Origin of the sequence: Pseudogemmobacter faecipullorum (genome assembly GCF_020539525.1) — a bacterium.
GTDB lineage: Bacteria > Pseudomonadota > Alphaproteobacteria > Rhodobacterales > Rhodobacteraceae > Pseudogemmobacter > Pseudogemmobacter faecipullorum.
Window position 1 is genome coordinate 114,885 of the sequence record NZ_JACDXX010000004.1, and the last position, 180,018, is coordinate 294,902.

Genomic DNA, 180,018 nt, shown 5'->3' on the forward strand with positions numbered 1-180,018 from the left:
TCTGCATCTGAACGGCGCGCTTTCGGGCGCGAAAACCATTATCCTGCCGGAGGCAGAGCCGTGATCCTTTCCCGTACCGCTGAAATCCGTGCGCTTGCCGTTCATGATCCGGCCCGGGCCGAAGGGATGCTGGCGGCCTTTCTGGGCGAGCTGTTTGGCCTGACCGCGCGGGATCTGCGTATCAATCGCGACCAGTATTCGCTGAATTCGCTGAACGGCTTTTTCAGCTGCGCGGAGGGGGAGTGCTTCTTCAAATTCCATCAGGAGGAAGGTGAGGAAGAGATGAGCGGGGAATATTATCGCGCCGATATCCTCGCCCGGGCCGGGCTGCCGGTTGATCAGCCGATCTTTGCCTCAACCCAGCCTGGCGAGCAGATCCTGGTCTATCGCCGCCGGATGGATCCGCGGTTTTCAGATGTGCTGCGCGCCCTTGATCTGCATGCTGATGCGACGGCCAGGGCCAGGGCGCTGGCGGCAGAACGGGCGCTGAATGCGCAGCTGCTGCAGGTGGCGCAGGACAGCCTGCATCCGATCACTGCCGCGCAATCCAGGGCCGAGCCGATCCACCGGCTGTTTCATCAGCGCCTGACGGACCCGGCTTCGGGCCTGTATCCGGGCGGGCGACTGGCGGCCTTTTATGTCGATCAGAGCTTCAGCCTGCCGGGGGTGACAGCCGACTGGGATCAGCTGTCATCCGCGCAGATCATCATTAATGGCCGCGCCTATGACCGCAATATTTCTCAGCTGTTTGATGAAGCATATCAGCGACTTCTTCCTGAGCATCTGGCCGATGCCGGCGGAATCACCGCCCATGGCGATGCCCATAATGCCAATGTCTGGTATCAGCGCGGGCCAGAGGCAGACCGGCTCAGCTTCTTTGATCCGGCTTTCGCGGGAGAGCATGTGCCCTCGCTTCTGGCCGAGGTGAAATCGACCTTCCATAATATTCTGGCCCATCCGCTCTGGCTTTATGACAGCGAGATGGTGGCGGAACGCTGGCAGGTGACCGCGCGGCTGGAGGAGGGGCGGCTTTACATCAACACCGACTGGCAGCCCGGCGCTTTGCGCGAGGATCTGCTGGCGCTGAAGGCCGAGAGTTTCTGGAAGCCCTGGCTTGCCACCCTGGCCGGGCGCGGATTGCTGCCTTCGGACTGGGAGCGAGTGGTGCGGCTGGGTCTGTTTTTGTGCCCGACCCTGGTGATGAACCTGCGCGTGGGCGCGGGCGGCGGCCGGCACAGCCCCGAAAGCGCGGCGCTTGGCCTTGCCCAGGCGGTGATCTGTGGGGCAGAGCCGGTTGAGGGCGATGACCAGATGACCCGCTTCTTCGCCGCAATCCGCCCGGAGTAAAGAATATGTCGCGCGACCGCCGCTATCAGAATGTTGACGATTTTCAGAAGGCTGCCCGCAAGCGCCTGCCGAAGATCTTTGCCGATTACATCGAAGGCGGCGCTTTTTCGGAAACCACGCTGCGCCGCAATCGTGCGGGATTTGACGCCTATGCTTTGCGCCAGCGCGTCTTGTGCAACCTGGAGCCAGAGGTGGATCTCTCCGCCCGCTATCTGGGGCGGCGCCAGGCCTTGCCCTTCTTCCCCGGCCCGGTCGGCTTTCTGGGCCTTTATCGCCGCTACGGCGATCTGAAGGTCGGGCTGGCGGCGAAAGCGGCGGGGGTGCCTTTCGCGCTCTCGACCTTTTCGATCAAAGGCATTGCCAGCCTCGCGCCACAGCTTGGCGAAAATCTCGCGTTCCAGCTCTATCTCGACCGCGACCCGACGGTGAATGAAAGCTATCTCGAGGCCTGCCGGATCGCAGGGGTTGAGACGATTTTCCTGACCGTCGACACCGCGATCACCTCGGTGCGTGAGCGTGACAACCGCAATGGCTTCCGCGCGCTGCAAAAGATCAGCCCGGGCCTAGCCTGGCAGTTTGCGAAACGGCCGCGCTGGTCGCTGGACCTGCTGCGCAATGGCATGCCGGGGGTCGAGCTGGTTGAGGGGCGCCCGGAATTCGGGCGTGGGGCTCTGGCCCAGGCCTCGGCGCTTTCCGCCCGGCTCGATAAGGATCTGACCTGGGAGAAGGTGCGCTGGCTGCGCGATCTCTGGCCGGGGCGGCTGGTGATTAAGGGCGTTTCAGACCGGCGCGATGCCGAACTGGCCCGGGCCAGCGGTGTGGATGGCATTGTTCTGTCCAACCATGGCGGGCGGCAGCTCGATCAGGGTCTGGCGAGTATCTCGCTGGTGGCAGAGATGCGCGCCGCGCTGGGGCCGGAGCGTGATCTCTTCGTTGACAGCGGTTTCCGGCGTGGCAGTGATATCGTCAAAGCCCTGGCTCTGGGGGCGGATGCGGTGATGCTGGGGCGGCCCTTCGCCTGGGCGGTGGCAGCCGAGGGCGACTGGGGCTGTGCGCGGCTGTTTGAGCTGCTGGCGCAGGAAATTGCGATCACCCTGCAGCTGATGGGGCTGAATTCGCTGGCCGAGCTGCGGGCGGCCCCGGTCGACAGCCTGCTCAGCCCGATGGGCTGAGCAGCAGGTTACCCTCCGGTCAGAGCAGCGATTGCGGCGGGTTCTGCGGCACGCCCGGCAGCACGCAGAGCATTTCATACAGCAGATTGGCCCCGATCAATGCGGTATTGCCCGAAGGGTCATAGGGCGGCGAGACCTCGACCAGATCGCCGCCGACCAGGTTAAGCCCGGCACAGCCGCGAATGATTTCAAGCCCCTGCCAGATCGTCAGCCCGCCCGGCTCGACCGTGCCGGTTCCGGGCGCAAAGGCCGGATCGAGGCTGTCGATATCGTAAGACAGATAGACCGGCGCATCGCCGATCTTTGTGCGGATCTTTTCCATCAGCGGTTTCAGCGATTTATGCCAGCATTCCTCGGCCTGAATCACCGTCCAGCCGTTCTTGCGGCCCCAGTCGAAATCATCGGTACTATAGCCGGTGCCGCGCAGCCCGATCTGGAACACTTTATCATTGATCAGGCAGTCATCCTCAAAGGCGCGGCGGAAGGGGCAGCCATGCGCCACTTTCTCGCCAAACATCGTATCATTGATATCGGCATGGGCATCGACATGGATCAGCGCCACCGGCCCGTGTTTTTTGCGGATGGCGCGCAGGATCGGCCAGGTCAGAGTGTGATCGCCGCCCATGGTCAGCGGCAGCGCCCCCGCCGCCAGAATGCCGTCATAATGCGCCTCGATCAGACCGACGGATTTCTTCAGATCAAAGGTGTTGATCGCGACATCGCCGATATCGGCGCATTGCAGATGCTCAAAGGGCGCAGCGCCTGTGGCCATGTTAAAGGGCCGCAGCATCCGGCTCTCATCCCGGATCTGACGCGGCCCGAGCCTGGTGCCGGGCCGGTTTGAGGTGCCGATATCCATGGGAATGCCGCAGAAAGCGACATCAAGCCCCTCGGCTGAAGCGGCGGCAGGCAGGCGCATGAAAGTGACCGGTCCGCCAAAACGTGGCATGTCATTGCCGCCAAGCGGCTGGTTGAAAGGCATCTGAAAGCTCCCGGTCTGACTGTTTTGCGGCAGCAGGCCACAGGCCGGGCGGGCAGGCAAGGCGTTCAGTGCGCGGCATGGGCGATCAGGGCTGGTAGCTGCGCACCAGAGCGGCGGCGAGCAGGGACCAGCCATCGGCCACGACGAAAAACGCCAGTTTGAAGGGCAGTGATACCACCGCCGGGGGCACCATCATCATCCCCATCGACATCAGGATGGCCGAGACCACGAGATCGATGATCAGAAAGGGCAGAAAGATCAGAAAGCCGATCTCAAAGGCGCGCTGCACTTCGGAAATCAGGAACGAGGGGACAAGGAGAGAAAGCGGTGCCTCGGTGATTGGTGTGGGCGCGCGGGGACGCAGGGCGTCGAGCCGGGCAAAGCTTTCCGGATCCGTCCGCGCCGCCATAAACTGGCGAAACGGTTCGGAGGCCTCAATGAAAGCGGAATTCAGATCAATTTCTTCGCGGGTGAAGGGGCCAATGCCCCGCGCCCAGGCCTCGGTAAAGACCGGGTCCATGACGAACCAGGTCAGAAACAGCGCCAGGCTGATGATCAGCATATTGGGCGGTGCCTGCTGCAGGCCAATCGCCTGACGCAGGATCGAGAGCACAGTGATAATGAAGGGAAAGCAGGTGACCATGATGGCCAGCCCGGGCAGGATCGACAGCAATGTGATCAGCACCAGCAGCTGGACCGAGCGGGTGGCAAGGCTCTCGCCGCCGCTGCCCTCAAGGCTGAGGCTCAGCTCCTGGGCGTTCAGCGGCGCGGCGCTGAGCAGGATGAGGCCCAGCACTGCCGTCCCTGCGGCGAGGCCGGGCCAGAGCCTGGCTGGAAACAGGTCTGGGCGGGAAGGGCCGAAGCCAGAAGGGCCGGGGCGGGAAGAGAAGGTCACATCCCCTCCCAGGGGCCGGTGATTTCGGTCAGGCGCACCGCCAGCTGCCCGGCCTGTTCGCCTTCCAGCTCGGTCAGCTCGCCCCGGGCGATCAGCCGGTCGCCGACATAAAGCTCAACCGGATCCTCAACCCTGCGGTCCAGCGGCAGGATAGCGTCGCGGCCGAGGCGCAACAGGTCACGCACCAGCGGTCTGGCGCGGCCGACCGAGATGATGATCTCAATCGGCACATGGGCAAAGGGGGTGTCGGCACGCAGGTCATTCATAGGTTTGCTCCTGGTGGCGGGGTGGTGCTGAGGGTGAAAAAGTCCTGCAGGATCCGTTCGGCCGCGCGGCAGAGCCGGCCGGGGTCGAGATCGGCTCCGGCGCCGGATTGGCCAATGCTGAACCGCGCGGCATCGGGGCCAAGCCGGGCATCCTCGCAGATCGTCAGGCCCGGCGGGGCGGCACTCAGCAACAGATCACCGATCCGGGCCCGTGCCTCCGGGTGAAGGTATAGGGTAAGGGGCTGGCCCGCCGCCTCGGCGATCAGGGGGGTCATCTGCTCCAGCAGCAGCGGGGCGAGGCAGTCGCGGGCCAGCAGCGGCAGCAGAGCGCCGGTCAGGGCCAGCAGCGGCGCCTGCAGAGCGGCGAGACACTCGCGCTGCGCCTCGTCGGCGGTAAGCGTCAGCTGGCCAAGATGCGCGATCAGGGCATTGCGGCCTTCGGCTTCAGCGGCGGCTGAACTCAGCCGCGCCTCGTCGCGCCCGGTCTGATAGCCTTCGGCCCAGGCGGCCGCGCGCAGCGCGTCAAGCGCCGCCGCATCGGTGACCACCACGGCGGGGCAAACCGTATCACCTGTGTCAAAGGCTTCGAGCTGTGGCACCGGCATCAGGCGCGCTCTTCATCGGGTTCGAGCCAGCCGCGCAGAATCTCGATCGATTCCGCCTGGCGTTCACTGATCAGCCGCCGCAGCCGGCCTGCCGGATCTTCGGAGGGGCTGGCATCGGCGGCAAAATCGATCACCGGCAGATCGGGCAGGCTGAAGCTGCTGTCGATCTCGCCGCTGAGGGCGCCAGGCAGGGACAGCGCCGGGCCGGGCAGCGAGAGCGGCGGTTCCTGTGTGGCAAGGCGGCGGGGCCGCGAGGGGAGGAGCAGCGGGCGCAGGACAAACAGCGCCAGTATGAGGATGGTGATCGACAGAGCGGCAATGCGGATCGCAGCCATTATATCGAGCGGGCCGGTAAGCGGCAGCAGGCCCGCGGGCAGCACCTCGGCCTCCGGCAGCGGGCCAGGCTGAAATTCCATTGATTGCAGCGTCAGGTAATCGCCGCGCGCCTCATCATATCCGGCGGCGGCGGCGACCAGTTCGCGCAGAGCGGCAAGCTCTTCCGGGCTGCGGGGCTGCCAGGTTGCGGTGCCATCAGCAGCGGTGACGATCTGACCATCGACCAGCACCGCCAGGGTCATCCGCCGGATGCCGCCGGGGTTGCGGGTCACCTCGCGCTGGCTGCCGGACATCTCGTAATTCAGCCGCTCGCGGATCTCGGTGTTTTGCGAACGGCCCTGGCCAGAGGCGCCGGAAGCGGGTTCGGGCAGGTTCGAGGCAACGGTTACTGCCCCGCCGGGCTGGGCATTCTCACTGCTGCGCTCTTCGGTGTCAGAGGAAATCGCGACCCGGCTTTCCGGGTCGATCAGGGTTTCGGTAAACTGCTCCTGGTCGGTGATCAGCTCCAGCGCCACCTCAACCACCGCTTTGCCCGGGCCGACCCGCGCCGCGAGCAGCCGCTCGATGCCATTGCGGATCTGGGCGGCGCGTTCGGTCGCGGCGCCATTGCCCGCCAGGCTGCGGTCCTCGCCGCCAATCAGCCCGCCGCTGCTGTCGATCACCTCAACATCCGCCGGGCGCAGCCCGGTGACAGCCGAGGCGATCAGATGTTTAAGCGCCCGGGCCTGGTCCTCGCCCAGCTGGCCAGAGGCACTGGTCACCGTCACGCTGGCGGTCGGGCTGATCCTCGCCTGGAATACATGGCTCGGGCCTTGTGAAATATGCACCCGCGCGGCCCGGATCCCGGGCATGGTGAGAATGGTGCGCGCCAGCTCGCCCTCTTTCGCGCGCCAGTAGGCAGCATCAAACATCTGCGCCGTGGTGCCAAAGCCTGACAGGCCATCGAGCAGCTCATAGCCCTGGCCCCCGGCGGGGGGCAGCCCCTCTGCCGCAAGGGCCATCCGCAAAGGATCACGCTGGGCTTCAGGCACCCAGATCGCGGTGCCGCGCACCTCATAGGGGATGCCGCGCTGATCGAGGGCAGTGATCACCGGCCCGGCGGCGCGATCCTCGAGCCCGGCGTAGAGCAGCGACATGCCGCTGCTGCCGGTGCCGCGTGCCAGCAGCAAAATCGCGAGGAATACCGCCAGAGTTGCCCCGGCCAGGATCAGCCTGCGCCGCAGATCAAGCCCGTTCCAGATTGAGAGGATATTCTGTCGCATCTGCCCTGCCGGAATTCTTCCTGCTGCCGCACTATTGCCGCTCAGGCCTTAACAACCGGTTAGCCAGGGCTGCGCTTTGGCGGCAAAGGCCGGGTGCTTGCGCCATTCTCTTGCGCCCGCAGCGGGCAGCGGATCGCATTTATTGCGGCAAAAGCGCTGTTGTGATGCCAGATAGGTCCGGATCGGCCCGAAAAGGCGGTGAATTGCAGCGGGGTTCACGCAGAAATGCGCGTTTCATCACTGGTCATTTCTCTCGGCAAGGTGGAAAAATCAGCGCAAATTCGAACCTGCATCTGGCGGAGAAAGACAAATGGCGGTCAAGGTGACATTGAACCCGGAACCAGTGGCAGAGGCCGAGCGGGAGAAGCTGCTCGAGGCCCCGGTCTTCGGCACCGTGTTTACCGATCACATGGTCACGGCGGTCTGGACCCGTGCGGGCGGCTGGGAACAGCCCGAACTGGGGCCGCGCCGTCCCTTTGCGATTCAGCCGGAAAATGCGGTCTTCCATTACGGCCAGCAGCTGTTTGAGGGGATGAAAGCCTATCGCGGCGTTGATGGCGCTTTGCGCCTGTTCCGCCCCGATCAGAATGCAGCCCGGATGAACCGTTCGGCCCTGCGTATGGCCATGCCGCAGGTGCCGGAAGAGCTGTTCCGCGAATCGGTCGAGGCGCTGGTGCGCGCCGATAAGAACTGGATCCCGGGCCAGGGCAGCCTCTATCTGCGCCCCTTCATGTTCGCGGATGAAAGCTTCCTCGGTGTGCGTCCGGCGGATCGCTGCATCTTCTGCGTGATCGCCGCGCCGGCAGGCGATTACTTCAAATCGGGCGCGGCCGGTCTTTCGGTCTGGGTCGAGCAGGAAACCACCCGCGCTGCGCCGGGCGGCACGGGTGAGGCGAAATGCGGTGGCAATTACGCCGGCTCGCTGCATGCCCAGACCCGCGCCTATGAAGAGGGCTGCGCCCAGGTTCTGTTCCTCAGCGCGGATGGCAGCGGCCAGATCGAAGAGCTGGGCGGGATGAATATCTTCTTCGTCAAAAAAGATGGCAGCGTCTTTACCCCGGCGCTTGGCACCATTCTTCCGGGCATCACCCGCGCCTCGATCCTCGCGCTGCTGCGTGCAGAGGGGACGCCGGTCAGTGAAATCTCCTATCACTTCGACGAGCTGAAGGCCGATGTGGCTGCGGGCGAAATTGCCGAGGTCTTCGTCTGCGGCACTGCGGCGATCATCGCCAGCGTCTCGCGGCTGAAATTTGACGGCGGCGCGCTGGAGATCGGCGAGCCGGGGCCGCTGGCCGCGCGTCTGCGGGCGACCCTCTCGGGGATCTATACCGGTGCGGTCGAAGGGCCGCAGGGCTGGAGCGTCACCGTTTCTGAGTAAGCGGTCCGCGTATCACCACAAAGGCCCGGGCTGTCGCAGCCCGGGCCTTTGTCACTTCGCGGCCCAGGCTATGGCGGCCTGCTGGCCTTTGCCTGGGGCCAGACCGCCTTCTGGCCAATCCTGCCTCGGCAGTTTATGCAGAACGCGCTTTCAGGAAGGACCTCTCCCATGCAGAAGATCGCGCTTTCAGAACGGCCCGGCTGGCGCGAGAAGGCGGCCGAGCTTGGCTTCAGCTTTGCGGATATGCATGGCGAGCCCTATTGGGATGAGACCTCGGCCTATGCCTTTACCCTGCAGCAGATCGAAGAGGATCTGGAGGCGCCGTCAGCCGAATTGCACAGCATGTGCCGCGAAGCGGTGGCGCAGATCGTGGTCTCTGAAGAGCTGATGACCCGGCTGGGCGTGCCCGAGGCTTACCGTGATCTGGTTGCGGACAGCTGGGCGCGCAATGAGCCCGAGATCTATGGCCGGTTTGACCTGGCCTATGATGGCAATGGCCCGGCGAAGCTGCTGGAATATAATGCCGATACCCCGACCTCACTTTATGAAAGCGCCTCTTTCCAGTGGTCATGGCTGGAAGATCAGCTGGCCGCCGGTGTACTGCCCGGGGGGGCGGATCAGTTTAACGGCATCCATGAGGCGCTGGTCGCGCGCTTTCGCGAGCTGTTTCCGGCAGGCAGCAATCTGCATTTCACCGCTATGGGAGGAAATCCGGAGGATTATGCCACGGTTGAGGCGATGGGCTGGGCGGCGCGCGAGGCCGGTCTGGGCGCGCATTACACTGATCTGAGCAAAATCGGCCTCTCGGAAGAGGGGCAGTTCGTCGATGATCAGGACCGGGTGATCGGCACCCTGTTCAAGCTTTACCCCTGGGAAGATCTGCTGCGCGATGATTATGCGCGCCATATCGCGGGCTCGGGTTGTATGTTCCTTGAGCCAGCCTGGAAAATGCTGCTGTCGAACAAGGGCATTCTGCCGGTGCTCTGGCAGATGTTCGAGGGCCATCCTAACCTTCTGCCCGCCTTCTTTGAGGCCGATGTCGCCGCCGCGCTGCGCGGAGATGGCCAGGCGGTGCCAGAGGTGCGCGAGGCCTTCTCCCGCGCGGCGGATCAGCTGTTCCAGGGCCATGTGACCAAGCCTTTGTTCTCGCGCGAGGGCGCCTCGGTCTCGATCATCGAAGCGGGTCGGGTCAGCGAGGCGGCGGCGAAGAGCCCCTATGATCATCATCCGCGCGTGGTTCAGGCCTATCAGCCGCTGCCGGTGTTTGAGGGCTTTCTCCCGGTGATCGGGGCCTGGATGGTCGGTCATGACTGTGCCGGTATTGGGATTCGCGAGGACCGGCTGCGGATCACTCAGGATCTGTCGCGCTTCAAACCCCATTTTATTGCTCCGTAACCTGAACTTGACCACCCGGACTGCAGGAGAAGGCCATGACGAAACGCTCTAAACATGTCGCGCTTGCCATTCTTGGCGCCACGGCCTTTGCCCTGGCAGGCTGCCAGGAAAGCGAGGTTGAGGCCCAGGCCTTTCCGGATCTGCAAAGCTGTAAGGAAGCGGCCAGCCTCGCGGGCTATGTCACGGCCGGGGAATGCGAAACCGCCTTTGCCGAAGCCGAGGCCCTGCATGCGGAATCGGCGCCGCGTTACGACAGCCTCGCCGTCTGTGAGGCCGAGCATGGCGCGGGCAATTGCGGGGATGGTCCGGCTGCGCAGTCAGGCGGTGGCGGGGTGGGTTCGATCTTCATGCCACTGATGATGGGCTATCTGATGGGCTCGATGATGGGCGGCGGCGGTCTCGGCCGGGGCGCAGCGGCCTCGCAGCCCATGTATAAAACGGCGGATGGCAAATTCACCAATGCCGCCGGGACGGCCAGTTACGGGGCCAATTCCGGCCGCGCCAAAGTGCCGTCGAGCCAGTTTGCCCGCCCGGCCAGCACGGTGAACAAGCCGCCGATGAGCGCGGCCCCCTCAGCCTCGCGCGGTGGGTTTGGCGGCTCGTCCTCGGGGGCGGGCGGCTGAGGCCAGCTCCGGGCCGGCAAAGCTCCTGCAGAGAAAAAAACCAGACGCGCCCCGGTGACACGGTGGCGCGTTTTGCATTGCTGTGGCGCATGAGGCGGCGGGGGGATTCTCGCAACACATGGCCCGAAAATTACGAAAGCCGCACAACCTGTAAGGTTACACGGCTTTCCGTAGTATAGTGGTGCCCAGAAGAGGACTCGAACCTCCACGCCTTGCAGCGCTGGTACCTGAAACCAGTGCGTCTACCAATTCCGCCATCTGGGCACGCTTCAGTAAGGCGGTGTTTAGATTTTGGGGCGGGGGATGTCAACAAGGTCAAAACGCTTTTTTTCAGAAATTTTACATTTTCTTTCACCCTGTTAGCGGAAAGCTGTGATTTCCTGAGGATTCCGGGCTTTTGTCTTGCTGGAGCGAAGTGGCAGAGCTATGGAGCGGGAAAGGCAACCCCGGCGTGGGAGTATTCGCATGAGCAAGCTGGTCACGATTTATGGCGGCTCGGGTTTCGTTGGCCGCTATGTCGCGCGGCGATTTGCCAAACTCGGCTGGCGCGTCAGGGTGGCCGTGCGCCGCCCGAATGAGGCGATTTTTGTCAGGCCCTATGGCGTGCCGGGGCAGGTTGAGCCTGTTCTGTGTAATATCCGCAATGAGGCCAGCGTCGCGCGCGCCGCGATCGGTGCGGATGCGGTGGTCAACTGCGTTGGCACTTTCGCTGCCGGCGGGCGCAATAATTTCAACGCGGTCCATGTGGAAGGTGCGGCGAATATCGCCCGCGCGGCTGCCGGGGCGGGCGTTGCGGCGCTGGTGCATCTCTCGGCGCTAGGCGCGGATGCGCAGTCGCGCTCGGCCTATGGCCGCTCGAAAGCCGCGGGCGAGGCGGCGGTTGCCGGGGCTTTCCCGGCCGCGGTCATTCTGCGGCCCTCGGTGATCTTCGGCACCGAGGATGGTTTCTTCAATAAATTCGCTTCTCTGGCGCAATGCGCGCCGGTTCTGCCGATTGCCGGTGGCGCGACATTGTTCCAGCCGGCTTTCGTCGATGATGTGGCCGAGGCGGTGGTGCGGGCGGTAACCCAGGCCGCGGCTCCCGGGGTCTATGAGCTGGGCGGGCCGGAAGTGGCCTCGCTGGGCGAGCTGATCGGGCGGATGCTGCCGGTGATCCAGCGCCGCCGCCTGGTGCTGAATCTGCCCTCGGCGATTATGACGGTTCCGGCGGTGCTGCTCGATCTGGGCTCGGCGCTGACGGGCGGTCTGATCCGTAATTCACTGCTGACGCGTGATCAGCTGCGGATGCTGGAGCGCGACAATGTGGTCAGCGAGGGCGCGAGGGGCTTTGACGCCTTTGGAATCGCGCCGACCGCTTTTGAGGCGGTGATCCCGGATTATCTCTGGCGCTTCCGGCCCTCGGGTCAGTATGCCGCCATCAAGGATTCTGCCAAAAATCTGAAAAAGGCCTGAGGCTTTGGACAATATATTGCTCGCCGCCGTTCTGGGTCTGCTGGAGGGGCTGACCGAGTTTGTCCCGGTGTCATCGACCGGTCACCTGCTTCTGCTGGGGCATTTCCTTGGTTTTTCCTCGCCAGGCAATGCCTTTGCGGTGGTGATCCAGCTCGGAGCAGTTCTGGCATTATTTTCGGTCTATGCGGCGAAGCTGACCCGGATCGGGCTGGCGGCGCGCCATGATCTGGCGGCACGGCGGACCTTCTTCTCGCTGCTGCTGGCCTTTCTGCCGGCCGTGTTCATCGGTCTGGCGCTGCATAAATTCATCAAGGAAGTGCTGTTCGAGACCCCGGTTCTGATCGCGGTGATGCTGATCCTCGGCGGCTTTATTCTGCTGGTCGTTGACCGGCTCGCGCCGGAACATCCGCAGCATACCGATGCGATGAAACTGCCGCTGGGAAAATCGCTCGCCATCGGGTTCTGTCAATGCCTTGCCATGGTGCCTGGGGTGTCGCGCTCGGGGGCGACCATTGTCGGCGCGCTGCTGATGGGGGTCGAAAAGCGGGCGGCGGCAGAATTCTCCTTCCTGCTGTCGATCCCGACAATGGGCGCGGCGGTGGCCTATGACATCTTTAAAAACCGCGATGTGCTGGATTTCAGCGCCATTTCTGACATTGCCGTCGGCTTTATCGTGGCCTTCCTCACCGCCGTTTTTGTGGTGAAATGGGTGCTGAGCTATGTCGGGCGCTATGGCTATGCGGTGTTTGGCTGGTGGCGAATCATTGTCGGCCTGGCGGCACTTATCGGTCTGTCGCTTGGATATTGAGTGGGTGTGTAAGCTTTGCTGACCTATTATCCGACGTAAGGGCGCATTTTTTGCGCCGCCGGGGCCGGAAAAACAAATATAGGTAAGCTTTGCTGACTTTTAATTCTCTGGGCCAGGGGGTAACACGGGCGTATCCGAAACCTGCTTCCGGGAACGCGCAGCCATGGCCACGCAGAAGATGCTTAAATTCGTCACCCTCGGCAAAGAAATGCCCGAGAAGCGGATAGCCTCAGACCGAAAGCAGGATTTTGACGAGATTTACCGCGAATTCGCGGCGCAGAAGGCGGCCGAACAGGCCAGCCGCTGCAGCCAGTGTGGCGTGCCCTATTGCCAGGCCCATTGCCCGCTGCACAATAATATTCCCGACTGGCTGCGCCTGACCGCAGAGGGTCGCCTGCGCGAGGCCTATGAGATCAGCCAGGCCACCAATAGTTTCCCCGAGATCTGTGGCCGGATCTGCCCGCAGGATCGTCTCTGTGAAGGCAATTGTGTGATCGAGCAGTCGGGCCATGGCACGGTCACCATCGGCTCGGTCGAGAAATATATCACCGATAAAGCCTGGGAGCAGGGCTGGGTTCAGCCCGGCCGCCCCCTGGCCGAGCGGGCGGAAAGCGTCGGCATCATCGGCGCGGGTCCGGCGGGTCTGGCAGCGGCGGACCGCCTGCGCCGGGCCGGTATTCAGGTCACGGTCTATGACCGCTATGACCGGGCCGGTGGACTGCTCACCTATGGTATCCCCGGTTTCAAACTGGAAAAGCCGGTGGTGATGCGCCGCATCGCACAGCTGGAAGCGGCCGGTGTGAGTTTCGTGATGAACTGCGCCGTGGGGGAGACCCTGTCGTTTGAGGCGATCCGGGCACAGCATGCTGCGGTGCTGATCGCCACCGGGGTCTATAAAAACCGTGAGATCGACGCCCCGGGTTCGGAGGCGCGCGGCATCGTCAGAGCGCTGGATTATCTGACCGTGGCGAACCGCCTCTCCTTTGGCGATACCGTGCCGGAATATGAGGATGGGACGCTGAATGCGGCCGGTAAACGCGTTGTGGTGATCGGCGGCGGCGATACCGCCATGGATTGCCTGCGCACCGCGATCCGCCAGGGCGCGACTTCGGTGAAATGTCTTTATCGCCGCGACAGGGCGAATATGCCCGGCTCGCAGCGCGAAACCCAGAATGCCGAGGAAGAGGGCGTCGAATTCGTCTGGCTCACGGCGCCGAAGGGCTTCACCGGGGCGGGCGTGGTTGAGGGCGTGATGGTGCAGAAAATGCGCCTTGGCGCCCCGGATGCCTCGGGCCGTCAGTCGCCCGAAGTGATCGGGGGTGCTGATTATATCGAGCCTGCCGATCTGGTGATCCAGGCGCTGGGGTTCGAGCCGGAAGATCTGCCGCAACTCTGGGGGGCCGAGGGGCTGGGCGTCACCCGCTGGGGCACGCTTAAAACCGATTTCCGCAGCCATGCCACCAGCCTGCCGGGCGTTTTCGCGGCCGGTGACATTGTGCGTGGCGCGAGCCTCGTGGTCTGGGCGATCCGGGACGGGCGGGAGGCGGCGGATTCCATCCTTGGCTATCTGGCGCAATCTGCCGCTGCGGTCGCGGCTGAGTAAGCGGGCGGCTGAACCCATGACACTCCCGCCCTCTTCCCGTGCCAGAGCCGGAATGGCTGCTGGCGCGGCCGTGATGAGTATCGCGCCGAATTCTGTGCCAGGGTGGCGCGATATTGCACCCGATCATGAAGGTATTGCCGGTATGAAACCCCTGTTCTCCGCCCTGGCGCTCGCCCTGACGCTTCCCCTTGCCGCAGAGGCCAGGACCTGGACGCCGCCGCAGGGCTGCGAAATCTTTCTGACCGTGCAGTCCCAGGGCTGCCGGGTGTCAAACCACTATATCTGCAGCGCCGATCCGGCCGGCGATCAGTGGCGCGCCGATTTTGACCAGGAGGGCCTCTATTTCCGCTCGCGGATCAATGCCGAGACCGAATGGGTCGAGAGCTTTGAGATGAACCCGCCGCAGCGGCAGTGGCTGGATGCCGGGCGCGCCGATCCGGCCTCGTTCAGCGAATTGCTGGCGACCGGGCTTGATACATTCGAATTCACCCTCAGCCGGGATTCCGGCATCGGCTCGCGGGTCACCGGCTTTGACCGGCTGACCGGCAACAGCATCACCGTTGATGGTTTCCTGCTGGAAGAGACCGAATATGAAGCGCTCGAGGAACATGAAAGCGGCGAGGTCCGTGGCAATCGTGGCCATGAATATATCAGCCGCGAGCTGCGGCTGTTCTTCTCGGGCGCAGGGCAGATGGATCTCGGCGACGGCGAATGGCTGCCCTATTCCGGCGCGCCGCTCGATATTCTGAAACCGGGCGAAAAAGGCTTTGGCGCGACGCAGCCGCTTTATGACTGCGATCCGCTGATGACCGAAGCCCCGGGCAATCCGGCAATCATCAGGGCGCGATATGACGGATGAGCCGCATGCCATTGCACCAATCTTCCCTGACCCGACCCGTCCGGACCATGCCTTCGACAGCGCCAGCCCCAGGGAGTGAGCCATGACCAATTATGATGAAGCCTGGGTGAAATCTGAGGAAGCCAGACGCGCCTTCATGGATGCCAACAGCCTCTATCGTGCGGAAGATGAGCATTCTTCCTGCGGTGTCGGTCTGGTGGTGTCGATTTCGGGCGAGGCCTCGCGCAAGGTGGTTCAGGCCGGGATCGATGCGCTGAAGGCGATCTGGCACCGCGGCGCGGTCGATGCCGATGGTAAAACCGGCGACGGGGCCGGGATCCATGTGCAGATTCCGGTGGATTTCTTCTATGATGTGGTGCGCCGCACCGGCCATGAACCCGATCCGAAAAAATGGATCGCCGTTGGCCAGGTCTTCCTGCCGCGCACCGATTTTGCCGCCCAGGAGCGCTGCCGCACCATCGTTGAGACCGAAGTTTTGCGCATGGGCCATTATATCTATGGCTGGCGCCATGTGCCGGTTGATGTCTCGGTTCTGGGCGAGAAAGCCAATGCCACCCGCCCCGAGATCGAGCAGATCCTGATCCGCTGCGAGAAGGATATCGACCGCGAGCAGTTTGAGCGCGAGCTTTACATCATTCGCCGCCGCATCGAGAAAGCGGTGACCGCGGCCGGGATCTATGGCTGCTACCTCTGCTCGCTCTCCTGCCGTTCGGTGATCTATAAGGGGATGATGCTGGCCGAGCAGGTTTCGGTATTTTATCCCGATCTGCAGGATGAGCGGTTCGAGAGCGCTTTCGCCATCTATCACCAGCGCTATTCGACCAATACTTTCCCGCAATGGTGGCTGGCGCAGCCCTTCCGCATGCTGGCCCATAATGGCGAGATCAATACGCTGAAGGGCAATGTTAACTGGATGAAATCGCACGAGATCCGTATGGCCTCGAGCGCATTCGGGGATATGGCCGAAGACATCAAGCCGATCATTCCGGGCGGCACTTCGGATTCGGGTGCGCTGGATGCGGTGTTTGAGGTGATGGTGCGCTCGGGCCGTTCGGCCCCGATGGCAAAGACCATGCTGATCCCCGAGGCCTGGTCGAAACAGACCGATACCATGCCCCAGGCCTGGGCGGATATGTATTCCTACTGCAATTCGGTGATTGAACCCTGGGATGGCCCGGCCGCTCTCGCGATGACCGACGGGCGCTGGGTCTGTGGCGGGCTTGACCGCAATGGTCTGCGCCCGATGCGCTATGTGATCACCGGCGATGGTCTGCTGATTGCCGGCTCGGAAGCCGGCATGGTGCCGGTTGATGAAATGAGCATCCGGGAAAAAGGCGCGCTTGGTCCGGGGCAGATGATTGCCGTCGATATGGCCGAGGGCAAACTCTACCACGACCGGGAGATGAAAGATAAACTGGCCGCAGCCCAGCCCTATAGCGAATGGGTTGGCAAGATCGTGCATCTTTCGCCCGAGCTGGACCAGCTGCCGGAAACCGCGCTGTTCTCCGGGCCCGAGCTGCGTCAGCGTCAGATTGCTGCCGGCTATACCGTCGAGGAACTGGAGCAGGTTCTCGCGCCGATGGCCGAGGATGGCAAAGAGATGATCGCCTCAATGGGCGATGACACGCCGCCGGCGGTGCTCTCGAAAGTCTACCGCCCGCTGTCGCATTACTTCCGGCAGAATTTCAGCCAGGTCACCAATCCGCCCATCGATTCTTTGCGCGAAGGCCGGGTGATGTCGCTGAAGACCCGCTTTGGCAATCTGAAGAACGTGCTGGATGAGACCTCGGCCCAGACCGAGATCCTGGTGCTGGAAAGCCCCTTCCTTGCCAGTGCCGAATTCGATTCGATGGTGCGCCAGTTTGGTGATCAGGTCGCTTTCATCGATTGCACCTTCCCCACCGGCGCCTCGCTCGATGATCTGCAGGGCGCGCTGGCGCGCATCCGCGCCGAGGCCGAGGATGCGGTGCGTTCGGGCGCGGGCCAGCTGATCCTGACCGATGAGCATCAGAATGCGGAAAAGGTCGGTATGCCGATGATCCTCGCCACTTCGGCGGTGCATTCCTGGCTGACCCGCAAGGGGCTGCGCACCTTCTGCTCGATCAATCTGCGCTCGGCAGAATGTATCGACCCGCATTATTTCGCGGTGCTGATCGGCTGCGGCGCGACCACGGTGAACCCCTATCTTGCCCAGGACAGCCTTGCCGACCGCATCGACCGCGGCCTGCTTGAAGGCAGCCTGGTCGAGGCGATGCGCAAATATCGCGAGGCGATAGACGCGGGCCTGCTCAAGATCATGGCGAAGATGGGGATCTCGGTGATCTCCTCCTATCGTGGCGGCCTGAATTTTGAGGCGGTCGGCCTGTCGCGCGCCATGGTGGCGGAATATTTCCCCGGCATGCAGTCGCGCATTTCCGGCATCGGTCTGCACGGCATCGAGCGCAAGCTCGAAGAGGTCCATGCCCGTGGCTGGCTGGGCGGCGCGGAAGTGCTGCCGATTGGTGGCTTTTATAAAGCGCGCCGCTCGGGCGAGAAGCATGGCTGGGAAGCCCAGACCATGCATATGCTGCAGGCGGCCTGTGACCGCGCCAGCTATGATATGTGGAAGGGCTACAGCGCGGCAATGCGAGCCAATCCGCCGATCCATCTGCGTGATCTGCTTGATATCAAACCCCTGGGCAAGCCGGTGCCGATTGAAGAGGTCGAATCGATCACCGCGATCCGCAAGCGGTTCGTGACCCCGGGCATGTCGCTGGGGGCGCTCTCGCCCGAGGCGCATATGACGCTGAACATTGCGATGAACCGCATCGGGGCGAAATCCGACAGCGGCGAGGGTGGTGAGGATCCGGCGCACCAGCATCCCTTCGCCAATGGCGACAATCCCTGTGCCAAGATCAAACAGGTGGCCTCGGGTCGTTTTGGTGTTACCGCCGAATATCTGAACGCCTGTGAAGAGCTGGAGATCAAGGTCGCGCAAGGGGCGAAGCCGGGTGAGGGCGGTCAGCTGCCGGGGGTGAAAGTCACAGAACTGATCGCGCGGCTGCGGCATTCGACCAAAGGCGTGACGCTGATCTCGCCGCCGCCGCATCACGACATCTATTCGATCGAGGATCTGGCGCAGCTGATCTATGATCTGAAGCAGATCAATCCGCGCTGCAAAGTGACGGTGAAGCTGGTCTCCTCTTCCGGGGTCGGCACGATTGCGGCAGGCGTGGCCAAGGCGAAAGCCGATATTATCCTGGTCTCGGGCCATAATGGCGGCACCGGCGCCTCGCCCGGCACCTCGATCAAATATGCCGGCCTGCCCTGGGAGATGGGGCTGACCGAGGCGCATCAGGTTCTGACCATGAATAACCTGCGCGAGCGGGTAACGCTTCGCACCGATGGCGGGTTGCGTACCGGCCGCGATGTAGTGATGGCGGCGATGATGGGCGCGGAAGAGTTCGGCATCGGCACGGCCGCGCTGATTGCCATGGGCTGTATCATGGTACGGCAGTGCCAGTCGAATACCTGCCCGGTCGGGGTCTGCACCCAGGATCAGGCTTTGCGCGACAAGTTCACCGGCTCGGCGGATAAAGTGGTCAATCTGATCACCTTCTACGCCCAGGAGGTGCGCGAGATCCTCGCCTCGGTCGGGGCGCGCTCGCTCGATGAGGTGATCGGTCGCCCGGATCTGCTGACCCAGGTCTCGCGCGGCCATGCCGATCTGGATGATCTCGACCTCAATCCGTTGCTGATCACCGTCGATGGCTCGAACCGCATCACCTATGACCGTTCCAGGCCGCGCAATGCGGTGCCCGATACGCTGGATGCCGAAATCGTCAAGGATGGGGCGCGCTTCTTTGACGAGGGTGAGAAGATGCAGCTGAGCTATGCGGTGCGCAATACCTCGCGCACCATTGGCACCCGGGCCTCGTCGCATATCGTGCGCAAATTCGGCATGCGCAACAGCCTGCAGCCCGATCATCTGACGGTGAAGCTGACCGGCAATGCCGGGCAGTCCCTGGGGGCATTCGCGGTCAATGGTCTGAAGCTCGAGGTTTCGGGCGATGCCAATGACTATGTTGGCAAGGGTCTGTCGGGCGGCACCATCGTGGTACGCCCGCTGATGGCCTCGCCGCTGAAAGCCGAAGAGAATACGATCATCGGCAATACCGTGCTTTATGGCGCGACCGATGGCTATCTCTTCGCCTCGGGGCGGGCGGGTGAGCGCTTTGCGGTGCGCAATTCCGGCGCGAAGGTGGTGATCGAGGGCTGCGGTTCAAACGGCTGCGAATATACCACCGGCGGGGTGGCGGTGATCCTTGGCGATATCGGCGATAATTTCGGCGCCGGGATGACCGGGGGCATGGCCTATATCTACGACCCGAAGGGCGGGAATGCGGCCAGGATCAACCCCGAAAGCCTGTTGGTGGCCGATCTGGCGCATAGCCACTGGGAAGCGCAGCTGAAAGAGCTGATCGGGCGGCATGCGCTGGAAACCGGCTCGCCCAAAGCACAGCGGATCCTGGCGGACTGGGAGCGTGAGAAGCAGAACTTCCTGCAGATCTGCCCGCGTGAGATGCTGCCGCATCTCGCCGCGCCGCTGAGCGCGCAGGCTGAAAAGGTTCCGGCCGAGTAAGGCCAGACCCGGCTCGCCAATAAGCATAAGCCACGGGAGCTGCCCCCCGCCAGTCCACAGCCTGGCGGGGGTTCCTTTTACAAAAGGGCTTTTCGCTCGACTTCCCCGCCAGAGGCGGCGCAAAATGCACCATGTGGTTCTGGTGTGAGGGGCGTAAAGAATGACCCGCGAACAGCGCGCGCTGAGGGTGTCAGCGACAGCGACCTTTGGCCTGGCGGTTTTCGGCATTGGCTTTGGCCTGCTGACCCGCTCGGGGGCGATCCTGTTCGACGGCACCTATTCGCTGCTCGATACCTTCAGCGCTTTGCTGATGCTGCTGGTGGTGCGGCTGATTTCCTCGGCCGGGAGTGGCAGCAAAGAGGGCAAACTGGTCGAGCGTTTCACCCTGGGGTTCTGGCATCTTGAGCCGATCGTCGTCGGCGTCAGCGGCACTTTGCTGATCGGCTCGGCCTCCTATGCGCTGTTCTCTGCCGTGGATGCGCTGCTGAAGGGCGGGCGTGATCTCGAGTTTGGCCTGGCGATCCTTTATGCCTCGCTCACCCTTTGTGTCGCGCTGAGCATGACCTTCTTCATGCGCCGGGCGAACCGGCGGCTGAATTCAGCGATCCTGGCGATTGATGTTACCGGCTGGATGATTTCCTCGGCGCTGACCGCGGCGCTGCTGATCGCCTTTGTCGCCGGCTGGCTGACGGAAGGGACCGGGCTTGCCTGGATCCGGCCCTATATTGACCCCGGCATTCTGGCGCTGATCTGTCTGATGGTGCTGCCGCTGCCGGTGCCGGCGGTGCGCCAGGCTCTGGCCGAGATCCTGTTGATCACCCCCGCCGATCTGAAACAGGAGGTCGATCAGAAGGCGCGGGCGCTGGCGAAACAGGAGGGCTTTCTGTCACACCGGGCCTATGTGGCACGGGTCGGGCGGGGCACGCAGATCGAGATCTATTTCATCGTGCCCAAAGGCCTGCCGCCGCGCCCGCTCGAGGAATGGGATGCCATCCGCGACCGGCTGGGCGAGGCGCTGGGCGGCGAGGGGCCGCATCGCTGGCTGACGATCGCCTTTACCACCGATCAGGACTGGGCAGAGTAAGCATAAAAAAGGGCCGCCCGAAGGCGGCCCGGTATCCTCTGCCAGAGTGGCGGAGAATCAGCCGTTCACGAGGTCTTTGAGGGCCTTCGCGATTGCGAATTTCACCTGCTTGTCAGCAGCCTTGGTCATGGTCTCACCGGTTGCCGGGTTGCGGACCTGACGCTCGGGGCGCTCTTTGCAGGCCACTTTGCCGAGGCCCGGCAGGGTCACGGCGCCACCGGCGGTCACTTCACGGGCAACGATTGCTGCAATCGCGTCGAGGGCAGCCGAAGCGGTCTTTTTATCTGCGCCCATCTCTTCGGCAACAGCGGCTACCAGCTGGGTCTTGGTCATCGGCTTGGACATTTTATGTCTCCTGATCTCGTTCCTCATGCCCGTTTAAGGGCGCCCTTTGCAGGGTCGCGGCTCAGTCGCCTGGATTGGAGGGGAAAATCAACCCCCTGAGATAGGATCTGCGACCATTTGAGCGATTTTTCCCTTAATTTTATGCCTTCAGAGGAAGGCGGTCTCATCAAAACTTCGTAGTTTCCGGCTGTGGATCCGTTCGAGCGGCGTTTCGCGCAGAAGTTCCATCGCGCGGATGCCGATCTGCAGGTGACGGCCCACCTGGGTGCGGTAGAAATCAGAGGCCATGCCAGGCAGTTTCAGCTCGCCATGCAGCGGCTTGTCCGAGACGCAGAGCAGGGTGCCATAGGGCACCCGGAAGCGAAAACCATTGGCGGCGATGGTGGCGCTTTCCATATCCAGCGCCACAGCGCGCGACTGCGACAGCCGCCTGACCGGGCCGGACTGATCGCGCAATTCCCAGTTGCGGTTGTCGATCGTGGCGACGGTGCCGGTGCGCATGATACGCTTCAGCTCATAGCCCTCCAGCCGGGTCACCTCTTCCACGGCATCCTCAAGCGCGATCTGGATCTCGGCCAGAGCCGGGATCGGCACCCAGACCGGCAGATCATCATCAAGGACGTGATCCTCGCGCAGATAGGCATGGGCGAGCACGAAATCCCCCAGCGCCTGAGAATTGCGCAGCCCGGCGCAATGGCCGACCATCAGCCAGGCATGCGGGCGCAGCACCGCGATATGGTCGGTGGCGGTTTTGGCATTTGAAGGGCCCACCCCGATATTGACCAGGGTAATGCCCTGACCATCCTCGCGCTTGAGGTGATAGGTGGGCATCTGCGGCAGTTTCAGCGGCGCCACCAGCGGCTGGTCGCCCCGGGTGATCTCCTGATTGCCGGTGGCAATGAAGGCGCTGTATTCCGATTTGGGATCGTCGAGCGCGGCCCGGGCAAAGGCCTCAAAGGCGTCGATATAGAACTGGTAATTGGTGAAGAGCACATGGCTCTGGAAATGCTCGGGCGCGGTGGCGGTGTAATGCGCCAGCCGGGCCAGCGAGTAATCCACCCTTTGCGCGGTGAAAGCAGCCAGCGGCATCGACCCATCCGGGAACCGCTCCAGCGTGCCATTGACGATATCATCATTGATCGTGGCCAGATCCGGCACGTCAAAGACATCGCGCAGCGGAAAATCAAGCGCCGCCTCCTGGGGCACGGTCAATTCCGGATCGGAGGCGACGGCAAAATGCACCGGGATCGGGGTTTTCGAGGCGCCGATACTGACCGGCACGCCATGGTTGCGGATCAGCAGGCCGATCTGCTGGATCAGATAATTGCGGAACAGATCCGGCCGGGTGACGGTGGTGGAATAGTGCCCGGGATGGGCGACATGGCCAAAAGCAAGCCGGGTGTCGACCTTGCTGAAACTGTCAACCTGCAGGCGGATTTCGGGATAAAAGGCGCGGATACGGCGCGAGGGGCGGCCCTCCTGCAGCGCCCGGCTGAATTCCTGCAGCAACAGCCCGGTCGCCTCATCATAAAGCGCCTGCAGCCGGTCAACGGCCGCCTCGGCATCGAGGAAATCTTCATGTTCGGCGGGGAGAGGGGCGTTCAGGTTCGACACGGTTTCCTGCTGTTTCATGCCCGGGCAATCAGGGGCCGGGGCAGGGGGAGGTCTCAGGCGATTAAGCGCCAGACTGCCGCGCAAGGCAAGTGAACAGCAGATGACACTGCGGGTGCTTGCGGGGCCGGCGCCGGGGGGCGATACTCGCGGCTATGAAAACGCTTCTCTCGCTCGGCCATGGCTATACGGCCCGTCTTTTTGCCCGCGCTCTGATTGCTCAGGGATGGCGGGTGATCGGTACAACCCGCGATGCGGTCAAGGTCAGGGCGCTGGAGGCCGAAGGTGTGGAGCCGCTGCTCTGGCAGCCGGGAGCCAAGCCTGAGGCGGCGATTGCCTCGGCGACACATATTCTGCATTCCGCCAGCCCGATTGACGGCCATGATCCGTTCATGCATCTCGCGCCGCTCCTGCGCGAGGCGGGGCCGGAATGGTTTGGCTATCTTTCCACCACCGGGGTTTATGGCGATACCGGCGGGGCCTGGGTCGATGAGGACAGCCCGCTCGCCCCGGCGCGGGGCCGGTCGGCCGACCGGGCGGCGGCTGAAGCCGCCTGGCTTGCCAGCGGACTGCCGCTGCATGTCTTCCGCCTCGCCGGCATTTACGGCCCCGGCCGCGGCCCCTTTGCCAGGCTGCGCTCTGGCCAGGCCCAAAGGATCGTCAAGCAGGGCCAGGTGTTCTCGCGCATCTATGTTGAGGATATCGTCCGGGTGCTGCTGGCCTCGATCGCGCGCCCTGATCCGGGCCGGATCTATAACCTCTGCGATGATCTGCCCGCAGGAGCTGATGAGGTGCTGGTCGCGGCGGCGCAGATGATCGGCCTGCCCCTGCCCGAGGCGCTGGATTTCGCCACGGCCGAGCTTTCGCCTATGGCGCGCAGTTTCTATGCCGAATGCCGTCGGGTGCGAAATGACCGGATCAAGGCCGAGCTGGGCGTGGTGCTGCAATGCCCCGATTACCACGCCGGTCTGCGCGCCATCCTCGCTGCCGAAGCGGCAGATCAGCTGTCTGAAAATATCCCGGGGGTCTGAGGGGGGCGGCCCCCTCGCTTTCGGCCCTCAGCCCGGAATGCCGCCGTCACAATCATCGCCGGCTTCTTCCAGCAGGCGGTCGAAATCCGGCACCAGGATCTGGCGTTTGCCTTCCAGCAAAATCACCCCGTCGCGTTTCAGCGCCGAGATCTGGCGGCTGACGGTTTCCAGGGTCAGGCCCAGATAATCGGCCATTTCCTCGCGCGTCAGCGGCAGGTCAACCATCAGCTTGCCCGAGGCACGGCGCAGGTTCAGCGAGGCATCGCGGCGCGCGATAATCGCCAGCAGCGAGGCGATCTTCTCGCGCGCGGTCTTGCGCCCGAGCAGCAGCATCCATTCCCGCGCCGCATCCAGCTCATCGAGCGTCATTTCCAGCAGGCGCTGCGCCACATGCGGTGTGGTCGCCATCATCTCTTCGAAAGGTTTGCGACGGAAGCAGCACATAACCAGATCGGTGGCCGCCGTCACATCATAACCGGCGATCATCCGGCCTGGCCGCCCGACGAAATCCGAGGGCAGCAGCAGTCCGACCATCTGGCGGCGTCCGTCCTCCATGGTCTGGGTCAGAGTGGCGATCCCGGTCACCACCGAGGCGACGAAATCCATCCGGTCGCCGGACCAGACCACCGGCTGACCGGCTTCAAAGCGGCGATAATATTTCAGATTCTCGAGGGCGGTCAGCTCCTCGTTATCGCAGCGGGCGCAGACGGCGCGATGTCGGATCGGGCATTCACCGCATTGCAGATGCAAAGGGTTTTTTTCAGCTGAAGAAAGGGCGGGCGAAAGACCAGAAGCCTCGGCCATGATTTTTCCACCGTTGATCTGCGTCAAGGAAGCTTGCGTCTTTGCAGCTTAGGGTAGATGCATGCAAATCAATGTGCAACTCAGCAGACTCGGGCTATTTGACGCAAGAGTGCCGCGCTACACCTCTTACCCGACCGCTCCGCATTTTTCGGCGGCCGTCGGGGCTGATGATCTCACCGGCTGGATCCGCGCCGTCAGGCCCGGTTCACAGATCTCGCTCTATCTGCATGTGCCCTTCTGCCGGCGCCTGTGCTGGTTCTGCGCCTGCCGCACCCAGGGGACCAGCAGCGAGGATCCGGTGATTGCCTATGCCGAGACCCTGCGTCGTGAAATTGATCATCTGGTCCGCTATCTGCCTGAGGGCGTGACACTTTCCCGGCTGCACTGGGGCGGCGGAACGCCGACTTTGCTGCCCCCCGATCAGATCCGCAGCATTGCCGGTTCCATCGCCAGGGTGCTGCCCATGGCCCCGGGCGGCGAGTTTTCGGTCGAGATCGACCCCAATGAGGCCGATCCGGCGCGCCTTGATGCTTTGGCCGGGGCGGGTATGAACCGGGCCTCAATCGGGGTGCAGGATTTCGATCCCGAGATCCAGACCGCAATCGGCCGCGATCAGAGCTATGAGCTGACCCTGCGCATTGCCGAGGGGCTGCGCGCGCGCGGCATCACCTCGCTGAACTGCGATATTCTCTATGGCCTGCCGCATCAGACCCGTGAGCGGATCAGCGATTCTGTGCAGAAGCTGCTGTCGCTCTCGCCGGACCGGGTGGCGCTTTATGGCTATGCCCATGTCCCCTGGATGAGCCGGCGCCAGCAGCTGATCCCTTCGGACAGCCTGCCGACGCCCGAGGAACGCCTCGCTCTGTTCGAGACCGCGCGCCAGCTTTTTGCGGCGGATGGCTATGATCAGATCGGTATCGACCATTTCGCTCTGCCCACTGACGGGCTGGCGCGGGCGGCGAAGGCGGGCCAGCTGCGGCGTAATTTCCAGGGCTATACCGATGACCAGGCCGAAGTGCTGATCGGCATCGGCGCCTCCTCTATCTCGCGTTTCCCCCAGGGCTATGCCCAGAATGCGCCCGCCACCGCTTCCCATACCAAAGCAATCCGCGCCGGGCGGTTCTCGGTGGCAAAGGGCCATGTTTTCACGGCGGAAGACCGGCTGCGCGGCCGGATTATCGAGGCGCTGATGTGCGACTTCCGGGTCTCGCGCGAGGCGCTGGTGCAGGAGACCGGGGCTGCACCAGGCCAGATCGACAGTCTCTTTGCCGGGGTGGTGGCGCAGTTTGAGGATATGCTGCTGCTGCAGGAGGGGGTGCTGACGATCCCTGAACGGGCGCGGCCGCTGACCCGGATCATCGCCCGGGCTTTTGACAGCTATGACAGCGCCGGGGCCGGGGCCAGGCATTCGGCGGCGGTTTAACCCGCCAGCAGCCGGTTGACCAAAGCCAGCTGGGCGGGCAGACAGACCCGCTTCAGATCATACTGCCTGAGGACATCCGCCCGGGCCTGTTCGCGCAAAGGCGCGTATTGCCCGGGGTTTTCCAGGCAGATGGCCAGCTGGCGCGCCCAGGCCTGCTGGTCAAAGAAATCGACCAGCAGCCCGTTCTCGCCATGGCGGATCAGTTCTGCAACCGGGGCGGTGCGCGAGGCAACGACCAGCGCGCCCGCCGCCATGGCCTCGACCATCGACCAGGAGAGGACGAAAGGATAGGTCAGATAGGCATGCACCCGCGAAATCTGCAGCAGTTTCAGATAATCGCTATAGGGCAGCTTGCCGGTGAAATGCACACGGGCCAGATCGATCCGGTCGCGCACCTCGCGCAGAAAATGCTCTTTCCAGCCCTTTGCCCCGGGCGGGGCAGCGCCATAGCTGACCTCATCCCCGCCGACGATCACCACCCGCGCAGCGGGGCGCAGCGCCATCAGCTCAGGCAGCATCCGCATGAAGATGTGATAGCCGCGGTAGGGTTCGAGATTGCGGTTCACGAAGGTCAGCACCTCATCCCCCGCCGCCAGATCGGTGCCATCGGGCAGGCGCAGCCGCGCCGATGGCACGGGGCGGACCAGATCGGTATCGACGCCGTCAAAGATCACCTCGATACGCTGGCGCAGCGCCGGCGGATGGGTCGAGGCCTGCCAGTATGTGGGCGAAAGGCCCATATCGGCATGCAGCAAGGCCTGGCCCAGATGCGCGGCGCGGCCCTGGGCGATCATCACCTGGTCAAAACTGGCGGGGCTGAATTCCGGGTCAAAGCCCACATCCATGCCGGTGCCGCGATAGTAAAACTCGGAATAGACCAGCAGTTTTGCCCCGGGCCAGACCTCTTTGAGAAACAAGGTCTCGCCCCAGCCGGAATGGCCGATGATCAGATCGGGGATATAGCCCTCACGCTGGCGCAGCTGCAAAGCGGCGCGCGCCACCGCCACGCCCCGGTCAGACATGGTGGTGTAATTGCGGCCAAGCCGCGTTGCCGCCGGGTCAACCGGCTGGGGCTGAAAGCGGTAGCGCCAGGCGGGAATGCTGCTCTGGCGCTGATTTGCCCCATCGGTCAGGGCATTGACCTGATGTCCCTGCCGCATCAGCTCCGGGGCCAGATGCGGAAACTGGCCCGGGAAATTCTGATGGACGAACAGGATTTTCAAACCGGCGCGCCCTCCTCTGCGGCCAGCTGCAGATCGCCAAAGGCGGCTTTCATCAGCGCCCGGGTGTAATCGGTGGCGGGGCTGGTGAAGATCTGCCCGGTCGTGCCTGCCTCCACCACATCACCGGCGCGCATCACCATCACCTGATGCGACATGGCGCGGATGACGCGCAGATCGTGGCTGATGAAGAGATAGGCGAGGCCATATTTGCGCTGCAGATCGCGCAGCAGCTCAACAATCTGCACCTGAACCGTCATATCCAGCGCCGAGGTCGGCTCGTCGAGCACCACAAGTTTCGGGCGCAGGATCATGGCGCGGGCAATGGCGATGCGCTGGCGCTGCCCGCCTGAAAACTCATGCGGATAGCGGGTCATCATCGCCGGATCGAGCCCGACCTCGCGCATGATCTCTGCCACCATCTCCTCGCGGTTCCGGCCCGGCTCAACCCCATGCACGCCCAGGCCTTCGGCGATGATCTGCCCGGCGGTCATGCGCGGCGAGAGGCTGCCGAAAGGGTCCTGGAACACGATCTGCAGATCGCGGCGCAGATCGCGCAGGGCAGAACCGGCCAGGCCTGAAATCTTTTGGCCCATAAACACCACCGGCCCTTCTGAGCCGATCAGCCGCATCAGTGCCAGCGCCAGCGTGGTCTTGCCCGAGCCGCTTTCGCCGACAACCCCCAGAGTCTCGCCGGCGCGGATCGACAGGCTGGCGTCATTCACGGCCTTCACATGGCCGGTGACGCGTTTGAAAAAACCTTTGGTGATCGGGAACCAGACCTTCAGATGTTCAGCGCTGAGCACGACTGGCGCGCTTTCGGGCACCGGATCAGGAATGCCCCGCGCCTCGGCCGCCAGCAGCTTTTGCGTATAGGGATGCTGTGGATTGCCAAAGACCTCTTCGGCTGTGCCCTGTTCGACGATCACCCCGCCCTGCATGACGCAGACCCGGTCGGCGATGCGGCGCACAATGTTGAGATCATGGGTGATGAACAGCAGGCTGAGGCCTTCGGATTTTTTCAGATCGGCCAGCAGCTCAAGGATCTGGGCCTGGATCGTCACATCCAGCGCCGTGGTCGGCTCATCGGCGATCAGCAGTTCCGGGCCATTGGCCAGCGCCATGGCGATCATCACCCGCTGGCGCTGCCCGCCCGAAAGCTGATGCGGCCAGGCGCTGAGGCGGCTTTCGGGATCTCTGATGCCGACCTTGGTCAAAAGATCAATCACCCGCGCCCGGGCTTTTGCGCCGCGCAGCCCCTGATGCAGCTCGAGGCTTTCGGTGATCTGGCGCTCAATCGTATGCAGCGGGTTCAGCGAGGTCATCGGCTCCTGGAAGATGAAGCTGATGTCATCACCGCGCATCCGGCGCAGCTCACGTTCGGGCAAAGTGGCAATATCCCGGCCCTGCCAGAGGATCTGCCCGCCCACCGTGGCATTATCGGCCAGCAGTTTCAGCGTCGAAAGCGCGGTGACGGACTTGCCCGAGCCGCTTTCACCGACCAGGGCGACGGTCTCGCCCCGGTTCACGCTGAAGGACACGCCTTTCACGGCTTCGATCTGCCGCCCGTCCTGCGCGAAGCTGACCGTCAGATTTTTTACATCCAGCAGGGTCATCTGAAGGTTTTCCTCGGGTCGAATGCGTCACGGATGCCCTCGAAGATAAAGATCAGCAGGGTCAGCATGATGGCGAAGGTGAAAAAGGCGACAAAGGCCAGATGCGGGGCCTGAAGATTGCCCTGGGCCTGACGCGACAGCTGGCCCAGCGAAGGCGCCGAGGCCGGAAGGCCAAAGCCGAGGTAATCAAGCATGGCCAGCGAGCCGATGGTGCCGGTGACGATGAAGGGCAGCATGGTCAGGGTGGCGACCATGGCATTGGGCAGCATATGGCGCAGGATGATCTGCAGATCGGGCACGCCAAGCGCTTTGGCCGCGCGGATATATTCGAAATTCCGCGCCCGCAGAAACTCGGCCCGCACCACGCCCACCAGCGCGGTCCAGCCAAACAGCACCATCAGGAAGACCATCAGCCAGAAGCTTTTCGCCCAGACTGCGGTCAGAATGATGATGACATAGATCGAGGGGATCGAGCCCCAGAGTTCGATCACGCGCTGGAAGATCAGATCGGTGCGGCCGCCGAAATAGCCCTGGACCGCGCCTGCCGCGACGCCGATCACCGCATTCAGCGCGGTGACGATCAGCGCGAAAGTGACCGAGAGGCGAAAGCCATAGATCACCCGCGCCAGCACATCGCGTGAGGCCTCATCGGTGCCGAGCCAGTTCTGTGCCGAGGGCGGGGCCGCCGCCGTGCCGCCGGTATTGACGATGGTGTTATAGCGGTAAGGGATCAGCGGCCAGATCAGCGCGCCTTTCTCGACTGGCTGACCAAGGGCGGTGCCCTTTTCCCTCACCTCGGTGATGATCGCCTCGGGCTCTTCCCAGCATTGCCGGTTGCCGCCCGAGAGGATCAGACACTGCACCTCGGGCAGCGAGTAATTCGCCCCGGTGCGCAGATCGCCGCCAAAGGCGGTTTCGGGATAGAATTTCGCTACCGGGAAATGCCAGGAGCCCTGATAGCGCACCGCCAGCGGGCGGTCATTGGCGATCAGCTCGGCGCCCAGCGTCAGCAGATAGATCACAGCAAACAGGATCAGCGACCAGAAGGCCCGCTTATTGGCTTTGAAATTGCGCCAGCGGCGCTGGTTCAGCGGCGACAATGGCATCAGCTCGCCCTCTTCTCAAAATCAATGCGCGGATCAATCAGCACATACATCAGATCGGAAATAATCCCGACGACGAGGCCGATCAGGCCAAAGGCGAACAGCGTGCCGAACATCACCGCGTAATCACGCTCAATCGCGGCGCGGTAGCCCAGCAGGCCAAGGCCATCGAGGGTGAAGATCATCTCGATGATCAGCGATGAGCCAAAGAAGACGCCGAGGAACAGCGCCGGGAAACCGGCAATGACGATCAGCATGGCATTGCGGAACACATGGCCATAAAGCACCCGGCTTTCCGACAGGCCTTTGGCCCGCGCCGTCATCACATATTGCTTGCGGATCTCATCGAGGAACGAGTTTTTGGTCAGCAGCGTCAGCGTGGCAAAGCTGGCGATCAGCTGCGCCGTGACCGGCAGAGCAATATGCCAGAGGTAATCGGTGATCTTGCTCCACCAGCTCAGGCTCTCCCAGTTTTCCGAGGTCAGGCCGCGCAGGGGGAAGATCTGCCAGTAGCTGCCCCCGGCGAACAGCACCATCAGCAGGATCGCGAACAGGAAGCCTGGGATGGCATAGGCGGCGATGATCACCCCCGAGGTCCAGGTGTCAAAGCGCGAGCCGTCTTTTACCGCCTTGCGGATGCCGAGCGGGATCGAAATCAGATAGGCCAGCAGCGTTGACCACAGGCCAAGCGTGATCGAGACCGGCATTTTTTCCAGCACCAGGTCAAAGACCGAGATCTTGCGGAAATAGCTCTCGCCCAGATCGAACTGGGCATAGTTCCACATCATAATGCCGAACCGCTCCCAGAAGGGGATCATCTCTTTTTCGCAGGCCTCATTTTTCAGGCTGGGCGTGCCGGTAAAGCCCTCGGCGCAGAGGATGCGGGCAAAGCCGAACTGCACCTCAAGCTGGGCGCGAAACTCGGGCGAGAGGCCGCGCGCGCCGGTATAGCCATCGCCTGAACCATCCCCGAGCCCGGCATCAGAGGTCGAGCCACCGATCGCGGCGATGGAATCGCCCGAGCCTGCCAGCCGCGCCTCGATCTGCTCAAGCGGGCCGCCGGGGACGACATTGGTTAAGGCAAAGTTGATCAGCATGATCCCGAACAGGGTCGGGATCACCAGGAGCAACCGTCGAAGAATATATGCGCCCAAAACCCTGTCCTCTTACTGCAAAGCCCGGCGGACCCTGAAGGCTGCGGCCTTTTCGGCATTGATCCACCACCAGCTCAGCTCTCCGGTGCCATAGGGCGGCAGCCTGGCGGGGTGTTCATACATATCGTAATAGGCCACGCGGGCCTTGCGGGAAAACCACATCGGCACCCGGAAGCGCTCGGCCCTGAGCACGCGGTCCAGGGCATGGGTGGCGATGGTCATCTCCTCGCGGCTGGCGGCGGCGAGGGTGATCTCAATCATCCGGTCCACCGCCGGGCTTTTCAGCCCCGCGATGTTAAACACTGAAATATCGGCGGTTTCCGAGCCGAAATACTGCTTCAGCTCAGAGCTGGGCACATAGCTGGTCGGGGTGAAGCTGCCGGTCACGTCGAAATCATAATCCGGATTGCGGGTCCGCACCTCATATTGCGCGGAATCGATCGAATTCAGCCAGGCATCGATGCCAAGCGAGCGCAGATTTTCGACATAGGGGGCGATGATACGCTCAAAAGACGGGTTGTCGTCGAGAAACTCAAGGCGCAGCAATTCGCCCTGCGCATTGCGCCGGAAACCGTCCTCGGCGCCCGGCACCTCGGCCCTGGCCCAGAGGAAAAAGCCACCGCTCAGCAGCAAAAGCGCCAGCGTACTGAGCTGGCGGCGCCCCTCAAAGCGCGGACCCATCACCAGCCCGCCGCCGATCAGCCCCAGCCCCAGCGCCGCGGTCAGGGCAAAACCCAGCGCCATGCGCGGCCCGGGTGGCTGCGGCCTGACCTGCCAGCCGGCCTCATCCAGTAAGGCGGCAGCCCGGATCCGGTTGGTGCGGTCGATCTGACGGTCGGCCGAAGAGACGGGCTGATGGAAAGGCGGATCGGTCAGGATCGTTGCCGGCAGCAGCCCGTCATCGACGAGCGGCTGCAGCAGGGCACGTTCCTGCGGCCCGGGCGGCCCTTCGGCGGCCAGCCACGAGTTCTCCCAGAATGAATCGATCCGGTTATAGGCGCCGTAGAACAGCGCCCGGTTCGACCATTCGAAATTGAACATCAGCCCGACCGCCTCGCGCACCCGCGCATCCTGCCAGGCCGGGCGGCGCAGGTTGAACACCCAGGACTGACCATTGGCCTTGGTGCCCAGTTCCAGCTCTTCGAGCCGGATCAGCCCGTTCTGTACCGCAGGGAAAGTGTAGTTCTGCGCCCATTGCCGGGCCACATTCTCCTGACGGAAAGTATAGATCCCGCCTTTGAAGGCCTCAAAGGCGGTATTGGCTTCGGCGAAATATTCGTAGCGGATCACATCGTAATTATTCATGCCCCGGCCAAAGGGCAGGTCCTGGGCCCAGTAATCGGGGTTACGCAGGTAGCGGATCGAGGTTGCGCCCGAGACCGGCTGCGGCACATAGGGGCCGCTGCCGAGGAAAGGCGTCATCGAGCTTTCGGCCAGATCCAGATCATTGGCGAGATAATGTGCCTTTGACAGCACCGGCAGCCCGCCTGCCATTTCCGGCAGATCGCGGGTCGGCACGCCTTCGGCAAAGCTGAACTTTACCCGATAGGGGCCAAGGGCCTCGGCCCCGGTGAACAGCTGCCCCAGAACCTGGCGGAAATCAGACAAGCCTTTGTCGCGCAGGATCTCATATGAGAAAATCACATCATCGGCGGTCAGCGGCGTGCCGTCGGAAAAACGGATATCCTCGCGCAGATTGAAGATCACCCAGGAGCGGTCCGCCGGATATTCCAGCGTCGTGCACATAAAGCAGTAGGAAACGCCAATTTCATCTGCAGTGCCGGTCAGGATGGTCTCCAGCATCGAGCTGGAGCCCTGGGCGGCGCGGCCCTGCACCGAATAGGGGTTCATCGAATCGAACCCGGCGAGCACGGCGGGCAGGCTGATCTCGCCGCCCTTTGGCGCATCAGGGTTCACATAGGGCAGATGGGGGAAATCGGCAGCCAGTGCGAGCGGATCGCCGTTGAAGGTGGTGATGCCATGCGAAATGGTGATCTGATCCGCCGTCTCCGCCGCTTCATCCGGCGCGCTGGCTTCGGGATTGTCCTGGGCTTGCAGCGCCGAAGCCAGCAGCCCAGCGAGGCCGAGGCCTGCCGTCAGGGCGAGGCTGCTCCAGAGGCCTGGCGCTAGGCCCCGGCCTTCCGGCTGTGCCGCTGCGATCCGGCCCCCATTCGCACCAGGCTGTGCCTTCATCCGATCCCCCGGTCCCCGTATCCTGCTCCGGCTATTGCTAAGGCCCCGCAGGTCCGGGGAAAAGCCGCGTTTGCGTGAGCTTGCCCTCTGGCCAAGAAAAAAGCCACGCCCGAGGGCATGGCTTTTGAAATTCAGAGCCTGAAAGGCGTCAGCTTATTGCTGGGTCGCGAGGAAAGCGATCAGATTGGCGCGGTCTTCGGGCTTGGGCAGACCAGCGAAGGACATTTTGGTGTTCGAGGCAAAGCCTTTCGGGGCTTTGAGGAAAGTGTCCAGGTGCTCCGGGGTCCAGGTGCTGTCGGCATGTTCGGCCATCGAGGTCGAATAGGCGAAACCTGCGGCGCTTGCGATCGCGCGATCGACGATGCCGTTCAGGTGCGGACCGGTGACATCCTTGCCATCGAGCTTGTGGCAGGCTTTGCACTTGCCGAAGACTTTCTCGCCAGCGGCCGCATCGGCCGAAGCATAGATGGTGGCGAAGTCAGCCTCAGCTGCGCCAGCTTCCTCAGCGCCGCCTGCGGCTGCGCCGGTATCAATCGCGTAGGCCTGGACAGGCTCCTCGCCATGATGACCCGCATTCGGGTCGGTGCTGTACAGCGAAGTGGCGGCCCATTTGCCCAACAACAGCACGAGAAGTGCAGAGCAGACAGCAGCGGTCGCCTTGGTCATCGTCATCGTGTCGAACATGTCGAGCGCATCCCTTGGTCGTCTTGCAAGGGGTATTAGCCGCTTCCCAGGGTACGTTGCAAGGTGTAGACGCGCGACCAATCGTCTCTGACGACGTTCAGACACAGATTTTTCAGGAGATTGACCCATGTCCGGCCCGATCGCTTTCCAGGGAGAACCTGGTGCCTATTCCCACCAGGCCTGCGCCGAGGCCCGTCCGGGCATGGAAATTCTGCCCTGCACCACCTTCCAGGAGGTTGTTGATGCAGTGAAATCCGGCGAGGCTGAGCTTGGCATGCTGGCGGTCGAAAACTCGACCTATGGCCGTGTTGCCGATGTGCACAGCCTTTTGCCGAAATCAGGTCTGCATATTATTGATGAGGCCTTTGTGCGGGTGCATGTGAACCTGCTGGGGGTGAAGGGCGCCAGGCTGGAGGATGTGCGCGAGGCGCATGGCCATGTGGTGATTCTGCCGCAATGCGCGGGCTTCCTGAAGCAGCATGGCATTCGCGGTGTGGTGAGCTCGGATAATGCCAAAGCCGCGCGCGAGGCCGCCGAGGCGAATAATACGGCCCGGGGCGCACTGGCGAGTGAGCTCGCCGCCGGGATCTATGGCCTCGAGGTGCTCGGCCGCCATATCGAGGATCAGGGCAATAACACCACCCGTTTTCTGGTGATGAGCCGTGAGCCCGATCACAGCCGGCGTTCAGAGAATATGATCACCTCTTTCACCTTCCAGGTCCGCAATATCCCGGCTGCGCTTTATAAAGCTCTGGGCGGCTTCGCCACCAATGGGGTGAACATGACCAAGCTGGAAAGCTATATGGTCGGCGGTCGGTTCATCGCGACGGCCTTCTATGCCGAGGTGGATGGTCACCCCGGGGATCCGGCGCTGGCGCGGGCGCTGGAGGAGCTGAATTTCTTCACCACCGAGCTGAATATTCTGGGGGTCTATCCTTCGGCCCGTACCCGCGGCTGAGGCATTGCACCGGCACGGGGCGCGGTTCAGCGCCCGGAGCTGCGCCAGTTTTCGGTGATCTGCCGGGCCAGCTTTTCGCCGATACTGTCATATTTGCGCTGCGTCCGCCCTTTGGCGAGGCGCAGCGTCTGGATCACGAGGCGGGCTGCCAGGGTTCGGGGTTTCACATCCGAGACCAGCGAGAGCCGGGTGCGATTGGCCGAGAGCGCCAGCAGTTCGAGACGCGCGCCGCCTGCCAGGCTCGGGCTGTCGATGCCGAAATCCAGCCGCTCCCGCGGCTCAAGGCCGGTGAGGGTGACCAGGGCTTTGCGCAGCTTGCCGCGAAAGCGGAACTCGAGCTGCCATCCCCTCCCTTCCTGCAGGCCATCATGGCTGCCGCGGTGCTCAATATGCGCGCCGCGCCGCGCTGCCAGCAGCTCAAACTGTCTGAAATCGGTCAGATATTGCCAGACAAAGGCGATCGGAACCTCAATATCATGCCGGGTGTTCAGTTTCATGGGCGCGGGCTCAGCCTGTCTTCAGCGTTAATCTGGTCCTCTCTGGCGAGAGGATGCGGCGGTTTCATGGCAAGAGCGGGTCAATGGCAAGAGGCAACAGGAGAGAGAGCACCCCGCCGCCTGGCAGGGGGTTCAGAGCCGCCCGGCCAGCCAGCCGCTGAGCAGAAAGCGGGCAATCGCCCCCTGGCGCGGCGGCCGCACCACCGGATGGGTGCCTGCCAGCACATCGACCAGCTCTTCACGGCTCAGCCAGAGCGCATCCTCCAGCTCGGCCGGATCCAGGGTGATCGCCTCGCTCTCGGCCTCGGCATGACAGCCGAGCATCAGCGAGGCGGGGAAAGGCCAGGGCTGGCTGGCGATATAGCGCACCGGACCGCAGAGCACCCCGGTCTCTTCATGCACCTCGCGGCGCACTGCCGCCTCCATCGTCTCGCCCGGCTCGATGAAGCCGGCGAGGGTGGAATACATGCCCTCGGGCCAGCCGGGGCTGCGGCCCAGCAGCAGGTGATTGCCACGCGTGACCAGCATGATCACCACCGGATCGGTGCGCGGGAAATGCATTGCCTTGCAGGAAGCGCATTTACGGTGCCATCCGGCGCCGCCGGACTGCGTTTCACGGCCACAGCGCGCGCAGAAAGCATGGCCATTATGCCATTCGGTCAGTGCGCGGGCGGTGGCCGCAAGCTCGGCCTCATCCGGGCAGAGGGCCGACATGATGCGGCGCAGTTCGGTGAACTGCCTGCCTTGCGGCGCACGCGGATGCGGTTGCAGCCCGGCGTCAAACACCCCGGCATCCGGGATGCCCTCTTCTGGGGTGAAATCGGGGATCCGCACCGCGAAGACGCCCTTGCCCTGCCACAGGCCCAGAAACACCGGCTCGCTCGCGCCTTCCAGCAGCGGATGGCCCTGGGGCAGCCAGCCGAGGCTGCTGTCATCGGCCAGAATCAGGCCGCGCATCAGCGGCAGGATCAGCCCTTCGGCCAGCAAAGCGGCCAGAGCGGCGGGATCACTGCGCAAGGCATGGGCGCGGTCGCGCCCGGTGCCGCTGAAGCTCAGTTCATTCATCAGCTGCCCGTCCTGTCTCATCGTCATCCCCTTCAGGCCCCGGCCGGTCCGCAGGCCCTTTTTCCGTGCCATATCTGAAGCCTGTGGCCCGGCAACCGCAAGGGCTGATCGGATTTTCCGCTCAAAGCAGGGGGCTTGTGAAGGCTTTGCGCGCGTGACAACCTGGAGTTGCGCAGTCGGGCGCAGGCGGCAGTACGGGGTCGGGCGTCACTATGGTAACCCGTTCATGTCGGAACAGATGACAGAGCCGGATCATCCCGGCGGGCGGGACGCTCCGGAGGGGGCAGGCTTAGGCATGGCCGAAATTCCGGGTCTGGCGCAGCTGCGGCTGATCGCCACCACAGACCTGCATGGTCAGCTGCTGTCCTATGATTATTTTGCCAATCGCAACATCTTTGGCAGCGGCCTGGCACAGATCGCCTGTCTGATTGCGGCAGCGCGGGCCGGGGCAGGTCAGTCGCTGCTGCTCGATAATGGTGACTTTCTGCAGGGCACTGCCCTGGTCGAGCCACTGCCTGCCGGGCGCCGCAACCGGCCCGGCATCAATCCCGCCATCGCTGCCTTTAACATATTGGGCTATGATGCGGTTGCCCTTGGTAATCATGAATTCGATTTCGGGCTGGACCATCTCGGCGCGGCGCTGACGGGGGCGGGGTTTCCGCTGCTCTGTGCCAATCTGGCGCTGAAGCTGGGTGAGACACCGCTGCAGGATCTGAATGTGGTGGCGCCCTATGCGCTGCTGCGCCGCAAGCTGACCACTGCCAGCGGCGAGGCCTGGCCGGTCAGCATTGGCATCCTTGGCCTGACCCCGCCCGAGACGGTGCAGTGGAACCAGCGCTCTCTCGCAAACCGCCTGGAGGCACGGCCGATGGAAGAGGCGGCCCGGGCTTTTGTGCCGCTGATGCGCCAGCAGGGTGCAGATCTGGTGATCTGTCTCGCCCATACCGGCGTGCCGCAGCCGGGTCATCCGCCGCATTGCGAGGCCATGGCGGGCAGGATTGCGGCGATCGACGGGGTGGATGCGGTGATTGCCGGACATACCCATCTGATCTCGCCCGTGCCGGGGCAGCGGAGCAGGGGCGGGGTTGCCTATGGCCATATCGGCGGCAAGCCGGTGGTGCAGCCGGGCCAGCAAGGCAATGCGCTGGGGCTGATTGATCTCTGGCTGCGGCCCGAGGCGGGGCGCTGGCAGCTGGCCAGAAGCGAAGTGCAGGTGATCGAAGCGCCCGAGGCGGTCGCCGCCCGGCCTGCCCGGGCGCTGCGTCTCGCCGCCGCGCCGCTGCGTCAGGCGCTGGCTGCAGATCACCGGGCCGCCTTGTCCTCGATGCGGATCGCCATCGGGGAAAGTAAGATCCCGCTGCACAGCTGGTTCGCCCTTGCCGCCCCCTCTGCGGCCCTGCGCCTCGTCGCGGCGGCGAAGATCGGTCATGTCCGCTCACGTCTGGCGGAAAAGGGCCTGCTGAATGCGCCGGTCATTGCCATTGTGAATGCCTTTCGCTGCGGCGGGCGCGGCGGGCCGAGGAATTATACCAATATTGCTGCCGGCCCGCTGAGCATGCGCAATGTCTGTGACATCTATCCTTTCGCCAATACCGTGACGGCGGAGGAAATCACCGGGCTCGAGCTTTTGCTGCGGCTGGAGCGCGGTCAGGCGCATTACCGGCGCCTCATGCCCGGGCGCGCCGATCAGCCGCTGACCGATGACTCGGTGCCTGGCTTCAGCCTGCCGATGGCAATGGGGGTCAGCTATCAGATCGATCTCAGCCGCCCGGCGCTCAGCGGACCGGGGGCCGGGCCGGTCAGCGCCGCGGCGCTGATGGCGGGCGAGGGCCGCATTCGCGGGCTCAGCTACCAGGGGCGCCGCATCAGGCCAGAAGACCACTTTATCCTCGCGGGGAATTCCTATCGCACAGAGCATACTCCCGGCGGCCCCTCGCGTCGTCTGCTCGATGAGGGGAGGCGCTGCAGCGATGTGATCGCCGCCTATATCCGTGCCGGTGGCCCGATCGGCGGCGAGGAGGAGGCCTGGTCCTTCCTGCCTCTGCCCGGCACTTCGGTGCTGTTTGAGAGCGGCCCGGGAGCGCTGGGCCATCTGGAGGCGGTCGCACATCTGCGCCCGGAATCGCTGGGCCTGACCGATACCGGCTTTTACCGCTTTCGCCTGCATCTGTGATCAGGCACTCTCAGCCAGGAAAGCAGAGTGGTGTAAGGCAGGGACGACCATGTATGAAGCGGTGTTTTTTGATCTCGACGGCACTCTGATCGATACCGAGACCCTGGCTCTGCGCTCAAACCGGCTGGTGTTCGAGGCGCATGGCCATGAGGTTGATGAGGCCTTCCTGCATTCGATGATTGGCAAGGATCTGCCAACGATGAACGCAGTGCTGCGCCGGGTCATGCCCGAGCTTGATCTGGAGCGCTTCGCTGAGGAGGCAACGACCGCCTTCCTGCATGAGATGGAGCGCGGGCTGGAGCTGAAGCCAGGGGTGCGCCAGCTGCTGAACCATCTGCCCCTGCCGAAGGTGGTGGTCACCTCTTCGGGGCGCGCCAGTGCGCATCACAAGATCAGCCTGACCGGCATTGCCGATGCCTTTGTCGATGTGATCAGCGTCGATGATGTGACGCGGGCCAAGCCCGCGCCGGAACCCTATCTGCTGGCGGCAGAACGGCTGGGCGTGAATCCGAAACGCTGCCTCGTGTTTGAGGATAGTGAAATCGGCGCCGAGGCAGGCCACCGCGCCGGCTGCACCGTGGTCCAGGTAGAGGATGTGCTGAAACCCTCGGGGCGCTGGGCGCATCATGTGGCAAAGGATCTGCTGTCGGGCGCGCGTATGGCGGGCCTGATGGCCTGACAGCCTGGTCGGGCCGCCCGGGTTTCGGGACCGGGATGCCCCAGATCCGGCTCAGGCCTCTTGCACTGGCCGCGGCGGCAATTTATATGCGGGGGTGAGAGGCTGGCGCGGGCAAGCGCCTCGCCAACCCGGTCAGGTCCGGAAGGAAGCAGCCGTAACGAGTCCCGCATGGGTCGTTGTCCGGTCTCTCACCTTTTCCCTAAAGCTTTTGTCCGGCGCGCGCGCCTTTGCTCAGCCGGTCTGTATCCGGCCCGGGCGCCGCGGACCTTATGCTCGCCAGCGCGCCGCCATGCTCAGGAGGTATTTCTTCCTCTGGCAATGGGCCGGGAACAGGTCGCTGAATACGTCGGACCAGGGCGCCACGGGCTGCATGACGGTGTGAGGCTGAGCCAGGATCCCTGCCCTGGCCTGCGCTCCCAGCCGCAGCAGGAACAGGTCGCGTTCCGCAACAGGGCCGGAAAGCGCATATTCAGGCTATTGTCCGGCTCTGGCAGGCAATGGCTGGCAGGCCCCGGTCCGGATGTGCGGCGTATATTTTGCCTTAAAGAATCCGGTTCCATTCCGGCAGCGCGATTTCCGGCGGGCGCAGCAGCACCCGGTTGCGCCCGGCCTCACGCGCCCGCGACAGCATTTCGCTGACCTGGGCCATCAGATCCGCCGGATCACAGGGCGGGATCACATGGACAAGCCCGCCGCCGCTGATCGTCAGCACGGGAGAGGTGGGCGAGGCCTCATGCGGGATGGCCGCCCCGGCAACGGTTTCAGCAACCCGGGTCAGCATGGCGTCGAAATCGCCCTTGCCGCTCAGCACTAGCACGAATTTTTCCCCATCATAGCGTGCGGCAATATCGCCGCTGCGGCGGGCGGTATTTTGCAGGATCAGCGCCACCTGGCGCAGCGCCTCATCCCCGGCACTGTGACCGTAATGCTCATTATAGAGTTTGAAATGGTCGATATCGAACAGAGCAATGGCGAGTTCCTCATCGCGGCGGCAGGGCCGGGCGAGGCGGGCGGCCAGATCGAGGTCAAAGCTGCGCCGGCTGGTCAGGCCGGTCAGGCCGTCGCGGCTGGAAATTTCGGTCAGGGCACGCTGCTGCGAGGTCAGCTTCAGATGCGTCATCACCCGGGCCCGCAGCAGGGCCGGGCGGACTGGCTTGTGCACGAAATCCGAGGCGCCCAGCAGCAGCGCGCGCTCTTCATCCGCATCAAGAGACAGGGCGGTGATGCAGATCACCGCGAGATCCTCCAGCCCTTCGGTGGCGCGGATCCGTGTGATCACCTCAAATCCATCCATTTCCGGCATAAAGAGATCGAGCAGCACCAGGTCCACGGCCTCGCGTGCCAGAATCTCAAAGGCAGTCAGACCGTCGCGGGCCATCAGCACCCGGCAGTCATCCTGCAGCAGCTCAGCCAGCATAGTGCGGCTGATCCGGTCGTTATCAACAACAAGAATGGTCGGGAGGGCAGAGGCTGTCAGCATAGATTACGGTTCTTCCGATTGGCCGGGGGAGAGGGGCTGATCGCCAGGCGCGGCAAGTGCCTGGCGCAGGGTCTCCAGTTGTCTGGTGGCTGCGGTGAGGTCGAGGTCTTCGAAGAGAGTGAGGATCTGGCGGGCCTGCTCACCGCCGGCCGGGGCGGTGAGGCCTTCTGCCAGCTGCTGCAGCAGGGCCCGCGCAGCGAAATCACCGGCTTTTACCAGCGGCAGAGCCTCTGCCACCAGGGCCAGCGCCGCCGAGGCTGAGAGGCTTTCGCCAGCTTCCGCCTGGCGCGGGGGGGTGAGAGTGCCGATCAGCTGGTTCAGCGCCGCGAGACAGTCGCGCATCAGCGTGATCATCTCGGGCCCGGTAGCGGTGACGGTGGCCTGGTCGCCCGCCCGGGCTGCTTCCTCGATCAGCCCGGCATGGCTGTAAAGCCGCTGCGTTTCGATATATCCCACCACACCGCGCACCCGATGGGCATATTCGGCGATTTCCCCGAGCCTGCCCTCGCGCAGCAGCGCCGCATAACGGCTGTCCATTGTACCGAAATCGCGGAGGAAGCCGGTCAGGAAGCGCAAGAGCCGTTCATCCGATCCGCCAAAGCGACGCAGGAGCCGGTCAGGGTCGCATTCGGGGGGCATCGGGGACTCCGGTAGTGGACTGCTCTCTGTGCCCGCTGAGGTCTGCGCTGCGACAGTTTGATCCGGTATAGCGCGCGGTGGCATCAAGGCACAGAGCATGCGATAGAGTTGCTGCTCATCTACCGGCTTGCTCAGATGCGCCGACATACCCGCCGCAAGGCTGGCCTCCTGATCCTCGGTCCGGGCCTGCGCGGTCAGCGCGATCACCGGCAGATCCTGCCATTCCGGGCGTCTGCGGATTTCGGCAATGGCCTCCAGCCCGTTCATCACCGGCATATGCACATCCATCAGCACCACATCAAAGTGACGCGCCTCCATCCGCTGAATGGCCTCCTGTCCGTCTTCGGCGGTGGTGACGAACATGCCGGCCAGCTCAAGAAATTCGCTCGCAACCTCGCGGTTCAGGGCATTGTCATCGACCACCAGCACGCTGCGCCCGGCCAGGATGCTGCGCAGGGCATGGTTCTGGCTGATCTGCTGCACCGGCAGCTGGCCGGTGGTGAGCATGGGGCGGTCCGCCGGAGACAGCGAGAGAATATCCAGAACGGTGTTAAACACCATCGAGCGGGTGACCGGCTTGAGCAGCACAGCCTGCAAACCGATGCGTTCGGCCTCAGCCAGGGCCAGCTGATGGCCATAGGCGGTCACCATCAGCACAGCGGGCATATTCACCAGCCGCACATCCTCGCGGATATGCCGGGCCAGCTGCAGCCCGTCCATTCCGGGCATGCGCCAGTCCGAGAGCACGATATCAAAGGGCTCTTGCTGCAGATCGGCGCGGCGCAACAGCCGCAGGGCCTCGGCCCCCCCGGCGGCGCGCACCGCCGTCATGCCAAAATCCTCGACCATTTCCGCAAGCGCATTGCGGGCGGTTTCATTATCATCGACCACCAGCACCCGGCGATGGCGCAGCTCTGCTGACAGCAGGATGCCCCGGTTCGGCGTGCTGTCGCCGGAGACCTGACCCAGACGCACGGTAAAGGTGAAAATGCTGCCCTCGCCCGGGGTGCTGCTCACCTCGATTGCGCCGCCCATCATCTCGACAATCCGGCGTGAAATGGCGAGGCCAAGGCCGGTGCCACCGTAGCGCCGGGCGGTATCGGCCCCGGCCTGCGAGAAGGGGTGGAACGCATTTTCCAGCACCTCCGGGCTCATGCCAATGCCGGTGTCGCGCACGGTAAATTTCAGATTCTGCCTGCCTTCCTCGGTGGCGGGCAGGGCGCAGACGCTGACGGCGACATCGCCGGAGCGGGTGAATTTCACCGCATTGCCGACCAGATTGGTCAGCACCTGGGTCAGGCGCAGCGAATCGCCCCGCCAGCAGGAGGCGGTTCCCGGGGCGATGCTGAAGGTCAGCTCCAGCCCCTTTTCCTCGGCCTTCAATGCGGTCACGGAAGAGACAGTATCGAGCACATTCTCGATCCGGAAGGTGCTGTCCTCAAGCAGCAGCCCGCCCGCCTCAATCTTGGAGAAATCGAGGATGTCGTTGATAATGCCCAGCAGCACATTGGCCGAACCGTTGATTTTCTCCAGATAGGTGCGCTGTTTCGGATCAAGCGGGGTCTGCAGTGCCAGCCGGGTCATGCCGATCACTGAGTTCATCGGCGTGCGGATCTCATGGCTCATCGTGGCCAGAAAGTCGCTCTTGGCCCGTTCAGCGGCCTCGGCTTTGTCTTTGGCGCGGCGCAGCTCCTCGCGGGTTTCATAGGCCTGGGTGACATCGAGAATGATCCCGTCCCAGAGTCTGCCGTTCTCACCGGCACGCGGTGCCGAGCGGATCTGCAGCCAGCGCTGCCTGTGATCGCGGTGATGGGTCATGCGGAACACGGCCTCAAAGCTGGTGAGGCTGCGCGAAGCAGTATTTGACCCCTCGAGATAGCCAGGCAGATCCTCAGGATGAATCGTCCCGGCCAGCAGATTGGGGTTGCGCAGCAGCGCCTCGGGCGGGAGGCCGATCAGGGGCTCGATCCCGGCGCTGATATAGGACAGGTAATGGCTGCGCATCTCCGTGGCGACCGGCTGATCGGTTTCAGCCCGCGGTCTGGAAGACAGCTGATAGAGCGCCCCGTTCGGCAGGCTGTCCGCAATGGCCGCCATCTGCGCCCGGGCGGCCTCGCGCTCGCTGACATCCTGAACTGTGCCGGTGACCGCGGTAACATGCCCCTGCGCATCATGGATCGCCCTTCCCCGGATTTCGGCATGAAATGACGAACCATCGGGGCGCAGATGGCGCACATCGACTTTATAGGGCTCGCCGGTCGCGATGCAGCGCTCAATCGCGGCGCCGACGCTGGCGAAATCCGCCTCCGGCATCATACGGCTCAGATCCTCGAGGGTCAGCGGGCGGCCGTCGCTGACGCCGTTCATCTCGGCCATGGTGCGGGAATAGGTGAAAACGCCGGTGTCAAGCTGCAAGGCCCAGGATCCGATTCTGGCCAGATTTTCGGCCCGCTCCATTCCCTCGACGCTTTCGCGGGCGGTTTTTTCGGCGGCGCGGCTTTCCTCGAGCAGGCCGCGCAGCTTCTGATCGGCCCGGGTCAGGCTGCGCCGCAGCGTTTCAAATTCCCGGATCCGGCTGGGCGGAACCGCGAAAGCCTCCTGCGACTGCGACACGCCGCCATCGGTCTGGATCATCCGGGAGCGCTGCACGAGATTATTGATCGGAGAAAGCATCCGCTGCGCCAGCGCCAGCGCCAGCAGCACCCCCGCGCCGATGGTTGCCCCGGAGGCGATCAGCATCGATAAAATCGGGTTCTGCCAGCGGGATGCGAAGACGGCGGAGGGTTCGCCGACCATCGCGGCCCAGCCAGGGGTGCCGGGGATCAGCTGGAAGGCAAAGGTCACCAGCCCGCCCTCAACCGTCCGGGCCTCAAACATGCCGGTATCGGAGTTCAGCGCGAGCAGGCTTTCCCAGTCCGCAACTTCGGTGCCGGTGATCTCCTCCTCATCACCGCGCGAGCGGCTGAGAATGCGGCCCTGACCATCCACGATGGCCAGCAGAGCATGTGACGAGTCATCAGCCTGCAGCGTCACCGAGCGGATCAGGGCCTGGGGCTGGCCGGAAAAGAGCGAAACATTGATCCCTGCGGTCATATTCCCGGCGTCGCGGCGCTCGGGATGGGCAATCGCAATACGGTACCCCTCTCCGTCAGCTGTGGGCATGATCAGATTTGAGACCTGCAGCCTGCCGCTGCGGGCGGCGCGGGTGACCAGTTCGGCCAGGGCGGGTTCAAGGCCGGGCGGGGCGGGATAGCCGCGCAGCGGGTCGGGGGTGACGACGAAAGCCGAATAGCTCAGCAGGCCCTGATGTGCCTCCCCGGCCCCGGTCATCTGTTCGATCTCATGCAGCAGCCTGCCGGTGGCCTGGATCTCGGTCACTGTGGATTGCGACAGGATATGGGCTGATTCCAGCAGGCTCTGGGTCGAACGTTCCCGGAAAGAATTGCTGGCATTCAGCAGCGCTATCGCCATCACCGTCAGCGCCGGCAGCAGCACCAGCAGGAGTAGCCCGAGCAAAGCGGTGCGCAGCGAAGGGTAGAGGATCGGCTTCAGAACTGCGTTCACGATCTGCGCTCCGCCGGTGTTCCTCGGGCGAAACTGCGCCCCGTGTCATCACAAGTAGCAGGATTACAGGTATAAGTATTGAGTCCATAATCAAAAGGGAAAAATACCCCTTTGACACAATCCTGGGATGAATTGCGGGCCTGCCCCCTTTTATGCCCGTGAACGGACAGGAAAGGGGGCAAAGCCCGTTGCCCGATGGCCCGGATCAGGGCCGGGCGGGGGCAGGATAGCCTGCCGCAATGGTGCAGAGCAGCTCGAACAGGATCGTCGCGCCGGTCAGGGCGGTCAGCCCGCCAATATCGAAGGGGGGCGAGACCTCGACCACATCCGCGCCGCAGATCTGCAGCCCGGCGAGGCCGCGCACCATGCGCTGCGCCTGATGGGTCGAGAAGCCGCCCACTTCCGGCGTGCCGGTGCCCGGTGCCTGCGAAGGGTCAATCCCGTCGATATCGAAGGTCACATAGCAGGGCGCGCTGCCGATCACCCGGTGAATCTCGGCGATCACCCCCTCTGGCCCCAGATCCATCACCTCTTCAATATAGAGGATGCGGATGCCCTGATCCTTCGCCCAGAGATGCTCATCCGCCGCATAGACCGAGCCGCGGATGCCGATCTGGATGATGCGTTTCGGATCGAGGATCCCCTCTTCAATGGCCCGGCGGAACGGGGTGCCATGGGTATAGAGGTTATCGCCGAAATAGCGGTCATTGGTGTCGGAATGCGAGTCAAACTGCACCAGACCCAGCGGGCCACGCCCGGGGCTGGCTTTGGAAAGGGCGCGCAGCACCGGCAGGGTGGTCAGATGATCGCCGCCAACCGCAAGCGGCAATGCTCCGGCGGCGCAGATCGCGGCAATTCCGGCCTCGATCTGATCCAGCGCCTGCATCAGATCAATCGGCTGCACCTCAATATCGCCGACATCGGCCACCGCCAGCCGCTCATAGGGGATGACCCCTGAGACATGATGGCCGCGCCGCATCAGGCTGGACTGGTTGCGCACCTCACGCGGGCCATGGCGGGCTCCGGGGCGGTTCGTGGTGCCGCCGTCGAAAGGAATGCCCACCAGGGCAATATCGAGACCCGCGGCACTTGCCGGGGTGGGCAGGCGCATGAAGCTTGGCTGACCGGCAAAGCGCGGCACGCGCGAGGCATCGAGGGGTTCAAAAAAGGGCCTGGGCATTGAGCGGAGCTTTCAGAATTCAAGCGTCATATAGAGCGAGTTCGGATCGCCGGTATAGCTGCCGAAGGGGCCGCATTCGCGGAAACCGGCCTGCTCATAGAGGCGCTGCGCGGGCAGGAAAATCGGCTCACGCCCGGTTTCCAGTGACAGGTTTCTGACCCCGAGCCCGCGGGCGGCGCGGATCAGATGCTGCAGCATCAGCCGCGACAGGCCACGGCCGCGCGCTTCTGCCAGCACATGCATGGATTTGATCTCGGCCAGATCCCCGGACAGGCGTTTGACCGCCCCCATCGCCAGAACTTCGCCCGCTTCGCGCAGGACGAAAAACTGCACATCCTCGGCGGCAAGTTCTGAGGCATCCATCATGTAAATGCTCTCGGGCGGGGTCTGGGCATGCATATCCGCGGTATGGCGCGCGAAGATATGGCCAAGATCCGGCCCGAGCGGGCTTTCTGCTGCAATCACAAGGCGGTCGTTCATCTCAGATACCATTATATCGCTGTTCGGGCCGAGATTACGGGGCGCAGTCGGAGGGTCAAGGGCCGTTCAGCCCTGAGAGCGCCTGGCAAGAGCGCCCAGCCAGTCCGCCTGAATGGCGGCGCGGGTCCGGGCCAGGGCAATCGCAGCTTCGGCAGTGACCCGGCGGAAGCTGAGCGGCGTGCCGGGGCGGCACTGGGCGAAGCCGTCGAGCTCACAATCGAGCACTGTCGCCAGCTTCGGATAGCCGCCGGTGGTCTGGTGATCGGCCATCAGCACTGTTGCCACGCCATCACCCGCGATCTGCAGCGCGCCGCGCAGCAGCGGCTCTGACGGCATGTCGAGCCGCAAGGGCTTCAGCTCAGGCCCCTGCAGCCGGATGCCCATCCGGTCCGAGGCCGGGCTGACCTGCCAGCCTCCCTGTTCCAGCAGGTCCAGCGCCCCGGGGGCAAAAAAGCGCTCCTGGGGGCCAGGCGTGATCTGCAATGCGGCGCGGGGGCGGGCAAAGACCGGGCAGGGGAAATCTTGGGGCAGATCCGCGCGGATCCGGGTTTCGCGCAGCTGCAGCTGATCACCGCTTGCCAGCCGCCGCCCGCCCAGGCCCGAAGGACCATGGGTCGCAGTGCTGCCCAGCCAGTCCGGCTGCACAATCTCGCCCGCGAAAGCCAGATAGCACCAGCTGCCCCAGAGGCCGGGCCGGATCACCAGGCGCTGGCCCTCGCGCAGCTGGCCCCTTTGCCAGGCGGCGCCCGGTTTCCCGTCCAGCCCGGTGTGAAAGCCGCCGCCCGCCAGAGCAAAGCTGACGCAACCGGCGCTGCAGCTGAGCTGCAGCCCGCCGCGTGAGATCTCAATCACCGTGGCCCTGGCGGGATTGCCAAGTGCCAGATTGGCGGCCTGCAGCGCCAGGCGGTCCATCGCGCCCGAGCGCGGCACGCCATAGCGCATCCAGCCTGGCCGCCCGCCATCCTGCAGCGTGACATGGGGGCCGGCAAAGCGGATTGCGAGCAGCGCCTCAGCCATCCGCAGGGCCAAATTCAGCGCGGCTGATGCGGTGAAAGCGCAGCTGATCGCCTGGCTCAAACAGGAAGGGCCTGTCCGGCCTGCCGGTCAGGATCCTGGTGGGAGAGCGCCCGATCACCCACCAGCCGGTCGGCATTTTCAGGGTTGAGACGATGCATTGCTGCCCGGCAATCAGCAGGCTTCCCGCCGGAATATCGCGGATCGCGGCGGGTTTACGCGGCAGGCGGATCGCTTCGGGAACCCCGGCCAGATAGGCATAGCCGGGCGCAAAGCCATACATGAAGACCCGGTAACTGCCCGCGAGATGGCTGGCGATCACCGCTTCGGGGCCAAGGCCGGTCAGCTGCGCCACCTCGGCCAGATCGGGCGCAAATGCGCCCTCATAGCAGACCGCAATATCATGGATCTGGCCGCTGCCGGGGGGCGGGGCGGGATGCGACAGCAAACCGCTGGCCGCAGCGCGCATGGTTTCATGATCGGTCAGCAGCGGATCGAAACAGATCAGCAGGCTGGCATAGGCCGGAACCGCTTCACAAAACCCGGCGGGCGGGCTGGCGGCGAGGGCGCGGTCGAGCCGGGTGACCTGGGCATTAATCTCCTCCGAGATCGCCTCGCCAAATTCCACCAGCAGGCCGCGTTCAGCTATGGCCCGAAAGCGGGGAAAGCCGGGCTGCATCGGCTCAGACCGGCAGGAAAGGCGCGAGGCGGAAACCGGCCTGGCTCAGCCCCGCGCGCAGGGCGCGGGCATGGTGAACCGCATCCGGCGTGTCGCCATGCAGGCAGATCGAATGCGCGGACAGCGCGATGCTGCCGCCGCCCGCGACCGGCATCTGACCGCTGGCGAGAAAGCCGGTCAGCCTTTCCACGATTTCAGTGGCATCGCTCAGCACCGCGCCCGGCTGGCCGCGGGGGATCAGCTGCCCGTCGGCCCTATAGCCGCGGTCGGCGAAAACTTCGGAAAACACCTGAAGGCCCCGGGCGCGGGCCGCCGCCTCGAGCCTCGTGCCCGAGATCGCAAGGATGGCAAGCCCGCCTGGCAGATCCGCCACCGCGCGGGCAATCGCATCGGCCACCTCTGTATCGACTGCGGCGAGATTGGCCAGAGCGCCATGCGGCTTGACGAAGCGGACCTGCGCGCCCGCGTGCGCGGCCACCCCCTGCAGGCTGCCCACCTGGGCGGCAATCATCCGGCTGATCGCGGCGGGCGGCATCGGGATGATCCGCCGCCCAAAGCCCTCGCGATCGGCATAGCCGGGATGGGCACCAATGCTGACACCGCGTGCCCTGGCCTCGCTCAGCGCCTGATACATGGTCTCCGGATCCCCGGCATGGCCGCCACAGGCCAGGCTTGCCGAGGTGACCAGCCCCAGCATGGCGGCGTCATCGCCGATCTGCCAGGGGCCAAACCCCTCTCCCAGATCGGCATTGAGGTCGATGGATCGCATGGGCCTATCCTGTTTCGGTGCCGGTTTTGCCGGCAAGGGCGATCAGCTCGGGCACCGAGCGGATCTGCAGTTTTTCGAGAATGCGGGCCCGGTGGTGATCCACGGTACGCGGGCTGATCCCGAGAAAAGCGCCGACCTCTTTGCTGGAAGTGGCCGAGGGATTGGCCACCATATGGCTGACAATCTCCATCTCGCGCAAAGTCAGACGGCCAAAGCGCGCCCGGGTCTCACGGCGGCCCTCGCGGCGCGCCCGCAGCTCGGTGGCCAGGGTCAGCGCAATTTCGATGCGGTCGATCAGCACTTCGGGGTGGAAAGGTTTTTCAAGAAAATCAACCGCGCCGCCCTTGATCGCCTGGACCGATTCCGGCACGCCGCCATGGCCGGTGATGAAGATGACCGGCAGGCGGATGCCCGTGTCATTCAGCCGGGCCTGCAGCTCAAGCCCGTTCATCCCGGGCATGCCATAGTCGAGCAGGAGCACGCCATCCAGCTCGGGGCTGGCAATCCTCAGAAACTCGCTCGCCGAGGCGAAGCTCTCTACCAGATAGCCACGTCTGCGCAGGGAGCGGCTCAGCGAGCTGCGGATCGCCGCATCATCATCCACCAGGAAGAGGGTGAGCCCACTGTCAGACATTCTCGGTACCATTTTGCGTATCGTCTATAGTGGCGAGGGCGCTGGCAGCTGCAAGCCCCTGAATTCCCTCGGCCCTCTCGAGGCCGCCCGGATCGAGCCGCAGCGTAAAGCTGAAACGGGCACCGCTGATCCCCGTCCCTTCATGCCAGAGTTCGCCCTGATTGGCCTGAATCAGCGAGCGGCAGATCGAGAGGCCCAGCCCCATGCCATCGGCCTTGGTGGTTTCGAACTGGCTGAACAGGCTGATGGTTTCGCTGATACCCGGCCCGTTATCCTCGACCGAGACCCGCAGCATAGTGCCATCGCGCCGCGCCGAGAGGCTGACCATCCGCTCAGCGCTTGGCGCGGCAGACAAAGCCTCAATGGCATTGCGCAGCAGATTGACCAGTACCTGGGCGATCTGGGTCCGGTTGCCCAGCACTGCGGGCAGATCGGCGGGCAGAAGATTGCTGATCCGTACCCCGGCCTCGGTGGCCTCGGCCTGGACCAGGCGCAGGGTCTGATCGGCCAGGTTGGCCAGGTCGAAGCCGGTGCTGCAGCTTTTGTCCTTGCGGATGAAGCTGCGCAGCGCGCGGATGATTTCCCCGGCGCGCAGCGCCTCGCGCTCTATATCCCCGATCAGTTCCTGCAGCTCGGGATCGGCATTTCTCTGCTGTTCCAGCACCAGCCGGGCGGTATCGGCATTCTGGGCAATCGCCGTCAGCGGCTGGTTCAGCTCATGCGCCAGGCCCGAGGCCATCTCGCCCATGGTATGGCCGCGCGCCAGATGTGAGAGGTCGCGGTTCAGCCGGGCGATCTCGGCCTCGCGCTCTTTATGGGCGGTGATGTCATCCACCATCAGCACGCTATGCCGCGGCAGGCCGGTTGCATCGCGGATCACGATGGCATTCATCGAGACATGGATGACCCGGCCATCTTTGCGCAGCCAGCGCATCTCATGATTGGTCTGGCCCTCTGGCAGGCCGTCACTGGCAACCGCGGCGCGGTAGGCGGGCAGATCTTCGGGATGGGCGACATCGCCGATCTGATGGCCAAGCACGGCCAGAGGCGAGGTGGCCCCCAGCAGTTCGGCAAAGCGGGCATTGGCCCGGATCACCGCCGCCTCGCCGGGCGAGATCTGCGCCATCGCCCGCGGGGCCAGCTCGAAAGTCTGGCCATATTCACTCTCAACCCCGCGCCTGGCGAGGATCTGCTCGCGCAGCGCGGTATTCGCGCCCTCGAGCTCAAAATAGGTGCGTGGCGCCGGCCCTTCCGGCAGCATATCCCCGGCCGAGATGCGGCTGGACTGAGCCGCGAAATGGCGCAAAGGGCGGTGGATGTAATCAGCCAGAACCAGGCCGATCACCGCGGTGATCAGCGCGACCGCGCCGGCAATGTAGATATTTCTGGCGCGGTTTTCTTTGATGACGGCGGTAAAATCATCTTCGGGTGCATAGACGCTGATGGTCCAGGGCAGTTTCTCGCTGATCACCGGCAGCAGGGTGGCGACATAGACTTTGCCCTGGAAGGAGAATTGCGAGGCGGTGACCTTTTCGACCCCGGTCTCGCCATTGGCCAGATGGGCAAAGGCGGCGCGGGCGATCGGATCCTCAAATTCGGCGATGGTGGGAAATCGCAGCGTTCCGTCCTCGCGGCTGACCCGGATCAGCGATTTATCCGGATGCGCGATGACATCGCCGTTCTGATTAATGATCAGCGCTTTGCCATGGGTGCCGATCTTCAGATTGGCCAGAAAGTCGGAAATGCTTGCGATTTCGATATCGACGCCGACCACACCGCGGATCCCCTCGGGCCCGTTTTTCACCGGGGCTGAAAGGGTGATGCCAGGCTGCTGCGACGAGAAGAAAATATAGGGATCGGCCCAGATCGTGCGCCCCTCGTTGCGCGCGCCTTGATACCAGGCGCGCTCACGCGGGTCATAGGGATCCTCCGGCGTGACTTTCCGTGCGATTTCGTTGAAATTGTTATCGCGCCAGATCAGCCTCACCTCGCGCCTGCCATTGCTATGGCTGATCAGCTTGGTCCGGAACGGAGCAGCCTCGCCCGGGCTGCGCATCACGAAGACGAAATTCCCCTCTTCGCTGCCATAATACAGGCCCGAGAACTGTGGTGCGATCTGCAGCTGCTGAAACAGCAGCTGCTCCAGCTGGAACTGGTCATCGCTGGCAACGACGCGGTTCTGTGCCAGCCGGGCCGCAAGGACCGCGGCACCTTCGGCCGGGCTCAGGAAGCCTTTTGAATGTGCAATCGCATGGGTGCCGACATCGCGCAGCAGATCGCGCGCATGGTCGATCAGCGCCCGCTCGGAAGAAAAATACGAGGAAAACACCACTGCCATCACGGCGAGGAACTGCAGACCGGCAAGCCCGCAGGCGAGGATCAGCCGAAGCGAAAGACGCATGTTCAGCCCCTGACCTGAGCGCGGGGCCGGCAGAAGGGGCAAAGCCTCGCCCCGGGGCTGACAGCCCTGTATCTTGCCATCATTTAACACCTCTTCCGCGCTTGCGACACAGCCGGGGCGTGCAAAGACACCAGCTAAGGCCTGAAGCCTCGCCGCGCGCAGGTCAAGCTTGTCGCGGAAAGATTGCAGATAATACCGGCAGGCTGTCGCAACTCTGTTATCCGCCTGCCTGGCGGCCGTATAGGCAGAATTACCTGGGCAACCACGCGAATATACCTGTCACCATGCCTGTGTAATAAATTACATATTGTGAAAGCAATTTGTTGCCTGAGGATGCGATTTTTTTCCGCAAACGGGGTGACAGACCAGGTTTGGCTCTGACGCCCCGTTTGCGGCGTTATTTTTAACGTACTGTTTTTACGAAATATAGCTGACGACGATCTGGCGCGGCCAAGCTCCCACCCACGCCGGTGACTGATCTGATGCGCTGGCATTTGGCCTTTTGCAGGATCAGCCTGAAAGTGCCGGCCCCCTGTTTTCTCAGGTTTCCCCAGACCAGGAGAAACAGGGGGCGGGCCAAAGCCACCCCCCGCTTTTTCCGGCTCACCGGTCTGAGGCAGCAGGTCAGCGGATGCGCTGACCGGTCTCGTCGAAATGGAACATCTGACCGGTATTCAGTTTCAGCCCGACCCGGGTCTCCACCTCCGGGGTTTCGGCCCCGAACAGGCGCAGCGTGATCAGGCCCTGATCGGCGCAATCGACATAGACCAGGGTCTCGCTGCCCAGACGCTCGATATGGCTGACCCGGCCCTGCAATTGCGCTGAGGCATCTGCCTCGCGCGTCAGGCTGATCTGCTCGGGCCGGATGCCGATCCTGTCCGAGCGCAGGCCCAGCGGGCCGGACTGCAGGAAATTCATCTGGGGCGAGCCGATAAATCCGGCGACAAAGATATTATCGGGATCATGATACAGATCCATCGGCGCGCCGGTCTGTTCAATCCTGCCGCCGCGCAGCACGACGATTTTATGCGCAAGCGTCATCGCCTCGACCTGGTCATGGGTGACATAGATCGTGGTCGCGCCCAGCTCACGGTGCAGCCGCGCAATCTCGATCCGGGTCTGCACCCGCAAAGCGGCGTCGAGATTGGACAGCGGCTCGTCAAACAGGAACAGTTTCGGCCGGCGCACGATGGCGCGGCCGATGGCGACGCGCTGGCGCTGGCCGCCGGAAAGATCGGCGGGGCGGCGCTCCATCAGCGCCTCCAGCCCCAGCATGGCGGCGGCGCGGTCGGTTGCCTCACGGATTTCCGCCTTTGGCGTGCCGGCCTGTTTCAGCGCCAGCCCCATATTGTCGCGCACGCTCAGATGCGGGTAGAGCGCATAGGACTGGAACACCATGGCGATTTCACGCTTCGCCGGAGCCAGCCCGGTGATTTCGCGCCCGTCGAGTGAGACCTCGCCCGAGGTGACCTCTTCCAGACCGGCAATCATGCGCAACAGCGTCGATTTTCCGCAGCCTGAAGGGCCGACGAAGACGCAGAACTCGCCATCCTCCACCGTCAGATCAATGCCTTTGATCACCTCGGCCATGCCGAAGCTTTTCTTCACATCCCGGAGGATCAGCTTGCCCATTTTTCCTCCTTCACAGCCTGACCGCCTGACCCGAGCGCACGCTTTCATCGGCGGCGAGGCAGATCGCCAGCGAGCGGACCGCATCCTGCAGATGCCGGGTCAGATCGGTATTTTCGAGAATGGCGCGGGCGACGTAATCCTGCTCGCGCTCGCAAAGCTCCTGATGGCCCGGCTCATCGGCCATCGACAGATCCTCGCTGCCCTGACCGGCGCGGTGGATCCGCAGCGTCGAGGTTTTGGTATGGGTGTCGATATCATCCGAACGCGCGCTTTCCGGCATCCGGATCGAGACCGCGCCTTTCGGGCTGACCACATCTTTCACGAAGAAGGCGGTATCCGACATCATCGGCCCCCAGCCCGCCTCATACCAGCCGAGGCTGCCATCGCTGAACAGCACCTGGAAATGGCCGTAATTATACATATCCGGGGCAATTTCATCCGAGAGGCGCAGCCCCATGCCGCGCACCTCAACCGGCGCCGCATCGGTGATCTGCAGCATCACATCGACATAATGCACGCCGCAATCGACGATCGGCGGTGTGGTCTGCATCAGGGCCTTATGCACCTCCCAGGTCGGGCCTGCGCTTTGCTGGTTCAGGTTCAGCCGGAATACATAGGGCCCGCCAAGCGCACGGGCTTCGGCGATCAGCCTTTGCCAGGAGGGGTGATGGCGCAGGATATAGCCAACCACCACCTTGCGGTCATAGTGCAGGGCGGCAGCGGCGACCCGTTCGGCATCTTCGACCGTGGTGGCGAGGGGCTTTTCAACAAAGACATGCGCGCCCGCCTGCATCGCCGCCACGGCGTAATCGGCATGGCTGTCGGAATAGGTGGCGACGCAGACCAGATCGGGCCTGGTTGCGGCAAGGGCGGCGGCATAATCCTCATAGAACGGATAGGCCCCGAGCTCCGGGGGCAGGGTGCGCGCCGTGCGGTTGACCAGGCCGACAATCTCGAACCGGGGATCCCTGTGATAGGCCAGCGCATGGCTCTGGCCCATATTGCCAAGGCCTGCGATCAGAACGCGGATCATTTCACGGCTCCTGCGGTAATGCCCCGGATCAGCTGCCGGGAGAAAATCAGATAGAGAATAAGCACCGGCACAATCGCCAGCGACAAAGCGGCCAGAACCGCATTCCAGTTGGAGACGAACTGACCAAGGAAGACCTGGCTGCCGAGGGTGATGGTTTTGGTCTCCTCGGCCGGGGCAAGGATCAGCGGGAACCACAGGTCATTCCAGATCGGGATCATGGTAAAGACGGCAACCGTTGCCATGGCAGGCCGGACCAGCGGCAGCACCAGGGTAAAGAAGATACGATATTCCGACAGCCCGTCGATCCGCCCGGCGTTTTTCAGATCATCCGAGACATTGCGCATGAATTCCGACAGGATAAACACTGCCAAAGGCAGGCCCTGGGCGGTATAGACCAGGATCAGCGCGGTCAGGGTGTTCACCAGGCCCGAGGCCACCATCATCTGCAGAATGGCCACCGTGCCCAGCCGGATCGGGATCATGATCCCGAGCGCCAGATAGAGGCCCATCAGCATATTGCCGCGAAAGCGGTATTCCGACAAAGCAAAGGCTGCCATAGCGCCAAACAGCAGCACGAAAAACAGGCTGGCCAGGGTGACGGTGAGCGAATTCTGAAAATAAAGCAGGAAATCGCCCTGGGCGGCGACGGTCTGATAGCCGATCAGATCAAAGCTCTCGCCATGCGGCAGGGCCAGCGGCTGGTTAAAGATCGCCTTTTTGGATTTGAACGAATTCACCACGGTCACAAAGACCGGGAACAGGGCGATCATCGTCCAGAGGATCAGCACCGCATGGGCGGCGAGGGCGCGAAACGGGGCGCGGGCAGCGGTCTGGCTCGGGCGCATTCTCTCTCTCCCCCTCAGAACTGATATCGGCGCATGCGGGTCTGGATCGCAAACAGATAGATGCAGACCCCGACCAGGATGATGCCAAACATCGCCGTGGCAATGGTCGCGCCCATATGCGGATCACCGAGCTGCAGCTGGAAGCCAAAGAAGGTGCGATAGAGGAAGGTGCCCAGAATATCGGTCGAGAAATTCGGCCCGGCCAGCGCGCCCTGGGAGACGTAGATCAGGTCAAAGGCGTTGAAATTGCCGACGAAAGTCAGAACCGAGATAATGCCGATCGAGGGCAGGATCAGCGGCAGTTTGATGCGCCGGAACTGCGACCAGCCGGTGACGCCATCCATCTCGGCGGCCTCGATCACCTCATCGGGGATCGACAGCAAAGCGGCATAAATCAGCATCATCGGAATGCCGACAAACTGCCAGACCGAGATCAGCGCAAGGGTGGTCAGCGCATATTCCTCTTTGCCAAGCCAGGGCGCGAAAAGGCTCTTCAGCCCGACCGCATCCAGCATATCCGGCGCGATGCCCCAGAGCGGCGAGAGGATCAGCTTCCAGATGAAACCGACGACGACAAAGCTGAGGATGGTGGGGATGAAAATCGCAGTACGGTAAAAGGCCGAAAACCGCAGGCGCGGGGCGGAAAGCAGCGCCGCCAGCAGAATGCCGATCGGATTCTGCACCAGCATATGGATCAGGAAGAACCACATATTATTGCCAAGCGCATTCCAGAATGCCTCCGACCAGCGCGGGTCACCGAAAAGCGTGGCGAAGTTCTTCAGCCCGGCAAAGACTGTTTCGCTGCCGGTCCGCGTCCAGAGCGCCAGGTTCAGCGTGCTGAACAGCGGCAGGATCATAATGGCAGTATAGACCAGCACCGCAGGTGCCAGAAATACGGCAATATGCCAGCGAAAGGCTTTGCGCTGCGCCATACAGATCCTCTTTGCCCGGACGGTGTTTTGCGAAGCGGCAGGGGGCTTTGCCAGCCCCTCTGCCGCCGTCAGATCTTACTTCTGGGGCTCATACCAGGAGGAGAGGCCTTCCTGCAGACGCTTGCCGGCATCTTCCGGGGTCTCGGAACCGCGCAGCACATTGGCGCTGGCATTCCAGGTCTCATTCTCGAGATTCGGCGTGCCGCGCGACAGGATCTGATAGGTCGAGCGGATGGTCGGCTGGCAGCTGTCACGCCAGGACACGAACTCCTGGGCGAGCGGATCTTCCATCGTCACCGGGGTCGCATTCAGCGAGAAGAAGCCCGGCAGGGCATTGGCGTAAAGCGTGGCGAATTCGGCCGAGCCAACCCATTCGAGGAATTTCTTCGTCTCTTCCGGATGTTTGGTTCCGGCATTCATGCCAAGCGCGATATCGGTATGGTCCGAAATATAGCAGGTATCGCCCGCATTCACCACCGGCGGGGCAAAGGCGCCCATTTTGAACGAGACCTGCGGATTGAAGACGCCAATCTCCCAGGAGCCGGTCGGATAGATCGCGGCGCGGCCAAGGGTGAAGAGATTCTGGCTGTCCGGATAGGTCTGGGCCTCAAAACCGTCGCCGAGATAGTCTTTCCATTTCGCCAGGGTTGCGAAGGGGGCCACCCAGGCCTCATCGGTCAGTTTCGAAGTGCCGGCGATCAGCGCTTTGCGGCCCTCCTCGCCCTTCCAGTAGGTCGGGCCGATGTTCTGATAGCCCATGGTCGCGGCTTCCCACTGGTCCTGGGCGCCCATGGCCATCGGGATATAGCTGCCTTCCTCTTTGATCTTTTCGAGCACGGCAAAGAACTCAGCCTCGGTCTTTGGCACCTCAAGCCCCAGCTCGGCAAAGATATCGGCATTATAGATAAAGCCGTGGATCACCGAGGCCATGGGCACGCAGAAAGTGGCCGAACCATCATCGGTCTGCCAGGCGGATTTCGCCACATCCGAGAAATTCGCCATCGCGCCAAGCGCGGTCAGATCGGCGAGCTTGCCCTTGTTATAAAGCTCAAGCGAGGCATCGAAGGGGCGGCAGGTGATCAGATCGCCCGCCGAGCCCGCATCCAGCTTGGAATTCAGCACCGCATTGTAGTCGGCCGGTGCGGTGGGCGCGAAGACCAGCCTGATGCCGGGATTGGCTGCCTCAAAGGCCGGGATCAGCGTCTGCTGCCAGATGGCGAGGTCATCATTGCGCCAGGATTCGATGGTCAGCGTGACATCGGCCTGAGCGGCAGTCGCGAGCATCGTGCTGGCCAGAAGCGCCAGAAGCACGGGTTTGTTCATCTTTACTCTCCCTGTTTCGGCCGCTTGGCAGCCCGTTACTTATGTCAGATCACCGCAGATGCGGATCCAGATGCCCCTGGCTCGATGCAAGGGCGGCCTGTGCCTCTTCCGGGCTTTGACCAAGGGCGATCAGCACCGCCGGTTTGACGGCGCCATCACTTTGCGCGAGGGCGCTATGGGCCGTGTGTTCATCACTGCCCGCGAGAGCGGCGACGATGCCTGCGGCGCGCCCGGCGAGTTTGCAGTTATCGGCGACGACATTGACCATATAGCCGTCATGCACATGGCCCAGCCTGATTCCGCACAGCACTGAAATCAGATTGAGCGCCGCCTTCTGGGCGGTGGCCGCGCCCAGCCGGGTCGATCCGGCAATCAGTTCCGGCCCGGTGTCGAGCAGCACGGCAACCTCGGCCAGCTCCAGCAGCGGCGAGCCTGCCACATTGGCAATGCCGGTCACCCGGACGCCTGCGGCGCGTGCCGCTGTGGCAATCTCAAGCGCATAGGGGGTCCGGCCCGAGGCCGAGACCAGGATCAGGCTGTCGCCCTTGCCAAGGCCCGAGGCGCGGAAATCCTCCAGCGCCGCCTCGCGGTCATCCTCGACACCGCCCTGCATATGCAGCAGCGCCGCAGCCCCGCCGGCAAACATCACCGGGGTGCGCTCGGGCGGGATGCCGAAAGTGCCTGCCAGCTCAAGCGCATCGCTCAGCGCCATCAGCCCTGAGGAACCTGCACCGGCATAGCCCGCCCGCCCGCCCGCGCTGAGCGCCCCGGCCATAAGCTCTGCCGCCCGTTCCAGCGCCGGCAATGCGGCCTCCAGCCGCGACAGGGCGGCGATCTGAGCGGTCATAAATCTCTGGCCCACCTCTCCGGCGGGGAGGCGATGTATTCCGGCCGAGCCGGGATAGAGCTGTTCCGTACTGGCAGCAGACATGAGAAACCCCTGTTGCGCTCATGATGCCAAAACAATACCATTTGTAAAGAAGTTTTGGTTCCGCTGAGAAAATTCCGCGATTTCATCGAAATTCTTGAGAATTGGCCTTAACTTGGTATCATGCGGCGGGGAGAATCGCGATGTCTTTCATCCTTGGTATTGATGGCGGTGGCACCGGATGTCGTGCGGTTCTGGCCGATGCTTCCGGGCGCGTTATCGGCCAGGGGCAGGGCGGGGCGGCGAATATCCGCAGCGATCTGCAGGGCAGCCTTGCCCATATCCTCGCCGCGACGGCCGAGGCGGCGAGGGGCCATGATATTCCCCATGATCAGATCCGGGCGACGCTCGGTCTCGCGGGCGCGAATGTCAGCGCCGTGGCCGAGGCATTTCTGGCGCTGCTGCCCTTTGGCCGGGCGCAGATCGTTTCGGACGGGCTGACCGCGACCCGGGGCGCGCTGGGCCGTTCAGACGGCATCCTCGCGGCGCTGGGCACGGGTTCGGTGTTTTCGGTGCAGTATCAGGGCCAGATCCGCCAGGTCGGCGGGCGCGGTTTCATGCTCGGGGATGAGGGCAGCGGCGCACAGCTGGGGCGGGCGCTGCTCGCCGATGTGCTGCGTGCCGATGACGGGCTTTTGCCGATGACCCCTTTGCTGGCCGGGGTTCTGGCTGAGTTTGGCGGCGGCGAGGAGATCATTGCCTGGAGCTTCCGGGCCACGCCCGGTGAATATGCGGCGCTGGCGCCACGGATCGCCGCGAGTGAGGATCCGGCCGCGCGGGCGATTATGGCGCGTGCCGCCGCGCAGCTGCGCGAAATTATCCTCGGCCTGCAGCCCGGGGGCGCGCTTTTGCCGGTCAGCTATATCGGCGGTCTTGGCCCGGCTTATGCGCAGCTGTTGCGTGAGGACTGGCCTGAGGCAAAAGCGCAGGGAACGGGGCTCGACGGGGCGCTGCAGCTGGCGCTTGAAATGGCGCCGCTGCCCGGGGCAGCGGGTGCCGGATCGGCGGTGCGATGAGCCACGCTTTGTTCAGCCCGGAAGATTTTGAGGCCAGCCCAGGCCCGCTTTATCTGCAGTTGCAGCGGCTGATCAGCGAGGCGATCAGCTCAGGCCGGCTGCAGCCGGGCGACAGCCTGCCGCCCGAACGGGAGCTGGCCAGCCAGACCGGCCTGTCGCGGGTGACGGTGCGCAAAGGGGTGCAGGCCCTGGTTGGCGCCGGGCAGCTGGTGCAAAGGCGCGGCTCGGGCACCTTTGTCACCGAAAAAGTCGAGCGGCTGGAACAGGCGCTGTCACTGCTGACCTCATTCACCGAGGATATGGCGCGGCGCGGGCGCAGCGTGGAAAGCCGCTGGCTGGCGCGCGGGATTTATGCGCCCAGCCCGGAAGAGATCATGGCGCTTGGCCTTGGGGCGAATGATCAGGTCTCGCGGCTGGAGCGGGTGCGCTGTTCCGATGGCACTCCGCTGGCGATTGAGCGCGCGAGCCTGCCGCTCGCGATGCTTGCCGATCCTGCACAGGTCACCCGGTCGCTTTATGAAACGCTTGCCGCCCGGGATCTGCGGCCGGTGCGCGCAGTGCAGCGTCTGTCTGCCACCAATCTTGGCCCGGTGGATGCGGGCCTGCTGCAGGTTGCGCCAGGCCAGGCCGGGCTCAGGATTGAGCGGCTCTCCTATCTTGCCACCGGCCAGGTGGTTGAGTTTACCCGCTCGCTTTATCGCGGCGATGCTTATGATTTTGCGGTTGAACTGAAAATTGGACCCGAGGGCGGACGGAGAGCAGAATGACTGAGAGCCATATGGCGCGCGAGATTGCGCAGATCCCGGAAACCGCGGCGCATTTCCTGCGCGAAAGCCGTGAGGCGCTGGTTGAAGCGGCTGCGGCTCTGCAGCGCCATGATCCGGCCTTTCTCGTCACCGTGGCCCGCGGCTCCTCAGATCATGCCGCAACCTATCTGAAATATGCCGCCGAGCTGGAGCTGGGCCTGGCTGTGGCCTCGGTCGGGGCCTCGGTCGCCTCGATCTATCACCGGCCGATGAAACTGGCGCAGGCCGCCTGTTTTGGCATTTCGCAATCCGGGCGCAGCCCCGATATTGTCGGGATGCTCCGCAGCGCGGCCGATGGGCGGGCGCTGACCTTTGCTATCACCAATTTCGCCGACAGTCCGATGGCCGGGGTGGCCGATCATTGTCTCGCGCTGCAGGCCGGGGTCGAGCAGAGCGTGGCGGCGACCAAGACCTTTGTCACCAGCGTGCTGGCCGGGCTGGCGCTGATTGCAGAGTGGCGTGGCGATGTGGCGCTGAAACAGGCGGTGGATCGTCTGCCCGAGGATTTCGCCCGGGCGCTGTCGCTCGACTGGTCGCCGCTGGCGGCGCGGCTGGCCGGGGCGCAGTCCTGCTATGTGCTGGGCCGCGGCCCGGCCCTGGCCATTGCCAGCGAGGCGGCGCTGAAACTGAAAGAGACCTGCGGGCTGCATGCCGAGGCCTTTTCTGCGGCAGAGGTGCTGCATGGCCCCTCGGCGATTGTCGGGGCGGCTGTCCCGGTGCTGGCGCTGGGGGTCGGGGATCAGGCGCTGAGCGCGCTCACCCAGACCGCCGCGCGGCTGGCGGGACAGGGGGCAGATGTGTTTCTGACCGGCGCCAGCGCAGAAGGGGTGACCACTTTGCCCTCGCTGAGCGGGCTGCATCCGCTGGTGGCGCCGCTGGTGCTGACGGTTGCCTTTTACCGCATGGTTGAGGGGCTGGCCTGGCGCCGTGGCTTTGATCCTGATACGCCACCACATCTGCGCAAAGTGACCGAGACGGTCTGAGGAGAGCGGGTGATGGTTCAGGTTTTCAGTGCGTCCCGGATTTTCGACGGGACAGAGTTTCACGATGATCATGCCTTGATCGTCGAGGCGGGCCGGGTGAGCGGGCTGATGCCCCGGGCAGAGGCGCCGGCGGCGGATCAGCATTTCGACGGGCTGCTGGTCCCGGCCTTCCTGGATCTGCAGGTCAATGGCGGCGGCGGCGTGCTGGTCTCGGGCACGACCGGGGTGGCAGAGCTGCGCCAGCTCTGTGCTGCGCATCAGGGGCTCGGCTCGGTCGGGGTGATGCCGACGCTGATCACCGATACCGCAGAGGCGACGGCGGCGGTGATTGCGGCCGGGGCCGAAGCCGCGCGCCAGCAGGTGCCGGGCTTTCTGGGCCTGCATCTGGAGGGGCCGCATCTCGATCCGCGCCGCAAGGGCGCGCATGATCCGGCTCTGGTGCGCAAGATGGAGGCCGGGGATCTGGCGCGTCTCTGTGCAGCGGCAAAGGCCCTGCCCGCGCTGATCGTTACCCTGGCGCCAGAGGCGGTGAGCCCGGAGCAGATCGCGGCTCTGACGGCGGCGGGGGTGATCGTCAGCCTTGGTCACAGCGATTGCAGCTATGAACAGGCCGAGGCCGGTTTTCGCGCCGGGGCCAGGATGGCGACGCATCTTTACAATGCCATGAGCCAGATGGGGCATCGCAGCCCGGGGCTGGTCGGTGCGGTGCTGAGCGGCAGCTGCGCCGCCGGGCTGATCGCGGACGGGGTCCATGTCCATCCGGCGGCGATGCAGGCGGCGCTGGCGGCGCGGCGAGAGGGGATTTTCCTTGTCAGCGATTGCATGGCTTTTGCCGGAACCGATGCGACAGAGATGTTGCTCAATGGCCGCATGGTGCTGCGCCATGACGGGCGGCTCACGCTGGAGGATGGCACCCTGGCCGGGGCGGATCTGACCCTGCCCGAGGCGGTGGCCAATGTGACGAGGCTGGGTGTGCCGCCTGACCGGGCGCTGCGCATGGCCTCGGCGATTCCGGCCGGGCTGATCGGGCGTGGCGCGGAATATGGCCATCTGACCCAGGGCGCGCGCGCGGTGGCGCTGCATCTCGACGCGCAGCTGCGCTGCCAGGGCCGGATCGGCTTCTGAACCTGGCCCCGGTTCTGACGGGGGCCGCAACTTATCCTTCTTTCGGTCAGATTTTCCCTGTTAATCTGGCGCCTGCAGCCCGGTGTCCTGGCGGGCAGGGGGGGCAGATGAAAATTGCTATTATCGGCACAGGCTATGTCGGTCTGGTCTCGGGGGTCTGTTTCTCGGACTTTGGCCATGAGGTGGTCTGCGTCGATAAGGCCAGCGCGAAGATTGAGGCTTTGCGCCGGGGTGAGGTGCCGATCTATGAGCCGGGGCTTGAGGCGGTGCTGGCGCGCAATGTGCAGGCCGGGCGCCTGAGCTTTGCCACCGATCTCAGCGCCGCAATCGGGGGGGCGGCCGCGATTTTCATCGCCGTGGGTACGCCGACCCGGCGCGGTGACGGCCATGCGGATCTGACCTATGTCTATGCCGCGGCCGAGGAGGTCGCCCGGCTTCTGACCGGGCCGGTGGTGATCGTCACCAAATCCACGGTGCCGGTCGGCACCAATCGCCGCCTGGCCGAGGTGGTGCGCCAGGCGAATCCCCTGGCCGATTTTGACGTGGCCTCGAACCCGGAATTCCTGCGCGAAGGTGCGGCGGTCGAGGATTTCATGAAGCCTGACCGGGTGATTGTCGGTGTTGAATCGGCGCGTGCGCGTGAGGTGATGGCCGAGGTCTACCGCCCGCTCTATCTGCGCGATTTCCCGATCATCTATACCGGGCTCGAAACCGCCGAGATGATCAAATACGCGGCCAATGCCTTCCTCGCCACCAAGATCAGTTTCATCAATGAGATTGCCGCCCTGTGTGAGCGGGTGGGGGCGGATGTGAAAGATGTCTCCAAAGGCATCGGGCTAGACGGAAGGATCGGTCGTAAATTCCTGCATGCCGGGCCGGGTTATGGCGGGTCCTGTTTCCCGAAAGACACTTCGGCCCTGGCGCGGATCGGCCAGGAATATGGCGTGCCGCAGCGCATCACCGAAATGGTGATTGAGGTGAATGAAGGGGTGAAACGCCGGATGATTGATAAGATCACCGATCTTTGTGACGGTTCGGTCAATGGCAAGGTGGTGGCGGTGCTGGGCGTGACCTTCAAGCCTGAGACCGATGATATGCGGGCCGCGCCCTCGCTGACCGTGGTGCCGGCGCTGATTGGCCAGGGGGCCGAGGTGCGGGTGGTGGATCCGCAGGGCCGGCGCGAGGGCCAGGCTTTGCTGCCAGGGGTGATCTGGCAAAGTGATCCCTATCAGGCCGCTCTGGGGGCGGATGTGCTGGTGATCCTGACCGAATGGAATGAATTCCGGGCGCTGGATCTGCGGCGCCTCGCCGAAGCCATGCGCCAGGCGCGGATGGCGGATCTGCGCAATATTTACAGCGCCGAGACGGTGCTGGCCGCCGGATTTGACGCCTATGATGGGGTCGGACGCGGCTGACTGCGCCAGGGGCAGGCCCCCTCCGCCACGGGGGATGCGGCGGAGGGGGAGGGTTTTCAGTTCAGGGCTTTCGAGCGGGTTTCCGCGTCGATCAGCCTCGCCAGCAGTGCTGCCAGCAGCAGCAGCCCGGCAAAAAGGCCGATCGCGGTCGAGGTGCTCTGGATGAACAGATGCACCAGAACCGAAGGCGCGAGCAGCCCGCCAAGCCGGGCCATCGCCCCCGCCGCGCCCATGCCGGTGGCGCGTGAGCCGGTGGGGTAAAGCTCGGGCGTGAAGGCATAAAGCGCACCCCAGGTGCCCAGGAGGGCGAAGCTCATCACCATCAGCGCCGTGGCGATCAGCCAGGGCGAAGCCGCGACCACGAACAGCAGGCAGGCCGCCGAACTCAGCACCAGGAAGGCGACAAGGGTCGGACGACGCCCCCAGGCCTCAACCCCCCAGGCGGCAAGCACATAGCCGGGGATCTGGGCCAGCGCGAGCAGCACGAGGAAACCATAGCCGCGCACAAAGCCAAAGCCCTGGGTGGCGAGCTGTGCCGGCATCCAGGTGAAGACGCCGTAATAGGACATCGAAACAAGGAACCAGACTGCCAGCATCAGCAGCGTGCGGCGCAGCAGGCCCGGTGAGAAAATCCCCTCAGCCGTGCCGGTCTCTGGCAGAACAAGCCGGGCTTCAGCAGCCAGAGGCGGCTGGCCATTGGTTTGCAGCACCTTGTCGAGCACCCGGCGTGCGCCCGGCTCATCGCCCTGACGCAAGAGATGCATCGGGCTTTCCGGGATCCAGATCCGCAGGAAAATGCCCAGCACCGCCGGGGCTGCGGTGACAAAGAAGATCACGCGCCAGATCTCGGTCACGCCAGCGGTGGTGGCGGCCCAGGCGGTCAGGGCAACGATCACCGTGCCGACGGCCCAGAACCCCTCCAGCATCACCAGCCAGCGGCCGCGCCGTTTCGGCGGCAGGAATTCGGCCATCATCGCGTAATCGACGGGAAGGGTGCCGCCCACCGCCATGCCGGTCAGGAAGCGCAGCACCAGCAAAGTGGCGAAATCCGGGGCAAAGGCCGAGGCGATGCCAAAGACTGCATCCATGGCGACGGTGACCAGAAGAATGCGGCGGCGGCCGAATTTATCGGCGAGGCGGCCAAAGAGGGCGGCGCCCACCATCATACCGAGGAAGAACAGGATACCGGTCTGCAGCGCCTCGGGCACGGTCATGCCAAAGGTGGCGGCGATGGAGGCGACGGTAAATCCGACCGCCAGAACCTGCATGGCATCGGCCGCCCAGACCAGGCCAAAAATCCCTAAAAGGCGTCGCTGGAAGCGCCCGGTTCCGGCGCGCTCCAGGACGCTGTCAATTGCGGTGGCCTGCATCCCTGTACTCTCCATCCCCTCCGGTGCTGCCGGAGATTGTGCATCAATGCTTATACTCGATTCGAGTATATAAGCCTCTTAATGCTCAAGGTGAGTATATGTCAATTCCTGCTGATCGGCAGTCTGGTCCCGGCCAGTGCCCTGGCCTGCACCACGGTTGCGCGGTAGCGATAGAGCATGGCGGGCCGGCCGGGACCGTCGCTGCTCATCTCGCCGGTTTCCTCGATCAGCTCCTGCTGGTCGATCTGACGGCGGAAATTGGACTTATGCAGCCGCAGCCCGACCAGGGCCTCGACCTTGCGCTGCAGCTGCAGCAGGCTGAAGCGGTCCGGCATCAGCTCAAAAGCGGCCGGGCTGTATTTGATCCTGGCGCGCAGCCGGGCGATGCCGGTGGCGAGGATGCGGCGATGATCAGCGCGCATCGGGCGGCCGCTTTCGGGCAGATCGCTGCAACCGGCCTCGGCCACCAGCCCGGCCTCATAGAGCAGCTCATAGCGCTGCAGGGCCAGATCCTCATTCCAATGTGCGCCATGCTGCCCAAAGGCGTAATCAATCCTTTGCCCCCGCGCCTCAGCGCCTGCGCCGGCCGCCGCCCAGAGCGCCAGCCGCGCGAGAACGGGACCGAGGCAGGCGGGCGGCCCGGCGCGGTGATCCTCCCAGGGGAAATATTCGTACCAGCCATGCCATTCGGGCTGTTCTGCCCCGGGGGCGGCCTGTTCATGCACCAGCCCGAGATAGGAGATCGAGATCCGCCGCAGTGAGGTCTCATCGCCGCTCCCGGGCGTGGCGGCGGCTTCGCGGTCGCTGTCGGCGAAAGTATAGAGCTGCTCGAGAAAGCCGACCGGATGGCCGGTCTGCTGCTCGATCCAGGCCCGCAGGCCAGATTGCAGGCTGCGGTGCCCCGAGATGAAAGGCCCCGAGGGCAGGGCCTGGCCAGCGGCGACGGTCATCACCCGGGGCTCTTCGCCGGTCACGGCCGCGAGAACCGCGATCAGTTCTGCCTGCCCTAAGCCATTCGTCACTCTGCTCTCCTGCCCTGGACGGTATCGGGGCATTATAGGCATTCACTGCGGCTTCTGCACCCCGGGCCCGGCATTTCGGCACAGAAATACCCGGCAGTCCCGCGATACCCTCCGCGATCAGGCAAAAAGCCTGCAGGCGTTCACCCTCGGTTAGGGAACTGGCGGATATGCTGATCCGGAAACCGCAAGCGGAGGCAGGGGTGAGCGATCTTTCAGCCGGGTCAGAGATGCTGCAGAGCAGTGAGGCATCGCCGCGTCGTGCCTGGCGCGCGATTCTGATCAGCCTGGTGCTGGCGCTCCTTTCCGGGGCGGGTGGCTTTTACGCCAGCCGGGCCGGGCTGGTCACGCTGCCCTTCATCGCGGCACCGGATGCTTCGCCGGTCCCGGCCCTGCCCTCCATCGCCTATGTGCAGATCCCGGCGATCATCATCTCGCTCGGTCCCGCGGCGACGGGGCGGCATCTGAAATTCTCTGCCCAGCTGGAGACCGAAACCCGCCACCAGGAGGAGGTCAGCCTCTTGCTGCCGCGGATTGTCGATGTGCTGAACAGCTATCTGCGCGCGGTTGAGCCGCGCGAGCTGGAAGACGCCGGCGCAATCACCCGGCTGCGCGGCCAGATGCTGCGCCGGATCCAGATCGTCACCGGCGAGGGGCGGGTGCGTGACCTGCTGATCGCTGAATTCGTCCTGAACTGAGAGAGGCCGCTATGGATCTGATCGCTGACAGCCTTTTGCTCGCCGCGACGCTGGGGGCGGTGCTCTATTGCTATGTCCTGGCGCAGCGGCTGCAGCGGTTCACTGCGCTTGAAACGGGCATGGGCGGGGCAATTGCCGTGCTGTCCGCCGAGGTGGATGAGATGACGCGTGCGCTTGAAAAGGCGCAGGGCGTGGCGGGCCAGTCGGAACGCCGTCTGGGCAGTCTGACGGATCGTGCCGATCATCTGGCCACCCGGCTTGAGCTGCTGGTGGCGGCGCTGCATGACCTGCCGTCAGAGGTGCCGGCCCGGCCGCAAGAGCATGAACCGGTTCCGGCCGGGGTGCTGCGGCTGCGCCAGGTCCGGCGGGAGGCCCGTCGCCAGCAGGATGCCGGGCTGGCGGAGGGGCGCGGATGAGCCATTCAGCCGGGCGCGGGGCGCTGAGCGCGGTGATGCTGCTGTTCGCCGCCTCGGCCGCCATTCGCTTCGGAGAGGGTATGGGGCTGGCGCTCGCCCGGGCCGCACAGGCCTCGACCGGAGAAGACAGCGTAGAAACAGCCGAAGCGGACGCGGGTTCTGCGCCCCAGGCCTGCGCTCCGGGCCCGGCGGCGCTTGCCGCGGCTCTGTCGGGGCGCGAAGCCAGGGTCCGGGCGCAGGAAGTGGCGCTGGCCAGCCAGTCTGCCGCGCTTGAACAGGCCGATAAGCTGCTGGCGGGCCGGCTGGAGGCACTGGAACAGGCCGAACAGCAGCTGCGCGCCACCCTGGCCCTGGCAGATGGCGCGGCCGAGGCCGATCTGGCCCGGCTGACCACAGTCTATGAGCGGATGAAACCGCGCGATGCGGCACCGCTGTTTGATGCGATGGACCCGGCCTTTGCGGCGGGGTTTCTGGGGCGGATGAAGCCGGATGCGGCGGGGGCGCTGCTGGCAGGAATGCAGGCCGAGCGGGCCTGGGCGGTCAGCGCCATACTCGCCGGCCGCAATGCCCGGGCGCCGAGAGAGTGAGGCGCATGATTGCAGCAGGAGGAACGGACAGGAAACAACCATGCTGGGGCTGATCGGCATCCTCGTGATTTTTGTGATGGTTTTCGGTGGCTATGCGGCTGCCGGGGGGAAAATCGGTATCATCCTGCATGCGCTGCCCTTTGAGCTGAGCATGATCGGCGGCGCCGCCATCGGGGCTTTCCTGATTGCCAATGGCAGCGAGGGGGTGAAACAGACCCTGCGCGATCTGCGCAAAGTGTTTCGCGGCGCGCATTGGCAGCCTGAGGATTACCGCGCCCTGCTCTGCCTGCTGTTTGAGCTGGTGCGCCTCGCGCGCGCCAATCCGGTTGCGCTGGAGGAACATGTCGAGAACCCCAATGCCTCGGCGATCTTCAGCAAATACCCCCGCATCCTTGCCGATGCCGATGCGGTGGCGCTGACCTGTGACACTTTGCGGGCGGCCTCGATGAATTACGACGATCCGCATCAGGTCGAGGAGGTGCTCGACAAAAGGATGGAGGTGCGACTGTCGCATGCACTGCATTCGAGCCATGCCCTGCAGAGCATGGCCGATGGCCTGCCGGCGCTGGGCATTGTTGCAGCGGTATTGGGGGTAATCAAGACCATGGCCTCGATTGATCAGCCGCCCGAAGTGCTGGGGCGGATGATTGGCGGCGCGCTGGTTGGAACCTTCCTCGGCGTTTTCCTCGCCTATGGGCTGGCAGGTCCCTTCGCGGCACGGGTGCGCGCCGTGGTTGAGGAGGATGCGCATTTTTACCATCTGATCCGCGAGGTGCTGATCGCCAATCTGCAACGCCATCCGGCCAATATCTGTATCGAGGTCGGGCGGCAGAATACCCCGCCGCATATGCGCCCCGATTTCAGCGATCTCGAAGCGGCGCTGCGGGTGCTGAAGCAGGAGGCGGCGTGAGACACTTCAGCCCCGCCCCCGTCTCGGCCCTGGCGGCTGTGGCCCTTCTGGCCGGGTTGCCGGCCTTTGCCGATCGCGTGCGGGTCCGGGGCGGCGAACATGCTGATTTTACCCGCATTGTGATCGAGCTGCCGGGCCGCACGGCCTGGTCGCTGCAGCGCAATGGCCGCAGTTACATATTCCGAAGCGGGGCTGAGGATACGGGCTGGGCGCTCGATCATGTTTTCGACCTTATCCCGGCCACCCGTCTGAAGGCAGTCATTCCCGCAAAGGAAGCGGGAGCTCTCGAACTGCAGCTGGGCTGCGACTGTCATGCCACCGCCTTTGAAGCGCGCCCGCAGGTGATTGCGATTGATATCAGGGAGGGGCCTGGCGCTCCGGAGTCTGTGCCCGACGCGCCCGCACCGGAGAGCGCAACAATGCCGGACCGGCCCTGGTTTTCTATCGCACCGGCTGAGGCCCGGCCGGGCTATGACTGGCTGCAGGCCCGGCATGGGCTGTCAGCCGGGCCGCTGCCGGTTCTCGCGTCCCGGCCCCGGTCCGGGGCCAGCCTTGGCCTGATGCGCGATGCGGTCCTGCGCCAGATCAGCCGGGGCATCGTGGAGGGGGTGATCACGCCGGTCAGCGATCGTATTCTGCCAGATCCGGCGGCCAGGGCGCTGCAGGCTGCCGGTGAGCTGCGCGTCAGCAATGGCGAAATGCCGGGCCTGCGCCTCGCGCCTGACCCTGCCGGGAAATCGCTTACCGATCAGGGCCGCGACTGCGTGGCGGATGCCGCTCTGGCTCTGGCAGACTGGTATCCGGCCCAGCCCGCTGCCCTTGCGATCGCCGATGCGCGGCAGGCGCTTTTTGCCGAATTTGACCGCCCGGTACCGCAGCAGATTCTGCTGGCCGCGCGTCTGCATCTTGCGCTGGGCTTCGGCGCCGAGGCGCGACAGATGCTGCGCCTTTTGCCGGGGCCGGAGCAACCTGAGGCTGCGCTGCTCGCGACATTGTCCTGGCTTGTCGATCTGCAGCCTCCACCCGCAAATATCTTCTCCGGGATGGAGAGCTGCGATGGTGCGGCGGCGCTCTGGGCCAGTCTCGCGCTTGCGCTCGCCCCTCGGCAGAGCGCGCTTCCGCCGGGCTCCTTCAAGGGTGAGGCTGTCTTTCAGGCTTTTTCCACTTTGCCAGCGGCGCTGAAATCCCATCTCGGGCCGGCCCTGGCGGGCTATTTTCTGCAGATCGGGGATGAGGCCGGGGCCTATCGGATCCGGGATGTCCTGCGGCGTCAGGCGCCCGGGCCGGATGCCGCGACGCGGCTGCTCACCGGGCAGCTTTTGCTGCGCGAGGGCGCGGCGGCGGCGGATCAGGCCAGCGCCGCGCTGGCCGAGTCTACGGCAGCAGGGGCCGGGGCGCTGATCCTGCTTGTCGATGCGGCGTTTGCCGAGCAAAAGCCGCTGTCGCCAGATCTGCCGGATCAGATCGCAGCCTATCGGCAGGAGGTGAAAAATGACCCCTCCGCCCCGCTGCTCCTGCGCGCTGAACTTCTGGCTGCGGCCCTTGCCGGGGATTTTGACCGCGCTTTCGCCTTGCTGCCAGCGGGGCCGGAAAACCTGCCAGCGCTCTGGCAGCTGGTTGTAGCGGGGGCGGATGATGATTTTTTTCTGCGCGAGGCCCTGACACCACCGTTTGCGCCCGTTCCACCGGCGCTGCGGCAGGCGACAGCCAGACGATTGCTGCAGCATGGTTTTGCCAGCGAGGCGCTGGCCTGGCTCGCCCCGCCCCGCCCGGAGGGGCCGGAAGCGGCTATTCTGGCCGCCGAAGCTGCACTTTTGCTGCGCGATGCCAGATCGGCTCTCACCTACCTGTCGGAATTTTCATATGAAAGCCCGCCCGAACAAGTGGTGCAGCTGCGGCAGAAAGCAGCGCTGCAGCTGGGCCAGGACAGCGCTGCTCCCCCTGTTGCGGCCCCGCCCGCCTCTGCCGCCGGACCCGGGGCAGAGGCGGACGCGGAGCTGCCAGTGGCCCCCGCTGCACTGCCCGACTGGGCTGCCGCTGCTGAGACCGCCCTCAGCGCTGCCGGGCCGGGGGGCTCGGGCCTGCTCGCCCGCAGCTATCAGCTGGCGGAGGATGCGGCTGCCCGGGCCGGTGCGGTCGAAAAGCTGCGCGAGATCGCCAGACTGGGCTCTGGTAACGGTTTGGAAACGCCGCAGAGGTGACAATGCAGGGGCACCCTGAGAATCGGTTACGACAGAATGTCCATCCGCAGAACGTTGCATCTGATCTGCTGCATTGCCCTCTTCGCCCTCGCCGGGCCGGGCTGGCTGCGGGCCGGTGAATGTGACAGGGCCATTGCTACCGCCGCCGCCCGCTCTGACATCGCGCCCGAGCTGCTCTATGCCGTTGCGCTGACGGAATCGGGCCGGGCAGATGCGACGGGGGCGCGCCCCTGGCCCTGGACGCTGAATGCCGGCGGGGAGGGGCACTGGTTTGAAACCCGCGCCGAGGCCGAGCGGGCTCTGCTGGATCTGCTCGGGCAGGGCCGCAGCAATATTGATATCGGCTGCTTTCAGCTGAACTGGCGCTGGCATGCGGCAGGATTTACCGATGCGGCTGCTATGCTCGACCCCGCGCTGAACGCAGATTACGCCGCCCGCTTTCTGCTGGATCTGTATCAGCGCTCCGGCAGCTGGGACCAGGCGGTGGCCAGCTATCATTCCGCTACGAAAGAGCTGGCTGAGATTTATATGAACCGCTTTGTGCCGATCTATGCCAGCGTGGTCGGCAGCCCGGTTGCGGGTTGGACGGCCAGCGCGCCGCTGCGGCCCGCCGTGAGCGCAGCCCGGGTCAATCTCTATCCGCTGCTGCAGGCCGGGCTGCCGGCTTCGGCGGGCTCGCTGATGCCGGTTTCTGAAGCCCGCGCGCCGCTGATCGACCCCTCATGAAGGTAAATGCGCTGCGTCCCCCCGCCAATCTGCTGCAGCCTGGCGTCGGACTTGCCCTCGCGCTGATGGCGGTGGTGGCGATGATGATCCTGCCGGTGCCGCCGCTGGTGCTCGACATCGGTCTCGCGGCCTCTTTCGCGCTGGCGATACTGGTGCTGACGATCACGCTTTTCGTCGAACGCCCGCTCGATTTCTCGGCCTTTCCAACCATTCTGCTCGCCTCGCTTTTGCTGCGCCTTGGCCTGACCGTCTCCTCGACGCGGCTGATCATCAGCAATGGCCAGAACGGCACCGCCGCCGCCGGCCATGTCATCGAGGGCTTTGCCAGTTTCGTGATGGGCGGAGATATCATCATCGGTCTGGTGATTTTTTGCGTCATCATGATCGTGAATTTCATCGTGATCACCAGGGGCGCAGGACGGATGGCCGAGGTGGGCGCGCGCTTCGCGCTGGATGGCATGCCCGGGCGGCAGATGGCGATTGATGCCGATCTTTCTGCCGGGGCGATCACGCATGATGAGGCGCGGCGGCGGCGCGAGAGCGAACTGGCCGAGACCACCTTTTTCGGTTCGCTGGACGGGGCCTCGAAATTTGTCAAAGGCGATGCCATCGCCGGGCTGCTGATCACGGCGCTGAATTTCATCGTCGGGCTGGCGGTTGGCATCGGGGTGCATGGCATGGAGGCCTCGCGCGCTTTTGCGACCTATTCGATCCTGACGGTCGGCGATGGTCTCGTCAGTCAGATCCCGGCGGTGATTATCTCGGTGGCGGCCGCGCTCTTACTGTCGCGGGGCGGCGCTCAGGGGGCTGTCACCAGCAGCTTTTTTCTGCAGCTGGGCCGCTATCCGGCGGCCCTGGCAACGGTGGGGGGCCTTCTGGCGCTGATCGGTATTCTCCCGGGTATGCCCTTCCTGCCTTTTGCCGCCGGGGCCCTTCTGCTGGCGGGCCTGGCTCTCCGGCATCGCGCGCCGCCTGCGCCCGCCGGTGAGCTGCCCGCTGTCAGCGATCCCGTTACCAGGCGCCGACCGATCGGCGATCTGCTTGATTTCGATGAGATTCATCTCGAGTTTGCGCCGGATCTGGTCGATATGGCGCTCAATCCTGCGACCGGTCTTGATGGCCGGATCTTCAATATGCGCAATCATATCGCGACCAGTTTTGGCCTGATCCTGCCGGAGATCCGCCTGACGGATGAGGCCGAGCTGGCCCCGGGCTGTTACCGGATCCGCATTCAGGGGGTCGAGCGTGCCACCGACCGGCTGATGCCCGGGCGTGTGCTGGCCCTGCTCAGCGAAGGGGTGGAGCCCCCTGCGGGCGAGGATGTGCGCGAGCCGGTCTATGGTGCCCCGGCGCGCTGGATTGCGGCCGAAGCCCAGGAGGATGCGGCGCTGCTGGGGCTGACGGTCGTCTCCCCGGCCGAGGTTCTGGCAACGCATCTGCTTGAACTGATGAAGAATAATCTGTCGCGCCTGCTGTCTTTGCGGGGGATGCGCCGCCTGCTTGATGAATTCAGCGACCTCTCTGACAAGAGCCGGGCCGCGGCCAATCGCCGGCTGCTTGATGAAATGATCCCTGAGAAGGTTCCGCCTGATCTCTTGCATGCCGTGCTGCGGCTTTTGCTGGAGGAAAGGGTGTCGATCCGCAATCTGCCGCTGATCCTGGAGGCGATTGCGGCGGTGCGCAGCCTCGGCTCGCCGGAGGCGGTCTGTGAATATGTCCGTCAGCGCCTCGGCTTTCAGATCATCGCCGGACAAAAGCGCGAGGATGGCTCGCTGCCGCTGATCCAGCTGGCCCCCGAATGGGAGCGCAGTTTTCAGGCCCATCAGATTGAGGGCGAGAAAGGCGCGCGCGATGTTGCCCTGCCGCCCGATCTGTTCGCGCGCCTCGCCAATGGCATTGCCGATCAGATCAGCGCGGCGCGCGAGGCCGGGCAGGCGGCGGCGCTGGTTACCTCCGCCAGCCGCCGCCGCTTTCTGCGCAGCGTGGTTCAGGCGCGAGGCCTGCAGATCGCGGTGCTGTCCTATGAGGAGGTCGGAACTGAGGTCCGGCCCGCCCTGCTGGGCCAGGTTCCGGCATGATGCCGGTCTTTACCGCGCTGACGGCGCTGCTTCAGCTGGCCGAGGCGGCAATCTGGCAGGCGGGCCTGGTGTTTTTGCGGGTCGGCGCGGCGGTTGCCTTGCTGCCTGTTGCGGGAGAAATTCTCCTGCCAATGCGGCTACGTCTCGCCATTGCGCTTGCCCTTACGGCCATTGTTACCCCGGCTCTGCCCGGGGCTGAGGCGGGTGGCCTGGCGGGATCAGCCGGGGCGGCGCAGTTTACGCTGGCAGCGGTGGCGACAGAGGTGATCGCCGGGCTGCTGCTCGGCCTGATGCTGCGGTTTTTGTTCTTTGCGCTGCAGATCGCCGGAACCATTGCGGCGCAATCGGCCTCGCTGGCACAGATGTTCAGTGGAACCGGGCCAGAACCACAGCCTGTCATCGCCAGTTTTCTGACCCTGGCAGGCCTGGCGCTGTTTTGTGCCAGCGATGGTGTCGCCCGGGCGGGAGAGCTGATTCTTCTTTCCTATCAGCTGCTTCCGGCGGGTCATCTGCCCGCGCCTGCTGATCTCGCCACCCTCAGCCTGCTGCGGGTCAGCCGGGTTTTCGCGCTTGGTTTTACCCTGGCGGCGCCGTTTGTGATTGCGGCTTTGCTCTATAATCTGACGCTTGGCGTGATCAATCGGGCGATGCCGGGGCTGATGGTGACCTTTATCGGTGCCCCCGCGCTCAGCTGGGCCGGTATCCTGCTGCTGATGCTGGCCGCGCCTTTCATGCTTCAGTTCTGGCATGAGGGGATGTCCGCGGCGCTGCAGGACCCCTGGGGGATGTGGTAATGTCAGGCCCCACTGAAGATCAGGACAGCAAGACCTTTGATCCGACGCCGCGTCGCCTGCAGAAAGCACGCGAAGAGGGGGATGTGATCCGGTCGGAAGATCTGCAGAGCGCTCTGGCCCTGCTTGGGTTTTTGCTGGCGTTGCTCATCTTTGGTCCCTGGGCGGTTGGCGCGGCTGCCGAAGCCGCGGCCGAGCTGATCGGCGCGGCGGATCAGCTCCGGCTCACGGCGGGGGGGCAGCGTATTCTTGCGCTTGCTGCGGCCGCGCTTTTGCCGCTGCTGGCCCTGCTGCTGCCGCCTGGCCTGCTGTTATTGGCCTGGCTGATCGGCTCGCGGGGCCTGGTCTTTGCGCCTGATAAACTGGGTTTTCGCCTCTCCCGCCTGTCGGTGCTGGCCAGTTTCAGGCAAAAATTCGGTCGTAATGGCCTGGTGGATTTCAGTAAGAAAACACTGAAAATGCTGCTGATCGCCACCGCGCTGTCGGTGTTTTTGCACAAAAACAGCGATGAGATCTTTCTCAGCCTGCGGCTGACGCCTGGGCAGTTTCTGTTGCTGCTTATGAAAATACTGACTGGCTTTCTGATCCTCGCCATTGCGCTGAATGCAGCCGCCGGGGCGCTCGATCTGCTCTGGCAGCGGCTCGAATTTATGCGCCGGAACCGGATGAGCCGCAAAGAGCTGACCGATGAGATGAAAGACAGTGAGGGCGATCCGCATCAGAAGGCCGACAGGCTGCGCCGGGCCCGCGAAATTGCCAGCCGCAGGATGATGGCGGATGTGCCCGGCGCGGATGTGGTGATTGTGAACCCGACCCATTATGCGGTGGCGCTGAAATGGGATCGGGCCAAAGGAGGGGCGCCGGTCTGCGTGGCAAAAGGCCAGGATGAGCTCGCGCTGCGCATCCGCGAGATTGCGCGCGAGGCCGGCGTGCCAATCCGCCATGATCCGCCTGCGGCGCGGCTGATTTTCGCAACCATCCGCATCGGCGCCGAGGTGCAGCCCGAGCATTATGCCGCCGTCGCTGCGGCTATTCGCTTTGCGCATTCCCTGCGGCGAAGCAGCGGCCAGGGCCCTAGGGGCGGACATGTCTGACCCCCGGCTGGTGCGGCTGAGACAGATTGCGGATCTGGTGCTGGAGCAGCGTTCAGAGCGGCTGGCCGGGGCCGGGGCAGCCCGCGCGGCAGTCAGGGCCAGGCTTGCGGCGCTGGATCAATGGCCGGACGAAACGGAACGCGCCGATACTGGCCTGCAGATATCATGGTATCGCTTTGAAACCTGGGCGACGCCAAGGCGGTTGGAATTGCAGCGCCAGGCCGCGCTGTGTGAGGCGGAATGGCTGAACGCCCTCGGCGAGGCGCGCCGGGCTTTTGCCCGGGTTCAGCTGCTGCGCCAGCTTAAAGAGCGTAAGTAGAGGCTGTTTGCCGCCTGCCGGACTAGGGTCGAAACTCCATCAAACTGTTGTAACGGCTTGTTTCCTCTGATTCACTGCCCGTAGTTTGCAGAAGGTGGGTGATGTCTGCAGGATTTTGGCTTTCCGATCATGCCTGGGCTTCGATTGAGCCGCTGTTGCCAAGGAACCAGTCGGGTGCGCGGCGGGTGGATGATCGCCGGGTGATCAGCGGGATCATTCAAGTCTTGCGGGTGGGGTGCCGTTGGCAGGATTGTCCAGCCGACTATGGCCCTTCGGGCACGATCTGCAATCGCTTTAACCGGTGGAGCCGGCGGGGGGTGTGGACGCGGATCTTCACCCTCTTGTCAGCGCAGGCGGGGCTGCCGGTTGATCTGAGCATCGATAGTACCGCCGTGCGTGCCCACCGCTCGGCACATTGCGAAAAGGCAGGCGAAAGTTCAGGCCATCGGGCGCTCGTGTGGAGGACCAACCACGAAAATCCATGCCCTGACCGATGCTTGCGGGCGGGCCGTCGCCTTTTTGATCGGTCCCGGAAACGGCGCCGATATCTCGGCAGCACCGGCGCTGCTCGACAAGCTGTCACCCCCAGGCCGGCTGCTGACCGACAAGGGCTGTGATGCCAAGAGCTTACGGGCCCGCCTGGCAGAAAGCGCCACCGAAGCGGTGCCCCGCTCAACCCGGTCGCGCAAAAAGTCCATTCCACATGATTGTGCAGCTTATATCGCCCGAAACCTGATCGAGGGCGCGATCCGCCGCCTCAAGGACTGGCGGCGGATCGCAACAAGATATGACAAGCTCGCCGCAAACTTCGCATCCACAGTCGCAATCGAAGCCGTAAACCTATGGTGGACCTGATTGAATCTCGACCCTAGCTGTCCTGGCGGGCGATTTCGGTGATCAGCACATTGCTGACCACCTCTCCCAGCACCAGCCTTGCCTCATCCAGCAGCGCGCGGCGCAGCTGCACCAGATTTGCGGCATCGGTAAAGGCGCCGCTGAAACCGCCGGTATTGGCATGATCAAACAACACCTGTAGAAACGCATCCCGCAGCTTTGGTTCGCGCAGATAGACCTGCTCGGCCTGGCCGGGGGTGATCTCGAGGCTCAGAGAAAGCACCACAAGGGCGCTGACCCGGCCCTCGCTGAGGATGGGGACGATAAACTGATTGTTCAGCCGGATGAAATCGGCACCGGCATTAGGAACAGGGTCTGCGCCGTCAGGGGGCGTGGGCGCCTGTTCAGCCCCCGGTTTCCATATCTGGCCGGCGGTAAGTCCGGCTGCCGCCGCGCCGAGGATGAGGAGCAGGGACAGGAAAAGCCGCCGCATGATTAAAACGGTAGCAGGATGTCGGTAATCTGCTGGCCATAACGCGGCTGCTGCATGTCAGTCAGCTGGCCCCGCCCGCCATAAGAAATCCGCGCTCCTGCAATCTTGTCATAGGTGATTTCATTCTGCCGCGAAATGTCACTGGGCCGGACATAGCCGGTGACGATCAGCTCGCGCAGCTCGTTATTCACTCTCACTTCCTGCTGCCCCTCGATGCGCAGAACCCCGTTGGCCAGCCGTTCCACCACCGTAGCGGCGATGCGCAGCGTCAGCTTTTCGGAGCGTGAGACTTCACCCTCGCCCGAAAAGCTGGAAGACGAGCCGGTTGCGACAGCACTTGCCATGCTGGCCCCGGCGGGCAGTTTCTCATTCAGCCGCTGCGGGATGCCGAAGAATTGCGGAATGCCCATATCCTGTGCGCCGCGCCGCGCCCGGGCTGACGAGTTTGAGATTTCTGCGCTGTCATCGATTTCGATGACCACGGTCAGGATATCCCCCCTCTGAGCGGCGCGGCGGTCGCCGAGCAGCGAGCCGGTGCCCGCGCTCCAGAGCGAGGACTGACCGCCTTCGCCAATCCGTGGCGCGGTTTCCGGCAGGGCCGAGGAATAGATCGCATGGTGCTGATAGCTGCCCTCCAGCGGGCTGAACTCCGGTGCGCGTCCCACCTGCGACAGGCTGCTGCAGGCGCAAAGAGCGAGGAACGGCAAGAGAAAGTGGCATGATTTCAAGGCAATGCTCCGATATGGATCAGCCCGTCGCGCCCGACCAGGCCTGAAACCGTGGCCTTCGAGCTGAGGTTCATCACCCTGACCATCTCTCCGGCTCCGGCACGGCCAAGGGCGCGGCCCTCCGCCCGGATCACCAGCGCGCCGGCCCGATATTCGAGAGCCACGCTGGCATTGCGCTCGATCAGGGCCGGCGGGCCAAGATCGGCCGATCTGAGCGGGCGCCCGGCATAGATCGCCACTCTGGTTTCGAGGCCGAGCGCCAGCAGCGGATCGCTCAGGGCGCCGTCAGATATGTCGGGGCTCAGCGCGATATCGCCGGGCATGATCAGATGCTGCGCCGGAAGATTTCGTGCCGCGACAAGGCTTTCCGCCCCGGCGGGCAGGGTGTGCAGCCCGAGGAGCAGGGCGCTCAGACAGCGCAGCCCACGCATCAGCGCAGCTGGGTGGTGGCGCCGAGCATCTGATCGGCAGCGGTGATCACTTTGGCATTCAGCTCATATCCGCGCTGTGCCTTGATCAGCTCGGTAATCTCGCGCACCGGGTCGACCGAGCTTTCCTCGAGATAGCCCTGGCGCAGGCTGCCCAGCCCGTCAGAGCCCGGATCGCTGATCACCGGCGGGCCTGATGCGGCCGTTTCCAGAAACAGATTTGAGCCGATCGCCTCCAGCCCTTTGTCATTGGTAAAATCGCTCAGGGTGAACTGGCCCAACAGCTCAGGCTCTACCCGGTCGCTGAAATAGGCCCAGACCTCGCCCCCGGCATTGATGGCGATTGAGCGCGCCTCCTGGGGAATGGTGATGCCAGGCGCAACCGGATAGCCGTCGGAGGTGACGATCAGCCCGTCGGCCGAACGCTTCAGCGCCCCGTCCCTGGTATAGGCGGAAAGGCCTGAGGGCAGCGTCACTTCGAGATAGCCATTGCCATCAATCGCCAGGTCAAGATCGCCATTTGTCATGGTCAGCGATCCCTGCGACAGCAGGACCGAGACCGATGAGGGCCGGACGCCCAGGCCAATCTGTACGCCGGTGGGAAGCATCGTGCCGTCGCCCGCGGCGATTGTGCCGGGGCGGGCGTATTGCTGATAATGCAGATCGGCGAAATCGGCCCGGCGCGCATTATAGCCATTGGTCGACATATTCGCGAGATTATTGGAAACGACATCGACCTTCATCTGTTGAGCCGACATGCCGGTGGCGGCAATCTGCAATGCTTTCATGGCTTTGCTCTATGCTCCAAGGGTCTGGATGGTTTTGCGGGCACGGTCATCCTCGGCATCGAGGAATTTCTGACCCAGCTCATAGGCGCGCTGCACCTCGATCATCCGGGCGATTTCCATCACCGGATTGACATTGCTCTCCTCAAGAAATCCCTGCCGGATCAGCCCCTCGGGGGCAGGCTCAACCTCGCCGCCATCGAAAGTGGTGCCTGACTGGTGGCGCAGCGCCAGAGGGTCGACCGGGCGCCAGAGGCCGATCTGCCCGATGGCCGCATCCCCGGCCGAGACCGTGCCATCGGTCCCGATCGCGATTGCAGCTCCGGGCGGGATCTGCAGCGCAACGCCTGCTGCGTCGAGCAGGGAATAGCCCTCACGGGTCACCAGCTCGCCCTCGGCCGAAGGGGTGAAAGTGCCGGCGCGGGTCAGGCGTTCACCGCCGGGGGTAGCGATGCGAAAGAAGCCCTCACCATCGATGGCGAGATCGAATGCGGCCCCGGTGGCGCTGAGCCCGGCCTGGCTGAGATCGATGAGCCGCGCCGTGCCATGGGCCATCGAAAGCGAGGGGCCGCGTTCGGAAGGGGCGATAAATTCGGCAAAAACCATGCCCTCGCGCCGAAATCCAGTGGTCGAGAGATTGGCGATATTATTGGCGACGATCTGCATCTCGCGCATCAGGCCAGACTGGCGGCCGAGGGCGACGTAACCGGCGGAATCCATCTCAGCCCCCAATGATAAGCGGAATGATCTGATCGGTGAAAAACCCGGTCAGCGCGGCGGTCATAAAGCCCATCGAGATCCAGAAGGCCGCCAGCATAGCGGCAAGCTTCGGCACGAAGGTCAGCGTCATCTCCTGGATCGAGGTCAGGGCCTGAAACAGGCCGATCACCACCCCGGTCACCAGGGCCATCAGCAGCATCGGCGCCGAGATTTTGACTGCAATCTGCAGGCCCTGGCGCAGTACGTCATAAAATGCGGCTTCGGTCATACCGGCATCCTCAGAATTTCCTGATAGGCCTCGACGACGCGGTCACGCAGGCTGGCCACGGTTTCGACGGCCAGCTGCGAAGAGGAGAGGGCGGCGACCAGGGAATGGGGATCGGCGCCACCTGCCATGGCGGCGCGGGCGGTCTGCTCATGCGCGGAAAGCGCCGCAGTGAAGCTGCCGGCCATCGCGGCAATGCCTTCCGGGGCGGCCGGTCCGCTGGCCGCTGCGGTTCTGGCCCGGGCATAGCCCTGCGCCGCGAAGGATGAGATTGCATCCATTCCGGACCCTCCTAGCGTCGCAGAAGTTCAAACAGGCTCAGGGTCATCTGCCGGGCCTGGTCGAAAAGGCGAAGATTGGCGTCATAGCTGCGCTGCGCTTCGCGCGCGTCGGCGATTTCCATCACCAGGTCGACATTCGAGCCCTGATAATAGCCCTCGCTATCGGCCAGCGGATGGCCGGGCTGAAAGATCCGGGGCAGCGCGCTCTGGTCAAGACGCAGCGGGCCGGGGGTAACCAGGCCGGTCCCGGCGGTCTGTTCAAAGCTGATCAGCTTGCGGCGGTAGCCGGGCGTATCGGCATTGGCAATATTCTCGGAGACATGGCGGATGCGGCTGGCCTGGGCCCGCATACCGGCCGCCGAGGCTTCAAGCGCATCGCTGAGATCGGTCATCAGCTGCCCCCCTATCCTCTGCTGCCGAGAGAGGCGCGGATCACACCTGAGGTCGCGCGGTAGATTGCCAGCGCCATCTCGTGCTCCTGCCTTGTGCTGGCGGCTTTCACCATTTCCAGCTCAAGCGAGACATCATTGCCATTCGGGGCTGCATCGCCGCCGGATGCGAAACTCTCGGTCGTTTCAGCCCCGGTGCCTGTCTGCAGATGCCCGGGGCGGGTGGCCCGCATCTGTTCCGCCGTGGCGGCATAGGTCGTTGCGAAATCGGCAATATCGCGGGTGCGATAGCCGGGCGTATCGGCATTGGCGATGTTCTGGGCAATGACGCCCAGACGGGTTCCGGCATGGGCCGCCAACCCCTGGGCCATTCTGGTCAGTTCAAGCCTGGCAAACATCGGGGCTTCTCCCTCGATCTGGTTCACCAAGGTTTAAGGGTGATTCCTTTAGAAAGGGTAAGGCGCAGGCCGGGGAGGCGAAAAATGGAGATAAAATTTGAATCACTTCAGAGGGATCTGGCCGCTCTCTCGCCGCTGCGCCGGACCGGACAGATCACTGAGGTGAGCGCAGATAGATTACGGATCAGTGGTTTGCGAGGCTGTTCGCCGGGTGATCGTGTCGCGCTTCTGGCCGGCAGGGCTGAGGCCGGGCAGGAGCTTTTCGGAGAAATTACGGCGGTTGAAGGGCCGGATGCCACGGCTCTGCCCGAGAGCCAGCTGGCAGGTCTGATGCCCGGGGACCGGGCCTGGCTGATGGGGCCGGCGATGATTGCGCCTGATGCCAGCTGGTGCGGGCGGGTGATCGACCCGACCGGCCAGCCTCTGGACGGCCGGCCATTGCGCCAGGGATCCCGCATCCAGCGGCTGCAGGCCCCGCCGCCTGCTCCGGCCAGCCGCCGCGGTTTCGGGGCGCGACTGTCAACCGGGGTGGCCGTTTTCGATACGCTGTTGCCGCTGGTGCGAGGCCAGAGGATGGGGCTTTTTGCCGGTTCGGGCGTTGGGAAGTCTTCACTTCTGGCACAGTTTGCCCGCGGGGTTGAGGCAGATGTGACGGTTATCGCCCTTGTGGGCGAGCGCGGGCGCGAGCTGCGGCATTTCACGCAAACCGTGCTGGGCCGGGAGGGGCTGGCCCGCACGGTCGTGGTTGCGGCGACATCGGATCAGTCCGCTCTGCTGCGGCGTCGCTGCCTGCTGACCGCCATGGCCACCGCGGAATTCTTCCGCGACCGCGGCGCGCATGTGCTTTTGCTGGTCGATTCCGTGACCCGCTTTGCCGAGGCCCACCGCGAAATTGCTTTGGCCTCTGGCGAGCTGGCCTCGCTGCGCGGCTACCCGCCCTCGACAGCCCATGCTTTGATGTCGCTTTGCGAAAGAGCCGGGCCAGGGACCGGTATTTCAGGGGATATTACGGCGGTCTTCTCGGTGCTGGTCGCCGGTTCTGATATGGAAGAGCCGATTGCCGATATCCTGCGCGGCACGATTGACGGCCATGTCATTTTGAACCGCAGCATCGCGGAAAGGGGCCGCTATCCGGCAACCGATGCCCTGCGATCCGTTTCGCGCAGCCTGCCTGCGGCGGCAAGTGCCGAAGAAAACGCGCTGATTGCCGAAGCGCGAAAGCTGCTCAGCGCCTTTGACCGTGCAGAAATGATGATCCAGGCGGGGCTGTATCTCGCCGGAAGTGATCCGCTGGTCGACAGGGCGTTGCAGCTCTGGCCCGCGCTGGATGGCTTTTGTTCAGAGGCAGCGCCGATGGGCGGCAATCAGGCCAGCTTCGATCGTCTGCGGCAGCTTTTATCGGCTCAGCGGCCGGGGGTTGCCTGACGCAGAAGCGTCAGTGCATTTTCCGCGCCACTGCCGGAGGAACCGGTTGATGTGCTTTTGATGATATAGTCGCGGGTCAGTTTTTCGAGCCGGTCCGGAGAGCTGAACTGAGAGACACTGCTGTCGCCGAAGATCGCGGTGGCTCTGGCCTTCAGCGCCTGGAGCTGCTGATCGATATCCAAAGCGCCAAAACTGGCGGTGAAGCCGAAAGCCTTTTCGAATACGGTGCGAAGGGGCTTATTGCCCATGATTGTGAACCATTTCGCATCTTCCGTGAGAGCGCTGTTGCGGGCGGTTTCCGTCAGCTCGCGGTTGGCATTCAGGGCGAGGCGATAGGTGCTGTTCGTTTCTCCGACCGCGGCCTCAAAGCTGCGGGTGTAGAAATCGGCAATGACCTTATCGACAAATTCTTTATCCAGGGTACCAGGCAGCCCTGTGCCATCAAGGCCAAAGCCGCTTGCAAATGCGCGATAGCGTTTGTCGGCGAGCCGGTTGGCCAGCGCCGATGTGCCGGCCACACCATCGGACAGAACTTTGCGTACAAAGGCGCGGGCATTGAGATCGGCTTCCAGTCCGAAGGCCGTGAGTGCCACTTTCAGCAAAGTCCGGTCAGAGACCAGATCCCCGGCAGTCACGGCTCCGGAGATTTTCTGCCGGAAATAGGCGGCCTCGCGCTGAAGCGTGGCGGTTGCAACATAGGCCTGTTTCTGCGCCGGTAACTGCTTTCTGAGCAGCTGCCAGCCGCTGTATCCTTCACCGATAATTGCCGGTGTAAAGCTCATGACCAGTCCGCCGAGAGAAGGCGTGATTCACGTGGCAGCAGGGCGCGCAGGGCCTTCAGCGTCTGGTAATATTGCGCTTTCAGGAGCGAATCGCTGGCCTCACGCAGCAGGTGCCGGCTGTCACGATCATTGAACACCTGGCTGAGCTGCTCAATGCCCTGAAGGATTTTCTTCCTGATTTCGGGATCATCCGCATCGCCTGAAAGCGGCAGCTGGGCGAGATAGCAAAGCCGGCGGACCGGGGTTGTCGCCTCATCGGGATGCAGGGCATCGCGCAGGCGGAGTATACTGGCATTCGGCGTCAGCACCGCAAGCCTTGTGCGCTTGTCACCATTTTCGATCACGACGCCATTGATCAGCAGCCGCTCATGCGGGCCGAGTTTCAGGACAAGACCGCTCATCTGTCGCTACCCTGGCCGCGCAGGCCAGTCATAACAGCGCGGTTGATGTCAATCAGCACCCCCGCTTCGCCATTCCCGGCGCGAATGCGCTGACTATGTTCGACTGTGAAGCGGTAGAGGTAAAAAAGGCGGGCTCTGAGCAAAACGGGAAGGGAATTGCCAGGCTCTGCCACATCCGAGGCAAGTGTGGACCACAGCCTTTCGTTGCGAAAAAGCGCGGCCAGCAGTTCCGGGCGATTTTCATTGCGCTGCTGATGCGCCTGCGCAAGCCGGGAGGTGACCCTGGCGATGACCTCATATTCGGCCGCGCGGGGCGTGCGCAGCGGCGTCGCGGTCTGATTATAGGCAAGCAGCGGCTGCTGAGACATTCTGGCTGATCCCGGTGCGATGAGAGAGGGGGCGGCTCAGGCCAGAGCGACGACGCCCTGGCCTGGCTTATGCTCAGCGGAACAGAGCCAGCAGGTTCTGGGGCTGCTGATTGGCGATCGACAGCGCCTGAATGCCGAGCTGCTGCTGCACCTGCAGGGCCTGGAGCCGGGCCGAGGCCTCTTCCATATCAGCATCAATCAGCGTGCCGATGCCCGAGGTCAGGGCATCTGTCAAAGCGGTCACAAAGCCGCGCTGAATATCCATGCGGCCCTGGGCAGAGCCAAATTCAGCGGCCGCATTGATCGAGCGGTTGATCAGCGTTTCGACATTCTCGAGGGCCTTTCGCGCCCCGTCTGCCGTTGTGACATCAATTGAATCCAGACCAAAAAGCCCGCCCGAGGCCTTCCCCCCCGCATTGCCGACGGCATTAAGGCTGAGTGTGCTGCTGCCGCTGCCATTATTGTCGATGCTCAGGGCCCATTGACCATTGGGCTGTTCCACGACGCGGGTTGCAATACCCTTCAGATTGCCGGCATCGACTGCAATCTTCAGCCCGCGGGCAACATCCTCCATGGTTTCGTTTTTGCCCGCGATATAGCTGAAGCTCTGGCCGCCAATCGCGACGCGGTAACCGTCTCCGTCGTTTACGGCAGCAGAGCCAGAAAAGAGCAGCTGTTCTGCACGCTGGGAGATGGTCGATGCGCTGCTGGTATTGGTGCCTGATGGCGCGGCACCATTGACCGCCGTGATGCTCATCGTAGCCGTGCCGCCGGTGATTTCGGTCTTAACCGCCAGGCCCTCGAAGCCGCGGGTTGAGGTGATTGTCAGAACCCCGGTGCTGCCGGGATCTGCAACTGAAACCCCCGTCAGCCCAAGCGCGTTGATCGCAGAGGCAAAGTGAAGGGCGACGGAATTGTCGGTGGCGCCGGCTGTTGCCGTGTAGGTTACCACGGTGCCGCCAATTGTAAGCTGGGCTGAGGATGTCGCCCAGTTTGCAGCGCCCAGCGTGACGACTGCCGTATTTCCGGTTGCAGAGACGTCGGTGGCATTGTCGACGCGCACCACATTGGCATTGAGGCTGGTGGTGCCGCCATAGATCCCTGCAGCGGTCCCGAGATCCTGCCTTGCGACATTGATGTCGGTAACGCTGATCCCTGCATCTGAGCGGTTGAGGGAGGCGAGGAACTTCACATCATCCGAGCCCGAGATGAGGTTCAGCCCACCGAACTGCGCCGCACTGACGATCCCCGAAATCTGATTTTTCAGGGCATCAATATCGGTCTGGAGTTTTTCGCGCGGCACATTCTCGCTTTGTGCGGAAACGACCTTCGTTTTGATATTCGTCAGCAGGCCCTGAATTTTCTCGGAGGCTTCGCGCGCCACGGTCAGGGTCGAGGAACCGAGTGCGAGACTGTCAGAAATCCCCTTAAAGCCCTGAACGTCGGATTCCATTACCTTGGAGATCGACCAGACGGCGGCATTGTCGCGCGCCGTGGAAACAGTTTTTCCGGTTGAAATCTCGGATTGTACTTTGCTCAGGCCGGAATTGATCGATTTGAGGGTCTGGAGCGCAACCATGGCGCTGGTATTTGTCAGAATAGATGACATTGTGGGTCCTTTCCTGCCCCGGCGCATTTGGCCAGGTCTGAATGCGCTGCCTGCGAAGGCAGCCGTTCCGGCTTCTGGCCGTTGCAGCGGAGCGGTCCCGCAGCGCCATCCCCTGATCGGGATGCAGGAATGATTTTGAGCGTTTCCGATTAGCAAGCCGTTAAGATGACACCGGGCTGGCCTTTGAAATTGCAAAGCTTTTAAAGCGAATTTTAGCGGACCTGTTGTTGAGATCCCGGGCAGATCAGGCCCGGTGATGCCCTGATTGCGATGCCGCCCCAAGCTTCTGGCGCCGCCCGTTCTGGCCGTAAAAAACCGAGCTTCCTGAAATGGCCTGCCGGGTTTTTGCCGCCGTCAGGCCCTGCAGCGCAGCCAGAGCAAGATCGCGTGCCCTGGCTGCGCTCTCCTGCAGTCTCACCAGGCGTTCACCGGGCTCTGAATGCTGCAGAGCCGGAAGCGCGGCCTCGATCTCATGACTGAGGCGTACCAGAGCATCCGGATCGCCGCCGATCAGGGCCTGTCCCGCACGCGCGAGCAGCTCTTCAATTGTCTCAAGCGTCATCTTTTTCTCCGATCGAGCGGAGCAGCGCCGCTGCCAGTCCAATCCCGCCACGTGCGGCCATCAGCTGCGCCTGCTCGGCCCGCAGAAACGAGGCAAACTGTGCCTCACCGATCCCGCCATCGAAGGCGCCGGCCTCGGGCGACGCCGCGGCATAATTGAGCATTTCGGCCAGAAAACTGGCCTCAAAAGCCTGAGCATGGCGTTGCAGCGCATTTTCATCTCGCCTCTGGGGCGGCGATCCTGCCGGGCTGGGCTGCGTGGTGAGCGGCGCTTGCGCAGGGGTAAACATTGCAGGGACCTCCGGGATTGGCTGCGCCGATCCTGCAGCCTGCGGGTAAAGAAACAGTAACCTCTGCGCGATATGAAAGGGGTAACCGAAAGGAAGCCGCAGCATGCAGTTCCTGCCCGTTCTCACCTTTGCTCCGAAACCGGCTATGCCGGTAAGTGATGACGATCTCTCGATAATTCGCTCTGCAAATGCCGCAGATTTTCTCGCGCTGCTCTGCGCGCAACAATCAGAAGGCTGTGCGCCGGAGGCAATTCTGCCCGATCCGGCGATTCGGGGGGGTGAAGCGGCAGCTCCTTCCGAGGGGGCAGTCGGGGGGGCTCGGGATATGCCTGCTCTGCCAGAATGCGGCGGGCCGGAGGGGGCTGATCCACGGGTGGGGGCTCAGAAACATGGTAAAATGGCCGACCCGCCGCCGCAGGTTTCTGATGCGGAGCGCGTGGATACAGCGCCGCCGGACGCGCTGATCGCTGAGGGTCAGCCTTTTGATTTCAGGGCCGAAAGTGATCCCGGGCCGGGCCAGCCTGTCTTTGTTGGGGCTGAGGGCCTGGCGCTGCTCTGGTTTGCCGGTCGCTGCACAGATGCTGTGCCGGCGGGTTCTGCAAGCGAGCGTAAAGGGGAGCAGGCCGGCCCAGGCGGGGGCGATAAGGCGAGGGATTTTCTCTCCGCCAGGCATAGTATTCGTAGCGACCCTTTGCCCGATCCGGACGGCGCTTCGCCAGCGCAAGAGCTCCATGCTGAAGCAAGCTCACCGCCCCCTGGGAGAGATGAAGGCCAGGCCGCGGAATGTGATGCGACAGATCCTGAGACATTGCCGGGGCGGGGCAGGCTGCCCCCGGGGGCGATAGAGCATGAGGCGGGCGCCGCAACAGCGGTGCCCGGCAAGGGCGGATCGTCCCAGGAATCGGCGCAGCGCCTGGTTGCAGCGCTGCCTGGCCGTCTTTTGTGGCTGGACCACTCAGCGCTTCCTCAGCCCGGCCCCCCGATCTCGCCAGATACTCGGCCGGGGGACAGGGCAGGGGCATTCCGTGAGAGCAGCGCCCTTGGCCCGGTAAGCCTCTGGCAGGTTGCCTTTGATATCGATGCAGCGGATGACCGGGCGGTCCAGCCGACCCTGCTGCAGCGCGCTGCGCCGCCGCAGGGCCTGGAAACTGTAGATCTGCCGGCTGGGGACACCGGCCGGGCGGATGTGAGCCGGAGTGCGAAACCGCAGGATCCTGTCCAGGCCGATCCTGAGGGAAAAACAACAGGGGCGACAGGCACCGGTCAGCTTACCCGCAAAGCGGCGGTGCCCATCGGCCCGCTGCTGGCGCTGACCACAGCGGGGGCGAAAGCTGAGCTGGCATTGGGACATGTCCCTAAAGTGCCAGTAGTCTCAGCCCTGCCTGAGGACGGGCCGCCGGATGCGCTGTCAGTGCTGACGCGAACGGAACTATCGGTGACGGGGAGCACCTCACCCGCGGCGCAGGTCATATGGATCAGGGGGCAGGCTGGTTCTGCCCCGGCACCGGTCAGGCCTGCTTTTTATTCCCCGATTGCGGCAGAGATTTTTCCGCCCCTGGGAGAGGGCTGGGACAGCCTCAATCCCGCCCCGGCGCCGGAGCAGGCCGGGGCCGGGCAACTGGCAGCCCCACCCCTTGCCAAAGCCCCGATTCTCGCCTGGCCCCAGCCTCTCAGCGTGACAGCAGATGCCGCTTTGGGGGCCGTGCCCGAGAGCGCTGAGGAATCTGCGGGCGCTGTTCCACCTGCCGCGCGGGTGTCAGAGGGGAGGGGATCTGCCTTTTCACCCCCGGCGGGGTCGGGTGAGGCGGGCAGCGCTGACGCGGCTCGGCTTATCCAGGGGGGGATGGCACTCGTTGAGGCGCAAAAAAAAAGTGAAAGGGCTGCAGCAGATGCTTTGTCTTCAGCCTCAGCCTCAGCCTCAGCCTCAGCCTCAGCCCTGCCTGGCCTGACGGGCGCGGAAAGCCTGCGAGGCATGGCGGCGCTTTCGCATGCGGGTACTTTGCCCGCCGGGCAGGCGGCACCATCCATTGCCTTCATCGCACAGATTGGGCAGGCGGTGGCGGGATCAGCCAGCGCTGTCACCGAGCTGCGCCTTACACCGGAAGAGCTGGGCCTGGTCCGGATTGAGCTGCAGACCGAGGGTGAAAAGGTCAGTGTCACGCTGATCGCCGAGCGGGCGGAAACGCTTGATCTGCTGCGGCGTCATTCGGAGCGGCTGATCAGTGAATTGCGCAACGTGGGTTTTTCGCAACTGGATCTGGGCTTTGGCAATCATCGTGACGGGCAGGCCGGGGCCTATAATGCTGCGCCATTGCTGCACCAGGGCAGGCCCATAGCTGATCTTCCCACTGATCTTCCGGCTGAGATGGCGGCGCCTCTGCCGGCCTGGCCGGCAAGCGTTGATGGCAGTTCACTTTACATGAGATTGTGAGGCAGTATGCAGATTACCCCCTCCCCCACACCCTCCCCGGCCGCTGGCAACAGCCCCGGCTCTGCTTCGGGTCTGACCTCTGATTTCAATACTTTTCTGCGGATGCTGACGGTTCAGATGCAGAACCAGGATCCGCTTAACCCTATGGAAGCCAGCGATTTTGCGGTGCAGCTCGCGACATTTTCCGGGGTAGAGCAACAGGTGCGCAGCAATCAGCTGCTGGAACAGATGCTCGGCCAGTTCGCGCTGCTTGGTATGGCACAGATGGCAGGCTGGATCGGGCAGGAGGCGCGCTCTGCGGCCGATGTGGTCTGGTTCGGGGGGGAGCCGGTGACCCTGTCGCCCAATCCGGCGGCGACGGCGGATCGTCTGGTCCTGGCGGTCCGCAATGCTGCGGGGGATCTGGTCGCGCGTGAGGAGCTTCCGCTTGAGACCGCGCCCTATGACTGGAGGGGCAGGGATGCGGCTGATATGCCCTTGCCCGAGGGGCGCTATGTGCTGACCCAGGAAAGCTGGCGTGGCGAGGAGCTGCTGCGCGAGGATCCGGTCGAATATTACGCCATGGTCACCGAGGCACGCGGCAGCAGTTCGGGCCCGATCCTGGTCTTACAGGGCGGGATTGAGGTTTCGGCGGGCAGCGTGACGGGCCTGCGCCAGCCTGAAGGCTGAAGAAGTGCCCGGCGCCTCAGATCAGATGCAGGATGCTCCCTGCAATGGTGAGCGTCACGAGGCTGGTCAGCGCCGAGATCAGAATGATCTTGCCGAGGCCTGGCCCGGCGGGAGGGCGGCTTTGCTGCGGCTTTTGCTCAAGCGCCTGCAGATGGGCCTCGGCAATAGAGGGCAGTTTGGGCAGATATCGTGCCAGCACGCGCGAAGTGCGCCAGAGGTCCCGGATCAGCGCCTGGGGGCCGATGCTGGTGCGGATATAATTCTCGACCACCGGCCCTGCGACCTCCCACATGTTCAGACGTGGATCGAGGCTGCGCGCCACCCCTTCCACCACCACCATGGTGCGCTGCAGAAGGATCAGCTCTGTCCGGGTCTCCATGCCAAATTTTTCTGTTACCTCAAAGAGATAAGACAGAAGGCGAGCCATAGAGATCCGGTTCGCCTCCATGCCGAAAATCGGCTCGCCGACCGAACGCAGGGCGCGGGCGAATTCGTCGATATCGCGGTCGGGCGGCACATAGCCGGCCTCGAAATGCACCTCGGCGACGCGGCGATAGTCCTTGCGGATAAAGCCCATCAGAATTTCGGCATAGACCCGGCGGGTATATTCGTCGATCCGCCCCATGATGCCGAAATCATAGACGATCAGATCGCCATCGGTGCTGACCTTCAGATTGCCCTGATGCATATCGGCATGGAAAAAGCCGTCGCGCAGCGCATGGCGCAGGAACAGGATCAGGACACGCTGTCCCAGCTCGGCCCGGTCAATGCCGGCCGCTTCGATCGCCGCGATGTTATTGAGGCCAATGCCCTCGGCCCAGCCGATGGTCAGCACCGAACGCCCCGAGAAGGCCCAGTGCGGCTTCGGCACTTTCAGCCGCTGATCTTTCAGGGTGTTTTCAGCAAATTCAGCGGCTTCGGCGCATTCCAGCCGCAGATCAAGCTCGCCGCGCACGACGCTGTCAAAATGCGCGACCACCTCGGTCGGCCGCAGGCGGCGCGAGAAGGGGGCAAGGCGCTGGATCCATTTGGCGGCATAGTAAAAGGCGTCAATATCGCGCCGGAACGCCCGCTCGATCCCAGGCCGCAGAACCTTGACCGCGACTTCCTCTCCATTATGGCGCAGCCTGGCGCGGTGGACCTGCGCGATCGAGGCGGCGGCCACGGGTTCGGAAAATTCCGAGTAAATATCTTCAGCCGGCTGGCCGAATTCTGCCGCAATCCGGGCCCTGGCCTCTTCGGTCGGGAAGGCCGGAAGCTGATCCTGCAGATATTTCAGCTGTTCCGAAAGCTCGGCGCCAACAATATCGGGCCGGGTCGAAAGAATCTGGCCGAATTTGATATAGGCCGGGCCGAGCGCGGTGATCGCCCGGGTCACCGGCGGCAGGCCGGGATCGCCTTTCAGCCCGAGAAAGCGGAACGGCCGGCCGAGCAGCCGGGCGGCAAAGCGCAGCCTTGGCGAAACTTCCATTGCTTCCAGCGCCACGGTCATTGCGCCGGTGCGTTCAAAGGTGGCGCCGGTCCGGATCAGCCGCCAGATATTGTGAGGGCCGCGCATCTCAGATCTTCCAGCCGGAATGCAGCGCAGCAATGCCAAGCGAGAGGTTGCGATAGCTTACCTGGGCAAAACCCGCCTGGCGGATCAGGCTGGCGAAGGCCTCCTGGTCCGGGAATTTGCGGATGGATTCGACCAGATACTGATAGGAATCGCGGTCCCCCGTCACCAGCTGCCCCATCGGCGGGATGATATTGAAGGAGTAAAGATCGTAAAGCTTCTGCAGCATATCATTCGGGATATGGCTGAACTCCAGCACCATCAGCCGCCCGCCGGGGCGCAGTACGCGCTTTGCCTCGGCCAGCGCATCCGGGATGCGGGTGACATTGCGGATCCCGAAGCTGATCGTATAGGTGTCAAAGCTGTTGGAGGGGAAGGGCAGCGCCATGGCATCGCCTACCACCCAGTCAAGCTGCGCTGCCATACTGCCGGCCTCGGCGCGTTTGCGCCCGGCGATCAGCATGTTTTCCGTCATGTCGCAGACAACGGCTGAGGCCCCCGGAGCGCGGCCCAGATAACGGAAGGCCACATCACCGGTGCCGCCCGCGACATCGAGCAGGCGTGAACCGGGGCGCGGGGCCAGCCAGTCCATCATCGCATCTTTCCAGATGCGGTGAATGCCGACCGACATCAGATCGTTCATCACATCGTATTTCGAGGCAACCGAGGAGAAAACGTCATGAACCAGCCCGGCCTTCTCGGCCTCGGGCACGTCGCGAAAACCGAAATGCGTGGTCTTGCTCTGATCTGACATCGGGATCACCTCTGGAAGTCCGGGCCCGCAGGGCCTGCCTCCGGGGATATACTGCAAGCGCCGCAAGCGAAACCCGTTTCAGCGCCAGAGCGCTGGCCTGTGCGGCATCCACAGCCACCCGCCCCCCCCTTGGCGGGAGGGCCGGGGGGGCTTAGGTTCGGGGCAAGAGACAAGAGCCAGCCAGAGTGAGGCATTATGCCGGAATTGCCCGAAGTAGAGACTGTGCGCCGCGGGCTGGAGCCGGTGATGACGGGCCGCCGCATTCTGTCGGCCCGGGTCAATCGCCCGGATCTGCGCTGGCCCTTTCCGCCACAGATGGCTGAGCGGCTGACCGGGCAAAGGGTCGAGGCGCTGCGTCGCCGCTCAAAATACATCCTGGCCGATCTGTCCAGCGGCGAAAGCCTGCTGATCCATCTGGGCATGTCGGGGCGGATGCAGGTTTCAGGCGCGCAGATCGGCGGGTTTTACCATGATCATCCGGCTCCGGCGAAACATGATCATGTGGTGCTCGATCTGGAAGGCGGCGCCCGTGTCACCTTTAATGATGCCCGCCGGTTTGGCGCGATGGATCTGCTGCCAACGCTGACCGCCGCAGCGCATCCGCTGCTGAAAACGCTTGGCCCCGAGCCTTTTGGCAATGAATTCAATGGCGCCCATCTGGCTGATCGGCTGAAGAACCGGCGCAGCCCGATCAAAACCGCGCTGCTCGATCAGCATGTCGTGGCCGGGCTCGGCAATATCTATGTCTGCGAAGTGCTCTGGCGTGCGGGTATCGCGCCCGAGCGGATGGCCGCCGGGCTGAGTGCGCAGCAGGCCGAGGGGCTGGTGCCGCTGATCCGTGAGGTGCTGGGCGAGGCGATCGAGGCCGGTGGTTCATCGCTGAAAGATTTCCGTCAGGCCGATGGCGAACTTGGCTATTTCCAGCATTCCTTCCGGGTCTATGGCCGCGAGGGCGAAGACTGCCGGACCCCGGGCTGCACCGGTAAGATCGCCCGTATCAGTCAGAGCGGCCGCTCGTCCTTCTATTGTCCGCAGTGCCAGCGCTGACGCGCCTTGCTTGCCTTTCGCGCCCGGCAACTGGTAGGACTCGCACCGCATTGTGACCCTGGAGTGCCCGATGGCCTATGAAACTCTGATCGTTGAGGTCGAGGATTACACCTGTCTGATCCGGCTGAACCGCCCCGATGCGCTGAATGCGCTGAATGCGCGGCTGATGGCGGAGCTGGCGCAGGCCATCACGGCTGCGGATCAGAATGATAAGGTGCGCTGCATCCTGCTGACGGGGTCTGAAAAGGCCTTCGCAGCCGGGGCCGATGTGCGTGAGATGGCCGCCAAAGGCTTTACCGATGTCTTCTTTGACAATCTGTTCGGCCCCGAGGTCGAAGCGATCCGGCGCTGCCGCAAGCCGCTGATCGCGGCGGTCTCGGGCTATTGCCTCGGTGGCGGCTGCGAGCTGGCGATGCTTTGCGATTTCATCCTGGCTTCGGATACGGCGAAATTCGGCCAGCCCGAGATTAACCTTGGTATTGTCGCGGGCATGGGCGGCACGCAGCGTCTGACCCGCCTCGTAGGTAAGTCGAAAAGCATGGATATGCATCTGACGGGCCGCTTCATGGAGGCGGCAGAGGCGGAGCGGGCCGGCCTGGTCAGCCGGGTCTTCCCCGCCAAAAGCCTGCTGGAAGAGGCGCAGAAGGTCGCGGCCAAAATCGCCGAGAAATCGATGCTGACGGCGATGATTGTGAAAGAGACGGTGGGCCGGGCCGAAGAATGCAGCCTTTCCGAGGGGCTTTTGTTCGAGCGTCGCATGTTCCACGCCGCTTTTGCCACGGAAGATCAGAAAGAGGGCATGGCTGCCTTCCTTGAGAAACGTCAGCCGCAGTTCCGCGATCGCTGATTCCTGTTTGCAATGGCTGGGGCTTTCACGTATAGGCCCGGCCAGACATGCGCGTGGGCCCGCTTAGGCAGTATTGATTCCCGTTCTCCAGGCTTCGGCCCCATGAGCGGGGCCTTTGGGTTAATGCGTGCAATGATCATGTTTTGAAACCCGAAGGAAAAGATCTTGGCCAATACGCCCCAGTCCGAAAAACGCGCCCGCCAGTCCGAGGCACGTTTCGCTGTCAACAAAGCCCGCCGTTCGCGCATCCGCACCTTCCTGCGTAAAGTCGAGGAAGCAATCGCTTCGGGCGACCAGGCCGCTGCTGCTGAAGCTCTGAAAGTGGCGCAGCCGGAACTGGCACGCGGTGTGACCAAGGGCGTTCTGCACAAGAACACCGTCGCTCGTAAAATGTCGCGCCTCGCAGGCCGCGTCAAAGCTCTCAAGGTCTGAGCCGGGAGCCGACCACCGCCAGGGCGGCTGGTCAGAAATAACCCATTCCGGAAGGGCGCATTCAGTCATGAATGCGCCCTTTCTGATTCTGCTTCCGGCGGCCGGAGATTCGTCAGAATGACCGCCGCAAAGGCGGTCGATTCGCCTCTCATTGCGCCTCTGGCTCGCCCTCTGGTGGTCGAATCATCCCTTCTTATGCAGAGAAAGTTGAGGGCCAGGCGGGATTCTGTGGCGCCCCGGGGATTCGACCAGGGAGTCTTCCTGTCAAGCGAGTTGTTCGGTTGCAGAGGGCTGCGCCGGCTTGCTAGCTTGGGCCTGCGATTCACTTCGTCCTGGGGGACATGGTGTTGTCGCAAATCTGAGTCACACAAGCGTCGCCCCGGTCTGCCACTGGGATAAGAACGCCGATAATGATTTGCGAACAATAAGTTAGGTTCTGATGTCACAGGCATCGGGTCGGAACCTTGCACAATAAGCCGGCCAGCAGTTCCTGCCAGGCCGCCTGTCATGTTTTCAAGGCGGATGCTGATCCGCCGGTCAAGCTTTTCCCTGACGGGAGAGCAGCGGCCGTCGAGGTCAGATGAGCGCAGAAACGGGGCCCCCGCACCAGGCGGAAGGTCCGGAAAAGATGAGCAGGTCTGGGTAGAATGACGAATTTTTCATGGGGTGTAATTCGTGAGGGTCTGGTCCAGCGTGTGGGCCGGAACAATTACACCACCTGGATCGAACCGCTGAAGCTGGCACAGCTTAGCAATGGGGTCGCCTCGTTTGAGGTGCCGACCTCGTTTTTCGGCGATTGGGTACAGCGCAATTACGCGGATCACATCCGCAACCATATGACGGCCGCAGGCACGCCTGTGGACCGGCTTGAATTCATGGTGGGCACGGCTGCTGCCGTGGCTGCCGCTCCCGCAACGGAAGCTCTGGACGAGGCTGCTGCGGCCCCGGCCAAAGCCGCGCCGCTGCGCAATACTGCCGCTGTGGTCCGCAGCCGCGCGAGCGAAACCGAGGAACTGCCGGGAGCGCCGCTGGATACACGCTTCACCTTTGACAGTTTCGTGGTCGGTAAGCCAAATGAGCTGGCCCATGCTGCGGCACGCCGCGTGGCCGAAGGTGGCCCGGTCACCTTTAACCCTTTGTTCCTTTATGGCGGCGTTGGCCTCGGCAAGACCCACCTGATGCATGCGATCGCGCTCGAGCTGCGCGTGCGCCGTCCCGAGCTGCGCGTGCTCTATCTTTCGGCGGAACAGTTTATGTACCGCTTCATCCAGGCCCTGCGCGACAAGCAGGTTATGGATTTCAAATCCCTGTTCCGCTCGGTCGATGTGCTGATGGTGGATGATGTTCAGTTCATCGCCGGCAAGGATTCGACCCAGGAAGAATTCTTCCACACTTTCAACGCTCTGGTGGATCAGGGCAAACAGATCATCATTTCGGCTGACCGTGCGCCGGGCGAGATTAAGGATCTGGAAGACCGTATCAAATCGCGTCTGCAATGCGGCCTGGTGGTCGATCTGCATCCGACCGATTATGAGCTGCGTCTGGGCATTCTGCAGCAGAAGGCGGATTTCTACCGCAGCCAGTATCGCGGTCTGACGATCAGCAATGGCGTGCTTGAGTTTCTGGCGCATCGCATTACCACCAATGTGCGTGTGCTCGAAGGCGCGCTGACCCGTCTCTTCGCCTTTGCCTCGCTGGTCGGGCGTGAGATCACCATGGATCTGGCCCAGGATTGCCTCGCGGATATCCTGCGGGCCTCGGATCGCAAGCTGACCATTGAAGAGATCCAGCGCAAAGTGGCCGAGCATTATAATGTGCGGCTGTCGGATCTGGTCGGGCCAAAGCGGCTGCGCACCATTGCCCGCCCGCGTCAGGTGGCAATGTATCTGTCGAAACAGCTGACCTCGCGCTCGCTGCCCGAGATTGGTCGCCGCTTTGGCGGCCGTGATCACACCACCATCATGCATGGGGTGAAAAAGATTGAGGAGCTGGCCGCGCTTGACAGCCAGATGGCCGATGATCTGCAGCTGCTGAAACGCCTGCTGCAAAGCTGATCGGAATGCCCCCGTTGCGGCGGGGGCAAATCGCTGCAAAGCCGGGCTTTTTTGTCGCAGCGCCCCTTCTGCGCCCCTGCCTTTGCCTTGACGATCAGGGCAAAGATTCGCAAAGTCGGGAAAAGGCATGAAGCTGGCCCTGGCTGGTTCGTCTGTTGCGCCCTCTCGGCAGGGCAAGGGGTTGGAAAAGATGAAGCTCTCAATCGAACGCGGTACGCTTTTGAAGGCGCTCGCACAGGCACAATCCGTGGTCGAGCGTCGCAATACCATTCCGATCCTCGCCAATGTGCTGATTGAGGCTGAGGGGGCGCAGGTTTCCTTCCGCGCCACCGATCTGGATATTGAGGTGGTCGACCGCGCCCCGGCTATGGTCGAACGTGCCGGGGCTACCACCGTTTCGGCCGTGATGCTGCATGAGATTGTGCGCAAACTGCCCGATGGCGCGCTGGTCAATCTGTCGGAAGACGGGGCTTCAGGCCGTCTCGCCATCACCGCAGGTCGCTCGAGCTTCAGCCTCGCCACCCTGCCGCGCGAAGATTTCCCGGTCATGGCCTCGTCGGAATATGCGACCAATTTCTCAGCCCCGGCTGCTGACCTGCGCCGCCTGTTCGACAAAGCGAAATTTGCCATTTCGACCGAAGAGACCCGTTATTATCTGAACGGCGTCTATCTGCATGTCGCGCAAAGCGAAGAAGGGGCGGTGCTGCGCGCGGTTGCCACCGATGGCCACCGTCTGGCGCGAATTGATGCCCCGCTGCCGGGGGCGGCTGAGGCCATGCCGGGCGTGATCGTGCCGCGCAAAACCGTGAATGAGCTGCGCAAGCTGCTCGATGATGATGAGGCAAAGATTGCGGTTTCGGTTTCCGAGACCAAGATCCGCTTTGCCACCCCGGCGATCACCCTGACCTCGAAAGTGATCGACGGCACTTTCCCCGATTACACCCGGGTGATCCCGCAGAATAACACCCGCCGCCTTGAGGTCGATGCCAGCGAATTCGCCAAAGCGGTGGATCGCGTGGCCACGGTTTCCTCGGAGCGCTCGCGCGCGGTGAAACTGTCGCTCGATGAGGATCGCCTGGTGCTTTCGGTCAATGCCCCGGATTCCGGCGCGGCCGAGGAAGAGCTGGCGGTAGCCTATGCTGATGAGCGGCTGGAGATTGGCTTTAACGCCAAATACCTGCTGGAAATTGCCAGCCAGGTTGACCGTGAGAATGCGGTCTTCCTGTTCAATTCCTCGGGCGATCCGACACTGATGCGCGAAGGCAATGATACTTCAGCCGTCTATGTCGTGATGCCGATGCGCGTCTGACGGGCCTTGCGCGGGGGCTTTTGTTCCCGCGCCGCCGCAGAACTGTTTCTGACAAGCGAAAGAGGCTTCGGTGTTCGTCTCAGCCCTGAGCCTCTCGCATTTTCGCAGCCACCGCAGCACGCGGCTGGAGTTCGACGGCCGTCCGGTGGCGATTTTTGGCGCCAATGGCGCCGGGAAAACCAATATCCTCGAAGCGATTTCGCTGTTTTCACCCGGTCGCGGTCTGCGCCGGGCGGCGGCAGATGAGCTGGCGCGAAAGCCGGAAGCGATTGGCTGGAAGCTGACCGCCGAGGTCAGCGCGCCCGGGGCAATGCATCAGCTCGAGACCTGGGCCGAGGGCGGCGGAGCGCGGCAGGTGCGTATCGACGGCAAAGCAGCCAGCCAGATCGCGCTTGGCCGGCTGCTGCGGGTGCTCTGGCTGGTGCCGGCCATGGACCGGCTCTGGATCGAGGCGGCCGAGGGGCGACGGCGTTTTCTTGACCGCATGACCCTGTCGTTTTTCCCCGAACATGGCGAGGCGGTGCTGAATTATGAAAAGGCAATGCGCGATCGCAACCGGCTGTTTCGCGACGAGGTGAGCGATCCGCACTGGTTCAGCGCGCTTGAAGCGCGGATGGGCGAGGCGGCGGCGGTGATTGGCGCCAATCGTGCTGCGACGCTTGCATATCTGAGGGAGGCCCAGGCGGGCGCGGTCACCGCTTTTCCGGTGGCCGGGCTGCGGCTGAGTGAGGCCGGAGAGACGGGCGATCTGACCGGGGCTCTCGCCGCGCATCGTCCGCGGGACCGCGCGGCAGGGCGCACGCTGATCGGGCCGCACCGCACTGATCTTGAGGCGGAATTCGCCATCCGTCAGTTGCCGGCGCAGCAGTGTTCGACCGGCGAGCAGAAGGCGCTGCTGATCAGCCTGATCCTTGCCAATGCCCGGGCGCTGCAGGCGCGGACCGGCCAGGCGCCGGTGCTCTTGCTTGATGAGGTGGCGGCGCATCTTGACGCGGCGCGGCGCGCTGCCCTTTATGATGAAATCAGTGCGCCAGGTCTGCAGGCCCTGATGACGGGAACCGAGGCGCAGCTGTTCGACAGCCTGGGCACAAGAGGGCAGAACCTGTATATCAGCGAGGAGGGCGGCCTGTCGCGGGCCGCAGAATCTGCATGACGCCACAACGTGTTACCCTCATCACCCTTGGTGTCCGTGATCTGGCGGCAGCGCGGGAATTTTACGCCCGGCTCGGCTGGCGTGAGCATGGCGAGAGCCAGCCCGGGATTGCTTTCTTCCAGCTGCAGGGATCTGCCCTGGCCTTGTTTGACCGCGCGGCTCTGGCGGCGGATCAGGGCCGGGCCAGCGCCGCGCTCGGAACCGGCGCGATGAGCCTCGCGCAGAATTTTACCAGCGAGGCCGAGGTGGATCAGGCGCTTTCTCTGGCGCTGGAAGCCGGGGGAACCCTGCTGAAATCGCCTGAAAAAGTCTTCTGGGGCGGCTATTCAGGCTATTGGTCTGATCCTGATGGCCATGTCTGGGAGCTGGCCTTTAACCCGTTCTGGCCGCTTGCCCGCGATGGCAGCCTGACCCTTCCCGAGGCGTGAATGACCGTCACTTTCTGGCAGTTGCTGGTCTATGCCGGCGCAATGGCCGCGCTCTGGGCGGTGCCCGGCCCGGTCTGGGTGGCGCTGGTGGCGCGGGCTTTGTCGGGTGGTTTTGCCGCCTCCTGGCCGCTGGCTGTAGGCGTGGCGCTTGGCGATCTGGCCTGGCCGCTGGCGGCGATCCTGGGGCTGAGCTGGATTCTCAGCCTCTATGGCGATTTTCTGGCCCTGCTCAGATGGGTGGCAGCGCTGGTATTTCTGGTCATGGGGGTTCTGCTGCTGCGCAGCCGTTCCGGTGCGGTCAGCGCCGACAGTCGCCTGACAAAACCAGGCCTCTGGGCGGGCTTCAGCGTTGGTCTTGCCGCCGTGATCGGCAATCCCAAGGCGATCTTGTTCTATATGGGGGCGCTGCCCGGCTTTTTCGCGCTCGACCGGCTGACCAGGCCTGACATCATCGCCATTATCTCGATCTCGGCCTTCGTGCCGATGCTTGGTAATCTTGCGCTGGCGCTTGGGCTGGACCGGGCGCGGCGGCTTTTGTCGAGCCCGGCTGCGATGCGCCGGATGAACATTGCCTCAGGGGTTCTGCTGATCCTTGTCGGGCTTTGCATCCCCTTCCTGTAAAAGCAAAATCTTGTGCCATCGACGTGACATTCCCGGCCCGGAACGCTATATATGATGGGTAATCTGAGGGATAAGAACGCATGGCCGAAGCAGCCCGTAAGCCCGGCGAGTATGGTGCCGATTCTATTAAAGTTCTCAAAGGGTTGGAAGCCGTCCGCAAGCGCCCTGGCATGTATATCGGGGATACCGATGACGGCTCGGGCCTGCATCACATGGTTTACGAGGTCGTGGATAACGGCATCGACGAGGCGCTCGCAGGGCATGCCACCGAAGTCGTGGTGACGATTCACGAGGATGACTCGGTCTCGGTGCGCGACAATGGCCGCGGCATCCCGGTTGATATCCACCCCGAGGAAGGCGTTTCGGCGGCCGAGGTCATCATGACCCAGCTGCATGCGGGCGGTAAGTTCAACAATACCGATGAGGGCGGCAACGCCTATAAGGTCTCGGGCGGGTTGCATGGCGTTGGCGTTTCGGTGGTCAATGCGCTCTCGGAATGGCTTGAGCTGACCGTCTGGCGCAAGGATACCGAATATCGCGGCCGCTTCGAATTCGGCGAATGCACCACCCATGTCTATGAGGCGGGTCCGGCTCCGGGCAAGCGCGGCACCCAGGTGCGTTTCCTTGCCAGCGCCAAAACCAACCGCGAGGATGGTACGTTCTCGAATCTGGACTACAGCTTCAAAACTCTGGAAAACCGTCTGCGCGAGCTGGCCTTCCTGAATTCCGGCGTGCGGATCGTGCTGAATGATCTGCGCAGCGCCGAGCCGCAGCATGTCGAACTCTATTACGACGGCGGCGTGCGGGAGTTTGTGAAATATCTCGACCGTTCGAAACAGGCGGTCATGCCCGAGCCGATCTATATCGTCGGCGAGCGCAACGGCATCGGCGTTGAGGTCGCGATGTGGTGGAACGACACCTATCACGAGAACGTCCTGCCCTTTACCAATAATATCGCGCAGCGCGATGGCGGCGCCCATCTTGCGGGCTTCCGTGGTGCGCTGACCCGCTGCGTCACGGCCTATGCGCAGAGCTCGGGCATTGCGAAGAAAGAGAAAATCGACTTCACCGGCGATGATGCGCGTGAAGGTCTGACCTGTGTTCTCTCGGTCAAGGTGCCGGATCCGAAATTCTCCAGCCAGACCAAAGACAAGCTGGTCTCTTCTGAGGTGCGCCCGGCGGTCGAGAATCTGGTCAATGAAAAGCTGTCGGAATGGTTCGAGGAAAATCCGGCCGCAGCCAAGATCATCGTTGGCAAAATCGTTGAGGCAGCCCTGGCCCGCGAAGCCGCGCGTAAAGCGCGCGAGCTGACCCGGCGCAAAACCGCGATGGATGTGAACTTCCTCGCCGGTAAGCTGAAAGACTGCACCGAGAAAGATCCGGCAAAATCCGAAGTCTTCCTGGTCGAGGGTGACTCGGCCGGCGGATCGGCCCAGACCGGGCGCGACCGGAAGAACCAGGCGATTCTGCCCCTGAAGGGGAAGATCCTGAACGTTGAGCGCGCGCGTTTTGACAAGATGCTGTCCAGCCAGGAAATCGGCAATCTGGTGATGGCGCTTGGCACTGGCATTGGCCGCGATGAGTTCAATATCTCGAAGCTGCGCTACCATAAAGTCGTCATCATGACCGATGCTGACGTCGACGGCGCGCATATCCGCACCCTGCTGCTGACTTTCTTCTTCCGTCAGATGCCAGAGCTGATTGAGGGGGGCTATCTCTATATCGCACAGCCGCCGCTCTATAAGGTCTCGCGCGGTAAGTCTGAGGTCTATCTGAAAGACCAGGCGGCGATGGATGATTACCTCGTTGAGCAGGGTACCGAAGGCGCGGTGCTGCGCCTTGCCTCGGGCGAGGAACTGGCCGGGGCCGACCTGCGCCGGGTGATTGAGGGGGCGCGTCAGTTCCGTAAGGTGCTGGAGGTCTTCCCGACCAATTATCCGCGTCCGATCCTCGAACAGGCGGCGCTGGCCGGCGCTTTTGAGCCTGGCCGGGCCGATGCGGATCTGCAGGCAGTGGCCGATCAGGTGGCCCGCCGCCTCGACCTGGTGGCGCAGGAATATGAGCGTGGCTGGCAGGGCCGGATCACCCAGGATCACGGCATTCGTCTGTCGCGCCTGCTGCGCGGCGTCGAAGAGCTGCGCACCCTTGATGGCGCGGTTCTGCGCTCGGGTGAGGCGCGGCGTCTGTCGCAATCGGCGGCGCAGTTCCGCGATATCTACCGCGATCCGGCACGCCTGGTGCGCAAGGACCGCGAGCAGATGATCCATGGTCCGATCGACCTGCTGAAGGCGATCCTGGCCGAGGGTGAGAAGGGGCTGTCGCTGCAGCGCTATAAGGGCCTTGGCGAGATGAACCCCGACCAGCTCTGGGAAACCACGCTGGATCCGGAAGCCCGCACCCTGCTGCAGGTGAAGGTCGATGACATTGCCGAAGCCGATGACATCTTCACCAAGCTGATGGGTGATGTTGTCGAGCCGCGCCGCGAATTCATCCAGACCAATGCGCTTTCGGTCGAAAATCTCGACTTCTGATCTGCGCAACGGATGCGATCCCATGGCCTGCCGGTTCATTCCGGCAGGCTTTTTTGTTTCTGCTCGCTGAGGGCTGCCTTTGCGACGATGTCGGGCGGCGAGGGTGAGGGAGGCTTCGTGCTTGCCCGGGTCAGGAAGGCGCTGCTGACCGCTTATCGGTCCGGGGCCGGGACTGTTTCAGCCTGAATGGCTGTCCCTCCGGCCCGGAGGCGCTGATCTGGTATGAATGGCGCGGGCTGGGGGGGCGGCGCGTCCTGCGCCAATCGCCTTACGGCGCGGCTGCGGCCTGGATCCGCCGGCGCGGGCCGGGGGATTACTCGCCCTTGGCCGGGGTGAAGGCCTTGCGCAGATTGTGCTGACCGCGGATATGTACCGGCTTTTCCGGGGCCGCAGCTGCTGTGAGGCGTTGTGGCAGAGAAAGCTGCATGGCCTTTGCCTCCTCTGGCCAGCGCGTGGTCATCAGCAATTCGGCCCGGCTCATGACCTGGCCTGCAGTTCGGCGCGCAACACGATCTCGGCGGCGGCACGGGCATCCTCACCCGCATCATGATGGCGGAACTGCAGCCCGAGATATTTCTTCAGTGAGGCCAGACCATGCCCGCCATTGCCTTTCAGTTCGGGCCAGGTGCTGCGCGCCAGCCTCACACTGTCCTGCCAGTCCCATTCGGGCCGCTCGAGCCCATAGCGCTCGCAGGCGGCAAAGATCGCGGTCCGGTCAAAGCTGGAATGCTGCCAGACCACTTTTCCTTCCAGCATCCGGCGCAAAGGGGCGAGAGCAGTCGCAAATTTCGGCGCATCCTGAACCATCCGATCCGTGATCCCATGCACAAAACTGCAGGTCCAGCGGTCAGTCTCGGGGTTCACATAGCTGACCCATGTGCGGATCTGCCCCTCAAGCGTCACCGCCGCCACCCCGATCTGACAGATCGAGCCGCGCTCATTATTGGCAGTCTCGACATCAAGGGCGAAGAAGCGAAACGGTCCCTGGGGGAAGGGGGGCGGGGCTGAAGGCATCAGGATTTTCCGGCTCTGGCGCATGGGGGGCAGTCGGATTGGCATCTTAGCCCCCGGCCCGCGAGAGGGCTGAACCCGGCGCCAGCGCGTGAAAGCCAAGCAGGTGAGCGCGGATATAACGGGGCTGGTCTTAGGGATAAAACAGCCGCTGCCCGGCGGATCCTGGCAGCGGCTGCGGGTTTGATCAGGCTCAGAAGCTGAGCAGACGATCCCCCCCGGCATCGATAATGCGCGAGGGCAGGCCGATCTCATTGAGCAGATTGATGAAGGGTTTCGGATCCAGCTCTTCGGCATTGACCATCGTCCCGACATCCCAGGTGCCTTCGGCAATCAGGATCGCGGCAGCCACCGGCGGCACGCCAGCAGTATAGGAAATGCCCTGGCTGCCGACCTCTTCAAAGGCCGCTTTATGGTCGGCGCTGTTGTAGATCATCACCTCAACCGGCTTGCCGTCCTTTTCGCCTTTGACGAAATCGGCGATCAGCGTCTTGCCGGTATAACCCGGAGCCAGCGTCGAGGGGTCGGGCAGCACGGCCTTGACCACTTTCAGCGGCACAACTTCCAGCCCCTCAGCGGTTTTCACCGGCTGTTCCGACAGCAGGCCGAGGTTTTTCAGCACGGTGAAGACGTTGATATAGTGATCGCCAAAGCCCATCCAGAAGCGGATATCGGCATCGGGATAGTTCGCCGCCAGGCTGTGAACCTCGTCATGGCCCGACATATAGGCTTTCGACGGCCCGACCACCGGCAGATCCCAGGTCTTGCCGATCTCGAACATCTTATTCTCCTGCCAGGCGCCCTGCTGCCAGGAATAGACCGTGCCGGTGAATTCGCGGAAGTTGATTTCCGGGTCGAAATTGGTGGCGAAATATTTGCCATGGCTGCCGGCGTTGATATCGACGATGTCGATCTCGGTCACCTTATCCATCATATCGGCAGCCGCGCGCGCCCAGACGTTGACCACGCCCGGATCGAAACCAATGCCCAGAACGGCGGTCACGCCTGCCGCCTTGCAGGCCTCGCGCTTTTTCCATTCGTAATTGCCGTACCACGGCGGGGTTTCGCAGATCTTCGACGGATCCTCATGGATCGCAGTATCGATATAGGCCACGCCGGTCTCGATACAGGCATCGAGCACCGTCATATTCACGAAGGGCGAGCCGACGTTGATGACGATCTGCACATTGCTGGCGCGGATCAGACCGGCCACAGCCGCGCTGTCCATCGCATCAACCGCATGGGCCAGGAAGAGCCCTTCGGTCTTCATGGCGTTCTTCTCATGCACGCTGGCGATAATCGCCTCGGCCTTGGCTTTGGTACGGCTGGCGATATGCAGATCGCCCAGCCTGTCGTTCAGCTGCGCACATTTATGCGCCACCACCTGAGCGACGCCACCGGCGCCGATAATCAACACATTGCGTTTCATGGGAAACCGCCTCCTCAGATTGCGGGGAAGGGGGGGACTGTCTGGCCAGGGGCTTTGGGCCCTCAGCCAAGACTGTCCCGGTAATCGGCATAGCCGAATTCACGCGCGACGGTCAGCGATCCGTCGAGCTCTTTAACCACGATCGACGGCATTTTAACACCGTTGAACCAGTTCTTTTTCACCATCGTATAGCCGGCAGCATCCGGGATCGAGATCCGGTCGCCGATCTGCAGAGGTTCGGCAAAGCCATATTCGCCGAAAATATCCCCGGCGAGGCAGCTCTTGCCGCAGATCTCAAAGCGATGCGGGCCTTTATCCTCCATCCGCGCGGTTTCGCGGTAGATCAGCAGGTCCAGCATATGCGCCTCGACCGAGCTGTCGACGACGGCAAGGTCTTTGCCATTGTTCAGCACGTCGAGCACGGTGACTTCCAGCGTGGTGGTATGGGTGATCGAGGCTTCGCCCGGCTCAAGGAAGACCTGCACGCCGAATTTCTCCTGGAAGGCCTTCAGCCGGGCGGCCAGCGCCTGCAGCGGATAGCCTTCGCCGGTGAAATGGATGCCGCCGCCGAGGCTGACCCAGTCCAGACGCTGCAGCAGAGGCCCGAATTCGGCCTCGATCCGGCTGAGCTGGCGGTCAAAGAGGTCGAAATCGCGGTTCTCGCAATTGTAATGGATCATGAAGCCGTTGATCCGGTCCATGACGGTCTCGATCTTCGCCGCATCCCATTCGCCGAGGCGCGAGAACTGACGCGCCGGATCGGCAAGATCAAAGCCCGAGGTCGAGAAGCGCGGGTTCAGCCGCAACCCGCGCTGGATGCTGGCCGACTGATTGTCAAAGCGCTGCAGCTGGCTGATCGAGTTGAAGATAATCTTATCGGCATAGGACACCGCTTCTTCGATCTCATGATCGGCCCAGCCCACCGAATAGGCATGGGTCTCATGGCCGAATTTCTCCCGCCCGAGCCGCAGCTCGTAAAGCGAGGAGGAAGTGGTGCCGTCCATATGCTGCGCCATCTGGTCAAACACCGGCCAGGTGGCAAAACATTTGAGCGCGAGCAGGCATTTAACGCCTGAAGTCGCGCGCAGCTCATCGATGATGGCCATATTGCGGGCAATTGCCGCGCGGTCGATCAGGTAATAGGGCGTCTGGATCATCATATCCCCCGGGGTTTCTGGAGAGGAACAACGGCCAAACGGCCAGAACGGCGCTATTTAGGACCGCAGCCCCCCCTATGCAAGTGGCATCGGTGACCGGGAATGGCCTCGGCATAGCGCAATCATATGACGCCGGGGTGACGGCCCGGTCTGTGATTACCTCGAGACCGGGCTCTGCAGCCCCTGACCGGGCAGATCGGGGCCGCGGCTGACCCGGGGCATCGGGGCAGAGGTCTCTGACGTAACCGGTCCGGTCAGTGCGGCGCTGTCCTGGCTCTGATCTGCCTCGCCAAGGAAGCGGGAGCCAAGCAGCAGCGCACAGGTGCCGAGGCTGAGCGAGATCCAGAAGGTAAGGAAGGCATTGAGAAAATAGCGCATTGGAAACCGGTCCGGCTGTTGTCCGGGTCTGATGCGCCAGGATCTGGGCAACTCAAAGGCGGGCAGGGGGTCTGTTCGCGCCCTTGCGCCGCCCCGGGCAACAATGGCCCTCAGATCATGCGGATCGTCTCTTTTCCGACCGCCAGCATATAGCCACGCCGGGCGATGGTCTTGACCAGCAATTCGCTGACCAGCTGATTGCCAAGCGCGTCGCGCAGCCGTTTGACCCGCGTGGCCCCTGCGGCCTCTTCGCAGTCAAGTTCTGAGCGGCCCGAGATCACCGCCTCGATCTGGGCCCCGGTCATCACCTCGTCATCGAGCCGGGCCTCGGCCAGCACCGAAAGCGTCTCAATCGCGGCCTCGGTCAGCGAGAATTCGAGATCGTTGATATAGACCGCCCGGGCCTCGCGCGAGATCATCAGAGAGGAGACCTGAATGCCCGAACGCTGAATCGCGCCGATCTTTTTGTTCAGCACGATGATCATCACCAGAAAGACCAGCGCCGCCACCAGCAAGGCGCTGGAGAAGACCAGCAGCACAAAGATCACCATGCGGTAGCTGGCCAGCACTTCCGAGAAAGCGGTGCCCGATCCGGCGAGGATCTCCAGCAGCTTGATTTCGGCCCCTGAGCGCAGATCGTCATTCTCGATGAAAATCTGCTCGACCCTGGCATTAAAGGCATTGGCGTCGGGCAGGTTCAGAAACAGCACCAGCGCCGCGGCAAACAAAATCAGTACGATGGCAGCAATGCCAAAGGTAACGACCCGGTTGCCCTGTTTCAGGCTGTCAGTAACGAAGGAACCAGGCGCCGGCATTTGCTTTCCTCTCATCGAGACCCCCAGGGCCAAAGGTGCTCAGCACATTGAGCAGGGTCCAGCCATCAGCCGCCAGCCGGGGCTGCAGCTCGGCTGTGGCGGCACGGGCCGAACAATTGCTGTCCGAGACCTGGGCCACCCCGTAATGCAACTGCAGCGGGTTGTCTTTCTTCGCCTTGTAATCGGCGAAACATTGCGCTGCTGCCGGTCCTGCCAGGGTAAGGGCAAGAAGGGCGGCAATCAGTCCTTTAAACATGTCCTGCTCCCGGGGCCATATGAGGGCGGAGGCGGTCCGGCCTCTGCTCTGATCCGGTCGCGTCCGGACCGGCTGTTCTTCGCTCAATCTGCGCAAACCCGCCTGGATATTCAATATCACGCCGTAAATCGCATGATCCAGACGGGTTGTTATCCGATATCAGCCGCCGCCGCCGCCGCTGCTATCGCCTGGCAGGCCACCGATATTGTGCGACCGCAGCGTGGCGGGTCAGGTCTGGTCACAGGATATGCCGGGGCAGGCTGCGGCCCGCTGCAACCGGCAATACTCCCGCAATGGCGCAACCACAGACGCACAGGAGACAGAGATGCAGGCGAATGAGCAGAAGCCTAAGGCCCGGCAGATGACAGGCGATTTCGATTTTGGCGCGGCGCGGCGTGAGGCCGGGGCAAAGCCCCGCAGCTTTGGCATCCGTCCGGGGCTGACGGCAGGCCTGGTGGCCTTTGCCTTTTCCCTGGCGCTGTTCACCCCGATCACCGCGAAGGCCGAGCTCATCCTGCCCACAGGATCTGCGGTGGCTGTAACGCCCGATCTGCTGCCCGATCTGCTTAAGGTGCGCGATGACGGAAGGGGCTGGGGCAAGCGCCGCGCGCTGCCGCGGGTCTGTGCCATCTCGGTCGACGATCGCGGCGGTCAGAGCTGGTATTCGGGCAATTGCCTGCGCGAGCGTGGCCTGCGCGCCGAGCTGCCGCGCGACTGCGCCGTGGGCGCGCGGCTGATGGGAGAGCGCGACCGTTTCTACCCTGAGAAATGTCTGCGCCGCGCCGGCTTTAACACCGGCCGCTGAAGCGCGGGGCACCGCCTCGCCGCTGGCGGCGGGGCGGTCTGTATCCGGGCTCAGCCCTGTTCGGCCACCAGCCAGGGCAGTTCGGCGAAATCGCTGAAAGCGGCGGTCTGCGGCAGGGTTTCGGCCGGGGATTTGCGGTAGCCCTCGGTATAGAGCAGGAAGGGCAGGCCAGCGGCGAGGGCGGTTTCGGCATCAACCTCGCTGTCACCGACATAGATCGCCTCATCCCGGCCCAGCTCTGCCATGCACAGCTGCAAAGGCGCGGGATCGGGCTTGAGCACCGCCAGCCTGCCGCCGCCCACTACCGAGGCGAAATAAGAGCTCAGGTTCAGCTGATCGAGAATCAGCCGCGCTGCCTCTTCAGGCTTATTGGTGCAAAGGCCAAGCTTGCGGCCCTGGGCCTGCAGCTGGTCGAGCGCTGCAAGCGCCCCGGGATAGATCCGGGTGCGTGACGAGGGATCCTCGCGGTAGCGCGCCTGCATCGCCGCATTCATCTGCGGATGCCCCGCCAGATCCATACCGCGCGCCAGCATTGCCTTTTGCACCAGGTTGGGCAGCCCATTGCCGATGAAAGAGGTGACGGTCGCCAGATCAAAGGCCTCTTGCCCCGCCTCGGTGAACACGGCGTTCAGCGCAAAAGCGATATCGGGCACGGAATCAATCAGCGTGCCGTCGAGATCGAAAATGACCGGGACCGGGCTCACTTTACGCGTGCCGCTTCTGCTGCGGCGCGCAGTGCGCTGATGTTTTTGCCATAGGGCGCGGGATTGCTGACCGAACCGCCCGAGAAAACGGCCGATCCTGCGACCAGCACATCCGCCCCGGCAGCGGCGCAGAGCGGTGCGGTTTCGGTGGTCACGCCGCCGTCAATCTCGATATGGATCGGGCGTTCACCGATCAGAGCGCGCAGTTTGCGGATCTTGTCGAGCTGGCTCATGATGAATTTCTGGCCGCCAAAGCCCGGGTTTACCGTCATCACATTGATCAGATCGACCTGGTCGAGCAGGTATTCGATCTGCTCGATGCCGGTGGCCGGGTTGATGCAGATGCCGGCTTTGGCGCCAAGGCTGCGGATGGTCTGCAGGCTGCGGTGCATATGCGCCCCGGCCTCGAGATGAACCGAGATGAAATCGGCGCCGGATCTGGCGAAAGCCTCCAGATAGCCATCGACCGGGGCGATCATCAGATGCACATCCATCACCCCCTTGATATGCGGGCGGATCGCGGCGCAGGTCTGCGGCCCGAAAGTGATATTCGGCACGAAATGTCCGTCCATCACATCAACATGGACCCAGTCCGCCCCCTGATCACAGATCGCCTGACATTCCGCGCCGAAACTGGCGAAATCAGCCGAGAGAATGGAGGGGGCAATCTTGATCGCGCGCGAGAAGGTCATGGTCCGGGCCTTTCGGGAGGGGATTGGCCCCTGCTTTAGCTGTGAAATAAGGGCGGGGCCAGAGGGGAAGCGGCGCGCTCACGCAGAGCCAGGCGCGCGCCCCGGGCGGGCCAGAGCTGGTCAGCGGCAGGACCGGGCTTGCACCGCCCCCCTTCCGGGCGCGAAAAGGGGGAATGGTAAAAATGATCCCCGATTTCAGTTTCGAGCGCGAGGCCCTGGAGGCCGGAGCGGTTTTTGTCGCCGGTGTGGATGAGGTCGGGCGCGGCCCGATTGCCGGGCCGGTCACCGCAGCAGCGGTGCGGCTTGATCCCTGCCGCATTCCCGAAGGCCTGGGCGACAGCAAAACCCTCTCCCTTGCGACCCGCGAAAGGCTCTCGGCCTGGCTCTGGGATCATGCCGAGGTGGTGGTGGCCCATGCCAGTGTCGAAGAGATCGACGAACACAATATCTTGCGTGCCAGCCATCTGGCGATGGAGCGTGCCATTGCCGGGCTGGGCCGCGTCGATATGGCACTGGTCGATGGCAATCTGCTGCCGCGCGGCCTGACCTGCCCGGGCCGCGCCATCATCAAAGGTGATGCGCGCTGCCAGTCGATTTCAGCAGCATCTGTTGTGGCCAAAGTGGCGCGTGACCGGATCATGGTGGATCTGGCGCAACAGTTTCCGGGCTACGGCTGGGAGCGCAACGCAGGCTATCCGACCAAGGCGCATCTCCAGGCTCTCCTGGATCTGGGGGTCACGCCCGCTCATAGACGGTCGTTTAAGCCGGTCCACAATATCTTGTATCAAGCCCCTTAAGTAAGTCTCTGATTCAAAAAACAATTTGACCGCGCCCGGGTTGTGACTCATCTTTAGGGCTAAGGTGGCATAAAAAAATAGCCGCCATACGAGGCAGAACATGGCAGTAAAAAAAGCAACAGCGGAGCTTGCGCTCCCGCTGAACGAGATTCTTGCGGGCGATTGCATAGAGATCATGGAAGGCCTTCCGGCTGCTTCCGTTGACCTGATCTTCGCCGACCCCCCCTATAATCTGCAGCTGAAGGGCGAATTGCATCGTCCGGACAATTCGCGTGTCGATGCTGTGGATGATCACTGGGACCAGTTCTCAGGCTTCGCTGCCTATGATGATTTCACCCGCCGCTGGCTGAAAGCGGCGAAACGCCTGCTCAAGCCGAATGGCGCGATCTGGGTGATCGGCTCCTATCACAATGTGTTCCGCCTCGGCGCCGAACTGCAGAACCAGGGCTACTGGATTCTGAACGATGTGGTCTGGCGCAAATCGAATCCGATGCCGAATTTCCGTGGCAAGCGGCTGACCAATGCGCATGAGACCCTGATCTGGGCCTCGCGCAGCGAAAACTCGAAATATACCTTCAACTATGAAGCGCTGAAGGCGATGAACGAGGGCGTGCAGATGCGCTCGGACTGGGTCATCCCTCTGTGCACCGGCCATGAGCGGCTGAAGGATGAGAATGGCGATAAGGCCCATCCGACGCAAAAGCCCGAGGCTCTGCTGCACCGCGTGCTGCTTGGCACCACCAATCCGGGCGATGTGGTGCTGGACCCGTTCTTTGGCACCGGCACCACCGGGGCGGTGGCCAAGATGCTGGGGCGCAATTTCATCGGCATCGAACGCGAGGAAAGCTACCGCAAGGCCGCGACCGAGCGTCTGGCCCGGGTGCGCCGCCTTGACGCTGCCGCGCTGGAAGTCACCGGCTCGAAACGCGCCGAGCCCCGTGTGCCCTTCGGCCAGGTGGTCGAGCGCGGCATGCTGCGCCCGGGCGAAGAGCTGTGGTCGGTCGGCAGCCGCTTTAAGGCCAAGGTCCGCGCTGACGGCACCCTCGTGGGCAATGATATCAAAGGCTCGATCCATCAGGTTGGCGCCGCTTTTGAGCGCGCCCCCTCCTGCAATGGCTGGACCTACTGGCATTTCAAACGCGACGGCAAGCTGATCCCGATTGATATTCTGCGCCAGCAGATCCGGGCCGAGATGGAAGCCGACGGCGCGCGGCCGAACTGAGTTTTACCAACGCCTGCGCCCGTTTTATTGCCTCGGGCGCCACTTGCCTCGCCATTTCTGATGGCGAGGCCTTTTGCCTTTCATCTGTCCGTAAATATCCCGGGGGGTGAGGGGGGCAGCGCCCCCTTCCGCTTGTGGGTCAGGGTGCGCCTTTGGGCATTGGATTGAGTGCCTTATTATAGGCATGCCAGTCCTGGATATCGGGATAGAACTGCCGCCGCCAGGCCTTAACCCGGCGGTTCATGATCCGCTTCCATAACGGCGGGATCATCGCGGCGCAGGCCATCATCGGATAGCCGTAAGGCAGCTGCGGCGCTTCTGCCTCGCTATAGGTCTGCAGCAGCGGAAAGCGCCGGTCGGGTTTGTAATGGTGATCGGAATGGCGCTGCAGATTGATCAGCAGCCAGTTGGTGGCTTTGTGCGCGGCATTCCAGGAATGGCGCGGCTGGGTATGCTCATAGCGTCCCTCGCCGAGATAGCGCCGGGTCAGCCCGTAATGCTCGACATAATTCACCAGCTCAAGCTGCCAGGTGGCGACAAAGGCCTGGCCGAGGAAAATCGCCAGCCCCTCGGCGCCGCCAAGCGCCAGCGCCAGCAGTAAAAACCCGCCCTGCAGCGCCCAGTAGCGCCAGTAGGGATTGGTGCCATGCCACCAGGGCAGGCTTTTGCGGGCCAGCATCGCCGCCTCGGCCCGGAAAGCCGAGCGTCTTGTGCCGATCAGCACGCGCGGGAAAAAGCGGTGGAACCCCTCATTATAGCGCGCGGTCACCGCATCACGCGGCGTGCCGACATAGAGGTGATGCACCCGCAGATGCTCGGATCTGAAATGCGAATAAAGCACCGAGGCCAGCAGCAGATCGGCCGAGATTCGTTCGGTCTTCGGCTTCTGATGCATCAGCTCATGGGCGTAATTGATGCCGATGGTGCCGCACATCACGCCGAGGCCGAAGACCAGCCCGGCTTTCTCCCAGCCTGAGAGATGGTCGCTGCGCGGGATCTGCCAGAGGTACAGGCCCAGCACCGCCAGCTGCAGCGGAAACCAGATCAGCGTCAGCAACCGGTACAGGCGCAAAGCCGAATCGGGCGCTGCGGGATCGGCATTCGCCTCCTCCAGCCCCAGGGCGGCATCGAGCAGCGAGAACAGCACCCAGCACCAGAGCGGCAGGGCCATGACCCAGATTCCGCCGGACTGCAGGCTGAGCAGCGCCACCGGCACGGTTCCCAGAGACAGCCAGAAGGGCAAAGCCCGGATCGGGCTGGCGATGTTCTCGGGGGATAGCGCGGCCATATCTGTGCTCCGGTTTGCTGCGATCCTGGCCTGGAGGGCGCAGCGGATCAACGTGGCTGAAGCGCTTCGGCCCCAAGATCAAAGGCTTTGCGGAAGACCGTCGGCAGGGATCTGGCGTCAAACTGGTCAAAGCCGATGAATTCCCCGCGTGAGGGATTGGCTTCAGCCTCGGCCACCAGCACCGTGAGCTGCAGGTGGAAATGGGTGAAAGTATGTTTCACCATCCCCGCCTCGCGCCAGGGGGCGCTGGCCGGGGCGGGATCGGCCTGGGCAGAGGGGATAGCGGCGCGGCGGCTCTGATCCCAGCCGTCGCCCGGCAGGCCGGTCATGCCGCCCAGCAGCCCTTTCGGCCCGCGCCGCTCCAGCAGCCAGCCCGTGCTGCTTTTCAAAAGCCAGACCCGCCCCTCGCGTATCGGCTTTTCGGCTTTCGGCTCTTTGCGTGGCAGTTCGGCGGCGATGCCCTGCCTGCGGGCCTCGCAGGACGCCATCCAGGGGCAGATCGCGCAGGCAGGAGAGCGCGGCGTGCAGATCGTCGCGCCCAGATCCATCACCGCCTGGGCATAATCGCCGGGCCGGTGCTGCGGGGTCAGCCTGGCTGCGAGCGCGGTCAGCCCGGGTTTCGCGCGCGGCAGCGCGGTCTCGACCGCGAACATCCGAGCCATCACCCGCTCGACATTGCCATCGACCACCACGGCCGGTTCATCAAAGGCGATCGAGGCGACGGCGGCGGCGGTATAGGGGCCGATCCCCGGCAGGGTCAGCAGCCCGGCATTGCTGGTGGGAAAGCCGCCGCGCGCGGCAACCTCGCGCGCGCATTTCAGCAGGTTGCGCGCCCGGGCGTAATAGCCAAGCCCGGCCCATTCAGCCATCACTGCCGCATCCTCGGCAGCGGCGAGGGCCTCAACATCGGGCCAGCGCCGGGTGAAGCGCAGAAAATAGTCACGCACAGCGGCCACGGTGGTTTGCTGCAGCATCACCTCTGACAGCCAGATCCGGTAGGGGTCTGACCTTTGTCCGGCCGCTTTTGCCGCCGGGCCGACCCGCCAGGGCATCTCGCGTGCATGGACATCATACCAGGCCAGCAGCTGCTGGCTGAGGGCGGCAGCGGGCAGGCTGCTCTCGGAAGTGTCACGCAAGATTTATGGCTCCTTCGCCCGGCCGGGCTGGCGGCGGGCGCGTCTTTGGCTAAGATGCGTCATAAGATAGGCTGCGGGTCTGGTGAAGGAAACCTTGGACCTTCCTGCCGTGACGACAGGCCCGTGCCCAGCCCGGCAGAAACAGGATCATCATGGCGCGCAAACCGGCAGCCCCTCCCTCGTCTCAGCCCCGGATGCGTGGTTTTGAACCGGCATTCTCGCTGATGACACGGCAGCTGCGCCATGCCGGAGAGGCCCGCGGTTTTGCCGTCTCGCGTCTGATCACCCACTGGGCCGAAACCGTCGGCGAGGATCTGGCCAGAGTGACCCGTCCGGTCAAAATCGGCTGGGCACGCGAGGGGATGGGCGCGACGCTGAGCCTTCTGGTCAATGGGGCCCATGCACCGATGATCAGCATGCAGCTGGAGCGGATCCGCGAGAGGGTGAATGCGGTTTACGGCTATAATGCCATTTCGCGCATCAGCCTGACCCAGACCGCCAGCGATGGTTTTGCCGAGGGTCAGGCGCAATTCTCCGGTCCTGCCGCGCCCGCGCCGCCCGATCCTGTGGCCGAGGCAGAACTTGCGGCCGAGGCCAGGTCTAAGGCCGAAGGCGTATCCGACCCGGGCCTGCGCAATGCGCTTGAACAGCTGGCCCGTAATATTTTAACTCGCCCTGACAGGAAATGAGGACGATCCGATGACCAGTCTCAACCGCCGTGCCCTGCTTTCGCTCGCCGCTGCACTTGCTGCTGCTCCGGCCTGGGCACAGGAAGCCGGGGCCCCCGCTGCCGCTGATCCGGCTGCCGCTGCTCCCGAAGTCACCGATATCAGCTATGGTGATCCGGCTGCGCCGGTGAAAATCATCGAATATGCCAGCTATAGCTGCAGCCATTGCGCCACTTTCCACGAGACCGTCTTCAAGCCGCTGAAGCAAGATTATATCGACACCGGTAAGGTCTATCTCACGGTGCGCGAATTCTACCGTATGCCGGCTGATTTCTGGGCGGCGCTGATTGCCCGCTGCGGCGATGGCACGCGCTATGAGGCGATCTCGGCCATGGTGTTCGAGAAGCAGGCGCAGTGGCTGAATTCCAATGATCCGAATGAGATCATGGAAAACCTGCGCGTGATCGGTGTTTCCGCGGGCCTGACCCGTGAACAGATCGCGGCCTGCGAGGCGGATACTGCCACCGGCGAGGTGATGCTGCGCAATTTCCAGGAAAATATCACCAAAGATAACGTGACAGCGACCCCTACGGTTTATGTCGATGGCGAGCGGGTGCAGGACTGGTCCTGGCCGGCGCTCAAAGCGCTGATTGACGGCAAAATCGGGTAAACTGAATGAATACGCCGCTTGCAGGCATCCGCGTCATTGAGCTGGCGCGGATCCTCGCCGGTCCCTGGGCCGGACAGACCCTGTCCGACCTCGGTGCCGAAGTGATCAAGGTTGAGGCTCCGGAAGGCGATGATACCCGCCGCTGGGGCCCGCCCTTCATTGACCATGACGGCGAGCGTTCCGCCGCCTATTTTCATTGCACCAACCGGGGCAAGAAAAGCGTGATTGCCGATTTCCGCAGCCCCGAGGGCCAGGAAAAGGTTCGTCAGCTGATCGCCGGGGCCGATGTGGTGATCGAGAATTTCAAGCTCGGCGGGCTGAAGAAATACGGGCTGGATTATGACAGCCTGCGCCAGATCAATCCCGGTCTGATCTATTGCTCGATCACCGGCTTTGGCCAGACCGGCCCCTATGCGCATCGCGCCGGCTATGATTTTATCATCCAGGGCATGGCCGGGATGATGAGCGTCACCGGCTCGGCCGATGGCCAGCCGCAGAAGGTCGGCGTGGCGGTGACCGATGTCTTTACCGGCATCTATGCCAGTAATGCGATTATGGCGGCGCTGATCCAGCGCGCCCGCACCGGCGAGGGTCAGCATATCGATATGGCGCTGATGGATGTGGCGGTCTCTGTCATGGCCAATCAGACGCTGAATTACCTCGCAACCGGCACCGCGCCGCAGAAGATGGGCAATGCGCATCCCAATCTCGCGCCCTATGCGGTGTTCGATTGCGCCGATGGCTGGCTGATTCTCGCAATCGGCAATGATGGTCAGTTCCGCAGGCTCTGCGCTTTGCTGGACCTGGGCGCTCTGGCCGAAGATCCGCGCTTCCTCAGCAATGCCGATCGCGTTGCCAATCGCGAGGCGATGACGGTGCTGCTGAGCGAAGCCACGCGAAAGATGACCAAAGCTGCACTGCTGGCTGCCTGCGAGGCTGAGGGCGTTCCGGCGGGGCCGATCAATGACATGGCCGAGGTCTTTGCCGATCCTCAGGTGGTGGCGCGGGGTATGCAGATCCGTCCGGATGGCCTGCCGGGCGTGCGCAGCCCGATGAGCTTCTCGGGCGCAGAGCTGGCACTCGGCCGCCCCTCACCGAAACTGGGCGAGCATCAGGAAGAAATTTTCGGCGGGCTGACATCCTGACAAAAAGGGGCCTCCGGTGGGATATTTAACGACAGGAGAAAGCGCTTTTCATCTGTCCCTTAAATATCCCGGGGGGAAAGCGGCCCTGGCCGCGAGGGGGGCAGCGCCCCCCTTTCTTTTATCCGCGCAGCCGGTCCATCACCCGCACCAGGGCTTCGGATATGCCCGGCTCGGACAGAGCATGGCCTGCCATCGGCACGATATTCAGCCGCGCCCGCTCCCAGCCGCTGGCCAGTGACCAGGCGGATTGCGGCGGGCAGATCATATCATAGCGGCCCTGGATGATATCGGCCGGGATCTGCTCGATCCTGGCGCGGTTTTTCAGGATCCAGCCATCCTCGTCGAGAAAACCTGCATTGCTGAAATAGTGATTCTCAAGGCGCGAGAATGCGCGGGCATATTCGGCGGGGCTTTCGCCGAACCAGCCGTCACTCTGGATCGAGGCCAGCGCATTTTCCCATCCGGCCCAGAGGCGGCCAAAGTGGATTTCCTCGGCCCGGTCACCGGAGAACAGGCGGCGGTGATAGGCGGCGATCAGATCGTCGCGCTCCTCCTCGGGGATCGGCGCGACAAAGCGCTGCCAGAGATCGGGGAAGAACGCGCCGGCGCCACCGCCATAGAACCAGCGCAGCTCGGCCCGGGTCATCAGAAAAACGCCGCGCAGAACCAGGTGACGCAGCCGTTCGGGATGCGAAATGGCGCAGATCAGGGCGAGGGTCGCCCCCCAGCTGCCACCAAAGCCGATATAGCGCCCGATCCCCAGATCGGTGCAGATCCGTTCGGTATCGCGCACCAGATGCCAGCTGGTATTGTTCCCGACCTCGGCCAGCGGGCGCGAGCGGCCGCAGCCGCGCTGATCAAACAGCACCACACGGTAATAATCCGGGTCGAAATAGCGCCGCATCGCCGGGCTGCAGCCGCCGCCGGGGCCGCCATGAAACAGAATGACCGGAACCCCGTCGGGCCTGCCGCATTGCTCAACATAGATCTGATGGCCATCGCCCATATCAATCATGCGCTGGTCGAAAGGCTCGACCAGCGGGTAGAGATAGTCCACAGCGCGTTTTTGACCTGATCTCTGATCCATCAGCGCCTATATAACCCGGGCAAATGCCAAAGTCGAATGAGGAGCAACAGAATGGACGCCTCTGCCACCACGATTGATCCGGCCGAGGTCGCCAAGTTTGAGGCTATGGCTGCCGAATGGTGGGATCCGAAGGGCAAGTTTCGCCCGCTGCATCAGATGAACCCCTGCCGGCTGGATTATATCACCCGCCAGATTGCCGCTGAATTCGACCGCGACCTCGCCGGCGCTTTGCCGTTCAGCGGGCTGCGCCTGCTTGATATCGGCTGCGGCGGCGGGCTTTTGTCCGAGCCGATGGCCCGGCTCGGCGCGGATGTCACCGGCGCGGATGCGGCACCGAAGAATATTCCGGTGGCCCGGATCCATGCTGAGCAGTCGGGACTGCAGATAGATTACCGCAATACCACCGCCGAGGCGCTCGCTGAGGCAGGAGAGCAGTTCGATGTGGTGCTGAATATGGAAGTGGTCGAGCATGTCGCCGATCCTCTGGCCTATCTGACGGCCTGTCAGCGCCTGCTCAGACCGGGCGGGCTGATGATCTGCTCGACGCTGAACCGCAATGCCAAAAGCTTTGCCATGGCGATTGTCGGCGCCGAATGGGTGATGCGCTGGCTGCCCAAAGGCACGCATGACTGGCAGAAATTCATCACCCCGGATGAGCTTTACGCCCTGATCCGCCAGGCCGGGCTTGATCCGGTGGACCGCAAGGGTATGATTCTTAATCCGGTTTCCTGGCGCTGGGGCATCTCAGATCGCGATCTCTCGGTGAATTATGTGACGGCGAGCGTGAAACGGTGAAAACAGTGATCTTCTGGCTGGCTCTGCTTGTGGTGACGCTCTGGGGGGCTCTGGCGCTCCGGGTGCAGTTTGCGCAGATCTGGCCGCTGATCACCCTGGCAGCGGCGGTGGCGCTGGTGGTCTGGGCGCGGCTGGGGCCGGGCTATGGCTGGTGGGGGCTTGGTCTGCTGGCTTTGGGGCTTTTGGGCTGGTTTTTCAGTCTGACGCCGCGCCAGGACCGCGACTGGGCTGCGGATGTCGAACATATCGTCAGGGGCCGGATCGAGGGCGATCTCGTGCATCTGGAGAATATCCGCGCCTTCCGCTGGCGTGATGCCGATCACGCCGCGGAGGCCTGGACCAGCCGCACCATTGATCTGCGGCAGATCACCGGGGCGGATATGATCACCTCGGTCTGGGATAATCCCGATATTGCGCATCTGCTGGTCAGCTTCCGCTTTGCTGAGGGCGATCCGCTGACCTTTTCGGTCGAGATCCGCCGCGAGAAAGGTGAGAAATTCTCGGTTCTGGGCGGGTTCTTCCGCCAGTTTGAACTGGCGCTGATCGCCGCGGATGAGCGCGACATCGTGCAGTGGCGGGCCGTGCCCCGGGGCGAGGAGGTGCGGCTCTATCCGCTGCAGCTGCGCCCCGATCAGCTGGCTGAGGTGTTTTTGCAATACGTCGCTCTGGGCAATCAGCTCAATGAGGCGCCGCGCTGGTATAATACCGCGCTGTCGAACTGCACCACCGTGGTCTGGCAGCTGTCGAAAGTGCTGAGCCGTGATCTGCCGCTCAGCCCCAGCCTGCTGCTCTCTGGCCGCCTGCCGGAATATCTCGATGGTTTCGGCGTACTGGCCGGAGAGGGCAGCCTGAGTGACAAACGCGCAGCGGCGCTGATTTCGGAACGCGCCAGAGCCTGGCCGGAAAGTGGAAGCTTCTCGGCCTGGATCCGGCAGGATGGTAAGCTTGGTAAGCAGGAAGTGACGGAAGGTTTATGACGGGCGGGGTTTTGCGCAGGATACAGTCTTTCCTCTGGGCGGTGCTTGAGCGGGTGAGTGACGGCCATTTCGGCCTGGTGGCGGCAGGGGTAGCCTTTTACGCGATGTTTGCGGTCTTCCCCAGCCTGGCCGCCGTGGTGGCAATCTGGGGCATGATGGCCGATCCGGTGGTGATTGCCGGTTATCTGGCGATTGGCGAGCGCTTCCTGCCGCCCGATGCCAGCATTCTGGTGCATGATCAGGTGATGGGGCTGGTGAGTGCGCCCGCCGCGACACTGGGCTGGGCGACCGTTCTTTCGCTGCTGGTTGCGCTTTATTCGACCCGCAATGCCGTGGCGGCGCTGATCAGCGGGCTTGATGTGGTGCACCGCGCCACGCCGCGCGGCTTTCTGCGCGGCCTCGCGCGGGAGGTTACGCTGACCCTGGCGCTGATCGCGGCGCTGATTGCTGCCCTGGCAACGGTGGTGATCGTCCCGGTGCTGCTGGCACCGCTGGCGCTGGAGACCTGGGCGCCCTGGCTGATCCGGGTTCTGCCCTGGCTTGCGATGTTCTTCGCCGTGCTGGTCTGCCTGTCGATTCTGTTCCGCTATGGCCCCAACGTGCCAAAAGGCGAGAGATCGGCCTGGTTTTCCTTTGGCGTGATCTTTGCCGCGCTGGCCTGGGCCGGGGTTTCGATGGGCTTCTCGCTCTATCTTGAGAATTTCAACAGCTATAACCGGATCTACGGCTCGATCGGTGCGGCGATCATTCTGATGATGTGGCTCTATCTCTCGGTCTGGGCGATTCTGGCCGGGGGGGCGATCAATGCCGAGCTCGATCAGCGCCGCCGGATTTTGCGGCAGATGGGGCGCGAGCGGCACCGGATGCGCTGAAGCGGGTAGGGACAGAGACCCGGAGCACTGCGGGCCTGTCCTTCCCCAGTCTGAGCCGCGGGCAAAGGTATCAGAAGGGGAAGGGCGCGCGGCCGCTTCCCCCCCGTCTCAGCTTCCGCCTGGATCAGCCCTCCAGCAGGGGGCGCGTGCTTAATGCGCCATGAAGACCGGCAGCCCGGCCTGTTCGAGCAGGTTGCGGGTCGCCCCGCCGAGAATGGCCTCGCGGAAGCGCGAATGGCCATAGGCGCCCATCACCAGCAGATCGGCGCCCAGATCCTGGCATTGCCGTGCCAGCACATCCGAGACCCGCGGCAGAGTGCGGGCCAGAACCGAAACCTCGGCCCTGACGCCATGGCGCACCAGCAGCTGGCAGAGCGCGCCGCCCGGGTCCGAGCGTTCGAGGCCGGTGGCGGGGGGATCGATCACGGTGATAACCACCCGCGCAGCCCGCTTGAGGAAGGGCAGGGCCCGCCTTGCCGCCACCAGGGCCTCGCGGCTCTGGTTCCAGGCAAGCACGATGGTGCCGGGGCTGGCCTTGACCGCCGCTTTCTCGGGCACGATCAGCACCGGGGCCATGCCCTCGAACAGCGCCGCCTCAACGACGGCTTCGGCCTCGGCCCCATTGCCGGTGACATAGGGTTTGGGCAGTACCACCAGATCGGCATAGCGCGCCCGCATAGCCACCAGCTCATTGAGCGAGCCGAGCTGGGTGATGGCCGCATCCATCGACCAGCGCAGCATAGGAGGCTGGGCATTCAGGGCTTTTTTCAGCGCCGCTTCGGTCAGTTTCAGCTCTTCGGCGACCCGGTCTGCCTCCATCTGCAGCATGATGGTGCTGGTGCTCATGTAGGAATAGCCCAGCTGCGAGCGATCTGTGCCGAGGGCGAGCACTTCGAGATGCGCATCAGCATCCAGCGCGACCGTCGCGGCGCTTGCAATGGCAAGCTCGAGGCCGGTCTGCGAGCCGATCACGCTCAGCAATGATTTATAGGCCATTTTCACCCTCCGTGGCGGGCATCTTGCCCACGTTTATCAACGCAGCATTGCGCGCTCTGGCTCCGCTTCGCCTTGACCGAGGTCAAATCGCCGCTTTTGCGCGTCACGCGCGCGGGTCTTGACGCAGATCAAGGCAGCGTGATCGCCGGAACGGCTAGAGAATCCATGCCGACCCCCGGAGGCGGGGGCCTGTCCGGCATTCGGCCGGGCATATGCGGCCCCGTGAAAAGCGAGACGAGGGACAACCTATGTTGTGGGATTACCTGAAACTGATCGTGCTTGGCATGATTGCGGTACTGGCCGCAATCGCTGCCAATTATGCACGAGATCCCGCCTATCTGGCCAATGCGATCACCATCGCTCTGGCCGCTGTCATCACCTTTGTGGTGGTGCTGCGCCGGGTGGGCGAGCCGGTCAGAACCGACCGGACTGAATATTTTGACAGTGTGGTCCGGGCTGGCGTGATCGCCACCGCCTTCTGGGGCGTGATCGGCTTTCTTGTCGGCGTGGTCATTGCTTTGCAGCTGGCCTTCCCCTGGCTGAACTTTGAACTGCTGCAGGGTATTGGCAATTTTGGACGGCTGCGCCCGCTGCATACCTCTGCCGTGATCTTTGCCTTCGGCGGCAATGCTCTGATCGCCACCGCTTTCTACGTCGTCCAGCGTACCTCGGCGGTGCGGCTCTGGGGCGGCGGTCTCGGCTGGTTCGTGTTCTGGGGCTATAATCTCTTCATCGTTCTGGCGGCATCGAGCTATCTGCTCGGCGGCACCCAGGGCAAGGAATATGCCGAGCCGGTCTGGTATCTCGATATCTGGCTGACCATCGTCTGGGTGATGTTCTTCCTCGTCTATGCCGGAACGGTCATCAATCGCCGCGAGCCGCATATCTATGTGGCGAACTGGTTCTACCTCGCCTTCATCCTGACCATCGCCATGCTGCATCTCGTCAATAACATGGCGGTGCCGGTTTCGATCTTTGGCTCGGCCGCGGTTCAGGTGACCTCGGGCGTGCAGGATGCGATGATCCAGTGGTGGTACGGTCATAATGCCGTCGGCTTCTTCCTGACTGCCGGCTTCCTCGGCATGATGTATTATTTCGTGCCGAAACAGGCCGACCGCCCGGTCTACAGCTATAAGCTGTCGATCATCCACTTCTGGGCGCTGATCTTCCTCTATATCTGGGCCGGTCCGCACCATCTGCATTACACCGCTCTGCCCGAATGGGCGGCGACGCTTGGCATGGTGTTCTCGATCATCCTGTGGATGCCGAGCTGGGGCGGTATGATCAACGGGCTGATGACGCTGTCGGGGGCCTGGGACAAGCTGCGCACCGATCCGGTGCTGCGCATGATGGTGGCGGCAATCGCTTTCTACGGCATGGCGACCTTTGAGGGGCCGATGATGTCGATCAAGGCGGTGAACTCGCTGTCGCATTACACCGACTGGACCATCGGCCATGTGCATTCCGGCGCGCTTGGCTGGAACGGCATGATCACCTTCGGCGCGCTGTATTACCTGACGCCGAAACTCTGGAACCGCGACGGTCTCTATAGCCTCAGCGCCGTCTCCTGGCACTTCTGGCTCGCGACCATCGGCATCGTGCTCTACGCCTCTTCGATGTGGGTCTCGGGGATCATGGAGGGGCTGATGTGGCGTGAGGTTGATGCCAATGGCTTCCTCGTCAATGCCTTCGCCGACACGGTCGCAGCCAAAAAGCCGATGAATATCGTCCGCGCGCTTGGCGGGGCCATGTATCTGCTCGGGGCGCTGATCATGTGCTGGAACCTGTGGATGACGGTGAGGGGCCAGACGGCCCGCGCCCCGGTCAATGCCAATAACGCCATTGCGGCAGAGTGAGCGGGAAACAGATGTCACTTCTCGACAAACATAAACGTATCGAAACCCATGCAACTTTGCTGATGGTGCTGGCCTTTCTGACGGTCACCATCGGCGGGCTGGTGCAGATTGTGCCGCTGTTCTATCTGGAAAACACCATCGAGAAGGTAGAGGGGATGCGCCCCTATACCCCGCTCGAGCTGACCGGACGCGATATCTATATCCGCGAGGGCTGCTATGGCTGCCACAGCCAGATGATCCGGCCGATGCGCGATGAATATACCCGTTACGGCCATTACTCGCTGGCGGCGGAATCGATGTATGACCATCCGTTCCAGTGGGGCTCCAAACGCACCGGGCCGGATCTGGCGCGGGTGGGCGGGCGCTATTCGGATGAATGGCATGTCGATCACTTCATGGATGCCAAACAGGTCGTGCCGGAATCGGTGATGCCGCCCTATGGCTTCCTCGCCAGGGCAAAGCTGGATGGTCAGCATATTCAGGAGCTGATCGAGACCCAGGTGATCGTCGGCGTGCCCTATAGCGAAGAGATGGTGGAAAATGCCAAAGCCGATTTCCTTGCGCAGGCCAATCCTGATGCGGATACGGCAGGGCTGGAAGCGCGCTACGGCGCCGCGGCCTTCGGCAAAGCGGTGAATATCCGTAACTTCGACGGCCAGCAGGCACTGACCGAAATGGATGCGCTGATCGCCTATATGCAGGTTCTCGGTACGATGGTCGATTTCTCGACCTTCACCCGCGATCCGAACCGCTGAGGAGGCACAGATGGAACATTATTCCTTCCTGCGGACATTGGCCGACAGCTGGGGGCTGCTGGCGATGACGCTGTTCTTCCTTGCGATCATCGCCTGGGCCTTCCGGCCTGGTTCGCGCAAGACCCATGACGCAATCGCCAGTTCGATCTTCCGCAATGAGGCCCAGCCTGCGGCAGACCCCCGAAACAGCCAGCAGACGGAGGCGTGACAGATGTGCGCCAAGCAAGTGAAGCCGCGTGAGGGCGAGCCGCCGACCACCGGCCATGAATGGGATGGTATCCGCGAGTTTGACAATCCGATGCCGCGCTGGTGGCTCTGGACCTTCTATGCCTGCATCGTCTGGGGCATTGGCTATACCATTGCCTATCCGGCCTGGCCGCTGCTGACCGAAGCCACGCGCGGGGTGATCGGTCACGACACCCGCGCCGATGTCGAGGGTGAGCTGGCCGAATGGGATGCGAAAAACGCGGCGATCAAGGAGCAGCTGATCGCGACGGATCTGACTGCGATCGGCGAGGATCCGCAGCTGGTCAGCTTTGCGGAAAATGCCGGGGCAGCCGTCTTCCGCACCAATTGCGCTCAGTGCCACGGCGCCGGGGCAGCCGGGGTGCAGAGCCTTGGCTATGCCAATCTGCTCGATGATGACTGGCTCTGGGGCGGGGATATGGAGGCGATCTATCTGACCGTTTCCCATGGCATTCGCAATACGACCGATCCCGAGGCACGCTATTCGGAAATGCCGAAATTCGGCGCTGATGGCCTGCTCGATAAGGGCCAGGTCGGCGATGTGGTTGAATATGTGCTGCAGCTTTCGGGCCAGCAGCATGAGGCGGGCCGCGCCCGTGCCGGGGCGGTGGTCTATGCCGATAACTGCATGGCCTGCCACGGAGAGAACGGTGAGGGCGACCGCGAACAGGGGGCGCCGAAGCTGACCGATGCGGTCTGGCTCTATGGGGGCAGCCGCGAGGATATCACCCATAGCGTCAATTTCGCGCGTTTCGGGGTGATGCCGAACTGGAACACCCGCCTGAGCGAGGATGAACTCCGCGCTGTCAGCTGGTATGTCCATGGTCTCGGCGGTGGCGAGTAAGCCGCCGGATCACAGAGCGACAGGGGAAAAGGGGCCAGAGGGCCCCTTTTCTTATGGGCCCGACCGGGGCGCGGGCAGAGGCGGAACGGAATATCGCGCCACTCGTTCTACAGCTGTTCTGCCCCGGCAGAACCGGTGCAGGAGGGCGAGATGACACATCCGGGTGACGGTGAGAAAACCAGCACATTGCCTGGTGCCGGAGATGGTCCGGAGCGGGATAAGCGCGAAGGCCTGCGCCCGGAGGGCGAGGCCTCAGGCCCGGGCAAGTCCGATGCCCCCGGCAGGCGGCCCGCCGGCCCCGGCCCAGATACCTGGGCTGAGGCGCACAGCCAGGCTGCAGCCCCGGCTCCTCCTGGCCCGGCATACCGGCCGCACCGCGGGCCGCGTGAGCGGCTGGATCATCAGGCCGATGGCCAGCTCGCTGATCATCAGGCCAGAGAAGACCTGCCCCGCAAAGACCTGTCCCGGCAAAGACCTGCCCGTCGCCGGACATGCCACCGCCCCTGAGGGGAAATACTTTTCTGTCAGAGATATGAGAGAGAAGTGGTGGCGAGGGAGGGACTCGAACCCTCGACCTCGCGATTATGAGTCGCGCGCTCTAACCAGCTGAGCTACCTAGCCACTGGGCGGGGGAATAAGCTGAGGGCGTGGGAGGGTCAAGGGGGAAATCAGTATTTTTCCCGATGAAGTTCCGCCAGCGGCCACAGCAGGCTTTCAGGCCCGCAGAATCCAGCCGGGTCCGGGGGTTAGACCCCAGGCCCCGGGCCGGTTCTGCCGCGTTCCGGCTGAATTCCTGGCCGGGATTCAGCCCTGTTCTGCTGCCTGGCTATGGGCGACACGGGGGCGCCCCGAGGCGGTGACGCTCAGCTCGGCCTCGATGAACAGCTTTTGCCCCTCAACCTCGGCTTCGCGCAGATGGCGCGCGCAGGTGATGCGCAGATCTTCGGCGCCTGCGGCCCGGGCGCGGGCCTCAGCTTCGGCGCGCAGCGCCTGTTCCAGCGCCGACAGCGCCTGTTCCAGATCGCCATAGGCTTTGGGCCCGCTGGTAAGGTGAATGACGAATCGCCCCTGGGCGGGCGAGGTGACGGTGCCACTGACGCGCTGGCTGATCTGCCCGGCCACCGCGCCGATCGCATTGGCGACCCCGGCATGTTCGGGCAGGATCATCTCGCAGCCCAGTTTTTTGCCGACCGCGCCATAGTAGAAGGGGGCCGAGGCGCCAAGGCCGATCACCGGCAGCGCCAGCCGGGCCGAAAGCGCCATCGTACCCTGATGCTGCGCCAGCCCGGCAAGCAGCAGGCTGTGCCGCGCCAGCTGTGCGGGATCCTCACCCTCAAAGCGGGGATCTTCGGCAAAAGCCGCTTCCAGCAGGCCCTCTGTGGTCTGCCGGGTCAGCTGATCAATGATCAGCTGCGCCATGCCAGCGGCATCCGCGGCGATCCTGTCGCCCGAGCCGCTGCGGCGCGAGGCCATCAGCTGCAGCGCTTTTTCAGCCGCCCCGGCATCCCAGTCGTTCAGCCCGCCGGTCACATGGCTGGCATCGGATGGGGTCACGCCCGAGAGCATGACCAGGCCGCGCGCCACCAGCCGGTCCAGCGCTGCCGCCTCAACCCGGGCCTGCAGGGCGCTGGCGACGGGCATCGGCCGGGTGATCCGCGCCAGCAAGGCCAGATCGCGGGGGCCGAGACCCGAGGCGGTCTCGCCCGAGGCCATCGGCACCACAAAGCGGCCGTCATATTCGCCCGGTGCCGGGCCGGAGAGCCAGCGCTCGAAAGCCTCATGCACCATCGGACCATGATCACGGGCCAGCAGCGAGACCGGCATCAGACGTCGCGGGCCAAGCCGCAGCCTGCCCTGCAGCCCGGCACTGAGCAGATGCACCTCGCTGTCACCGCCAAGGCCCGAGGTGCGCATCGCCACCGCCTCAACCATGGTGCGAAACGCCCCGACCCTTGCGCCTTCGGGGTCGATCTCGGGCAGGCCGTCGCGCAGCAGCGCCACATCGGTGGTGGTGCCGCCAATGTCTGAGACCAGCGCATCCGAGGCCCCGGTCAGCCAGCGCGCGCCGACGATCGAGGCGGCGGGGCCGGAGAGAATGGTCTCGATCGGCCGTTCGCGCACCTGCGCCGCGCCGATCAGCGCCCCGTCACCGCGCACCGCCATCAGCGGTGCCTCGATGCCGATCTGCGCAAGATGGCGTTCGCAGGCGGCGACGAGGCGGTCGATCATGCCGATCAGCCGGGCGTTCAGCACCGCCGTCAGCGCGCGTTTCGGCCCGTTCAGCTTTGCTGACAGCTCATGGCTGCAGGTGACGGCAGCGCCGGTGAGCCGGCGGATCACTGCCCGTGCGGCAATCTCATGGCCCGGGTTGCGGGTGGCGAAACGCGCCGCGACGGCAAAGCCCGAGACATCGCTCTGCAGCCCCTCGAGCGCCTGTTCCAGCGCGGCCAGATCCAGCGGTTCAGCCTCGATCCCGGCATGGGAATGCCCGCCGCCAATGCGGATCACCGGATCGCCCTTCATCGCCTCGGCCAGACCGGCCCGGGTCAGATCCTCTTCGTCAAAACCGATCGAGATCAGCGCCACGCGTGAGCCCTGGCCCTCGACCAGGGCATTGGTGGCAAGCGTTGTCGACAGCGAGACCAGCGCCACCTGATCGGGGCGCAGGCCCGAAGCCTCCAGCGCCCGGTCAATCGCGGCGCCGATGCCAATGGCCAGATCCTGGCGCGAGGTCAGCGCCTTGGCCTTGCCGAGCACCCGATTGGCCTCATCATCAAGGATCACCGCATCGGTATAGGTGCCGCCGGTATCGACGCCGAGGAAAAACGCCATTCTGCGTCCTTTGCTGTTCTGCACTGCCGCTTTTGCTGCTGCTTCTGCTAGCCTGAAATGGCGGGGGCAGCCGCTCTGGCTGCGACCTTTCACGTCGCACAAGCGCGGTTCCGCCTGCCGGACAGGCCGCGTTTCACCCTTCTCGCCGCCCGGGTTTCAGGTCATGATCCTGCTAGCATTCCGCCTGGATTTTCATCGCTATGTTCGGCTGTTCTCTGCGTTTTCTGTCTGTCCTGCTTCTGGCCCCGGCTCCGGCCCTGGCCGCTGATCATCCGCCCGGGCCGGTACAAAGCCTGGCGCTGGCTGTGACGCTTTATGATCAGGCGGCGGGCGCGGGCGATGCGCTGCAGATGGCGGTCGCGGTGCGTCTGGCCGGGGGGATCACCCTGCGTGAGGCGGATAACTGGCGCTCAGAAAAGCTCAAAGGCAAGGCGAAGGGCCTGCCCGGCCTGCCTGCGCCGGTCCTTGATCTGGTATTGTCTCCCGGCGCCTGGAGCGGGGCGCAGCTGATGGCCGAAGAGGATCCGGCCCTGGCCGATTTCCTCGCGCTCGAGCCGCCGCCGGCGCTGCAGGGCGGGGTAAGCCGTGCCCCAGGCATGCTGCAACCAGGCGAGCGCGTGGTCTGGCACCTGCCTTTCGCCGGGCAAAGCCCGGCCGAGATCGCGGTTTTCCCCCAGGCGGCAGCGGGTGAGCCCCGCGCATTGTCGCCGCTGTGGCGGGTTGATGCGACCGGGGGAGAGCCCATTTGCCCGGCCCGCCAGAGCCCTTGGCCCGCCTGCCGTTTTACCCCCGAGGCAAATGAATTTGTCGATGTGGTGCTGGAAAATCCCGGCGATGCGGCGCTGTCTTATGTGCTGATCAGTAATTGATGGGATCCCCCCGCCGAGCGCGCGCGCGCCACATTTTCCCCGCTGCCCTGCGCCGGTCCGCCCGGGGCAGGGCATTGTTTTCCCCGGGTCTTTCCCGGCCCGGCAGTCCTGATCCGGTGAGGAGCATTCAGATGCGTGTCTTTTTTCTCTCCCTGATCCTCGGATCGCTGCCGGTGCTGGCGGCGGCCGAGGCTGATCCGGCTGAGCCCGGCCTGCAGCAGGCTGGGCCCGAAGATCCGCCCACCGCGCGCAGCGGGGTTGCGCAGCTGGCGCAGGCCCATGAGCTTTTCGCGCTCGGCCAGGCGCAGGGCGATGCGCTGATGGTGCTGGCTGCGGCCAGAATGGCAGCCGGGGTCAGCACGGAGCCGGGGTCAGAGCTGAAACGCCAAACCAGTGGCCCTGCCGCCCCCGGCCAGGCCCCGGAGCCGGTGAGGGAACCGGCGGAGGCACCGGAGTTCTATACGCGCGCCCTCGCCATGGCCGGGGATGATCCGCTGCTGCTGGAGCTGATCGGACAGGCACCGGCGGGCAGCAGCCAGGGGCAGAGCCGCCGGGTTTTTGCATATAAGGCCGATCTGGCACCAGGCCAGACCGACAGCTGGGAGCTTGCGGTCACTGGCCAGGACAATGTCGAGATTGCGGTGCTGGGCGCGGGGAACCAGGAGCTGACAGTCAGCCTCAGCGATGCAAGCGGCCAGCTGCACTGCGCCGGTTCGGGGCCGGGGAGCCAGATCTATTGTGACGCTCATCCCGCCCCGGAAGGGCGGCTCTCTCTCACCATCGGCAATCCCGGTGCGGCGGCCAGCCGCTACCTTCTGCTGACCAACGGGCCCTGATCTGCGCGGGACGAACCGGCCCGCCCTGACCGGCGGTGCTTCGGGTCAGGGCGGCTCCGGCGGCTCAGTTATAGGTGGTCACGATCTCATTCAGCCAGGGCACAAAGCGCGAGACATCGACATAGGTCGAGAATTTCGCATCCTTGGCGCATTGCTCGCCCGCCTGGTCGGACAGGCCCCAGCTGACGATCCCGGCCTGAATATAGCTGCCATTTTCCAGTGGCACGACCAGCGGCCCGCCGGAATCGCCATCGCAGGAGGTATGCCCGCCCTCGAAAGTGCCTGAGCAGATCATATTCTCGCTCAGCGGCACCGGGGCTGCGGCAACCATCTCATCCCAGAGCGCATAGGCCTTGTCCTCGCTCAGCGCCATCACCCCGGCGGCAAAGGAAAAGCCGCTAATCGCCTCATCAGCGCGGCTCTCAATCATCACCTGATTGCACATGTCGCGGTCGAGCATCTGAATCTGCGCCTGGCGCAGATCGGTGGGCGGGGTGCCATCATTTTGCAGCCCCCAGCCGGTCACAACCGTGGTGATGCCAGGCCTGCGCAGCAGATCGCCGTAATCGGCATCGGGAATATTGATGGTCTGATAGGCCACCGAAGGGCTGCGGGTCAGCCTGATCAGCGCGATGTCATAATCGAAATCATTCACATCATATGAAGGGTGGCTGTAGATCGAGGCGACATCGATCCGGTCGCCGCTGCCGTCGAGGCGGTTGGTGCCGACCACGATCGAGATTTCGCGCGGATCGAGGGCCACCGGCTCGTCATCCGGGCCTTTATGTATCACGCAATGCGCTGCGGTCAGCACCCACTGATCCATCACCATCGAGCCGCCGCAGAACTGGCTGTTGGCGCTGACCGGCTGATCGGCAAGGGTCAGCGCCACCTGCCAGGGCCAGGCCCCATCGGCGGCAATCGTCCCGCCCACGACTTTCGCCCCCGAAGGCGCCTCAGCCGCTGCGGCTGTCCGGGCGGCCTTCCCCCCCGAGGCGACAAAATCGAAGGGGGATGAGGGGCCATCCGGGGCAGCGGAGAAGGCGGGCACCTCGGCCGCGGCCATGCCCGCCGCCAGCAGGATCAGCACGCAGAACGGGCCTGTCAGGGAATGTCTCATCTCAGGGTCCTTTCGGTGGCGGGGTGCTGTCGGGGGCCCCTGGTTTCAGGCGCAGGATCTGACGGATCATGGTCAGCTCTGCAGGTTTCATCGCGAAACCGCGCGTCGTGGTTTCGTCATCTCCAGGGTCAAGCTGCTCTGTCAGCCAGAGCGTCATAGCGCTTTCGCCGCCCTGGGGCAGGGCCCGGTTGCGCGGCAGCGCGGCCAGGGTGGTCAGATCGGCGCGCGGCCCGCGTGCTTTGTCGGCTGGCACGGCAAGGATCCACACTTCCTCGATGCCGGGGCTGGTGAAAGGGTCAATCTGCAGGCCAACCCTGACGCTTTCGCCAGGGGCAAGGCGGTTGACCATATGATCGCCCGGCCAGATCGGCTGCACTTCCCAGTCGGTGGCAAGGTAAAGCACGCTGACATCCTGGGGCTTGCCCGAGCGGTTGGTCAGGCTGAGCCAGAGCTGATCGCAGCTCTGAACCCCGAGGGCGGGATCATATGGCGCTCCCTTGCCGGCTTTGCCGGTACAGCTGCCCTCGCGCCGCTCGCCGGGGCGGCGCTCGGTCCCGACCGCGATCACTTCGGTTCTGGTCAGGCCGCGCCCGGCGGCGGTGCTGAGCAGCTGTTGCAGCTGGCGCCCATAGGCGAGGGTCTCCAGTGCCCGGGCAAGCGCTGTTTCGGCACTTTCACCCGCCGCAGCGCTGATGCGCAGCGAGCTGCCCGGCCCTTCGGGATCGAGCAGGCCATCCGGCCCGGCCAGGGCAATCGCCCCGCCGGTCAGCACCGGCAGGAAATCGGCTTTGCCGCCTGCCGCGGCGCGGCTGGCGGCCAGGGCCTGTTCCCAGGCGGTGTAATCATAACCATCCCCGTCATCCTGGCGGCGCGGTGGTGCGAGCCGGAGCGGTTCAGCGGGGGGCTGGGCGCTCAGCTCGGCCCAGGCCGCGCCTTCGGGCAGCGGACCGGACAGCAGGGCCTCGCGCGCCGTGACCTTGCCAAGGGTGATCTCGCCCAGAGGCGCCCCGCCCGCCCCTTCAGCATAGAGCGTCATCACCGCGCCTTCGCGCAGCCCCTGGAGCAGCCCGGCCTGCAGCCGGCCTGCCTCAAGGCGCATCCGGGCATTGCTCTGCCCCTCGCCAAAGACCGCGCTGTGCAGCATCGAGCCTTCGCCATCAGGCAATTGCCGCACCGGCCCCTGGATCATCGCATCCGAGGTTGCGGCCAGCACCTGGGCCCAGCTGGCCCCGGGGGCGCTGGCCAGAACACCGGCCAGCCGCAGGGTAAATTCGCCATGCCAGATTCCGGTCTCACCCAGCGGATATTCGTAAGAGCGCTCCTCGGCCTGAGAAGAATAGAGAAAGACGTAATCCCCGGTCAGGCTGCTTTCCCCGGTGAAGGCGACGGGGGGGCTGTCTTCGGGAATGCCGAGCTGTTCCGGCGCGAGGCTGCGGGCGACGCCGGTGACGGCTTCGCCGCCCTGGCCACGAAAGCCGGTGGCGGAATGGCAGGCATCGATCACGCCCACCAGTCTGACGCCGCGCGCCAGCAAAGCGCTGGCCCAGGACTGCAGCTCATCATCGATAAAGGCGTTTTCGACCCTGCCCGCCGCGCCATCCCAGCCCGCCGCATCCATTGGCAAGAGGATCTCATCATAGCCGCCGCCCTCATCGCCATTCTGATCCGGAGCCTGTGAGCCATGGCCTGAGAAATAGAAAAATACTGTATCGCCTGGCGCGGCTTTCTCCTGCAGCTCTGCCATTGCGGCAAGAATTCCGGCGCGGTCGGGGCGGCCGGTGCGGATGCCTTCGGGCAGGCCAGCTGCTCCGGTCAGACTGGTCAGACCGGTGCTGGTCAGGCCGGTGCTGAGCAGGGTCATCGCCCCGGGGGCGACGCCGCGCAAAGCAAGGGTCTCGCTCATCAGCCGCGCATCATTCGGCGGGCCGAGCAGATCGGCATCGAGATGGATATATTCGCCGACCCCGATCAGCAAAGCATGGACTTCGGCCCGGGCCGGACCGGCATTCAGCAGGCTGCTGCACAAAAGGGCATATGTCAGGGCGCGGATCATGAGCGAAACATGCCGGGCCGGGGAAGGTCCGGCAAGCCCTGGTGCAGAGGTGACGGAATTTGTCACCGCAGGCTCGGGCAGAGAGGCCGGGCCTTTCAGCCCGGGGCGGGCGGAAAGGCGATGCTGACGGTCAGGCCCTGATCCACCGCGGGCAGGGAAAGCCGCGCCCCATGGCGCAGCGCAATGGCCCGGACCAGGGCAAGCCCCAGGCCATGGCCGGGAATGCCGCGCGCCCGGTCGCGCCCGGCGCGGGTGAAGCGCTCGAAGATCTCTTCTCCCAGGCCTTCGGGCAGCCCCGGCCCGCTGTCTGCCAGCTGCAGCAGATAATGCGGCCCGCCGTGCAAATTGAGGCTGTGCAGGCTGAGGCTGAGCCGGTCTCCTGGGCGGCAATATTTGATTGCGTTATCAATAAGATTGGCCAGCATCTGCGCGATCAGTGTCCGGTCGCCCAGCACCTGCAGACCGGGGCTGATCCGGGCCTCGGGCAACAGCCCCTTTTCCTCGGCCATGGGTTCATAAAGCTCCCAGATCTCGCCGGCGAGCTGCGAGAGATCGAGCGGGACCAGCCCGCCGCCCGAGCCCTGATCCGCCTCGGCGCGGCTGATATCGAGCAGGGCGTCAAACACCCGGATCGCATTGCGCATCTCGCCGCGCAGGGCGCTGATCTCTTCCTCCTGGCCCTCGATCCGGCCCAGCCGGGTGAGCATACGGTTCAGCGGCGTGCGCATTTCATGGGCGATGGTATCCGAGAGCCGGTGGGTGGCGCGGTTGAGATGGCCGATCCGGTCCAGCATGTGATGGACATGGCTTTCCAGCAGGCCAAATTCATCGGCACCGCGTGGCCCCGCGAGCCGCGCCTCCAGATCGCCCGCTGCCACCCGGTCGGCGAGATCATTCAGCCTTCCGATCCGCCGCATCACACTGCGCGCGGCCAGCCAGCCGACCAGGGCCCCGGCCAGCAGCAAAGCCACCATCAGGGCCAACATGAACTGGCGCAGCACCTGCAATGTCGCCACGACCGGCTCCAGCGACCGGCCGGTGATCAGGCTGAAGCCGCCGGGCAGCTCGCGCGCCGCCAGCAGCCACGGCGTGCCGGAAAGTGTTACCTCGCTGAGCGGCCCGGGGCCAAAGCCCGGGACAGGGGGCAGATCGGGCAGGGGGGCGGCAGCCTGGCCTGCCAGAATTTCCCCCTGCCGGTCCTGCAGCAAAAACAGCTCGCCCGGCTGCGGGGCGGTGGTGCGCCAGGCAATGGCCTCGCGCAGAGCAATGATCCGGCGCTGTTCGTAAAGCGCGCCGAGGCTTTGCAGATCACTGAGCAGCAGGCCTTTCTGCGCCTCATAAAGCCGCGCTGCCACGAGGCGGTATTGCAGCCCCATCGCCACCAGAGCCAGCAAGGCCACGGCGAAAGCCATGACAGCGGCCAGCCGCCAGGTGGCTCTTGCGCGCAGCAAAGGGTCAGGGGCCATCCGCAGCCAGCGGGGCAAAGAGATAGCCCTCTCCCCGGGCGGTGCGGATCACCGCCGCCCCCGCCTCTTCCAGTTTGCGGCGCAACCGGCCGACATGGACATCGACCACATTGGTGCCCGGGTCGAAATGCAGGTTCCAGACATGTTCCAGCAGCTGCATCCGGGTGATCACCTGGCCTGCATTGCGAGCGAAATAGGTGATCAGCTCAAATTCGCGCGGGCTGAGCGCAACATGCTGACGTTTCACGTGAAGGGTGCGGGCTTTCAGCCGGATCTCGACCTCGCCAAAGGCCAGAAGATCATTGTCGAGCACCTGAATGGTGCCGCGCCGCAGCAGCGCGCGCAGCCGGGCGCGCAGCTCTTCCGGCTCAAAGGGTTTCGGCAGATAGTCATCTGCGCCTTTCTCCAGCCCCTCGACCCGTTCCGAGGCCCGTCCCAGCGCGGAAAGTACCAGGATCAGCGCCGTCGAGCCGGAACTGCGGATTGCCGGCAGGGCGTCGATCCCGTCGCCATCGGGCAGCATCCGGTCGAGCACGATGACTTTGCACCGGCCGCGTGCCGCCTCCTCCAGCCCGAGGCTGAGCGTATGGCACCAGAGGGCATCGCAGCCGAGCGCCTCGACCTCGGCAGTGACGGCGCGGGCGATCTCGGGGTCATCCTCAATGATCAGGATCTGGTCAGGCATGGGTCTTTTCTCAGCTGCTCCGCGACAGGTTCAGAATACCACGACCGCCGGGTCAAGCACATTCGCGCCCCCCGCCGGGCGTGTTGCCCCGAGCGCGCCCCAGGGGTCAAGCCAGAGATGGCGGGTGCTGCCGTCCGGCGCCTCGACCAGCAGCAGCGTGGGTCCGGTGATCTCACAGGCCGCAAAGGCTGCGGCGCTGACCGGCTGACCATTCATCCTCAGGACCCGGTCACCGCGGCTGAGGCCGGCCAGCACCCCAGGCGAGTTTTCGGTCAGGGCACTGATCCTGCCGTTTTCGCCAAGGCTGATGCCGAGCGCGGCGGGGCGGTAGCTGCGGATCTGCTCGGGCAAAGCGGCCTCGCCCGGGCCGTCGCGCAGCCGCAGCCCCAGCGCCCGGGGGCCGGGATCGCCGGCGCTGAAGCTCAGGGTGATATGCCGCTCTTCGCCCTGGCGCAGAATGGTGAGGCGGGCCTCTCCCGCCGCAAGCCATTCCTCGAGCGCGAAGACGAAACTGCCGGGATCGGGCAAAGGCTGGCCGGCCACGGCGAGGATCAGATCGCCCGCTTCCAATCCTGCGGCTGCGGCAAGCCCGCCGGGCCGGATATCATCAATCAGCAGCCCCTGGACTGAAAGCGACAAGGCCTGAGCGGTTTTGCGGTCGAGCGGACGGGCGGTCATGCCAAGCTTGGGGAAGGGCAGTGCGGTTTCGAGGATCAGCCCCTCGACGATCCGGCTCAGATCCGGGGCGGCAATCGCATAGGCGATGCCGACAAACATCCGGCTGCCATCGGCGATCCGGCTGTTCATCCCGATAAGGCGCCCCTCGGCATCGACCAGCGGCCCGCCCGACGAGCCCGGATTCACCGCTGCATCATGCTGCACCAGACGCAGCGGCACCGCGGCATCGACCTGTCGGGCCTGGGCCGAGATCATGCCAAGCGTCAGGGTGAATTCAGCCCCGAGCGGCGCACCCAGGGCATAGACCGGGGTGCCCAGAACGGCAGGCAGCATGAGCGGCGTAAGGCCCGGGCGGGGCTGGCCATCGGTGCCGGGACCGACCGCGATCACCGCCACATCCCGCAGCCTGTCGATGGCGATCACCTCGCCGGTTTCCCGGCGGCCCAGCCGGTCGGTCAGCAGCACCTCTTCGGCCGTGCCGACCACATGGGCATTGGTCACGGCAATCCCGGAGCTGCTGCCCCAGAGGAAGGCCGAGCCGAGAAAGACCTCTGCGGCATCGGTGCTGCGCAGCACCAGAACCGCATCCATCGCCGTCTCAAGCGCTCCGGCCCGCGCCTCTGGCGGGGGCTGATCAGAGATGCGGGCCAGAGCGGGGCAGAGCAGCGCGAGAGAGAAAAACGCAATGCAAATCAGCATGAAAAAGCACCGGAGGCCCTGCACCGGAAAAGTGGCACGGCGGATAATCTTCTGGATCATTCTTATGGTTCCTCGGCTTGCTGCCCGGGGTCGGACCCTAGTCACGTGCCGGACCAGGGTCACATGACAAAGCCTGTCACCTGGAATTTCCACGTTTACAGCGGCCCGGTCGCGCCCCATCCTGCAACCCGGTCCCGGCCTGCCGGGCCTGCGTGATTTCGGCTTTGCCGCCAGCGCCCATGGAGGGGCATTGTCCATGATCAGATCCCTGCCCGCTGCTTTGCTGCTGACGCTGCCGCTGACCGGCGTGGCTCGACCGGCAGGGGCCGAGGGTCTGACCCCTTTGCGCCAGGCCGCGCTTTCGGCCGAGCTTTACAGCCTTGGACTGGCGCAGGGGGATGCTTTGCTGATCCTGACGGCGGCGCAGATGCGCAAGAATCTCGATCTGCAGCCGGTAAATGCGGCTGATGCGGCGGCTGATGCGGCTTTTGGCCTGCAGAAATGGGAGGCGATGATTTCCCGGGCGCTGGATCTGCTGCCGGAGCAGGATCCTTTGCGCGACCTGGCCGGGGATATTGTCGGGCAGAGCTATAAGGGGGTGATTTCCGGCCCGGTTTACCGCATCGAAACCCTGTCGTCCGGGGCGGAGGCCCGGCATGGCGATCTGAGCTTCCGGGGCGGCGAATATGCCGAGGTCTATGCCGAAAGTGATCCGGGCACCGATCTGAACCTGGCGGTTTTTGACGAGGCCGGGCTGCAGGTCTGCTCGGATACCGATCCCTCGCATGTGGCCTATTGCGGCTGGACCCCGGTGCAGGATGGCAGCTTTACCCTTGTGCTGAGCACCGGGACGGGCGGCGAAACCCATTATGTCCTGATGACGAACTGAGGCCGGAGATGCGTGTTTCTGATCGCCCGATCCTGCGGCCCCTGCGTCGGCTGCTGCTGGGGCTGGGCCTCAGTCTTCTGGCGCTGCCGGGACTGGCGCGCGAAAATTTCGCTTTGCTGATCGGGGCTTCAGACTATCAGAATCTCGATAAACGCTGGTCGCTGAAGGGGCCGCGCAATGATATGGATCTGGTTTCGGTCTGGCTGACCGGCCAGTCGCCGGTGCCCTTCAGCCCCGAAAATGTCACCGTGCTGACCGATGGCCGCGAAGGCGATATTCCGGCGACGCTTGGCAATATCCGCCAGGCTTTCGCCGATCTCACCGCGCGGCTTGCGCCCGGGGATTTCGTTTACCTGCATCTGTCGGGCCATGGCACCCGTGCCCCGGCGCTCGATCCCGCCAGCGAGCCGGACGGGCTGGATGAGCTGTTCCTGCCCGTCGATATCGGCCCTTGGAGCAATCAGACCGGCGCGGTTGAAAATGCCCTGGTGGATGATGAGATTGCGCTGCTGCTTGACGGGCTGCGTAATAGAGGCGCCGATGTCTGGATCGTGTTTGACGCCTGTCATTCCGGCACCGCCACCCGGGCGCTGGAGACCGGCGATGAGGTGGTAATGCGCCAGCTCGACCCGGAGGCCTTGGGGATTACCGGGGAGATGCTGGCCGAAGCCGAAGCGGGGGCAGAGGCGGTCAGCCGCAGCCTGGCAGCAGAACCGGCTGAGGCACTGCTGCCTGATGCCGGGCCCTCTTTTCTGCCCAGAACGGCGGCCAGGCCGGAACCGGGGGTGACGCCGGGCAGCCTTGTTGCTTTTTACGCGGCGCAATCGACCGAACTGACCCCCGAGATGCGCCTGCCGCGCGGGGCCCCGGACCGTAAATCGCAGGGGGTTTTCACCTATACTTTGTTTGAGGTCCTGTCTGAATATCCCTCGGCCAGCTATGGCCAGGTCGCCCAGGAGGTTTTGCGCAAATATGCCACGCGCAATGCCGCGAAATCGACGCCGCTGTTTGAGGGCGATCTCGACCGGGTGGTGTTTGGCGGCGCACCGGGGGGGCGTATCGCGCAATGGCCGGGCAGGCAGAGTGATGGCGGCTTTACCCTCGCGGCAGGCGCGCTGCAGGGGCTGGGGCCGGGGGCCGAGCTGGCGGTGCTGGCGCGTGCCGCTGACGCGCCGGATCAGGCGCTTGGCTTTGTGCGTGTGACCGAAGCAGAGGTTTTCACCGCCCGGGCCGAAGCGATTGAGAAAGACGGGCTGACCCTGCCCGAAGACCTGCCAGAGGGGTTCTATTTGCGCCGGGTCGATGTGGCGCTGGATTTCGCGCTGAGCATCGCCTTGCCGCCGCCCGGCACTGCGGCGGCCGATGCGCTTTACGCCGCGCTGCCCGAGGTGAAAGCGGCGGCAGGATCGCGGCTCAGTTTTGTTGAGCCGGGCGAGCTGGCCGATCTGGCGCTGGCGGTGCTGCCGGAAAGCGGCGCGCCCGAGGCGATCTGGATCCTGCCGGGTACCGGCTTTGCCGACCCCGTCGGGCCGCAGCCGAAGGTTGAGGCGGTGGCTCTGAGCGCCGCCGGTCTGGCCGATGAGCTGGCGACGAAGCTGGGGGCAATGGCAAAGGCGATCAACCTGATGAAGCTCGGCGCCGCCCTTGGCCCAGTTGCGCTGGATGTCGATGTGACGCTGCGCACCCGCAATGCCGGGGCGCCCGAGCTGCGCGGCCTTGAGCTGACGCCGGTGCCGACCCTTGTCACCGCCGATGAGGTTCATGTGCTGGCCCGCAATCATATGCAGATCCCGGTGGATGTGAACGTGCTCTATATCGGCGCGGATTACTCGATCGGGCATTTCTATTCGGGCCGTCTGCACCCGGGCGAGGAGCTGAAAAAGGGCCTTTTCGCCATCGGGGGCGAGACCATGGGGGCCGAGCGGATGCTGGTGGTGATGAATCCGGCCAGCCCGCACAGCCAGGTCGAGGATCTGAGCTATCTCGCCCAGGAGGCGGTGCGCAGCCTTGGCACTGCTGGCCTTACTTCGCTGAACGCAGCGCTGTTTGAGGCCGGGTTCGGCGGGGAAACCCGTGGCGCGATTGCCCTGAGCAGCGAGGAAGACACTACAGGCGGCGGGCCGGGGCCGGGGATCTTACAGGTCGAGCTGCGGACAAGGGCGGCGGACTGATCCGGGGCGCCGGGGCTTTTCGCAGCCGCAGCGGGGTGGTAGCCCCGGGGCCTGAAAGACGCGCTCTGAGAGGGTTTCACTATGGAACAGATGGAGGCCCTGGTGATCGGTGCCGGTCCTGCCGGGCTGATGGCCGCCGAGGCGCTGGCCGAGGCCGGGCACCCGGTCATGGTCTGTGAGGCCAAGCCCAGCCCGGCGCGCAAGTTTCTGATGGCGGGAAAGTCGGGGCTGAACCTGACCAAAGATGAGCCGCCAGCGCTCTTTGCCAGCCGCTATGACAGCGCCTGGCTTGCCCCGGCGCTGGCTGATTTCGGGCCGGAGGCGGTGAAGGCCTGGGCGGAAGCGCTTGGCCAGGAGGTGTTCACCGGCTCATCGGGCCGGGTGTTTCCGAAAGCGATGAAGGGCTCTCCGCTGCTGCGGGCCTGGCTGGCCCGTCTGGCGGCCTCGGGGGTGGAATTGCGCAACCGCTGGCGCTGGCAGGGTTTCGCGGGCGAGGCCTTTCGCTTTGACACGCCCGGGGGCGAGCGGCTGATCACGCCGCGGGTGGTGGTGCTGGCTTTGGGGGGCGCGAGCTGGTCGCGGCTCGGCTCGGAGGGGGTATGGCGGCCATGGCTGGCAGAGAAAGGCGTGGAGATTGCGCCCTGGAAACCGGCGAATATGGGCTTTGAGGTGGCCTGGTCGGCCCATATGGCAAAGCATTTCGGCCAGCCGGTGAAGGGCGTGGCTTTGCAGGCAGGTGACAGCCGCGAGCGCGGGGAATTCGTGATCTCGGCGCGCGGAATTGAGGGCGGCGGCATTTATGCCGTCAGCCGGGCGATGCGCGAGGGGGCTGAGCTCTGGCTTGATCTGTTGCCCGATCTGAGCGCGGCAGAGATTGCCGCCCGCCTTTCCAGGATGAAACCCGGTGAAAGCACCGCCAACCGGCTGCGCAAGCTGGGCCTGTCACCGGCGGCGATTGCGCTGGTGATGGAATGGGGCCGGGCGGATCCTTTCAGGGCGCTGAAAGCGCTGCAGGTGCAGCATCACGGGCCGCGCCCGCTCGATGAGGCAATCTCGGTGGCGGGCGGGATCAGCCGCGAGAGCCTGAGCGATCGCTTTGAGCTGAAAGCCTTGCCCGGGGTTTTTGCCTGTGGCGAGATGCTCGACTGGGAGGCGCCGACCGGGGGCTATCTGCTGACCGGCTGTTTCGCCACCGGGCTTGTCGCAGGCCGGGCAGCGGCAGCGCGGCTGGGCTGAGGCTGCGGCGGGGGAGGCTGCGGCGGGGGTTTTGTACCCCCGCAGGATATTTTCCGGACAGATGAACAGGGCTAAGAAAAAGCCCGCCCGGTTGAGGGGGCGGGCTGATGTTCAGCGCGACAGGCCGCCCGGCAGATCGGGCATATCGAGCGCGGCAAATCCGTAATGGCGCAGCCAGCGCAGATCGCTCTCAAAGAAGGCGCGCAGATCGGGGATGCCGTATTTCAGCATCGCAATCCGGTCGATCCCCATGCCGAAGGCAAAGCCCTGATAGATCTCGGGATCAATGCCGCCTGCGGCCAGAACCTTCGGCTGCATCATGCCCGAGCCGAGGATCTCCATCCATTTATCGCCTTCACCGATCTTCAGCTGGCCACCCAGGTTGGAATAGCGGATATCGACCTCAGCCGAAGGCTCGGTGAAGGGGAAATGGCTGGCGCGGAAGCGCAGCTCGACCTTATCCACCTCAAAGAACGAGCGGCAGAATTCCTCGAGCACCCATTTCAGATTGGCCATCGAGATGTTTTTGTCGATGGCCATGCCTTCGACCTGGTGGAACATCGGCGTATGGGTCTGGTCCATATCCATGCGGTAGACCCGGCCCGGGGCGATGACGCGGATCGGCGCGCCCTGGTCGAGCATGGCGCGGATCTGCACCGGCGAGGTATGGGTGCGCAGCACATGCGGCGGGCGGGCATCGCCCTCGGCACGATGCATGAAGAAAGTATCATGCTCCTGGCGGGCCGGATGTTCGGGCGGAATGTTCAGCGCGTCGAAATTATACCAGTCGCTTTCAACCTGCGGCCCTTCGGCCACGGCAAAGCCCATATCGGCGAAAATCGCAGTCAGCTCGGCCTGGACCTGGCTGATCGGATGGATCGTGCCCTGGGGGCGGGGCCGCCCCGGCAGGGTGACATCGAGCCATTCCGATTTCAGCCGCGCATCCAGCGCCGCATCGGCCAGCGAGACCTTGCGGGCCCGCAAGGCCGTATCGATCTCAGATTTCAGCTCATTGAGATGGGCCCCGGCGGCTTTGCGCTCCTCCGGGTCCATCTTGCCAAGGCCCGCCATCATCGCGGAAATTTCGCCCTTCTTGCCCAGGGCGGCAAGGCGCACCTCTTCGAGGGCGGCTTCGTCAGCGGCACCGGCAACGGCCCCGATATATTTGCCACGGATTTCGGTCAGATCCATCGGAGCCCCCGGAAGAAGAAATTCGGTTTCCGACTAGCCTTGCCGGGGCCGGATTACAAGGGGAGAGGGGGGCGGGGCCTGGCTCAGCCGTTATAGGGCGGGGGCAGTCTGCTGGGCAGGCAATAGGAATAAATCGCCTGTCCTGCCGCCTCCTCAACGAGGAAGACCCCCGGGGAGGGGATGGTGATGCGGCCACTGAGGCTGCGATCCTCACCGCCCTCGGGATCGGCGCAGAGCGAGGTGAAGGACCAGGCGCCTTCTGCCCCGGCCTCAAGGGTGTCGAAAGTGCAGAGCTGGCCCGGGGGATTGATGCCCGCCACATGCACCAGGGCGAGGCTGCTGTCATTGCCGGTCTCGCAGTCCGAGCCTTCAGCGACATAATAGCCGGTCAGCAGCGGCAGCGGGTTCGGATCCGGCTCGGCGAGGGCAGTCAGAGTGCTGCCGAGCAGCAGCGGGGCGGCGATGAGACAGGAGGAGAGGCAACGCATGAACAGGCTCCGGGTTAACAACCACTGCAGGTTCGCCTGAACTTTGCCTGACTGCAATTCCCAGGCGCTGACATTTCCGACAGAGGCCGGAGCAAAAAGAAAAACCCGCGCCAGGAGCGCGGGTTTTCAAAGACTTATCACCGATCAGAAGATCAGGCAGCCAGCGCGTCGCGGGCTTTGCCAGCGATTGCGTTGAATGCTTCCGGCTCGTGCACTGCCAGATCAGCCAGAACCTTACGGTCAACTTCGATACCGGCTTTGGCCAGACCGTCGATCAGACGCGAATAGGTGAAGGCCGGGTCGAACAGGCGGACAGCAGCGTTGATACGCTGGATCCACAGAGCGCGGAACTGACGCTTTTTGTTCTTCCGGTCGCGGGTCGCATACTGCTGGGCTTTATCAACAGCCTGAGTAGCGGTGCGGAAGTTGGTCGAGCGGGCGGCATAATAGCCTTTCGCTGCTTTGATGACCTTGCGGTGACGAGCGTGCGTAACGACGCCGGATTTAACGCGGGACATGTTTCGCTCTCCTTACCGGTTATAGGGCATGTATTTTTTGACGATCTTCGCATCCGAGTCGCACAGGAGCATCGTCCCGGTCGCCTGACGGATGAAGGTCGTCGAACGTTTGATCATGCCGTGGCGCTTACCGGCCACACCGGCCTTCACGCGCCCGGAAGCGGTGAAGGTGAACCGCTTTTTCGCAGCGGACTTCGTTTTCATCTTGGGCATTTTACACTCCAGTGTTTTCGCACGCGGCGCGGCATGCCACATTCGCCGGCTGCGTGGTTCTTCCGAATTCGCTCCTATAGGCCGGAGCAGAGAAAGTGACAAGGGGAAAACCGGCTGCAAAGGCGGTGAAACCTTCTGGGCTGCGGCCGCGCGGCGGGGCGGATATCAGGAGAGGTAACGCCCGATAACCCTAAGCATAACATCAGGAATTTTCTGAAGCTTATAGCCGCCGCTGTGCTGTGTCATGGCGGTTACGAACAGTCCTCCGGCGGCGATGATCAGGATGGCCCCAAGCCGGGGCACCCGACCCTCGACCCAGGCCGAGAGCAGCACGGGCAGCGTCAGAATCGCGAGGATGATGCCGATGGTCAGAAAAAGATCGCTGTCCATTTCATCCCCGCTGACGGCTGCCCGGCTGAGCTGTCAGCTAAGGTTAGCCGGGGTCGACGCGCGAAATCAATCTTTCATCACAGGGGGCAATGCGCAGGATATTGGTCGATCCGGGCACATTGAACGGCACGCCGGCGGTGACCACGATCTGATCGCTCTCCTGGGCGAAAGCGGCCGAGCGGGCAGCGCGGATCGCCGAGAGCACCGCGCCTTTAAAGCGCTCCTGCTCGGGGACGATGACGCAATGCGCGCCCCAGGTCAGGGCAAGACGCCGCGCCGTCTCGACCAGCGGGGTCAGGGCGATGATCGGCACATGCGGGCGCTCGCGGGCGACGAGGCTGACGGTCTGGCCCGACTGGCTGAAGCAGGCGATGGCTTTGATATCGGTGGCTTCGGCAATCTCGCGGGCGGCGGCAACAATGCCATCGGCCACGGTTTCGCGGCGCACCACACGGCTGGCATCGATAACCTGAAGATAGGTCGGATCAGCCTCAACCGAACGGGCGACATTATCCATGGTGGTGACAGCCTCGACCGGGAAGCGGCCGGCGGCCGATTCTGCCGAGAGCATCACCGCATCTGCGCCTTCATAGATCGCGGTTGCCACATCCGAGACTTCGGCCCGGGTCGGCATCGGGTTTTCGATCATCGATTCCAGCATCTGGGTGGCGACGATCACTGGCTTGGCGGCAGCGCGTGCCTTGCGGATCAGGCGTTTCTGGATCGGCGGCACCGAATGGACCGGCAGTTCGACGCCCAGATCGCCCCGGGCCACCATGATGCCGTCCGAGACCGCGAGGATCGCTTCATAGGCCTGAACAGCGGCGGGTTTTTCGATTTTTGACAAGATCGCGGCCCGGCCACGGGCCAGGGCGCGGGCCTCATGCACATCTTCGGGGCGCTGCACGAAGGACAGAGCCAGCCAGTCCACGCCCAGATCGCAGACGAATTCCAGGTCGCGGCGGTCTTTCTCGGACAGGGCGGCCAGCGGCAGCACCACATCGGGCACGTTCACGCCCTTGCGGTTCGAAATCACACCGCCGACCTCGACGATGCAATTGGCAAAATCCTTGCCACAGCTTTCAACCCGAAGGCGGATCTTGCCGTCATTGACCAGCAGCGAGGCGCCGGGCTGCAGCGCGGCAAAAATCTCGGGATGCGGCAGCTCTACGCGGTTTGCATCGCCCGGAGCCTTGTCGAGATCGAGGCGGAATTTCGCGCCATCGGCCAGATCATGGCCGCCATCAGCGGCAAAAGCCCCGACGCGCAGCTTCGGGCCCTGCAGGTCGGCCAGAATGCCGATCGGGCGGCCCAGATCTTTTTCGACCTGGCGGATAATCGTATGGCGCTCGCGGATATCGTCATGGGTGCCATGGCTCATATTCAGGCGGAACACATCGGCTCCGGCCGTGAAAAGCTGGCAGATCATATCATATGTGCTGGATGCCGGCCCGAGCGTGGCCACAATTTTCACATTACGGTGACGGCGCATGCCATCCTCCTCGACAAACTTGAATAGGGTCCCGGCTGCGGTCTTATGGCGCATAATGTTAGCGCTAGCAACACGGGAATTGCGGCGATTGGCGACAGTTCAGCGCCTCAGATGCGCCAAAGTCAACCGCACAGCGTTCAATTCCCGGCTGTGCGGCCTGAAGCGCAGCAAGGCCCGGGTCAGCGGGGTAAGCCAGGCCAGCTGGCCCGCCAGCCGGCCTGCCCGCTCCATGGCGCTTTCCGGTGCGTTCAGCGCGTAACTCTGCAGCGCGGCCTGCAGCCAGTCGGGTTCGGCAGGCCAGAGGGTAAAGCAGCTCTGGGTCAGGATAATGATATCCAGGGCCTGCCAGAAGCCGCTGCGCCGCGCCGGAGAAAACCGCTCAAGGTCGATGAACCTGGCCAGCCTGCCATCCCAGCAGATGTCGCGCGGGGCCGGGCGGCCATGGGACAGGCCAGCGTGATGCAGCCTTGCCAGCGACTTGCCCGCAGCGGCAAAGGCCACCTGCACCTGGTCGGGGGATGTCTCAGCTTTCGAGGCCACCAGCTGGGTAAGCGTCGGCCCGGCATCGGGCAGCAGAAAATAATCATCGCCCTCGCGCAGGATTTCCGGCACGGGCAGGCCGTGATCCGCGAGATAGTGCAGCCCCTGCCGCTCGGCGGCAAAGGCGCGGTCGGGATTGCCCTTCTGCAACCGCATGCGGGCCGAAAGCCGCTCTACGCGTTTCAGCCAGAATCGCCGGCCATTTGGCAGCTGCAATGGCTTCACGCGCTCGAACCCCTCGCGCAGGGCCGCATCGAGCAGGGTGTCGACGCTCGGGTCCGGGGGGCTGGGCCCGGGGTTTACGGATGATATCTGCTCAGACATAGCTCTGCCGATGAATGCGCCGGGACCGGCGCAGCTCAGCAGCGCCGGGGGTTTTAATGTTGCGCGAAAAAGTCTGCCGCTGCGCGCGAAAGCAGCATCCCGGCCAGTTTCTGACCAAGCGCTTCGCCCGCGATAGCCGGGCCTGAGATCTGATCGCGGATCACTTCTGATCCATCCGGGCGCAGAATTTCGCCGCGAAGGGTCAGTCTATCCCCCTCAAGCAGGGCAAGGCCAGCGATCGGCGTCTGGCAGGAGCCGTCGAGCCGGGCAAGGAAGGCCCGCTCAGCGCTCAGGCGCAGGCCGGTATCGCGGTCATGGATCGCCGCCAGCAGCGCGGCGGTGGCGGTATCCTCAAGGCGGCGCTCAACCCCGATCGCGCCCTGCGCGACCGCCGGCAGCATCTCTTCGGTTTCGATCGCGCCTCTGGCCAGTGCGCTCATCCCGAGGCGGTTCAGCCCCGCCATAGCGAGGAAAGTGGCATCGGCCACGCCCTCTTCCAGCTTTTTCATCCGGGTCTGCACATTGCCGCGAAACTCAACCAGCTGCAGATCCGGGCGGACATGGGCCAGCTGCGCCCGGCGGCGCAGCGAGGATGAGCCGACCACCGCGCCCTGCGGCAGATCGCGGATCGAGGCGTAGCGGTGGCTGACAAAAGCATCGCGCACATCCTCGCGCGGCAGATAGCAGTCGAGGATCAGCCCCTCTGGCTGTAAAACCGGCATATCTTTCATCGAATGCACCGCAATATCGATGCCGCCCGCCAGAAGTGCCTCTTCGATCTCGCGGGTGAACAGCCCCTTGCCGCCCGCCTCGCGCAGCGATTTATCCTGGATCTGATCGCCGGTGACCTTGATCACCACAATCTCAAACGCCGCTTCGGGCAGGGTGAAGGCCAGCATCAGGCTGCGGCGGACCTCATGGGCCTGCCACAAAGCCAGCGGCGAGCCACGGGTGCCGATCTTCAGGGGGCGGGCGGGGGTGGGCAGATCCTGGGTCATGTCCGCAGCGATACCCCCGCTGCCGCCGCGAAGCAACGCCTCGCCTGAGCGGGAGGGCTGTGGCATAAGGCCCGGGTTGCGGATTCGCACCGGTCCGGAGCTTGACTTCGCAGGGGAGGCGGGGCACGGGCCAGTGTTGGAATCCGGCAGAGCTGAGGAGTGAGGCATGGCTGAGCAGAAGAAAATCCTGCGCGCGCTGAGGGGCGAAACCCAGGCTGTGCCGCCGGTCTGGATGATGCGTCAGGCGGGCCGCTACCTGCCGGAATACCGCGCGACCCGGGCCGAGGCCGGGGATTTCCTGTCGCTTTGCTATAATTCGGAACTGGCGGCAGAGGTGACTTTACAGCCGATCCGCCGCTTTGGTTTTGATGCGGCAATCCTTTTCGCAGATATTCTTCTGCTGCCTCAGGCCTTCGGGGCGAAACTGTGGTTTGAGACCGGCGAAGGCCCGCGGATGGAAACCACCACCACCCCCGCCGAACTGGCGGCGCTGAAGCCGGTCCCGGCCATTCATGAGACGCTGAACCCGGTCTATGAGACTTTGCGCATTCTGAAGCGCGAATTGCCCGCCGAGACCACGCTGATCGGTTTTGCCGGCATGCCCTGGACCGTTGCCACCTATATGATCGCCGGTCGCGGCAAGGAAGAACAGGCCGGCGCGCATCGCCTGAAGGCCGAGGATCGCGCGACTTTCGAGGGCCTGCTTGATCTGCTGACCGAGGGCACGATTGAATATCTCTCGGCCCAGGTCGAGGCCGGGGCCGAGGTGGTCAAGCTGTTCGACAGCTGGGCCGGCAGCCTCAAAGGTCAGGATTTCGAGGATTATGCGGTGAAGCCGGCCGAGCGGATCATTTCCGAGCTGAAAGCCCGCCATCCCGGCCTGCCGGTGATCGCTTTCCCGCGTGAGGCGGGTGAGGGCTACATTGGTTTCGCGGGCAAGACCGGCGCGGATTGTGTCGCGGTCGATAATTCGGTTACGCCGGAATGGGCGGCCGAGCATGTGCAGAAGGACGGCTGCGTCCAGGGCAATCTTGCCTCCTCGCATATGGTCACGGGCGGCGAGGCGCTGGTGCGCGAAACCCGTCGCGTGGTTGATGCCTTTAAGAACGGGCCGCATATTTTTAACCTCGGCCATGGCATCACCCCGGATGCCGATCCGGAAAATGTGGCGCTGATGATCGAGACCATCCGCCAGGGCTGACATGTCCCGCCGCTGCGCCCGATTTTGTCTTTTCCGGCAGAGGCGGGCGCAGCGCGGGCGATGATGGTGATCTTTTCTGAGTGCCAGAGGCCTGCAGCGCTGCAGGCCGAAAGCGCAGCTTTTATCGAAAAAAACGGCTGTTTCGCTGTCGACCACAAACATCTGCAGAAAAATGGCGATCCCGGGAGGACTCGAACCCCCGACCCGCTGCTTAGAAGGCAGCTGCTCTATCCAGCTGAGCTACGGGACCGCACTGGCAGGGGCTGAAACAGCCCTGACCTGCGCCCGACATATCCGGAAGGCGCGCGGGTTTCAAAGAGAAATCTGCGGGCTGGCAGGAGGGGTCTCTCAGCTGCTCTGGCCAAGGCCTTTGCGCGGCGCGGAACCCGCCTCATCTTTGCAGTCCCCGCCGTGGCGCGGGCGCAGAAACAGCAGCCACAGCCCCAGTCCCAGCAGGCTGCCGCCAAGAATGCCGCTCATATTGGCGATCTGATCCCCGATATCGCGGCTGCGGTCAAAATAGGGCTGCACCACCTCGATCAGCCAGCCATAGGCCGAGAGCATGAGGGCAGTCACCGGGATCCGGCGCGGGATCAGGGCTGCCACCGGCAAAGCCAGCGCGGCGAAAGCCAGGAAATGGTAAAGCTTGTCTGAGCCGCCGACCTGAATCATCGCGGCGGGCGGGCTGAGCGTGGCCAGGGCCGTTGCCAGCGCGATCACCAGCGTCAGAATTAAGGCGAGAGCATTTCGGGAAAGCATCGCATGCTTATCGGAAATCAGAGGGTCGCTGTCCAGCGACCCGCCCGCGGGCTCACGCGGGATTGACTGGCAGGGATGCGGTTTTGTCGCGGTTTTCGCAGCCTGGCTGCCGCCTTGTCTCTGGCGCGCGTCGGGGGCTGAGCTTGCATCCCACGCGAATGTGAGGCGTTTTGCGACGGAAAGCGCATGGGCGCGCGTAATAGCCACGTTATGTGATCTGACTTAGAATAGAATAGTGCTGACTGGCCTTTGCCGGTTCGGAGAAAGAAAAGAACGGGGCCGGATGCCAATGTTTCACAGTTTTCTGCGCAGTTTGCCCCTGATCCTGATCTCTTGCCTCCCGGCCGGGGCAATGGCGCAGCAAGGGCCCGCTCAGGCCCTGCCCGGCGCGCCTGCTACGGTGGGATATATGGAGATGGCGACTGCGGATGTGCCGGTCATGCAGGTGCTGACGGGCCGCGCGGTTGCGCCGACTGCGACGCAGCTGCGCCCGCGGGTGAGTGGTGAGCTGACGGCGATCCTCTATACGCCGGGAACGCGGGTAGAGGCGGGAACGCCGCTGTTCTCGATCGATCCGCTGACCTATCGCACTGCTTTGGCGGCAGCCGAGGCCAGCATGGCCCGGGCAGCGGCAGATCTGCAGGCGGCAGAGGTGAATTTTAACCGCATCAGTGCGCTGCGGGGCTCGGCCACCAGCCAGGCCGCGCTGGATGAGGCCGAAACCCAGCTGCTGAAGGCAAAGGCGACGGCGGCCGAGGCCGGGGCGCAGGCCGAACTGGCCCGGGCCCAGCTGGACTGGACCACGGTGCGGGCGCCGGTCGCCGGCATCGTCGGGGTGCCGCTGGTGTCGCTGGGCGATCTGCTGACCCAGGGTCAGGCTCAGGCCCTGGCGGAAATTGTGCAGATCGATCCGATCCATATCGATCTTTCTGAACCCTATCCGGCCCGGCTGCGCATTGAGGGCCGGGTGGCCCGCGGTGAGGTCACGTTGCTGGACCCGGAGCTGACCCTGGTGCTGGAGGGGGGGCACCGGGTTGAAAGCGGGGCCAGGCTGATCTCGAGCGGGGCCACGGTTTCGGCCACAACCGGGACCAGGATCCTGCGCTTTGAGGCGGCGAATCCCGGCGGGCTGATCGCACCGGGCATGTTTTTGCAGGCCGAGCTGACGCTTGGGGTGCAGCGTGCCATCCTGGTGCCGCAGCGTGCCACCATGCGCGAGCGCGATGGCCGACTCTCGGCCTGGGTTGCGGTGGGGGGAAAAGCTGAAAAGCGCTTTCTGAGCGAAGCGGGCACCTCGGATTCTTCCTGGGTGGTGCTTGGCGGGCTGAGCGATGGCGATCAGCTGCTGATGGATGGAACCAGTACCATCCGCGAAGGCCAGGAGGTGAATCCGGTGCCGGTGCTGATTGATGCGGCGGGCGTGGTGCGCGACGCCAGTGTCGCCGAAGCAGCCCCGGCGGTTTCCGGCGCGGTCAACTGATCCGATGGCACAGTTCTTTATCTCCCGTCCGGTCTTCGCCTGGGTTCTGGCGATCATTGCAATGCTGTTCGGCGGCTGGTCGCTGGTCAGCCTGCCTATCGAGCAATATCCCGATATCGCGCCGACCCGGATCAGTGTCTCTGCGGAATATCCGGGGGCCTCGGCTGAGGCGACCGAGAATTCGGTGACCTCGGCCATTGAGGATGCGATGACCGGGCTCGATGGCCTGCTGTTCATGACCTCGATCTCTACCGCAACCGGGCGCGCCCGGGTCGAGCTGACCTTTGATGACAGTGTTACCCCCGAAAATGCCCAGATTCAGGTGCAGAATAAGGTGGCTCTGGCTGAAGCCGGCCTGCCGGAGATCGTGCGTCAGCGTGGTACCAGTGTCGAGCGCGCCGGGGAAAGTTCGCTGATGGTGGGGGCTCTGGTCTCGCGCGACAATTCCTATTCCACGCTGCAGCTCGGCGATCTGACCACCGAACTGATTGAGGATGCGGTATTGCGCATCGAGGGGGTGGGCGCGATTGACAGCTTCTCCTCGGGCTTTGCGATGCGGGTCTGGCTCGATCCGCTCAGAATGGCGGAATTCCAGATCACCCCTGCCGATGTCACTGCGGCCATTGCCGATCAGAATTCCACGGTATCGGTTGGCTCGCTTGGCGCTGATCCGGTGGTGCCGGGCCAGCAGCTCAGCGTGGCTTTGTCCTCGCAGACCCAGCTTTCCTCGGTCGATCAGTTCGCGGCGATCCGGCTTCGGGTTGAGGAGGATGGCGGCGGTGTGACCCTTGGCGATATTGCCGAAATTGAGATTGGTCAGGTCAGTTATGGCCGCTCGGCGCTGTTTGACGGTGCCAATGCTGCGGGTTTTTCGGTGACGCTGGCCTCGGGCGCCAATGCGGTTGAGACCGCCCAGCGGGTGCGTGACACGCTGGAACGCCTCAGCACAGCGCTGCCGCCCGGGGTCGAGGTTGCCTATCCTTTCGACACATCGCCCTTCATCGAGGAATCGATCGGCACTGTTTATAAAACCCTCGCCGAAGCGGTGGCGCTGGTCTTCATCGTGATCCTGGTTTTCCTGCAAAGCTGGCGCGCCACGGTGATCCCGGTGATCGCTATTCCGGTGGTGCTGCTGGGCACGTTCGGCGTGCTCTCCGGGCTTGGCTATTCGATCAATACTCTGACGATGTTTGCCATGGTGCTGGCGATTGGCCTGCTGGTCGATGACGCCATTGTGGTGGTCGAGAATGTCGAGCGCGAGATGGAGGAAGAGCCGGGCCTGGATGCGGTCACCGCGACGCGACGCTCGATGATGCAGATTTCATCGGCTTTGGTCGGCATCGTGCTGGTGCTGTCTTCGGTCTTTCTGCCCATGGCCTTCATGACCGGCTCGACCGGGGTGATCTACCGGCAGTTTTCGATCACCATCATCTCGGCCATGGTGCTGTCACTGGCAGTGGCGCTGATCCTGTCGCCGGCCATGTGCGCGGCCTTGCTGAAACCGCGCGCCCATGGCGGCGGCAATGCTTTCGCGCGCGGCTTTAACCGCGGCATGGAAAAGGTCACGCGCGGCTACGGCCGGATCTCGGGCCTTGCCATGCGGCATCCGCTGATGGTTCTGCTCTTGCTGCTGGGCATCAGCTTTGGCGCCTTCCAGCTGTTCCGGGCCTTGCCCTCGTCTTTCGTACCCCAGGAGGACCAGGGGGTGATGATGGTCAATCTGCGGCTGGCGGAAGGCTCGACCACGGCCCAGACCCAGGCGGTGGCCGAAGAGGTCTATGCCTGGCTGGTCGAGGAGCAGGGCGATACGGTCGCCTCGGCGATGACTGCGCTTGGTTTTGCCATGGGCGGCGGCGGGCAGAATACCGCCATGCTCTATGTGAAGCTGAAACCCTTTGCTGATCGCCCGGGCCGCAGCGCGCTGATGCTGCAGGCCGAGGCGACGGCGAAATTCCGCGGTCACCGGGCCGGCAGTATTACCTTCAGCCAGCCACCGGCGATCCAGGGTGTCGGCTCTTCGGCCGGGATCTCATTCTATCTGATCGACCAGGCCGGGAATGGTCAGGCGGCGCTGGAGGAAACCGCGATGCGCCTTGCCGTGCTTGCTGAGGAGCGTGGTATTGCCGGGGCGTTCCGTGGCCATGAGCCGACCCGCCGTCCGGCGCTGCGTCTCGATATCGATCAGAGCAAGGCGCGCGCCATGGGGCTGACCGTCTCCGAGGTAAATTCCATGCTGTCGGTGATCTTCTCGGGCCGCGAGGTGAATGATTTCGAACTGGGGGCCGAACTGCGCCCGGTGATCGTTCAGGGCCGCGCGGAATGGCGGATGCAGCCCGAAGATGTCGAGATCTGGCATGCACGCAACCGCAATGGCGAGATGGTGCCTTTCTCGGCCTTTATGACCCAGACCTGGTCGGAAAATTCGCCTTCGCTGAACCGTTATGGCGGCACCCGGGCGATTTCGATCTCGGCCAACCCCAGAGAATCCATCTCTACCGGCGAAGCGATGACGGCAATTGAAGCTCTGGTCAGCGAATTGCCGGGCAGCTATGGCCTGGCCTGGACCGGGCTGTCCTATCAGGAGAAACAGGCGGGCAATCAGGCGCCTTTGCTCTTTGCCATGTCGGCGCTGGTGGTCTTCCTCGCCCTGGCCGCGCTTTATGAAAGCTGGTCGGTGCCGCTTTCGGTGATGCTGGCAGTGCCGGTCGGGATCCTGGGCGCGCTGCTGGCGGCCTGGAGCTTTGGCCAGTCGAATGACGTCTATTTCAAGGTTGGCCTGCTGACGACCATCGGTCTGGCGGCGCGCAATGCGATTCTGATCGTCGAATTCGCCGAGGCGCGGCGCAAACAGGGCATTGCGCTGATTGAGGCGACGCAGGCGGCGGCCGAGATGCGCCTGCGGCCGATCCTGATGACCTCCTTTGCCTTCGCGCTGGGGGTTCTGCCGCTGGCGCTCGCCTCCGGCGCCGGGGCGCTGGCACAGCATGCCATTGGTATTGGTGTGCTGGGCGGCATGGTGGCCTCGACCGTGATCGCGCTTTTCATGGTGCCCGCGCTTTATGTTCTGGTGATGCAGCTGACGGGGAAGGGGGGCGGCAAGCCTGCGGCAAAGGCGGGTTCAGTCTGATCGCGAAGCACTGCGGCCGATTTCGCCCAAGGGAGAGGGCAGGACCCTCTCCCTTAACGCTTCTGAAAGTGGACATTGTGCTGATCTGGGAAGTGATACTCCTGGCGGGCCGCACTGTGTTCTTTTTGCTGAGTCCCTTTACAGAAAACGTAAACTATTATCGCCGCATTGGCGGAAACCTTCGGCTTCAGTTTCCTCATCGACAAAGCCAGCAGAAAACGGTCGCGGCGAAGGTGATGGCTGAGGGGAAGAAAGGGGTACCTGCTGTAGCGGGCTGTCACGCTGCGCCGGTTCCTGAGCCTTCCGAACATGATTTCGACGCGCTTTCAGACAGCTGCATCGATCATGATCCTCCGCTCGCCGCTGGCTTCAGAGGCGAGGCCTTTTATCATCCGGATGAACGCCCCTCCCCGGCTCCAACGCCTCCACCGGTTAAAGAGCATCCCCGGCGGGCGGTATTCACAGGGCGCATCGCACCAGCGAAACCCATAGCGATTGATGAAGATATGCCACTCAGCACCGGGTGACCAGCGACGCTGGAGGGGCCATGGCTCCGGGGGGGCCGGGCTCAGGCCGGGCCATCTGTGCCTCACTCAGCCGGAACAGAATGCGCATCACAAGGAGCGCCTGAACCTCACTGAATCACGTCAAAGTGGTGCAGCCAGCAGGACCTGGCACTAGCGTAAAGGTTAAAAGTGGGATATAATATACAAATTAAAAGGCTGAATTCAGTCGCACAGCAAGCATAAGCTGGTGTGTCTTTGAGAGATGGTTACGCCGTTCGGTTTTCGAACTGGTGACATTGGAAGTATCTGTGTTGTGAGCACTATTAAAAAGACTGTTTATCGTATTTCTGATGTCGGGCTGGCCCTTCTTATCCTGCCTATTGCTCTGCCGGCCTTTGTGGTGCTGTGGCTGGCAATCCGGCTTGGCAGCCCTGGTCCGGTTATCCTGCGGCTTGCCTGTATTGGCCAGGATGGACGTGTCTTCCAGGGCTACCGTTTCCGCAGCGTCTATGTTGATGCGCGTGCGCGTGTCTTCCGCGCTGATTGCGCTGGCGAAACGTCTCTCACCGATCTGCGCGTGACCCGGGTGGGTGCATTCATGCTGCGTACCGGCCTCAATCGCCTGCCGCAGCTGCTGAATATCCTGCGCGGCGATATGTCATTTCGTGACCGGGCTCTGCAGCCGTTGGCCGGAATTGCTACTGCGGCGGCTCTCCAGGCCCAGGATGCTGCCGCCTGCCTGCATCCGCTGCGCGGCTGAGCAGCCCGCCGGCTGATCCGCAGCTGCGTCAGCTAGCGGACAGGGAGCCCGTCGGGTGCCGTGCTTTTTCAGGCTCGCAGGCAGAGATTGCTGGGCGGGCGTAAGCGTCGCATGACAGCCGGGGCAGCGGGCGGCAGATTGTGCTCAGCGCAAAGGCTGCTCATTCAGGCGATTTTCTGAAGGAAATACAGTGGTGAGCCCGACAGGATTCGAACCTGTGACCCACTGATTAAAAGTCAGTTGCTCTACCAACTGAGCTACGGGCCCACGCTATAGTCTGGATCAGGACAAGATAATCATCAGCTGCAATTGCCTCTGTGATCAGACTGTCCATCTCTCAGTAAGGAGTACAGTGGTGAGCCCGACAGGATTCGAACCTGTGACCCACTGATTAAAAGTCAGTTGCTCTACCAACTGAGCTACGGGCCCACGCTTTCTGTGAGGCAGCGTTTACGGCGCGCGGCGGGGAGGGTCAACCCCGCGAAAACACTTTCTGTTTAAATTGCTTCAGAAATCTTTCCGGCCGTGAGTCAATGCAGGATATCAGGGCTTTGCATGGCCGTTCCGGCGATAAAAAACCTGCTTCGCCCCAGGTTTCCAGCCCGGGAAATGGCGGAAACGGGCTCTGCCCGGCCCGGGTTTGATTCGTACCGGAAAGCCTGCGCGCGCGCGAATGTGCTGCTCTGCGACAGCCTGCCTCAGGCTAAAGCTATATCCGTAAGATCAGAATTGACCTGGGTCAAAGTCGGGGCCGGGCCTTTCTGCGAAAGCGGTGCAAGAGTGCTTCCTGCGGAGACTGAACGTGTCACTTCCAGATGCCAGCCAGCCGGGTCTTTACGCGGCGCGTGAGCCTGTCTTCCCCAAAAAGGTCTCGGGCCCGTTCCGCACCGCCAAATGGTGGATCATGGTCCTGACACTGGGGATCTATTACATCACCCCCTGGATCCGCTGGGATCGCGGCCCGGCTTTGCCCGATCAGGCGGTGCTGGTGGATATCGCCGGTCGTCGCTTCTTCTTCTTCATGATCGAGATCTGGCCGCATGAATTCTATTTCGTGGCGGGCCTGCTGATCATGGCGGGGCTGGGGCTGTTTCTGTTCACCTCGGCCATGGGCCGGGTCTGGTGCGGCTATGCCTGCCCGCAGACGGTCTGGACCGATCTTTTCATCCTGGTTGAGCGCTGGATTGAGGGCGACCGCAACGCGCGCATCCGGCTGCAGCGCAGCAGGTGGACCGGCGAAAAGATCCGCAAACGCGCGCTCAAATGGACGGTCTGGCTCGGCATTGGCCTCGCAACCGGCGGGGCCTGGATATTCTATTTCACCGATGCTCCGGGCCTGCTGCGCGATCTCTTCGCGCTTGAGGCCCATCCGGTGGCCTGGGTCACCATGCTGATCCTGACGCTGACCACCTTCGTCTTCGGTGGTTTCATGCGCGAGCAGATCTGTATTTACGCCTGCCCCTGGCCGCGCATTCAGGCGGCGATGATGGATGAGGAAACCATCACCATCGCCTATCGCGACTGGCGGGGCGAGCCGCGTGGCAAGGCCGGGGCAGAGGGCACCGGCGACTGCATCGATTGCAAGGCCTGCGTCAATGTCTGCCCGATGGGGATCGATATTCGTGACGGCCAGCAGCTGGCCTGTATCACCTGCGGCCTGTGTATTGATGCCTGCGATGATATTATGGGCAAAATCGGCAAGCCGCGCGGGTTGATCGATTATCTGGCCCTCACCGACGAGACCCGCGAGCGCGAGGGTAAGGCGCCGATCCCGGCCTGGCGGCATGTGCTGCGGCCGCGCACGCTGCTTTACACGGCGCTTTGGGCCGGGGTTGGTATTGCGCTGGTGGTGGCTTTGTTCCTGCGCTCGGATATTGATGTCAGCGTGACCCCGGTGCGCAACCCGACCTATGTGACGCTTTCGGATGGCACGATCCGCAACACCTATGACATCCGTCTGCGCAATATGGAGGGCGAGCCGCGTCGCTTTACCTTCTCGGTCGGTGAGCCGGGCTATGGCCTGGCGATTGAGGGCGCGGATCTGCCTGAGGTTGAGGTGCCCGCCAATGAGACCGCGCATATCCGGCTCTATCTTTCGGCGGCGGCGGGCAGTGCTCTGGCCAGGGCCACGCGTTCGGATCTGACGCTGTGGATCGAGGGTGCTGCCACCACAGCAGGCCCGGCGGGCGGCAGCCGGGTTTCGAAAGACACGGTCTTCAACGGAAAAGGCGGCTGAAATGACGGAGGCGCAAAAAACACGAGAGCTGAAGGGCATTCATGTTCTGGCGATTGTCGGCTCGGCCTTTGCGGTGATCATCGCAGTCAATCTGACCCTGGCCTGGAAAGCGGTTTCGACTTTCCCGGGGCTTGATGTGCAGAATTCCTATGTTGCCAGTCAGAATTTTGATCAGCGCCGCGCCGCCCAGGAGGCGCTCGGCTGGACGGTGGATCAGCATTATGTTCCGGGCCGCTTCAGCCTCGCCTTTACCGATTCCGGGGGCGCGCCGGTCATGGTCTCGGCCCTGTCGGTGCTGATCGGCCGCACCACGGTTGCGACCGCCGATCAGCAGCCCGAATTCATCTGGAACGGCACGGGTTATGAGGCCGCCCTCAGTCTCGCGCCGGGCGAATGGATGATGAAAATCCAGGCCGAAGCCAGTGACGGCACCCTGTTTGAGCGCCGCGAAGACTTTATTCTGGAGGAGTGAGAGATGAGCCTCGCCGGCAGCGTAATGACACCAGCGGTTTCGGCCTGCCCGGCCTGTGTGATCGCTCCGGCGGCGGCTGATCTGGCCCGGGTGGCGCCAAAGGCGCGGATCATGCTGTCTCTGCCCGCCGCCCATTGCGCTGAATGTATCCGCACCGTCGAAAAGGCGCTGGAGCGGGTGGAAGGGGTGATCTCGGCGCGGCTCAATCTGACGCTGAAGCGGGTTTCGGTTGAGGCCGGGCCAGAGATCCGGCCCGAGGCGCTGATCGCAGTGCTGAAGACCGCGGGCTATGAGGCGCATGAGCTGGATCCCGGCCTGCTCTCGGCCACCGAGACCGACCGTCAGGGCCGCGATCTCTTGATGCGGATGGGCGTGGCCTTTTTCTCGATGATGAATGTGATGCTGCTTTCGGTCGCGGTCTGGTCCGGGGCCGAGGGCGCGACCCGCGATCTGTTTCACTGGGTCTCGGGGGCGATTGCGCTGCCCACGGTGGCATTTGCCAGCCAGCCGTTTTTTATATCTGCCTGGGCCGCGCTGAAGGCGGGGCGGCTGGGGATGGATTTCCCGATCAGCCTCGCCATCCTCCTGGCCTGTGCGATCTCGATCTTTGAGACCCTGCAATCCGGCCCGCATGCCTATTTCGACGCGGCCGTGATGTTGACCTTTTTCCTGCTGGTGGGGCGCTATCTCGATCACCGCTCGCGTGCTCTGGCGCGTTCGGCAGCGCAGGAGCTGGCGGCGCTGGAAGTGCCGCGGGCAATTGTGCTGGAACAGGGCGGCGAGCATCTCAGGCCGATTGCCGAGGTTCAGTCCGGTGATCTGGTGCTGGTCCGGCCGGGCGGGCGGATGCCGGTCGACGGGCTGGTGATCTCCGGCGCCTCGGAGCTGGACCGCAGTCTGCTGACCGGGGAAACCCTGCCGGTTGCGGTTGCGCCCGGCGCTATGGTCTCGGCGGGAGAGGTCAATCTGACCGGGCCGCTGACGCTGCGCGTCACCGCTGCGGGGAAGGATTCAAGCCTGCACCGTATGGCCGATCTGGTCGCCGTGGCCGAGGCGGCGAAGACGCGCTACACCTCGCTCGCCGAACGCGCGGCCCATGCCTATAGCTCAATCGTTCATGTGCTGGCAGCGGCCGCCTTTACCGGCTGGCTGATCTGGAGCGGCGGCGATCTGCGGCTCTCGGTCAATATCATGGCGGCGGTGCTGATCATCACCTGCCCCTGCGCGCTTGGCCTTGCGGTGCCGGCGGTGCTGACCTCGGCCAGCGGCAGGCTGTTTCGTAAGGGCCTGCTGATCAAGGACGGTACCGCGCTTGAGCGGCTGGCGACGGTCGATACCGTGGTTTTCGACAAAACCGGCACCCTGACCATGGGCCGACCCGAAGCCCTGGATTTCGACAGCCAGCCCCTGCAGGCCCAGGAAATTGCCTTCGCCCTGGCCAGCGGCTCATCGCATCCGCTGGCCATGGCCCTGGCGCAGCAGGCCCGGGCGCGCGGGCTCAGCCCGGCGCCGCTCAGCCATGTTCGCGAGGTGCCGGGCTATGGCATCGAGGGCATGTGGCAGGGCCAGCGGCTGCGGCTTGGCCGTGCCGCCTGGTGTGGCGCCGAGCCGGGGGCGCAGACCGCGACCTGGCTGGCGATCGGCGAGGCGGCGCCGTTCTGCTTTACCTTCGCAGATGCGCTGCGCCCCGGTGCCGAGGCGCTGGTTGCGGCGCTGAAAGCCGATGGCAGGCAGGTTGTGCTTCTGTCTGGTGATACGCCGGTTGCGGTCGAGGCGCTGGCTGCCAGGCTGCAGATTACCGACTGGGCTGCGGCGGTGCTGCCGGCTGAAAAATCGGCGCGGATCGAGGCGCTGAAAGCGGCAGGCGCGCAGGTGCTGATGGTGGGTGACGGGCTGAATGACACGGCGGCCCTGGCAGCGGCGCAGGTCTCGATCTCGCCCGCCTCGGCGCTGGATGCGGCGCGCAGCGCCTCAGATATTGTGCTGCTCGGCCAGGATCTGTCGCCGGTTGCCGATGCTTTGCGGATCTCGCGCCAGTCCTCGCGCCGGATTGTCGAGAACTTCCGCATCTCGGCGCTCTATAATATCATTGCCGTGCCGCTGGCGCTGTTCGGACTGGCAACGCCGCTGGCGGCGGCCCTGGCGATGTCTTTGTCTTCAGTGACCGTCTCGCTGAATGCGCTGCGGCTGAAATAGGGGAGGGGGTGCGATGGCGATCCTTGGCATATTGATACCGGTGTCGCTTTTCATGGGCGGGATTGGGCTTGTGGCATTCCTCTGGACCATGAAATCGCGGCAATATGAGGATCCGGAGGGCGATGCCAGCCGTATCCTGACCCGCGAATGGGATGACCGGCCGCGTCAGGACTGAGAGCCTGTGACACAAAGAAAAACGGCCTGCAGAGCTGATCTGCAGGCCGTTTGTTTGTTTCTCAAGGGATTATGCCGGGCCGTTGGCTTCGCAGGCCATGCCCCGCGCCCGCAGGCGGCGGCAGGCCAGCCCGGCCTGTTCTTCGGTCAGGCCAAGGAAGGAAGCCCGGTACTTGCCCTTGCTTTGGGTGACTTTGCGCAGGCCCTGATCAAGGGTGGCGCTTTCGGCCAGACCGGTCTTCAGCAGGGCACGCTCGGCCTCGTAATGCGAGGAATAGGCGCCGACCGAAACCCCCCAGGCGCGGCCCCCGGCGGTGGATTTTGAGACGACAACCAGCTCTTCCCCGGCTGGCTCACTGGCCGAGGCCAGCTCAACCGAATCAAAGATCGGGGCTTTGCGGGCGGGAGCCACCGGCTCGGCCAGTTCCGGCGCAATCGTGGCCGCGGCGACCCTTTCGACCGGGGCTTCGCTTGCAGCTGCGGTCAGGGTTTCTGCGGCGGCAGGCACCGGGGCAAGGGCAAGTCCGGCCGGGGCCACCGGCTCAGCGCTGGCAGCTGCAACCATTTCCAGAACCGGCTCGGGATCAACAGCGGCCAGCTGTACCTCTTCCTGCACTGGCGCCGGCGTTTCGGCGATTGCTGGCAGGTCAGGGCGGGCGCGCGGGCGCAGCGTGGCAAGCGAGGCATCCGCGCTGGGGCGTGCTTCCGCCCCGGTGCTTTCGCCTGAGGCCAGAGCGAGGGCCTGCGCCTCAAGGCTGCCCGGGGCGGGAGGCGGCGCGCTGTCGCCTGATGCGCCAGCCAGAGCCTGGGCCTGGGCTTCAAGACTGTCGGCGGGCGGGGCCTCTGCCAGCATGGCTTCGGTCACCGCTTCCGGCGCGGCTTCGGGCGCTGCCGGCTCGTCACGCGGCGCAGCCGGGGGGGCGCTCAGCGCCAGGGCCTGAGCCTCAAAGCTATTCGCGGGCGGCGGCTCGGCCACGGCTTCTGCCAGAGCGGATTCGACGCCCTCGGCAATCGCAGCCGAGAGGGCATCGGGCACCACAGGCACGGCCTCGGCGAGCATCACCGCCTCTGCCGGGGCGGCGGCCGGACGCGAGCGCGGCCGCGGCGAGCTGGTCACCTCACCCGAGACCCGGATGGTTTTTGCGGCAGCCGGGATTTCGGTCGCGGCGGCTTCGGCCACCAGCGCCTCAATATCCGAGCGCGGGATCGGTGCGGATTTTTCGGGGATCGGCGCGGCGGCAGGCGGCTTTTCACGCACCCGCTCGCGGGCCAGGCCAAAGCCTTTGTTCATCACCTCAACCATCTTGCCATTGCGCTGCGCGGTCGACGTGCCGCCGAAAACCGTGGCGATCAGGCGTTTATCGCCGCGCCTGGCCGAGGCGGTAAGGTTAAAACCGGCCGCGACGGTATAGCCGGTTTTGATACCATCTGCGCCTTCATAGCCATCAAGGAAACGGCTGTTGGTATTGGTGACCTTGGCCATGCCTGCATCAGCGGTGCGGCGCGAGAAAATGTTATAGAATTGCGGGAAATCGTAGAACAGATGCCGGCCCAGCAGGTTCATATCGCGGGCCGAGGACAGGTGCCCGGCAGCGGTCAGGCCGTTGGCATTCTTAAAGGTGGTATTGCGCATGCCGAGGGCGCGGGCGGTCCGGGTCATGCGTTCGGCAAAAGCGGCTTCCGAGCCACCGATATGATCGCCGAGGGCAGAAGCGGCATCATTGGCGGATTTAATCGCGGCGGCGCGGATCAGATAGCGCACCTTGATGCGCTGGCCGGGTTTCAGCCCGAGGCGCGAGGGCGGCTGGGCCGCGGCGTTTTTGCTGACCACCACCTCGGTATCCAGCGTCATCCGCCCCGATTGCAGCTCCTGAAAGGTGATGTAGAGCGTCATCATTTTGGTGAGCGAGGCCGGATGCAGCCGCGCATCAGCATTCTGGGACCAGAGCTCCTCGCCGGTTCGGGCATCCATCACGATGGCAGCATAGGGGGCTGCCTCCGAGGGCGACGGGGAAACCAGCGCAAAAAGCGCTGTGCATACTAGAATACTGCGGATGAACCGCCCAACAAGCGAAGCCACGTCGCCGTTCCTTTTGCCTGTTCGGACCCAGAATTTTTGCGGGTCTCATTTCTGCCTGATAATCACGCTAGCACAGTGCATTGCAGCAGAAAACCCGGAAGTTTCAAAGGGTTTTTCACCATTCTTCGCCTTGTGGCAGGCATGCAGCACAAGAGGATTGCCATGCCATATCCAGGGCGGAATCAAGGGTTTTGCGCTATTTCCAGGGGCGCTCAGCGCAGCCTTTCCAGCAGCCCTGGCAGAGCGGAAAGGTCGGTAAGGCTGTGATAGCGCGGATTCCCTTGTGGTGCCTCGGCGGATTCCAGCTCCCATTCGGGCCCCTGCGGGATATGGACAGCCCGGGCACCGGCGGCCAGAGGCGCGATAACATCGGATTTCATAGAGTTTCCGGTCATCAGCGCGCGCCCGGCCCCGTCGCCATGCCGGGCGAAAATCCGCTCATAGACCTGGGGTGTCTTCTCGGAGACGATTTCCACGGCATCAAACCAGTCCCCGAGGCCTGACTGCGCCAGTTTGCGCTCCTGATGCAGCAGATCGCCTTTGGTGATCAGGATCAGCCGGTAGTCGCGCGACAGGCTCTCAACCACCGCGCGGGCATGGGGCAGAAGATCGACCGGGTGATCGAGCATGGCGCGCCCTGCGCCGAGGATCTCAGAGATGACACTGGCCGGGACGCGGCCCCCGGTCACCTCGATCGCGGTTTCGATCATCGACAGGGTAAAGCCCTTCACCCCGAAACCATAGGCCCCGATATTGCGCCGCTCGGCGGCCAGCAGGCGCGCGCCAAGCGCCTCGGGGGCGCTGTAGTCGCGCAGCAGGGCGGTGAAATGCTCCTGGGTCAGGCGAAAGAAAGCCTCATTTTGCCAGAGCGTATCATCGGCATCAAAACCAAGCGTGGTGATCATCACAGCCTCCTGCAGCGGGGCTGATGCCCTGTTGTGACGGCCGGGGCAATGCAGACCTCTTTTCGTTAAGAGAAAATCTATTATATTCATCCTATCTGCGGGGCGGAGCGAATCCTTCTGCCCCAGTCCTGACGACACCGGAGAGCTGGCGTGACGTATTTTCCGCATATTCTGTCTGACCAGGGGGATACTCCCGGTGGCGGGCCGGCGGATGAGACGTCGCTGCTGACCAAGCCTAAGCCCAAAACCCAGCGTCCGCCGATGTATAAGGTGATGCTGCTGAATGATGACTACACGCCGATGGAATTCGTCGTGCACATTCTTGAGCGCTTCTTCGGCATGAATCACGCCCAGGCTTTCGATATTATGCTCGCTGTGCATAAAAAGGGCCTTGCCGTGGTCGGGGTGTTCTCGGCCGAGGTGGCCGAGACCAAGGTCGCGCAGGTGATGGATTTCGCGCGGCGGCATCAGCACCCGCTGCAATGCACGATGGAAAAGGAATAGGGCCTCTGGTCCGGTTCCGTCAAAAAGGCTGATAATGCGTTCCGCAAGACTTGAACTCGCCCTCGATTCGGGGATCTGGCCGCTTTCTGCAGAGGGAAAGATTGCCGTCTTCCGCCCTGTCGCCGGGGATGATCTTTCTGCACTGCCGCGTGAGCGGGTGGTGGTGCTGACCGGCTTTCGCCCGGATATCGAGCATTTCGCCGCACGCGGCTATGCGGTGACGCCCGAGCCAGGCTATGCCGGGGCGCTGATCTGCCTGCCGCGTGGCCGTGATCATGCCCGGGCGCTGATCGCTGAGGCGATTGCACTGGTGCCGCAAGGGGCGCTGCTGATCGACGGCGCCAAGACCGATGGCGTCGAATCGCTGATCAAAGAGCTGCGTCCGCTGGGGACACTCTCAGAGATTCTGTCGAAAGCGCATGGCAAGATCTTTGCTTTCGCGGCCCGTCCCGATGCCCTTCCGGCAGGCTGGAGCCTGAAACAGCGCCCGGTCGGCGATGGTTTTGTGACCTGCCCGGGCGTGTTCTCGGCCGATGGGCCGGATCCGGGCTCGGAGCTTCTGCTCAGCGTGCTGCCGGAAAAGCTCGGCCCGAAAGTGGCCGATCTCGGCGCAGGCTGGGGTTATCTTTCGCGCGCTGTCCTGCAGCGTGAGGGGGTGAAACGGCTCGATCTGGTCGAGGCCGAGGCGCTGGCGCTGGACTGTGCCCGTGCCAATCTCAGCGATGAGCGGCTGCGCTTTCATCATGCGGATGCGCTGAGCTTCAGGCCTGAGAGCCTTGTCGAGACTGTGGTGATGAACCCGCCTTTCCACACCGGGCGTTCGGCGGATCCGGCGCTTGGCATCGGTTTCATCCGGGCGGCGCGCAAAATCATGGCCCCGGACGGGGTGCTCTGGATGGTTGCCAACCGTCATCTGCCCTATGATGAGGCGCTGACGGAGGCTTTCCAGAGCTATGAAACCGTTACCCAGACCAGTGCGTTCCGTGTGATACGCGCTATCAAGCCACGCCGCGTGCCCGCTAAGGGCCGCTAGAGCACAGCCGGGATCAGGATGAGCTTTTCCGTTACAGGTAAAACCGCGATTGTCACCGGGGCCTCCAGTGGCCTCGGCCTGGCTGTGGCCCGGCATCTGCTCGACAAGGGCGCGAATGTCATGCTGGCTGACAGCGATGAGGCCCGTCTTGAGGCCGAAATGGGGGAAGGGGCCTGGTCCGAAGGGCCGGCGCGGCTCTTTGCCGGGGATCTGAATAAGAAGCTGAGCCTGGTGAATCTGGTCTCAGCCACTGTCGACGCCTTTGATCAGATTGATATTCTGGTCAATGCCAACCGACGCTGCCTGATCTCGGATGCGCTTGATCCCGAAAGCGATCAGGTCGAGGCGCTCTGGCAGCAGAATGTGCTCTCGACGCTGCGCCTCAGCCAGCTGGTGGCAAAACGGATGATCCAGCGCGCCGCCGGGGCCGAACCGCGCGACACGGCCGCGCATGGGGCCGGACCCGAGGCCTGTATCGGCTCGATCATCAATTTCTCATCGGTGGCGGCGGTGCGGGTGCAGCCCGAATTGCTGGCCTATTCCATGGCTTCGGCCGCGGTTGAGCAGATGACGCGCACGCTGGCGGTGACGCTCGCCTCGAAAGGGATCCGGGTGAATGCGGTCTCGATCGGCTCGGTGATGAGTGCGAGCCTGCAAAATGCGCTGAAAGATCAGCCCGACCTGCGGCGCCGGATTGAAAACGGCACGCCCCTCGGCCGGATTGCGGCGCCGGATGAGCTGGCCGAAACGATCCAGTATCTGGCCTCGGAGGCTTCGCGCTTTGTCACCGGCCAGGTCATCGTGGTGGATGGCGGGCGCGGCTTGCTGGATGCGGTCTCGGCCCCGGCTTTCTAAGGAGCGAGCGAAACGGCCTTCACCACCGCATAAAGCGGCGCGCCGGGAGAGAGCTGCAGCGCCCGGGCCGAGCGCGGGGTGATGCGCGCCAGCAGCACCTCGCCCCCAAGGCGCATTCGCACCAGCACCTCATCCCCTGCCCCGGTCAGATCGATCACCGTGACCGGCAGGATATTGAGGGCAGAAATCCCCTCGGGCCTGCTGCGCGCCAGCATCACATCGCGGGCCAGAATGCGCAGCTGCAGCACGCTGCCCGGGCCGGCCTCAACCCCTGGCAGCCAGAGCGGCCCTGCCGCCGAGCGCAGGCGGGTCAGCCCGTCCGCTTCCCTGGCCTCGACCGTTACCCCGATCAGCGCGGCGGTTTCAGAAAGGCCAAAGCCGGTGGCAGTGGCCGGGGCGGTCAGCACTTCGGCGGTCGGGCCGGAGGCAATCACCCGTCCGGCCCCGATCAGCACCACCGTGGTGGCAAGCTGGGCCAGTTCGGTGGCGGAATGGCTGACGTAAAGAATGGGCAGGCTGAATTCATCCCGCAGCCGTGCCAGATAGGGCAGGATCCCGGCCTTGCGCTCTTCATCCAGGGCGGCGAGCGGCTCATCCATCAACAGCATCTGCGGTGCGGAGAGGATGGCCCGGCCAAGCGCCACCCGGCTTTTTTCGCCCCCCGAAAGCGCCATGGGGCGACGCTCCAGCAGCGCGGCAATCCCCAGCAGTTCGACCACCCGGCCGAAATCGGCGGCAGGGGCAGGGCTGCGGCGCCGTGCGAACCAGCGGCCGTAAAGCAGATTTTGCTTCACGCTCAGATGCGGGAAAAGCCTTGGCTCCTGAAACACATAGCCGATGCGGCGGCGATGGGGCGGGGTAAACTGCCCGGCGCGGGTGTTTAACAGCATCTGGCCATTGAGGCTGATCTGCCCCTCGTCGGGCCGCATCAGCCCGGCCACTGCATTCACCACCGTGGTTTTTCCTGCCCCCGACCGCCCGAACAGGGCAGTCACCCCGGGTGGGGCGGTGAAAGCAAGATCGAGGCTGAAGGCGCCAAAGCGGTGACGCAGCTGGACATCGAGGGTCATTGGCCGGAAATCCTTGCCGCCACCCGGCGCGAGACCCATTCCGACAGCAACAGCGCCAGCATGGCGATGATGATCGCCACCCAGACCAGCCGGGCCGCGCCGGTCTCGCCGCTTGGCACCTGCAGGAAGGAATATATGGCCGAGGGCAGGGTGCGGGTCTGACCCGGGATGTTTGAGACGAAGGTGATCGTCGCGCCGAATTCTCCCATTGCCTTGGCAAAGGCGAGAATGGCCCCGGCGATCACACCGGGCAGGATCAGCGGCAGGGTTACGGTCAGCCAGACCCAGAAGCGCGAGGCCCCAAGCGTGGCACTGGCCTGTTCGAGCTTCGGGTCCACCGCCTCAATCGCGAGGCGCATGGCGCGCACCATCAGCGGGAAGGCCATGATCGCTGCCGCCAGCACTGCCCCGGTCCAGCGAAAGGCCAGCACGATGCCGAACCACTGGTCCAGCAGCTGACCGATCATGCCTTTGCGTCCGAAGCTCAGCAGCAGCAGATAGCCGGTGACCACCGGCGGCAGGATCAGTGGCAGATGCACCAGCCCGTTCAGCAGCTGGCGCCCCGGAAAGCGCCAGCGTGCCAGGGCATGGGCGGTGAGCAGGCCGAAGGGCAGGCTCACCAGCACCGCCCAGAGCGAGACTTTCAGCGACAGAAACACCGCTGCCCATTCATCGGCGGAAAGCCAGTCTGTCACCTGTCCCGGGCCTTTCTTGCCGCCTTTCCCGGCTCAGTTGAGCAGGGTAAAGCCCTCAGCTGCGAAGATCTTACCGGCAGCCTCGCCGGAAAGCGCCTCAAAAAATGCTTTATCGGCAGGATCGGCGGCGCCGGTCAGTAAAGCGGCGGGATAGGTGATCGGCCTATGGCTGTCGGCGGGGAAAGTGCCGACCACCGTGACATTATCCTCGGCCACGGCATCGGTGGCATAGACGATGCCATAAGGCGCCTCGCCAAGCGCCACCAGCGACAGGGCGGCGCGGACGTTATCGGCCTGGGCCACCGAAGGCTCGGTTGCCTGCCAGAGACCGAGATGCTCCAGCGCGGCTTTGCCATATTGGCCGGCCGGGACCGAATCGACCAGCGCCATGGCCAGTTTGCCGCCCGCCAGCAGCGCTGGCAGGTCAAAATCTGCGGTGATTTCGACCGGGGCGGCTGCTTTGCCATGTGCGATCAGCACGAGACTGTTGCCGAGCAGATCAAGGCGGGTTTCCGGCACCATAGCATCGGCCTTCTCAACCTCATCCATCCAGTTCACCGCGGCGGAGAGGAAGATATCCGCCGGAGCGCCCTCGATGATCTGTTTGGCCAGAGCATTGGAGCCGGCATAGGCGAGGGTGACCGTATGGCCGGTTTCAGCCTCAAATCCGGAGGCAACCTGATCGAGGGCGGTTTTCAGCGAAGCGGCGGCGAAAACCACGACCTCTTCGGCCTGGGCCGCCAGCGGCAGCGCCAGCGCAAACAGGCTGGCAAGAACGAACGGGCGGGCTGACACGGCCATGGGGGGATCCCTTCTGATATGTTCTGATGGATATAACGGTGAAAGCACAGCTCTCAGCAAGCGTTATTTTCCGTGTGACATATCGTCTGGCGGTTCTGAGGCTGCGGGTGCCACCGGGCGCAGCAGGGCCTCGAGCCGGTCAATTCCGGCAGTGGCCGCCGCCTGGGCCTCGGCCTCGATGCTGCGAAACAGGCTCAGCACTTCCTCGCCCAGAGGCGTAAGCCCCGTCCCACCGCCGCCCGCTCCGCCCCGGGCCGAGCTGATCAGCGGGCCGGTAAAGGCGGCGTTCAGCTCTTCGACCAGCAGCCAGGCGCGCTTATAGCTCATACCCATCGCGCGCCCGGCGGCTGAGATAGAGCCGGTCGCGCGGATATGTTCCATCAGCTCTGCCTTGCCGGGGCCAAGCATGGCATCATCGAAATAAAGGCGCAGAAAAAAGCGTTTCATCTCTGCAGTCTCCTGCGCCATGGGGCTGCGGGCAAGGGGGGGCCTGTTGCCTCAGCTGAGGTAGTGGCCTTTTGGTGCCAGCGGTTCGGGGGCGGGGATGTTCATATGCGGCGCCAGGCTGATCTCGGCGGCGCGGCAGATCGAATCGAGCGGCAGCGCGTTTTTGCTGCGGCCGAAAGGATGCGACAGCTCTTCCGTGACCTCGGCGAGGCCGAGGAACATATAGGCCACCACCGCGCTGAAAATCGGGGTCAGCCAGCCGGTATCCTGGACCAGGGCCAAAGGCAGCAGCAGGCAGTAAAGCCAGCTGGTGCGGTAGACCAGCAGCGAATAGACGAAAGGCAGCGGGCTGTTGGCGATCCGCTCACAATTCGCCTGATGCAGGTTCATACTGGCCAGCCGCTCGGCCAGCCGCATCGCGCCAAAACCATCGACGCTCGCTTCGTGCCGCGCCCGGCCCAGAGCATCTGAAACCGCATTCAGCGCCGCGCAGGCCGGGGCAGCTGAGCTGCCAAAGGCCGCGCCATAGCCGGTGTCCGGGAAGGGGAGCCTGCGCAGGGCCATGCGGTGGGCATGCAGGAAGTCGAGGCTGAGCGAGAGCATTTCCCTACGCCGTGCCTCGTCATCGACGAAAACTTCCACCTCACGGGCGAAAGAGCGCAGATCGGCCAGCAGACCGCCCCAGTTCTTGCGCGCCTCCCACCAGCGGTCATAGGCCGCGTTGTTGCGGAAACCGAGAAAGAGCGACAGGCCGATCCCGAACACCGTATAGGCGCCGCTGTTGAGATGCGGCACCAGCGGCGTCAGCCGGTCGAGGGCGACAACACTGCAGGCGATCAGGGTGAAAATCAGGATCGAGGGGGTGACCTGCGGTAACACCGAGCCCCGCACGGCGGTCAGAATTTGCCAGGTGTCGGGGCGGTCTCGGATAATCATCTTTTGCGGGCCTTGCTCAGCGGGCTTTGGTGCCAGGGGCTGCCTGATTGCGCCCGAAGCACGATGTCTGTCCTTGCCGGGTAGACCTGGACCTGCGTAACTTCAATACAGCAGTTTGGCTGAGACCTGCCTGAGCATCTGCAGACAATCAGCGGATTTGGGCCATAGTCTGACAAACAGCGATATCGGCCGTTTGGGCTGTGCGTTTTGGTCGCATAATCTGAAATTGCCGCAGGGTCATGCGAGGATTGTCCGGGGAGGGTCATTCCATGCGAGTTACGGGGAACAGCAGTGGGGGGCGCGATCATGAGGCCTCGGTCATTCGGGCGCTGGAACGCGGGCAGGCGGCGCGCTCTTCGGTCGTCGCCTCCTGGGCGCGCTCGGCCCGGCATGGCCTGGCCCCCTCGCGCGCGCCGCTTGAGCGCCGGCTCTCGGGCAGCGAGGTCTCGCAGCTGCGCGAACGCCTTGAGCCGGTCAGCCGCGCCGCCCGCCCGACGCTGGAGCGACTGTTCCATGCCGTGGGCGGTTTCGGCGCGAGTGTGATCCTCGCCAGTGAAGAGGGCATTCCGTTCGAACGTCTGGTCAACAGCGCCGAGGATCGCGATTTCGCCGCCGCCGGGCTGAGTGATGGCAGCGACTGGAGCGAGGCGGCGGTCGGCACCAATGGCATCGGTACTGCCCTGGCCGAGGGGCGGGCGGTGCTTATTCACCGCGAGCAGCATTTCCTGACCGCCAATACCGCCCTGACCTGTGCCTCGGCCCCGGTCTATGATGCGGGGGGCGAGATGATTGCGGTGCTCGATGTCTCAACCGTGCGCCGCGATATCGGCGAGGGTTTTGCCGCGCTTCTGAGCCATTCGGTACAGGAGGCGGCGCGGCGGATTGAGGCGGATCTGTTCTTCGCCTGCCACCCCCAGGCCCGGATGGTGCTGGTGCCGGGCCTCGATCGGGGGCTGGGGGCGATTCTCGCGGTCGATGCGGATGAGCTGGTGATCGGTGCCACGCGGGGCGCGCGTCTGCATCTGGGGCTGAGCGGGGATCTTGGCTCCAATCCGGTGCCGGCCGCCGATCTGCTGGGCGTTTCAAGCCACTCGCGGGTTGAGGATGGCGAGCGGGCGGTGATGGCCCGGGCGCTGGCACGCTCGGGCGGCAATGTCTCGGCTGCGGCGCGGGCACTGGGGATCAGCCGCGCCACTTTGCACCGCAAGCTCGGCCGCCAGAGCTGACCCCGGGGGCCTGATCCGGGGCCTGATCCGGGGGGCGGGCGGCTCCGGCCCGCTATCTTTTGCCCGGCCTGTCGCAGTTCTGCGACAGATCCCGCTGCCGGGCCGCCTCCAGGGGAATGACCGGCAGCCTTTTCACCGACAGGCTGTTGCCATTGCCGCCGGGGAGGGTGGCCAGTGGAGGACAGCATGACCAAGCATGAAGAATTTGGCCTGAAGGCCGCGCCGTTCAAAACGCGCTATGACAATTTCATCGGTGGCCAGTGGGTCGCGCCGAAATCGGGGCGGTATATGGAGAATGTCTCGCCGGTTACCGGAACGGTGATCTGCGAGGTGCCGCGTTCGGATGCCGCCGATATCGAGCTGGCGCTGGACGCCGCTCACGCTGCACGGCGCAAATGGGGCGCGACCTCGGCGGCCGAGCGCGCGAACATCCTGAACCGGATTGCCGATCGCATTGAGCAAAATCTCGAAGCCATCGCGATTGCCGAGACCTGGGATAATGGCAAGCCGCTGCGCGAAACCATGGCCGCAGATATCCCGCTCTGCATCGACCATTTCCGCTATTTCGCCGGGGCGATCCGGGCTCAGGAAGGCTCGATCGGCCAGATCGATGATGATACCGTCGCCTATCACTTCCATGAGCCCCTGGGCGTGGTCGGCCAGATCATTCCCTGGAACTTCCCGATCCTGATGGCGGCCTGGAAACTGGCTCCGGCGCTGGCCGCGGGCAATTGCGTGGTGCTGAAACCGGCTGAGCAGACCCCGGCCTCGATCCTGTTCCTGCTCTCCTTCATCGAGGACCTGCTGCCGCCGGGCGTGCTGAACATCGTTAATGGCCTTGGTGCCGAAGCCGGTGCCGCGCTTGCCTCCAGCCCGCGCATCGCCAAGATCGCCTTTACCGGCTCGACCCCGGTCGGCAAATCGATCATGCGCGCTGCGGCAGATAATCTGACCAATATCACCCTCGAACTGGGCGGCAAAAGCCCGAACATCTTCTTTGCCGATGTGATGGATGAGGATGATGATTATTTCGACAAGGCGCTGGAAGGTTTTACGCTTTTTGCGCTGAACCAGGGTGAGGTCTGCACCTGCCCCTCGCGGGCGCTGATCCAGGAATCGATCTATGACCGCTTCATGGAACGCGCCCTGAAGCGGGTTGAGGCGATTGTCGCCGGCGATCCGCGTCAGGCCAATACCATGATCGGCGCCCAGGCCTCGAAAGCGCAGTTCGACAAGATCTCGTCTTATCTCGAGCTTGGCCCGAAAGAAGGCGCCAAAGTGCTGACCGGCGGTAAGGCCAATCACTTTGACGGTGATATTTCGAAAGGCTTCTACATCCAGCCGACCGTCTTTGAAGGCACCAATAAGATGCGGATCTTCCAGGAAGAGATCTTCGGGCCGGTGCTTTCGGTGACCACGTTCAAAACCCCGGATGAAGCCATCGAGATCGCCAATGACACGGTCTTCGGCCTCGGGGCAGGTGTCTGGTCGCGCAATGGCAATACCGCTTACCGCGCCGGGCGTGCGATTGAGGCGGGCCGGGTCTGGACCAACTGCTACCATCTCTATCCGGCCGGCGCGGCCTTTGGCGGCTATAAGCAGTCGGGCATCGGCCGGGAAAACCACAAGATGATGCTGGCGCATTATCAGGAAACCAAGAACCTGCTGGTCTCCTATAATCCGAAGAAACTCGGCTTCTTCTGATCTGAGCTTCCCCCGGGGGGCGGCGTCCGCTCCCGGCTCCCTTCCTGCTCCCCGGGGCCCCTGCGCAGCATTTGCCATGCACAGGGGCCGAGAGCCCGCGCCCGCGTGTCAGAGCGGGGGCGGGCTTTTCTGTGGCCAGAGCGTTGCCTGATGCCAGGCTTCGCCCATGGCCAGCAGATCGGCATCATTGCCGTGCCGCGTGGCAATCTGCATTCCCATCGGCAGACCATTGGCGCCAAAGCCCAGCGGCAGGTTCAGCGCGGGCAGACCGATCAGCGAGAAGGGCACCACCACCTCCATCCAGCGGTGATAGCTATCCATCTGCCGTCCGGCGATCTCAGTCGGGTGGCGCATTTCCACCGGGAAAGGCCAGACCTGGGCCGAGGGCAGGATGATGCCGTCAAATTCGGCCAGCATCTCATGCGCCCGCGCATACCAGAGCGAGCGCAGTCTGGAGGCGGCAAAAATCTCCTCGCCGGTGATCTTCGCGCCGCTCTCAATCTCCCAGCGGGTTTCGGGTTTCAGCTGCTGCCAGCGCGCCGGATTGCGCATTTCCGCGCCCTTGCCGCCATAGTTCAGCCAGCTGCGCAAAGTGATCCAGGCCTGCCAGATCCGGTCGGGGGCGACCGGCAGGGTGACGGGAACGATTTCCGCGCCAAGGGCCCCGAGCTGTTTCAGACCGGCTTCGCAAAGGTCGAGAATGCCCGGCTCCATCGCCAGATGCCCGGCCAGATCGCCCGCCCAGGCAAAGCGGCGGCCCTTCAGATCGGGGCGGGCTGCGGCGACCGCGCCCTGGTAATCCGCAGGCGTCAGGCCAAAGGGCGTGCCGGGATTGGGCCCGGCCATCACCTGCAAGAGCAGCGCCAGATCTGCGGGGCTGCGCGCCATTGGCCCCTCGGTCGCCATGGTATTGACGAAGACCTCCTCGCCGACATCGGTTGGCACCAGCCCCCAGGAGGGGCGCAGGCCGTAAACATTGCAAAAAGCAGCCGGGTTGCGCAGGCTGCCCATCATATCCGAGCCATCGGCCAGTGGCACCATTCGCGCCGCCAGCGCCGCCGCCGCTCCGCCCGAGGATCCGCCTGCGCTGCGCCCGGGATCATAGGGGTTTCGTGTCGCACCGAAGACCGGGTTGAAAGTATGGCTGCCATGACCCCATTCGGGGCTGTTGGTCTTGCCGATGATCAGCGCTCCGGCGGCGCGCATCCGCGCCACGACGAAATCATCCGCCGCCGGGATGTGATCCTTATACAGCGGCGAGCCGAAGGTGGTGCGCAGGCCTCTGGTCTGCAGCAGATCCTTCACCGCCAGCGGCAGGCCATGCAGCGGGCCTGAGGCCGGCTGATCATCAAGCGCGCGGGCCTCCTCCATGATCTGATCGGGTTCGCGCAGCGAGACAATGGCATTCACCTCCCCGTTCACCCGTCCGATACGGTCGAGGAAGGCAGCGGTCACTTCCGAGGGCTTAAGCTCTTTCGCGGCAATCCTGCGGCTCAGGCTCAGCGCGCTTTCAGCGGTCAGGTCCATAATCACTCCCGGTCTTTCTCATTTTGCCGCAATCCCTATCAGCAACCCGGTCATTGGCGGAAGAAAAAGCCGCAGTTCTGCAGGGCGGCCTTGCAGTGATCCACTCTGGAATGCGCAGGTCTTCGGGCGTATATGCGCTTTATGGAAAAAGATCTGGCTGCCGAGGGTCTGCGCTTTCTGAAAATGCATGGCGCGGGCAATGATTTCGTGGTGATCGACTCGCGGCAGCGCGGATCGGCGGTAGTAACACCTGCGCTGGCAAAGGCGCTCGGCGATCGCAATCGTGGTGTCGGCTTCGATCAGCTGGCCGAGATCCGTCCGGCTGAGGCGGCCGACTTTACTCTCGATTTCTGGAATTCTGACGGCTCCCGCGCCGGGGCCTGTGGCAATGCCACCCGCTGTGTCTCGGATTATGTGATGCGTGATCTGGGCAAAACCTCGGTCACGCTGCTGACCGCGCGTGGCCGGCTTGCGGCCGAGCGGCTGGAGGATGACCGGGTCAATGTGAATATGGGGCCGCCGCAGCTGGACTGGCAATCGGTACCGCTGGCGCGCGAAATGGATGTGCAGCATCTGCCTTTGCCGGGCGATCCGGTCGCGGTGGGCATGGGCAATCCGCATTGCGTGTTCTTTGTCGCCGATGCCGGGGCTGAGGATATTGCGGGCCGAGGTCCGGGCATCGAACATGATCCTTTGTTCCCCCAGCGCACCAATGTGGAATTTGCCAGCGTGATCGGCCCGGACCATCTGCGGATGCGGGTCTGGGAACGCGGCACCGGCATCACCCTGGCCTGCGGCTCGGGCGCCTGTGCCACGGCGGTGGCAGCGCATCTGCGCGGGCTGACCGGGCGGCAGGTCCGGCTCGAGCTTGATGGTGGCCAGCTCGATATCGACTGGCGCGAGGATGGGGTCTGGATGGCGGGTCCGGTGGCCTATGTGTTTGAGGGCCTGCTGTCACCTGCTTTCACCGGGGCTTTGTCATGAGCGCGCCGCCGGTCTTTGCTACGCTGGGCTGCAGGCTCAATGCCTATGAAACCGAGGCGATGAAAGAACTTGCCGCGGCCGCCGGGGTTGAGGGCGCGGTGGTGGTCAATACCTGTGCAGTGACCGCCGAGGCGGTGCGCAAGGCCAAGCAGGAGATCCGCCGGCTGGCGCGGGAAAATCCCGGCGCCCCGGTGATCGTGACCGGCTGCGCGGCCCAGACCGAGCCTGAGACCTTTGCTGCCATGGCCGAGGTCACGAAGGTCATCGGCAATCATGAAAAAATGCAGGCCGAGACCTGGAACAGCCTGCGCGCGCCCGATCTGATCGGCGTGACCGAGAAGACCCAGGTCAATGACATCATGTCGGTGAAAGAGACCGCCGGTCATCTGATCGACGGTTTCGGCCGCCACCGCGCCTATGTTCAGGTGCAGAATGGCTGCGATCACCGCTGCACCTTCTGCATTATCCCCTATGGCCGGGGCAATTCGCGCTCGGTCCCGGCGGGGGTGGTGATCGAGCAGATCAGGCGTCTGGTCGATAAGGGGTTTCTGGAGGTGGTGCTGACCGGGGTTGATCTGACCTCCTGGGGGGCTGATCTGCCGGGCGAGCCACGTCTGGGTGATCTGGTGATGCGCATCCTGCGCCTGGTGCCGGATTTGCCACGCCTGCGGATCTCGTCAATCGATTCGATTGAGGCCGATGACAATCTGATGCTGGCTATTGCCTCCGAGCCGCGTCTGATGCCGCATCTGCATCTGTCGCTGCAGGCGGGGGATAATATGATCCTCAAGCGGATGAAGCGCCGCCATCTGCGCGACGACGCGATCCGCTTTTGCGAAGAGGCGCGCAAACTGCGCCCGGATATCGTTTTTGGGGCAGATATCATTGCCGGTTTCCCGACCGAGACCGATGAGATGTTCGAAAACAGCCTGAAGCTGGTCGAGGATTGCGGTCTGACCTTCCTGCATGTCTTCCCCTTCAGCCCGCGCAAGGGCACGCCTGCTGCGCGGATGCCGCAGCTGAAAGGCCCGCTGATCCGCGAACGCGCGGCGCAGCTGCGCAGCATCGGTGATCAGGCACTGGCCCGGCATCTGGGCTCGCAGCTCGGGGCGGAACATCAGGTGCTGACCGAAGGGCCACGTCATGGCCGGACCGGGCAGTTTACCGAAGTGGTCTTCGACAGCGATCAGCCCGAGGGGCAGATTATCCGCTCCCGGATCACCGGTCAGCGCGATGGCAAGCTGACGGCTCTGCCGTTCTGACTGGGGCGCGCGGGCGGCACCCGGTGTGACTGCCGCCGGCGGAAAAGATGAAGGCGAGAGCCGCTTTTCATCTGTCTGAAACTATCCCGGGGGTCCGGGGGGGGGCAGCGCCCCCTCGCTGTGTTTCCAGACCCCGGTCAGGCTTTGCGGATCGTGTCTCCGGGCTGCAGTTTGGGTTCAAACTCAACCACTTCGCCCCCGACCACCCCGGTTGCGCGCTTGCCGGCGATAATCTCGGCGGCGGCGCGCCCCGTTTCCAGGCGGCAGGCATCCATCGTTGCCAGGCGACGCGGCAGGCCATCGAGCAGCTCAACCCCGTTGAAACCTGCAAGCCCGATCTTGCCCGGGACATCCAGCCCCTGCTCAAGGCAGTAGAGCAATCCGCCTGCACCGATCATGTCGTTGGAATAATAGAGAAAATCAATATCCGGCGTGCGCTTCAGAATGGTCTCAGTCATCTCGCGGCCCTTGGCGAGGGCCGAGCCACCGGAATAGAATTCGCGGTCGACCACCGAAAGGCCAAAGCCCGCCAGGGCCTCCTCAAACCCTTCGAGCCGCTTACGGGCCCGGTGGTCATTGGTCGGCATATGCGTGCCGAGGAAGGCGATGCGGCGATAGCCTGCGGCGACGATTGCCTCGGCCATTTTGCGCCCGGCCCGGCGGTGCGAAATGCCCACGGCGCTGTCGACCGGCTCGCCGTCGATATCCATAATCTCGACAACCGGCACCCCGGCCTGGGCCAGCATGGCGCGCGAGGCTTCGGAATGTTCCAGTCCGGCGATGATCAGACCCGAGGGGCGCCAGGACAGCATCTCATAGATGACCTGTTCCTCACGGTCGCCCTGGTAGTTTGAGACCCCGACCACCGGTTGCAACCCGGTGTCTTCCAGGGTCTCGGAAATGCCGGACAGCACCTCAGGAAACACCATATTCGACAGCGAGGGGATAATCACACCGACAAGGTTAACCCTTTGACTTGCAAGGGCTCCGGCGATCTTATTCGGAACGTAGCCAAGGCGTCTCGCGGCCTCCAGCACGCGGGTGCGGGTGGCTTCAGAAACATCGCCGCGGTTGCGCAGAACCCGGCTGACCGTCATCTCGCTGACGCCTGACACTTCCGAGACATCTCGCAGGGTCAGGGCTCTGTGGGGTTCTGTGCTGGGCGGTCTGGTCACGGGGATACCTGTTGCAGGGCAGCTTTCCCGATTGTTAGCGCCTAAGGCCTCGCTTGAACAGGCTAAATGCCCGGCTTGTGTTATCGCTAACATCGGTTAATCTGCGGCAGTCCTGCGTCCGGCAAGCTCTCAGAGGGGCGCGGTGATCGCGGGGGGAGAGCTTTGGGCCAGATTGCTCTCTCCCCGACCTTTCTCAGGCAGGTTCAGTGGACAGGCCCGCAGCTTTGCGGGGGACGGTCAGGCGCCCCCCCCCCCCCCCCGGCAGCACCCCGGTCCGGAAGGGGCGCTGATCTCAGCCGGCCAGATGGCGCAGCCCCTGGGTGACATCGGTGCGCACGGCCAGGCGTAACCCCGGCTCATCCCCGGCTTTCAGCGCGGCGAGGATCATCCGGTGATAGGGCGGGGCCTCGCGGCGGCGCAGGCGGGCATAGAGCGCGCGCATGGTGGGACCAAGCTGCAGCCAGACCGTCTCGCACATGGCCAGCATCGCCGGGGCCTGGGCGCGCAGATAGAGAGTGCGGTGAAATTCGAGATTGGTCCGCACATAGGCCACGGCATCCTGACGCGCCACCGCATCGGCATTGGCGGCATTGATTGCCGCCAGCCGTTCGATCAGCGCGAAATGCGCCCGTGGCAGGGCGCGCGAGGCCAGTTCCGGCTCAAGCATGGCGCGAATCGCGGCCAGCTCCTCGATTCGTTCGGGGGTAAGTTCCGGCGTGGCGACCCGGCCCGAGGAGGAAAGGCTCAGCGCCCCTTCTGCGACAAGGCGGCGCACGGCCTCCCGCGCCGGGGTCATTGAGACGCCGAATTTCTTGCCAAGGCCGCGCAGGGTCAGCGGCTGGCCGGGGGCAAGCTCGCCATGCATCACCTGTTGGCGCAGGGTGCGGTAGAGGCGCTCATGCGCCGCGGCATTGGCATCGGGCAGGCGCAGGCTGCCGGCCGGCGGGGAGGAGGGAGCGGGGGGGAGCGGAAGCGTCATGGCGGTACCGGATCAATGGGCCTGGCGAGGGGTCAGTCGCCAAAGCGGTAACGGTGCAATTGCTGGCCCTGGCGTTTCAGCCAGTCGCGTTCGGCCTGCCAGCCGGGGCGGATCTGGCTGACGACGGCCCAGAAGGCGGGCGAATGGTTCATCTGTGCCAGATGCGCCACCTCATGGGCAGCGACATATTCCAGCACCCCGATCGGGGCCATGGCGAGGCGCCAGGAATACATCAGCACGCCGTCATGGCTGCAAGATCCCCAGCGCGACCGCGTGTCGCGCAGCACCAGTTTGATATAATTGCGGCCAATCATATCGGCATAGCGGGTTGAGGCATCGGCGAGGCGGTCACGCGCCAGGATCTTCAGCCAGGCCCCGATCCGGGTGGCAAGCCGCCCGGGGTCACCCCCGACCAGCAGATCTGTGCCCTCAACCCGGATGCCACGCAGCTGAGCGGGCGTGATCCGCAGCATCTGGCCCAGCACCGGCACCTCGGCCCCGGCCTGCAGCATCAACGGAAGCGAATCGGGCATCCGGGCAAGAACATCGCGCAGCCATCCCTCCTGGTCCTGCAGGAAAGACAGAGCTTCCCGCTCTTTTGCCCGGGGCGGCAGGGTCAGCGTGACCTGGCCGTCCAGCCGGGACACCCGCAGGGAAAACCGTCTGGCACGGGCAGAACGGCGCAGCTGAACCTCGACAGGGGGCGGTCCGGGCAGAAGCGGCATCTTTTCCTCATTGCCAGGGCATTCATGCCGCCGCGCGCTCTTGAATTCAGCGCAGACGGGCGGCATTTCGGAGCTTATCTAAAAGGCTTTGACAGCCGCTCCTGCCTATGGCAAGGGGCGACGTTCCGACAAGCCCGTCATCATATCGAAAGTGAAGGGATTACCCATGCCCAAGGAAGATTGGGGCACGAAGCGCCTCTGCCCGACGACCGGCAAACGGTTCTACGACATGAACCGCAGCCCCGTTGTCAGCCCCTATACCGGTGAGGTCGTGGATATCGAATCGGCGCGCCGCAAGCTGGCCGCCGCCGTAATCTCGCGCGTGTCGCCCAATAAAGAAGATTCGCTGGTCGAAGACCTCGAAGCCGATGATGATCTGCTCGAAACCGCCGAAACCGGCGATGACGAGATGGATGATGATCTGCTGGAAGATGACAGCGACGATAACGTCTCGCTGGACGAGCTGGCAGATGTTGCCGGCACCGAGGACGACAGCTGATTTTCAGCCGGTTGTCCCCGGGCAACCGATAAACATTTGGGGGGATGCATTTTTCCTCTTGCGCCCCCCCGATACCCCGACTAAATACCGGCTCACCGCAGACGAAGAGATGAGGATGCGGGAACCAGACGGTGGGGCCATAGCTCAGCTGGGAGAGCGCTTGAATGGCATTCAAGAGGTCAGGAGTTCGATCCTCCTTGGCTCCACCAATTAAAAAAGACTTAGGTCGCAAAAAGCCATGCCTCACGGCGGGGCTTTTGCTTTTGGGGGCGGCTGGGGGAACAGCGCGATCCGAAACGCTCCTTGACAGTTCGTCGCGCCAAATAGGACGCTTCCGTTTTTTTGATGGGAGATTTCTATGGGACTGAATAGCCCCGAGTTTCTTAGACACCTTCGCGTCTCATCATCTGCTTCCGCTCGAACTCGGCAGGCGACAGCATTCCGTTCCTCACATGCTTGCGCTTCGGATTGTAGAACATCTCGATGTAATCG

Annotated in this window: 170 protein-coding genes, 6 tRNA genes and 1 other RNA gene (1 of these 177 cut by a window edge); 82 read left to right on the forward strand and 95 right to left on the reverse strand. The window is 63.8% G+C overall.

What is annotated here, in order from left to right; all coding sequences use genetic code 11:
* The 3 genes in view from H0485_RS05745 to H0485_RS05755 are tightly spaced (at most 5 nt apart) and all read left to right on the forward strand, a layout consistent with a single transcriptional unit that may run on beyond the window.
* Positions 1-64 carry the end of a zinc-dependent alcohol dehydrogenase gene (locus H0485_RS05745; protein ID WP_226934409.1) on the forward strand. Its footprint begins 935 nt before the window's first position, so the window shows 64 of its 999 coding nt (coding positions 936-999); its start codon lies off the left edge, out of view; it ends in the stop codon at positions 62-64.
* Positions 61-1,347 (forward strand): hypothetical protein, encoded by a 1,287-nt coding sequence (locus H0485_RS05750; RefSeq protein WP_226934410.1) that lies wholly within the window; start codon positions 61-63, stop codon positions 1,345-1,347. Before H0485_RS05745 ends, H0485_RS05750 begins: the two co-directional genes overlap by 4 nt.
* 5 nt (positions 1,348-1,352) lie before the next feature.
* Positions 1,353-2,519 (forward strand): alpha-hydroxy acid oxidase, encoded by a 1,167-nt coding sequence (locus H0485_RS05755; RefSeq protein ID WP_226934411.1) that lies wholly within the window; start codon positions 1,353-1,355, stop codon positions 2,517-2,519.
* 19 nt (positions 2,520-2,538) lie between these two features.
* Here the strand turns inward: H0485_RS05755 and speB (H0485_RS05760) are convergent, their stop codons facing one another.
* The 5 genes from speB (H0485_RS05760) to fliF form a co-directional block, all read right to left on the reverse strand.
* Positions 2,539-3,501, reverse strand: a complete 963-nt coding sequence (gene speB, locus H0485_RS05760; protein WP_226934412.1) for an agmatinase — start codon at positions 3,499-3,501, stop codon at positions 2,539-2,541.
* 85 nt (positions 3,502-3,586) lie between these two features.
* A complete protein-coding gene (gene fliP / locus H0485_RS05765) occupies positions 3,587-4,297 on the reverse strand; it encodes a flagellar type III secretion system pore protein FliP (protein ID WP_226934413.1) in 711 nt (236 codons plus the stop codon).
* A 95-nt stretch (positions 4,298-4,392) separates the two neighbouring features.
* Complete coding sequence (locus tag H0485_RS05770) at positions 4,393-4,662, reverse strand: FliM/FliN family flagellar motor switch protein (protein ID WP_226934414.1); 270 nt, start codon at positions 4,660-4,662, stop codon at positions 4,393-4,395.
* Positions 4,659-5,267, reverse strand: coding sequence for a hypothetical protein (locus H0485_RS05775; protein WP_226934415.1), 609 nt, complete (start codon positions 5,265-5,267; stop codon positions 4,659-4,661). The genes H0485_RS05770 and H0485_RS05775 overlap by 4 nt, the downstream gene beginning before the upstream one ends.
* Entirely contained in the window at positions 5,267-6,865 is a 1,599-nt protein-coding gene (gene fliF / locus H0485_RS05780) for a flagellar basal-body MS-ring/collar protein FliF (protein ID WP_226934416.1), read from the reverse strand. Before fliF ends, H0485_RS05775 begins: the two co-directional genes overlap by 1 nt.
* Positions 6,866-7,175: 310 nt before the next feature.
* Here fliF and H0485_RS05785 point away from each other — a divergent pair, with 310 nt between their 5' ends.
* From H0485_RS05785 to H0485_RS05795, 3 genes are all read left to right on the forward strand, one after another.
* Positions 7,176-8,243, forward strand: coding sequence for a branched-chain amino acid aminotransferase (locus H0485_RS05785; protein WP_226934417.1), 1,068 nt, complete (start codon positions 7,176-7,178; stop codon positions 8,241-8,243).
* A gap of 168 nt (positions 8,244-8,411) precedes the next feature.
* The gene (locus tag H0485_RS05790; RefSeq protein WP_226934418.1) at positions 8,412-9,638 is read left to right on the forward strand and encodes a glutathionylspermidine synthase family protein; all 1,227 of its coding nucleotides are present in this window, start codon (positions 8,412-8,414) and stop codon (positions 9,636-9,638) included.
* 35 nt (positions 9,639-9,673) lie between these two features.
* Complete coding sequence (locus H0485_RS05795; protein WP_226934419.1) at positions 9,674-10,261, forward strand: DUF1190 domain-containing protein; 588 nt, start codon at positions 9,674-9,676, stop codon at positions 10,259-10,261.
* 179 nt (positions 10,262-10,440) lie between these two features.
* Here the strand turns inward: H0485_RS05795 and H0485_RS05800 are convergent.
* A tRNA-Leu gene (locus tag H0485_RS05800) sits at positions 10,441-10,525 on the reverse strand.
* Positions 10,526-10,726: 201 nt separating this feature from the next.
* On the opposite strand from H0485_RS05800, the gene H0485_RS05805 reads away from it, so the two are divergent.
* The 6 genes from H0485_RS05805 (at position 10,727) to H0485_RS05830 (ending at position 20,688) form a co-directional block, all read left to right on the forward strand.
* The gene (locus H0485_RS05805) at positions 10,727-11,713 is read left to right on the forward strand and encodes a complex I NDUFA9 subunit family protein (protein ID WP_226934420.1); all 987 of its coding nucleotides are present in this window, start codon (positions 10,727-10,729) and stop codon (positions 11,711-11,713) included.
* A 4-nt stretch (positions 11,714-11,717) separates the two neighbouring features.
* Positions 11,718-12,521, forward strand: a complete 804-nt coding sequence (locus tag H0485_RS05810) for an undecaprenyl-diphosphate phosphatase (RefSeq protein WP_226934421.1) — start codon at positions 11,718-11,720, stop codon at positions 12,519-12,521.
* A gap of 163 nt (positions 12,522-12,684) precedes the next feature.
* Entirely contained in the window at positions 12,685-14,124 is a 1,440-nt protein-coding gene (locus H0485_RS05815; RefSeq protein WP_226934422.1) for an NAD(P)-dependent oxidoreductase, read from the forward strand.
* A gap of 142 nt (positions 14,125-14,266) precedes the next feature.
* Positions 14,267-14,983, forward strand: coding sequence for a hypothetical protein (locus H0485_RS05820; protein WP_226934423.1), 717 nt, complete (start codon positions 14,267-14,269; stop codon positions 14,981-14,983).
* Positions 14,984-15,065: 82 nt separating this feature from the next.
* Positions 15,066-19,604, forward strand: coding sequence for a glutamate synthase large subunit (gltB, locus tag H0485_RS05825; RefSeq protein WP_226934424.1), 4,539 nt, complete (start codon positions 15,066-15,068; stop codon positions 19,602-19,604).
* A 160-nt stretch (positions 19,605-19,764) separates the two neighbouring features.
* Complete coding sequence (locus tag H0485_RS05830; RefSeq protein WP_226934425.1) at positions 19,765-20,688, forward strand: cation diffusion facilitator family transporter; 924 nt, start codon at positions 19,765-19,767, stop codon at positions 20,686-20,688.
* Between the two features lie 57 nt (positions 20,689-20,745).
* Here the strand turns inward: H0485_RS05830 and H0485_RS05835 are convergent, their stop codons facing one another.
* Entirely contained in the window at positions 20,746-21,033 is a 288-nt protein-coding gene (locus H0485_RS05835; protein WP_226934426.1) for an HU family DNA-binding protein, read from the reverse strand.
* Positions 21,034-21,180: 147 nt separating this feature from the next.
* The gene (locus H0485_RS05840) at positions 21,181-22,665 is read right to left on the reverse strand and encodes an AMP nucleosidase (RefSeq protein WP_226934427.1); all 1,485 of its coding nucleotides are present in this window, start codon (positions 22,663-22,665) and stop codon (positions 21,181-21,183) included.
* 134 nt (positions 22,666-22,799) lie between these two features.
* Here H0485_RS05840 and H0485_RS05845 point away from each other — a divergent pair, with 134 nt between their 5' ends.
* The gene (locus H0485_RS05845) at positions 22,800-23,675 is read left to right on the forward strand and encodes an SDR family oxidoreductase (RefSeq protein WP_226934428.1); all 876 of its coding nucleotides are present in this window, start codon (positions 22,800-22,802) and stop codon (positions 23,673-23,675) included.
* A 27-nt stretch (positions 23,676-23,702) separates the two neighbouring features.
* Here the strand turns inward: H0485_RS05845 and fnrL are convergent, their stop codons facing one another.
* Positions 23,703-24,479 (reverse strand): transcriptional regulator FnrL, encoded by a 777-nt coding sequence (fnrL, locus tag H0485_RS05850; RefSeq protein WP_226934576.1) that lies wholly within the window; start codon positions 24,477-24,479, stop codon positions 23,703-23,705.
* 61 nt (positions 24,480-24,540) lie between these two features.
* Here fnrL and hemN point away from each other — a divergent pair, with 61 nt between their 5' ends.
* Entirely contained in the window at positions 24,541-25,902 is a 1,362-nt protein-coding gene (gene hemN / locus H0485_RS05855; RefSeq protein ID WP_226934429.1) for an oxygen-independent coproporphyrinogen III oxidase, read from the forward strand.
* Here hemN and H0485_RS05860 read toward each other — a convergent pair.
* The 6 genes from H0485_RS05860 to H0485_RS05885 all read right to left on the reverse strand — a co-directional run bounded on the left by H0485_RS05860 (position 25,899) and on the right by H0485_RS05885 (position 33,872).
* Positions 25,899-27,125, reverse strand: coding sequence for a glycosyltransferase family 4 protein (locus H0485_RS05860; RefSeq protein WP_226934430.1), 1,227 nt, complete (start codon positions 27,123-27,125; stop codon positions 25,899-25,901). The two genes, hemN and H0485_RS05860, sit on opposite strands and share 4 nt — an antisense overlap.
* Complete coding sequence (locus tag H0485_RS05865; protein WP_226934431.1) at positions 27,122-28,738, reverse strand: ABC transporter ATP-binding protein; 1,617 nt, start codon at positions 28,736-28,738, stop codon at positions 27,122-27,124. The genes H0485_RS05860 and H0485_RS05865 overlap by 4 nt, the downstream gene beginning before the upstream one ends.
* Positions 28,735-29,844, reverse strand: a complete 1,110-nt coding sequence (locus tag H0485_RS05870; RefSeq protein ID WP_226934432.1) for an ABC transporter permease — start codon at positions 29,842-29,844, stop codon at positions 28,735-28,737. The genes H0485_RS05865 and H0485_RS05870 overlap by 4 nt, the downstream gene beginning before the upstream one ends.
* A complete protein-coding gene (locus tag H0485_RS05875) occupies positions 29,844-30,995 on the reverse strand; it encodes a microcin C ABC transporter permease YejB (RefSeq protein WP_226934433.1) in 1,152 nt (383 codons plus the stop codon). The genes H0485_RS05870 and H0485_RS05875 overlap by 1 nt, the downstream gene beginning before the upstream one ends.
* A gap of 12 nt (positions 30,996-31,007) precedes the next feature.
* Positions 31,008-33,188, reverse strand: a complete 2,181-nt coding sequence (locus tag H0485_RS05880) for an extracellular solute-binding protein (RefSeq protein WP_226934434.1) — start codon at positions 33,186-33,188, stop codon at positions 31,008-31,010.
* A 153-nt stretch (positions 33,189-33,341) separates the two neighbouring features.
* The gene (locus tag H0485_RS05885; RefSeq protein ID WP_226934435.1) at positions 33,342-33,872 is read right to left on the reverse strand and encodes a c-type cytochrome; all 531 of its coding nucleotides are present in this window, start codon (positions 33,870-33,872) and stop codon (positions 33,342-33,344) included.
* Between the two features lie 127 nt (positions 33,873-33,999).
* Here H0485_RS05885 and H0485_RS05890 point away from each other — a divergent pair, with 127 nt between their 5' ends.
* A complete protein-coding gene (locus H0485_RS05890) occupies positions 34,000-34,830 on the forward strand; it encodes a prephenate dehydratase (RefSeq protein WP_226934436.1) in 831 nt (276 codons plus the stop codon).
* A gap of 26 nt (positions 34,831-34,856) precedes the next feature.
* Here the strand turns inward: H0485_RS05890 and H0485_RS05895 are convergent, their stop codons facing one another.
* Positions 34,857-35,327: an SRPBCC family protein gene (locus H0485_RS05895; protein ID WP_226934437.1), complete on the reverse strand. Its 471-nt coding sequence runs from the start codon at positions 35,325-35,327 to the stop codon at positions 34,857-34,859.
* 132 nt (positions 35,328-35,459) lie between these two features.
* Complete coding sequence (gene nudC, locus H0485_RS05900; protein WP_226934438.1) at positions 35,460-36,413, reverse strand: NAD(+) diphosphatase; 954 nt, start codon at positions 36,411-36,413, stop codon at positions 35,460-35,462.
* A gap of 274 nt (positions 36,414-36,687) precedes the next feature.
* Here nudC and H0485_RS05905 point away from each other — a divergent pair, with 274 nt between their 5' ends.
* The 3 genes from H0485_RS05905 to ffs all read left to right on the forward strand — a co-directional run bounded on the left by H0485_RS05905 (position 36,688) and on the right by ffs (position 39,438).
* Positions 36,688-38,565 carry a 5'-nucleotidase C-terminal domain-containing protein gene (locus H0485_RS05905; protein WP_226934439.1) on the forward strand — a complete coding sequence of 626 codons (1,878 nt, stop codon included), beginning with the start codon at positions 36,688-36,690 and terminating at the stop codon, positions 38,563-38,565.
* Positions 38,566-38,614: 49 nt separating this feature from the next.
* Entirely contained in the window at positions 38,615-39,244 is a 630-nt protein-coding gene (locus H0485_RS05910; protein ID WP_226934440.1) for an HAD family hydrolase, read from the forward strand.
* Positions 39,245-39,339: 95 nt separating this feature from the next.
* Positions 39,340-39,438, forward strand: an RNA gene (ffs, locus tag H0485_RS05915) — signal recognition particle sRNA small type.
* Positions 39,439-39,785: 347 nt separating this feature from the next.
* Here the strand turns inward: ffs and H0485_RS05920 are convergent.
* The 15 genes from H0485_RS05920 to H0485_RS05990 all read right to left on the reverse strand — a co-directional run bounded on the left by H0485_RS05920 (position 39,786) and on the right by H0485_RS05990 (position 58,780).
* On the reverse strand, positions 39,786-40,724 hold the full coding sequence (locus tag H0485_RS05920; RefSeq protein ID WP_226934441.1) for a diguanylate cyclase domain-containing protein: 939 nt from the start codon (positions 40,722-40,724) through the stop codon (positions 39,786-39,788).
* Between the two features lie 3 nt (positions 40,725-40,727).
* Complete coding sequence (locus H0485_RS05925) at positions 40,728-44,927, reverse strand: response regulator (protein ID WP_226934442.1); 4,200 nt, start codon at positions 44,925-44,927, stop codon at positions 40,728-40,730.
* A 205-nt stretch (positions 44,928-45,132) separates the two neighbouring features.
* Complete coding sequence (gene speB / locus H0485_RS05930) at positions 45,133-46,107, reverse strand: agmatinase (RefSeq protein ID WP_226934443.1); 975 nt, start codon at positions 46,105-46,107, stop codon at positions 45,133-45,135.
* Between the two features lie 12 nt (positions 46,108-46,119).
* Complete coding sequence (locus H0485_RS05935) at positions 46,120-46,587, reverse strand: GNAT family N-acetyltransferase (protein ID WP_226934444.1); 468 nt, start codon at positions 46,585-46,587, stop codon at positions 46,120-46,122.
* A 66-nt stretch (positions 46,588-46,653) separates the two neighbouring features.
* Complete coding sequence (locus H0485_RS05940; protein ID WP_226934445.1) at positions 46,654-47,604, reverse strand: 5-oxoprolinase subunit C family protein; 951 nt, start codon at positions 47,602-47,604, stop codon at positions 46,654-46,656.
* On the reverse strand, positions 47,597-48,280 hold the full coding sequence (locus H0485_RS05945) for a 5-oxoprolinase subunit B family protein (protein ID WP_226934446.1): 684 nt from the start codon (positions 48,278-48,280) through the stop codon (positions 47,597-47,599). The genes H0485_RS05940 and H0485_RS05945 overlap by 8 nt, the downstream gene beginning before the upstream one ends.
* Before the next feature lie 4 nt (positions 48,281-48,284).
* Positions 48,285-49,049 carry a LamB/YcsF family protein gene (locus H0485_RS05950; RefSeq protein WP_226934447.1) on the reverse strand — a complete coding sequence of 255 codons (765 nt, stop codon included), beginning with the start codon at positions 49,047-49,049 and terminating at the stop codon, positions 48,285-48,287.
* Between the two features lie 4 nt (positions 49,050-49,053).
* Complete coding sequence (locus H0485_RS05955) at positions 49,054-49,683, reverse strand: response regulator transcription factor (RefSeq protein ID WP_226934448.1); 630 nt, start codon at positions 49,681-49,683, stop codon at positions 49,054-49,056.
* Positions 49,676-52,084 (reverse strand): cache domain-containing protein, encoded by a 2,409-nt coding sequence (locus H0485_RS05960; RefSeq protein ID WP_226934449.1) that lies wholly within the window; start codon positions 52,082-52,084, stop codon positions 49,676-49,678. Before H0485_RS05960 ends, H0485_RS05955 begins: the two co-directional genes overlap by 8 nt.
* 624 nt (positions 52,085-52,708) lie before the next feature.
* Entirely contained in the window at positions 52,709-53,716 is a 1,008-nt protein-coding gene (locus H0485_RS05965; protein ID WP_226934450.1) for an ABC transporter ATP-binding protein, read from the reverse strand.
* 10 nt (positions 53,717-53,726) lie between these two features.
* A complete protein-coding gene (locus H0485_RS05970; RefSeq protein WP_226934451.1) occupies positions 53,727-54,749 on the reverse strand; it encodes a Gfo/Idh/MocA family protein in 1,023 nt (340 codons plus the stop codon).
* Entirely contained in the window at positions 54,746-55,594 is an 849-nt protein-coding gene (locus H0485_RS05975) for a carbohydrate ABC transporter permease (protein ID WP_226934452.1), read from the reverse strand. The genes H0485_RS05970 and H0485_RS05975 overlap by 4 nt, the downstream gene beginning before the upstream one ends.
* A gap of 14 nt (positions 55,595-55,608) precedes the next feature.
* The gene (locus H0485_RS05980) at positions 55,609-56,526 is read right to left on the reverse strand and encodes a carbohydrate ABC transporter permease (RefSeq protein ID WP_226934453.1); all 918 of its coding nucleotides are present in this window, start codon (positions 56,524-56,526) and stop codon (positions 55,609-55,611) included.
* A 75-nt stretch (positions 56,527-56,601) separates the two neighbouring features.
* Positions 56,602-57,849: an ABC transporter substrate-binding protein gene (locus H0485_RS05985; protein WP_226934454.1), complete on the reverse strand. Its 1,248-nt coding sequence runs from the start codon at positions 57,847-57,849 to the stop codon at positions 56,602-56,604.
* 49 nt (positions 57,850-57,898) lie between these two features.
* The gene (locus tag H0485_RS05990; RefSeq protein WP_226934455.1) at positions 57,899-58,780 is read right to left on the reverse strand and encodes an N-acetylmuramic acid 6-phosphate etherase; all 882 of its coding nucleotides are present in this window, start codon (positions 58,778-58,780) and stop codon (positions 57,899-57,901) included.
* A 140-nt stretch (positions 58,781-58,920) separates the two neighbouring features.
* Here H0485_RS05990 and H0485_RS05995 point away from each other — a divergent pair, with 140 nt between their 5' ends.
* From H0485_RS05995 to H0485_RS06015, 5 genes are all read left to right on the forward strand, one after another.
* Positions 58,921-59,793: a glucosamine kinase nucleotide-binding domain-containing protein gene (locus H0485_RS05995; RefSeq protein WP_226934456.1), complete on the forward strand. Its 873-nt coding sequence runs from the start codon at positions 58,921-58,923 to the stop codon at positions 59,791-59,793.
* Positions 59,790-60,560 (forward strand): GntR family transcriptional regulator, encoded by a 771-nt coding sequence (locus H0485_RS06000; RefSeq protein WP_226934457.1) that lies wholly within the window; start codon positions 59,790-59,792, stop codon positions 60,558-60,560. Before H0485_RS05995 ends, H0485_RS06000 begins: the two co-directional genes overlap by 4 nt.
* Positions 60,557-61,582, forward strand: a complete 1,026-nt coding sequence (locus H0485_RS06005) for an SIS domain-containing protein (RefSeq protein WP_226934458.1) — start codon at positions 60,557-60,559, stop codon at positions 61,580-61,582. The genes H0485_RS06000 and H0485_RS06005 overlap by 4 nt, the downstream gene beginning before the upstream one ends.
* Before the next feature lie 12 nt (positions 61,583-61,594).
* Positions 61,595-62,707, forward strand: a complete 1,113-nt coding sequence (nagA, locus tag H0485_RS06010; protein WP_226934459.1) for an N-acetylglucosamine-6-phosphate deacetylase — start codon at positions 61,595-61,597, stop codon at positions 62,705-62,707.
* Between the two features lie 107 nt (positions 62,708-62,814).
* Positions 62,815-64,122 carry a UDP-glucose dehydrogenase family protein gene (locus H0485_RS06015; protein ID WP_226934460.1) on the forward strand — a complete coding sequence of 436 codons (1,308 nt, stop codon included), beginning with the start codon at positions 62,815-62,817 and terminating at the stop codon, positions 64,120-64,122.
* A gap of 56 nt (positions 64,123-64,178) precedes the next feature.
* Here H0485_RS06015 and H0485_RS06020 read toward each other — a convergent pair whose 3' ends face one another.
* Both H0485_RS06020 and H0485_RS21835 read right to left on the reverse strand, forming a co-directional pair.
* Complete coding sequence (locus H0485_RS06020) at positions 64,179-65,492, reverse strand: MFS transporter (protein ID WP_226934461.1); 1,314 nt, start codon at positions 65,490-65,492, stop codon at positions 64,179-64,181.
* 101 nt (positions 65,493-65,593) lie between these two features.
* Positions 65,594-66,514 (reverse strand): NUDIX hydrolase, encoded by a 921-nt coding sequence (locus tag H0485_RS21835; protein WP_226934462.1) that lies wholly within the window; start codon positions 66,512-66,514, stop codon positions 65,594-65,596.
* A gap of 200 nt (positions 66,515-66,714) precedes the next feature.
* On the opposite strand from H0485_RS21835, the gene H0485_RS06030 reads away from it, so the two are divergent.
* The 11 genes from H0485_RS06030 (at position 66,715) to H0485_RS06080 (ending at position 77,186) form a co-directional block, all read left to right on the forward strand.
* On the forward strand, positions 66,715-67,209 hold the full coding sequence (locus tag H0485_RS06030; RefSeq protein WP_226934463.1) for a flagellar basal body-associated FliL family protein: 495 nt from the start codon (positions 66,715-66,717) through the stop codon (positions 67,207-67,209).
* Positions 67,210-67,220: 11 nt separating this feature from the next.
* Entirely contained in the window at positions 67,221-67,625 is a 405-nt protein-coding gene (locus tag H0485_RS06035) for a DUF6468 domain-containing protein (RefSeq protein ID WP_226934464.1), read from the forward strand.
* Positions 67,622-68,212 (forward strand): MotE family protein, encoded by a 591-nt coding sequence (locus H0485_RS06040; RefSeq protein ID WP_226934465.1) that lies wholly within the window; start codon positions 67,622-67,624, stop codon positions 68,210-68,212. Before H0485_RS06035 ends, H0485_RS06040 begins: the two co-directional genes overlap by 4 nt.
* A 40-nt stretch (positions 68,213-68,252) precedes the next feature.
* On the forward strand, positions 68,253-69,122 hold the full coding sequence (gene motA / locus H0485_RS06045) for a flagellar motor stator protein MotA (protein WP_226934466.1): 870 nt from the start codon (positions 68,253-68,255) through the stop codon (positions 69,120-69,122).
* A complete protein-coding gene (locus H0485_RS06050; protein ID WP_226934467.1) occupies positions 69,119-71,323 on the forward strand; it encodes a hypothetical protein in 2,205 nt (734 codons plus the stop codon). The genes motA and H0485_RS06050 overlap by 4 nt, the downstream gene beginning before the upstream one ends.
* 36 nt (positions 71,324-71,359) lie before the next feature.
* Complete coding sequence (locus H0485_RS06055; RefSeq protein WP_226934468.1) at positions 71,360-72,049, forward strand: transglycosylase SLT domain-containing protein; 690 nt, start codon at positions 71,360-71,362, stop codon at positions 72,047-72,049.
* Complete coding sequence (flhA, locus tag H0485_RS06060; protein WP_226934469.1) at positions 72,046-74,127, forward strand: flagellar biosynthesis protein FlhA; 2,082 nt, start codon at positions 72,046-72,048, stop codon at positions 74,125-74,127. Before H0485_RS06055 ends, flhA begins: the two co-directional genes overlap by 4 nt.
* On the forward strand, positions 74,124-74,921 hold the full coding sequence (locus H0485_RS06065; protein ID WP_226934470.1) for a flagellar biosynthetic protein FliR: 798 nt from the start codon (positions 74,124-74,126) through the stop codon (positions 74,919-74,921). The genes flhA and H0485_RS06065 overlap by 4 nt, the downstream gene beginning before the upstream one ends.
* Entirely contained in the window at positions 74,921-76,012 is a 1,092-nt protein-coding gene (locus H0485_RS06070; protein WP_226934471.1) for an EscU/YscU/HrcU family type III secretion system export apparatus switch protein, read from the forward strand. The genes H0485_RS06065 and H0485_RS06070 overlap by 1 nt, the downstream gene beginning before the upstream one ends.
* Positions 76,005-76,331, forward strand: a complete 327-nt coding sequence (locus tag H0485_RS06075) for a hypothetical protein (RefSeq protein WP_226934472.1) — start codon at positions 76,005-76,007, stop codon at positions 76,329-76,331. Before H0485_RS06070 ends, H0485_RS06075 begins: the two co-directional genes overlap by 8 nt.
* A 101-nt stretch (positions 76,332-76,432) precedes the next feature.
* Positions 76,433-77,186, forward strand: a protein-coding gene (locus H0485_RS06080) for an IS5 family transposase (protein ID WP_226934473.1) whose coding sequence is annotated in 2 segments (ribosomal slippage) — positions 76,433-76,764 and positions 76,763-77,186 — 756 coding nt in all. Because the reading frame shifts where the segments join, the coding sequence is not laid out codon by codon here.
* A gap of 13 nt (positions 77,187-77,199) precedes the next feature.
* Here the strand turns inward: H0485_RS06080 and H0485_RS06085 are convergent.
* From H0485_RS06085 to H0485_RS06125, 9 genes are read right to left on the reverse strand one after another with little or no spacing between them, the layout of a single operon-like run.
* Entirely contained in the window at positions 77,200-77,658 is a 459-nt protein-coding gene (locus tag H0485_RS06085; RefSeq protein ID WP_226934474.1) for a flagellar basal body-associated FliL family protein, read from the reverse strand.
* Positions 77,659-77,660: 2 nt separating this feature from the next.
* Positions 77,661-78,386, reverse strand: coding sequence for a flagellar basal body L-ring protein FlgH (gene flgH / locus H0485_RS06090; RefSeq protein WP_226934475.1), 726 nt, complete (start codon positions 78,384-78,386; stop codon positions 77,661-77,663).
* On the reverse strand, positions 78,383-78,817 hold the full coding sequence (flgA, locus tag H0485_RS06095; RefSeq protein WP_226934476.1) for a flagellar basal body P-ring formation chaperone FlgA: 435 nt from the start codon (positions 78,815-78,817) through the stop codon (positions 78,383-78,385). The genes flgH and flgA overlap by 4 nt, the downstream gene beginning before the upstream one ends.
* A complete protein-coding gene (gene flgG, locus H0485_RS06100; protein ID WP_226934477.1) occupies positions 78,817-79,602 on the reverse strand; it encodes a flagellar basal-body rod protein FlgG in 786 nt (261 codons plus the stop codon). Before flgG ends, flgA begins: the two co-directional genes overlap by 1 nt.
* A 9-nt stretch (positions 79,603-79,611) precedes the next feature.
* A complete protein-coding gene (locus H0485_RS06105) occupies positions 79,612-80,319 on the reverse strand; it encodes a flagellar hook-basal body complex protein (protein WP_226934478.1) in 708 nt (235 codons plus the stop codon).
* A 1-nt stretch (position 80,320) separates the two neighbouring features.
* Positions 80,321-80,587, reverse strand: a complete 267-nt coding sequence (locus tag H0485_RS06110; RefSeq protein WP_226934479.1) for a flagellar biosynthetic protein FliQ — start codon at positions 80,585-80,587, stop codon at positions 80,321-80,323.
* Positions 80,584-80,865, reverse strand: a complete 282-nt coding sequence (gene fliE / locus H0485_RS06115; protein WP_226934480.1) for a flagellar hook-basal body complex protein FliE — start codon at positions 80,863-80,865, stop codon at positions 80,584-80,586. Before fliE ends, H0485_RS06110 begins: the two co-directional genes overlap by 4 nt.
* A gap of 11 nt (positions 80,866-80,876) precedes the next feature.
* Positions 80,877-81,257 carry a flagellar basal body rod protein FlgC gene (flgC, locus tag H0485_RS06120; RefSeq protein ID WP_226934481.1) on the reverse strand — a complete coding sequence of 127 codons (381 nt, stop codon included), beginning with the start codon at positions 81,255-81,257 and terminating at the stop codon, positions 80,877-80,879.
* 11 nt (positions 81,258-81,268) lie between these two features.
* Positions 81,269-81,652, reverse strand: coding sequence for a FlgB family protein (locus tag H0485_RS06125; RefSeq protein ID WP_226934482.1), 384 nt, complete (start codon positions 81,650-81,652; stop codon positions 81,269-81,271).
* Positions 81,653-81,736: 84 nt separating this feature from the next.
* On the opposite strand from H0485_RS06125, the gene H0485_RS06130 reads away from it, so the two are divergent.
* A complete protein-coding gene (locus H0485_RS06130) occupies positions 81,737-83,077 on the forward strand; it encodes a FliI/YscN family ATPase (RefSeq protein WP_226934483.1) in 1,341 nt (446 codons plus the stop codon).
* On the opposite strand, the gene H0485_RS06135 is transcribed toward H0485_RS06130, so the two are convergent.
* The 6 genes from H0485_RS06135 to H0485_RS06160 all read right to left on the reverse strand — a co-directional run bounded on the left by H0485_RS06135 (position 83,056) and on the right by H0485_RS06160 (position 87,088).
* Positions 83,056-83,859, reverse strand: coding sequence for a DUF1217 domain-containing protein (locus H0485_RS06135; RefSeq protein WP_226934484.1), 804 nt, complete (start codon positions 83,857-83,859; stop codon positions 83,056-83,058). The genes H0485_RS06130 and H0485_RS06135 overlap by 22 nt on opposite strands.
* Positions 83,856-84,260, reverse strand: coding sequence for a flagellar biosynthesis repressor FlbT (flbT, locus tag H0485_RS06140; protein ID WP_226934485.1), 405 nt, complete (start codon positions 84,258-84,260; stop codon positions 83,856-83,858). The genes H0485_RS06135 and flbT overlap by 4 nt, the downstream gene beginning before the upstream one ends.
* The gene (gene flaF / locus H0485_RS06145) at positions 84,257-84,628 is read right to left on the reverse strand and encodes a flagellar biosynthesis regulator FlaF (RefSeq protein ID WP_226934486.1); all 372 of its coding nucleotides are present in this window, start codon (positions 84,626-84,628) and stop codon (positions 84,257-84,259) included. Before flaF ends, flbT begins: the two co-directional genes overlap by 4 nt.
* 73 nt (positions 84,629-84,701) lie before the next feature.
* Positions 84,702-86,237, reverse strand: coding sequence for a flagellin N-terminal helical domain-containing protein (locus tag H0485_RS06150; protein ID WP_226934487.1), 1,536 nt, complete (start codon positions 86,235-86,237; stop codon positions 84,702-84,704).
* Between the two features lie 244 nt (positions 86,238-86,481).
* Positions 86,482-86,799, reverse strand: a complete 318-nt coding sequence (locus H0485_RS06155) for a hypothetical protein (protein WP_226934488.1) — start codon at positions 86,797-86,799, stop codon at positions 86,482-86,484.
* A complete protein-coding gene (locus H0485_RS06160) occupies positions 86,789-87,088 on the reverse strand; it encodes a rod-binding protein (RefSeq protein ID WP_226934489.1) in 300 nt (99 codons plus the stop codon). The genes H0485_RS06155 and H0485_RS06160 overlap by 11 nt, the downstream gene beginning before the upstream one ends.
* Before the next feature lie 1,972 nt (positions 87,089-89,060).
* Between H0485_RS06160 and fliK the strand changes: the two genes are divergently transcribed.
* Together fliK and H0485_RS06170 are read left to right on the forward strand one after the other, a co-directional pair.
* Entirely contained in the window at positions 89,061-89,519 is a 459-nt protein-coding gene (gene fliK / locus H0485_RS06165) for a flagellar hook-length control protein FliK (RefSeq protein WP_226934490.1), read from the forward strand.
* 6 nt (positions 89,520-89,525) lie between these two features.
* Positions 89,526-90,188, forward strand: a complete 663-nt coding sequence (locus tag H0485_RS06170) for a flagellar hook capping FlgD N-terminal domain-containing protein (protein ID WP_226934491.1) — start codon at positions 89,526-89,528, stop codon at positions 90,186-90,188.
* Positions 90,189-90,204: 16 nt separating this feature from the next.
* On the opposite strand, the gene ubiB is transcribed toward H0485_RS06170, so the two are convergent.
* Entirely contained in the window at positions 90,205-91,746 is a 1,542-nt protein-coding gene (ubiB, locus tag H0485_RS06175) for a 2-polyprenylphenol 6-hydroxylase (RefSeq protein ID WP_226934492.1), read from the reverse strand.
* A gap of 1 nt (position 91,747) precedes the next feature.
* Positions 91,748-92,497: a bifunctional demethylmenaquinone methyltransferase/2-methoxy-6-polyprenyl-1,4-benzoquinol methylase UbiE gene (ubiE, locus tag H0485_RS06180; protein WP_226934493.1), complete on the reverse strand. Its 750-nt coding sequence runs from the start codon at positions 92,495-92,497 to the stop codon at positions 91,748-91,750.
* A gap of 195 nt (positions 92,498-92,692) precedes the next feature.
* On the opposite strand from ubiE, the gene mutM reads away from it, so the two are divergent.
* The 9 genes from mutM to gyrB all read left to right on the forward strand — a co-directional run bounded on the left by mutM (position 92,693) and on the right by gyrB (position 102,919).
* Positions 92,693-93,544, forward strand: coding sequence for a bifunctional DNA-formamidopyrimidine glycosylase/DNA-(apurinic or apyrimidinic site) lyase (gene mutM, locus H0485_RS06185; protein WP_226934494.1), 852 nt, complete (start codon positions 92,693-92,695; stop codon positions 93,542-93,544).
* Positions 93,545-93,614: 70 nt separating this feature from the next.
* A complete protein-coding gene (locus H0485_RS06190; protein WP_226934495.1) occupies positions 93,615-94,391 on the forward strand; it encodes an enoyl-CoA hydratase-related protein in 777 nt (258 codons plus the stop codon).
* A gap of 165 nt (positions 94,392-94,556) precedes the next feature.
* Entirely contained in the window at positions 94,557-94,823 is a 267-nt protein-coding gene (gene rpsT / locus H0485_RS06195; RefSeq protein ID WP_226934496.1) for a 30S ribosomal protein S20, read from the forward strand.
* Positions 94,824-95,470: 647 nt separating this feature from the next.
* Positions 95,471-96,877: a chromosomal replication initiator protein DnaA gene (gene dnaA / locus H0485_RS06200; protein WP_226934497.1), complete on the forward strand. Its 1,407-nt coding sequence runs from the start codon at positions 95,471-95,473 to the stop codon at positions 96,875-96,877.
* 190 nt (positions 96,878-97,067) lie between these two features.
* Positions 97,068-98,186 (forward strand): DNA polymerase III subunit beta, encoded by a 1,119-nt coding sequence (dnaN, locus tag H0485_RS06205; protein WP_226934498.1) that lies wholly within the window; start codon positions 97,068-97,070, stop codon positions 98,184-98,186.
* Positions 98,187-98,256: 70 nt separating this feature from the next.
* Positions 98,257-99,339 carry a DNA replication/repair protein RecF gene (gene recF / locus H0485_RS06210; protein WP_226934499.1) on the forward strand — a complete coding sequence of 361 codons (1,083 nt, stop codon included), beginning with the start codon at positions 98,257-98,259 and terminating at the stop codon, positions 99,337-99,339.
* Positions 99,336-99,767: a VOC family protein gene (locus H0485_RS06215; protein WP_226934500.1), complete on the forward strand. Its 432-nt coding sequence runs from the start codon at positions 99,336-99,338 to the stop codon at positions 99,765-99,767. The genes recF and H0485_RS06215 overlap by 4 nt, the downstream gene beginning before the upstream one ends.
* The gene (locus H0485_RS06220; protein ID WP_226934501.1) at positions 99,768-100,388 is read left to right on the forward strand and encodes a LysE family translocator; all 621 of its coding nucleotides are present in this window, start codon (positions 99,768-99,770) and stop codon (positions 100,386-100,388) included. It begins immediately after the preceding gene.
* A gap of 80 nt (positions 100,389-100,468) precedes the next feature.
* Entirely contained in the window at positions 100,469-102,919 is a 2,451-nt protein-coding gene (gene gyrB, locus H0485_RS06225; protein ID WP_226934502.1) for a DNA topoisomerase (ATP-hydrolyzing) subunit B, read from the forward strand.
* 313 nt (positions 102,920-103,232) lie between these two features.
* Here gyrB and H0485_RS06230 read toward each other — a convergent pair whose 3' ends face one another.
* The 7 genes from H0485_RS06230 to H0485_RS06260 form a co-directional block, all read right to left on the reverse strand.
* The gene (locus H0485_RS06230; protein ID WP_226934503.1) at positions 103,233-103,400 is read right to left on the reverse strand and encodes a hypothetical protein; all 168 of its coding nucleotides are present in this window, start codon (positions 103,398-103,400) and stop codon (positions 103,233-103,235) included.
* Positions 103,397-103,933, reverse strand: a complete 537-nt coding sequence (locus H0485_RS06235; RefSeq protein ID WP_226934504.1) for a 3'-5' exonuclease — start codon at positions 103,931-103,933, stop codon at positions 103,397-103,399. Before H0485_RS06235 ends, H0485_RS06230 begins: the two co-directional genes overlap by 4 nt.
* Before the next feature lie 190 nt (positions 103,934-104,123).
* Positions 104,124-105,359 carry a saccharopine dehydrogenase family protein gene (locus tag H0485_RS06240; protein WP_226934505.1) on the reverse strand — a complete coding sequence of 412 codons (1,236 nt, stop codon included), beginning with the start codon at positions 105,357-105,359 and terminating at the stop codon, positions 104,124-104,126.
* A 62-nt stretch (positions 105,360-105,421) separates the two neighbouring features.
* Positions 105,422-106,516, reverse strand: a complete 1,095-nt coding sequence (locus H0485_RS06245) for a carboxynorspermidine decarboxylase (RefSeq protein ID WP_226934577.1) — start codon at positions 106,514-106,516, stop codon at positions 105,422-105,424.
* Positions 106,517-106,672: 156 nt separating this feature from the next.
* Positions 106,673-106,894: a hypothetical protein gene (locus tag H0485_RS06250; RefSeq protein ID WP_226934506.1), complete on the reverse strand. Its 222-nt coding sequence runs from the start codon at positions 106,892-106,894 to the stop codon at positions 106,673-106,675.
* Positions 106,895-107,004: 110 nt separating this feature from the next.
* On the reverse strand, positions 107,005-107,709 hold the full coding sequence (locus H0485_RS06255; RefSeq protein ID WP_226934507.1) for a winged helix-turn-helix domain-containing protein: 705 nt from the start codon (positions 107,707-107,709) through the stop codon (positions 107,005-107,007).
* Positions 107,681-107,965, reverse strand: coding sequence for a hypothetical protein (locus H0485_RS06260; protein ID WP_226934508.1), 285 nt, complete (start codon positions 107,963-107,965; stop codon positions 107,681-107,683). Before H0485_RS06260 ends, H0485_RS06255 begins: the two co-directional genes overlap by 29 nt.
* A 325-nt stretch (positions 107,966-108,290) precedes the next feature.
* Between H0485_RS06260 and H0485_RS06265 the strand changes: the two genes are divergently transcribed.
* Complete coding sequence (locus tag H0485_RS06265; RefSeq protein WP_226934509.1) at positions 108,291-108,770, forward strand: hypothetical protein; 480 nt, start codon at positions 108,291-108,293, stop codon at positions 108,768-108,770.
* A 50-nt stretch (positions 108,771-108,820) separates the two neighbouring features.
* Here the strand turns inward: H0485_RS06265 and gph are convergent, their stop codons facing one another.
* Both gph and rpe read right to left on the reverse strand, forming a co-directional pair.
* Complete coding sequence (gene gph, locus H0485_RS06270) at positions 108,821-109,474, reverse strand: phosphoglycolate phosphatase (RefSeq protein ID WP_226934510.1); 654 nt, start codon at positions 109,472-109,474, stop codon at positions 108,821-108,823.
* A complete protein-coding gene (rpe, locus tag H0485_RS06275; RefSeq protein ID WP_226934511.1) occupies positions 109,471-110,166 on the reverse strand; it encodes a ribulose-phosphate 3-epimerase in 696 nt (231 codons plus the stop codon). Before rpe ends, gph begins: the two co-directional genes overlap by 4 nt.
* A gap of 182 nt (positions 110,167-110,348) precedes the next feature.
* Here rpe and rnhB point away from each other — a divergent pair, with 182 nt between their 5' ends.
* Both rnhB and H0485_RS06285 read left to right on the forward strand, forming a co-directional pair.
* Positions 110,349-110,963 carry a ribonuclease HII gene (gene rnhB, locus H0485_RS06280; protein ID WP_226934512.1) on the forward strand — a complete coding sequence of 205 codons (615 nt, stop codon included), beginning with the start codon at positions 110,349-110,351 and terminating at the stop codon, positions 110,961-110,963.
* Between the two features lie 100 nt (positions 110,964-111,063).
* Positions 111,064-112,185, forward strand: a complete 1,122-nt coding sequence (locus H0485_RS06285) for a site-specific DNA-methyltransferase (RefSeq protein WP_226934513.1) — start codon at positions 111,064-111,066, stop codon at positions 112,183-112,185.
* Between the two features lie 139 nt (positions 112,186-112,324).
* Here H0485_RS06285 and H0485_RS06290 read toward each other — a convergent pair whose 3' ends face one another.
* A complete protein-coding gene (locus H0485_RS06290) occupies positions 112,325-113,473 on the reverse strand; it encodes an alkane 1-monooxygenase (protein WP_226934514.1) in 1,149 nt (382 codons plus the stop codon).
* 47 nt (positions 113,474-113,520) lie between these two features.
* Positions 113,521-114,609: an A/G-specific adenine glycosylase gene (locus H0485_RS06295; RefSeq protein WP_226934515.1), complete on the reverse strand. Its 1,089-nt coding sequence runs from the start codon at positions 114,607-114,609 to the stop codon at positions 113,521-113,523.
* 152 nt (positions 114,610-114,761) lie between these two features.
* Here H0485_RS06295 and H0485_RS06300 point away from each other — a divergent pair, with 152 nt between their 5' ends.
* From H0485_RS06300 to H0485_RS06310, 3 genes are read left to right on the forward strand one after another with little or no spacing between them, the layout of a single operon-like run.
* Positions 114,762-115,298, forward strand: a complete 537-nt coding sequence (locus tag H0485_RS06300; protein WP_226934516.1) for a DUF721 domain-containing protein — start codon at positions 114,762-114,764, stop codon at positions 115,296-115,298.
* 10 nt (positions 115,299-115,308) lie between these two features.
* Entirely contained in the window at positions 115,309-115,947 is a 639-nt protein-coding gene (locus H0485_RS06305; protein ID WP_226934517.1) for a DsbA family protein, read from the forward strand.
* 5 nt (positions 115,948-115,952) lie between these two features.
* Positions 115,953-117,092 (forward strand): CaiB/BaiF CoA transferase family protein, encoded by a 1,140-nt coding sequence (locus H0485_RS06310; RefSeq protein WP_226934518.1) that lies wholly within the window; start codon positions 115,953-115,955, stop codon positions 117,090-117,092.
* Between the two features lie 118 nt (positions 117,093-117,210).
* Here the strand turns inward: H0485_RS06310 and pip are convergent, their stop codons facing one another.
* A complete protein-coding gene (gene pip / locus H0485_RS06315) occupies positions 117,211-118,179 on the reverse strand; it encodes a prolyl aminopeptidase (protein ID WP_226934519.1) in 969 nt (322 codons plus the stop codon).
* A gap of 51 nt (positions 118,180-118,230) precedes the next feature.
* Here pip and ubiG point away from each other — a divergent pair, with 51 nt between their 5' ends.
* The 3 genes from ubiG to H0485_RS06330 are packed head-to-tail and all read left to right on the forward strand — an operon-like array spanning position 118,231 to position 120,823.
* Positions 118,231-118,974: a bifunctional 2-polyprenyl-6-hydroxyphenol methylase/3-demethylubiquinol 3-O-methyltransferase UbiG gene (gene ubiG, locus H0485_RS06320; protein ID WP_226934520.1), complete on the forward strand. Its 744-nt coding sequence runs from the start codon at positions 118,231-118,233 to the stop codon at positions 118,972-118,974.
* Complete coding sequence (locus H0485_RS06325; protein ID WP_226934521.1) at positions 118,971-119,951, forward strand: Lnb N-terminal periplasmic domain-containing protein; 981 nt, start codon at positions 118,971-118,973, stop codon at positions 119,949-119,951. The genes ubiG and H0485_RS06325 overlap by 4 nt, the downstream gene beginning before the upstream one ends.
* Positions 119,948-120,823, forward strand: a complete 876-nt coding sequence (locus tag H0485_RS06330; RefSeq protein WP_226934522.1) for a YihY/virulence factor BrkB family protein — start codon at positions 119,948-119,950, stop codon at positions 120,821-120,823. The genes H0485_RS06325 and H0485_RS06330 overlap by 4 nt, the downstream gene beginning before the upstream one ends.
* A 150-nt stretch (positions 120,824-120,973) precedes the next feature.
* Here the strand turns inward: H0485_RS06330 and H0485_RS06335 are convergent, their stop codons facing one another.
* Entirely contained in the window at positions 120,974-121,819 is an 846-nt protein-coding gene (locus tag H0485_RS06335; RefSeq protein WP_226934523.1) for a universal stress protein, read from the reverse strand.
* A gap of 251 nt (positions 121,820-122,070) precedes the next feature.
* Between H0485_RS06335 and ccoN the strand changes: the two genes are divergently transcribed.
* From ccoN to ccoP, 4 genes are read left to right on the forward strand one after another with little or no spacing between them, the layout of a single operon-like run.
* Positions 122,071-123,675, forward strand: coding sequence for a cytochrome-c oxidase, cbb3-type subunit I (gene ccoN / locus H0485_RS06340; RefSeq protein ID WP_226934578.1), 1,605 nt, complete (start codon positions 122,071-122,073; stop codon positions 123,673-123,675).
* 11 nt (positions 123,676-123,686) lie between these two features.
* Entirely contained in the window at positions 123,687-124,430 is a 744-nt protein-coding gene (gene ccoO, locus H0485_RS06345; protein ID WP_226934524.1) for a cytochrome-c oxidase, cbb3-type subunit II, read from the forward strand.
* Between the two features lie 10 nt (positions 124,431-124,440).
* Complete coding sequence (locus H0485_RS06350; protein ID WP_226934525.1) at positions 124,441-124,638, forward strand: cbb3-type cytochrome c oxidase subunit 3; 198 nt, start codon at positions 124,441-124,443, stop codon at positions 124,636-124,638.
* A 3-nt stretch (positions 124,639-124,641) separates the two neighbouring features.
* On the forward strand, positions 124,642-125,520 hold the full coding sequence (gene ccoP, locus H0485_RS06355) for a cytochrome-c oxidase, cbb3-type subunit III (protein WP_226934526.1): 879 nt from the start codon (positions 124,642-124,644) through the stop codon (positions 125,518-125,520).
* A gap of 544 nt (positions 125,521-126,064) precedes the next feature.
* On the opposite strand, the gene H0485_RS06360 is transcribed toward ccoP, so the two are convergent.
* Positions 126,065-126,141, reverse strand: a tRNA-Met gene (locus H0485_RS06360).
* Between the two features lie 183 nt (positions 126,142-126,324).
* Complete coding sequence (locus H0485_RS06365) at positions 126,325-128,352, reverse strand: hydantoinase/oxoprolinase family protein (protein ID WP_226934527.1); 2,028 nt, start codon at positions 128,350-128,352, stop codon at positions 126,325-126,327.
* Between the two features lie 200 nt (positions 128,353-128,552).
* Here H0485_RS06365 and H0485_RS06370 point away from each other — a divergent pair, with 200 nt between their 5' ends.
* Positions 128,553-129,221, forward strand: a complete 669-nt coding sequence (locus H0485_RS06370; protein ID WP_226934528.1) for a hypothetical protein — start codon at positions 128,553-128,555, stop codon at positions 129,219-129,221.
* Positions 129,222-129,352: 131 nt separating this feature from the next.
* Positions 129,353-130,057 (forward strand): hypothetical protein, encoded by a 705-nt coding sequence (locus H0485_RS06375; protein WP_226934529.1) that lies wholly within the window; start codon positions 129,353-129,355, stop codon positions 130,055-130,057.
* A 64-nt stretch (positions 130,058-130,121) separates the two neighbouring features.
* Here the strand turns inward: H0485_RS06375 and H0485_RS06380 are convergent, their stop codons facing one another.
* The 5 genes from H0485_RS06380 to H0485_RS06400 all read right to left on the reverse strand — a co-directional run bounded on the left by H0485_RS06380 (position 130,122) and on the right by H0485_RS06400 (position 136,818).
* Positions 130,122-131,177 carry a serine protease gene (locus H0485_RS06380; protein WP_226934530.1) on the reverse strand — a complete coding sequence of 352 codons (1,056 nt, stop codon included), beginning with the start codon at positions 131,175-131,177 and terminating at the stop codon, positions 130,122-130,124.
* Position 131,178: 1 nt separating this feature from the next.
* Entirely contained in the window at positions 131,179-133,230 is a 2,052-nt protein-coding gene (locus H0485_RS06385) for a caspase family protein (protein WP_226934531.1), read from the reverse strand.
* A 95-nt stretch (positions 133,231-133,325) separates the two neighbouring features.
* A complete protein-coding gene (locus tag H0485_RS06390) occupies positions 133,326-134,714 on the reverse strand; it encodes a sensor histidine kinase (protein ID WP_226934532.1) in 1,389 nt (462 codons plus the stop codon).
* Positions 134,686-135,381, reverse strand: a complete 696-nt coding sequence (locus H0485_RS06395) for a response regulator transcription factor (RefSeq protein WP_226934533.1) — start codon at positions 135,379-135,381, stop codon at positions 134,686-134,688. The genes H0485_RS06390 and H0485_RS06395 overlap by 29 nt, the downstream gene beginning before the upstream one ends.
* A gap of 30 nt (positions 135,382-135,411) precedes the next feature.
* Positions 135,412-136,818 (reverse strand): S1C family serine protease, encoded by a 1,407-nt coding sequence (locus H0485_RS06400; RefSeq protein ID WP_226934534.1) that lies wholly within the window; start codon positions 136,816-136,818, stop codon positions 135,412-135,414.
* Positions 136,819-137,014: 196 nt separating this feature from the next.
* On the opposite strand from H0485_RS06400, the gene H0485_RS06405 reads away from it, so the two are divergent.
* From H0485_RS06405 to H0485_RS06415, 3 genes are all read left to right on the forward strand, one after another.
* Entirely contained in the window at positions 137,015-137,647 is a 633-nt protein-coding gene (locus tag H0485_RS06405; protein ID WP_226934535.1) for a hypothetical protein, read from the forward strand.
* Between the two features lie 8 nt (positions 137,648-137,655).
* Positions 137,656-139,818, forward strand: a complete 2,163-nt coding sequence (locus tag H0485_RS06410; protein ID WP_226934536.1) for a caspase family protein — start codon at positions 137,656-137,658, stop codon at positions 139,816-139,818.
* A gap of 90 nt (positions 139,819-139,908) precedes the next feature.
* On the forward strand, positions 139,909-141,054 hold the full coding sequence (locus H0485_RS06415; protein WP_226934579.1) for a TIGR03862 family flavoprotein: 1,146 nt from the start codon (positions 139,909-139,911) through the stop codon (positions 141,052-141,054).
* A 111-nt stretch (positions 141,055-141,165) separates the two neighbouring features.
* On the opposite strand, the gene pheS is transcribed toward H0485_RS06415, so the two are convergent.
* From pheS to hemC, 8 genes are all read right to left on the reverse strand, one after another.
* Entirely contained in the window at positions 141,166-142,245 is a 1,080-nt protein-coding gene (pheS, locus tag H0485_RS06420) for a phenylalanine--tRNA ligase subunit alpha (protein ID WP_435531483.1), read from the reverse strand.
* 83 nt (positions 142,246-142,328) lie between these two features.
* On the reverse strand, positions 142,329-142,733 hold the full coding sequence (locus H0485_RS06425) for a hypothetical protein (RefSeq protein WP_226934537.1): 405 nt from the start codon (positions 142,731-142,733) through the stop codon (positions 142,329-142,331).
* 152 nt (positions 142,734-142,885) lie between these two features.
* Positions 142,886-143,251: a 50S ribosomal protein L20 gene (rplT, locus tag H0485_RS06430; protein ID WP_226934538.1), complete on the reverse strand. Its 366-nt coding sequence runs from the start codon at positions 143,249-143,251 to the stop codon at positions 142,886-142,888.
* 12 nt (positions 143,252-143,263) lie between these two features.
* Entirely contained in the window at positions 143,264-143,464 is a 201-nt protein-coding gene (rpmI, locus tag H0485_RS06435) for a 50S ribosomal protein L35 (protein ID WP_226934539.1), read from the reverse strand.
* A 165-nt stretch (positions 143,465-143,629) separates the two neighbouring features.
* Complete coding sequence (locus H0485_RS06440) at positions 143,630-143,854, reverse strand: hypothetical protein (protein WP_226934540.1); 225 nt, start codon at positions 143,852-143,854, stop codon at positions 143,630-143,632.
* Positions 143,855-143,897: 43 nt separating this feature from the next.
* Positions 143,898-145,346, reverse strand: coding sequence for a pyruvate kinase (gene pyk, locus H0485_RS06445; RefSeq protein WP_226934541.1), 1,449 nt, complete (start codon positions 145,344-145,346; stop codon positions 143,898-143,900).
* A gap of 99 nt (positions 145,347-145,445) precedes the next feature.
* A complete protein-coding gene (locus H0485_RS06450; RefSeq protein WP_226934542.1) occupies positions 145,446-146,210 on the reverse strand; it encodes a BUD32 family EKC/KEOPS complex subunit in 765 nt (254 codons plus the stop codon).
* A 53-nt stretch (positions 146,211-146,263) separates the two neighbouring features.
* Positions 146,264-147,208 (reverse strand): hydroxymethylbilane synthase, encoded by a 945-nt coding sequence (gene hemC / locus H0485_RS06455; RefSeq protein WP_226934543.1) that lies wholly within the window; start codon positions 147,206-147,208, stop codon positions 146,264-146,266.
* 166 nt (positions 147,209-147,374) lie between these two features.
* On the opposite strand from hemC, the gene hemE reads away from it, so the two are divergent.
* Positions 147,375-148,409 carry a uroporphyrinogen decarboxylase gene (hemE, locus tag H0485_RS06460; RefSeq protein WP_226934544.1) on the forward strand — a complete coding sequence of 345 codons (1,035 nt, stop codon included), beginning with the start codon at positions 147,375-147,377 and terminating at the stop codon, positions 148,407-148,409.
* Between the two features lie 173 nt (positions 148,410-148,582).
* On the opposite strand, the gene H0485_RS06465 is transcribed toward hemE, so the two are convergent.
* Both H0485_RS06465 and H0485_RS06470 read right to left on the reverse strand, forming a co-directional pair.
* A tRNA-Arg gene (locus tag H0485_RS06465) sits at positions 148,583-148,659 on the reverse strand.
* A 98-nt stretch (positions 148,660-148,757) separates the two neighbouring features.
* On the reverse strand, positions 148,758-149,168 hold the full coding sequence (locus H0485_RS06470) for a VanZ family protein (protein ID WP_226934545.1): 411 nt from the start codon (positions 149,166-149,168) through the stop codon (positions 148,758-148,760).
* A gap of 415 nt (positions 149,169-149,583) precedes the next feature.
* Between H0485_RS06470 and H0485_RS06475 the strand changes: the two genes are divergently transcribed.
* The 4 genes from H0485_RS06475 (at position 149,584) to H0485_RS06490 (ending at position 155,041) form a co-directional block, all read left to right on the forward strand.
* Complete coding sequence (locus H0485_RS06475) at positions 149,584-150,648, forward strand: efflux RND transporter periplasmic adaptor subunit (RefSeq protein WP_226934546.1); 1,065 nt, start codon at positions 149,584-149,586, stop codon at positions 150,646-150,648.
* 4 nt (positions 150,649-150,652) lie between these two features.
* Positions 150,653-153,775 carry a multidrug efflux RND transporter permease subunit gene (locus tag H0485_RS06480; protein WP_226934547.1) on the forward strand — a complete coding sequence of 1,041 codons (3,123 nt, stop codon included), beginning with the start codon at positions 150,653-150,655 and terminating at the stop codon, positions 153,773-153,775.
* Positions 153,776-153,852: 77 nt separating this feature from the next.
* The gene (locus H0485_RS06485; RefSeq protein ID WP_226934548.1) at positions 153,853-154,302 is read left to right on the forward strand and encodes a hypothetical protein; all 450 of its coding nucleotides are present in this window, start codon (positions 153,853-153,855) and stop codon (positions 154,300-154,302) included.
* A gap of 241 nt (positions 154,303-154,543) precedes the next feature.
* Positions 154,544-155,041 carry a sugar transferase gene (locus tag H0485_RS06490; RefSeq protein ID WP_226934549.1) on the forward strand — a complete coding sequence of 166 codons (498 nt, stop codon included), beginning with the start codon at positions 154,544-154,546 and terminating at the stop codon, positions 155,039-155,041.
* A gap of 191 nt (positions 155,042-155,232) precedes the next feature.
* Here the strand turns inward: H0485_RS06490 and H0485_RS06495 are convergent.
* Both H0485_RS06495 and H0485_RS06500 read right to left on the reverse strand, forming a co-directional pair.
* Positions 155,233-155,308: transfer RNA gene (locus H0485_RS06495), tRNA-Lys, on the reverse strand.
* An 86-nt stretch (positions 155,309-155,394) separates the two neighbouring features.
* Positions 155,395-155,470, reverse strand: a tRNA-Lys gene (locus H0485_RS06500).
* A gap of 373 nt (positions 155,471-155,843) precedes the next feature.
* Between H0485_RS06500 and ccoG the strand changes: the two genes are divergently transcribed.
* From ccoG to ccoS, 4 genes are read left to right on the forward strand one after another with little or no spacing between them, the layout of a single operon-like run.
* Positions 155,844-157,277: a cytochrome c oxidase accessory protein CcoG gene (ccoG, locus tag H0485_RS06505; protein WP_226934550.1), complete on the forward strand. Its 1,434-nt coding sequence runs from the start codon at positions 155,844-155,846 to the stop codon at positions 157,275-157,277.
* A gap of 1 nt (position 157,278) precedes the next feature.
* On the forward strand, positions 157,279-157,749 hold the full coding sequence (locus H0485_RS06510) for a FixH family protein (RefSeq protein WP_226934551.1): 471 nt from the start codon (positions 157,279-157,281) through the stop codon (positions 157,747-157,749).
* Positions 157,750-157,752: 3 nt separating this feature from the next.
* A complete protein-coding gene (locus tag H0485_RS06515; protein WP_226934552.1) occupies positions 157,753-159,945 on the forward strand; it encodes a heavy metal translocating P-type ATPase in 2,193 nt (730 codons plus the stop codon).
* A gap of 13 nt (positions 159,946-159,958) precedes the next feature.
* Entirely contained in the window at positions 159,959-160,120 is a 162-nt protein-coding gene (gene ccoS / locus H0485_RS06520) for a cbb3-type cytochrome oxidase assembly protein CcoS (RefSeq protein WP_226934553.1), read from the forward strand.
* A 69-nt stretch (positions 160,121-160,189) separates the two neighbouring features.
* Here the strand turns inward: ccoS and H0485_RS06525 are convergent, their stop codons facing one another.
* Both H0485_RS06525 and H0485_RS06530 read right to left on the reverse strand, forming a co-directional pair.
* Entirely contained in the window at positions 160,190-162,199 is a 2,010-nt protein-coding gene (locus H0485_RS06525; protein ID WP_226934554.1) for a serine hydrolase, read from the reverse strand.
* Between the two features lie 212 nt (positions 162,200-162,411).
* Complete coding sequence (locus H0485_RS06530) at positions 162,412-163,104, reverse strand: HAD family hydrolase (protein ID WP_226934555.1); 693 nt, start codon at positions 163,102-163,104, stop codon at positions 162,412-162,414.
* A gap of 171 nt (positions 163,105-163,275) precedes the next feature.
* Here H0485_RS06530 and clpS point away from each other — a divergent pair, with 171 nt between their 5' ends.
* The 3 genes from clpS to H0485_RS06545 are packed head-to-tail and all read left to right on the forward strand — an operon-like array spanning position 163,276 to position 165,496.
* A complete protein-coding gene (gene clpS, locus H0485_RS06535; RefSeq protein WP_255613397.1) occupies positions 163,276-163,608 on the forward strand; it encodes an ATP-dependent Clp protease adapter ClpS in 333 nt (110 codons plus the stop codon).
* A gap of 34 nt (positions 163,609-163,642) precedes the next feature.
* The gene (locus H0485_RS06540) at positions 163,643-164,641 is read left to right on the forward strand and encodes a class I SAM-dependent methyltransferase (RefSeq protein ID WP_226934556.1); all 999 of its coding nucleotides are present in this window, start codon (positions 163,643-163,645) and stop codon (positions 164,639-164,641) included.
* Between the two features lie 18 nt (positions 164,642-164,659).
* Positions 164,660-165,496, forward strand: a complete 837-nt coding sequence (locus tag H0485_RS06545) for an SDR family NAD(P)-dependent oxidoreductase (RefSeq protein WP_226934557.1) — start codon at positions 164,660-164,662, stop codon at positions 165,494-165,496.
* On the opposite strand, the gene modC is transcribed toward H0485_RS06545, so the two are convergent.
* The 5 genes from modC to H0485_RS06570 all read right to left on the reverse strand — a co-directional run bounded on the left by modC (position 165,493) and on the right by H0485_RS06570 (position 169,445).
* Entirely contained in the window at positions 165,493-166,566 is a 1,074-nt protein-coding gene (modC, locus tag H0485_RS06550; RefSeq protein WP_226934558.1) for a molybdenum ABC transporter ATP-binding protein, read from the reverse strand. The genes H0485_RS06545 and modC overlap by 4 nt on opposite strands.
* A complete protein-coding gene (modB, locus tag H0485_RS06555; RefSeq protein WP_226934559.1) occupies positions 166,563-167,261 on the reverse strand; it encodes a molybdate ABC transporter permease subunit in 699 nt (232 codons plus the stop codon). The genes modC and modB overlap by 4 nt, the downstream gene beginning before the upstream one ends.
* 33 nt (positions 167,262-167,294) lie before the next feature.
* On the reverse strand, positions 167,295-168,062 hold the full coding sequence (gene modA / locus H0485_RS06560) for a molybdate ABC transporter substrate-binding protein (RefSeq protein WP_226934560.1): 768 nt from the start codon (positions 168,060-168,062) through the stop codon (positions 167,295-167,297).
* Positions 168,063-168,125: 63 nt separating this feature from the next.
* Entirely contained in the window at positions 168,126-168,509 is a 384-nt protein-coding gene (locus H0485_RS06565; RefSeq protein WP_226934561.1) for a winged helix-turn-helix domain-containing protein, read from the reverse strand.
* Between the two features lie 51 nt (positions 168,510-168,560).
* Entirely contained in the window at positions 168,561-169,445 is an 885-nt protein-coding gene (locus H0485_RS06570; protein ID WP_226934562.1) for a bestrophin family protein, read from the reverse strand.
* Positions 169,446-169,714: 269 nt separating this feature from the next.
* On the opposite strand from H0485_RS06570, the gene H0485_RS06575 reads away from it, so the two are divergent.
* Positions 169,715-170,671 (forward strand): helix-turn-helix domain-containing protein, encoded by a 957-nt coding sequence (locus tag H0485_RS06575; RefSeq protein WP_226934563.1) that lies wholly within the window; start codon positions 169,715-169,717, stop codon positions 170,669-170,671.
* 186 nt (positions 170,672-170,857) lie between these two features.
* Positions 170,858-172,375 (forward strand): aldehyde dehydrogenase, encoded by a 1,518-nt coding sequence (gene adh, locus H0485_RS06580; protein ID WP_226934564.1) that lies wholly within the window; start codon positions 170,858-170,860, stop codon positions 172,373-172,375.
* Between the two features lie 108 nt (positions 172,376-172,483).
* Here adh and H0485_RS06585 read toward each other — a convergent pair whose 3' ends face one another.
* Positions 172,484-173,902, reverse strand: a complete 1,419-nt coding sequence (locus tag H0485_RS06585; protein WP_226934565.1) for an amidase — start codon at positions 173,900-173,902, stop codon at positions 172,484-172,486.
* 141 nt (positions 173,903-174,043) lie between these two features.
* On the opposite strand from H0485_RS06585, the gene dapF reads away from it, so the two are divergent.
* Positions 174,044-174,886: a diaminopimelate epimerase gene (gene dapF, locus H0485_RS06590; protein ID WP_226934566.1), complete on the forward strand. Its 843-nt coding sequence runs from the start codon at positions 174,044-174,046 to the stop codon at positions 174,884-174,886.
* Positions 174,883-176,148 carry a tRNA (N(6)-L-threonylcarbamoyladenosine(37)-C(2))-methylthiotransferase MtaB gene (gene mtaB, locus H0485_RS06595; protein WP_226934567.1) on the forward strand — a complete coding sequence of 422 codons (1,266 nt, stop codon included), beginning with the start codon at positions 174,883-174,885 and terminating at the stop codon, positions 176,146-176,148. The genes dapF and mtaB overlap by 4 nt, the downstream gene beginning before the upstream one ends.
* A gap of 137 nt (positions 176,149-176,285) precedes the next feature.
* Here mtaB and H0485_RS06600 read toward each other — a convergent pair whose 3' ends face one another.
* From H0485_RS06600 to H0485_RS06610, 3 genes are all read right to left on the reverse strand, one after another.
* Positions 176,286-177,281 carry a LacI family DNA-binding transcriptional regulator gene (locus tag H0485_RS06600; RefSeq protein ID WP_290427253.1) on the reverse strand — a complete coding sequence of 332 codons (996 nt, stop codon included), beginning with the start codon at positions 177,279-177,281 and terminating at the stop codon, positions 176,286-176,288.
* A gap of 334 nt (positions 177,282-177,615) precedes the next feature.
* A complete protein-coding gene (locus H0485_RS06605; protein ID WP_226934569.1) occupies positions 177,616-178,302 on the reverse strand; it encodes a GntR family transcriptional regulator in 687 nt (228 codons plus the stop codon).
* Positions 178,303-178,334: 32 nt separating this feature from the next.
* The gene (locus H0485_RS06610; protein WP_226934570.1) at positions 178,335-179,027 is read right to left on the reverse strand and encodes a M48 family metallopeptidase; all 693 of its coding nucleotides are present in this window, start codon (positions 179,025-179,027) and stop codon (positions 178,335-178,337) included.
* A gap of 166 nt (positions 179,028-179,193) precedes the next feature.
* Here H0485_RS06610 and H0485_RS06615 point away from each other — a divergent pair, with 166 nt between their 5' ends.
* On the forward strand, positions 179,194-179,526 hold the full coding sequence (locus tag H0485_RS06615; RefSeq protein WP_226934571.1) for a TIGR02300 family protein: 333 nt from the start codon (positions 179,194-179,196) through the stop codon (positions 179,524-179,526).
* A gap of 133 nt (positions 179,527-179,659) precedes the next feature.
* Positions 179,660-179,735 (forward strand) — tRNA-Ala (locus tag H0485_RS06620).
* A 174-nt stretch (positions 179,736-179,909) separates the two neighbouring features.
* Here H0485_RS06620 and H0485_RS21840 read toward each other — a convergent pair.
* Positions 179,910-180,018: IS3 family transposase (locus H0485_RS21840; RefSeq protein WP_354002440.1), on the reverse strand; the 109-nt coding region annotated here is incomplete at its 5' end.

Coding starts and splice junctions, on each gene's coding strand:
- H0485_RS05805 (WP_226934420.1), top strand. CDS start 10,727: ATGAGCAAGCTGGTCACGATTTATGGCGGCTCGGGTTTCGTTGGCCGC.
- H0485_RS06220 (WP_226934501.1), top strand. CDS start 99,768: ATGACCGTCACTTTCTGGCAGTTGCTGGTCTATGCCGGCGCAATGGCC.
- H0485_RS05970 (WP_226934451.1), bottom strand. CDS start 54,749: ATGATCCGCGTTCTGATCGCAGGCCTTGGCAATATGGGCCAGAGCCAT.
- H0485_RS06300 (WP_226934516.1), top strand. CDS start 114,762: ATGGCGCGCAAACCGGCAGCCCCTCCCTCGTCTCAGCCCCGGATGCGT.
- pyk (WP_226934541.1), bottom strand. CDS start 145,346: ATGCGCCGTCACCGTAATGTGAAAATTGTGGCCACGCTCGGGCCGGCA.
- H0485_RS06150 (WP_226934487.1), bottom strand. CDS start 86,237: ATGTCATCTATTCTGACAAATACCAGCGCCATGGTTGCGCTCCAGACC.
- H0485_RS06375 (WP_226934529.1), top strand. CDS start 129,353: ATGCGTGTCTTTTTTCTCTCCCTGATCCTCGGATCGCTGCCGGTGCTG.
- H0485_RS06260 (WP_226934508.1), bottom strand. CDS start 107,965: ATGTTTAAAGGACTGATTGCCGCCCTTCTTGCCCTTACCCTGGCAGGA.
- H0485_RS06005 (WP_226934458.1), top strand. CDS start 60,557: ATGACTGAGAGCCATATGGCGCGCGAGATTGCGCAGATCCCGGAAACC.
- H0485_RS06475 (WP_226934546.1), top strand. CDS start 149,584: ATGGCGACTGCGGATGTGCCGGTCATGCAGGTGCTGACGGGCCGCGCG.
- H0485_RS06240 (WP_226934505.1), bottom strand. CDS start 105,359: ATGAAACGCAATGTGTTGATTATCGGCGCCGGTGGCGTCGCTCAGGTG.
- H0485_RS05815 (WP_226934422.1), top strand. CDS start 12,685: ATGGCCACGCAGAAGATGCTTAAATTCGTCACCCTCGGCAAAGAAATG.
- H0485_RS05895 (WP_226934437.1), bottom strand. CDS start 35,327: ATGAAACTGAACACCCGGCATGATATTGAGGTTCCGATCGCCTTTGTC.
- H0485_RS06125 (WP_226934482.1), bottom strand. CDS start 81,652: ATGTTTGCCAGGCTTGAACTGACCAGAATGGCCCAGGGGTTGGCGGCC.
- H0485_RS06385 (WP_226934531.1), bottom strand. CDS start 133,230: ATGATCCGCGCCCTGACATATGCCCTTTTGTGCAGCAGCCTGCTGAAT.
- fliF (WP_226934416.1), bottom strand. CDS start 6,865: ATGCGACAGAATATCCTCTCAATCTGGAACGGGCTTGATCTGCGGCGC.
- pip (WP_226934519.1), bottom strand. CDS start 118,179: ATGGATCAGAGATCAGGTCAAAAACGCGCTGTGGACTATCTCTACCCG.
- H0485_RS05775 (WP_226934415.1), bottom strand. CDS start 5,267: ATGCCGGTGCCACAGCTCGAAGCCTTTGACACAGGTGATACGGTTTGC.
- ubiG (WP_226934520.1), top strand. CDS start 118,231: ATGGACGCCTCTGCCACCACGATTGATCCGGCCGAGGTCGCCAAGTTT.
- H0485_RS05835 (WP_226934426.1), bottom strand. CDS start 21,033: ATGTCCAAGCCGATGACCAAGACCCAGCTGGTAGCCGCTGTTGCCGAA.
- H0485_RS05955 (WP_226934448.1), bottom strand. CDS start 49,683: ATGTCTGACAGTGGGCTCACCCTCTTCCTGGTGGATGATGATGCGGCG.
- H0485_RS05890 (WP_226934436.1), top strand. CDS start 34,000: ATGTCCGGCCCGATCGCTTTCCAGGGAGAACCTGGTGCCTATTCCCAC.
- H0485_RS05785 (WP_226934417.1), top strand. CDS start 7,176: ATGGCGGTCAAGGTGACATTGAACCCGGAACCAGTGGCAGAGGCCGAG.
- H0485_RS06410 (WP_226934536.1), top strand. CDS start 137,656: ATGCGTGTTTCTGATCGCCCGATCCTGCGGCCCCTGCGTCGGCTGCTG.
- H0485_RS06020 (WP_226934461.1), bottom strand. CDS start 65,492: ATGCAGGCCACCGCAATTGACAGCGTCCTGGAGCGCGCCGGAACCGGG.
- H0485_RS06510 (WP_226934551.1), top strand. CDS start 157,279: ATGACGGAGGCGCAAAAAACACGAGAGCTGAAGGGCATTCATGTTCTG.
- gyrB (WP_226934502.1), top strand. CDS start 100,469: ATGGCCGAAGCAGCCCGTAAGCCCGGCGAGTATGGTGCCGATTCTATT.
- H0485_RS06055 (WP_226934468.1), top strand. CDS start 71,360: ATGTCCATCCGCAGAACGTTGCATCTGATCTGCTGCATTGCCCTCTTC.
- H0485_RS05960 (WP_226934449.1), bottom strand. CDS start 52,084: ATGCGTCTTTCGCTTCGGCTGATCCTCGCCTGCGGGCTTGCCGGTCTG.
- H0485_RS06380 (WP_226934530.1), bottom strand. CDS start 131,177: ATGAGACATTCCCTGACAGGCCCGTTCTGCGTGCTGATCCTGCTGGCG.
- H0485_RS06155 (WP_226934488.1), bottom strand. CDS start 86,799: ATGACGCTTGAGACAATTGAAGAGCTGCTCGCGCGTGCGGGACAGGCC.
- H0485_RS06400 (WP_226934534.1), bottom strand. CDS start 136,818: ATGATCCAGAAGATTATCCGCCGTGCCACTTTTCCGGTGCAGGGCCTC.
- H0485_RS06170 (WP_226934491.1), top strand. CDS start 89,526: ATGCAGATTACCCCCTCCCCCACACCCTCCCCGGCCGCTGGCAACAGC.
- H0485_RS05840 (WP_226934427.1), bottom strand. CDS start 22,665: ATGAAACAGCAGGAAACCGTGTCGAACCTGAACGCCCCTCTCCCCGCC.
- H0485_RS06610 (WP_226934570.1), bottom strand. CDS start 179,027: ATGCCGCTTCTGCCCGGACCGCCCCCTGTCGAGGTTCAGCTGCGCCGT.
- H0485_RS06335 (WP_226934523.1), bottom strand. CDS start 121,819: ATGGCCTATAAATCATTGCTGAGCGTGATCGGCTCGCAGACCGGCCTC.
- rpe (WP_226934511.1), bottom strand. CDS start 110,166: ATGACCTTCTCGCGCGCGATCAAGATTGCCCCCTCCATTCTCTCGGCT.
- fnrL (WP_226934576.1), bottom strand. CDS start 24,479: ATGGCCGAGGCTTCTGGTCTTTCGCCCGCCCTTTCTTCAGCTGAAAAA.
- ccoP (WP_226934526.1), top strand. CDS start 124,642: ATGTGCGCCAAGCAAGTGAAGCCGCGTGAGGGCGAGCCGCCGACCACC.
- flgG (WP_226934477.1), bottom strand. CDS start 79,602: ATGAAAGCATTGCAGATTGCCGCCACCGGCATGTCGGCTCAACAGATG.
- speB (WP_226934412.1), bottom strand. CDS start 3,501: ATGCCTTTCAACCAGCCGCTTGGCGGCAATGACATGCCACGTTTTGGC.
- H0485_RS05870 (WP_226934432.1), bottom strand. CDS start 29,844: ATGCCATTGTCGCCGCTGAACCAGCGCCGCTGGCGCAATTTCAAAGCC.
- H0485_RS05795 (WP_226934419.1), top strand. CDS start 9,674: ATGACGAAACGCTCTAAACATGTCGCGCTTGCCATTCTTGGCGCCACG.
- fliK (WP_226934490.1), top strand. CDS start 89,061: ATGGCGGCGCTTTCGCATGCGGGTACTTTGCCCGCCGGGCAGGCGGCA.
- dnaN (WP_226934498.1), top strand. CDS start 97,068: ATGAAGCTCTCAATCGAACGCGGTACGCTTTTGAAGGCGCTCGCACAG.
- fliE (WP_226934480.1), bottom strand. CDS start 80,865: ATGGATGCAATCTCATCCTTCGCGGCGCAGGGCTATGCCCGGGCCAGA.
- H0485_RS05820 (WP_226934423.1), top strand. CDS start 14,267: ATGAAACCCCTGTTCTCCGCCCTGGCGCTCGCCCTGACGCTTCCCCTT.
- H0485_RS05995 (WP_226934456.1), top strand. CDS start 58,921: ATGTCTTTCATCCTTGGTATTGATGGCGGTGGCACCGGATGTCGTGCG.
- flbT (WP_226934485.1), bottom strand. CDS start 84,260: ATGAGCGGTCTTGTCCTGAAACTCGGCCCGCATGAGCGGCTGCTGATC.
- H0485_RS06160 (WP_226934489.1), bottom strand. CDS start 87,088: ATGTTTACCCCTGCGCAAGCGCCGCTCACCACGCAGCCCAGCCCGGCA.
- H0485_RS06015 (WP_226934460.1), top strand. CDS start 62,815: ATGAAAATTGCTATTATCGGCACAGGCTATGTCGGTCTGGTCTCGGGG.
- H0485_RS05770 (WP_226934414.1), bottom strand. CDS start 4,662: ATGAATGACCTGCGTGCCGACACCCCCTTTGCCCATGTGCCGATTGAG.
- H0485_RS05920 (WP_226934441.1), bottom strand. CDS start 40,724: ATGCTGACAGCCTCTGCCCTCCCGACCATTCTTGTTGTTGATAACGAC.
- H0485_RS06585 (WP_226934565.1), bottom strand. CDS start 173,902: ATGGACCTGACCGCTGAAAGCGCGCTGAGCCTGAGCCGCAGGATTGCC.
- H0485_RS06470 (WP_226934545.1), bottom strand. CDS start 149,168: ATGCTTTCCCGAAATGCTCTCGCCTTAATTCTGACGCTGGTGATCGCG.
- H0485_RS06265 (WP_226934509.1), top strand. CDS start 108,291: ATGCAGGCGAATGAGCAGAAGCCTAAGGCCCGGCAGATGACAGGCGAT.
- H0485_RS06130 (WP_226934483.1), top strand. CDS start 81,737: ATGGAGATAAAATTTGAATCACTTCAGAGGGATCTGGCCGCTCTCTCG.
- hemN (WP_226934429.1), top strand. CDS start 24,541: ATGCAAATCAATGTGCAACTCAGCAGACTCGGGCTATTTGACGCAAGA.
- H0485_RS06040 (WP_226934465.1), top strand. CDS start 67,622: ATGAGCCATTCAGCCGGGCGCGGGGCGCTGAGCGCGGTGATGCTGCTG.
- hemE (WP_226934544.1), top strand. CDS start 147,375: ATGGCTGAGCAGAAGAAAATCCTGCGCGCGCTGAGGGGCGAAACCCAG.
- rnhB (WP_226934512.1), top strand. CDS start 110,349: ATGATCCCCGATTTCAGTTTCGAGCGCGAGGCCCTGGAGGCCGGAGCG.
- ccoO (WP_226934524.1), top strand. CDS start 123,687: ATGTCACTTCTCGACAAACATAAACGTATCGAAACCCATGCAACTTTG.
- H0485_RS06135 (WP_226934484.1), bottom strand. CDS start 83,859: ATGAGCTTTACACCGGCAATTATCGGTGAAGGATACAGCGGCTGGCAG.
- H0485_RS06530 (WP_226934555.1), bottom strand. CDS start 163,104: ATGATCACCACGCTTGGTTTTGATGCCGATGATACGCTCTGGCAAAAT.
- rplT (WP_226934538.1), bottom strand. CDS start 143,251: ATGTCCCGCGTTAAATCCGGCGTCGTTACGCACGCTCGTCACCGCAAG.
- H0485_RS05990 (WP_226934455.1), bottom strand. CDS start 58,780: ATGTCTGCTGCCAGTACGGAACAGCTCTATCCCGGCTCGGCCGGAATA.
- H0485_RS06490 (WP_226934549.1), top strand. CDS start 154,544: ATGGTTACGCCGTTCGGTTTTCGAACTGGTGACATTGGAAGTATCTGT.
- H0485_RS06285 (WP_226934513.1), top strand. CDS start 111,064: ATGGCAGTAAAAAAAGCAACAGCGGAGCTTGCGCTCCCGCTGAACGAG.
- H0485_RS06290 (WP_226934514.1), bottom strand. CDS start 113,473: ATGGCCGCGCTATCCCCCGAGAACATCGCCAGCCCGATCCGGGCTTTG.
- flaF (WP_226934486.1), bottom strand. CDS start 84,628: ATGTCTCAGCAGCCGCTGCTTGCCTATAATCAGACCGCGACGCCGCTG.
- rpmI (WP_226934539.1), bottom strand. CDS start 143,464: ATGCCCAAGATGAAAACGAAGTCCGCTGCGAAAAAGCGGTTCACCTTC.
- modC (WP_226934558.1), bottom strand. CDS start 166,566: ATGACCCTCGATGTCCAGCTGCGTCACCGCTTTGGCGCCTTCAGCCTC.
- H0485_RS06235 (WP_226934504.1), bottom strand. CDS start 103,933: ATGCCTTCAGCCCCGCCCCCCTTCCCCCAGGGACCGTTTCGCTTCTTC.
- H0485_RS06110 (WP_226934479.1), bottom strand. CDS start 80,587: ATGACCGAAGCCGCATTTTATGACGTACTGCGCCAGGGCCTGCAGATT.
- H0485_RS06230 (WP_226934503.1), bottom strand. CDS start 103,400: ATGAGCCGGGCCGAATTGCTGATGACCACGCGCTGGCCAGAGGAGGCA.
- H0485_RS05880 (WP_226934434.1), bottom strand. CDS start 33,188: ATGAAGGCACAGCCTGGTGCGAATGGGGGCCGGATCGCAGCGGCACAG.
- modA (WP_226934560.1), bottom strand. CDS start 168,062: ATGGCCGTGTCAGCCCGCCCGTTCGTTCTTGCCAGCCTGTTTGCGCTG.
- adh (WP_226934564.1), top strand. CDS start 170,858: ATGACCAAGCATGAAGAATTTGGCCTGAAGGCCGCGCCGTTCAAAACG.
- H0485_RS05885 (WP_226934435.1), bottom strand. CDS start 33,872: ATGTTCGACACGATGACGATGACCAAGGCGACCGCTGCTGTCTGCTCT.
- H0485_RS06415 (WP_226934579.1), top strand. CDS start 139,909: ATGGAGGCCCTGGTGATCGGTGCCGGTCCTGCCGGGCTGATGGCCGCC.
- H0485_RS06190 (WP_226934495.1), top strand. CDS start 93,615: ATGGCCTATGAAACTCTGATCGTTGAGGTCGAGGATTACACCTGTCTG.
- H0485_RS05935 (WP_226934444.1), bottom strand. CDS start 46,587: ATGAACGACCGCCTTGTGATTGCAGCAGAAAGCCCGCTCGGGCCGGAT.
- H0485_RS05755 (WP_226934411.1), top strand. CDS start 1,353: ATGTCGCGCGACCGCCGCTATCAGAATGTTGACGATTTTCAGAAGGCT.
- H0485_RS06605 (WP_226934569.1), bottom strand. CDS start 178,302: ATGACGCTTCCGCTCCCCCCCGCTCCCTCCTCCCCGCCGGCCGGCAGC.
- H0485_RS05985 (WP_226934454.1), bottom strand. CDS start 57,849: ATGAACAAACCCGTGCTTCTGGCGCTTCTGGCCAGCACGATGCTCGCG.
- H0485_RS06250 (WP_226934506.1), bottom strand. CDS start 106,894: ATGCGCTATTTTCTCAATGCCTTCCTTACCTTCTGGATCTCGCTCAGC.
- H0485_RS05965 (WP_226934450.1), bottom strand. CDS start 53,716: ATGGGCAAGCTGATCCTCCGGGATGTGAAGAAAAGCTTCGGCATGGCC.
- H0485_RS06000 (WP_226934457.1), top strand. CDS start 59,790: ATGAGCCACGCTTTGTTCAGCCCGGAAGATTTTGAGGCCAGCCCAGGC.
- flhA (WP_226934469.1), top strand. CDS start 72,046: ATGAAGGTAAATGCGCTGCGTCCCCCCGCCAATCTGCTGCAGCCTGGC.
- ubiE (WP_226934493.1), bottom strand. CDS start 92,497: ATGTCAGATCAGAGCAAGACCACGCATTTCGGTTTTCGCGACGTGCCC.
- H0485_RS06545 (WP_226934557.1), top strand. CDS start 164,660: ATGAGCTTTTCCGTTACAGGTAAAACCGCGATTGTCACCGGGGCCTCC.
- H0485_RS06330 (WP_226934522.1), top strand. CDS start 119,948: ATGACGGGCGGGGTTTTGCGCAGGATACAGTCTTTCCTCTGGGCGGTG.
- H0485_RS06515 (WP_226934552.1), top strand. CDS start 157,753: ATGAGCCTCGCCGGCAGCGTAATGACACCAGCGGTTTCGGCCTGCCCG.
- H0485_RS06480 (WP_226934547.1), top strand. CDS start 150,653: ATGGCACAGTTCTTTATCTCCCGTCCGGTCTTCGCCTGGGTTCTGGCG.
- H0485_RS06350 (WP_226934525.1), top strand. CDS start 124,441: ATGGAACATTATTCCTTCCTGCGGACATTGGCCGACAGCTGGGGGCTG.
- mtaB (WP_226934567.1), top strand. CDS start 174,883: ATGAGCGCGCCGCCGGTCTTTGCTACGCTGGGCTGCAGGCTCAATGCC.
- H0485_RS06255 (WP_226934507.1), bottom strand. CDS start 107,709: ATGCCGGCGCCTGGTTCCTTCGTTACTGACAGCCTGAAACAGGGCAAC.
- H0485_RS06035 (WP_226934464.1), top strand. CDS start 67,221: ATGGATCTGATCGCTGACAGCCTTTTGCTCGCCGCGACGCTGGGGGCG.
- dnaA (WP_226934497.1), top strand. CDS start 95,471: ATGACGAATTTTTCATGGGGTGTAATTCGTGAGGGTCTGGTCCAGCGT.
- H0485_RS06365 (WP_226934527.1), bottom strand. CDS start 128,352: ATGGCGTTTTTCCTCGGCGTCGATACCGGCGGCACCTATACCGATGCG.
- flgA (WP_226934476.1), bottom strand. CDS start 78,817: ATGCGTGGGCTGCGCTGTCTGAGCGCCCTGCTCCTCGGGCTGCACACC.
- H0485_RS06305 (WP_226934517.1), top strand. CDS start 115,309: ATGACCAGTCTCAACCGCCGTGCCCTGCTTTCGCTCGCCGCTGCACTT.
- H0485_RS06075 (WP_226934472.1), top strand. CDS start 76,005: ATGTCTGACCCCCGGCTGGTGCGGCTGAGACAGATTGCGGATCTGGTG.
- H0485_RS06085 (WP_226934474.1), bottom strand. CDS start 77,658: ATGCGGCGGCTTTTCCTGTCCCTGCTCCTCATCCTCGGCGCGGCGGCA.
- H0485_RS05790 (WP_226934418.1), top strand. CDS start 8,412: ATGCAGAAGATCGCGCTTTCAGAACGGCCCGGCTGGCGCGAGAAGGCG.
- H0485_RS06070 (WP_226934471.1), top strand. CDS start 74,921: ATGTCAGGCCCCACTGAAGATCAGGACAGCAAGACCTTTGATCCGACG.
- flgC (WP_226934481.1), bottom strand. CDS start 81,257: ATGACCGATCTCAGCGATGCGCTTGAAGCCTCGGCGGCCGGTATGCGG.
- H0485_RS06565 (WP_226934561.1), bottom strand. CDS start 168,509: ATGAAACGCTTTTTTCTGCGCCTTTATTTCGATGATGCCATGCTTGGC.
- motA (WP_226934466.1), top strand. CDS start 68,253: ATGCTGGGGCTGATCGGCATCCTCGTGATTTTTGTGATGGTTTTCGGT.
- gltB (WP_226934424.1), top strand. CDS start 15,066: ATGACCAATTATGATGAAGCCTGGGTGAAATCTGAGGAAGCCAGACGC.
- H0485_RS05830 (WP_226934425.1), top strand. CDS start 19,765: ATGACCCGCGAACAGCGCGCGCTGAGGGTGTCAGCGACAGCGACCTTT.
- H0485_RS06065 (WP_226934470.1), top strand. CDS start 74,124: ATGATGCCGGTCTTTACCGCGCTGACGGCGCTGCTTCAGCTGGCCGAG.
- H0485_RS06395 (WP_226934533.1), bottom strand. CDS start 135,381: ATGCCTGACCAGATCCTGATCATTGAGGATGACCCCGAGATCGCCCGC.
- H0485_RS05975 (WP_226934452.1), bottom strand. CDS start 55,594: ATGCGCCCGAGCCAGACCGCTGCCCGCGCCCCGTTTCGCGCCCTCGCC.
- H0485_RS05845 (WP_226934428.1), top strand. CDS start 22,800: ATGAAAACGCTTCTCTCGCTCGGCCATGGCTATACGGCCCGTCTTTTT.
- ccoS (WP_226934553.1), top strand. CDS start 159,959: ATGGCGATCCTTGGCATATTGATACCGGTGTCGCTTTTCATGGGCGGG.
- H0485_RS06450 (WP_226934542.1), bottom strand. CDS start 146,210: ATGTCTGAGCAGATATCATCCGTAAACCCCGGGCCCAGCCCCCCGGAC.
- H0485_RS06215 (WP_226934500.1), top strand. CDS start 99,336: ATGACGCCACAACGTGTTACCCTCATCACCCTTGGTGTCCGTGATCTG.
- pheS (WP_435531483.1), bottom strand. CDS start 142,245: ATGGATCTGACCGAAATCCGTGGCAAATATATCGGGGCCGTTGCCGGT.
- nudC (WP_226934438.1), bottom strand. CDS start 36,413: ATGAGACAGGACGGGCAGCTGATGAATGAACTGAGCTTCAGCGGCACC.
- mutM (WP_226934494.1), top strand. CDS start 92,693: ATGCCGGAATTGCCCGAAGTAGAGACTGTGCGCCGCGGGCTGGAGCCG.
- H0485_RS05980 (WP_226934453.1), bottom strand. CDS start 56,526: ATGGCGCAGCGCAAAGCCTTTCGCTGGCATATTGCCGTATTTCTGGCA.
- H0485_RS06615 (WP_226934571.1), top strand. CDS start 179,194: ATGCCCAAGGAAGATTGGGGCACGAAGCGCCTCTGCCCGACGACCGGC.
- H0485_RS05950 (WP_226934447.1), bottom strand. CDS start 49,049: ATGCGATCCATCGACCTCAATGCCGATCTGGGAGAGGGGTTTGGCCCC.
- H0485_RS05945 (WP_226934446.1), bottom strand. CDS start 48,280: ATGCAGCCCGGCTTTCCCCGCTTTCGGGCCATAGCTGAACGCGGCCTG.
- H0485_RS05910 (WP_226934440.1), top strand. CDS start 38,615: ATGTATGAAGCGGTGTTTTTTGATCTCGACGGCACTCTGATCGATACC.
- H0485_RS06425 (WP_226934537.1), bottom strand. CDS start 142,733: ATGCGTTGCCTCTCCTCCTGTCTCATCGCCGCCCCGCTGCTGCTCGGC.
- H0485_RS06570 (WP_226934562.1), bottom strand. CDS start 169,445: ATGATTATCCGAGACCGCCCCGACACCTGGCAAATTCTGACCGCCGTG.
- ubiB (WP_226934492.1), bottom strand. CDS start 91,746: ATGCGCGGCCCTCACAATATCTGGCGGCTGATCCGGACCGGCGCCACC.
- H0485_RS06310 (WP_226934518.1), top strand. CDS start 115,953: ATGAATACGCCGCTTGCAGGCATCCGCGTCATTGAGCTGGCGCGGATC.
- H0485_RS06370 (WP_226934528.1), top strand. CDS start 128,553: ATGTTCGGCTGTTCTCTGCGTTTTCTGTCTGTCCTGCTTCTGGCCCCG.
- H0485_RS05865 (WP_226934431.1), bottom strand. CDS start 28,738: ATGACCCTGCTGGATGTAAAAAATCTGACGGTCAGCTTCGCGCAGGAC.
- dapF (WP_226934566.1), top strand. CDS start 174,044: ATGGAAAAAGATCTGGCTGCCGAGGGTCTGCGCTTTCTGAAAATGCAT.
- H0485_RS06575 (WP_226934563.1), top strand. CDS start 169,715: ATGCGAGTTACGGGGAACAGCAGTGGGGGGCGCGATCATGAGGCCTCG.
- H0485_RS06405 (WP_226934535.1), top strand. CDS start 137,015: ATGATCAGATCCCTGCCCGCTGCTTTGCTGCTGACGCTGCCGCTGACC.
- nagA (WP_226934459.1), top strand. CDS start 61,595: ATGGTTCAGGTTTTCAGTGCGTCCCGGATTTTCGACGGGACAGAGTTT.
- H0485_RS06245 (WP_226934577.1), bottom strand. CDS start 106,516: ATGATCCAGACGCCCTATTACCTGATCGACCGCGCGGCAATTGCCCGC.
- H0485_RS05905 (WP_226934439.1), top strand. CDS start 36,688: ATGGCCGAAATTCCGGGTCTGGCGCAGCTGCGGCTGATCGCCACCACA.
- H0485_RS06540 (WP_226934556.1), top strand. CDS start 163,643: ATGCGTTCCGCAAGACTTGAACTCGCCCTCGATTCGGGGATCTGGCCG.
- speB (WP_226934443.1), bottom strand. CDS start 46,107: ATGCCCAGGCCCTTTTTTGAACCCCTCGATGCCTCGCGCGTGCCGCGC.
- H0485_RS06105 (WP_226934478.1), bottom strand. CDS start 80,319: ATGGATTCCGCCGGTTACGTCGCCCTCGGCCGCCAGTCTGGCCTGATG.
- H0485_RS05940 (WP_226934445.1), bottom strand. CDS start 47,604: ATGGCTGAGGCGCTGCTCGCAATCCGCTTTGCCGGCCCCCATGTCACG.
- hemC (WP_226934543.1), bottom strand. CDS start 147,208: ATGACCCAGGATCTGCCCACCCCCGCCCGCCCCCTGAAGATCGGCACC.
- H0485_RS06440 (WP_226934540.1), bottom strand. CDS start 143,854: ATGGACAGCGATCTTTTTCTGACCATCGGCATCATCCTCGCGATTCTG.